Genomic DNA, 230,686 nt, shown 5'->3' with positions numbered 1-230,686 from the left:
GAGCTGCGGCGCCGACACGGCGCGGACTACCAATACACCGGGTACGTGCTGCGCCTCGACGAGGACGAAAGCCTCCGGCGATAGCGGCATAGGCTGGCCGGGTGCTCGCGCATCCGGGACTTCGCTTCGCCTCCCACACCGTCCATGTGCCGCTGGACCACCGCCGACCGGGCGAGGACACGATCGAGGTCTTCGCCCGGTCGGTGGTGGCGGCGGACCGGGCGGGCGACGACCTGCCGTGGCTGCTGTACCTGGAGGGCGGTCCAGGCGGGAAGGCACCCCGGCCGCTGCGTGCGGAGGGGTGGCTCGCGCACGCGGTGAAGAGCCACCGCGTGCTCCTGCTCGACCAGCGGGGGACGGGACGCAGCACGCCGATCACCGCCCGGACGGCGCGGGGCATGGCGGCCGAGGATCTGGCGGCGTATCTCAAGCTGTTCCGCGCGGACAGCATCGTCGCCGACGCGGAGGTCCTCCGGGAGCGCGTCGCCGGCGGCGCCACGTGGGACACGCTCGGCCAGAGCTACGGCGGCTTCGTCACCATGACGTACCTGTCCGTGGCGCCGGAGGGCCTGCGCACCTGCTACATCACCGGTGGACTACCGGGCCTGACCGCGACCGCCGACGAGGTGTACGCCCGCACGTACCCGCGCGTCGCCGCCAAGAACGCCGAGTTCTACCGCGCCTTTCCACAAGACGCCGTCGCGGTCCGCCGGATGGCGGATCACCTGTCCGGTACGGACGTGCGCCTGCCCGACGGTGACCGGCTCACGGTCGGCCGGCTGCGCCTGCTCGGCAACCTGTTCGGCATGAGCTACGGCTACGCCCAGGTGCACTGGCTCCTCGACGAGGCGTGGCACGGCACGGAGCTGTCGGACGCCTTCCGGTACGAGGTCATGAGGCTGACCGGCCACGTCGACCAACCGCTGTTCGCGCTGCAGGAATTCACCTACGGCCAGGGCGGCGCGCCGTCGGCCTGGGCGGCCGCCCGCGCGCTGAACCACCATCCGGACTTCGCACCGGACGCCGATCCGCTGCTGTTCACCGGCGAGATGATGTATCCGTGGATGTTCGAGCAGATCGCCGCGCTCAAACCGTTCGCCGCCGCCGCGGACATCCTCGCCGGCGCCAGCGACTGGCCAGCGCTGTATGACCGCACCCGACTGGCGGTCAACGAGGTTCCGGTCTGCGCAGCCGTCTACGCCGACGACATGTACGTGGACGCGGGCCTCTCGCTGCAGACCGCGGCGTCGGTCGGCAACGTGCGTACCTGGGTGACGAATGAGCACGAGCATGACGGATTGCGGACGTCCGGCGAGGGCGTGCTGAGCCACCTGATGGGCATGGCCGCCGAAGGTTGACAGATATCGATCAGGGTTCTACGGTTTTCCCCACGACGCACCGGGCGACCGCGTCGCATGTGACACCCGTTCGTGATGTCGACGACCGAGGGTTCCATGTCCATGTCGCCCGAGATCCGCGGCCCTTGCGCCGCTTCTCTCACCTTGCATTTCGGGCGCTGGCCTTGGCCCCAAGCCTGAGGATGTGCGATGAGAAGACGGAATCTGCTGGCCCTTGCCGGCCTCGTGCCGCTGGCCGCCGCATGCGGAAACGACGGCGACGGCTCCTCGGAAAACCTACAACTGCAGTTCATGTACTGGGGCTCGACCTTCGAGCAAAAGGCCGTGGAGAAGATGCTCAAGGCATTTGAGCAGAGCAACAAGGGTACGAAGGTCAAGCCGCTGTTCACCCCGGACGAGTACGACGTCAAACTCAACACGCTGGTGGCCAGCGGAGGCGTGCCGGACGTCGGCTACGTCCCGATGGCGATGTCGTACCGGCTGGCCGAGCAGGGCAAGCTGGTCAACCTCTTCTCCTATCTCGACAAGTACCCGCAGCTGGCCAGCTACCTGCCGGACGCCTACCTGTGGTACGGCAAGGACCAGCTGCACGGGGTCGCGACCGCCAACGAGATCGAGCTGTTGTGGTACAGCAAGGCCGCGATCGCCGAGGCGGGCATCTCCGCGCCGCCGGCCCAGGCGTCCGGCGCGTGGTCGTGGGACCAGCTCGTGCAGAACGCCTACCAGCTCACCGTCGACCAGAACGGCAAGCACCCCGACGAGTCCGGCTTCAACGCCAAGCAGGTCAGGCAGTTCGGCATTTCGATCAGCATCACCTACGCCGCGGCCTGGTACGGCTTTCTGCGCAGCAACGGCGCCGACTTCGCCGACCCCAGTGGCACCAAGTGCCTGCTCGATACGCCCGAGGCGATCGAAGTGTTCCAGAACCTCCAAGACCTGATCTACAAGCATCGGGTGGCTCCCGGCCCGGGGCAGCTCGCCGCCACCGGCGACGACGTGCCGGGCACCAACATCCTGTTGAAAACCAAGCGGGTGGCCATGATCGTCGACGGCCACTGGAGCCTGCTGGACATGAACGAGAGCAAAGTGGACTACGGCATCGGGGTGCTGCCCAAGTACGGCGAGCCGTTCACCACCAGCCAGGTCGCCGGCGCCTCGGCCGTCTTCGCGGGCAGCAAGCACGTGGAGGAGGCGATCGAGCTGTTCGCCTTCCACATCGACCCGCGCTACGTCGACCTCTACAAGCAGGGCCTGTGGATGCCGCAGGAGCGCAAATACTACGAGGATCAGGCGGCCATCGACTCGTGGACCAAGAACGACTCCCACCCGTCCGAGTTCCGTACGGCCGTGGTGGATTACGCGCGGGATCATGGCGTACCGGATCTGCGTGGCCGGCTGAAGAACCTGTCCGCCATCAACAGCGACGTGCTGACCCCGGCGTTGCAGGAGATCGAGACCAACAAGCGGCCGGCCGCCGTGGTGCTCAAGGAAATCGCGCCAAAGGTCACCAGCAGGATGCAGGGCTGGCAGCACACGCAGGGGCTCTGACGCGGTGGCGGCTCTGTCCGGCCAGCGGCGCTTGGAACGGCGGTGGGGCCTGCTCATGGCCGTGCCGGCGATCCTCGGCTTCGTCATCTTCACCGCCGGGCCGATGGTCGCCTCGCTCGGTCTCAGCCTGACCGACTGGCAGGTCGGCGGCACCCCCTCGTTCATCGGGACCGAGAACTACACGGCGCTGGCCGACGACGAGCTGTTCTGGAAGTCGTTGAGCGCCACCACCTACTACACGCTCGGCGCCGTCCCGCTTTCCCTGATCGTCGCGTTCGTCGTGGCCATGCTGCTCAACCAGCGGGTGCGCGGCCTACCCGTCTGGCGGACGATCTTCTACCTGCCCACCCTCGTGCCCGCGATCGCCAACGTGGTCCTCTGGATCTGGATTTTCAACCCGGACTTCGGCCTGCTCAACTCGTTGTTGCGGCAGGGCGGCCTGCCGGCCGGCATGTGGATCTACGACGAGGACATGGCCGTCCCATCGCTGATCATCATGAGCACGTGGGCCTTCGGCAACACGATGGTGATTTTCCTGGCCGGGTTGCAGGGCGTGCCGCAGCACCTGTACGAGGCGGTGTCGGTGGACGGGGGCGGGCCGTGGCACCGCTTTCGGCATGTGACCGTGCCGATGATGACTCCCACCATCTTCTACAACCTCGTCGTCGGGGTCATCGGCACCTTCCAGGTATTCAACCAGGCATACGTCATGACCGAAGGAGGTCCCAACAACGCCACCCTGTTCTACGTCTACTACCTGTTCCGCAAGGCGTTCCGGGAAAGCGAGATGGGCTACGCCAGCGCGCTGGCATGGGTGCTCTTCATGATCATAATGGTCGTGACCTTCCTGCTGTTCCGCAACGCCCGGCGCTGGGTCTACTACGAGATGGCGGGCGGGCGATGAGGACCAGGATCCTGCTCTACCTCGCACTGGCGGCCGGCGCGGTGCCTACCCTGCTGCCGTTCGTGTGGCTGGTGCGCAGCGCGTTGATGCAGGACACCCAGATGTTCATCGCACCGCCACAGTGGATTCCCGACCCGTTCCAGTGGTCCAACTTCACCGAGGCGCTGACCGCCCAACCGTTCGGCCGCTACTTCCTCAACACGGTGGTCATCGCGGTCATCAGCGTCCTCGGCACCGTACTGACCTGTTCGATCGCCGCGTTCAGCTTTTCCCGGCTGCGCTGGCGGGGCCGCAACGTGGTCTTCGCCGTGCTGCTCAGCAGCGTCATGCTGCCGTACGCGGTGACGCTGATCCCCACCTTCGTCATGTGGCAGGAGTTGGGCGCGCTGAACACGATCGCCCCGCTGACGGTGCCCAGCTGGTTCGCCGGAGCGGGCGGGGGCGTGCTCAACGTCTTCCTGCTGCGGCAGTTCTTCCTGACCATCCCGTTCGAGCTGGACGAGGCGGCCTACATCGACGGCGCCTCCCCGTGGCGGGTGTTCTGGATGGTCGTCATGCCGCTGTCCAAACCCGCCATCGTCGTCGTCACCATCTTCACGTTCATCGGCACCTGGAACGACTTCCTCGGACCGCTGCTCTACCTCAACGACGAGGAGAAGTACACGCTGTCCATCGGCCTGGCGTCGTTTCAGAGCATCTACATCACCCAGTGGGGCTACCTGATGGCCGCCTCCGCCGCCGTCATCGCCCCGATCATCGCGCTCTTCTTCTTCCTGCAGCGCTACTTCATCGAAGGGGTCACCCTCACCGGCATCAAGAACTGAGGTCCGACATGAAACGCGCCATCACCCCCGCAGCGGTACTCGCGCTGCTCGCCTCGCTCATTCTGATCGCGACACCGGCACACGCCGTCGGTGCGGCCACTGTGGTCGACCGATTCGGCCGGACCGTCAACGACTACGGCGTGAAGCTCGTCGACTGGGAAGGCTATCTGGCCAACCCGTACATCGAACTGACCGTGCGGCCGCCGGCGAGCGGCCCGTTCCCGGTGACCATCGACCTCAAGGCCGAGGGCACCTCCCGGCTGATGATGGACCTACCCAGCCAGCTCACCGCCACCGGCGCCACCAAACAACTCACCTTCGCCAACGCCTCCGAGCAGAAGACCTTCAAGCTGGCCATCCACTCCAAGCGTGCCCCGGGCGCGGACGAGCTCTACACGCTCCGGCTCAACATCCGGGCCGCGGACAACAGCACACTCGTCCAGACCATGCCCATCCGTGTCCAGCAGGACCAGAAGACCGCGCTCGAACCGACGATCCCCATCAACTTCGACTACCGGTACGACAACATCACCGGCTACTTCAACAACGCGGCCTTCCGGACCGCCGCCGAAGAGGCCGTGAAGGACTGGTTCCGGTTCTTCAGCCTGCAGCCGTTCGACACCGTCGCCTCCGGGGCCGAGCCCAACCACCTGCCCGGCAACGACTGGCAGAATACCGTCAACGTCACCAACAACGTGGCCTACAACGGCATGTACGTGTACTTCCGGGGTATCCAGACGCCGTACTCCACCGGCTATCCGGCCGCCAACGGCCGCTACAGCACCCGCAACGGGCAACAGCTACCCGGGCCGCTGCACCGCTCGACCGCGATGATCTTCGAGTACGACGAGGCGGGCAAGCAGCTGTTCACCTCGCTCGCCGACGAGGACTGGTACCGGACCGAGATCGCCGGCTCGGTGCTCGACGTTCACGGCCTGGTCATGCACGAGTACGGCCACGCCGTCGCCTACCACAGCGACTGGGCCGGCATGCGCAACTACGTGAACACCAGCGGCGCCAACGATTCGGAGGTCATCGCGTACCAGGGCCGCGCCGTTCCACTGGACAGCAGCTACCACATCCCCGGCACATCCCCGTACTGGGATCGCCTCAGCGGCCAGAGCGGCGGCTGGACCCACCTCTTCCCGACCCGCCGGTGGATGCTGACGAAGCTGGCTCTGCTGGTCGCCGAGAACGCCGGATGGCCGTTGAACCGCAACCTCACCCCGTTCCTGGCGCCCTCGATCGTGACCACCAGCCTGCCCAACGCGCCGACCGGCCAGGCGTATCAGCAGACCCTGGCCGCCAAGGGCGGCGTGCCCTTCTACGACTGGCGGGTCACCGGCGGCGCGCTGCCGGCCGGCCTGAGCCTCGACCGCTTCACCGGCACCATCAGCGGCACGCCGAGCACGGCCGGGACGTACTCGTTCACCGTGGAGCTGCGCGACTACGACAGCCTCAGCACCCCGGTGACACGTACCTTCCAGCTCACGGTCGGCGGCGGCGGCAACCCCGGCGGCGGAAACCTCGCCACGCAGGCGACCGCGTCGTGCTCGTTCACCTCGTCGTGGGAGAGCTGCGCGGCGATCAACACCGGCGGCGACCCGGCGAGCTCCAACACCGGCGCGCCCAACCAGGGCAACCGCTGGGGCACCTGGCCGCAGCAGGGGGAGCAGTGGGCCGAGCTCACCTGGTCCTCGGCGCAGACGCTCCGGCAGGCGCAGGTGTACTTCTTCGACGACAACCAGGGAATCGACCTGCCGGCGTCGTGGCGGTTGCAGTACTGGACCGGAAGCTCCTATGTGGACGTGCCAGGCGCGAGCGGGTATCCGGTCGTCGCCAACCAATACAACACGGTCAACTTCTCCGCGGTGAACACCACGCGCCTGCGCGTGCTGCTGCAAAGCGCACCGAACCTCTCCGTGGGCCTGCTGGAGGTGAAGGCGTTCAGCTGAGCGGTGAATCGGGGTGCCCTCTTCGCGGGGGCACCCCGATCCTTCGCCCCACCTCCGGCTCGTCGATCGAGCCGGGGAGGATGATTCGGTGGAGAAGATCGAGATCAGGCGGATCGGGTACCTCGATCCGGACGCGCAGGTGCTGATCAAGGCGGCCCTGGCCGACCTGCGCGAGCGCTACGAGGACGACGAGGCGGTCGGCCCGGGAGCACGGGCGGCGCCAGATGGCGCTGGAGACCGGCGGACGCCAGCCCGAGGCGATCGAGCTGTACCTGTCGGCGGGATACCGGCGGATCCCCGACTTCGGCCACTACCGGGACGAGCCGGACGTCCGCTCGTTCGGCAAGGATCTGGACTGACGCGGTAACGCTTTGGCCGGCTGCGACCAAGTACTGGTGTAGGCCAGTCAACGGCAGAGGAGGGCCAGGTGGGACCCGATGACCAAGTCGAACCAGCGGCCGAGGTGGCCCGCATCGGGGCTGATCCCGGCGCGTTCGAGACGTTCTACCGGGCATATGTGGAGGCCGTCCAGAATTTTGTCGCGCGTCGTGTCTCGGACCCGTACCTGGTCGCGGACCTGACCGCGGAGGTGTTTCTCGCGGCGATCGACGCGGCCGTCACCTACCGCCAAGCGCGGGGCACGCCGATCGCGTGGCTGTACGGCATCGCCCGACGGATCGTGGCTTCCGAGTACCGCCGCGGCGAGCGGGAGCATCGCGCCGTGGGCAGGCTGGCCGGGCGCCGCCTTGTCGATGACGACGACATCGCGCGGCTGGAGCAGCGCATCGACTCGCACCGGCAGGCGCGCCTGCTGTACCAGTCCCTGGATCTGCTGTCCGACGGCGAGCGGGCGGTGCTGGAACTCGTCGCCCTCGACGGACTGACGGTGGCGCAGGCCGCGCAGGCGCTGGGCATCGCCGGGGTTTCCGCCCGGGTACGGCTGCACCGGGCGCGCCGCCTTCTGCGCGGCCAACTCGAAGGTTCCACCGAGCGCTCTGGTGGACCCGCTGCCAACCCGACGCACTTTCTTGAGGTGAGGTCATGATCCAGAGTGTCGAAAGCCGTTTTGAAGACCGGCTCCTGGCCGAACTGAAGCAGGTCGTGGCGCAGCGGTCGCACAGTGCCGGATCGGCTCAACCCGCCGCGTCGCGTCCGCCGGTGCCACGCCGCAGGCTGGTCCTGGCCGGCGCGGTGGGCGCCATGGGCGTCGCGGCGACCGCGCTGGTCACCCTGACGCCGGGCGGCGGCGTGCCGGCGTACGCGATGAGCACCAGCGACGACGGCACGGTCGTGGTGACGGCGAACTATCTGGGTGATCCGGCCGAGGTGAACGCGGAGTTGCGCCGGGCGGGCGTGCCAGCTGTCGTGCTGCCCGCGGTGCCCGCCGCGCAGTGCCCGGCCGCGGACCGGGGCAGCAAGGTGCCCGGCCATGCCGGCGGCCAAGGCGCCACCATCCTGGTCACGAACATGGGCCTCGGCAAGCACGTCCAGGTGCGCTGGACCTTGGATAGCGTGCCGGACGGGACGCTGCTGGTCCTCTCCCCGCAGCTGGACGACGCCACCGGCGAGATGGTCATGACGATCGACCACTTCTACGAGCCCGGACCGCGGTGCATCGTCAAGGGGATCGCGGGGCTGGTACCGGTGCCCCGGGAATCCATCAACAACTACGAGCCCATCCCGCCGGGGCCGGCGCCGACGCAGCCGCCGCCGGCATTCGAGACCGCATCGCCTGGCGCCGTACCGGTCTCGCCGGGCGCACAGCGGGACGCCTTGACTCATTCCCCGGGTAGGCTCACCCGCCGTGCCGCTATCGTCGGGCAGGTCGAGGTGCTGGACGGCGGTACGTCGTCACAAGGCGTTGTAGACGGCGGCGATGAGGTCGTAGGCGCGCCGGTCGCCGGCGAGCCAGTCGCGGCGCAGGTTGGGGATGATGGCGATCGCGACCTGGTTGTCGACGTCGCCGAGGCCGACCGCGCCGCCGGCGCCCGGGTGCCCGAAAGCCGTCCGCCGGGCGGGCTCGGGCAGGATGAAATTCTGCGAGGGCAGCATGTAGCCGAGCCCGAAGGCGCTCTCCAGCAGCAGCACCTGGTCGCTGCCGCGCACCCGCTCCTGGATGGCGTCGCCGAGCAGTCCGGGTGCCAGCAGCGCACCGGCCGCCAGGTCGCGGTAGAACCGCGCCAGCGCACGAGCGGTCGTCACCAGGCCGGTCGCCGGCCACCCGCCGGCCAGTACCTCCGGTTTGTTGTAGGACCCGGTGGGATTGGCGGAGGCGCGCATCAACGGCGAGGCGGGGTCCCGATACGCCTGCGCCATCCGGGCGACGGTGGCCGCGTCGATCGGCCCGGCCTCCGCCGACCACGCCATCTCCTCGGCCGGCGGGGACGCGACGCGTGCCGTCCGCTCCGCGTCCGCCCCGGATACCCCGATCCACAGCTCGGGACCGAGGTGACGGCGCGCATACTGGCCCACCGTCGCGCCGGTGTGCCTGCGGACGAACTCGCCGGCCAGCCATCCGAACGTGAGGGCGTGGTAGCCGTGCCCGGTACCGGGTTCCCATGCCGGATACTGCGGCGCCAGCAACGCCGCCATCGCCGCGGGATCGGCGGCCTCCGCCACGGTGACCGGCCGGTCGAACGCCGGCACCCCGGCCCGGTGGGTCAGCAGGTCGGCCAGGGTGGTGGCCTCCTTGCCCGCGATCGCGTACTCCGGCCACCAGGCCGCCACCGGTGCGTCCCAGCCGGTGCCCGTCTCCTGGGCCACCCGCAGCGCCGCGGTCGCCGTGATCGCCTTCGTGCAGGAGAACGTCACGCCCGGCGTGTCGCGCTCCCACGCCCGCCCGGTCCGCGCGTCCGCCAGCCCGCCCCACAGATCGACCACCGCGCGGCCACCCACGAAGGCCGCCACCGCGGCGCCGAGGTTCCGCCCGTCGGCGAAGGTGGCTTCGAAGACCTCGCGCACTTCCCGGAACGCCGTGTCGGCCCAGCCGTCAACGCAGCCACCCATGCCTAAATTAGAACACGTTCCACTTCAAGGGCCAGGTTGGTTTCTGGGCCGCATACCTCACAGTCATAAATATGCCGCTCAGGTATGGGGTCCAAAACTAGTCTCTGGTCTATAGAGATCTCGCCGCCCGCCGGGGTCGATTGTGGACTGCGGAGGGTGCGGCCGCGGGAGCGACGGCCTGGGCCGCGACGGGCGTCGCGGTAGCTCAGAACTCGATCTTGAACCTTGTTGGCGTCGATGATCGGGGTGGCCGCGTGGACGTATCCGGCATGTCCGGCCGCGAGGTCCCGGGCTATCCGTGACCCACATCCTTCACGTTCATGCGGGTGTGAGGTCGGCCGGCTGTGGCGAGCGGTTGAGCCGGGGGAGCGACCCTGCTCTAGTCGGCGTCCGCGGACAGTTGGTCGAAGCGCAGCCCGCTGGAGCTTTCGCCGCGGCCGGTGGCGCGGCGACGGCTCATCCAGACGACGGTGCGGCCGTCGCCCGCGCGGGCGCGTTCTGCCCGCCGGTGCAGGGTCACGCCGGTCCGGCCGAGCCGTTCGGCGTGAATCTCGGTGCCGGGGGTCAGCAGCCGGCCGGTGGGCGTGGGCCCGCGCAGGCGCAGGACCGGGCGGGCGGCGCCGGACGCGGCGGTCGGGTGGGGGAGCAGCGGCAGCCAGTTCGCCGGAACGCCGGTGGCGAGCTGGTAGTGCAGCGAGGGCGCGTGCGGGGAACCGTCCGCGATCGGTGTCTGCGGGGTGGCCCGGTGCAGCGCCTCGGCGCGTTCGGCCGCGCGGCCGTCCGGTCCGGGCACGCGTCGCTCGACCGCCCAGGCGACGTTGGCCATCTCGTCGCGGGCCAGCAGCACCTCCTCCACCGGCTCGCCTTCCAGGCCGGGTGCCGCGCCGGGCACGAGGATCAGCAGCGGCACCGCGCCGCCCGGGGTACCGCCGGCGCCGACGGTCGGCTGGAACAGGCGGAACGGGGCGCGGCCGGCGGTGCGGTCCGCGTCGGCGGCGGTGGGGATCGGGATTGTCTCGCCGAAGGTGTTGCGGACGGTGAGGCCGCGCACGGACGCCACCGAGCCGGCGTCCACTTCCACCGGTACGAGGAAGAAGTCGTTGCCGTAGGCGACGGCGAACTCGGTGAGCAGCAGCCGGCCGAGGTCCTCGGGCGCGGCCGAGACGGCGTCGAGGTTGACCTCGCCCGCCTCGAACTCCCAGAAGCGGGAGGCCGGCAGTCCAGTGAGGACCAGGCCGGCCGGCAGCGTCGAGGAGGTCACCTCGTCCGGCGCGGCGTCGCGGTTGGCGCCGAGGGTCGCACCCTGGTGCAGCTCGAACGACCACCAGTCCAGCCGGCCGCCGTCGTGGTCGTTGGCGACGAGCACGCGCTCGTCGGCCGACGTGGCGCCCGCCGCGGCCACGGACAGCTCGTACTCCAGCCGGTCCGGCCGCCACGCCGGTGGCGTGCCTCCGGCGGGGACGGCGCGGGTGGCGTACCAGTCCAGCCAGCCGGTCGCGGCGGTCGCGGCGGCGGCGAGCGCGGCCTGGTCGCGGCGGTCCAGGCCGGGCAGCGCGGTGGTGACGTCGCCGGCCTTGTGGGCGGCGGCGAGCGCGGCGTGCAGCTTGTGGCCGTCGGGTACCTGGCGGCGCAGCAACTCGGCGCGGCGGCCTACCGCCGGATCGGCGTACGCGGGTGGCGGGTCGATGGCGTGGGCCGCGAGCAGGCCGGTGCGCACCTGTACGGCGAGCGGGCCGAGCAGCGCGAGCAGCCGGGCGCCGGCGACCGCGGCGGCGCGCTGGTCGCCGGGGGGTGCGGGCGGCTCGGCCTCGACCACCGCCTCCAGGGGCAGCGTGCGGTCGAGCGGGCTGCCGGCGATGCCGTCCGGTACGCCTGGCCGGTAGCGGCTCAGGTGCGCGATCTCGACGGTGAGGTCGACCCGGACCGGCGATCCGGTGTCCTCGCCGGTCAGCTCCCCGACCTGCCACTGGCGGGCGAGCATCCACAGTGGATCGGCCACGCGCCCGGCGAGGCCGGGCATCGCCGGGTCGCGCGGTACCGGTTCCAGCCGCTGCCAGCTGGTGATCGACGCCATGGCGGCTCCCTACGGGTGGGGCGGTACGGGCGGCGGGGCCAGCGGCAGGGTGGTCGCGACGGTGTCGCCGTGCGGATCGCCGCCGGTGTTGCGGGCGAGCAGGACGGCGGGGAACCAGTGGCCGGTGGGCGGGGCGCCGGCGGGCCCGACGCCGGCGTCGACGGCCCGCAGCCGGGCGAGCTCCAGGGTGTCGAGCACCACGTGTTCCAGCTCCTCGTCGTCCCAGCGGCGGGCGGGGTCGGCGGCGCACGCCAGCAGCAGCGCCTGCGGTGCGCGGGCGCCCGGGGCGTCGGCGTGGAAGACCACCCGGTGTCGTGCGTCGCGGCGGGTACGACCTCGACCCACTCGTCGACGTACAGGCCGGCGAACCGGGCGGCGGGATCGACCGGGCGGCCCGCCAGGACCAGCGCGATCGCGCCCGCCCCAGCCGCTGGCCGGGCGGGTCCGGCAGCGCCGCCCACCAGTCGCCGGGACGGGTGGGCAACTGGGCGACCGCGAGGCCGGCGCCGTCGCTCCCGGTGGCCTCGGCGAGCAGGCGCAGGTCGGCGAGGCGGGCGGCGCCGGCGCGCACGTACGCGACCTGTTCGAGCCAGTCGGCGACGGCCGGTTCCGGGGCGTCGCCGGCGCGGGCGGCGAGCCCGTCGGCGAGCGCGTCCGGGTCCGGCACGGTGAGCTCCGGCACGACGGTGAACGCGGGGCCGAACAGCGCGGCCAGCGCGCTGGCCGGGTCGGCGGCCTCCTGCGCCGCGGCCGCCCGGCCGGTCGCCGCGGCGGCGACCTGGCGGGCCTGCACGGCGAGCCCCGCCAGGTCCTCGACGCCGCTGCCGGCGGGACTGGCCGGGGCGGCGCCGTCGAGCCCGAACCCGGCAAGGCCGCGCAGCACGTCGCGGACCGCGTCCGCGTCGCCCGCGGCCGGCAGGCCGGTGGCGGCCACGCCGGGCGCCGGGTCCAGGTGGGTGGGCAGGTCGAGCAGGTTGTCCACGGTGTCGAACGTCGCCGCCGGCAGCTGGGGGTACGCGCCGGCGAGGACCGCGTGGCCGGCGCCCGGGTCGTCCAGCTGGAACGGGGAGCGCAGCGCGGCGATGGCGGTGTCGAGCGCGCCGGCGGCGGCGATGGCCGGGCCGGCCAGGTCACCGGTCTGGTGGCCGGCGTCGGGGCGGAGGCCAGCGGGGCCGGCAAGGTCGCCGGCCGCGGCGGGCCGGCCGTGGGCGAGCAGTTCCCGGGCGGCGCGGGCGACCTCGAGCACCTCGCCGATGGTGTAGCTGCCGGCCGGCCAGCCCGGGTCGCGTTCCAGGTCGAGGCGCACGGCGCCGCCGGCCGCGGCGGCCGGCGCGCTGGCCGCGGCGTGCAGCGCGAGCAGCCGCTCGAACTCCCCGCGGGCGCCGGCCGGGGCGTCCACCGCGTCGCTGCCGACCGGCTGCGCGGCGAGCTGGACCAGGTCGAGCGCGCACAGCCCGAGCGCGGCGAGCGTGAAGGTTTCCGCGGCGAGCTGGGCGCCGCCCGGTTCGTGCCAGCTCGCCCGCCAGCGGGCCTGGCCGGGGTCGGGCAACAGCATGGCGGCCCACGCGTCCAGCCGCGGCATCGCCTGGGCGCGCGGCTGGCCGCCGCCCCACCGCGCGACCGCCGCAGCGACGTTCTTGTCGGCCGGGTCGGGCAGCGTGACCAGCAGCCGGTGGGTGACGCCGATGCCGGCGGTGGGGGTGCGGATGACCGCTGGCTCGGCGGGCGGCACCTCCCCGCCGGCGAGGACGTCCAGCGCGCCGCCGGCGGCGGTCGCGTTGCCGTGGACGGCCTGGTGGACGGCCTCGGCGACGCCGAGGTCGCCGAGCGCGTCGACGGCGTCGCGCAGCTCGGCGAGCACCTCCAGCAGGCGTGCCTGGTCGGCGCTGCCCGCGGCGGGCAGCGCGACGTCGGCGCCGGCGGGTTGCCGCCCCACGGGATCGTGGACGCGGCGCGCAGCAGCGCGAGCCCGTCGACGACGACCGGGGCGGCGATCGCGTCCACGCTGGTGCCGGCGGGGACCGGGGTGCGTTTGCCGGCGGCGAGCGGCGCGAGCTGGCGCAGCGCCGGCAGGTAGCGGGCGAGCCCGAGCGCGGGCCGCTCGTGCAGGGCCCGTTCCAGCCGGTACCCGAGCAGCGCGCCGAGCTGGTGGCCGCCGTGGACGCCGGCGGCCAGTTCCACGGCCAGGCGCACCCGTCGCGAGGTGAGGTCGAGCGCGAGGCGCTGGCCGAGCGGCGCGCCGGCGTGCGTCAGGTACCCCGAGCGCAGCACCGCCGCGGTCGCGGCCTGGCCGACCGAGGGCGCGTGCAGGTACCCCTCGGACGCCGGCCGGGTGCGGGCCCGCAGGTCGGTGACGGCGCCGTACCCGCCGAGCTGGACGCCGGCCGGCCGGGCCCGCCGCATGGCGCGCAGGCGGTCGGTGGCGATCGCGGTCAGCCAGGCGTCGAGGCGGTGGCTGGCCACGTCCAGGGTCTCGCCGAGCGCCCGGGCCAGGACGTCCGCCGGGCGGGTCGCCAACCACCGCAGCGCCGCGCGCAGTTCGGCGAGCTCGACCACGCGCCGCCCGCCGGCGCCGTACGCGGCCAGCTGGTCGCCCTTCTCAGCCCGCCGCAGCAGCTCGCCCAGGACCTTCTGGACCGGCGGCTCACCCGGCCACTGCGGGTCGTTGCGGGGCAGGCGGGCGCGGTCCAGGTGGCGCCACGCGGTCGGCGTCGACGCGGGCGTGACCGGGTCGGGATCGCGCAGGTCGGCGAGGTCGACCAGCTCCGGCTCGGTCCACGGGGGCAGGTCGGCGCGGCCGCCGTCGGGCGGGCACACCGCGAGCGCGGCGTCCGCCCACGCCTGCAGGGTGGCGTGCCGCGCGAGCCGGTTGAGCAGCGGAGCGTCCGCCGGGAGCGTCCACGCGTGCAGGTCGCCGGGGCCGGCCTTGGCGGCGAACGCGAGGGCGCTGGCCGAGTCGGGCGCCGAGGTGCCGTCGCCGGCCAGCGCCCAGGGGAAGGTGACCGCCTGCGCCTCGAACGCGGCCCGGCCGAGGCGCGGCTTGCCGGCGGGGTTGCCGGCGCCGGGTGCGGCCGGGTCGAGCAGCCCCCAGGTCTCCGGCAACGGCCGGCTCGCCTGCCACAGGTCCTGGGCGTACCCGGTGAGGTCGAGGGTGCGGCCGGCGGCGAGCCACATGTTCGCGAGCAGCTGCGCACCGAGCAGGCCGCGCACGCGTACGTGTCCGGACACCGCGTCCGTGGCGAGCAGGTCGAGCAGGTCGTCGGTCGGGTCGGCGGCGCGCCCGACGCGCGGGACCGCCACGACACCGGCCCGCCAGGCGCCGCGCGCGCGTTCGGCGAGGTTGACCAGGCCGGTCGCGGTCGCGGTGCTGACCGCGGGGCTGCGGCCGGCCGCGGCGGCGGCGATCCCGGCGGCGATGACCGGTCCGGTGCCCGCGAACGGCATCCCCACCGTGTACGGGCCGTGCCAGCCGCCGGTGGGTGTCCCGCCGGCGTCCAGCGCGAGCCCGACCGCGTAGCGGGCCAGTTGCTGCCCGCCGTCCTCCACGACGGTGTGCACGACCAGGTCGGTGGCGCGCCCGTCGCCGTCGAGGTCGGCGAGCGCGACGCCGGCGCCGAGCAGCGTCTGTCCACCGTGGAGCGCGGCCGGTACGGCCTGCGGCGGGTTCCAGCGCTGTACGCCGCCGCCGTCGTCCAGGCTGTTGCCGACCCGGTAGGCCAGCTCCGGGCCGGCGGCGGTGGCGCGCACGTACGCCAGGACCAGATCGGTGCCGCCGCCGAGGTCGCCGGCGGCGGCGCCGGTCAGCCGCATGCCGGCACCGCTGCCGGGCACCTCGACCGGGGCCGACCAGCGCCCGCCGCCGCCGTCGGGGCGAGGTCGGTGACCACGCGTACGACCGTGCTCGGCGCGGGGAACGGCAGGACGGCTTGCTCCTGGGTGACCGTCACGAGCGAGGGACGGCCCTTCAGGGACGCGACCGCCACGCCGGCGGCGCCGCCGATCAGGGTCCGGCCCGGGGCCGGCGGCGGCAGCGGGTGCGGGCCGGTCCACAGGCCCGGTACGCCGTCCTCGTCCAGCCGCTGGCCGACCTGGTACACCGCGTCCCCGGCCCGGCGGGTGGTGAGCACGACCAGTTCGGCGTGCCCGTCGCCGTCGAGGTCGCCGGCGCCCGCGGCGAGCCCGTCGGTGCCCGCGTCGATGGGCAGCGGCGCGGGCCCGACCCAGCCGCCGGTCCAGGCCCCGCGCGCGTCGAGGTCCCAGCTGACCAGCAGCCACGCCTCCGCGATGCCACCGGCGAGGTTGAGCGTCACCGCGAACAGTTCGGGCTGGTCCGGCCAGGGCCGCCAGCGGTCGCTCGGCAGCACCGGCAGGACGCCGTACGGCTGATCGCCGACGCGCAGCGCCGGCAGCGGCCCGCGGCCGCGGACCGTGTCGAGCACGAACCGCCGCCACCCGCCGAGGTCCGCGTCCGCCTCGATCCCCTCGACGCCGGAAAGGAACTGGCGCAGGAAGTAGCCCCAACTCGCCGGCCAGGTGACCGCCGCCATCGCGGCGACGTCCCGCTGGTCGGCGCCGGCCGCGTGCTCCAGGCGCCCGAGGACGAACCGGTCGGAGTCGCCGGGGTGGCGCGGGTCGCGGTCCGGCAGGCCGAGCGCGGCGGCGAGCAGGTCGGCGTCGGAGCCGTCGCCGCGCGCGGCCACGGGCCGGCCGGTCCAGGCGGCGGCGCTGCGACCGCTGGACGGGTCCGTACGGGCGAGCGCGCGCGCCGCCGGAGTGTTGTTGGTGGGTGTGCCCTGCGGGACCAGATCCAGCCCCACACCGCCGAGCCGCGGCGCGAACTGGTGCGCGTCGAGCAGGTCGCGCAGGTGCCCGGCGGCCTCGGCGGCGGTGTCGGTGGCACGCACCCCGAACGCGGTGACGTCGACCCGGTCGATGGCGGTGGGGGTGTCGGGCCGGACGACGACCGCCATGCCGGCGTCGATCGCGGCCGGCAGCTCCGTCAGCCAGGACTGCGGGCTCCCGGCCTCGTCGGTGGGTGGGCCGGCGACCAGCGGCCGGGGGATCAGCTCGCCGCGCGCCTCACCCAGCCGGGCGCCGCCACGCCAGACGCGTACCACCCAGCGGTCGGGCAGCGCGGCGGCCAGCACGGCGCGTTCGTCGCCGGGCTGGCGGACCGGCGGATCGGGCAGGTCCGGCTCGGCGCCGGCGGTGGGCGGCAGGTTCGCCGGGGTGAGCACGCGCGCGACCCAGGCGGCCCGGGCCGGGCCCAGGCGGCCGGTGAGCTGGCGCCAGGCCGCCAGGGACTGCTGCTCGGCGTCCGGCGCCGCGCCGGCCTCGACCGCCCAGCGCTGCCGCCAGTAGTGCCGCCCGAGCTGGACCTCCGCGGCGGTGAGCCGTGGGTCGTGGGCGTCGAGGTGTACGTCGTCCGGGTACACCCGCACCACCAGCTCGTCACCGGCCGCCCCGTCGGTGCGCGCGCGGATGCGGGTCTCCAGCCGGACCGGAAGCAGCAGCAGCGGCACCGCCGGATCCAGGCTCGCGGGCAGCGCGTCCAGCCCGGCCTCGTACGCGTGGCGGGTGGCGCCGGCGGCCGCCCGTGCCGCGCCGAGCTGGATGGTGAGCTGGCTGATGCGCCGTTGCACCGCCAGGATCGCGCGCGCGTTGGGCGGCACCTGGGTAAGCAGGCGGGCCAGCTCGTCCCGCGCGGCGCGCAGCGCCTCCTCCACCCGCTCGACCTCGCGGGCGGCGGCGCGGGACTGGTCGCGGCGGGCGGTGTGCTCGGCGTACGTGCTCATGGCGGCGGCTCCGGCAACAGCGCGGCGGCGTGCACCGCCACGCGGTAGGGGCGCTGCTCGACGATGGCGGCGATCTGCGCGCTGGTGGCCGCCGTCGTGAAGTGCAGCCCGCGGGCGTCGGCGGCCGGGTCGACGGTGATCGGGTCGGTCGCCCCGAGCAGCGCGTGGCCGGAGCCGGACAGCGTGACGTCCGCCCAGGACAGGTCGCCCCACGTGCCGGTCGGCGCGGACGGCGCGCCGACGTCGAGCCCGAAGCGCGCCTCGGTCGGCTGCTGCTGGAACACGATGTACCAGCCCGGGTCGATGTCGCTGCCGCGGGCGTCGGCCGGGCTGATCCCGAACCCGAAGAACGTGACGTCGGGTGGGAGCGAGCCACCGAACAGCGGGTGCTCCTCCTGGGCGCCGTCCGGCAGGGTCGGGTCGCCGCCGGCGCCGGAGCGCCAGGCCGCCTTGGCGGCGTAGATGGTGGTACGCGGATACCGGCGCAGCAGCTCGCCCCGGACCAGCAGGACGAGTTGGGAGGCGGCCGGCCCGTTCCCGTCGGGCAGCCCGGCCGCGCCCAGCGGCTGGGTGAGCGGCCAGTCGGGGATCGGCCGGATGTCGTCGAGCCGGTCGCCGGCCAGCCGGGGCACGGCGCCGGCGCGGTCCCAGAAGCGGCGGAAGCAGGTGCCGCGCTGGTCGGTCGGGAAGCCGCGCCACAGCAGCTCGCGGCCGATCTCGTGGTTGAGGCCGGCCATCACCGCCTGGACGAACCACGGGTTGGTGCCGACCAGGCAGACGCTGTTGCCCGGCACCGCGTTGGCGTCCGGCAGCAGCAGGTCGGGGGCGAGCTCGGCGACCGCGCGGTACATCGGGGTGGGGAACTCGGGCGCGGCCAGGACCGGCTCGAGCGCGTCGGGCGGCGACCAGCCGGCGGGCAGGGTGAGGCGGGCGCGGATGCGAGCGGTGACCGCGCGCTCCGGGTCGAGCCCGGTGCGTACCGCCTTGGCGAGGTCGGCGACCGGCAGCGGGTCGGGCGGTGGCGGCGCGGAGCACGGCCCGAACCCCTTGGCGTGCTCGGCGAGCACCTTGCGGGTGACGGCGGCCAGGCCGCGATGCGGCTCGCGCCGGGGCCCCGGCTGCTTCGGCCACCATTCCGGTCCGGTGGTGCACACGCGCGGCAGGTCGAAACGTTCGCCGATCTGGTCGGTGCTGACCATCCCCGGCGGCCGGTCGGGAGCCCGGCCGACGAGCGGGCCGCCGGGCCCGCCGTCGCGGGCGTTCGCGCGCGCGATGAGCGCGGCGATCCCGGTCGGCCAGCGCCGGGCGAACGGCCCGCGCGGTCGCGCGATACGGCGCGCGGCCACGGTGAACAGCCCGGCCGGGACCCGCCGCGCCGCGACCCACGCGGCGACCGTGAACCCGCCGCCGGCGAGCAGCCTCGTGTGCGCCGGCCCGGCCAGCGCCAGCACGGTCGCGTCGGGCAGGGGCGCGAGGTGGCGGCGGTGCAGCCCGGCGCTCGCCTCGCGCGCGAACTGGCCCTGCCGCAGCAGCCGGTTGGCGCGTTCGATCTCGCCGGCCTGCGCCCACGCGGCCGCCATGAGCTGCTCCTGCCGGTCCTGGACGATGCGGGTGCCGAGGGCGGCGACGGCGCGCGCCGCGGGGTGCAGGTTCAGCTGGGCGAACCAGCCGGTGCCGCCGAGCGCGGACGCGGCGCGTACCCCGGCGTGCCAGCGCGCGTAGGCGGGCAGCGCGACCGGCAGGTCGGGATGGACCGGCGCGGTGCCGGGGATCTCAAGCAGGTCCCGCAGGCGGGCCGGGACCGCCGGGTCGACCGGTGGCGGCGTGTCGCCGCCGTTTCCGAGCGCACCGGGGACGCGGATCGTCCCGGCGTCGGGCATCCCGGCGGGCTGGCCGGTGACCTCGACGCGCAGGCCGGCGAGCGCGTCGGCGTCGAGCCCCTGGAAGCGCAGGCGGGCGACCAGTTCCTCGAAGTCGCCGACCGGGCCGGTCGCGAACTCCCAGGAGAAGTAGACCGGCAACTCGACGGCGGTCGTGCCCGCGTCCCAGGCGGGCAGGACCGGACCGGGGTCGACCGGCTGGCCGAGCCCCGCCTGGACGCCCTGCGCGAACGCCGGCACGAGCGCGGCGACGTACGCGGTGTCGCCGTCGAGCTTGCGGGGGCACAACAGCCGGGCGAGGGTACGGGCGGGCTCGTCGCCGGTGAGGATGGCCGCCGGCGTGCCCGTCCCGGTGACCTGCACATGCGTCCACGCCCACGACTGGGCGAGGTCGGGCAGTTCGGCGCCGGCGTCGTCGATGCCGAGCACCGGCAGCGGCTGGCGGCCGAGGTCCAGGCGGGCGGCGGCGCGGCGGACCGCGACGAGCACCAGCCAGGGGCGCAGCTGCCCGGCGGCGTTGGCCGTCGCGGGGGTGAACGCCCAGGGCAGGTCGGGCGCGTCCAGCTCGACGGCGGGAAAGTAGTTCGGCTCGAAGTCGGGGGTGCCGGGCGGTGGCTCGGTCCGGATCACCTGGCGCGCGTCGATGCCACCGACCTCGCCCGGCCCGTACAGGCGGGCGGTGACGGTCGCGGCCGGACCGGCGTTGACGGTCGCGGTCACCGCGAGCTCGGCGCGGCTGGGCAGGCCGGGCGCGTCGGCGACCGTGACCAGGGCCGCCGCGCCCTGGCGCCACCACGGCAGGTAGCGGCGGCTCATGGCGTGGCCGCCTCGTGGGAGCCGACGACCTGCAGCCCCGCCCCGGCGGCGGTGGCGAGGCGGGCAGCCTCGGCCTCGTAGCTGGAGGCGAAGCCGGCCGTGCCGGCCGCGGGCGCCATCGCGTCGTCGGTGACGATCCGGTACGCGGGCTCGGCGACCGCGATCCCCAGCGGGGCGCCGGCGAACGCCGCACCGCCGGTCGCCCGGGTCGGTGCCCGCGCCGCGGCACCGGCGTCGACGAGCGCGTCGAGGGTGGCGGCCGGCAACAGATAGGCCGGCAGGCCGCGGGTGAGACGCCCGTTGGTGGGGTTGACGACCGCGGTCTCGTACCGGTCGCTCGCGTCGACGGCCGCGGGGACCGTGGCCGTGCCGGCGGGCAGCCGTACGCCAGCCAGCCCGCTCGGCAGCTGGGGGAACTGCTCGCCGGTGAGCTTGGCGTCCTCGGACAGCGCGAAGAACTGGCCGGCGGGGAACGCGTCGCGGACGGTCTCGCCGCTCGCCGGGCGCCCCGCGACCGTGACCGCGACGGCGAGCGTGCGCGACTGCTCGGCGACCGGCGCCTCCGCGTAGCGGTCGATGCGTACGTTCAGCGGCACGACCTTCTGGGCGACGTCGAGCGCGCCCAGCGGGTGGACCAGTAGCTCGCCGGTGACGTCGCCGGGGTCGCGCACGGTGACGTTGCCGGGCCCGCCGCGGGGCAGCTGCGCCGACCAGTTGCCGGCGTCGCCGAGCGCGGCGATCAGGTCCACGACCGGGTCGGCGGCGGGGATGAACGGCGGTGGCGGCTCCTGACCGATGGTCTCGTCGAAGCCGATCCGCCGCTTGGCCCACAGGAACTCGAACTCGGCGTACCCGACCGCGTGCCACGGCTCGGGGCCGGACAGCGTGAGCGACAGCTCGGCGCCGAACAGGACCTTGCCGTTGCGGCGGATCGACGCACCGCCGGCGACGTCGACGATGAAGCTGAACTTCGGTGCGAGGTAGACCAGCGCGTCGAAGCCGATGAAGGCGAGCACCGACCACAGGCCGAGCGCGCCGAGGTCCACTTCGGCGTACACCTCCAGGCGGGCGCCCATCTGCACGCTGGTGGGGGTGAGCGCCATGTACGCCTCGACGCGCAGGCGCGGGTTGTCGCTGGTGGCGAGGCTGATCGCGACCCGCCCCAGCGCGGGGAAGCCGGGCGGGGGCGTGAAGCGCGGGTTGAAGCCGCCGGCGGAGAGGGCGAACGCGGGGGAGGCGCCGTAGTTGAGCCGGACCGCGAAGTCGCCGGTGATCGCGAACGCGGCGACCCGCGAGTCGTACAGGCTGGCGTCGACGCTCAGCTCGCTGGCGCCGAAGTCGAGGATGCCGATGACGGCGATGCGCAGCTCGACGACGGCGGCGTCCTCCGTCGGCAGCACGATGGTGGCCCGTCCGACCAGCGCGATCCGGATCGGGTTGGGCAGCTCGAGGATGATGCCGAGCTCCACCTTGATCAGGGTCGGGCTGCCCCAGCCGATCGCCACCATCAGTCCGATGAGGAACTGGCCCTCGGTGACCGGGAACATCGCCTCCAGGTCGCGGATGACCTTGGTGGCGTTGGCGACCGGGTCGGGCGGGAAGAGCACGGAGTCCAGCGCCCGGGTGCGGGCGGCGTTGCGCAGCGGCTCGACCGCCATCGAGCGGTTCACGCCGAGCAGGCCACCGACGCCGTTGAGCGTGAACCCGTAGCCGAGCTGGATCGGCGGGAACTCCACCGCGATGATGACCAGCAGGGAGAACCCTTCCCGGCCGTCGGGCATGCGGGTGGCGACCAGCCCGATCGCGGTGACCGAGAGGGTGTCGGCGATCTCCAGCTGGAGGATCCCCGCGTACCGACCGTTGGCGTGGTCGGCGAGGATGTAGCCGCCGCCGGTGACCGGACCGGCGTCCAGCACCAATCCCGCGCCGATCGGCGGGTGGAACCCGACCGCCAGGTTCGCCGGGCCGGCGTTGCCGCCGCCCTCGGGGAAGGTGACGTGGAAGTCCACGCCGATCTGCTCGACGCTGGCGTCCAGCGGACCGAGGTGCGCGCCGGCGGTCACCGCGGCGGTCAGCGTGATCCGGAACTGCTCGTCCTGCCCATCGCCGGCGGCGCCGGCCAGGGCGACGATCAGGTCGATCGTCTCCAGGTCGATGATCCCGAAGAAGCTCACGTGCACGGGGATCTGGACCTGTAGGCGCGCGGAGCCCTTGAAGTACAGGCCGCGCCGGGTCGAGTAGCCCACGCCCAGCTCGAACTCGCAGACGATCCCGCCGGGCGGGAGGATCTTGCCCAGGAAGCCGTCGCCGTCGCCCGCCGCGATCGCCAGCGCCGCGCCGCCGACCTCGGCGAGGAACCCGGCGTCGGGCGGTGCGTCGGCGGCGAGCAGCAGGTGGGCGCCCAGCCGGACGGTGCCGATCTCCAGGCGGGTGCCGTCCTCGCCGCCGAGCCGCAGCGCCGGGCCGGCCGCCCCGCCGCGCTCCAGCGTCAGCGACCCGCCGATCTCCGCACCGGCCCCGCTGACGACGACCTCGGAGAAGCTGAACGCGATCGTGCCGCCGGTGGCCTGGATCTCGCTGGTCACCGTCCACCCGCCGGCCTCGACGCTGAGCGTGAGGGCGCCGACCGGGGTGATGACCAGCCCCAGACCGCCGGCGTCGGCGGGGGACAGCGTGATGATCGCGCCGACGAGCGTCTCGCCCGGTTGCGTGTCCGGCCCGATCGGTACCAGCAGCATCGCGGTGGCGCCGGCGAGCGTCGCGCCGGCCGGGCCGAGCGTGCCGGCGTCCAGGTCGGCCGGATCCAGCACGTACACGCCACCGCCGAACGGCGCGACGAGATCGTCGAGGCGGGGGAACAGCTCGCCGGCCAGCAGCAGCGCCGCCGCCTCCTGGTCGCCGAGGTACGACCGCTTCAGCGCGTCGACGGGGTCGCTGAGCAGCGCGCCGAGCTGAGCGAAGTCGACGATCGGGGTGGCCTGCGGGAAGCGCAGCACCCGGCCGGTGTCCGCGTCGACCGTGTACGGGGCAAGTTCGGCGTCGGTGCGCGCCCGCACGACGCCGAGCAGCGCCAGCAGCGGCAGCGCGAACCGCGCGCGGCGTTCGAGGTAGCGCAGCACGATCAGGTTGAGCGCGTCGGTGACCAGCTGGACCGGGTCCAGCGGCGGATCGATCCCGGCCGGGAACGCGCCGGCGATCTCGCCGATCGCCTCGACCGCGGCGGGGATGGCGGCGGTCGCCTCCAGCACCGGCGCCAGGTCGTCCAGGCCGTCGGGCGGCAGCGGGATCTGGTCCAGGGCGTCCAGCGCCGTCTGGACCGCCTGGCCGAGCTGGGCGAGCTCCCCGATGGGGAACGCGGTGAGCCCGCCGAGGTCCAGACCCAGGTCGTAGAAGAGCCGTTCGAGGGCGAGGTCGTCGTCGATGGCGTCGGCCAGCGGCGCGAGCAGCAGCCGCAGCTCCGCGACGAGCACCTCGCCGAGGTTGCCGCTCATGGCAGCGGCCCCGGCGCCGTCGGGGTCGCCGGGTCGAGCCCGACCGTGAACGTGGTCGTCGCCTCCGGGGTCACCTCGTCGCGGAACCGCCACCAGCTCCGCTGGACCACCCGCAGGGGCACGCCGGCGCCGTCCAGCTCGATCCGCAGCTCCCCGACGTTGTTGCGCCCGACGATGTCGCGACCCTCGTCGTTGCGGAGGTTCGCGTTGTACGCGGCGTGCACGCCGGCCACCGCCGTGGTCCGAGCCGCCGCGTCGGCGGGCAGGTTCGTCAGGGTGGGCATCGGCGTGTCCTGGCCCGGAGCCGGTTTCTCACCGCGCAGGTACTCGACGCGGTAACGCCACTCCGGCTGGACCGCGACGTGGCTGCCGCTGGGCATCCGGGCGAGGTCGACCACCGCGGGCGTGCCGTTCCAGCCGGGTGGCCAGCGGCTGGCGCTGATCGGCCGTCCGCCGCCGCCGACCTCGAGGTTGCTGGTCTGCGGCGTCGCCCAGCAGACCAGATCGAGCCGCCGGCCGACGTTCTGGACGAAGAACTGGTTGTATCCGCCGGTGTGCAGGCGGATGGTGTCGGCGAACAACGCGTCGGAGGTCTGGTTCTTCAACGCGCTGGAGTTCATCTGGACGATGGCGGCGGCGATCGGCGCCGCCTGCTGTGCCTGCCCGTACGGGCGCGTCGCCCAGTACGTCATGCGCGCGGCGAACGTGTAGTGGACGTCGCCGGACAGCACCACGACCCGCCGGCGCCGGATCGCCAGGGCGCCGAGCAGCCGCTGGTAGGCGTCCTCGTTGAGGCTCCACGCCTCCACGTCGTTCGCCCAGACGTCGTCGCCGGTCGCGGCCCGCTGCTTGTCCTCGATGAACGGCAGTCCCAGCACCGGCGTCTGGGCGATCACGATGGTGACGCGCAGGTTCGGGTCGTCGGGCTGGTTGGTCACCTGCTCGGCGATCGCGGCGGTGCTGAGCAGCCCGGCCGCGCGGGTGTCCGCGCCGACCGGGTACGCGCGGGCGGTCCGGCAGTCCAGGGCGAGCACCTCGTAGCGTCCACCGGCCGGCGCGACCCGGTAGTGCCAGCGCAGCGCGCCCGCCGGCCTGGTCAGCGCGGTGGCGTTGGCCGCGAGCGCGGCGGGCGGCAGGCCGACGCGGGTGGCGATCGCGGTGTCGTGGGCGTCGCCGCTCGTCCCGCGCCAACTGGTGGCGGCCGCCAGCAGCGCCCGGCCCGGCTCACCCGCGGTGCCCGTCGCGGCGAACTGCTCGGGCGTGCTTCCCCACGCCTGGAACAGCGCGTACGCCAGCAGCCCGTTCTGCACCACGCGCCGGCCGAGCGGCTTGTCGAGCAGCCCGCCCGTGGGCCGCCGGGCCGCCTGTTCCGGCCCCACCCAACGGCGGTTCATGTACCAGTCGTCGGTGATCTCGTGGTCGTCGAAGACCATGTAGGTCGGCACGTTGGCGAGGACCCGGCGCACCACCGGCAACGTGGTCCGGAACGAGGCGATCCGCGCCCGTTCGCGCCCGAGCGCCGTCAGGTTGGTCGCCGTGCCCACGTCCGCGTCCGTCGGCAGGTCTGCCGGCCACAGCACCGGCGACCACGCGAACAGATACATCGCCGCGAACTCCCCGAAGCGCATCAGGTGGCTCTTGGGGTAGCCGGCCGTCGGGATCCCGGAGGTCAGGCCGGCGGCGAGCGTGAGCGAGGCCCGCGCACCCGGTGTGAGCAGTGCCGCGTTCGAGCCGGGCAGCGTCTCCTGCCAACCCAGCAGCGCCGAGGCCGCGTCCACCAGCAGGTAGAGCAGCACGTCGGCCACGTCGTCGGCGTAGATCTGGTCGCCGGTCAGGAAGAGCTGGTGCGGGCGGGCCCGCGCGAACGCGGGCGTGGTCGCGTCGGTGCCGGCCTCGGCGATCATGTCGTCGAGCGCGGTGAGCGCGTCGATCGACTCGCCGTGCGGCTTGCGGCAGCTCGCGTGCACCAGCCGTACCTGGTCGAGCGCGGCGGGCGCGAGCGAGAAGCTCGGCAGGTCGGCGCCGGGAAGGGCGAGCGGGTTCGTGGTCGCCGCCAGAGCGAGGACCCCCGCGGACGCGAGCGTCAGCCCGCCGCCGAGGTCCAAGTCGTAGTAGTAGGTGGTCTCGGGGACCAGCTTCGCCACCGGCGGGGAGCTCGCGGCGGTGACGGCGACGACGTGCAGGCTGCTCCCGAGCGGGACGGTCGCCCGGCTTCCCTCGAACACCGTCGTGCGAATGCCGCCGGTGCCGGCGTACACCTTCAGGGTGACGGTGCGGGCCTCGCGCAACGCGACGAAGACGGTGACCTGGTCGGCGGCGACGTGCCGAAGGATCGGGCCGGCGAGCACGAGCGGAATCGCGTTTCCGGAGAGCCTCTGCGCGAGCGGGACGAAAGCCACAGTGCCCCCAAACGCCTGGTGAGATGCCAGACCGCCGGATCACGCTAAGCCCTCGCCGCGGCCGGTACAACGCCGCCTTTTCGCTATGTGCTGGCCGTGTACATTTCGGCCTTTGGCCCTCGCCACCCGAAAGCGGAAGTCCGTTCGTCATGAAGCCGGAATGAAGTCGCCGGGCGTTACCGTCGCCTCGCGACTGCGTACGGGGGATCAATGGAATTCCGCCTCCTGGGGGCGCCCGAGGTCTGGGTGGACGGCCAGCGGCTGGAGCTGAACGCCACCAAGCCGATGGCGCTCCTCGCGGCCGGCCTGCTGCGGGCCAACCGGATCGTGTCGATGCCGTCGCTGGTGGACGCGATCTGGGGCGATGCCCCGCCGGCGACCGCCGCGGCGCTGGTCCAGTCGTACGTGTCGCACCTGCGGCGCAGCCTGCACACCGGTGGCCGGCGGGTCATCGTGACGCGCCATCCCGGGTACCTGTTCGACGTCGGGCCGGAGGCGGTGGACGTGGCCCGGTTCGAGGCGCTCGCCGCCGACGGGCGCGCGGCGGCGGCCGGTGGCCGGTACGGGCCGGCGGCCGAGACGCTGCGGTCGGCGCTGGCGATGTGGCGAGGACCGGCGCTGGACGGCCTGAACAGCGGGGTCCTGCGACAGGCGGCCCACGGCCTGGAGGAGCTGCGGCTCACCGTCGTCGAGGAGCGGGTCGCGGCGGAGCTGCGGCTGGGGCGGCTGGCCGAGCTGGCTGCCGAGCTCGCCACGCTGGTGACCGCGTACCCACTGCGGGAGACGCTGCGCGCGCAGCAGATGCTCGTGCTGTACCGGCTGGGCCGGCAGGCCGACGCGCTGGAGGCGTACCGCCGGGCCCGGCAGCTGCTGCGCGAGGAGTTGGGCGTGGAGCCCGGCACGGAGCTGCGCCGGCTGCACCAGGCGATCCTGCGGGAGGATCCGGACCTCGCAGCACCGGGCGGCGAGGTGGTCGCCGCCGAGCCGCCGGCCGCCCGCGGCGCTCCCGATCGGACACCCCGGCAGCTGCCGACCCAGCCGGGCGAGCTGGTCGCCCGCGACCGGGAAGAGGCGGCGCTGAGCACGGCGCTGCGGGCCGCGGCCACCGGCGACCGGCCGGTCTGCTGCGCCATCACCGGCAAGGCGGGCAGCGGCAAGACCGCCCTGGCGAACGCGGTCGCCCACGCGGTGAGCGACGCGTTCCCGGACGGCCAGCTGTACGCCGCGTTCGGCGGAACCGGAAGCGGAGCCGGAGCCGGGATGGCGGAGGCCCGCGAGGTTCTCGGCGCGTTCCTGCGCGCGCTCGGCGAACCGGCGGCGCAGCTACCCGAGTCCATTGAGGAGCGTGCCGCCCTCTTCCGCAGCCGCACCGCCGGACGCCGGGTGCTCGTCGTGCTGGACAACGCCGGCTCGGAGGCGCAGATCCGGCCGCTGCTACCGGCCCACGCCGGCAGCGCGGTGCTGCTCACCAGCCGCACCGCGCTGCTGGGCCTGGAGGCGCGGTGCCACCTGGCACTGGACGTGCTGCCGCCGGACGACGCCCGGCGCCTGCTGTCCCGGCTGGTCGGGGACGACCGGGTGGCGGCCGAGCCGGACGCGGCCGAGGAGATCGTCCGGCTGTGCGGCGGGCTCCCGCTGGCGATCCGCACGGTCGGTGCCCGGCTGGCCCTGCGGCGGCGGTGGCCGCTGAGTGTGCTGGCCGGCCGGCTCCGCGACGAGCACCGGCGTTTGGATGAGTTGGTGGCCGGGGATCTGGAGGTGCGGGCCAGCCTGCAACTGAGCTACGGCAGCATGGCCGACCCGGTCCGGCTGGCCTTCCGCCGGCTCGGTGTGGTCGGCCCGGCCCAGTTCTCGCCGTGGCTGCTCGCCCCGCTGCTCGACGTGGGCGCGGACAAGGCCGAGTACGTCGCCGACCTGCTCACCGACGCCCTGGTCGTCGACGCCACCGGGGTCGCCGTCGACGGCCAGCCGCGGTACGCCATCCACGAGCTGACCCGCCTGTTCGCCCGCGAACGCGCCGACGCGGAAGAGCCGGCGCGGGAGCAGCGGCGGGCGGTGGAACGCCTCGGCGCACTGCTGCTCGACATCATCGGCGAGCTGCGGGACGACACCCAGGCATGGCTCGACCAGGAAAGCTCCGTACTGGTGCAGACGGTCACCCGGGCGAGCCAGCTCGGCCTGCACCGGCTGGCCTGCGAGCTGAGCACGGCGCTGTTCTCCTCGTTCCGGCTGCGCAACAGCTTCGACGCGTGGTGGCGTACCCACGAGGCCGCGCTCGACGCCGCCCGAGCCGCCGGCGACCGGCTCAGCGAGGCCATCCTCCTACGTGGACTGGGTCACCTGCGATACGAGCAGGACCGTCTGGTCGACGCCGCCGGCTACTACGGCCACGCGCTCGCCCTGCTCCGGGCCGAAGGCGACCAGCGCGGCCAAGCCGGCTGCCTGATCGGCATGGCCGTCGCGTACCGCGAACTGGGCCGGTTCGGGCCGGCGCGGCGGCTGATCGCGGACGCCGCCGAGCTCTACACCGGCCTCGACGACGGCCTGGGCCTCGCCAAATGCGCCTACGGCACGGGCTACATCGACCGGGAGGTCGGCGACTACGCCGGCTCCCTGGCGGCGCTGGACCGCGCGCTGGCCGGGTACCGGGCGGCCGGCAACCGGCGCGGCGAGGGCCTGACCCTGCGGGGGATAGGACTCACCCATCGGGCCGCCGGCGCGCTCGCCGAGGCCGAACGACTGTCGGTCGAGGCGGTCGACGTGCTCGCCGGCATCGGGAACGAACTGCTCCTGGCGTACGGCCGGCAGAGCCTGGCGAAGGTCCACATCAGACAGGGCCGGGGCGACCTGGCCGAGCGCCCCCTGCGCGAGGCCCTCGCCGTCTGCACCGCCCTCGGCGACCGTTTCGGCGAAGCCCTGGTGCATCGGACGATCGGCGAGTTGTACCTGGCCGGCGGCGACCTCGACCGGGCCGCCGGGCACCTGCGCGCCGCGCGGCAGCGCTGGGCCGCGTCGGGCTTGGACCTGTTTCGCGCCCGCGCCGAGCGCGACCTGGCCGAGGTGCACCGGCGGCGCGGCGACCACGCCACCGCCCGGGAGCTGCGGGTACGGGCGCTGGAGACGTTCGAGCGGTGCGGCACGCGCGAACGGGCCGAACTTGCCGTACAGCCGCACTGAGCCGCTCATGTTCCGGCGGCCACGGTCGCTGGCTGCCGGTTCACGGCCCGTATCCGCAGCGAGGTCAGCGCCGCGCCGGCGAAGCAGACCGCGACGACCAGCCACGCCCACCCGTACCCCGACCGATCGGCCACCACCCCGAACAGCGCGGGACCCACCACGAAGCCGCCGAAGAAGCCGACCGACACCAGGCCCGACGCGTGCCCCGTCGGGCCGCCGCGCCGGACCACCGCCAGCATCGAGATCGCGTTCGCCGCGGTGGCCGAGCCGCCGACCCCGACCGCGCCGAGCCAGACCAATCCGGACCACACCGGCCCGGATGCCCAGAGCAGTGACGCCGCGCCGACCGCGGCGGCCGGCAGCCAGGCCAGCGCCACCGTCAGGTCCGCCAGCCGATCGGCCCACCGGCCCCACAACACCCGCGACACCAGGCCGGTGACCCCGAGCGCCGCCAGCACCATCCCACCGGTCCACTCGGCGAGGCCGAGCCGCTGCACCGCGTACAGCGACAGGTAGGTGGTCACCGCCGACAGCCCGGCGCCGAGCAGCAACGAGTAGGCCACCAGCCAGCGCAGCCACCGCGACGGCGCCGACCACCGCCGCCGCCCCGCGCCGCGGCCCGGCCCGCGGGCCGGCACCAGCCGCCACACCACCACCAGCAGGACCGCCGGCAGCGTCGCCGTCCAGCCCAGCGCGGCCCGCCACCCGCCGGCCGCCGCGACCACCGGCAGCACCAATCCGGTACCGAACGCCGCCACCTGTACGCCGGCCTGCTTCACCCCGATCGCCGCGCCCCGCCGGTCGGACGGCGTCGCCCCGGCGACCAGTACGTTGGTCGCCGGGTTCGCCAGCGCCTGCCCCAACCCGGCCACCGCGACCGCCACCGCCAGAACGACGTACGTCCCGGCCGCGGCGGCCCCCAGCAGCCCGGTGGCCACGGCGAGGCACAGCAGCACCAGTCCGATCCGCGCCCCGAGCAGGTCGACCAGATGCCCGGCCACCACGGATCCGCCGGCCGCGACCGCGAAGGCCGCGGTGACCAGGCCACCGACCGCCGCCCGGGACAGTCCCATGTCGGCGACCAGGAACGGCGCCAACGCCGCCACCCCGTACTGCACCAGCGCCGAGACCGCCATCGCGCCCATCGCCGTAGCCGCGGTCAGCCGCCACCGGTCGCCCGCTATGCCCACCCCGGAACGATATCGGCATCCGTCCCTGTCGACTGACCAGCGAGTCAGTGCGGCACGAACACCCAGGCGAGGAGTTCGCCGCTGCCCGAGGTGAAGGCGTCGTAGCCGGGCTGGGGAGAGGTGACCGGCTGGCCGGTTGTCGCGGCCCACAGGGAGTCGACGTACCCGGGGCGGGTCAGCCATTGGTGGTTGTGGGCCGTGTAGATGGTGTCGTAGCGGCCGGTCGTCTTGGCCCGCCACACGTCCAGCGCGGTGCGGAACGCGTCGCGGGAGGAGCCGAGCGTCAACCCGCGGGTGCCCTGGATGCCCAGGGCGTCGCCGGCGAACAGCACCCGGGACACCGGGTCGAGCAGGGTGATCGAGTCGGTCCGGCGTCCGGGCAACGCGTGCACTTCCAGGCTCACCCGGCGGTGGGCCTGGTCCCGGCCGATGCCGATCCGGTCGCCGTCGCGCAGGTACGTGACGGGACCGGACCGTCTTCTCGGGACGGGCACGCCGGCGGGCGCCATCAGGGGTTGGCCGTCGAACTGCCCGATGCCGTCGAGGCTGGCCGGGTCGCCGTCGGTCAGGACGACGTCGAGCCGGGAGCGGCCGGCGAGCCGCTTGGCGTACCGGATGAGCCCGGGCGCGCTGCGGCCGGACGCGATGAGCAGCGCGCGTTCCGTTCCGCTGATGAGGAAGGCGGACTCGTCGGCCGAGTCCCGGATCATGACCAGCCCGGTCTTGATGTTGTTGAGGAAGGCGTAGGGGCCGTCGAGGAACGGGTCGGTGGGGTAGCGCGACGGGATGCGGACGCCGTGGAAGCGGCTCAGGTCCCCGTTGCCGCCGGTGGGTCCGCCGGGGTAGAGGTTCGCCAGGCTGTAAACCATCCGGGCGGCGCCGCCGCTGATCCACACGGTCTCCCGGCCGACTTCGTGGTACGGGTCGGCGAGGATGCCGCCGTCCAGGGCGCCTTCCGCGGCCCCGATCATGTCGTCGAGGTAGCCCAGGTCCAGCGGCCGGCCGTTGATCGGCGGCGCGGCCCGGCCGAACTGCCGGATCTGGTAGAAGTGCGCGGGCAGCAGGGCCAGACCGTGCAGCGGCTGGAGCTCGCGGCGCAGGGTCCGCAGCATGACGGCGTATTTGCTGGTGGTCGCGGTCGCGAAGTGCGCCCAGACGTACGCCGAGCCGATCGCGTCGCCGGTGGCCAGTATCCGGCTGTGCGCGTCGAGGTAGCCCGTCGATCCCGCCGTGTGGCCGTACATCGCGACGACGTCGATCCGCCGGCCGCCGAGGTCGATCGCGCTGACCGTCTGCCCGGAACCGTTCGGGGTGGTGCCGCCGTCCTGCCGGACCGGTACCCAGTTCGCGGTGGCGGTGGGACGCCAGTCCAGGTCCGGGTAGTACACGGTCCGGTCCGTCATCTGGGAGACCTTGCCCGTGTGGTCGCCGTGCAGGTGGGTGATGGCGACGTCGAAGTCGACCGGATCTGGCCTGACGGCGCCGTCGTCCTCGTGGCCGAGCAGATGCCTGACGACCGTCTTCAGGTCGTTGACCCCCATCGTCTCCGGGGTGTTGATCGCCGTGTCCACGAGCAGCGCCCGATCATCCCCTTCGAACAGCCACATCGTGGACCCTTGCGCGTACTGGCTGCCGTCCGGGCGGGGGGCGAGCTTCTGCATGTTCTCGATGCGCCAGGTGCGGTGCCCGCGGTCGCTGACCGCGATCCGGTACGCGGTGTAGGCGCCCCACGGGTTGGCGGCGGCGAAACCGTCGCCCTTCGGCCTGCCGTACTCGTCGGTGGCGACGTCGACGAAGCCGGGAACCAGGTCGTACCAACGGATGCGCCCGCGCGGACCCGGCCGCCCGCCGTCGGCGAGCGCGGGGCTCGCGAGCCCGCCGGCGGTGGCGGTGCCGGCCGCGAGCGCGGCAGCGGCGGCCAGGATGTTCCTGCGGCTGAACGTCGCCGCGGTATGCGTTCCACAACACGATGTCTCGTCGTGAGTCACTTCTGCGTCAACTCCCATAGGAAGACGGGGTCAAGCGGTGGCTCAGGCGAGTACGCGGAACATACCTGGGCCCGGGGAACCGCGCAACGGGTTGCGGTGGCAACGCGTTCGTAATATGTTCTGGCACACAACAAAGCTGCCTCCCCGGCCTCGGCCGGCCGGGGAGGCATCAGCGCCGCGACCGTTCCACCCGGGCAGCCGCCCGGTCTACTCGCCTGAACCGGCACTCCCATCAGGCAAGGAGAGAACAGTCGTGCGCGTACGCAGAGTCTCGTTACCGCGCTTGGCAGCGTTGACCGCAGCCGCGGCCGCTTTGGTCCTCACGAACACCGCCTCCGGCGGCACGGCGCAAGCCACCGGGCGCGGCGGCGCCGACCCCGTCGTCAAAGTCCAGAGTGGACTCGTGCGCGGCGCCGCCGAGCCGGGGTACGACCAGTTCCTCGGCGTGCCCTACGCGGCACCGCCGGTACGGGAGCTGCGGTTCGCCCCGCCGGCCACACCCGCCTCCTGGCAAGGGGTCCGGGCGGCGGACCGGCAGGCGCCGGCCTGCCTACAGTTCGAGCCGACCGGCATCCGCGAGGAGCAGGCGGTCAGCGAGGACTGCCTCTACCTGGACCTCTACCGGCCGAGCAAGGCGGCCAAGGGAGCGAAGCTGCCGGTCCTGGTGTGGTTCCACGGCGGCGGAAACACGCAGGGCACCGGCGTCATCTACGGCGGTGGTACCCCGGCCGCCCAGACCAACACCATCGTCATCTCGATCAACTACCGGCTGGGCGCGCTCGGCTTCCTCGCCCACCCGGCCCTGAGCGCGGTCACGCCCGGCGGGTCCGGCAACTACGGACTGATGGACCAGTTGGCATCGCTGAAATGGGTCCGGGACAACGTCGCCGGCTTCGGCGGCGACCCCGCCAACGTGACCATCTACGGCCAGTCCGCCGGCGGCGGGGGCGTGTGCAACATGCTGACCATCCCGTCCGCCCGGGGCCTGTTCCACCGGGCCATCGTGCAAAGCTCCGCCTGCCTGAACCCGCGCACCACCCTCGCGGCCGGCGAGCAGAGCGGCCTGCGGTTCGCCGAGGCGGTCGGCTGCACCGACGCGGTCACCGTCGTGGAGTGCCTGCGCAAGGCGTGGCCGGGCCGGCTCGTCGCCAACCAGGCCAACTACCTGGGTGGACCCAAGATGGGCGGCGCGCTGTTTCCCCGGTCGTTCGCGGACGTGGTCGCCGACGGCACCTGGAACGCGGTCCCCATCATGACCGGCAGCACCCGTTCGGAGAACCGCCTGCTGTCGACCGCCCTGGCCGGGATCACGCCGCAGGGGTACGTGGACCGGGTCAACGCCACCTACGGCGCCAAGGCGGCCCGCGTCCTGGAGCTGTACCCGTTGAGCGGCTTCAAGAGCCCGTACGACGCCATCACCCAGGTGCAGACCGACGCGGGCACCGCCTGCCGCACCGAGCTGACCGTGCGCGCCGCGTCGGCCACCGTGCCGGTGTACCGGTACGAGTTCAACGACCCGACCTCACCGACGCTCTACGGGTTCGCCATCCCCGGCGAGGACATGTCCAACGGGCACAGCGCCGAACTGGCGTACCTGTTCGACTTCACCCTGGGCGAACGGCCACTGACCGCGACGCAGGAGCGGCTGTCGGACCAGATGATGCGCTATTGGGGCGCCTTCGCCCGTACCGGAAACCCCAACCACCGCGGCGCCCCGGCGTGGCCCACCTACGGCGCCGCGCAGAACGTGATGCAACTGCGCACCGGCGGCGCCAGCAAGGTGATCACCACGCTCGCGGCCGAGCACAACTGCGCCTTCTGGCTCTAGGCCGTTTCCCCGTCGATCAAGGGCATATGGCCGTGGTTCGATCTCTGATCCACGACCGTTCGCCCTTGATCGGCGGGAAAGTCCTTGATCGGGTACGCCGGCGTCGGCGGCCTACAGTGGTACGCCGAGGCAGAGGAGTTCCGATGAGGGTCGCGGTGCTGACTGACATCCACGGCAACCTCCCCGCCCTGGACGCGGTCCTCGAAGAGGTGGACGCCGCGGGCGTGGACGCCATAGTGCTCAACGGCGACCTGGCGAGCGGGCCGATGCCGGCGCAGACCCTGGACCGGCTCGCCGCGCTGGGCGACCGGGCGATCTGGGTGCGCGGCAACGCCGACCGCGAGCTCGTCGCCGCCTACGACGGCACGCCCGACGGCACCCTGCCCGAAGCCGCCCGCCCGCCGACCGCGTACGCCGCGTCCCGGCTGACCCGCGCGCACCGGGATCGGCTCGCCGGCCTGCCGCTGTCGGTCCGCCTCGATGTGACCGGACTCGGGCCGGTACGGTTCTGCCACGCCACCAGCCGCAGCGACACCGAGATCGTGCTCGTCGACTCGCCGGTCGCGCGGTACCGGGACGCCTTCGCCGACGCATCCGAACCGACCGTCGTGCTCGGCCACACCCACATGCCGTTCGACCGGCTCGTCGACCGCCGCCGCTTCGTCAACCCCGGCAGCGTCGGCATGCCGTACGGCCACACCGGCGCGCACTGGGCGCTGCTTGGCCCGCACGTCACCCTGCGCCGCGCCGACTACGACACCGGCGCCGCCGCCCGCACGCTACGCGCCAGCGCACCCGACTACCCGGGCATCGAGGAGTTCATCGCCGAGAACGTCCAGACCGTCCCCTCCGACGCCGAAGCCCTAGCGATCTTCACCGAGTGGAGCACCACAGCCGACGCGGAGATGTGATCGTGGCGAGGAACTTCCCCTACAGGGGCAGAACCTCGCCACGGACCACCGAGCAGCCACCGCGGCTGGCCCCATCACCCACGCGGCGCCGGGGAAGGGCCAGCTCGACTTGTCGACAAGGGTGATATGCCCCTTTGCCTCCCTTGAAGAGTGGCCTGCCCATCGACACACGTATAGATCTTGGTAAATTAGCGCTGCTCCAGCGACGATTTGCCCCCAAGATCTACCAAGATGGCCGCCCAAGTGCGGCAGATCGCCCGCATGAAGATACTTTCGCCATGATCGCGCCGCGACACCACGTCAAGGGAATCCTGCGGCCCACCAATGCCCAAGATCTGTCGCGGGCGGCCATCCGATCTTTCTTGGTGGGGCACGGAGAGATCTTGTGGGGAGAAATGCCCGACATAGCCGGGCACAAGATCCCGGTATGGCCCACCAAGTAAGATCCGTCAGCTCAGCGGGGCGGTGATCGTGACCGGCGGCGACAGGTCGCTGATGGTGTAGCCGGAGAACGCCAGGGGAACGGCGTAGACGGCGAAGGTGGATGTGCCGCCCGGGGTCAGGCCGACGACGAAGGTGTTTGTCGGCATCGACGCGTAGCCCTGCCAGGCGCCGTTGACAAGCTGCTTCATCGAGAACCGGAACACCGGACCGGACGGCCCGGTCCAGGTGAGCCGCGCGCTCGTCGGCGTCAGCTCCGACACGACCGGCTGGCTGGGCGGGTCCAGCGGGGTGAGGGTGGCGGTGGACGCGACCGCCGGCGGGCCGGCGAGGGCCACCTCGGCGGGGCCAACCAAGCCGCCGGCCAAGACTATTGCCGCTGTGAGAACGAGTGTCAGCCTGCCGCGAACCATGGGCCCTCCTGCCAAGACATTGATGTACGTCAAAGTATAGACCAACGAGTGCCCACTCGGTCGCGCCCGGCCCCCGCTAGCCGCGTGGCGACCAGGCGCTGACGTACCGGTCCATCTCCTTGCGCATGTACACGCAGGAGTCGGCGGCGCGGTCCTCCCAGGCGAACACGCAGGCGGTCATGATCCCGTCGAATCCGAGCCGGTCCAGCGTGCCGAAGAACGCGGGCCAGTCCACCTCGCCCTGGCCGATGTCCAGGTGTTGGTGGATCCGGGCGGCGGAGCCGGGCGGGTTGACGATGTACCGCAGGCCGGACGAGGCCCGGTGGTCGAAGGAGTCGGCCACGTGCAGGTGGGTGAGCAGCGGCCCGGCGTACTCCATGATCTCGACGAGGTTACCGCCCTGGTGGAACGTGTGCGGGGCGCAGTAGAGGAACGACACCAGCGGGCTGTTGATGCCGCGGACCATGTCGACCGCGGTGATGCCGTCCTCGACGAAGTCGTCCGGGTGCGGCTCCAGGCGCAGCCGTACGCCCTCGCGCTCGAAGACCGGCAGCAGTTCCTCCATCGACTTCCAGAACATCGCCTCGCTGCGGCCGGCCTGCTCGGGCCGGCCGTTGAACTCGGAGTTCATGACGTCGCAGCCGAGCTCGACGGTGATCTCGATGGCGCGTTTCCAGTACCGCACCGCGGCGGCGCGCTCGTCCTCGTCCGGCCCGGACCAGCGGTACAGCGGCAGCACCGACGAGACCGAGACGCCCGCCGCCCGCAGCGCCTGCTTGAACGCCGCCACGGTGTGCCGGTCGGCGCGTGGATGGGTGAAGAACGGCAGGAAGTCCTCGCGTGGAGACAGCTCGATGTGCTCGTAGCCCAGTCCGGCGACGGTCGCCGGCAGTTCGGTCAGCGGTGTGCGGCGCAGCATGTACGGATCCAGGGCGATCTTCATCGCGGGCCTCCTCCGGCTTGTGCCTGCATCTCGGCCAGTTCGGCTTCCAGCGAAGCCATCGCCTCGCCGCCGGCCATCAAGTCGGTGATCTGCTCCCGGGTGCGTTCGCCCTTGCGGAAGTCGTCCGCCTTCTCCCCGCGGATCAGCACCGCGAAGTGGTCGCCGACGGAGATCGCGTGCAGGACGTTGTGGGTGACGAAGACGACCGCGATGCCCTTCTGCCGGGCCTGCATGATGATCCGCAGGACGTGGGTGGCCTCCTTGACACCCAGCGCGGCGGTCGGCTCGTCGAGGATGAGCACGCTGGCGCCGAAGTACACCGCCCGCGCGATGGCCAGGGCCTGGCGCTCGCCGCCGGACAGGCTCCCCACCAGGCGGCGGCCGTCGGTGACCCGGGTGATGCCCAGCGACTGCATCTCCCGCACCGCGATCTCGCCCGCCAGCTTCTTGTCGAAGCGGCGCAGTGGGCCCCAGCGCCTGGTCGGTTCGGCGCCGACGAAGAACGACCGGCCGACGCTCATCAACGGGAACGTGCCGCCGAACTGGTGCACGGTGGCGATGCCGCGGGCGGAGGCGTCCCGGGGACTGCTGAACCGGACGGGTTGGCCGTCGACCTCGATGGTGCCGGTGGTCGGCGCGTGTACGCCGGAGAGGATCTTGATCAATGTGGACTTTCCGGCGCCGTTGTCGCCGAGCAGGCACAGCACCTTGCCGGCCTCGACGTCGAGTGAGATGTCGCTCAGCGCCTGGGTGCCCACATAGGACTTGGAGACGTTGGTGATTCTCAGCCGAGGTGTGCTCATGGCCGTGCCTTCCCGCGCGAGCCGGTGCCGGAGGACAGGGCGAGCCGGCGGAAGGTATTGTTCATCAGGACGGCGACCAGCAGCAGGATGCCCAGGATCAGGGCGGCCCAGTCGGCGTTCCAGCCGGTGTAGTAGATGCCCTGGTTGACGATCGCGAAGGTCAGCGTGCCGAGAATGACGCCGATCACCGAGCCGTAGCCGCCGGTGAGCAGCACTCCGCCGATGACGACGGCGATGATGGAGTTGAAGACGAAGGACTGGCCGTTGGCGACCTGCGCGCCGTTGTACAGGATCGTCTGGATGACGCCGACCAGCGCGGCGCCGAAGCCGCTTCCTATGTAGAGCGCGATCTTCACCTTGTTGGTGGGGATGCCGGTGGCCCGCGCGCTCTCCTTGTCGCCGCCCACCGCGAAGATCCAGTTTCCGTAGCGGGACTCCTGGAGCATCCACGCCACGCAGGCGGCCAGGCCGATCCACCAGAGGATCGCGACCTCGAACTGCCCGCCGATCAGCGTGCCCAGCAAGGTTTTGGACGTCGAGTCCGGCTTGAGCGCGACGCTGGTGGTGCCGGTGATGACGCGGGACAGGCCCAGCGTCAGGCCGGCCACCGCGGACAGCGTGGCCAGAGTGACCACAAAGGACGGCACGTTGGTACGCGTGACGACCAGTCCGTTGACCAGCCCGGTGACCAGCCCGACGGCGAGCGCCAGGACGATGCCGAGGATCATCGGGCCGCCCCAGTGCCCGGAGACGATGGCCAGCGTCATCGAGCTGGCCGCCAGTACCGAGCCGACGGACAGGTCCAGCTCGCCGGCGATCATCAGCAGCCCCACGGGGATGGCGATGATGCCCAGCTCCGCGGCCACGTTCAGCCAACTGGCCGCGCCGGCCGCGGAGAGGAACTTGTCGCCGCCGAAGACCGCGAAGAACGCGAAGACCGCCAGGGTGCCGATGAGCGAGCCCGCCTCCGGGCGATGGACCACTGCCATCAGCGAACTCCGGCCTTCGCGCCGGCCAATGCCGCCTCGACGTTGCTGGCGTTGATGATGGCCGGCCCGGTCAGCAGCGGGCTCTGCGGCAGCAGCAGGCCGTACGCGTTGTAGGCGAACGCCTGCGACACCGCCAGGTAGCCCTGCATGTACGGCTGCTGGTCGATGCAGAACAGCTGCTTGCCCTTCTTGACGCGGCTGAGCTGGGTGTCGTCCATGTCGAAGGTGCCCAGCTTGACCTTGCCCGTGCCGCCCGCCTGTTCGATCGCGGCGGCGGCGCTGTCGGCGTCCTGCGTGCTGATGGTGACGACCCCGTCGATGGCGCTGTCCTTCAGCAGCGCGGCCTTGATCGCCTGCGTGACGGCGGTCGGGTTGCCGAAGTTGGAGGAGGGCAGCGGGAGCTGCGTGGACTTGCCGCTCGCGGCGACACCTTCGGCGATCCCCTTGCAGCGGGCCTCGGTGTTCGCGGCGCCGGGCAGCGTGTTGACACATAGGACGTTCTTGACGCCGTTCTGCGCGAAGAACTCGCCGCCCGCCTTGCCGGCCAGCAGTTCGTCCGAGCCGGTGTACGTGAGCGCGCCGACCGCCTTCGCGGCGTCCGCGCCGCCGGAGTTGTAGAGGAAGACGGGAATCCCGCTGCTGGTGACCGACTTGAACGCCGCGTCCTGGGCGTCCGGGACCCAGTCGGCGCCGATGACCGCGGTGGCGCCCTGGCTCTTCGCGGTGAGGATGAGCTTGGCGGCGTCCGGCCCGAGGTTGTCGTAGTTCTGCGGACCGAGCCAGGTCACCTTGCCGCCGTTGGCCTCGACCACCTTGGCGGCGTCGTCCACGCCGCGCTTGACCTTCGACCAGAACGGGTCGTCGGACTTGCCGCCGATCACGAAGATCGACGCTTTTCCACCGGCCGGGGCCGCGGCCGCCGCTGCCGCTGTGGCGTCCGGGTTTTCCGTGGAGGTAGAGCCGCTGGTGCAGGCGGCAAGCAACAGGGTCGAGGAGGCGGCCAGGGTAAAGATTGTGCGTCTCATGTGGATACTCCTTTGTGGGGGATCATCGGCCGGCGGCCGCGAGCAGCGTCTTGGCGGCCGATTCGAGCCCTTCGAGCTGCCCGAGCTCTTGGTCTTCGTGCTCGATGTTCACGGCCATGTCGGGGTCCAGCCGTTCCAGCGCCCGCAGGAAGCCGCGCCACCAGTCGAGGTCGTGTCCGCGGCCCACGGCGACGAAGTCCCAGGAGGAGTTGGTGGGCCAGCGGCTGAGCGTGTACGGGCCGCCGAGGCCGACCGCTCCGGGCTCGTCGGGGCGTACCCGGCCGAACCGGTCGTCCAGCACGCCGTTGACGCGGGCGGCGGGGTTGATCCGGGTGTCCTTGGCGGCGGCGTTGTACACCAGCGCGCCCAGGTGGTCGATCGCCTCGATCGGCTCGATGCCCTGCCAGAACAGGTGCGACGGGTCGAGTTCGGCGCCGACGTGCGTGGCGTCGATCGCCTCGACGAGCCGCAGCAGCGTCGCCGGGTTGTAGACCACGTTGTGCGGGTGCATCTCGATGGCGATCTTGACGTCGAGGTCGGCGGCCCGCTCCTGGACCGTGCGCCAGAACGGGATCGCCACCTCGTTCCACTGGTAGTCCCGCACGTCGAGGTACGCGCTGTCCCACGGCAGCACGTTCCACGCGGGGTTGGTGCCGCTCGCGCTGGCCGCCGGGGTACCGGACATCGTCACGACCCGCTTGACCCCGAGCAGCGCGGCGACCTCGATGGAGCGCAGGATGTCGGCGGCGTGCTTCTCGCGAACCGCCGGGTTGGGGTGCAGCGGGTTTCCGTTGCAGTTCAACGCCGTGAGGGTCATCCCGTGCCCGGCGAACACCCCCAGGTAGTCCTCGCGTGCCTGGCCGCTGGCGAGGATGTCGGCGATCGGCAGGTGCGGCTCGGGGATGAACCCGCCGGAGTTGACCTCCGCGCTGTCCAGCCCGAACCCGGCGAGGACGGCCAGGGCCTCCGGCAGCGGCTTGTCGTGCAGGCAGGCGGTGTAGGCGCCAAGCTTCATCGGGGGACTCCTCAGTACAGGTGGGGGACTTTGACTTCGGCGCCGCCGGCGTCCGCGGACTCCGTGATCGCCTGAAGGACGCGAAGGTTGCGCAGGCCGTGCGCGAACGAGGGCACCGGCGGCAGCCGGTCGAGGCCGGCCACCTGCTCCAGGAACGCGCGCGCCTGGAACACGAACAGGTCGTTCTGCCCGTAGCCGACGCCGGGAAAGTCCATCGGGAACCCGCCGGTCACGTACGGGTGTCCCGGCCCGACCGGCACGGTGCGGTACCCGCTGGTGCCGTCGCGGACCGCGCGGTCGACGTAGCTGAACTCTCCGGCCCGGCCCAGGTCGAAGGTGGCGCCGGCGTTCTCCCCGAACAGCTCGAAGCCCAGCCCGTTGGCCAGGCCGATCGCCACGCGGGAGGCCGAGACCGTGGCCGTGGCCCCGGAGGCGAACCCGGCCGAGAAGGTCACCAGGTCCTCGTTCTCCACCGGCTCGGTGACGTCGCTGAGCTCGGTGGCGGCGTGACCCACGGCCGCGCCCAGCGGCAGCGCCCGCTCGGTGACGAACGTGGACAGCGTCGCGCCCCGTACGGACTCGATCGGGCCGCACAGGAACTCGGCCAGGTCCACGAGGTGGCTGCCGATGTCGGCGAGGGCGCCGGATCCGGGACCGCCCTTGTAGCGCCAGCTCATCGGGGCGCGCGGATCGCAGCCGTAGTCGCACCAGTAGTGGCCGTTGAAGTGCAGGACCCGGCCCATGGCGCCGCTGTCGACGCGTTCCTTGATCGCGGCGATCGCGGGGGAGCGGCGGAACGTGAAGCCGACCGCCGTGCGCAGGTGCGGCGCCGCGTCGGCCGCGGCCACCATGGCCTCGGCGTCCGCGATCGTGGGCGCGAACGGCTTCTCGCACAGCACGTGCTTGCCGGCCGCCAGCAGGCCCAGGACCACCTCCCGGTGCAGGTGGTTGGCCACGACGACGCTCACCACGTCGACGTCCGGGGCCGCGGCGATCGCCTCCCAGGACGACTCGGCTCGGGCGTACCCGAATCGGCGGGCCGTGTCCTGCGCGAACGTCTGGTTCAGGTCGGCGATGGCGACGAGGTCGATCTGGGGGAGTCCCGGGCCGTAGCAGGTCGTCGCGGAGCGGTAGCCGGCCGCGTGGGACCGGCCCGCCATGCCGGCCCCGATCACCGCCACTCCCAGGCGATCTTTAGGCATGAAGACTCCTCAATTGCGTGGATCCTTTAAACCGGTTTAAAATGTTGGGATGTAGCATGCGTCACGGTGTTGGCGGTGTCAACGGTTTGTTTCGAACGTGAAACGCGGGGTGTGGAAGTGGCAGGCGAGCAAGCGCCCGGCGGGCGCCGGCGCCCGACGATGCGGGACGTGGCCGCCGAGGCGGGCGTCTCCAAGGGCCTGGTGTCGCTGATCCTCAACGGCAACCCCGGCCCGAGCGCCGGCACCACCGCCCGCGTGCTGCAGATCGCCGACCGCCTCGGCTACCGCACCAACCGCACGGCGAGCCTGCTGGCCCGCCGACGCTCCGGCATGCTGGGCGTCACCGTGACACCCAGCAACCCGTTCCACGCGGAGCTGGTCGAGGAGATCCAGCTCGTCGCCGACCAGAGCGGCTACGACCTGGCCCTGGGCGCCATGACACCCAGCCACGACGAGACCGAGGCGATCCAGACCCTGCTCGACTTCCGGTGCGAGGCGCTGTTCCTGCTCGGCTCGGTGCTGCCGGCGCAGGCGCTGGCCGAGCTCACCGGGGGAGTGCCCGTCGTCTCCGTCGGCCGGGCGATCGGCATGCCGGGCTTCGACGTGATCCGCACCGCCGACCGGGAGGGCCTCGCCCTGCTCGTCGACCACCTCGTCGCGCTCGGCCACCGGCACATCGCGCACGTCGACGGCGGCGACGGCTTCGTCTCCGCCGAGCGGCGCGAGGCGTACACGATGGCCATGCGCCGCCACGGCCTCGCACCGACCGTCCACCATGGAGGCGAGACCGAACGCGACGGCATCCGCGCCGCGCAGGCGCTCGACCTGTCCAGCGGCGTGACGGCGATCGTCGCCTACAACGACCGCTGCGCCGTCGGCGTCCTCGACCACCTCGACCGGGCCGGGATCGGCGTACCGGCGCAGGTGTCCGTCGCCGGCTACGACGACAGCCTCCTGGCCCAGCTCTACCGGATGAACCTCACCACCGTCAGCCAGTCCCCGAGGGAGCAGGCCCGGCTCGCCGTGGCCGCCGCGATCGAACGCCTCGACGGCAAACGCACCCAGGATCAGGAGATCGTCCTCGAACCACAGCTCGTCGTGCGCGGCAGCACGGCCAGCGCGCCGCTCGCCCGCCCCGAACCGTGAGGCGTGCGTTGCGCCCACCTGCCCGGGTGCGGTGAAATCGAGGTCCGTCCCGCGAACCTTGGAGCGCCGATGTCCGACCCCCGCCGGGATGCACCGCTGGTGGCGATGGGTGAGGTCCACACGGCCCTGCTGCGCAACTCGTCGGCGTTGCCGGTGGCCACCTGCGAGCGGCTCGTCCGCCTGACGAGTGACGAGGTGGTGCGCCGATCCGAGCGGCCGATCGCGCATGTGGTCTCGATGCCGGTGTTCACCGGCGTCGACTGTCTGGCCGCGACCTCGGACCGGCAGAAGGCGCGCGTCGTGGGCACGGTGTCCAGCGAAGTGTCGATCACCGGGGGACACCTGCTGCAGGGCTCGTCGCGTACGGCGGTCGTCCGCAGCGACGCTCAACGCCGCCTTGCTTGGTCGTACTACCTGGCCAGGCCGGGCGTCGTCGAATTGATCGGCAGGGCGGGCGCCGACTCGTTGACCTGGGGATTTGTGCGGTCCGATGAGGGGGGCGACGTCCTCGACCTGGGCGCGTTGAGCACGCGATTGATGGACAGCGTGCAGGTCGCGGCCGTGCTCGACCGGCAGGTGCCGTTCCGGGTCGCGAGGACCTTGTTGCGCTGGGTCGCGGTTCCCCCGCCTCCGCAGGTGGTGGGGGAGCCGATGGTGCGGTTCACCCTCGACACGGGCGGCATCCGGATGTTGGTCGTGTCAGGCGAGGACGACCTGGCATCGGTGGCCAATTTCGCCGCCGATCTCGCGCTGCACGACTGGCTGTTGACCACGCTGGTGAGGCTGGTCGAGCACAGCCGGGTCGGCGTGGAGAGGCCGGACGCGGTGATCCATCGGCTTCGTCCCGCGGTGGAGCATCTACTGCATCTCTGGATGCCGGGGGCTCGCAGCTCCACCAGGGCAGCGGCCCTCTGGGAGGCCCTCGAGAGGCAACCCGGTCTGAGTCGACAGTGGAACACGTTGGTGAGCCGGGTACGTGATCAGTTCTCGCTGGCCGCCCTCGCCGTCCTCCCGTCGCTGGGTCAGCCGACGAAGACGTAGACGATCCGGTCGACGGTCTCGAACGGCAGGTCGAGTGTCTCACCCACCGCGCGGTGTCTGATCGGGTCGACGACCGCCGCGTTGACGGCGACCTGGCCGAGGATCGTCCGGACCGCGTACGCCTCGGCGGTGAGGCGGCTGTCCAGTACCGTCGACGTCCGGTAGGCGCTGAACGGCGCGGCGGTCGGATTGACCCGGAGCACGGGCGGCAACAGGTCCCAGTCCGCCGGAAACTCGCCATCCCACGGATGCGGCGGATGGACCGGTTGCCCCTGGTACCGCAGCAGGCCGAGCCGGAGCATCTGCACCGCGCTCGCCAGGAGGGCGTCCGACCAGACGCGCCGACCGCTGATATCGTTCCACAGCTCCACGTCGAGGAAGATCGAGTGCCCGCGGGGAGCATGCTGTGCCGGCGGCGCCCAGGCGCTGGGCAGGGAAACCGGGTCGACCAGGGCCGCCGACGGACTGCGCCGGCCGTTGCTCAGCCACCCGGTTTCCTGAACGGGCGGCCGCGTGCCGTTGCTGCCGACCGCGGGCTCCTCGACGATGTGATCGAGCAGGATCTGCACCGGGGATATGCCGTCGGCCCCGGCACAGGCCGACGATCGCACGATGTAGTCGATCGAGATGTCGCTGGCGCGTGCGGCATCGATCACCATCGGCAGGACCTCCGCGGGCGGTGGCGGTGCCAGGTGGTAGTCGTCGACGACGAAGCAGGTGCTGATCCGGGTTTTTCCGCCGGGCACCACCCGGGCGACGGTGTCGCGCGCCGTCGCCAGCCACGGTGCGATCAGCCTGAAGTGGTGACGCAACCGACCAGGTCCGGCGCTGAGGTCCTCAGCCGGTACGTGGCCGAGTTGCACGGACAGATGCGACAGCGGAAGGCTCGCCACCCGAGTCGCCGACGGGCCCTCCTCGAAGATCGACATCCCGGGCATCGTGCTCCCTTTCGGATAGTTCCTTCGGCTGCCGGATGGACACCAGGGCCAGCCCTTCGTCGCCCGCGATGGCGAGCCCGTGGTTGGTCCAGCTGACCGACTGCGCCATGGTGCCGACGGGAACGACCTGCCGGCAGGCACCGGTCAGGTCCCATATCCGGACCGTTCGGTCGACGCCGGCACTGAGGATCAGGGGCGATCCGGTCGGATCCGGTCGGACCGCCAAGGCGAGCACGCCGCCGCGGTGACCGACCAGCGGTGGCAGGTACGGGTCGCCGGAGATGGGATCGGACAGCCGGATCGCGCCGTCGTCGCCCGCGCTGGCGAGCAGCGATACGCCGTCCGGTCCGGGCACGACCGCCAGCGCCAGGACGCGCGCGGTGTGCCCGCGCGTCGGCGGCCCCACCGGGTTGCCGCCGATGGGCTCCCACAGCCGTACCGTGGCGTCGTCGCCGGCACTGGCGAGCATGATCGTGCCGTCCAGACCGGGAACAGCGGCCAACGCCCAGACCCTGCCGGTGTGTCCGCCCATCGTCGTGCCGAACGGCCGGCGGGCGGAAAGATCATGGATTCGGATGATCGCGTCGTCGCCCGCGCTCGCCAGCAACTGTTCCCCGCGGGGCCCGGAACTGCGGCCAGAGCCCGGATCCAGCCCGTCTGGCCGGGCATCGGCGAGCCGACCGGCCGGCCGGCGTAGGCGTCCCAGACCCGGATGGTCGCGTCGTCGCCCGCGCTGGCGAGCAGCGTACGTCCGTCGGCATCCCGCAGGACGGCCAACGCCGTGACCGGACGGGTGTGGCCGGTCAGCGGCTCCCCGTGCCGCCGCCCCGTGGCGCCGTCCCACACCTGGATCGTCGTATCCTCGCCCGCGCTGACCAGCAGGTCGGTGTCCTGTTCGGACAGTGTCGTCAGCGCCAGGATCTTGCCGGTGTGCCCGAGAGCGGGGCGATTCGTGGGCATCGCGGCGGTCGGGTCCCACAGCCGGATGGTCGAATCCTTGCTGGCACTGGCGAGCAGCGGCCTGCCGTGCGGTGCCGGCACCACGGCAAGCGCCGTCACCGGCAGGGTGTGGCCGGTGAGCGGCGCTCCGAACGGCCGGCCGGTGACGGGGTCGCGCAGCCGGATGGTCGCGTCGTCGCCGGCGCTGGCCAGGAGGGCTTTGCCGTCCGGTCCGGGCAGGACGGCCAGGGCGGTGACCGGCTGCGTGTGCCCGGTCAACGGTGCGCCCACCCGGCGGCCGGTTTCCGGGTCCCACAGCTGGATGGTCGTGTCGTCGCCGGCGCAGGCGATGAGGTGGCGGTTCTGCTCGTACGGCACGGCGGCCAGCGCCCAGATGCGCCCGCCCGCGGGCCGCTCGTCGTCCGGTTGTCCGGCCGGGTCGTTCAACGGTCCGCCGCCCATGTCCCGCCCGGCACGCGGATCCCAGATCCGGATCGTCGCATCCTCACCCGCCGTCGCGAGCAGGGGCCGACCAGCCACATCCGGTACGACGGTGAGCGCGACCACCCGGGTGGTGTGTCCGGTCGGCGAGGTGTGCACGACGCGCCCGGCCACCGGATCCCACAGCCAGATGGCCGTCCCGCCGTCACTGACGCTCGCGAGCAAGGCCCGATCCGCCGGTCCCGGCACCGCCGTCAGCGCCGAGATCTGCCCGGCGTCGCCGCGCAGCGGTGGGCCGATTTGCCGTCCGGTCGCCGGGTTCCAGAGCCTGATCGTGGCGTCCACGCCGCCGCTGGCGAGCAGTGCCGGACGCCCCGGCTGCGGCAGGCTCGCCAGCTTGGTGATCCGGCTCGGGTGGCCGATGAGGGACGAGTCGACCCGCTCGCCGGTGACGGCGTCCCACAGTGGAACCGTGGTGTCGTACCCGGCGCTGGCCAGGATCGGCTGACCGTCGGGGCCGGACAGGACGGTCAGTGCCCGGATCGGTCCGATGTGGCCGGTGAGGGTGATGTGCGGCACCTGGGAGGCGAAGCGGGCCCAGCGCACCGTCCACGTCGCGTCCGGGGTAGGGCGTTCGTGCGCGAACGTGGTAGTGCCCGCTTGCCGTGCCATCGCCAGTTGGCGTAGCCCGGTGCGGTCGGCCGTGGTGGCCCGCACGATGTGGTGCTGCGCGGCGACGACCCCGACGATGGTGGGCGGGAAGTCGGACGGGCTCACACCGGTGCGCAGCGCGTCGAAGGCGACCGCCCGGGGATCGAGGCGGTCGACGAGATCCGGCCGCTGGTCGAGCCGGCGCAGACCGTCGATGCCGGCCTCGGCGGCGTGACCGGACAGGTGCCGGACCAGGTACGCGTTCAGCGGGTCGGGGGCCCGGTCCGCGGCCCGCAGCAGAGCGTCCAGGATGGCGGCGTGCCGCTCCCGGGCCGGCACGTGATCGGCGTGCTGCAGATGCTCCTGGAAGCTGCGGTGGGCGAAGCGGTACACGGTCTGGCCGGACTCGCTGTCGACCATCAGGTACGGCGCCGCGTGCGCCACCAGGTTGTCGAAGTCGGTGGCGGCCGGTGGCGCCGCGGGGTCGCCGAGTGCGGACGCGACGGTGGCCCAGGTCTGGTCAAACATCGGAAGCCCGCGCCCCAGTCCGTACGCCAGGGCGTACAGCAGGGGGCGATAGGCCGGGTTGAGTTGGGTGAGCCGGTGCACCGCGGCGGCGAACAGGGTGCCGTGGTCCCCGCCGAGGAGCCGGGTGAGATCGCCGTGCTGGCCCGAGGTGACGAGCTCTGGCCGGGCCGCCAACTCGTGCACGGCGAGCCGCGCGAAGAGGAACTCCTGGCCACGAAGGGCGAGGCCGAACCCCACGGCCTGCGCCGCCGCCTCGTGGCCGCCGCCGAAGATGGCCGTGAGGCGCCGCCCGACGTACCGGCTCAGGGCGTCCGGGTCGTGTTTGACGTCGACGACGTCGTGGGTCGCCGGCCCGGCGAGCAGGGCGTCGAGCAGGTCCTCGTCCGGCGCGTCCGGTACGTCGATCCGGGCGCGGCTGGAGCGCCTGGTGCCGACGATCAGGTAAACGTTGGCAATGCCGCCGAGGCGTGCGAGCAGGTTCGCGAGCACGACCGGCTCTTGGGCCTCGTCGAGGGCGTCCAGCATCAGCGTGAGCCGACTCCGGCCGGTCTTTCCGGCCTTGCCGCCGAGCGCCGTTTCGAGCCACTCGCTGAGCTGCTCGGTGGTACCGACGGCCGGTGGCGGCCCGAGCCGGAGATCGTCCGCCAGCCGCCGGATCGTGTCCTCGACGGTGAGCCCGGTGAGCAGGATCGAGGCGGCGAAGGCGTTCGGCGGTGGCTGCTGATCGGCCGGAATGGGCTCGACAAGGTCGGCGTCCACCAGCGCCGCGATCAGGTCGGGATGGGTACGGGCCAGCACCTGGCCGAGCAACGCGGACTTTCCGGTGCCCGGGTTACCGGTCACGACCAGCAGCGCGCGGTCGGGGTCGCGCAGCCAGGTAGCGATGCGGCGCAGCTCCGCCTCACGCCCCTCGAAGAACCAGGGCAGTTCGGTGGTCTCGCTGGTTTCGCCGCCCCGGGCCTTGGGTAGGAAATGCAATTGCGTGTCCGTGGGCAGTGCGCGGATCTCGTTCTGGATGTCGACGACGATCGGCAGCGTGGCGGCCGGGGACAGCGTGCGGACCAGGGCATGCGGGCGGACCGCGCGGGCGACGATGTGGCTGTCGGTCAGCATCTGCTCCAGCTGCCCGGCGAGGTCGTGCAGCTCGATGACGGTGTTCGCGCGGAAGACGTTGTTGAGGCAGTGGTCCAGCGTCATGGTGAACGCGCCAAGCCGGGTGGCACCCTCACCGGACACTCCGATGAGCAGGATCCGCCGCGGGTTGTCCCGATCCTCCTCGAGGATCGCGTTGACGAGTTGGGCGAAGCGCGCCGAGCTACAGGCGTCGACGACGACCATCGTCCAGGACCGCGGTGAACTGTTCTGCCGCTTGACGATGTCTCCGGCGAGCATCTTGGGCAGCAGGCCCCTGGTGTCCACGACGGCGGGGCTCTCGCGGTGCGCGAGCGACGCGTCCACGGTGTTGTCCCAACCGTGCCCGATCCAGTAGAGGACCGTGTCGTGGTCCTCGTGTCCAGATGACCAGTCCTGCAGCCGGTCGAGTACGGCGGTGCCGCCGCGGCCGTCCATCGGTACCGCCCACGGGATCTGCCGGCCGCCGAACGGGGCGAGCAGGTCGCACAACCGGCGGATCTGCGGCTCGACGTCCAGCGTCTCGAACGTCGGTTCGTCGTACGTGCCGATCCCGATCGGGAAGATCAGCAGCGGCGGGCGATCGGCCGGCTCACTCATCGGCACCGTCGTCGGCCAGGCCGGGGTCGACCGCGAGCACGTGCTGGCTGACCGGGCTGTAGCCGCCGCCGGCCACCTCGACGCGGAACAGCCCCGGCTGCGGCAGCCGTACGGCCACCCGGGCACCGTCCGCGTCGACGTCGATCAGCGGGGCGCTGACGAGTTGACCGTTCGCGGCGTCGATGACGTGGCAGGTGGCGTCGCGGCGCCCGGTGACACCGGTGACCAGACCGGTGAACGCGTCCCCCGGGCACGCCAGGTCGGGCACCGCGAGGCCAAGTTCGAGCGCGGCCTGCGGCGGGCCGAGCCGGTCGAGGTCCAGCTCGGTGATGACGCCGTGCACGAACGCGCGCGTCTCACTGCTCTTCGCCAGCGGGCCATGCTGCTGCGGAAGGTAGGTGTGGACGGTCCCGTCGAGGCTGGCGGCCCCGCGGTACACGGTCCCGTCACCGGCCTCGTTGGACCAGCGCACGCCGCCCTCGGCCCGGTCGACCCACAGTCCGTCTTCAGTGGACACCGTGTCTTCGCGGAGAGCGAAGCTCTGCGGGGTGGGCTGGTGCGTACCCACCAGCGGGCGGTGGCCGGGGATCGGCGCGTCCGCCAGGCGCCGGTGCAGCTCCGCCGAGGCTCGCGCGTGGTCCGGGTCGGCGCCGAGCGCGACCGCGGTGTCGTGGTCGAGCCGCTGACCGCGCCGGCCGTCGTTGACGCACCGATACGTGGGCAGCAGATCGTGCACTCCGGGCAGGCTGGCGGCCAGTCGACGCAGGCCCTCGTCGGCCGCCGGCCGCAACGCCTGGGACCATGGCCGGTGGCTGGGAAACGGGGCGCCACGACCGGCGTTGAGCAGCACCGCGGCCTTCACCGAGCCGTAGAACGGGGTGCCGAGGGTGACGACCGCGCGGATGTCGTCGGTGGCGCCCGGAATCGTGCTCAGATATCTGGCCAGCAGTCCACCCATCGAGTGGGCGACGATGACCACCCGCGCTGGACGGCCGTCCGGGTGCACCCGCCGCGCGACGTCGTGGGCCGGGTGGGCGTGCCAGCGCCGCAGCTCGTGATGGACCCGTTCGGCCAGCAGGCCCGCGTTGTGGGCCACGGGCAGCCGCCAGTCGTAGGCGAAGTCCACGACCGGGACGCCCGGCTGCACCGCGGCGCGGACCGTGTCGAAGAGCCTCGTGTAGGGCTCCAGACCGGCCAGGACGCGCGCGAAGGCCGGAAACCGGAGCGACGAGGTCGCCTCCACCCGGCCGTAGACCCCGGCGCGTTCCTCGTCGGTGAGCCGCAACGCGGTCAAGCCGCCGCCGGTGGTCCAGGCCCGGACGTACCAGCGCAGGTCCCGGAAACCCCACAGCGTCCGTCGGGTGCGGCTGTCGACCAGTTCGCTCCCCATGATGCCGGGCACCACGATCACAAGATCGTGTGATCTGCCCGCGTGTTGTCGATCAGTGACCGCGGGCGAACCGGGAGCCATGACGCCGTACGATAGCCGCCACTACCAGCCCAGCGCGATACCGCGGACGGCGAGGATGAACTGCCCTCTTAGCGTTCCGCGCAGAGGCAGCCGACGCCGCGGTCGGTCCAGTCGCGGCCGGTCCACTCCGGATATCGCTTGATCATCAGCAACCTGACCTCCTCGACGATGGCGTCCTCGCGCATGGCCGAGTCGCGCCGTGCCCAGGTCTCGTCCTGACCCTGGCGCCGTCCTCTGGAACGGCACGGTCGGCCTGGCGCCGCTCCCGCACGCCCTGCCCGACGGCCTGACGGCGGTGCCGTTGACCGACATGCCGCCCAGCCGCCTCGTGGTCGCCTGGACGACAGACCACGCCAGCCCGCTGATCCGCTCGTTCGTCCGCATCGCCGAAAGCGCCTTCATGCTCAGTGGGCGGTGAGCACCGCCCACGACTCGGGGGCAGGGTCACGGCGACGGTGTCCGCCTCGGGGCCGGCGACGGTCGGCAGCGGCGCGAGGCCGTACCCGGACGCCTCGGCCTGGTGGCGCGGGCCGTCGGCGTCGGCGACCAGCACCCGGGCCGATTCGAACGTCAGTGCGCCGCGGCCCCGGTACAGGATGGTGACGTCGGTCGGCTCGGCGGCGCGGTTGGTCAGGTACTCGACTGGAACGCCCTCGTCGGGTTTTGGGGCCGGGGTGACTCGCGAAGACATCAAGCCTGACGGGCTTCGCGAGGCACGCCGGCCCCAAAACCGCTTTGCCTTAGAGCTGCCGCGATGTTCGTCGTGGTCCCGGCCGTTGCTCCCGCGGCCTCGCCCTCCGCGGTGGACGACCCATACCGTCGGCGGGCTTGTCTCGCGGACCCGGCAGCGCGGGTCGGGGATTTCGGCTCGCTTTGCGAGCCGCCGACCTGCGCGGTGCCCGCGGGAGCATGCGGTCCGCAGGTGACGCGGACCGGGGTAGATCTGCCTGAGAACCTCTTAGCCCTCCTTGACGTCCCCGATAGCCACGTCTCCCAGAGCGTGGAGTTCGGAGATCTGGACGAAGCCGTCCGGGGTGGCCGGCGCGGCGCTGGTGACGACGAGGCGTAGCGCCGTCGTGGACACCTTGTCGAAGGAGATCGTCGTGGGCTGCTCGGACTGCGTCGCCATGGTCACCGACTGGTTGGCGGCGGGGATCCACCCGGTGCCGTCCCAGTACTCGACGGACACGGCGGCGGGGAAGGTGCGGCCGGCGGCCAGCCGGAAGTAGGGCACCAGCGTGTCGACGGCTTGCGGGCTCGTCCAGGTCAGCGACGCCCAGTCGGCCGGCCGGGCCAGGCTGTACGCCGGCAGCAGCGCCGTCGCGGCCTTGGTGTAGCGGTTGGACCAGCCGTTGGCGTCGGGCAGGACGCCGTCGGTCATGGTCGCGGGTACGGTCTGCGGCGTGCCGCTGAAGCTGGCCGACGGCGTGGCGGCGGGTGCCAGGTTCTGGCCCAGGGTCCAGCCGTCCGACACGGTGACCGCGACCGAGGTGGTCAGGCCGTGTTCGGCGAGCTTCCCGGGCACGGTGAAGGTGCCGGGGCCGGTCGGGTCGGGGACAGGGTCCCAATTGACGGCGACGAGGTCGGTGACGCCGTCGGTGAAGGTGACCCGCGCCGTGCCGGGCAGGTACGGCCGTACGCCGACGGGCACGGCCGCGGTGAACGTCTGGACGGAGGAGACCCGGTACGGCGTGACGTGCGCGGCGACGCGGTGGCCCCGCGCGGTGCCCCGCACCAGGTACGGCCGCTCCGAGTCGAGCTGATCCCGGGTGAGCCTGGCCCAGGTCACCCGTTCCCGGGAGGTGGAGCCGTCGGCGCGTACGAGGGTGACGTGGCGGGGCAGGTCGGGCCGTGTGCCGGTGGGCGTGCGCAGGTGGGGGTCGACGGCGCCGCCCCGGTCGCGGCGCCCGACGTCGAAGACGGTGGTGGTCGCCGGGAGCAGCCCGTCGCCGGTCACGGTGATGCTGATCGGCCCCGGTCGCTCGTCGGAGCGGACGATGGCCAGGGCCTTGCCGTTGAACGCGGACCGGTGCGCGGCCTGGTAGTTCTCGGCGCTCTCCTGCCGGCCGTTGTCGACGCCCGCGAGGGTGCCGCCGGTGACGGTGAACCGGAGCAGGTCGTCGGCCTCGGGCACGACGACGCCGTGCGCGTCGACGACCTCGACGGTGACGAACGACAGGGATTCGCCGTCGGCGTCGATGGCGGCCCGGTCCGGGGTCAGCCGCAGCGTATGCGGTGCGCCGGCGGTGCGCAGCACGTCGGTGGCGACCGCGGCCCCGTCCCGGGTGGCGACGGCCCGAAGCTCGCCGGGCTCGAACGGCACCTGCCAGGTGAGGTGGAGCTTGCCGGTGCCGCCGCCGGGGCTGGTGTAGCTGCCGGACGGGAACGTCTTGTCGTCGCCGGTCGGTTCGGTCGTCTCCAGGTAGTCGCGGCCGAAGGCGGTCGTCTTGCCGTCGTACCGGTGGGCGCCGAGCGAGCGTCCATTGAGGAACAGCTCGACGGTGTCCACATTGGAGTACGCCCAGACGGTCACCGGCTGGCCGGGCTCGTGGTCGGTCCAGTTCATCGGTACGAGATGGACCATCGGCTCGGTGGTCCACTGGCTCTGGAAGGCGTAGAACAGGTCCTTGGGGAAGCCCGCGGTGTCGACCGCGCCGAAGAACGCGGACTTGACGGGGAACTGCCCGTACGGCGTCGGCTCACCGATGTAGTCGAACCCGGACCAGAGGAACTCGCCGGTGAAGAACTTGCGGTCCCGGTCCTTCTTCAGGCCGTACTCGCCCGGCATCGTCCAGGACGCCATGTTGTTGTCGTAGCTGGAGACCAGGCGCCGTCCGGGTGTGTAGTCCTCACCGGTGTTGAGCAGGTCCGGCCACTGGTAGACGCCGCGCGCCGAGGTGGACGAGGACGACTCGGACTCGAAGAAGAACGTGTCCGGGTAGAGCTGGTGCAGGGCGTCGACGGACTGGGCGGTGTTGTAGTTGAGGCCGACGCCGTCCAGCAGTTGGGCGATCTGCCCGTTGGTGGAGGTGGGGCTCGGCGGTGTGCGGTAGCTGTCGCTGCCCCACACCACCGGCCGCGTCGTGTCGATCGACTTGATGTCCGCGACGAGGCGCTGCGCGTCGGCGACGGTCTGGCCGCGGATCTCGTTGCCGATCGACCACATGACGACCGAGGGGGAGTTCTTGAACTCGTGGACCATCTCCATGATGTCCACATCGGACCACAGCAGCCCGCCCCCGCCGGGCGCCTCCAGCTCGAACCAGTCGCCGTAGTCGTTCGCCGTCTTGTTGTTGCGCCAGGTGTCGAACGCCTCGACCATGACGACGATGCCGAGGCGCTCGCACGCCTCGATGACCTCGGGCGCCGGTGGGTTGTGGGCCGTACGCAGGGCGTTGACCCCCATGCGCTTCATGATCGACAGTTGGCGGTCGATGGCGTCGGCGCTCACCGCGGCGCCGAGCGCGCCGAGGTCGTGGTGCAGGTCCACGCCTTGGAGCTTGGTGTATTCGCCGTTGACGAACATGCCCTCGGCCGGGTCGATCTCGACCCAGCGGACCCCGAACGGGGTGGACACCGCGTCGACCGGCCGGCCGCCGACCAACAGGCTCGTCTCCAGCGTGTACAGGTACGGCGAGTCGACCGACCAGAGCCGCGGGTGCCGTACCCGGATGGTGGTGGCGTCCCGGGCCCGGCCGACGACCCGGCCGGACTCGTCCCGCACCGTGTGGACGAGCTCGGCCTCGGTGGTCTCGTTCACCACGTCCGTCGCGACGTGGACGTCGACGTACCCCTGGTCGATGGTCGTGGCGGCGTCCGGGGTGGTCACGAAGGTGCCGTGCCGGCGCACGTGGACGGGGCCGGTGACCACCAGGCGGACGTTGCGGTAGATGCCGCTGCCGGAGTACCAGCGGCTGTTCGGCAGTTGGTTCTGCACCTTCACGGCGACCACGTTCGGCGTGCCGTCGGTGTGCGCGAGCCCGGTGATGTCGAACGCGAAGCCCGTGTATCCGTAGGGGTGGGTGCCGAGAAGTGTGCCGTTGAGGTACACCGCGGAGTTCATGTAGACCCCGTCGAACTCGATCGAGATCCGGTCGCCGTCCGCGACCGGCGGGACCGTGAACGTCTTGCGGTAGAAGCCGAGGCCGCCCTGGAAGTAGCCGGTCCCCGCGGTCGTCCCCGGCCCCGCCGTCGGGTCCAGTTCGATGCTCCAGTCGTGCGGTACGTCCAGCACCCGCCAGGACGAGTCGTCATACCCGGGCGAGACCGCGTCCGCGTACGCCGGCGGCACCTGGACGCCGTCCCGGTTGGCCAGCGCGAAGCGCCAGTCCCGCGTGAAGTCGACGACCTCCCGGCCGGTGCGCGGCACGTCGCCGGCCGCCACGGGTTTGCCGGCCACCACCGTTCCCGGCAAACCGGTCAGCAACACGGCGAAGACAGCGAGGAGCATCGCTCATCACTCACATTGTGAACGTGGGTTGGCAGGGGGCGCCGTTGACGGTGAACGCCGTCGGCGGGTAGCCCCGGCCCTGGCCGCCCGCCTGGAAGCCGAACGTGAGGCTGGCGTTCGGCGCGAGGACCGGCCACCAGGTCGGGTTGCGGGCCGTGACGGTCGGTCCGACCTGGTACCAGACGCCGTTGAACAGGGACGTGATCAGCTGCCCGTTGGTGAACGTCCAGCGCATCGTCCAGCCGTTCAGCGGCTCCTGGGTGATGTTTCGGACGGTGATGTTGACGGAGAACGAGTTGGGGTACTGGGCGCCGATGGCGTACGCGATCGACAGCGGGCAGGGGCCGGGCTCGGTCGGGGTGGGTTCCGGCAGCGCGTTGGTGACCCGGACGTCGTCGAAGGAGGCGCTGGTGTACCGGGCGAGCAAGCCGACCTGCTCACCGAAGGAGGTGCCGCCCGGATCGGCGGCGCTCACCGCCGCCGACGTGCCACCCGGGCCGGTGACGGACGCGGTGACCGTGGTGCTGGTCGGGAAGCTCAGCGTCAGCTCGTACCACGAGCCGGGTGTCGCCGTGAACGGCGCGCTGGCCAGCAGGGTCATCGTGCTGAACCAGCGCTGGGTGAGCTCGAGCCGGCCGCCGGTCAGCGTCGCGAGGTAGTAGTTGATGTTGGCGCGGCCGAGGAGCGAGACCGTGTTGTCCGCGCTGAGGGGGCTTGTCGGTTTTACCCGCGCCGAGACGGTGGTGCCGGTGCCCGCCCCCAACCGCCCCTGGCCTGCACGTTCACCAGGTCGGTGCGGGGATTGCGCAGCACCTTCGAGCCGTCCTCGGTGGCGGTCGTCCAGGCGCCGCCCGGCCCGACGCCGATGGTCCAGACGTTGGCGGTCGGTTGCTCGAAGTCGTCGGAGAAGAGCACGGCGGCCTGCGCGGCCGACGTGGGGGCGAGGAGGATGCCGCCTGCCAGAGCGCCAGCGGCCAGGAACGTCATGAGCCTTCGCGTGACCAGGGCCAACATGTCCGGCATCATATCGCGAGGCGTCGATGTATTGGGCGGATGTGCTGCATCGTGCGAACAGTTCTCTGGATGATGACCTTCAGTGGGACCCCGAGAGGATCGATATGTGATATCAAACGTGAGTGCAACTCCCGCAGGCCGCCCCAGCCCCCACACCCGATGTGCCGGCTGCGGATCGCGCACCGATCGCCGTCCGGGAGCTGGCGGAGAGCCTCATCGAGCGCTCGGAGGCGGCACGACAGCAGGGTGACTACCGCGCCGGGTCGGCGCTGGCCCGGGAGGCGGCCGACCTCGCGGCCGCGATCGAGGACGACGGCCTGCACGGGCTGGCCCTGCGGGTGCTCGCGGTCCACCTGGTCCGCCTGGGCGACCATGAGCAGGCGGTACGGTCCACCGTCCTGGCCGCGCGGCTGCTGCACGGCGCCGGCGACGAAAAGTCCGCGTGCAAGGCGCAGACCGTCCAGGCCCTGGCGTACACCAAGCTGGGCCTGCACGACGAGGCGCTCGCGGCGCTGTCGTCCATCCTCGACATCGCGGAGCGCCTGGACGACCGCGAGCTCCAGTTTTGGATCTACAACCGGATCGGCGGCGTGCACGGATCGCTGGGCGACTACCGCCAGGGCAAGGCGTTTCTGACCCGCGCGCTCGGCCTCGCCCGCACCGACCTCGACGACGAGTCGGTCTTCTGCATCCTCAACAACCTCAGCGACAACGCCGTCGGGCTGGTCAAGCAGCTGCGCGGCGAGGGCGAGGAGGCGGCCGCCGCGGAGGCGCTGGCCGACGGCCTGGACTACGCGCGGGACGCGCTGATCCTGGCCCGGGCGGCGGAGCATCCCTACCGCGAGTCCATGTGCCTGGGTAACCACGGCACGCTGCTGGCGCTCGCCGGGGAGTATGCGCAGGCCACGGCGATGTTGCGGCGCTCCGGCGAGCTGGGCGCGACCCACGGATACCGCTCCTTGGAGCTGGAGGCCATGCAGGGCATCGCGGCGGTCTGCCTGCTCGAGGAACGGGTCAACGAGGCGATCGCCACGCTGGACATGGTGCTCACGATGGCCTCCGAGCCCAACGAGAAGACCACCATCATGGCGGTACACGAGCAGCTGTCCGTGGCGTACGAGAAGCAGGGCGACATGGCCTCGGCGCTGCGCCACTACCGGACGTACCACGACGCCGAACGCACCGTGTACTCGGCGATGGCGGAGACCCGGGCCCGGCTGCTGACCAATCGGTTCGAGTTGGACAATGCCCGGCTGGAGGCGGAGCGCGCCCGGCTGGAGGCGGAGCTGCACCGCGTTCGCCGGGAGGAGCTGGAGCGGGAGCGGCTGACCTGGCGGACCGAGGCCGAGGAGTCGGCGCGGCGGGCCCGCGAGGACCAGCTCACCGGCCTGTGGAACAGGCGCCATCAGGACGAGGAACTGCCCCGGCTGGCCAAGGCCGCCACGACCGGCAACCGTCCACTGTGCGTAGCGGTCGCCGACGTCGACCGGTTCAAGAGCATCAACGACCAGTTCGGCCACCAGGTCGGCGACGAGGTCCTCAAGCGGCTCGCCGACATCCTGCGCGTCGGCAGCCGGCCCGGCGACCTGGTCACCCGGATGGGCGGCGAGGAGTTCTGCCTGGCCTTCGCCGACACCGACCTGGCGGTGGCGTGGGGGATCTGCGAGCGGCTACGCGCCGCCGTCGAGGCGTACGACTGGGCCGGCCTGCGCCCAGGTCTGCACGTCACGATCAGCTTCGGGGTGGCCCTGCTGGCACCCGGGGGCACCGCGCCGCAGGTGCTCGACGCCGCCGACACCCAGCTCTACCGGGCCAAGCGCCACGGCCGCAACCGGGTCGAGCCGGCCCTGCCCGTACGCCTCCGGCTCGCCTGAGCGGCGTCCCCGCTGGTCGCGCTCTGGCAGGTGAAGCCGTTTTGAAAGCGTGCTGCCCCTGGCTGCCGCGCTGGGCGAGCGAGCGGGGCGGCAGTTTCTTGATCTTCATCGGCTGGCCGATCCTGCTGGTCAGCCTCAACTGGGTGGCGTGGATCTGTGTGAGGTTCGCGCGCTACGACGGGGTGCCGATGAGTAGTCCGAGGCACATTTCGTCGGCGGTGCCGTCGCCCCAGACGACGTAGCGGGGTGGCAGCGATTGGAGTTGGGGGAGCATCTTGCGCAGGCCGGCGTCGTGGGTGCAGGTGACCCGGAGCACGTCGCCCTTCTTGATCTTTACCGGGGTGGCCAGTGGGCGGATGGCCTGGTCGTCGAAGTTGTACTGGGGTACGTCCAGCAGGGTTTGGGCGCCGGTGGTTCCGGGGTTGAGTTCGATCGTGATGGCGCGGCCGAGCAGGTGCATGTGTCCGGCCGTGGCGTAGATGGTGGCGGCGCCCTCCATCGGGTGGTCGCAGTGTTGGGTGGATCCGGGTGCCGGCTTGCCTTGGCTGCACCACTGGAGCAGGTCGGCGGCGCTGGAGCCGACGTCCTGGCCGAAGCGGCGGGTGACGTCCTTGATCGCGGCGTCCCGGTCGCAGAGTGGGCCGCTTTCCTGCGCGGTGCACGGCAGTTCGACCGGTGCGGGTGCCTGCATGGTGGCCAGTGGGGTCATGGCGGTGGTGGCGTCGGCGAGGCGTAGCCGGATGCTGGACTGGTCGGTGCTGCCGGATTTTCCGCCGGTCGCGAGCAGGTTGTAGTGCACCTGCATGACGAGTTGGCTGCCGGCCGGCATCTCGTACCCCAGGCCCTCGTCCAACAGCACCTCGTCCGCCCCCGGCGCCCAGTGGGCCACCCACGCGTCGCCGTTCACGCCGGAGTCGCCGAAGCACTGCCAGCCTTCGCCGGGCGTACCCTCGTCAAGCTCGCGCGCCTCGGCCGCGCCCGCCGGAGGGATCTGGAAGAAGATCGCGTGGTGCACGATGTCGGCGTTCTGCGGCAGGAACTGGCTGCCCGTCAGGTACGCCTGGGTGGACAGTCCCGGATCGACCAGGAAGCAACGGTACTCGTCCGTCCCTCCGTTCGGCGCGACCGGCGCGTACGGCTGCGGCATCTTGAGTGTCACGAACCGTTCACCGGCGCGCGGCGGCGTCGGCGACGGCGGCGGCGGCGCGCCCTGACCGTGGCCGTCGTGGGTCGCGCCGCCCGATTGGGCCGTCACCGGCGGATCGGCGGTGCCAGCACCGCACGCCGCGCTCATCCCGGCCACGGCCAGCACCGTTGCCACCGCCACCAGCCGCGTTGCGCCTCTCACGTTGCCTCCCCCAGCCGCCGGACCCATTCGTACCTTCGATGATTGGGTCAGCCACGGCGGATGTATATCCGGGTTCGCCCCGGATCAACCCCGAACGGCCAACTAGTCCTGTAGGCCGAGGGCGCATTATGATCAAGGCGGTCTTATCAAATATCAAATCAAAGGAGCTGTGGTGTCGAAGGGCGAAGACGGTGGGGGAGTCGGGGAGACCTTGCTGGTGGGCGTCCTGCTCGTCGTGTTCGCCGTGCTGGTCGTGGTGCTGCTGTACGTCGCCCTAGGAGACTGAACCCCTGGACCCCTAAGGAGCCTTCGATGTCATTTGACCAGGTCACGTCCGCGGAGTTGGCCGCGCCCAACGGTCACTTCTCCCAGGCGACGGTGAGCACGCCGGGCCGGCTCGTCTTCATCTCCGGCATGACCGCGCGCCGGGCCGACGGCACCATCGCCGGGGTCGGCGACATCACCGAGCAGACCCACCAGGTGTGCCGCAACCTGGCCGCCGCCGTCACCGCGGCGGGCGGCACGCTGGCCGACATCGCCCGCGTCGACGTGTACGTGCGGGACATGGCCGACTTCGCCGCCATCCACGCCGTACGCCGCCAATACTTCACCGGCCCGCCGCCGGCCTCGACCATGGTGGCCGTCGCCGGCTTCGTCCGCGAGGAGTATCTGATCGAGATCAACGCGATCGCGGTGCTGCCGGAGACGGCCGCCTGACGAGGGTGGCGACGCCTACCGTGGCGCGCGGAACCGTTCGATCATCGCCGCGTAGCTGTCGCCGCCGCGCCCGTCAGCGATGGCCCGATCGGTCAGGGCCTTGATGAGTCTCGGTAACTCGGCGTTGACGCCGACGGACTCGCTTTCGTGTACGAGGTGGTCCATCGCGGCCAGGTGGGTGTCGATCGTGGCGTCGTCGGCGGGGTACGTGCCGTCGTCGATCTGCCGCGCGTAGCCGGCCAACCAGCCGGTCACGGTCCCGATCGACGTGCTCGCGAAGGGGGCGAACGCGCCCGCGTCCACCCCCGCCGTGCCGAGCAGGGCGGCGCCGTGGAGGAAGCCGTTGAGGACGCTCCACATCACGCCCAGGATGGCCACGTCGTACAGGGACGACAGGCCGTGGTCGCCGCCGAGGTACGTCGTTCCCGCGCCGAGACCGCGCAGGGCCGGCTCGTACCGGTCGAAGGCCGACCGTGGGCCGCTGTAGAGGAGGACGGCTTCCGCGGTGCCGATGCCCGCGGGCACGGCCATGATGGCGCCGTCCAGGTAGGTGACACCCCGCCGCGCCGCCCAATCGGCCGTCTCCCGGGCCTGCGCCGAGGTGCCCGAGGTCAGGTTCACCAGGACCCGACCGTCGAGGGCATCGCCCAGCGGGTCGAGCAGATCGCGCACCGCGCGATAGTCGGACACGCAAACGACAAGGAGTGGGCTGGCCGCGACGGCGTCGCCGACCGAGTGGGCGGGCTTCGCGCCCTGGGCGACGAGGCGGTCGGCCTTCGCCGCCGTGCGGTTCCACACGGTGGTCGGGTGACCGGCGCGCAGGAACGCCCCGGCCAGCGCCTGACCCATCAGGCCCAGGCCGATGACCGTCACGGGAGTGTGGCCAGCATCGCGATTCTGCATCGTTGTTCTCCATCGAGGTGGGTCGTTGTTGCTGGCAGAATCATCAGGGTTCACACCGGTATGAAGGTCAAGAGGAGCGCGCGTGCTGATCGGGGAGCTGAGCCGGCGGACCGGAGTCAACGCGCACCAGCTGCGCTACTACGAGGCGCAGGGCCTGCTCGAGCCCGACCGCGGCACCAGCGGCTATCGCGAGTACGCCCACGACGACATCGTGACCGTGGCCCAGATCAGGAAGCTGCTGGACGCCGGGCTGTCGACCCAGGAAATCGGGTTCATCCTGCCCTGTGCCACCGGCGCGGACCCAGAGCTCGTGCCCTGCCCCGAACTGCTGGACACGCTGCGCGCACGCCTGCACGGGTTGGACCGACACATCGACACGCTCACCCGCTCCCGCCAGGCGCTGCACGACTACCTCGATGCCACCCAGCGGCGTGTGCCCCCGTCGGGAGGAGGATGGGCGGATGGGCACCGAATCCGCCGACCCGGCGCTGGCCGCCCGGGTGGCCGACAGCTTCCGTGACGCCCCGGACGAGCGCCTGCGTACCGTCCTGGCCAGCCTGGTCACCCACCTGCACGCGTTCGTCGGCGAGGTACGGCCGACGCTGGCGGAGTGGGAGGCCGCGATCGGGTTCCTGACCGCCACCGGGCAGGCGTGCACCGACACCCGGCAGGAGTTCATCCTGCTCTCCGACGTGCTGGGCGTGTCCACGCTCGTGGAGGCGGTCAACAGCCGGCCCGGCGGCACCGAGTCGACGGTGCTCGGCCCGTTCCATGTGGTGGCCTCGCCGCCGCGCGCGAACGGCGACTCGATCGACCTGGTCGGCCGGGGCGAGCCCTGCCTGGTGACTGGCGTGGTGCGCGGCGCGGACGGCGTGCCGTTGCCCGGGGCGAGCGTGGACGTGTGGCAGTGCGACCAGGACGGGTTCTACGACGTGCAGGTCCCGGACGCGCAGCCGGCGGGCAACGGGCGTGGCCTGTTCACCACCGACGCCGACGGCCGTTTCCGCTTCCGGACGGTGGTGCCGAGCCACTACCCGATCCCGACCGACGGGCCGGTCGGGCAGCTGTTGCGGGCGACCGGCCGGCACCCGTACCGGCCGGCGCACATCCATCTGATCGGCGCCGCGCAGGGCCACCTTCCGGTGACCACGCACGTGTTCGTGGCCGGCGGGCCGTACCTGGACTCGGACGCGGTGTTCGCGGTCAAGCCCAGCCTGGTCCGCGAGTTCACCCGCGTCGACGACCCGGACCGCGCCGCCGAGGCCGGGCTGCCGAGCCCATTCTGGTACGTCGAGTTCGACATCGTCCTGTGTGGAGCGTGACGGTGCTGGACTTCACCTACGAGCCGGCGCCGGTGCGGGTGGTCTTCGCGGCCGGGGCGGTCGCGGCGCTCCCGGACGAGTGTGACCGGCTGGGTTTGCGCCGCCCGGTGGTGGTGTGCACACCGGGCCAGGCCGGCACCGTCCGGGAGTTGACCGCCGGGTACGCCGACCGCGTCGCCGGCTACCTGCCCCGGGCCGTCATGCACGTCCCGGTCGCGGTCGCCGACGACGCCCGCGCCGCGGTGCGTGACCTGGACGCCGACGGGCTGGTCGCGTTCGGCGGCGGCTCGGCGGTCGGGCTGGCCAAGGCGGTCGCGCTCACCGAAGGGCTGCCGATCCTGGCCGTCCCGACCACGTACGCCGGGTCGGAGATGACACCGGTCTGGGGCCTGACCGAGGCCGGCGTGAAGCGGACCGGCCGCGACCCGCGCGTACGCCCCCGCACGGTGATCTACGACCCGGACCTGACCCGCGCCCTGCCCGCGGGTGTCGCCGGCCCCAGCGGCATGAACGCCCTCGCCCACGCCGTCGAGGCCCTGTACGCCCCGGACCGGTCCCCACCCATCGAACTGCTGGCGCGGGAGGGCATCCGGGCGCTCGGCACGGCGCTGCCCGCTCTCGTCGCCGCGCCGGACGACGAGCACCGCGCCCAGGCCCTGTACGGCGCCTGGCTGTGCGGCACGTGCCTGGGCGGCACCGCCATGTCCCTGCACCACAAGCTGTGCCACGTCCTCGGCGGCACCTTCGACCTGCCGCACGCCGGCGCGCACGCGGTGATCCTGCCGCACGCCCTGGCGTACAACGCCGCGCACGCGCCGGACGCCGACGCGGCGGTCGCGCGGGCGCTGGGGGAGCCGGGTGGCGCCGGCGCGGCCGCCCTGCACCGGCTCGCCGCCGCGGCCGGCGCACCCCGGTCGCTGGCCGCCCTCGGCATGCGCGAACAGGACCTGGACCGGGCCGCCGACCTGGCCACCCGCGACCCGTACGCCAACCCCCGTCCGGTCACCCGCGCCGGCGTCCGCACCCTGCTGCAGCACGCCTACGACGGCGAGAGGCGGCTATGACCAGGGCATTCCTGCGGCCAGATGACCTGCACGACCTGGTGACCGAGCAGTTCGGCGCCGACCGGCGGCTGACCTCGCTGGACCGGCTGACCGGCGGCAGCAAGAAGGGCGTCTACCGGCTCGGGCTGGACGACCGGACAAGCGTGATTCTCTACACGTGGGCGGCGGCCGAGAACTACTGGCCACCGTCGCCCGCCGTCCCGGACGACCCGTTCACCGACGCGTCGGGCGCGGACCTGTTCGCCACCAACCACGCGGCGCTCACCGCAGCGGGGGTGCGCGTCCCGCGGCTGATAATGCTCGACCGCGGCGGCAAGCACCTCAATGTCGACATCGCGTTGGTGGAAGACGCCGGCGCGCTCCGGCTGGAGGCGCTGATGGAGCGCGACCCCGCTGCCGCCGCCGGCCCACTGTCCGCGCTCGGTGACGCGTTGCGCCGCATGCACACCACGTTTGGCTCGCGCTACGGCAAGCTCGCGGCCATCGCCCGCGACGAGGCGTCCCAGACTCGGCGCACCGAGGACGTCATCGTGGACCGGGCGCTCGGCCACCTCGACGCGGCAGCGGCCCGCGACGCCCGACTCGCCGACGCGCGTCACCGGATCGCCGCGCATGTGGGTCACCTCCGTGGCAAGGTGTCGCCCCGGAGCACCTACGTACTGGTACACGGCGAGCTCGGACCGGACCACGTACTGGTCACGCCGGACGGTGAACCGGTTCTCATCGACTTCGAGGGCCTGGCGTACTTCGACGTCGAATGGGAGCACGCCTGGCTGCGGATGCGCTTCGACGACGCGTATCCGGCGCTGCGGCCGGTCGATCTCGACCCGGACAGGCTGGAGCTCTACCGGTACGCGCAGGTGCTGTCGCTCATCGAAGGGCCGCTGCGGATAGCTGACACCGATTTCCCGGACCGGCAATGGATGCTCGACCTCGCCGAGTGGAACATCGCCAAGGCGCTCGCCGCCGTCTGAGGCGGCTCACCGACGCGCCCGGTTGACGGAGCAGTCCGCGAACGACATCCTGCGGATGGTGTCCACCATGGACATGGCGGGCTACGAGCGGATCGACACGCCGACCAAGTAGCGCCGGGGCGGGGTCGCCCGACTGTCCGGGCGACCCCGCCGGCGTCCTGTTTCGGCGCCGGTCAGCTGGCGGTGCAGGACGGCGTGAGGCCGGTGCCGGTGCCGCTGGACTGGAAGCCGAACTCGGTGGACTGGCCGGCGGCCACCCGGCCGTTGTAGTCCACATTGGTCCACTGGATGGTGCCGGTGTTGCCGCTGCGGTTGGCGCTCCACGCGTTGCTGACCGTCGCGCCGGACGGCAGCGTGAGGGTCACCCGCCAGCCGTTGATGGCGGTCGCCCCGGCGGTGACCCGCACCGTCGCCACGAAGCCGCCGGTCCACTGGTTCACGGTGACCGTCGCCGAGCAGCCGCCCGGTGGCGTCGTGACCGGCGGGGTGGTGGGTGGCGTGGTAACCGGCGGCGTGGTCCCCGGGGAGGTGTTCGGCGTGGTCGGCGGGGTGGTGACGGTCGTGCCGCCGTCGTTGAGGGCGGTCAGTACGGCGTCGTAGGCGGCCTTCTTGTTGCCGCCGTTGTCGAACAGCAGCGGGTTCTGGCCGGTACGCCAGGAGTCGCTGTCCCGGATGCCCCACACCGTGATGCCGGTGCACCGGGACACGGCCAGGCAGGCCCGGGTGACGGTGCCGTACACGGCGGCCTGGTTGGCGCCGGCGATGTCTAGCTCGGTGATCTGTACGTCGACGCCGAGGTCGGCGAAGCGTTGCAGGTTGGCCTGGTAGTCGCCGGGCACCGAGTTGGTCAGGTGGGATTGGAGGCCGACGCAGTCGATCGGTACGCCGCGGGCCTTGAAGTCGCGGACCATGTTGTAGATGCCGGTGGACTTCGCGTTGACGCCGTCGGTGTTGTAGTCGTTGTAGCAGAGCCGGGCGCCCGGGTCGGCCGCGCGGGCGGTGCGGAACGCGACCTCGATCCAGTCGTTGCCGGTGCGTTGCAGGTTGGAGTCGCGGCGACCGCCGCCGCTGCCGTCGGCGAACGCCTCGTTCACCACGTCCCAGGTGTGGATCTGGCCGCGGAAATGGGTGGCGACCTGGGTGACGTGGTTCATCATCGCGTTGCGCAGTGCGGTGCCGGACATGCCTTGCGCCCAGCCGGGCTGCTGGGAGTGCCACAGCAGGGTGTGCCCGCGTACGGACATGCCGCGGGAGCGGGCGTGGCTGACGATCCGGTCAGCGTTGCCGTACGTGAAGGTGCCCGGGGACGGCTCGGTCGCGTCCCACTTCATCTCGTTCTCGGGCGTGATGCTGTTGAACTCGCGGTTCAGGATCGTCACGTAGGTGCTGTCGGACAGCTTGTTGGCCGCGACGGCGGCGCCGAAGTAGCGGCCCCGTTCCGCCGCCGACGCGCCCAGGGTAGTCGCGGCGCTGGCCGTGCTGGCCAGGATCATCGCCAGGCCGGCGGCGGCGACGCCCGTACCGGTCAGCGCCAGGCCGGCTCGTATGCGTGAGGTGCGCATCCCATGCTCCTTTCAGGCCACCGTGCAGGCGGTGCCGTTGAGGGTGAACGCCGTCGGCCGGGCGGTGTTGCCGGTGTGGGTGGCCTGGAAGCCGATGTTCGTCGACGCGTTCGGCGCGATGGTGCCGTTGTACGACACGTTGCGGGCGGTCACCGCTCCGCTGGTGGGGGTGTAGGTGGCGTTCCATCCGTTGGTGATGGTCTGTCCACTGGGGAGGGTGAACGCCAGGGTCCAGCCGTTGATGGCCGTGCTGCCGCCGTTGGTGATCGTGACGCTGGCGGTCAGTCCGGTGTTCCACGCGTTGACCGTGTACCCGACCCGGCAGCCACCGGCCGGCGGGGCGCTGGTCGGTGGCGTGCTGGTGGGCGGGGCGCTGGTCGGCGCCGTCGTGGGCGTGGTGGTGCTGTCCAGCCCGAAGAAGCGGATCACCTGGGCGGCGTCGACCGGCAGGTTGTGCGAGACACCCTGCATGCTGATCGCCTCGACCGGCGCCTGCCCGCCCGTGCCGCCGTACCGGGTGCGCGTGTAGCCGGACTGCGGGGTGTCGGTGAACGACGGGGTCTGGCTCAACCCGTGCACGTTGGTCCACTGCTTGACCTGCTCGCCGAAGTTCGGGTAGCGCAGGATGTCGTCGTTGGTGCCGTGCCAGATCTGCATCCGCGGGCGGGCGCCGGTGTAGCCGGGGTACGCGTTGCGGACCAGGTCGCCCCACTGCTGCGCGGTCCGGATGATGGTCCCGTTGGCGCATTCGCTGTTCCACTCCGAGCCGTTGGTGGTGGCGAAGCAGGCGAACGGCACGCCGGCGAAGGAGGCGCCGGCCTTGAACACGTCAGGGTAGTCGCCGAGCAGGACGTTGGTCATCATGGCGCCGGAGGAGGTGCCGGTGACGAAGATCTTGTTGGCGTCGACCGGGTAGCGGGCGCGCACGTAGTCGACCATCGACATGATGCCGACCGGGTCGCTGCCCCCGCCCCGGCGCAAGGCGGCCGCGGACGAGACGTCCCAGCACCCGCTGCTGCGGGTCACCGACGGGTAGATCACGATGAAGCCGTACTGGTTGGCAAGGTTGGCGTACCCCGTTTGGGAGTAGAACCCCGGTCCGGAGCCGCCGCAGTAGTGCACCGCCACCAGGAGGCCGGGGCGGGCCGCCACCTGGTCCGGCACGTACAGGTGCATGCGGGCGTTGGTGGGGTTGGTGCCGAACCCCGTCACCTCGACCAACGACGCGGCCGACGCGGGTTGCGCGAAGGTCACCGCCGCCACGACGGCGAGCGCGGCGGCCGCGACCGCGGCGGCCAGCATCTTGAGCTTGAGTTTCATGGGTGGTGGGTCCTCCAGGGAAGGATGGCGGGCTGCCCATCACCCGGCCGCGTTCCGGCTCTGAAACAGTTGCAAGTATCGATTGAAATCATTTGCTTAGCAAGGCGTCAGGCAGCGACGTTCATGGATAGCGCTTTCCGGCTGCCGTAGACTGCGGCGATGGCGGGGATGCACCCGGATGGCAACCGGCGTGGTGTGCGTCGGGGTGCACCGACGATGGCGGTGATCGCCCGACTGGCGGGCGTGTCGACGCCGACGGTGTCGAGGGTGCTCAACGGCCGTTCCGGTGTGGCGTCGGAGACGCGCCGGCAGGTGGAGGCGCTGCTTCAGGAGCACGGCTACCGGCGGCCGAACGTGGCGGTGCCGGCGGCGAGCGTCGAGGTGGTGTTCTTCGGCCTGGAGAGCCATCTGGGCATCTCGATCCTGCGCGGTGTGGAGCGCGTCGTCCGGCAGCGGGACCTGGTGGTGGGGTTCACCGACGTGTCCATGCCGGGGTCGAAATCGCGCACCTGGGCCGACCAACTGCTGGCGCGGCGGCCGGTCGGGGTGATCGCGGCGCACTCGTACTTCACTCCGCAGGATCACGCCCTGCTGTCGGCCAGCGGCATCCCGATGGTGGCGCTGGACCCGGCGGGGATCCCGCCGGAGGCGGTGCCGTCGGTCGGGGCGGCGAACTGGAGCGGCGGGGTGGCGGCCGCCCGGCACCTGCTGCTGCTGGGCCATCGACGCATCGCGGTGATCGGTGGGCCGGTCAACTCGCTGGCCGCGCGGGCCCGGCTGGAGGCGTGCCGGGCGGCGATGGACGCCGCCGGCGTACCGCTGGAGGGCCGACTGGTCCGCAACGGCGAGTTCTTCTTCGAGGAGGGCCTGGCGCTGGGGCGGGACCTGCTCGGCCTGGCGGATCGGCCGACCGCGGTCGTCTGCGGCAACGACCTGCAGGCCCTCGGCGTCTACGAGGCCGCCCGGCTGGCCCGGCTGTCCATTCCGGACGATCTGAGCGTGATCGGGTTCGACGACCTGGATTGCAGCCATTGGTGCGGGCCGCCGTTGACCACGGTCCGGCAGCCGTTCGACGAGATGGGTGCCGCCGCGGCCGCGCTGGTGCTGGCGTTCGTCGACGGCGAGGTCCCCAGCCAGACCCGCGTCGAGCTGCCGACCACGCTCATGGTGCGCGGCAGCACCGCCCCGCCCCGCGACCGCTGAGGGGCTTGCGGCCGGAAGGCTTTCCATCGATACTTGCAACTGTTTCGCGAGCCGGGCGGATGGGTGAAGGGCAAACCCCTGACCGCCACGCGCCTCGCCGACGGCGGTCTGGGCAGCCGCAGATTGTTCACGCTAACAGCGGAACGGAGACAGGAATGCCCCGGAAACGAATCACCTCGCTGCTGGCCGCCGGTGCGGCCGCCGTACTGGCGGTCACCGGCCTGACCGTGGCCACCGCGCAGGCGGCGGCCGGCTGCCGGGTCGCCTACACGATCAGCAGCCAATGGCAGGGCGGCTTCGGCGCCAACGTGGCCATCACCAACCTCGGCGACGCGGTCACCTCGTGGCGTCTGGTGTGGAGCTTCGGCGCAGGCCAGACCGTCACGCAGATGTGGAACGCGACCCCCACCCAGTCGGGTGCGCAGGTCACCGCCGTCAACATGTCGTACAACGGCAGCATCGCGACCAACGCGACGGTGTCGTTCGGGTTCAACGGCGCGTGGACGGGCAGCAACCCGGTGCCGACGGCGTTCACGCTCAACGGCACCGCGTGCACCGGCGGGGTGGTCAACCCCACCACCGGACCGCCCACGACCGCCCCGCCGACCAGCGCCCCGCCCACGTCGGCGCCGCCCACCACGCCGCCGCCCACGGGTAGCCTGCCGGCCAGTTACCGGTGGAGCTCCAGCGGCGTGCTGATCTCGCCGAAGTCGGACGCCACGCACAACATCGCCGGGATCAAGGACCCCTCGGTGGTGTACGCCAACGGCCGCTGGCACGTGTTCGCCTCGACCGCGAACTCCTCCGGCTACAACCTGGTGTACCTGAACTTCACCGACTGGGCACAGGCCGCCGCGGCCACCCACTACTACCTGGACCGCTCACCGATCGGCACCGGCTACCGGGCCGCACCCCAGGTGTTCTTCTTCGCGCCGCAGAACCTGTGGTACCTGGTCTACCAGAACGGCAACGCCGCGTACTCCACCAACACCGACATCAGCAACCCGAACGGCTGGACCGCGCCCCGGAACTTCTACTCCGGCATGCCCGCCATCATCCAGCAGAACATCGGCAGCGGTTACTGGGTCGACATGTGGGTCATCTGCGACACCGCCAACTGCTACCTGTTCTCCTCCGACGACAACGGGCACCTCTACCGGTCGCAGACCACGCTGGCGAACTTCCCCAACGGCTTCGACTCCAACACCGTCATCGCCATGCAGGACTCCAACCGCAACAACCTCTTCGAGGCCAGCAACGTCTACAAGGTCCAGGGCACCAACCTGTACCTGCTGCTCATCGAGGCCATCGGCTCCGACGGCAAGCGCTGGTTCCGCTCCTGGACGTCCACCAGCATCGCCGGTCCGTGGACCTCGCTGGCCAACACCGAAAGCAACCCGTTCGCCCGGGCCAACAACGTCACCTTCTCCGGCACCGCGTGGACCCGCGACATCAGCCACGGCGAGATGCTCCGCGCCGGCACCGACCAGACGCTGACGATCAGCCCCTGCAACATGCGCTACGTGTACCAGGGCCTCGATCCGGCCGCCGGCGGCGACTACAACAGCCTGCCCTGGCGGCTCGGCCTGCTCACCCAGACCAACTCCACCTGCTGAACGGGAGGGCAGCTCGATGACCAGCGTTACCCGTACCCGGCGCGGGCTCGTCCTGGGCCTGGCCGGCCTGCTCGCGGCGGCCGGTGCCGTCGCCGTCCTCGCCGCCGCGCCCATCACCGCCGGCGCCGCGGCCTGCCCCGCACTGCCCGGCTCGCTGCCCGAGGCGGGCGCACTGCCCGTCGTCAGCGAGCTGCCCGACCCCTTCAAGTTCTACGACGGTACGCGCCTGACGAGTTCCGCGGACTGGAACTGCCGCCGGGAGCAGCTGCGCGAACTGCTGCAGTACTACGAGTACGGGCACCTGCCGCCGGCACCGACCAGCGTCACCGGCACGCGCAACGGCAACACGCTGACCGTCACCGTGCAGGCGAACGGGCGGACCGCGTCGTTCAACGCGACACTGCGGCTGCCCAGCGGCAACGGTCCGTTCCCGGCCATCATCATGCTCAACCCGCTCGCCGCCACCGCCACCAACCGCGGGTACGCCGAGGTCAGCATCGACCCGAACAGCATCGCCTCGGACAGCACCGCCAAGACCGGCGCGTTCTGGACGGCCAACGGCACCACTGTGGACACCGGCGTGCTGATGGCCTGGGCCTGGGGCGTGCACCGCACCCTGGACGCCCTGGGCGCCGTACCGCAGATCGACGTCACCAAGGTCGGCGTGTCCGGCTACTCCCGCTACGGCAAGGCCGCCGTCGTGGCCGGCGCGTTCGACGACCGGATCGCGCTGACGGTCCCGGGCTCGGCCGGCACCGCGGGGATGGGCAACTACCGGTTCTTCTTCACCGGCGGCAGCAACGACGAGACGCTCAACGACATCCTCGGCGCGGCGTACTGGTTCACTCCGCGGTTCGCCACGTTCCGCAACCAGGCCACCCGGCTGCCGATCGACCAGAACTCGCTGGGCGCGCTGCTGGCGCCCCGGCCCCTGCTGATCACCAACGGCACCGAGGGTTCGGACATCCGGACCAATCCGCAGGGCACCGGCCTGAGCTACCGGGCCGCCCAGATGGTGTACCAGTATCTGGGCGCGCGGGACCGGATCGGGGTCGCCTACCGGTCGGGCGGCCATCAGATCGACATCAACGACTACAACGCGGTCATGGACTTCGCCGACAAGTACGTCAAGGGGCTGGCGGTCTCGCGCACGTTCGACACCGTGCCGTACCCGGCGCCGACGACGGCCCAGATCCCGTGGACCATCCCGTCCGGTGGCGGCCCCACCAGCGCACCGCCCACTTCGTCACCGCCCACCAGCGCGCCACCCACGAGCGCCCCACCCACGAGCGCACCGCCGACGACCTCCGCGCCGGTCGGCGCCTGCGGCGCCACGTACCGGACGGTCAACGCCTGGTCCGGTGGCTACCAGGGCGAGGTGACGGTCCGCGCCGGCACCGCGGCCATCAACGGCTGGACGGTCCGCTGGGCGCTGCCCGCCGGTACGACGATCAGCCAGCTGTGGAACGGCACGTACACCGTCTCGGGCGGCGCCGCGACGGTCCGCAACGCCACCTACAACGGCAGCCTCGCCGCGAACGCGAGCACCACGTTCGGGTTCCTCGGCACCGGCAGCCCGTCGACGCCGACCCTCACCTGCACCAGCCCGTGACCTGAGGAAGGAGCTATTTCATGAAACGACCAGGACGCCTCCTCGCGGTCGTCGCGGCCGCGGTCCTGCTGGCCGGCGCGGCGGTCTTCGCCTCCGGTACGGCCAGCGCCGAGTCGAACGGCGGGGTCCGCGTGATGCCGCTCGGCGACTCGATCACCGATGGGCTCAACGTGCCCGGCGGCTACCGGATCGGCCTCTGGCAGCGGCTCGTCGCGGGAAGCTACCGGGTGGACTTCGTCGGATCGCAGTTCAACGGGCCGGCCTCCCTCGGCGACCACGACCACCAGGGCCACTCGGGATGGACGATCGCCCAGATCGACGCGAACGTCGTCAACTGGCTGCGGGCCACGACACCCCGCACCGTGCTGCTGCACATCGGCACCAACGACATGTGGAGCGCCTCCGCCGGCGCGCCGAGCAGACTGTCCACATTGCTCGACCGCATCGCCAGCACCGCACCGGGGACCATCGTGTTCGTCGCGACGATCATCCCGCTGTCGGGTGCCGACTCCCAGGTGCGGACGTTCAACGCGGCGATCCCCGGGATCGTGCAGCAAAAGGTGAACGCCGGACAGCGCGTGCACCTGGTGGACATGTACAACGCGCTGACCACCGCCGACCTGGCCGACGGCGTACACCCGAACGCCGGCGGCTACGACAAGATGGCCGCCGTCTGGTACAACGCGCTGCGGTCGGTGCCGGACAGCCTCACCACCGGCACGCCACCGCCGACCACGCCGGCGACGTCCGCACCGCCGACGTCGTCGCCGCCGACCTCACCGCCGCCGTCGGGAGGCGCCTGCCTGGCCTCCTACCGGACGGTCAACGCGTGGAGCGGCGGCTTCCAGGCCGAGCTGACCGTGCGCAACAGCCGGACCACGCCGATCACCGGATGGACGGTCCGGATGACGCTGCCCGCCGGGCACGCCATCACCAACCTGTGGAACGGCGTCAACACCGGCACCAGCGGCGCGGTCAGCGTGCGAAACGCGGCGTACAACGGCACGATCGCCGGGGACGGCACCACGACGTTCGGCTACGTCGGCTCCGGGAACGGCGCTCTGGCGCCCAGCGGCGTCACCTGCACCAGCCCCTGACCCCGATCACAGCCATGGCGGCAGGGGCTCGGCGGGGGAGCCGTCGGTCGCGGTCACGCCGGTGTAGGGGCGGCCGGCCAGGTACGCGGTGACCTCCGCCGGGTCGCCGCGTACGGCCGGGACGGCATCCGCGCCACGCTTGGTGCGGATGTCGGCCCGGAGCTCGGCGAGGAACGGCTCCGGCAGGTCGGCGAACCGTACCCCGGTGCCCAGGTCGACCGCGTGCACCATGACCTCCCGGCCGCGCATCCACGGCGTCTCGCTCGCCGGGACGGTCCGCCCCTGGGCGGTGACCACCGACGCCCGCCACTGGTCCTCGGTCAGCGCGGCCATCGCGTCGGCCAGCGCCCGCGCGGACCGCTCGAACCACGCGGTGAGCCGGTCGGCGGGCAGCCGGGCGCCCGCCTCGATGGCCGCGCCGCGCTGCTCCGGCGAGCGGTACATCGGGGTCGGCTCCCCGGTGCGCGCCCAGTGCACGAGGTTGCCGATGGCCTCGGCGTTGCCGGCCAGGTGGGCGACGACGTGCTTGCGGGTCCAGCCGGGCAGCCGTGAGGGCGCGCCGTACGACGCCTCGTCGAGGCCGGCGGCGGCCGTACGGCACAGCGCGGTGCCCTCGGCGACCCAGGCCAGCGTCGTCGCCAGGTCCCTCACGCGGGTTCCTCGACGTGCGAGCGGAAGAGGTTGAGCTTGGCGAGGATGGGCGCGTCGCTGAACTGGAACAGGTCGAGCGCGCCGGAGTCGGAGTCGGACGCGGACGCCTCGGACCGGACCGACAGCGGCATCCAGGACGGGACGACGAACAGGTCGCCGCGCTGGACCGACCAGGACACGTCGCCCACGCGTACCCGGCCCGAACCGTCGAACACCTGGTAGACCGACGAGCCCGTCTCGCGGCGCGGGGCGGTCTCCGCGCCGCGCCGGACGCGGTGGAACTGCGCGCGGATGGTCGGCAGGACGTCCGCGGCGGTGGTGGGGTTGGTGTACCGCACGAGCGCGTGGCCGGGCTCGACGGTGCCGGGGTGGCCCTCGCGCTCCAGGTCGAGCTGGTCGGTCAGCGCGGCGTCGGTGTCCTCCCAGCGGTAGCGCAGCAGCGGGGTGCCCTCGATCGGCCGGAGCTGGGAGACCGGGGCCAGGCCCGGGTGACCCCAGAGGCGTTCCGCCCGGGACCGGTCGGGTGTGCTGTGCTCATGCTCGGACAGCCCGTCCCGGCCGAAGTCGAAGAACTGCGCCTCCACGTCGTACTGGAAGGGGATGTCGAGGCCGTCGATCCAGGCCATCGGCTCGTCGGCCGCGTTGTGGTGGGCGTGCCAGTTCATGCCGGCCTGCGGCAGGAAGTCACCGCGGCGCATCGGCACCGGGTCGCGCTCCACGACGGTCCACACGCCTTGGCCTTCGACGACGAACCGGAAGGCGTTCTGGGTGTGCCGGTGCTCGGGCGCGTCCTCGCCGGGCATCAGGTACTGGATGGCGGCCCACAGGGTCGCAGTGGCGTACGGCCTGCCCCCAGGCCCGGGTTGGCCAGCGCGATCGCGCGGCGTTCCCCGCCCCGCCCCACCGGAACGAGGTCGCCGGACCGGCTCGCCACGTCGAGCAGCGCCTTCCACTCCCACCGGTGCGGCTGCGCCTTGGAACGGGGGTGCTGCGGCATCAGGTCCCCGATCCGGGTCCACAGCGGCACCAGCAGGGCCTTCTCGAAACCGCGGTAGAGGTCCTCCAGCTCCGGCGTCACCGGCGGCTGATCGGGCCGGTCCTCGGCCGTCAGCCGGACAGGGGAGTCAGTCATACCAGCACCGTGCGCCGCCCCACCGCTCAGGAACAGTAGATTCTGTTCAGCGGAACAGCACCGGGAGAGTCACGTGGCCAAGCCGATGAAAAACCCGCCGGCATACGGCGTGACCAGCGCCGACCATGCGCTGCAGCTCGCGGTGATCCTGCAGGTCGAAGGCCCGCTCACGGTCTCCGCGGCGGCGGACCGGCTCGGCGTGGCCCGGTCCACCGCCCACCGGCTGCTCTCCACGCTGGTCTACCGGGACTTCGCGGTCCAGAACGAGGACCGCTCCTACCGGGTCGGCCCGGTCCTGGAGATCGCCGCCCAGACGCAGTCGAACGTCGGGGCCATCCGGGCCGCCGCGCTCGGCCCGCTGCGGGCGCTCGTCGACGCGCTCGACGAGACGGCGAACGTCAGCATCCGTACCGGCCGGACCGCGCGGTTCATCGCCTCGGTCGAGTGCTCGCAGGCGCTGCGGGTGGGCAACCGCGAGGGCATGGTCTTCCCCGCACACCTGGTGACCGGCGGCCTGGTCCTGCTGGCCGCCCTCACCGACGACGAACTGGCCGCGCTCTACGCGCCCGCCCCACGGACGGGTCCGAGGAACGCCCGGACCTGGCCCAGCTGCGCACCGAGTTGCGTGCCATCCGGCGTAGCGGAGTCGCGCTGAACCTGGAGCGTTCCGAGCGCGGCGTGGTGGCCGTCGGTCGCGGTGTGACGGACGCGAACGGCGAGACGGTCGCCGCCGTGTCCGTGTCCATGCCCAGCGTGCGCCACTCCGCGCGCCGGATGACCGAGGTCGTGGCGGCCCTGACCACCGCGGCTCAGTCGATCTCCGCCACCCTCTCCGCCCCGTAGACCGCCTCGCCGTCCGCCCACCCCGCCCGCGCCGCCCGCGCCGCGCACCTCGCCCGCGTCGTCGATCAAGGACTTCCTCGCCGATCAAGGGCAAACGGTCGTGGATCGGAGATCAAAGCGCGGCCGTTTGCCCTTGATCGACGCGAAAATCCTTGATCGACGCGCGGCGCGAGGTGCGGCGCGCGAGGGGTTAGGGGGTCAGGAGTGCGTGGATGACGTGGCCGGGCTCGGGGCCGGCTTGCGCTAGTGTCCGGCCGTCGGGGGCCCATATCGCCGAGCCGCCGGCCGCCTGGTCGAAGCCGCCGCCGGTGGACCCCGCGTAGCTCGCGGTGGCCACCCAGACGCCGTGGTCGGCGATGACGCGCTGCGCCCGCTCGACCGGCACGTGCGCTTGGCTGGCGTGGTCGAGGACGGCGGCGACGTAGACGTCCATGCCCAGGGCCGCGGTGGCGGCGTCGTGCTCCGCGAAGCGGGTGTCGCGACAGATGGCCAGGCCCAGCCGCCAGCCGTCGACCTCGAGCACCGCGGGCCCGTCGCCGGGACTGAACCGCTCCTCGGACTCGTGTACGTACACCTTCCGGTACACCACCTGGGCACCGTCGCCGCCGACGGCGAGCATCGCGATGTGCTCGCGCCCCGACCCGTCCTCGACCGGAGCGCCCACCAGCGCCGTCGCCCCGGTCTCGGCGCACGCCCGGACGATCGGCGCCAGCCGAGCGTCGTCGCCGGCGACCGCGGGTGCGTCCAGCTCGTACCCGGTCAGGGAGAGCTCGGGGAAGACCACGACCCGCGCCCGCGCCGTCCGGACCGCGTCGGCGTGCGCGACCGCGTTCGCGGCGACGTCGTACGCGATGGTCCGGGGCTGGGCGACGGCGATGACGAGCGGCTGGCGAGGCACGCCCAATACTGGCACGCGGCCTTGGCAAAGCCGCACCCAGCCGCGATCATCGGGGTACCGAACGAGCCCGGAGGTGCTGCGCTGGACGAGGACGCGGACGACCCGTACCTCTGGCTTGAGGACCTGGACCTGGCCGCCGCCGTGCGGTGGGTCGCGGACCGCAACACGCAGACCCTGACCACGCTGGCCGACGAGGGCTTCGCCCAGATGAGGGACGCGATCCGCGAGGTGCTCGACAGCAAGGACCGGATCCCCTACCCAGGCTGGCGCGGCGACGGCTTCTACTACGACTTCTGGCAGGACGCCGACCATCCGAGAGGGCTGTGGCGGCGCACCACCCTGGACCAGTACCGCCGCGATGAACCCGAGTGGGACGTCCTGCTCGACGTCGACGCGCTGAACCAGGCCGAAGGCGCGAACTGGGTGTGGAGCGGCGCGACGATCCTGCGCCCCGGCTACGACCGATGCCTGATCAGGCTCTCGCGTGGCGGCGCCGACGCCGTGGTGGTACGCGAGTTCGACCTGCGCGGCCGCGTCTTCGTCGAGGGAGGATTCGCGCTGACCGAGGCGAAGAGCGCCGTCGGCTGGATCGACGCCGATCACATCTACGTCGCGACCGACTTCGGGCCCGGCTCCTTGACCTCCTCCGGTTACCCGCGCATCGTCAAGCGGTGGCGGCGCGGCACCCCGCTGTCCGCGGCGGAACTGGTCTACGCGGGGCAGGCCGGCGACGTTTCGGTCGGCGCCCACCACGACCCGACACCCGGCTACGAGCGCGATTTCGTCGGTCGATACCTGGATTTCTACCGCAGCGAACAGTATCTGCGTGGCCCGGGCGGCGACCTGGTCAGGATCGACGTGCCGGACGACGCCGACTGCGATGTGCACCACGACTGGTTGCTGATCCGCCTCCGGTCGTCGTGGACGGTCGGCGACGCGACGCATCCGGCCGGCGCCCTGCTGGCGGCTCCGTTCGGTGCGTACCTTGACGGCAGGCGCGACCTCACCGTCCTGTTCCGGCCCGACGACAGCACGTCGCTCAGCTCCTATACGTGGACGCGCAACCACCTGATTCTCGTGGTGCTCTCCGACGTCAAGACGCGCGTGCGCGTACTTACCCCGGACGGGTTGGGCTGGCGCCAACGGCCGTTGCCCGGCGCCACCGACGTCGACCACACCTCGATCGTCGACACCGACCCCGACAACGGCGACGCGTACCTGGTCTCCACCACCGGGTTCCTCCAGCCGGCGGCCCTCCGCCTCGGGGTCGTCGGCGGCGAGGTCGAGGTACTCAAGCGGGAGCCGGCATTCTTCGACGCGGACGGCATGGCGGTGCGGCAGTTCTTCGCCACCTCCACCGACGGCACCCGCGTGCCGTACTTCGTCGTCGGCGCGGCCGCCGCCGGGCCTACGCTGCTCACCGGGTACGGCGGCTTCGAGATCTCCCAGACGCCGCACTACAGCGGGGTCATCGGGCGCGGCTGGCTCGCCCGCGGCGGCACCTACGCCGTGGCGAACATCCGTGGCGGCGGCGAATACGGTCCCGCCTGGCACCGGGCCGGGCAGCGGGAGCACCGGATCACGGCGTACGAGGACTTCGCGGCGGTCGCCGCCGACCTGGTGGCACGGGGGATCACGACCCCGGCCCAGCTCGGCATCGAGGGCGGCAGCAATGGCGGGCTGCTGATGGGCGTCATGCTGACCCGCTACCCCGCACTGTTCGGGGCGGTCGTCGCCAGGGTGCCGCTGTTCGACATGCGCCGATACACCCGGCTTCTCGCCGGCGCGTCGTGGATCGCGGAGTACGGGGATCCCGACGACGAGGCCGATTGGGCGTACCTGCGCGAGTATTCGCCGTACCACAACGTCCGACCGGATCAGCCGTACCCGCCAGCCTTGTTCATCACCTCGACCCGCGACGACCGTGTCCATCCTGGACACGCCCGCAAGATGGCGGCTCTGCTGCGCCGCCACGGCTACGACGTGTCCTATTACGAGAACGTGGAGGGCGGGCACGGCGCGGCCGCGGACAACGAGCAGACCGCCACCATCTGGGCGCTGGCCTTCGCGTTCCTCTGGCGCACGCTCTCACCGTCCATAGTGGCCGGGCGCGAGCCGGTACGCGTGCAGGACGGTGAGCTGGGCGGTGCTGCCGTCGGCGAAGGCGGCCTGGCCACGCAGTGAGACGTACCCGCTGGCGGGGTGGCGCAGCGTGCCCCGCCAGGAGTCGGCGCCGTCCCGCCGGAGCCGGACCGGCCGCCAGGAGGCGCCGTCGTCGTACGAGACCTCGACGGTGATCCGCCGCACGGCGGGTGCCGCCGAGCCCGGCTGCCGCTGTAGCCGTACCGGGAGCGGGAAGGCGACAACGCCGGGGGCGGCATTGTCGAGGTTCAGTTCGGGCCGGAAGTCGAACGCCGCCAGCGGCAGGTACGTCGGCGCGTCCGCGCCCACCTCGCTGGACCGGAACGTCCACGAGCCGCTGACGGCGGTGCCGTTCTCGAACCCGGCCGCGCCGCCCCGGGTCGTCTCGTACTCCAGCCGGTACTCCGACTCGGCCGGCGGCACCGCGCCGCGGGCGTCGTAGAAGTACCGGGGGATCTCGACCAGCTTCTGGCCGTCCCGGTAGAAGGCCATCCGGCCGGTGTCCAGCAGCGAGTACCCGGTGTTGCCGGCCTGGTCGCCGAACGGCGGCAGGTTGAAGGCGATGGTGTTGCCTTGACGCCACAGGAACGTGCGGTTGGGGAACCGGGGCCCGGTCACCCCCTCCTGCCACTCGGCCACGTATCTCCTGCCAGGCCGGTAGGTGACCGAGCGCCCCCACTCCTGCTGCTCGGCCTGGCCGAGGGCGTTGAGCTGCCACATGTTGTTCTGCCACACCACGTCGTCCGCCGTGTAGTAGACGGTGCGGACGCCGGGGACCGTGAAGCGGAGCGGGCCGGACAGCGCGCTGCCGCCCTCCGGCGGGAAGCCGAAGTTCTGCATCAGGCCGGTCCGAACGCCGGACGCCACCGCGTGGTACCGCTGGGTCACCGCCGCGAGGTCCTTGCGCTTCACCGTACGGCTGAAGTCGGTCAGGAACCGTCCACGTTGGAACCACACGAGGTCGTACTCGTAGGGCGAGTCGAAGAACGTGCCGTCCGCACCCGGGTCGGCGAAGAACGCCCGCACCTCCGCGGTCAGCGCACCCGCACCGGCCGGCACGGTGCCGCCCAGGTCGGCGGTGAAGAGCTTGCCGAGCGAGCTGTTGGTGATGCGGGTGGTCAGGCCGTACCCGGACGGCAGGGCGCGGAAGAAGCCCGCGCTGGACCACCGGGTCCGCGCCGACGCGTCCGGCACCGTCACCGAGACGGGGGTGCCGCGCCGGGCGTCCAGGGTGAGCACGCCGTCGTCGCCGCCGACCGTGAGGACCGGCAGCGTCAGGAGCGTGGAGCTGCCGTCGGACGGGGTGATGACGGTGGCCTGCACGTGGTACCGGCCGGCGCGCAGGTTGGCCGTCAGCGTGCCGGAGGCGTGGTACGGCGACTGGAAGACCTGGAAGTCGACGCCCACCAGGTTCAGCGCGTAGTTGGTCGCCGGTGCGCCGTCGCGGTCGATCAGGTGGACGGTCAGCCGGCGGGACTCGTGGCCCTTGCCGACGGTGAACGGCACCCGCACCGCGACGCCGGAGCCGCCGGCGGCGACCAGCGCGCCGTTGAACAGACCGGTGGCGCTCGGCACCCGGGTGTCCGCCGCGAGCGTGACCTGCGCGGTGCCGCCGGCGGCCACGGTGACCTGGCTGGGCGTCGCGGTGAACATGCCGGCCGGGGCGGGGGTGCCGTCCGGCGCGGTGGCGGACGCCGCCACGTCCAGCGTCACGGCCGCCGGGCCGGCGTTGCGGTACGTGACGGTCTTCGTCACGGGTACGTCGTCGTCCGCGGGCCACGGCTGGGCGCCGAGCGCCAGGCTGGTGGGGCTGGGCAGCACCGCCTGGCCGATGGCGCGGGCCACGTCGATCCGCCCGGCGCCCTGCCCGTAGGTGCCGATCGCCGGGTTCGGCTTCGCCGACGCCATCAGCGCCGCCTTCAGCTCGCCCGCCGTCCACTCTGGATGCTGCTGGGCGAGCAGCGCGGCCGCGCCGGTCACGTGCGGCGTGGCCATCGACGTGCCGTTGAGCTGTGTGTACCCGGGCTCGTACGTCGGGTACGCGCTGTTCTTGGCGAGTGCGGCGACGATGCCGACCCCGGGGGCGCTGACGTCCGGCTTGACCGCGCCGTCGAGGCGCGGCCCCCGGTTGGAGAAGCTCGCCAGGTTGTCCTGCTTGTCGACCGCGCCGACGGCGAGCGCCGCGTCGGCGGTGGCCGGCGACCCGACGTACGTGTCCCGCCCGTCGTTGCCGGCCGCCGCGACGACCAGCACGCCTGTCTGAGCGGTCAGTCGGTTGACCGCCGCCTCCAGCGGGTCGTCGCCGGCGGTGTCCGGGCCGCCCAGGCTCAGGTTGATCACCTTGGCGCGCGGCGCCGCCCATTCGAGGCCGGCCAGGATCGCCGACTCCGGGCAGGAGCGGTCCGGGCAGACCTTGCCGACGAGCAGCGACGCGCCGGGTGCCACACCGCGGTACCGCCCGCCGGACTTCGCCCCGCTACCGACCACTGTGGACGCTACGTGCGTGCCGTGCCCGAGCGTGTCGTCGGTGTCGGCCGCGTCGGTGAAGTTGCGCGCCTCCACGATCTTTCCCGCGAAGTCCGGGTGGGTGGCGTCGATGCCGGTGTCGAGTACGGCCACCGTGACGCCGGCGCCGTCGTACCCGGCCTGCCACGCCGCCGGAGCGCCGATCTGCGGGACGCTGGCGTCCAGGCTCAGCTCGCGCTTGCCGTCCAGCCAGATCTTCGCCACCCCGCTGACCGGGCGCCGCTGGGTGCCGGGCCCGGTGGTCAGACCGGACCAGAACGCGGTGGCCCGGGCCTTGCCGACCCGCACGGCCGCGCCGCGCACGCTGCCGAGGGTACGCGTCACGCGTGGCTGCCCGGCCGCGCGCACCTTCGCGGCGCCGGTCGCCGCGTCGGCGTACCCGATGATGAGCGGTAGCTCGGCGGCGGCCGTGTCGCCGTAGCCGGCCTGGACCAGGCCGGTGATGTCGAACAGGCGGCGGTCGGCCTCGCCGGCGGAGACCATGCGCAGCGCGTCGTTCGGCACGACGAACTGGCGTCCGTCCTCTGTGTACTGGCTGAAACCGACGCTCTCGCGCCCGGCGGCCGGCTCGATCGCGACGTTCGCGCCGGAGAGGTGGACGCGATCGCCGGTGATCAGCGTGACCCACTGGCCGGGCCCCGCGGCGGGAGTGGCCGCCGTCCACGCGGCGGTGGCCGGCGTCGCGGCCGCCGCCGGGCCCGCGACCGCGGCGCTCGCGGCCAACAGGACGGACATGAGGGCGTACGCTGTGCCGCGGCGCGTTCGAGACATAGAGCGACTCTTGCCTCGTCGCGATCTTCCGGGTACTCCCAATCACCCATAACATCACGCTATGGATCTTGACGTGCGGCATCTGCGGGTGGTGGGCGCGATCGCCGAGCACGGCAGCATCAGCAAGGCCGCCGCTGCCCTCGGCTACACGCAGCCCGCGCTGACCGCCCAGCTCCAGCGGATCGAACGGTCGGTGGGCGGCGCCCTCTTCGTCCGCGACGGCAGCGGCGCCCGGCCCACGGCGCTCGGCACCCTGGTGACGTCGCATTCGCTGGCCATCCTTGCCTCGCACGAGGAGCTGATGCGCGACGTACGCCGGCGCGGGCCCGATGACGCGGACCTGACCGCCGTGCGGCTCGGCTCGGTGCCCGGCCCGCTGACCGCGACGCTGATGACGGCCGTCCGCGAGCTGCTGCCCGAGGCGGAGGTCTCGTTGCACGTCAACGAGTCCGAAGAGGAATTGCTGGAACTGCTGGCCGAGGGGCGGCTGGAGTTCGGACTGGGCACCGACTACCCCGGGTACGACCTGCCGCTGCGCGCCGACCTGAGCCACGCGGTGCTGGCCGTCGAGCCGGTCTTCGTGCTGCTGGCGCAGTCGCATCCGCTCGCCGGCCAGGAGGAGGTGCCGCTGGAGGAGCTGGCCGGCGAGCAGTGGTTCACCGGCGAGGGCAAGGATCAGCGGATGCGCCGCCAGTTCCGCGACGCCTGCCGGCGCGCCGGTTTCATCCCGCGCCGGGTGCAGCGGATGAACAGCGCCGTCATCTTCCCCCTTATCGGCCAGGGGCACGCGGTGTCGCTCGCGCACGCGCTCACCCCCGAACGGGCGAACGTGGTGGCCCGGCCGCTGTCGGGTGACCCCATGTGGGTGCGCCAGCGGCTCGTCTGGCCATCGTGGAGCCCGCTCGCCGGACACGCCTCGCAGTTGCGGGACGCGCTCACCGCGGCGTACCAGAGCCTGGCGTGCAAGTCCCCTGTGTACAGTGCCTGGCTCAGCCGCCGGGGAGGGTGAACACGGCGAACGGCGGCCTCAGCCCGGGGGCGTGGGTTGGAGGCTCGCGGCGGCCTCCTCGGCCGCGGCACGGGTTGGCGCGGCGTGCCCGTGGCGCGCCTGCGCGGTGATCACGAGCAGCCGGTCCTCGCCGAAGCGAACCGTCCAGTGGCCCTGCCACCACGGCTCGCCGTCGTGTTCGTAGGCCAGCTCCAGCACCGTGGCGCCGCCGTTCGCGGCACGGCGGTCCAGGACCTTCTGCCCGGGTCCGACGAGGGCGCCGGGGTCGGCGAGCCGCTGGCTCGGGACCGGGCCCTGCGGGTAGATCGTCGCCTCGCCCGGCCCGCGCAGGTAGAACGGCGTGTGGTCGTCGGGATCCTGCGACGACTCGACGGTGAAGCCGGCCGGCCAGCGCACACCGAATATCGACGTCTCGACCAGCCAATAGTCGTGCTCCGGTCCGGCCTCGACGCCGACCGCGTCGCCTCCCGCGACCGACTGGCCGGGCCGGATCATGGCCTGGCGGGGACCGTCCGCGGTCCACCGAGTCACCCGCACCGCGTCAGAACCATCCTGAGGGCGCTCTAACGCGTACGGCCAGTGCGGCATCAGCACCACGCCGTAACCGGCCAGCCGTGCGAAGACATGTCCCACGTTGCCGCAGCGTAGTGCACTGCCGCCGATCAGGGGACGAGGAGCGTGCCGGCGCCCTTCACCCGCCGTACGATCGGCGCCGTCTCCGCCCGCGATACGCCGTCGAGCGAGCCGATGCCGTCGGCGAGGTACTCGTACAGCTCGTCCAGGTCGCGGCAGATCACCGAGCCCGCGATGTTGGCCGGCCCGGTGATGGCCGCGGCGTAGCCGATCTGCGGATGGGCGGCCAGCGCGCGGCTCACGGCGGTCAGCGCGGCCGGCGCGACGGTGAGCCACAGCGCGGCCTCGGCGGTGTGGCCGAACAGCGCCGGCTCGACGTCCACGTCGAAGTAGATCACGTTGCCCCGGCGCAGCTGCTCGATGCGGCGCCGGACGGTCGTCTCCGACCAGCCGGTGGCGGCGGCGAGGGCGGGGTTGCTGGCGCGGCCGTCCTTGGCCAGCGCGGTGAGCAGCTGGTTGTCGGCGGTGCTGAGGGTGACCGGCTCGCCGGGTGGCGTGGCCGCCTCCGGCTCCGGGCTCAGGGCGGCGACCTGGTCGGGGTCGAGCGCGGCGGTGCGGCCGGGCCAGCCGCTGGTGCCGGCCACCGCCCGCAGTACGCAGTGCGCGGTGACGGCCGTGACGCGCGGCGTGCGGGGCAGCTTCTGCAGCAACAGCTCGCTCTCGTCGGCGTGCGCCCGGGTCCGGGTGATGCAGTTGATCTCGGTGCCGCCGGACAGCAGGGTGACCCAGGAGGTGTCCGCGCGGCGGGCCAGCGCGGCGGCCACGGGCACGGCGGCGTCCGGGGTGCACCGCATGCGCACCAGCCAGTCCACGTGGCCGAGCGCGGCCGCGTGCGGCAGGCCGACCACGCGCAGCGCGCCGGCCGAGCGCAGCCGCCGGTAGCGCCGGGCGATCGTGCGGTCGGACGTGCCGAGCACGGCGGCGATCTGGCTGAACGGCGCCCGACCGTCCACCTGCAACGCGTGGGCGAGCTGCCGGTCGAGCGCGTCGAGTGTGAGTGGATCCACCACGAAACCGTAGCAGCGTGTCGGAATGCGCCACGTCCGCCGCGGTTGGCGCCGCCTGGCCAGGGTACGGGGCACGCTGCGAACCATGCGCAAATGGTTGCCGTTGCTCGCGGTCTCGCTGAGCACGTTCATGCTGCTGGTCGACCTGACCATCGTCACCATCGCCGCGCCGGACCTGGCGCAGGAGCTGCACTCGTCGTTCACCGCGCTGCAGTGGACCGTCGACCTCTACGTACTCGTGCTGGCCGCCCTCCTCATGGCCGCCGGATCCCTGTCGGACCGGCTCGGCCACCGGCGCGTGTTCGTCGCCGGCCTGGTCGTCTTCGCGCTCGCCTCGCTGGCCTGCGGGCTGGCGCCGAACACCGGCGTGCTCATCGCCGCCCGCGGGGTGCAGGGCGTCGGCGCCGCCGCGATGTACGCCACCAACGCGGCACTGCTCGCCGTCACGTACGCCGGGCGGGACCGCTCGGTGGCGTTCGGCGTGTGGGGTGCCGCGAACGGCGCGGCGGCCGCCGCCGGGCCGATCCTCGGCGGGCTGCTGACCCAGCACGTGGGCTGGCGATCGATCTTCCTGGTCAACCTGCCGGTCGCGGTGGCTGCCGTGGTGCTGGCCCGGGTGGCCATCCCCGGCGGGCGCGGCTCGGCCGCCAGGCGGATCGACATGCCCGGCGTGGCGAGCTTCACGGTCGCCGCGACGCTGGCCGTGTACGGCCTCATCCGCGCCGGGGACGCGGGCTGGACCGACCCGGTGACGATCGCGGTGCTGGCCGGCGGCGCGGCGGCGACCGCCGTCTTCCTGCTGCTGGAACGGCACCGCGCCGAACCGATGCTCGACCTGACGCTGTTCCGCCGGCCGGCGTTCGCCGTGCTCATGTTCGGCGCCGCGGCGCTGACCGCGGCGGCCTTCGCCAACCTGGTGTTCGTCTCGCTGTGGGCGCAGTCGGTGCTCGGCCTCGGTGCGATGAGCGCCGGGCTGGTGCTGGCACCGCTGGCGGTGGTCGCGTTCGTGGTCGCCGGTGCCGGCGGCCGGCTGCTGCACGCCGTCCCGCCGCGCCACACCATCGGGTGGGGACTCCTGCTCATCGCCGCCGGGACCGCGCTGTGCACGCTCGTCGGCCCGGACTCGGGCTGGCACGCGCTCGTACCCGGGCTGTGCGTCACCGGCGTCGGGGTCGGCCTGAGCACGCCGGTGCTGGCCTCCGCCGCGCTGGCCGTCGCGCCACCGGAACGCGCCGGCATGACCAACGGCGCGTCGAACACGTTCCGCCAACTCGGCTACGCCCTGGCCCTGCCAGTCTTCGCGACCGTGGTCACCGGCCAGGCCCGGGACGTGCTCTCCGGCAGCGGCGGCATCGCCGACCCGGCGGAGACGGCCAAGCGGCTCACCGGCGGCGGGTACGGCGGCCTGCTGGGGCAGGCGCCCGCCGAGGTGCTGCGCACCGCCTACGCGGCGGGCCTCGACCGGATCTTCCTGTTCAGCGCCGTCCTGGCCGCGGTCGCCGGGGTCGCGGTCCTGGTGCTGCTGCGCCCGCGGGCCGCCGCCCCGGAAGTGCGGGAGCCGGAGGTTGTAGGTTTCCTTCAGTCTCGTTAGGCTGACGGAACATTACCTACGTGCCTGGGGAGGCTGACGTGCGTGCGGTCCGGCAGATCATCACGGCGGGGGCAGTGATCGCGGGAATGCTGATGGGCGGCGGCGCGGCGGCCGCGTCGCCGTCGGCCACCTCCTGTGCGCTGACCGTCGGCAACGTCGGCTACAGCGCCGGCATGTTCTACGCCGGGGGCCGGCTCAGCGGCGACTGCTACGGCCAGGTGACCGTCGACCTGCAACTGTCGTCGACGGCCGCCGGCCCGTTCAGCACGGTGGAGACGGCGGTGACGTACCCGCTGAACCCCGACGCGCAAGGCGGGACGGCCTGGTTCCTGGAGGCGTACAACACCTACGGCTGCGGGTTCTACTACCGGGCGGTGGGCACGTACGCCGACCTGACCGCCACGTCGCCCCTGGCCCAGCGCCCCTGCTGACCCGGCTACGCCGCCATCTTTGAAAGGCGGTACCGGACGCCGGTGAGCTGTTCGGAGAGCTGCCACAGCCGGTGGGCGGTGGCGGTGTCGTGGATGGCGGGTTCGTGGTCGCGTCGGGCGGGCTCCCCGCGCAGTTGGAACGGTCCGCTCGGCGCGATGTAGCTGCCCCCGGGTACGTCGGGAACGGTAGCGGCGTACAGCGACGTCTTGGCGCCCTCGGCGGTGGGGCGGAAGGCGTACCGGACGAGCAGTCGGGTCAGGGTGTTGTAGAGCGTGCCGCGGGTGCTGTTGGCTCCGCCGGTGAGGACGTTGGTGCGGGTGAGGCCCGGGGCGACGGCGATGCTGCGCAGTGGGTGGCCGGCCGCGTCGACGCGGCGTTGCAGCTCGACGGCGAAGTAGAGGTTGGCGCGCTTGGACTGGACGTAGGCGAACAGGGCGCGGTAGCGGCGTTCGGCGTTCAGGTTGTTCAGATCGAAGCGCGCGAACCGCTGTCCTTCGCTGCTGACGGTGACCACGCGCGGGCCGGGTGCGGCGAGCAACGCGGGCATCAACAGGCCGGTGAGGGCGAAGGTCCCCAGGTGGTTGATGCCGAACTGGGACTCGAAGCCGTCGGCGGTGCGGGCGAACGGCACCATCGCCACACCGGCGTTGTTGACGAGCAGGTCCAGCCGGTCGTGGTCCCACGCGGCCCCGAACGCGCGGATGGACGCCAGGTCGGCGAGGTCGAGTGCGCGCAGTTCGGCTCGGGCGCCGGGTGCTTCGGTGCGGAGCCGGTCCAGCGCTTGCCGGCCGCGTTCGCGGTCGCGGCAGGCCAGGATGACGTGCGCGCCGCGGCGGGCGAGCTCCCGGGCGGTGACGTAGCCGATGCCGCTGTTGGCGCCGGTCACCACAACGATGCGGCCGGATTGGTCGGTCACGGTGATCCCTCCTGTTATCGCAACTCGGAGTTGCGATAGGCTTCAGCGTGTCAGAGGAGATCAGGTCAACGCAACTTGGAGTTGCAATAATGTCGGGTCCGGTCGGGCGCGGGGCGAAGGTGCGAGCGGCCGTCCATGCCGCGACGCTGGCCGAACTGGTGGACAAGGGGTACGCGGAGCTGACCGTGGACGCGGTGGCCCAGCGAGCGGGCGTGCACAAGACGACGGTCTACCGGCGGTGGAACGACCGCCAGAGCCTCGTCGTCGACGCGCTCGCCGAGCACTTCGCCGCCGACATCCCCACGCCGGACACCGGCGCGCTCGAAACCGACCTGCGGGCCCTCGCCCGCGCGCTCGTCGACAGCATGGCCGGTCCGGTCGGCACCGCCGTGCAGGCCGCGATGCACTCCGACGCCGGGCGCCTGCCGGAGATCGCCGAGGCCCGGCAACGGATCTTCGCCGACCGGTTCCGGCGCGCCGAGCCGGTCGTCAGCCGCGCCATCGAACGCGGTGAGCTCCCCGTCGGAACAGACCCGGCCGAGGTGTTCAAAGCCCTCGCGGCGCCGATCTACTACCGGCTGCTGGTCATCGCGGAACCGGTCGACCAGACAACCGCCGACCTGGCCGCCCGGATCGCCCTCGCCGCCGCCCGTGCCGGCGCGCTGATCTCACCGATCGCGACCCGCAACCAGACAGCAGGGAGACGGCAATGAGCGACACCGAGCCGCAGACCGCGGGCGGAAAGGTGCTCTGGCACTTCACGATGTCCCTGGACGGATTCGTGGCCGGGCCGCACCACGAGATGGACTGGATGAGCGGGGTGTCGGCCCGTCCGGGCCTGGCCGCGGAGTACGTGGAGACCACGGGCGCCGTGCTGGGCGGTCGGAGCGGTTGGGACGCCTTCCCGGACCCCAGCGCCGTGTACGGCGGCGACTGGGAAGGACCCATCTTCGTGCTCACCCACCACCCCGAAGACGCGACGCCCACCGAGCGGGTCACGTTCCTGAACTGCGACCCGGCCGAGGCCGTGCGGATCGCGCTGGCGGCGGCCGGTGGCAAGAACCTCGAGGTGTTCTCGCCGACCATCGGCGCCCAACTCCTCGAACGGGGACTGATCGACGAGATCGACCTGCACATCGCGCCGGTCCTGCTCGGCGAGGGCATCCGCCTGTACGACAGCCCCGGCAGCACGCCGATCCGCCTGCACCGGGTCGGCGCCGACCCCACGTCGGTCGTCAACGTCCGCTACCGACCCACCAACGTCGTAGGCACTTGAGGCTGCGGATCTCGGACCACGCCGCTAGATCGGCGCCAGCCTGCGGTGATCATGAGGTTGGCGTTGGAGAGAGCGCTTGCCCGGACGCTAACTTCATGATCACCGCGGTGATCGGGCTGCCGTCCGAGTGGTCCGGGGGGGGGGAACGGGCCCGCCGTCTCAGCCATTCTCGTGTAGATCTGCTGCCCGTACGTGCGCCGTGATCGTGGCGAGTGGTTGCCCCTGGGCGGGCAATTGGTCGACACAGTCGCCGCGTCTCTGCGCGATGGCGGCGGCGCGGCGCCCAGTAGAGGCCCCTCTTGGGGCGAGGCCCGCGCGGCCCACCCGCGCGCCGGGGCGCGTGCGCCCGGCCCACCCGGCGTCGATCAAGGATTTCCGCGTCGATCAAGGGCAGACGGCCGTGGTTTAGAGATCAAAGCACGGCCATTCGCCCTTGATCGACGGCAAAGGGGCCCGGGACGGGCGTGATCACCCGGTGGGGGTGATCACGGCGGGGCGGGGCGGGCCGTACGGTCCGCGCGTGTCTGTACGCGAAGCGGTCCCCGTACGCGAGGTGGTTGTGGCCCGCGAGCCCGTGCTGTCCTGGGCGCGCGGGTTCCGGCTGCGCCAGGCGCTCAAGGGGAGCCTGTGGTTCGTCCCGTTGCTGGGTGGCGTGCTCGGGGTGCTGCTCGCCCAGGTCGACGCGTGGCGGCGGCCGGGGGTGCCGGCGAGTTGGCAGTTCTCGGCCGACACGGCCAGCGGCGTCTTGACGGTCATCATCTCCGCGATGGTCGGGCTGTTCGGGTTCGTGGTGACCATCGGGGTGCTCGTCGTGCAGATGGCCACCGGCACGCTGTCGCCCCGGTTCATGCGGCTGTGGTACCGGGATCGGCTGCAGAAGCTGGTGCTCGCATTCTTCGTCGGCACGATCGCGTTCGCGTTCTCGCTGCTGCGCCGCGTCAGCGAGGACGCGGTGCCGAGCATCGGCGTGTACGTCGCCGGCGTGGCCTTCGGCCTCAGCCTGCTGTTGCTGCTGCTGTACCTCAACCGGTTCGCGCACAGCCTGCGTCCGGTCGGGGTTGGCACGCTGGTCGCCCGCCAGGGGCGCGAGGAGTTGCGCAAGGCCACCGAGACGCGGCTTCGGGTCACCCGCTCGGCCAACCCGGTGCGGGGCCGGTCGCCGGTCGCGCTGGTCGGCGTCCCGCGCAGCGGCGCCATCCAGGCGATCAACGTGCGGCGGCTGCTCGCCGAGGCGGTACGGGCGGACTGCGTGCTGGCGCTGCACTGCTCGATCGGTGACTTCGTCCGCCCGGGGGAGGCGGTCGTCGGCGTCTACTCCGACGGCGGGACGCCCAACACCGCCGCGATCGCCGGCGCGGTCGCCCTCGGCGACGAACGCTCCATCGAGGACGATCCGGCCTTCGCCATGCGGATCCTGGTCGACATCGCCATCCGGGCGCTGTCGCCGGCGGTCAACGACCCGACCACGGCGGTGCAGATGATCAACCACATCGAGGTGTTGTTGTACGAGCTCGCCCCGTACCTGGACGGGACGGACCACGTCGTGGTCGCGGACGAGCGCGGCACGGTCCGCGTGGTCGCGCCCACCCGGACCTTCGCGGACTACCTCGGGCTCGCGATGACCGAGATCCGGGAGTACGGCGGGGGAGCGGTGCAGGTGTGCCGGCGCCTCACCTCGGTGCTGCACTCGCTGCTGCCGGTCGTACCCCCGGGATGCCGGCCGGTGGTGGAGGCGGAGCTGGCCGCGCTGGGGCGGACCATCGCGGCGCGCTTTCCCGACGCGGAGACCCGGGCGTTCGCCGGGCGGGACGACCGGCAGGGCATCGGCGGCCCGCACGCCGCCTAAGGGCAGGTCAGCCGTCGTCCTCGCCGAGGGCGCCGCGCTGGTCCAGCGCGTACAGCAGGAGCAGGGCGGGGCCGATGACCAGCAGCGCCACGACGAACCAGGCCAGCAGCCAGCGCTGGGTCACCTCGGCGCCGGCGCCGTCCTCGATGGTGAGCTGGAACGGCAGCAGGTACGGGTACTGGGCGACGCCCCAGGTCCAGACCAGGGCGGCGACCCCGGCGGCGGCGGTGATCCGGGTGCCGCGGGCCGCCCCGCGCCCGGCGAGCAGGAACGTGGCGGCCAGGCCGAACACGCCGACCACCACCAGCGGCCAGGACCGGTCCATGACGCGGTCGAACATCTCCCGCTCGTCCGCCCGCAGCGCCACGAGCGCGGCGACGCCGAGCACCAGGCCGGCCGCGCCGGCCGCGCCGGCGCGTACCCGGAAGTAATGCCGCAGCGCGACCAGGTCGCGCCGATGGGCCTCCAGCACCAGATAGCTGGCGGACAGGAACGCGCCCATCGCGAGGGCGAGCAGGCCGACGGCGATGGACGTGGGGTTCAACCAGCTCGTCAGCTGGTCGCCGACCCCTTCGCTGGGGACGCGGGCGGTCATGACGCCGCCCAGCGCGGCGCCCAGGCAGAACGGCGTGAGCAGCGACCCGATGCCGAACAGCCAGCCGGACAGGTGCCGGGCGCCGGCCCGGGCGGCGTCCTTGCGCAGCGCGAAGTTGGCGCCGCGCAGCACGATGCCGAGCGCGGCCAGCGACAGCGGTATGAAAAGGGTGCTCATCAGGGAGCCGAACGCCAGCCCGAAGCCGGTCCAGCAGGTCACCAGGAGGAAGACGAGCCAGACGTGGTTGGCCTCCCAGATCGGGGTCAGCGCCGTGTCGATGAGCGCCCGCGGCCGGCTGCCCCGCGCCCGGCCGCCGGCGAGCAGGTCCCAGAGCCCGGCGCCGTAGTCGGCCAGGCCGGTGCACGCGTAGATGGTCACCGCGATCACCAGGATCACGGCGGTGCCGTCGGCGGCGGTCATCTCGGCCCCGGCTCGGCGGGCTCGGGGGCCGCCGGTCGGGGCCCGTACGGCACGGCGGCGTCCGCGACGTCCTGCCGGCGCCAGCGGCGGCTCATGGCGCGCAGGACGGCGACGGTGCCGGCGGCCAGCACCGCGTAGAGCACCAGGACGACGGTGAAGCTGACCCACACGCCGTCGGCCTGGGTGACCGCGTCGGAGGTGCGCTCGACCTCGTACACGATCCAGGGCTGCCGGCCCACCTCGGTGACGATCCAGCCCGCCTCGATGGCCACGTACGTCAACGCCCCGGCCGCCGAGGCCGTCCACAGGAACAGCTTCGACCTCGGCACGTCCCGGCGCCGCCAGTACGCGATGGCGAACCAGGCGACCAGGAGCACCAGCAGGCTGGCGATGCCCACCATGATGTCGAAGCACCAGTGCACGATGTCCACGTTGGACGGTCGGTCCTGCGGTGCCACCGTGTCGAGCCCGGTCACGTTGGTGTCCCGGCTGCCGCCGGTGAGGATCGAGTTGAGGCCGGGTATCCGGATGCCGCCGGAGACCGTGTTGGTCTGCTCGTCGTACCGGCCGAACAGGATCTCGGGCTGGTCCGGCCCGGACTCGGTGACCACCTCCATGGCCGCGAACTTGGTCGGCTGGTTGTTGGCCAGCCAGCGGGCGATGGAGTCGCCGACGGCGAACTGCGCCGGGGTGGCGATCGCGGCGACCGTGAACGGGATGAGGATGCCGAGCCGGTGGTAGCGGTCCCGGCGGCCGCGCAGCCAGCCCACGACGTAGATCGAGGCGACGGTGAAGCCGGCCGCCATGTACGCGGCGAGGACGAAGTGGGCCATCTCCAGCGGGAGTGCTTTGTTGAAGATCGCGTCGATCGGGTCGATGTCGACCAGTTGGCCGTTGCTGTCGACGGTGAACCCCTCCGGCGTGTTCATCCACGCGTTGGCGGAAATGATGGAGAAGGCGCCGACGAGCGCCACGAAGGGGATCGGCACGCCCAGCCAGAAGTGCGTCCAGCCGCGCAGGCGCTGCCAGCCGTAGATGTAGACGGCCACCAGGATGGCCTCCAGGAAGAACGCGACCCCCTCGATGGCGAACGGCAGGCCGAACACGTCGCCGTACTTGCGGGTCAACCCCGGCCAGAGCAACCCCATCTCGAACGACAGGACGGTGCCGGACACCGCGCCGACGGCGAACGTCAGGCCGGCCGCGTGCGACCAGCGGCGCGCGAGCGTCAGCGCCACGCTGTCGCCGTGCCGCAGGCCCTTGTAGTTCGCGATCAGCATGATCGCGGGCAGGGCGACGCCCATCGGCACCAGGATGATGTGGAACATCAGCGTGAACGCCATCTGCGAACGCGCCGGCAGCAGCTGCGCCGGCTCCGCCGCCCAGATCAAGTCCCCCATAGTCATGCCAGCGTCGCGCCGGGACGTGGGACGGCGAATCACCCGCGCCGGGCGATGTCTGGGCGCCCGCCGGGCGACGACCGTGGGCCCATGGCTACCGACGCGGACGTCTTCGTGATCTTCGGCATCACCGGGGACCTGGCGAAGCAGATGACGTTTCAGGCGCTGTACCGGCTGGAGCGGCGCGGGCTGCTCAAGGTCCCGGTAGTGGGGGTGGCCGTCGACCACTGGAGCGTCGACGACCTGCGTAAACACGCCGGAGAGGCGATCGAGGCGGCCGGCGAGTCGGTCGAGCCGGAGGTCTTCGAACGGTTGGAGGCGCGGCTGTCGTACGTGCCGGGCGACTTCGATGACAAGACGACGTACCGGCGGGTCGCCGACGTCGTCGGCGACGCCCGCGCGCCGGTTTTCTACCTGGAGATCCCGCCGGTCCTGTTCAGCCGGGTCATCAAGGGTCTGTCCAAGGCCGGCCTGGTACGCGACGGCCGGGTGGTCGTGGAGAAGCCGTTCGGGCACGACCTGGCCTCGGCCCGCGCGCTGGCCGCCGAGCTGCACCAGTACGTCGCCGAGCCGCAGCTTTTCCGGATCGACCACTTCCTCGGCAAGATGGGCGTGGAGGAACTGCTCTACCTGCGGTTCGCCAACACGATGCTGGAGCCGGTGTGGAACCGGAACTACGTCGAGTCGGTGCAGATCACGATGGCGGAGAGCTTCGGCGTCGAGGACCGCGGGCACTTCTACGACCCGGTCGGCGCGCTGCGCGACGTGGTGGTCAACCACCTCATGCAGCTCGTCGCGGGCGGCGCGATGGAGCCGCCGGCCGGCCGCGACCCGGACATGATCAAGAACAACCAGGTGTCGGTGTGGAAATCGGTCCTGGACGCCAACCCGGCCCAGTACGTGCGCGGCCAGTACACCGGCTACCGGGACATCCCCGGCGTGCGGCCCGTTTCGACCACCGAGACGTACGCGGCGCTGCGCCTGGACATCGACAACTGGCGCTGGTCGGGCGTGCCGTTCTTCATCCGTACCGGCAAGCGCCTGCCCGTGACGCAGACCGAGCTGCGGCTGGTGTTCCGCCGGCCGCCCCGGCTCGGGCTGCGGCTGGCGCACGACCGCGCGCCGGAAGCGGACGAGCTGGTCGTCCGGCTCGATCCCACGACCGGGGTGCGGATCCTCCTGGAGGGCCGCCGCGCCGACGCGCCGGGACCGCAGCGGATCGGCCTGGACGCGGAGCTGGCCCGGCAGGGCGGGGAGGGCGCCACGCCGTACGAGGTGCTGCTGGGCGCCGCGCTGATCGGCAACAGCACCCGGTTCATGCGCCAGGACGGCGTGGAGGAGTGCTGGCGGGTGATGCAGCCGCTGCTGGACGCGCCACCGCCCGTGCACGCGTACCCGCCCGGGTCGTGGGGCCCGGACGCGGCGGAGTCCGTCGTTGCCGGCATCGGGCGCTGGCACGAGCCTTGGACCGCGTCGTGACCGCCGTCGAGGAACGGATGCCCAAGGTGCAGAGCGCCGCCGCGCCGACGCCGTTCCCGCCGATCGAGGAGTACGCGTTCCTGTCCAACTGCCACACCGGAGCCCTGGTCGGCCCGGACGGCTCCGTCGACTGGCTGTGCGTGCCGTCGTTCGACTCGCCCAGCATCTTCGGCAGCCTGCTGGACCGGGAGGCGGGCAACTTCCGGTTCGGGCCGTACGGCTTCAACCATCCGGTGTCACGGCGGTACGTGCCCGGGACGAACATCCTGGAGACGACCTGGCGTACCGGTGGGGGCTGGGTGGTCGTCCGGGACGCGTTGACCCTGGTCGCCCGGGGCGGCGCGCCGGACACGGTCACGCCGCACACCCGGCCGCCGACCGACGACGACGCCGACCACGTGCTGGTCCGGGTCGTGGAGTGCACCGAGGGTCGGGTCGAGGTGGAGATGGTCTGCGAGCCGATCTTCGACTACGGCCGGGCGCCGGCGCAGTGGCGGCTGCTCGACGCCGACCAGCACACGGCCGAGGCCACCGGGGCCGGTGCGACGGTCCGCCTCGTCACGGACCTGCCGCTCGGCATCGAGGGCGACCGGGTCCGCGGCCGGCACGCGCTGCGGGCCGGGGAGCGGGCGTTCTGCGCGCTGTCCTGGGGTGACCCGCGGGACGTGCCGCAGACCGTCCAGGAGGCCGAGGCCCGGCTGGCGGACACCACCCGCTACTGGCACCACTGGCTGTCCGGCGCGCGGATACCCGACCACCGGTGGCGGGAGCCGCTGCAGCGCTCCGCCTTGACGATCAAGGGACTGACCTACATGCCGACCGGCGCGACCGTCGCCGCCCTGACGACGTCCCTGCCGGAGACCCCCGGCGGCGAACGCAACTGGGACTACCGGTACACGTGGATGCGCGACAGCACGTTCACCCTGCAGGCCCTGCACTACATGAACCTGGACTGGGAGGCCGACGAGTTCATGCAGTTCGTCGCCGACGTGGAGGCCAACGAGGACGGCGCCCTGCAGATCATGTACGGCATCGACGGCCGCCGCGACCTCACCGAGTCCACCCGGGACGAGCTGTCCGGGTACGCCGGCGCCCAGCCGGTACGCATCGGCAACGGGGCCTACAACCAGCGGCAGAACGACGTGTACGGCGCCGTGCTCGACTCGATCCTGCTGCACAGCCGCAACAGCGAGCGGCTGCCGCGGCGGCTCTGGCCGATCGTGCAGTCGCAGGCCGAGTGCGCGACCAAGATCTGGCAGCAGCCGGATCAGGGCATCTGGGAGGCCCGCGGCGAGCCGCAGCACTACGTGTCCTCCAAGCTCATGTCGTGGATCGCGCTGGACCGCGCGGCCACCCTCGCCGAGATCCGGGGGGACCCGCGCCTGGCGGCCAAGTGGCGGGGCACGGCCGAGGAGATCCACGCCGACATCCTCGCCAACGGCGTGAGCCCGCGCGGCGTGCTGCGCCAGCACTACGCCACCGACGCGCTCGACGCGTCCACCCTGCTCGCGGCGCTGTTCCACTTCCTGCCGCCGGACGACAGCCGGATCCGCAAGACGGTCGACGCGATCGCCGACGAGCTGACCGAGAACGGTTTCGTGCTGCGCTACCGCACGGACGAGACCGACGACGGCATGTCCGGCAAGGAGGGCACCTTCCTGATCTGCTCCTTCTGGCAGGTGTCCGCCCTGACCATGGTCGGCGAGATGCAGCGTGCCCGGGACCTGATGGAGCGGCTGCTGCGCGTCGCCTCACCGCTGGGCCTGTACGCCGAGGAGTTCGACGCCGATACCGGACGGTTCCTGGGCAACTTCCCGCAGGCGTTCTCGCACCTGGCGCTGATCGAGGCCGCCAGCCGGATCATCCTGCACGAGATGCTCGGGGCGTTGGTATGACCACGCGAGTCGTCGTGGTCGGTGGTGGGTTCGCCGGCGTGGCCTGCGCCAACCGGCTCGCCGGCGAGCCGCTGGTGCGTACCACGCTGCTGGACCGCAACGGCTACCACCAGTTCCAGCCGCTGCTCTACCAGGTGGCGACCGCCGAACTCGCCGCCGAGGACGTCAAGTTCGACCTGGCGAAGATGTTCCACCGGCACGACAGCGTCCGGACCCGCACCGCCGACGTGGTCTCCGTCGACCCGGAGGCGCCCTCGGTCACGCTGGCCGACGGCACCACAGTGGACGGTGACGTGCTGGTGCTGGCCGGCGGCGCGCAGCCGAACTTCTTCCACACCAGCGGCGCGGCGCGGTACGCCCTCCCGCTGTACAGCGTCGACGACGCCGAACGGGTCCGCGCCCGGGTGCTCGAGCTGCTGCGCGCCGCCGCCGCGAAGCCGGAACTGGCCGAGGACGGCGCGCTGACGTTCGTGGTCGTCGGCGCCGGGCCCACCGGGGTGGAGACCGCCGGCGCGCTCGCCGAACTGGTCCGGGATGTGATGGAGCACGTGCGCGCGAAGGTGATGCTGGTCGACCTCGGCCACATCGTCCTGCCCGCTTTCTCCGAAAAGGCACACGAGTACGCGGTGACCCAGCTCAAGCGCCGCGGCGTGGAACTGCGCCTCGGCACGGCGGTGAGCGAGGTCGCGGCCGACCACATCGCGCTCGCCGACGGCACGACGATCAGGACGCACCTGGTCGTGTGGGGCGGCGGCGAGATGGCCGCGCCGCTGGCCGCCCGCTCGGGCCTGCCGCAGGGCGCGGGCGGGCGCATCGACGTGCGGCCCGACCTGACCGTGACGGGCCACCCCGCCGTGTACGCGGTCGGCGACGTCGCGAACATCCCGTACGGGGACGAGCCGGCCCTGCCGCAGTTGGGCAGCGTCGCGGCGCAGGCCGGCGACTGGGCGGCCCGCAACATCATCGCCGATCTCGAAGGCGACGGCCGGGAGTCGTTCCACTACCGCGACAAGGGGATCATGGCGATGATCGGCCGCAAGGCCGCGGTCGCCGAGGTCGGCGAGCACCGCCACGAGATGCGCGGCCGCTTCGCGTTCGCGGCCTGGCTGGGCGTGCACGCCAGCCTCCTGGCGAACGCGGGGGCCGAGATGAAGGCGTTCACCACCTGGGCGGAGGAATTCTACCTGCGCCCGCACCACCGCTCGGCGGAACTGCTCGACCCGACCAACGACCAGGTCCCGCCCGTCGGCCTGGCAACTACCCGCGACGGGTAGTCCCCGAGCGGGGCGGACGGGGCCATCCTCCAGCCATGAGGTCATACGAGATGCTGTCTACCGACACCGGACTGGATCGACGACTGATCATGGTCGCCGCCGTGCTCGTCGGCGTGGGCGGTGCCCTGGGATTCGCCGGGCTGGCCATCGGAAGCGGCGCCGTGCTGGCCGCCGGCCGGCGCTGGATGCGGCGCAACGAGGTACACCCGCGCGACATGGCCATGCAGACGTGGCGGCAGACCAGAGAAGCCTCGCGCGCCGGCGCCCAGGCGTGGCGCGCGGCCTCGCCGGCCAACGCGCAGGGACCGGCGTGAGCGAGACCTACGACGTCATCATCATCGGTACGGGGGCCGGCGGCGGCACCCTGGCCCGGCAGTTGGCGCCGACCGGAAAGCGGATCCTGCTGCTGGAACGCGGCGGGTGGCTGCCACGCGAACCGCAGAACTGGCTCGCCGCCGACGTCTTCGTGGACAACCGCTACATCTCGCCGGACACCTGGTACGACCAGCACGGCAAGGCGTTCCAGCCGCAGGTGCACTACTACATCGGCGGCGCCACCAAGCTGTACGGGGCGGCGCTGTACCGGCTGCGCCGGGAGGACTTCGGCGAGCTGCGGCACCACGACGGCGTCTCACCCGCGTGGCCGATCGCGTACGAGGACCTGGAGCCCTACTACACCAAGGCCGAGCGGCTCTACCAGGTGCACGGCGTGCACGGCGAGGACCCGACCGAGCCGCCGGCCAGCGGGGCGTACCCGTTCCCGCCGGTCTCCCACGAACCGCGCATCCAGCAGCTGTCCGACGACCTGGCCCGCGCCGGCTACCACCCGTTCCACGCGCCGTGCGGCATCCGGTTGAACGAGGCCAACATGCCGGAGAGCCGGTGCGTGCGCTGCGCGAACTGCGACGGCTTTCCCTGCCCGCTACACGCCAAGTCGGACGCGGAGGTCTTCGGCGTACGCCCGGCGCTGCAACACCCCAACGTCGACCTGCTGACCGACGCCGAGGCGGTCCGGTTGCGGACCAACGAATCCGGCACCGCTGTCACCCAGGTCGTGGTCGAGCATGACGGCCACGAGGAGCGGTACGCGGCCGACATCGTGGTGGTCGCCTGCGGCGCGGCCAACTCCGCCAAGCTGCTGCTGCGCTCCGCGAACGACAAGCACCCGAACGGCCTGGCCAACGGCTCGGACCAGGTCGGGCGCAACTACATGTTCCACGACAGCCAGGCCGTGCTGGCGCTGTCCCGCGAGCCGAACCCGACGGTGTTCCAGAAGACCCTCGGCGTCAACGACTTCTACTTCGGCGGCCCCGACTTCCCGTACCCGATGGGCAACATCCAGATGGTCGGCAAGTCGCAGGCGGACATGTACCGCGGCGAGAAACCCCTGGAGACCAAGCTCGCGCCACAGTGGACGCTGCACGACGTGGCCCGGCACGCCATCGACTTCTGGCTGTCCACGGAGGACCTTCCGAACCCGGACAACCGGGTCACGCTCGACGGCGGCGAAGCCATCCGGCTCAGCTACCAGCCCAGCAACCCGACCGCCGCCAAGCGGCTCTACCACCAGCTCAAGAGCATGCTCGGACACCTCGGCATGCACCCGGACCACCTGATCCACCGGTTCGCGTACCTCAAGAGCGACATCCCCGTCGCCGGCGTGGCCCACCAGGCCGGCACCTGCCGGTTCGGCACGGATCCGGCCACGTCCGTGCTCGACGTCGACTGCCGCGCCCACGAACTGGACAACCTGTACGTGGTGGACACCAGCTTCTTCCCCAGCATCGGCGCGGTGAACCCGGCGCTGACCGCGATGGCCAACGCCATCCGGGTCGCGGACCATCTGCGGGAAAGGTTGGACGCGCGGGTCCCGACGGGCGCGGCGCGGGGCTGAGGCCGGCCAGCGGTGACGGCTGACGAGGTCCTCCTCGGTGTCGCGCTGACCCTGGTCCTCGCGGTGGGCTCCCAGGTGCTCGCGAGCCGGCTGCGCATCCCGTCGCTGGTCATCCTGCTGCCCGTGGGCTTCCTGGCCGGTGCGCTGACCGACGACGTCGATCCCCAGCGGCTGCTCGGCACGGCGTTCCAGCCGGTGGTGGGGCTGGCCGTCGCGGTGATCCTCTACGACGCCGGGCTCGCCCTGAACCTGCGTGCGATCAGCGCCCACCGCCGCGTCGTGATCCGCCTGATCGCGCTCGGGACGCCGATCACCTGGGCCTTCGCGGGGTTCGGCAGCGCCATGATCCTCGGGCTGCCCCAACAGGCGGCCCTGATGCTCGGGGCGATCCTCGTCGTGTCCGGGCCCACGGTCGTCGGTCCGCTCCTGGCCGTCGTCCGGCCGGCCGAGCGGCTGCACCGGATCCTGCGCTGGGAAGGCACCCTGATCGACCCGGTGGGCGCGATCCTGGGCGCCGTCGTCTTCGGCGCCATCGTCGCGCCCACCCGGTACGGGCCCGGCCCACAGGTCCTGCACTTCCTGGCCAGCTTCGCCGTCGGGCTGGTCGGCGGCGCGCTCGGCACCGCCCTGCTCTGGCTGCTGCTGAACAAGCTGCGGCTCGGCGAGGTGCTCGGCACCAGCGCGCAACTCGCGGCCGTGGTCGCCGCGGCGGCGACCTGCGACGTCGTACGCGACGACACCGGGCTCATCGCGGCGATCGTCATGGGCCTGGCGGCCGCCAACCTCCCCAGCTTCGACATGCCGGCGCGCCGGCCGTTCTTCGAGACCTTCGTCCAGCTCATCCTCGGCGTCCTGTTCGTCTCCATCTCGGCGACCGTGGCCCCGCAAACTGTGCGCCACCACGTGCTGCCCACGCTCGGGCTCGTCGCCCTGCTGGTGCTGGTCGCCCGGCCGGTCGCGGCGTACGTCGCCACCCTCCGCTCGGACCTGAGCTGGGCCGAGCGCGGATTCATCGCGTGGATGTACCCGCGCGGCATCGTCGCCGCCGCCACCGCGACCACGTTCTCGGCGGCCCTCGTCGCCGAAGGCGTCGCCGGCGCGTCACGGATCATGCCGGCGACCTTCCTGGTCATCGTCGCCACGGTGACCCTGTACGGTCTCACCGCCGGACCCGTCGCCCGCCGGCTGGGCGTCACCCGGTCCGTCCGCACCAGGCCACTGCTGGTCGGCAGCGACCCGTGGGTCATCGACCTCGGGCGGGCGCTGCGGACCGCGGGCCTCGACGTGCTGATGTGGGCGGCGACCGACGAGCAGCGCGACCGCGTCGCCCGCGCCGGCCTGGAACTCGTGCCCGACGAGTCGATAGCCACGGCCGCCACCCGCGGCGCACAACTGGAACACGTCACGGCGGTGCTCCTGCTCACCGCCGAGGACGACTTCAACGCGCTGGCGTCGGCGATCATCGACGACACCGTCGACGGCCCCGTCTACCGCCTCCAACCGGCGGCCCACCGCGGCGTCGTCGCCCCGTACCTCGGCTGCGCCATCCTCTTCGCCGCCGGCACCACCAGGCCCGCCGTGGAACGCCGGATAGGCAACGGCGCCACCATCCTGGCCCGCCGCGACGGCGCCGTGCCCGCCGGGCACGAGCTCCTTTTCCGGGTACGCGCCGGCGGTCAGCTCGCCCCGGTCACCGAGGACGGGGAGCCCGCGCCCCAGGACGGCGACACGACGGTGCTGCTCGGCCCAGACCTGTCCAGCGTCCGCGATCCCGGGATCGCCACGACCAACGAGCGCCGCGCCACCATGGAGCCAAGCTGAGCGGGCTATTGTCCGGTCGTGCGGTTTGTGGTGTACGGGGCGGGCGCGGTCGGGGGTACGCTGGCCGGCCTGCTGGCCGACGCGGGGTACGAGGTGCGGCTCGTCGCGCGGGGTGCGCATCTGGCGGTGATCCGCCGTGACGGGTTGCGGGTGCTGTCGCCGGCCGGCTCGCGGACGTACCGGCTGCCCGCGACGGACGCGCCCGGCGACCTGGACTGGCGGCCGGGCGACGTGGTGCTGCTGGGTGTGAAGGGCGCGCAGACGAGCGCGGCTGTCCGCGCCTTGGCGGCGTGCGCGGACTCCGGGACGCCGGTGGTGTGCGTGCAGAACGGCGTGGCGAACGAGCGGACCGCGTTGCGCCGCTTCGCGGACGTGTACGGCGTGTGCGTCATGTTTCCGGCGACGCACGTGACGCCGGGGGTCGTCGTGGCGCACTGCGCGCCGGTGCCGGGGATCCTCGACATCGGACGGTACCCGCACGGCGTCGACGGTACGGCCGAGGCCATCGCGGAGGCGTTCCGGGCGGCGACGTTCCACAGTGTACTAAGGCCGGACGTCATGCGGTGGAAGTACCGCAAGCTGCTGACCAATCTGTCCAACGCGGTCGAGGCGGTGTGCGGCCGGCTCCCCGCCGGTGCGGAGGTGGTGGCGCGGCTGCGGGCCGAAGGGGAGGCGGTGCTGCGGGCGGCGGGCATCGCGTTCGCTTCTGAGTCCGAAGACGCCGAACGCCGCGGCGACATCCTGCGGCGGCAGCCGGTCGAGGGCCAGTCGCGCGACGGCAGCTCGTCATGGCAGAGCCTGGCGCGCGGGACGGGGTCCGTCGAGACGGACTATCTGAACGGCGAGATCGTGTTGCTGGGGCGCCTGCACGGCGTACCGACACCGGTGAACGCGCACGCGCAGCGCGTCGCCAACGCCCACGCCCGCGCGGGTGCGCGGCCGGGCACGAGGAGCCTGGCCGAGTTCATGGCCGGGGTATAGGGCGTGTCTGGCGGATCTTTGTGGGGCTGCGGCGGGCCCAGACGACGACCAGCGGCACCGGTCGGAAGGCCGCATACAACACCGGTATGCGACCTTCCGCCCGGCACCACCGGACGCCGCCTGGACCTCGCCTCGCACCCACAAGATCCACCAGACACGCCCTAGCGACACACCGAGGGCGTCCCTCCACGAAGGACGCCCTCAGTGCCGTACCCGATGAGGTTTTAGCTTGTGGGGAAGTTGTCCGCGGTCATGATGCGGCTGCGCATGAACTGGCCGGACGGCTTGAGCACGCCGTTGCCGCTGTAGTTGCTGCCGGAGCACGTGCCGGGCAGCAGCGCGGCGCTGCTCTCGGTGTGGTCGGAGAACGTCCAGTTCGCGTAGCTGATCTTCAGCGAGTCCAGCAGGTTGAGCCAGGTGGTGCTGCTGGCCTGGTCGAACGGCCCGCTGCCGGTGTAGTCCACGGTGCCGAACTCGGTGACGAACAGCGGGATCCGGCTCGCCGCCCGGCTGACCGCGTCCCGGTACGGGCCCTGGTGCGAGGCGGCGTAGAAGTGGAACGCGTACATGATGTTCTGGGCGTTGACCGGGTTGTTGATGACCTCGGTCTCGTTGCCGCCCTCGGAGATGCCCAGCGAGGACCAGCCGCGGGTGCCGACGATGACGGGCGCGTCCGGGTCGTTGCCGCGGATCACCGGGATGACCTGCTCGGCGTAGCTCTTGATGGACGCCCAGCTCACCCCGTTGGGCTCGTTGGCGATCTCGTAGATCACGTTGTTCTTGCTGGCGTGCCGGGCGGACACGGCGGCGAAGAACGTCCTGGCCCGCTGGAGGTTGTAGTTGGGGTCACCCGGGTCAGGATGTGGAAGTCGATCAGCGCGTACATGCCGCGGGCGGTGGCCATCTCGACCAGGTTGTTCACCTGGTTGGTGAACGCGGTCGGGTTGGTCTCGTACCCCTGCTCCTGCACGTACATGGAGATGCGGAACACGTCCGCCTTCCAGTCGTTGGCCAGCGCGTCGAGCGAGGCGTTGTTGTAGCAGCCGCCGAACCACTGGATGCCGTGCGTGCTCATGCCGCGCAGCTGGATCGGGCGGTTGAACTGGTTGCACAGGTTGACGCCGCAGACCCGGAGCTGGCCGTTGATCGCCACCGGTGTGGTGCCGGTCGGCGGGGCGGGGTGGTCGGCCCGGTCGTGGGCGTGCCCGTGGTCGGGCTGGTCGTCGGGGCGCCGGTGGTCGGGCCGACCGCGCCGGTGCAGGTCGTCCCGTTGAGGGCGAAGCTGGCCGGTACGGGGTTGGCGCCCGACCAGGAGCCGGTGAAGCCGATGGAGGTGGCGCCGTTGGTGGCGAGGTTGCCGTTCCAGCTGTAGCTGGCGGCGGTGACCCGCGTGCCGGATTGGCTCCAGGTGGCGTTCCAGCCCTGGGTGATCCGCTGGCCGGTGTTCGCGAAGTCGAAGCCGAGCGACCAGCTGGTGATCGGGTCGCCCAGGTTGGTGATCTTCACGTCGCCTTGGAAGCCACCTTGCCACTGGCTCACGACGGTGTAGTCCACCCGGCAGCCGGTTGCCGCCGCGAAGGCGTGTGGCAACACCGCGGCCGTGAGGGCGGCCGCTACCGCGCCGGCCGTGAGGAGTGCGGCGGAGCGCCTCATACAATCCCCTAGATATCGAAGGAAGTCACTGGGAGCGCTCCCATCTTCACCCGCCCCACCCCCACCTGTCAAGGCGATCGATTTCCCCACCTCCGCCCGCACCCCCGCCGCCCCTTTGCGCTGCCCGCCCCGCCCTTTGCGCGTCGATCAAGGGCGAATGGCCGTGCTTTGATCTCCAAACCACGACCATTCGCCCTTGATCGACGTGGAATTCCTTGATCGACGAGGGCTGCGGGAAGGGCGGCGCCACTGTGGAGAGGGGTCCTCGATCGCGGACCGCGTGGGCTAGCGCCGTGCGGGCGCCGTCCGCGCGGGCTCGGCCCGCATCGGCACGACCCGGCCGTTCGCCACGTCCCTGGGCCGGCACGCACCCGCCGTGCCGTGCTGCGTCGCGCCGATCAAGGATTTCTCCGTCGATCAAGGGCAAATGGTCGCGGTTTGGAGATCGAAGTACGGCCATTTGCCCTTGATCGACGGAGAGAGGGGGTGCGGCGGGGGCGGGGCGCGGGTGGGGAGGCGGGGGTCAGGTGGGGAGGTGCCAGAGGCGGAGGGTGGAGCCGGCGCAGGCTAGGTGGGTGGCTTCCCAGGCGCAGGCGGCGGGGTCGACGGACGAGCGGCCGAGTGGTTGGCGGGTCCGGTTGGACGGCTGGAACAGGGCGAACGCGCGTTCGCGTTCGCCGCGCTCGCCGATGGCGCCGGCGATCAGCAGGACGCGTTCGCCGTCGAGGGGATAGCCGCGCACGTCGGGGTACGTGGCGAGCACGGTGCCTCGCTGGTCGAGCAGGACGGTTTCGGTGCCCGACCACACCACGACCGTGCCGTCCGGGCCGCCGAACGCCCGGTCCCGCGCGCCGGTGAGCCGCCAGGCCACGCGGCCGGTGCGGGCGTCGTACGCGCGGGCGCCGGTGGCGTCGGCGACGCAGATCCGCTGCCGGCCGCACGGCGCGGCGGCCACCGTGCTGGGCTTGCCGGTGGGGGCGGTCCAGACCGGCTTGGTGAGATCGTCGGTCGAGTAGGCGACGACCCGCGGGCTCGGTGCGGTCAGCGTCCACAGGAGAGTGTCGCCGAGCAGCCAGATCCGCTGTGCCCCGCGGGTCAGCCGGGGCTGCTGGCCGAGCACCGCACCGTCGCTCGGGCGCAGGACGCGTACCGTGCCGTCGGGCTCCAACTGGACGAGCGCGCTGATCGGCGCGAGGGTGCCCGGTTCGGTGGTCCGCCCGTACAGGCCGGTCTTGGCGGGGTGGCGGCGGGTCCACAGTGCCGCCCCGGTCGTCTCGTCCAGCGCCGCGATCGTGGCCTTGGCCGCGTCGAGCAGGATCATCGCGTTGCCGAACGCGCGCACCGTGCCGGCCGGCTTTGTCCAGAGTGGATGGCCGTCGTCGGCGCGCAGGGCGGTGCTCGCCACGCCGTCGTCGACGAGCAGGACGCGGGACGAACCGCTCAGCCGGACGGAGGCGGGCATCGCATCGCCGTCCCGCCGCAGCTGCCGGCTCCAGCGCCGTTCGCCGGAGTCCCGGTCGACCGCGGTGACGTTGAGGATGCCGGGGGTGCCGGTCGCGAAGTACGCCCGCCCGCCGGCGAGCAGCGCGGCGTGGCCGGCGAGGGCGGTGCCCGGCAGCGCGAGGACCGGCCAGAAGGTCGGCTTGGGCGCCACGCTCAGCGCGATGGCGAGCGCGACGACGGCGGCGCACGCGACAGCGGCCCGGCGTACGCGGCGCCGGCGGCGGCCGGCGGGAGGCAGATCCGTCGCGGTCCGGCGCCCGACCGCCAGCCGGAACAGCAGGCCCGACCCGATGACCAGGCCGACCAGCAGCGCCGTGTGGACCGCCGTCACGCCGACGGCGATCGGGGCCAGCACCGTGGCGGCCAGGTGGAGCACGTACGCCACCATGACCGCGCCGCCCACGAGGAGCGCGGCCAGTCGCAGCGCGCGGGCGTTGACGGTCGGCTGCCGGTACTGCCGGACCACGGCCAGGCAGGACACGAGCAGCACCGGAACGGCGGCGACCGCCAGCCAGGTGGACGTCGCCGGCAACGCCGGCTGTACCCAGGCGCGCAGCGGGTCGACGATGGCGGCCAGCGGTGCCGGGGCGTGGCCGAGGTGCTCGGCTGCGCGAGCCACTCCGTTGACGAACGAGGGGCTGGGCGTGGTCCAGGTCCGGACGGACGGGATCTGGCCGACGAGTTCGACCATGGCCAGGACGGAGAGGGTCAGCCAGGGCAGCGTCACCGCCCCGGCGGCGTCGCCCTCCCGGGCGAGCACCGCGCGCGCCCATGCCCCGGCGAGCCAGGCGAGCGGGTTTCCGCCGGCCGAGCCGGGCGGCGTCGACGTACGCGCGGACGAGCCGAAGTCGGCGGGGACGGCGGGATTCATCGCGTCGGTTGCCACAGGAACTCGACTCCGCTGACGACGACGGATTCGCCCGGCGAGCAACGCTTGGTCTCGGTGTGGTCGGGTGAGCCGTTGTGGGTGTAGCTGATCTCGATCCGGGCCTGCCGGGACAGCAGGCCCTCGCGTACGCCGCGCACCCGGCCGCTGCCGCCGATGCCGGCCGTCGCCTTGCTGATCGTGCCCTGGCGCCCGCTGAGCGGCATCGTGGTCCGCTCCCGGGTCGCCGGTGCGGTCGCGACCAGCGCGCCGAGCATGGCGGGGCGGAGCCGGCCGCGTACCAGCGTCCGGCCGAGGAGCACCAGCAGCACGGCACCGGCCAGGAAGCTCAGCCACCAGAGCGGCCGGCCGTGCTGGGCGGTGCCCCGGATGTCGCCCGCCCCGCCGGACAGGCGCGGCTCGAACGTCATGCCGTCCGCCGCCAGCGCGTCGGCCCAGGGGGTGCTCGCCCGACCGGAGAGGCTGAACGTGCCCTCGACCGACGTGGTGTCCCACGGCTTCCAGGTCGGCGCGCCGGGGTCCCACTCCACGGCGAGGGTGACCGAGGCGGACTGGTTCGGCTCGAGCGTGACGGTCGTGTCCGGCGGCCGTACGGTGACGTCCGGACGGTCCGACGACACCACCAGGTCGCGTACCTCGATGGGGATGTGCGCGGTGGTCGACCGGAGGACCACCGTCAGCTCCTGCCGCCCGGCGCGCAGCCGGCCGGCCTCTGGCGGCCATGTCACGACGACGCCCCGGGTCAGGTCGTCGCCGAGCCGCTGCCGCGCCTTCACCGCTTGGACCTTCCGCTTGGGCTGCTCCAGCAGTTGGGTGGCGCGGTCGATGGCGGTGGGGTTCAGCACGACCGTCCCGGGTACGACCTTGCTCAGCAGCTTCGCGCCGGTGGCGCCCGCGAGCGGAATCGCGTACCCGCTCAGCGAGTCCTTGGTGAGGCGCTGCGCCGTGCGGCGCAGCTGATCCCAGGCGTAGCCCTTGTCGAACGGATAGGGGCTGCCGCGCTTCGGGTCGTGGATGCCGTCGGTGAGCAGGACGACGGTGGCGATGGTGGGTGCGCCGTCCCGGCCGAGCAACCGGATCGCCTGCTCCAGCGCGAGCCCGATGTCGGTGTTGGTGCCGCGTGCCTCCTTGGGCAGGCGGTCGACGATTCGCTGCGGGGACCGCCCGGCCGGCCCCGTCCACACCGCGGTCGCGCGGGCGTCGAACGTCACCAGGGAGACCTGGTCCTCGGGTGCCAGGGCGGCCAGGAAGCTGAGCAGCCCGGTCTTCACCCCGGCGTACCGCGCGCCCTGCATCGACGACGAGGTGTCGACCAGGACGATGTAGTCGGCCGCGACGCTGTCGATGCCCAGGGCCCGATGAATGTCGTCAGTGGACGGACCCGCCGCTGCGGGACCGGGCGCGGCGAGGAGCAGGGCGCCGAGCGCCAGACCGGCCAGTACGGCGCGAGGGGCGTACGAATTCATGCGTGAGCCAATCCATCGGCGGGCCTGCACGACAATGGCAGGTAATCCTATTCGCGTTCGTGGGATGGTGGAGGCAGACTAAAGCGTCCTTTGGCTTGTCGTTTCCCCCGATCGGGTGAGTGCATTCCACATCGGAACGCTTGTCGGAGAAGGGCCTGGACAGACGTAGCGACGGTATTCGCCGAACGGGCATAGACGTGATTGTTTGCGGACACCTAACGTCGAAATCGGCCAAGGCGCGCTGTCACGTCCGAGTCCAGCCGAAGGGGTGAGTGATGCGTCCCCTCTTCGCCCTCGCCGGACTGGTCGTTCTGGCTCTGACGTATCTGTTCGTCGCGGCGGCGGTGCTCGTGTTCCTGGCCCCGCCGGCGGTGCTCGTCGGCATCGCGGCCGGCGCCGGCGCCGGCGCGCTCATCGGCCTGCACCGGAGCCTCGCGGTGCTGGCCGGCCGGGTGCCCGCCGGCTACGTCCGTACGCCCGACGACGTGGTCGCCGGGCGGATCGCGGGTGGGGTCCGCAAGGAGTCGATCCGGCGCGACCACGCCTGGCCGCAGTATTTCGCGGTGCAGATCCGGTGGGATGTCACCGCGGTGACGCGGGCGGTCGCGGCGACCGTGAGTCATGTCTGGGCGCGGACGCTGCGGCCGCTCGCCGCCGGCGAGACACGGCGGATCCTGCTGTTCGGTTGGCCGCTCTTCCCGCCGGTGCTGGCCGCTCTGGTGGGAGTGTCGGTGGGCGCGGCCGCGGCGGTGACGCTGACCGCCGTCCTGGCGGGCGCCGCCGCGGCGCTTGTGTGGGGGATGGGCTTGCCCGCGGTGGGCCTGCTGCGCGCCGTCGACGGGCTCTGGCAGTCGGTCTTCCGCGCGTCGGGCAGCTGCCAGCACTGCTTTCATGTGACGTCGCTGCCGGCGTACCGGTGTCCGGGGCCGCATTCCGCCGAGGACCGCGAGGCCGGGTTGGACCTGCACCGCGACATCCGCCCCGGGCGGCTCGGCGTGCTCTGGCGCCGGTGCGGCTGCGGGCACCGCCTCCCCACGACGGTCCTCCGCGCGGCGCACAGCGTGCAGGCGTGCTGCCCGGCCTGCGGTGAGCCGCTGCCGTCCGGGGCGGCGGCGATGACGGACGTGCGGGTGCCGGTGTTCGGCGCGGCCTCGGCCGGCAAGACCCACCTCATCATGGCGGGCCTGGTCGCCCTCTCGCGCGCGGGCACCCGCCGCGGCACCGTGGGGTTTCTGGACGAGCACAGCCGGACCGCGTACGAGCAGTACCGCGCGCTGGTCGACAGTGGACAGTCGGCGGCCAAGACGAGCGCCGCGGTGCCGGTGGCCGTCACGGTCCGGCTGCGCGGTGGCGGGCGCGCCGCGCTGGTGCACTTCTTCGACGCGGCCGGGGAGACGCTGGCCGACTCCGGGCAGAACGGCCAACTGGCGTACCTGGACCAGGCCCGCACGCTGACGTTCGTGCTGGATCCCTTCTCCATCCCGGACGTGCGCGACCAGGCCGCCGCCGGGTACCCGGACCTGCTGAGCGAGGCCAACCCGGCCACCTACGACGTGGCGGACGCCTACCACGTGACCGTCAACCGGCTGCGGCTCTACGGGGTGGACACGCACCGGCAGCGACTCGCGTTCGTGGTGTCCAAAGCGGACCTGCTGGCGCGGCTGCCGATCGCGTCGGGCCTCGACCCCGACTCCGGGTCCGTGCGGTCGTGGCTGGTCACGGTCGGCCTGGACAACCTCGTCACGATCGCGACCCGCGACTTCGGCGAGGTCCGGTTCTTTCTCGTGTCGGCGCGGGATCCCGAGCGCGGTGCGGCGATCGAGCCGTTCCGCTGGCTGCTGGCGGCCGACCGCGTGTCGGTCTGAGGGAAAGGGCGCGACTGACATGTCCGACTGGATCCGCCGGCCGTTCGCCGGGATCGGCCTGACCCAGTGCCCGCCCGGCCGGCACCTGCGCAAGCTCCAGGAACGGTACGGCGGAAGCGTGCTGCTGTGCATCGACGTCAGCGGGTCCATGGCGTGCGCCGACGGCGGTGCGCGGACCCGGCTGCAGCACGCGGTCGCCGGCGCGGAGCGCTTCGTCGCCGAGGCGCTGGCCGCGCACTACGCGATCGGTCTGGTCCTGTGGCATCACCAGGTGGCCGGATTCGTGCCGCTGACCCGGGATCCGGCGCCGGTGCTCACCGCGCTCCGGTCCGCGGTGGCGGCCGGCGGCAACGATGTCACCCACACGCTCCGCCTGGGCATGCGGGAGCTGCGGGACCGCACCGGGACCGGGTGATGGCCATCTTCGGCGACGGCGACATCGGGCCGGTCGCGCCGTCGCTCGAACTGGCGCGCGAGGCCCAGGCCGCCGGCATCCGCATCATCGTGCGGGGCCTGGGGGAGCACGCCGCCGCGGCGCTGCGCGCCATCGCGTCCGACCCCGCCGAGGCCATGGTGGTGGCCGGTATCGACGGCGTGGCCACCGGCATCTCGTCGATGGTCGCCAGCATGACCGCGCTCACCCGGCGCGGCGCCTCATGACGGCACCCGACCCGGCCGCGGCGGAGGAACTGGGCCGGCTCGGCTGCGCCCTGGTCGCCGCCGCCGACGAGGACGGCGATCGGGCCTGCATCGACGCCGGCCTGGCCCAGCTGGAGCGCGCGGCCGCGGCCGCGCCCGAGCACCCGGACCGGACGCGGTGGTGGTGGGCGCTCGGCTCCGGCTACGAGCGGCGCGCCGACGAGGACGGCTCGGTCGACGACTGCGTGCGAGCCATCGACTGGTACGACCGGCTGCACACCGAGCTGCCCCCGGGCGACCCCGACCGCGGCGTGGTCGCGATCGCGCTCGCCAGCACGCACTGGAGCCGGTTCTGGCTGCTGCGGTACGGCGAGGCGGGCGGGCCGCACCCGTCCCTGCTGGTGCGCGACGTGGCCGTGGACGTGCGGCGGCTGGCGGCCGGCGAAGCGGACCCGCGGGTCGCCGCGTACACCGGGATGATCCTCGGCCTCGTCGCCCTGGAACGCCACGAGATCACCGAGGACCGGGCCGACCTGGACCAGGGTGTGATGGCGCTGGCGGCGGCACTGCCGGGGCTGCCCGACGACGCGCCGTGGATCGCGATGGGCGCGTTCCGGCTGGCCGCCGCGTACCGGGAGAGCGCCCTCCTGGACGACGACCCGAAGCTCCTCGATCTGTCCATAGTGGCCGGTAGGCGGGCCGTCGAGCTGAGCGACGCCGGGCGGCCAACGTGGGTGTCGGCGCACGAGAACCAGGCCCTGTGCCACGGCAGGCGGTGGGAGCTGGCCGGCGACCGCGACGACCTCGACCGGGCGATCGCTGCCTGGACGGTGGTGCTCACCCACGAGGACGACGGCTGGGCGGCGGAGGCGTGCGCCCGGCTGCTGCGCGAGCGGGGCGACCCGCGCGACCTGGCCGAGGCCGTACGCCTGCTCGAACGCTCACTGCGCGACTGCCCGGACGAGGCCACCGCCGCCGCCCGCTGGCTGGAGCTGGGCCGTACCCACCACACCAGGTGGACGGCGGGCGAGGCGCCCGGCAGCCTGGAAGCCGCCGACCGGTGCGTGAGCCGGGCGCTGCGGGGCGGGCTGTGCGACGAGGACGTCGTCTCGGCGCACATCGCCCGGCTGGCCATCGTGCAGAACATGGTGATACGCGACGAGCTGCTGCCGCACGACACGGTGGTGCAGAGCGCGATCCGGTACCGGCAGCTGCTGGCGGAGGCCCGAGCCGCCCTCGACCGCGCGGTCGGCGCCGACCCCGACACGCGCGGGATCCTGGGCGGGATGGCCGGCTTCGGCGAGATGTGGATCATCGGCCACAATCTCGGGTGGTTCGACCCGGCGCGGGTCCGCGGCCTGCTCACGCTCGCCGAGCAGGTACGCCGGCCACCCGAGCTGTGGCCGGCCTTTCTCGACGTCGCGAACGGCCTGTACGAGCACACCATCGAGGTGGAAAGCGGCCAACCGGCCGGCGGGCGGGGCGTCGAGCGGCTGGCCCAGGCCCTCAAGTCCAAGCATCTGACCGAGTTCCGGGGCGACCTCTCGTGGATATTGTCGATGGCGGTGCACGCCCGCGGCAATAGCCGCGGGGACCTGCGCGACCTCGACGCGATGAATCGGCGTGCCCGCCAGGACCAGCCGGCGGAAGGTGACGAGATCGGGCCGGAAACCGAGGCGGACGTGCTGGCTCTGCTCCTCGAAGCGTTCCAGCGCGGCAGCACGGGCGATACGGCCGGCTTCGGCGCGCTGGTCCAGGAGGCCGAGTGGCGGCTGGCCGAGCTGCCCCAGCCGCCGCAGGCGTACGGCCCGGTCGTCGCCATGCTGCGGCTCGGGCGGCGCCTGCTGGCGGCCATGAACGGCGAACCCGTGCCCGCCGTCGAGCTGTCCCTCGACGAGCCCTTGCCGGACGGGTACGCCGGTGGCCTGCGGATCGTGGACCTGGTGAGCGTTCCCATGTCGCGGCTCGTGCGGGCGGCCGCGCGCGGCGACCTGGCCGAGCTCCGGGCGACGGCGGCCCAGTTGGAGGCGCTCGCCAGCTGGGTGCCGACCAGGCACCCGTTGCGCCTGCTCGTGGTGCTCCCGACGGCCCTGGCGCACATGGAGCTCGCCCAGCGCCACCGGGGCGAACGCGCCGCGGCGGAACAGGCGCACCGCTACTACGCCGAGGCGTGCGCGATCATGCGCGGGCCGGAGCATCCATTGTGGCCGGACGCGGCGCTCCGCCTGGCGGCGGCGTCCCGGCTCGCCGGCGCCGACCCCGGGCCCGCCCGGGAGAGCGCCATGTCGGCCCTCGCCAGCCACGCGCAGCGGGTGATGCTGCAAGCCGGCACCGAGCACGCCATCGAGGCGGCGCGGGCGGCCGCCAAGGACGCCCTGATCGTGGCCGGGTGGGCGCTTGCCGGCGGGGCGCACGAGGACCTGGTGGCCGCGCTGGACGCCGGTCGCGGCCTGGTGCTGCACGCGGCGACCGCCTCACGCGACGTGGCCGACCAGCTGGCCGACCGGGGCCACGCGGCACTGGCCGCGGAGTGGCGTGCCACCGGCGGGCGGGGCCGCGACCAGCTGGGCGGCCAGCTTCTCACCGGCGGCGCCGGCGAGCTGCCGGACGACCTGCGGGCCCGGGTACTGCGCGCGCTGGGCGCCGGCGGCGTGGGCGAGCCGGTCCGCGTCGACCAGGTCGCCCGGTCCCTGGCCGCCGTCGGTGCCGACGCGCTCGCCTATCTGGTACCCGCGACGCCCGGCCTGCCCGGCGCCGCGGTGGTCGTGGCGGCCTCCGGGGTGGTGCGGGTGGTGCGGCTGCCGTGGCTGGTGACCGGGCCGGGCACCCCGGTCGAGCGGTTCGCGCGGGCGAGAGCGGGCTCGGGCGTGGCCGGGGCGGCCCTCGACGAGCTGTGTGCCTGGGCGTGGCAGGCCGCCACCGGCACGCTGGTCCACCTGGCGAGCCAGTGGCGCCAGGACCGGCCGGCCCACCTCGTACTGGTGCCGATGGGGGTGCTCGCGCTGGTCCCGTGGCACGCCGCGCACCGCGGTCGGGGTCGGGCGCGCCGGTACGCGGTACAGGACATGGTGTTCTCGTACATTCCGTCGGCGCGGATGCTGTCCGCCGCCGCCCGGCACGAGGTACGGCCGATCCGGTCCGCGCTGGTGGTCGGCGATCCGGGTGGCGACCTGGCCTTCGCCGGCATGGAGGCGCGCGCCGTGCACCAAGCCTTCTACCGGTACGGCCGCTACCTGGGCCGGCTCGCGGACGAACCCGGCGCGGACGGCACCCCGGCGCAGGTGTTCGACTGGATCGTGAGCGCCACCGGTCCGTCCATGTTGCACCTTGCCTGCCACGGGTACGTCGACCCGCGCCGCCCGGCCGAGGCACACCTGGCGCTGGCGGGCGGCGCGCGGCTGACCGCGGGTGAGCTGATCGAGGCGTCCCGGGTGGCCGAGTTGGTCATCGACCAGGTATTCCTCGCCGCCTGCACGACGAACCTGGCCGGCGAGGACTACGACGAGGCGTTCAGCCTCGCGTCGGCGTTCCTGGCCGCCGGCGCGCACACCGTGTTCGGCTCGCTCTGGCCGGTGCCGGACGCGGGCACGTCGCTGCTGATGTTCATGCTGCACCACCACCTGAACGCCGAATCCCGCCCGCCGGCCGAGGCGCTGCACGCGGCGCAGCTGTGGATGCTCGACCCGGGCCGCCGGCCGCCGCCGGGAATGCCGGCCGACCTGGCGGCCTACTGCCGCCAGGAGTCGCTGGCCCACCCGGTGTCCTGGGCGGGCTTCACGCACGTGGGGCGATAGCGGGCACGTACAGCCAGGCGTGCTCGACGAACGACTTGTCGGGCAGGTCGACCGTCATCGGGGTGAAGTCGTCGGCGGGCAGGCCGGCGTACGAGTGCGCGATGACGTCCTGGAAGAGCACATCGGGCACGCCCAGCACGAAGTCGGACGCGGGGTTGTCGCGCAGAGCGGCCCGCAGCGGCGGGGAGTCCAGGATCCGGTGCACCGCGATCGGCGCCGACCCCACCCAGCCGCTGGCACCGGGCTTCATCAGTCCACGGTGGAGCGCGACCCGCAGCCGGATCCGGGCCAGCGAGTTGAGGTCTCGATTGACGTCCCGCAGGGCGCCGGCCAACCCCTGCACCAGCCGGGGGATGACGACCGACTCGTCCAGGCCGGCCGGCAGGATCGCGAACTCCGCGTCGCCCTGCGGCTGCCGGTGCACGCCGTCCTCGTCGAGCCCGGCGTGCCGGCGGGCCCGGGCGAGCACGTCGACCAGGCGCCGCTGGGTGGCCTCGGCGATGTCGTTCGGCCGGCGACTGTAGCCCTCGACGTCCGCGGACAGGCACAGGCGTACCAGCGCGGGCTCGGCGGGCGGCCGGGGCCCGCCGGGGGCCAGCGGGATGACGAACGGCACCGCCTCGCGCATGCCGGCCGGCGGAGTGGGGCTGGACGCGGACAGCTCGACCTGGACGCCGAGCGTGCCGTCGAGCGCGCTCAGGTCCGGCGGGACCTCGACGAGCGCGTGCATGGCGTAGTGGCGGGGGACCAGCGTGTCGCCGCGCGGATCGTCGTACGTCCAGCGGAACGCGTTGCTCTGCACGCCGGAGACCCAGGCGCGGGCCTGGCCGCCGCGCGGGGCGAGGCGGGCCAGCCAGCCGGGTCTGGCCCGGACCGCCCGGACCACGCGGGAGGCGGTGAGCGAGAACGGCGTGGGCGCGCCGCCGCCGTACAGCAGCCCGAGCGCGTCGCCGTCGGCGTGCACCTGGACGGCCAGTGCCCGCTCGTCGCCGAAGGCCACCTCGAACCGGGCCCGCGAGTATCGGATTCCCGACGGAAGCGCGTCGAGGTCGAACGCGAACACCGCGCCGTGATAGCGGCAACCGGTCGACTCCGCCCGGGTACGCAGGAATGGCGGAAGCTCGGCGGGCTGGATCGGATAGACGAGTGGCCGCCCACAATGGACGCCGGTTTCCCGGAGAAAGCCGTGACGGTGGGCGCCACGCTCGTCCGGAGTACCCAGGTCGGCGTACGCGAGAATGTCGGAAGATCGCAGCGGCGCAAGGTAAATCGCCGCATCCGTTGTCGTCACGCGGTGCCTCCTACGGAATTGGGCCCGTGCAGTCTGGCACGCTCCCAAACCCGGAATCAATGCGCGTAACGGCCGGATGGAATGGCGGATCATCGTACCGCCCACGAGTTTCACCGAATGATATATCCGGCTGAACCCGTAATCCTGGTACATCTGAGCGTGCTACCGCCGTCACGCTGGGCTCATGGGCGGGGCAGGATGGGGTGGGAGCGTGACCGTGAGACCGGATCGGACGATGGACTCCTCGCCGGCGGAGTTCGCCTGGCGGGTGCACACGGCACTGGAGTCGTGGACGGCCAAGGTGGACATGAAGGCATCCATCATGCTGGCGTTCCAGGGCGGTGTGCTCATCTTCGTGTCGACGTCGCCGCCGGCGCTCGTCGGCGCCCGGCCGGGCGCCGTGGCCGGGGCGATGGTGCTGCTGCTGACCGCGATGGGCTTCGCCGCGACGGCCATCCTGCCCGCCCTGGGCGCGGTACGCCGGCACCGGCGCGAATGCGGCCAGCACTGGATCTACTTCGGACATCTGCGGCTGTGGCAGCCGGTGGCGCTGGAGTCGCGGCTGGCCGTGCTGACGGAACGGGACGAGGTGCGGGCGCTGTCCACCCAGCTGATCAGGATGAGCCGGCTGAATTGGCGCAAGCACCGGCTGCTGCAGGGCTCGGTGTTGCTGACACTGCTCGCCATGCTTGTCATGCTGGTGGCCGTGACGGCGGGCTGGGGGCGATGAGGCGATGAAGCCGGTGAAGCCGATGAACCGCCAGTTCGGACCCGGGTGGACGCCGGGCAGCTTCCTGGCGTCGCTGCCCCCGGACAAGTGCGCCGAACTGCTTGCCAGCGGCGTCCGGCGGCAGTTCGGGGCCGGCCGCCCGCTGCTGCGCGAGGGCGAGCTCAGCACGCACGTGGAGGTGCTGATCCGCGGGTTCGTGAAGGTCACCAACGTGCTCGACGGTGTCGAGGTGCTGATGGCCATCCGGATGCCGGGCGACATCCTCGGCGAGATGGCGGCGCTGACCGGCCGGCCCCGGATGGCGACCGTCACCACCTGCGGCCGGGTCACCTCCTGCGTGCTGTCCAAGGGCGAGTTCCGGCGGTTCCTGCGGGAGAACCCCGCGGCGGCGCTGAACATGGCGGCGGCCCTGGGGAGCGGCTGCGCTGGTCCAACCAGCGCCGGTCGGACTTTGCCGCGTACCCGGCCGAGGTGCGCCTCGCCCGGCTGCTGGTCGAGATCGCCACGACCTGTGGCCGGCAGACCGACGACGGACTGAGCCTCGGCGTACCGCTGAGCCAACCCGAGCTGGCCACGATGATCGGCGTCGCCGAGGCCACCGTGCAGAAGGCGTTCCGCGAGCTGCGCGAGTGCGGCGTGATCCGGACGGGCTACCGGCAGATCACCGTGGTGGACGTGCCGGCGTTGCGCGTCCTCGGCGACGGCGCCGAGGACGTACGAAGTCTGACCGCCTGATCCCCTACTACTGGGCCATCTTCGGCGGCCGGCGCGCGCACGATCGGCGTACCGGCGAGGAAAAGGAGCCTACGGTGATCGTCGTCAGCATGCTCGGTACGCACACCGGCGCGGGCGGATGGGCCGCGCTGTCCGACACCCAGCGCGCGGTCGCCCGGCTGGTCAGCCAGGCGCTCACCAACCAGCAGATCGCGCGGCGCCTGCAACTGTCGCCGCACACGGTGAACTACCACCTGCGGCAGATCTTCCGGAAGCTCGGCATCGTCTCACGCGTCGAGCTGGCCCGGATCGTCCCGGGCGACGAGCAGATCCAGTAGCCGGCCGGTCGTCATGGTGACCGCACACGTGCGCGCCGCGTACTCCAGCGCCATCCGGTGGTCCGGCGCGGTGAAGTCGGCCACCGCGTCGGCGATCAGAAACGGCTCCACGTCGCGGGTGAACGCGTCGCACGCCGTCATGAGACAGCCGATGTGCGCGAACACGCCACACACGATCAGCTGGTCGCGCCGGTGCGTCCGGAGGACCTCCGCGAGGCCGGTGTCGTGGAACGCGCTGTACCGGCACTTCTCGACCAGCACGTCGCCCGGTCCCGGCCGGAGCGCGGAAACGATCTCGCGGTCGGGCCCGTCCGAACGCATCCCCGGACCCCAGAAGTCGCGCAGCAGGCCGCGCCGCCGCCGGCTCATCCGGCCCGGCTGCGCCGTGTAGACCACGGGCATCCCCAGCGCGGTCGCGGCGTGCCGGATGCGCCGCAGGTTGGCCAGCAGGTCCCGCATCGGCGCCTCGCCGGCCGGAAACAGGTCGACGAAGTACCGCTGCATGTCGTGGATCAGCAGCAGCGCCCGCCCCGCGTCCGGCCGCCAGGACGGCACGCTGGCGCCGAGGTCGGCCTCGGTCGGCATCGGGTACGGCCGGATGGCCGGAATGCTCATCGGGTTCTCCTTTCAGCCGCGCAGCGCGGCGCCGCCGTCGACGTACAGCTCCTGCATGGTGATGTGCCTGGCCCGGTCGGAGGCGAGGAAGGCGACCGCGTCGGCGACGTCCTCCGGCTGCGCCAACCGGCCCAGCGGGATGCCCACCTTGTACGCCGCCGGGGAGCCCCGGACCACGGCCGCGGCGTCGACGCCGCCAGTCCACATCGACCGTTGCATCGCGGTGTCGGTGGACCCGGGCGCCACCACGTTGCAGCGGATGCCGTGCTGGGCCAGTTCCAGCCCGAGGCAGCGGGTGAAGTGGGCGCTAGCCGCCTTGGACGCCGCGTACGCCGCCATGCCCGTCCGGGGCACGCCGGCCGCGTTGGAGCCGACCGTGACGATGGCGCCGGACCGGCGGGGCACCATCCGCCGGGCGACCGCCCGGCAGCAGTGCACGACGCCGGCCAGGTTGACGTCGAAGACCGCCCGCCAGTCCGCGTCGGTGGAGTCCACGATGGACCCGGTGCGCAGCACCCCGGCTACGTTGACCAGGACGCCGATCGGGCCCAGTTCGTCCTCGACCCGGCCGACGAGGTGCTCGACGGCCGCGCTGTCGCGCACGTCCGCCCGGTACGCCTTGGCGTCGTGCCCGCGCGCGCTCAGGTCGGCGGCGATCCGGGCCGCCCCGGCCGCGTCCACGTCCACCACGGCCGTCCGGGCGCCGCCTCCGGCCAGCGTGCGCGCCACCGCGGCGCCGATCCCGCCGGCCGCGCCGGTGACCAGGGCGACGTTCGCGGCGCTCATCGCGCCGCTCCCTGGCGGTGCCGGGCGGGCGCGAGGACGGCGGCTTCCGCGTCGTAGCCGTACAGCCAGGCGCGTGCCCGCAGCCCCTCCCGTCCCCGCATGGTGCGGTCCCGCCACCGCTGCGCCGCGCCGTCCGGCAGGTGCAGGGCGGCCGCGTTGTCCGCGACGAGGCCGGCGACCCGCGCGAGCCGGGGCAGCCGCACCCGCTCGTACCGCAGCAGCGCCGCGGCCACGCCACCCGATCCGGGAGTACGTAGACAGGCGGCGAGGGCGGCCGCGTCCTCGACGGCCTGGTTGGCGCCCTGCGCACCGAACGGCAGCAGCGGGTGCGCGGCGTCACCGACCATGGCGATGCGCCGGGTACGCCGGCGGGGCAGCGGATCGCGCTCGGTCAGCGGCCGGGTGGTCAACGGGCCCGCCGCCAGCAGCTCCCGCACCTCCTCGTGCCAGCCCTCGTACGCGGTGGCGAGGTCGGCGTCGCCCGCGGGCGTCACCGCGACGACGTTGAGCCGTTTCTCGGCGACCGGATAGCAGACGACATGGCGGCCGGGCCCGAGCCAGACGCGGACCCGCGACGCGGTGCCCGGCACCGGTCCACGATGGACGGCGAGGCCGGTCGGCCGGGACCGGCCCGGGGCGAGCACGGCGCGGACGGTGGAGTGGATGCCGTCCGCGCCGATCACCAGGTCCGCCGCGCCGTCCGAGCCGTCGGCGAAGCGCAGCTCGACCCGGCCCGGCCGCTCCAGCACGCCGACGCATCGGCGGCCGAAGTGGACGGTCGACCCCCGCGCGACCAGGTCGAGCAGCCCGCGGTGCAGGTCCGCCCGGTGCGTCGTGTAGTACGGCGCGCCGTAGCTGGACTCGCACGCGGCGCCCAGCCGGGTGCGCCCGATGACCTCGTTGCTCGCCCACCGGCGCAGCTCGATCGCGGCCGGGCGGACCGCCGTGGCCGCCAGGTGCGCGGCCAGACCGGCCCGGTGCAGCAGCCGGGTGGCGTTGGGGGACAGCTGGATGCCGGCGCCCGCCTCGTCCGGCGGGTCGGCCTGCTCGAAGACGTCGCAGCGCACGCCCACCCGGGCGAGGAAGGCGGCCGCGGACAGGCCGGCGATGCCCGCGCCGACGACGGCGACCCGAACGTTCGTCATCTCCGGCCCTCTCAGCGGTAGTAGAGCAGCGCGCTGTCCCAGTTCTCGTCCGCGCCGAACAGGCCACGCGGCTTGAGAACGTCCGGCTGGGCGGTGAGCACCTGGTGCGGCACCAGCCGCCCGGGCGGCAGCCCGCACACCTGGGCGTCGACGTCGAGCGCCGACAGGATCGACCCGCACAGCTGCGCGCACGCGGCCGCCCGGTGCTGGTCCGGCACCTCGATCTCGACCCGCAGGCGGTCCGGGCCGGCCTGGGCCCGCCAGAACGTCACCTCGTACCGGGCGGGCAGGGCGAAGACGAGTTCCTCCACGGCGGCCTGGGTGACGGTGCCGTGGCCGACCGGGTAGCCGACGGCCGACCGGCCCAGCACCCGCACGGTCGGCAGCTGCCAGCCGCAGTCGCACGCGTCGTACGAGACGTCCACGTCGTCCTCGAGGTTGTAGCGCAGCAGCGGCATGGCCTCGCGGAACAGCGGCGTCACGACGAGCTGGCCGCGGCCGTCCGGCGAGGTCAGCCCGGTGTCCGGGTGGTAGACCTCGAACAGCGCCCGGTCCGCCCACAGGTGCAGGCGGCCGTGCGGGCACTCGCCGGCCAGGCTGCCGGTCTCCGTGGACCCGTACTCCTCGACGACCGGCACCCCCAGAGCTCGGCGATGCGCGCCTTGCGGGCGGTGCCCAGCGGCTCACCCCCGACGAAGAGGGCGCGCAGCGCGGGGAAGTCCCGGTCGGCCCGGTACCCGGCGGCCTTCGCCGCGGCGGCCCACAGCAGCGTCTCGGTGGGCAGCGACCAGGTGAGCGTCACGCCGAGGTCGTGCAGGACCCGCACCACCCGCGCGTACGGCATGGCCAGCGACCGGTTGTCGCCCGGTACGACGGTGGCGCCGTGCCGGCGGGCCGCCGCGTGCGCCAGATGGCCCGTGATCATCAGGGCGTACGGCGTGCGGACCAGGAACACGTCGTCGGCGGTGATGCCGACCCACTTGCGGGCGTACCGCTCGGCGAGGTCGTGCCAGTCGTCCGCGGTGTAGTAGGACGCGGTCGGGACCCCGCTGGTGCCGCTGGACTCGTGGTACGTCGCCAGCCGGGCCCGGGGCACGGCGAGCAGCCCGAACGGGTAGCTGTCCCGCAGGTCCCGCTTGGTGGTCAGCGGCACGTCGAGCAGCCCGGCCCGGTCCTCGGGCACGCCGGCGCGCAGGCGGGCGCGGTAGAACGGGGATCGGGCCGCCGCCACCAGCGCGTACGGCAGCCGGCGGTCCTGCAGGCCGGCCAGTTCGGCGTAGTCGCGCCACTGCCCGATGGCGGGCCGGGCGGTCAGGGTGTCGGTCACAGTACACGTCCCTCGGCTTGATGAGTCTCTCCGAGCAGGCGGTGGGCGTTCTCCCAGGCCACCTTCCGAAACGAACACGGGTCCAGGTCGAGCGCGGCGAGCTTGGCGAGCTCCACGCTCGGGTGCTGCAAGGGGTACTCGGTGCCGAAGAGCACCCGGTCGGCACCGAGCAGGTCCACGGCCGCGCGGGCCACGACGCTGTAGCAGCCGGAGGTCTCGGCGGCGATGTTCGGCTGGGGCGCGATCAGGTTGACGGCGTGGATGTCGATGCCGGTGAAGCCGCAGTGCCCCAGCACGAACGGGACGGCGGGAAACTCGCGGGCGAGGTCGACCAGGTCGGCCGTGCGGGCGCCGGACTGTCCAATGCCGACGGTGTAGACCGGGTGCGCCGCCGCGGCGGCCACCTCGACCAGCGCGACCGTGCGCGGGTCGCGAAAGCCCACCCCGTACACCGCCGGCGACAGCTCGAGGCCGCGGAAGCGGGCCGCGTCCCGGCGGTACGCGCGCACTCCCGCGTACGGGTTGGCGAAGTAGAACGGCACCAGCCGGCCGCCGCTGCCCGCCCCGGCCGCGCGTACCGTCTCGTTGTCGGCCGTGGCCCGGCTGTGGCCGCCGTCGACGAGCTGCGCGGACAGCCGGTCCAGGTCGACCACGCCGCCGGCGGCGATGGCGGCGCGGGCGATCCCGGCGGCGTCCAGGGCGCGCAGCAGCCTCGGCAGCGCCTCCGGCTCCGGCGTGAGGCGGGCGTGGAAGTCGAAGACGGTCATTGCTCGTAGCACAGCTCGTCGATGGGATAGCCGACGTGGCGCTCCCGGGTCGGCAGGTGCCCGAGCACGATGTCGCCCGGTGCGAGCGTGGTGGAGTTGAGCGCCGTGCCGCCCTTGCCGACCACCCGTACGTGCCAGTCGTCCTGCACGATCGCGTTGACCGTGCGGCCGTCCGCGGCGACCGCGTCGATGGCCAGCAGCGGCCGGGTCTCGATCTTGACGCGGCCGACGGTGACCAGCCGGGTACGCCCGTGCGCGTCGACCGCGAGCACCTCGGCGCCGGCGCGCAGCTCGCTGAGGTAGCGGGTGTGCCCCGCACCGGCGAGCGTGTACGACATGATGGCGCCGGCGTTGACCCGGAACGGCCGGGTCGGCATGTACGGCAGGGGATGCGTCTCGCTCGCGCACACCAGCATCCCCTTGGCGTGCGAGCCGACCAGGATCCCCTCGTCGGGGCGCAGGTAGGTGCAGGTGTCCACGCAGGCCCGCTCGCCCATGCCGACGTGCCGTACGCCGGTGACGGACAGCTCCACCAGCCCCAGGTCGGGAAGCGGCGGCTCGGCGGCGGCCTTGAGCCGGCTGGCGTCGCCGACCGCGCGGGGCGCCAGCATCACCCCGTCCGACCCGTGCTGCAGGACGCCGAAGACCACCGCCGCGTCGGCGGGATCGTCGACCACCGTGACGACGCTGCCCGGCGCGTCGGCGGCGGCGGCGAGCACGATCTCCAGCGGGATCTTCGTCGGGTCGCGGAACGAGAGCACCGTCCACGCGCCGGTGCTGGCGCAGTGGCAGGCCAGGTCCAGGCTCGCCGCGTCGGTCACCTCGACGTACCGTCCATGGTGGACATCGGGGTGGCGCCGGGCCAGTTCCTCGTACTCACCGGCCCGTTCGGCGCCGACCACGACGATGTCCGCTGTGCCGATGTCGTCCGGCAGCCGGCCGTCCTTGGCCAGCAACACCTTGGTGACGGTGGGCGGCAGCGGCGCCAGATCGGCGGCGTCTCCCGCGACGATCGCGTCGATCCGCCCGTGGATCGCCTCCGCGCGGACCGCGTCCGTGAGCGCTCCCGTGGCGCGGATGTCCAACCAGCACAGTTTCATCTCTGTCCTCCTTGGATAATGGTTTCTGGCTCGTTCATCTCTGTCCTCATTGGATAATGGCTTCTGGCTCGCTCTGGCCGTGCACGAGGTCGGCGACCTTCCGTGCCGTCGCCGCCGGATCGTCGGCCAGCGCGATGTTCCGTCCTATCGCGACACCCGCGGCCCCGCCGCGCAGCGCCGCACCGATCTGGTCGAGGAGGTCGCCGGCGGCGTGCTGCGGCCCGCCGGCCACCAGGACCGGCACTCCGGCCGCGCGGGTGACGTCCCGCATCGCCGCCGCCGAACCGGGGTACACGGTCTTGACGATGTCCGCGCCGAGGTCGGCGGCGATGGCGACGGCATGCGCGATGAGCGCCGGGTCGCGCGGGTCGCGGGTGGCCGGTCCGCGCGGGTACATCATGGCCAGCAGCGGCACGCTCCAGCGGTCGCAGGCTTCGGCCACGCCGGCCAGGTCGGCGATCTGGCGCGCCTCGTCGCGCGAGCCGACGTTGACGTGCACGCTGACCGCGTCCGCGCCGAGCCGTACCGCCTCCGCCACGGTGGCGACGAGGTACTTCGCGTCCGGGTCGGCGGCCCGGCAGGTGCTCGCGCTCAGGTGGACGATCAGCGACATGCCCTGGAAGTGCTCGGCCCGGACGCGCCGCAGGCACCCCTTGTGCAGGACGACCGCGTCGACGCCGCACTCGGCGAGCTGGCCGACCAGGTGGTCGAGGCGGGCACCGGGAACGATCGGCCCGGTGGTCACGGCGTGGTCGAGCGGCACCACGAAGAGCCGGCCGCTGTGCCGCCAGAGGCGGCGGTGCCGCAAGGTACGTGCGAAGGACCCGTGCCCGGACATCCCGGCCTCCCGTCGGTCTACATCGGACGGTGGATCGCCGTCAACTCGACGCTAGGTCAGCCGGGGCAGGCGGGCCACTACTCGTGCTGGTAGTGGCCCCGGCGGGCGACGGATGCCAGCGTGGGTGCATGACCATGGCGGACCTGGCTACCGTGCTCGCCCCCGACCCGCCGGCGTTCGCGCTGGTGCACCGGTCGGCCACCCCCGAACGGGTGGAGATCCTCCTCGGCGCGGCCCGCGCCGTCGACCGGCTGGCCGACCTGCCGCTGCCGCCGGTACGGCCGGGCCGGGACGGCCACGACCTGCTGGCCGTCGTGCCGTACCGCCAGCTGACCGAGCGCGGGTTCGGGTGCCACGACGACGGCACACCGCTGCTGGTCCTGCAGCCGTGCGCGCGGGGAACCGCGACCGTGGCGCAGGCGCTGGCCGTGCTGCCCTCGACCGGCGCCGTCCTGGGCGCCCAGGGTTTCGACGCCGGCGACGACGAGTACCGCGCCGTCGTGCGCCGGGTGCTCGCCGACGAGATCGGCGCGGGGGAGGGGTCCAACTTCGTGATCCGCCGCTCGTTCGTGGCGACGGTCGCCAACCACTCGCCCCGTACCGCGCTAGGCATCTTCCGCCGCCTGCTGGCCCTGGAACGCGGCGCGTACTGGACCTTCGTGGTCCACTGTGGAGGGCGGACGCTCGTCGGCGCGACGCCCGAACGGCACGTCAGCCTCGACGGCGGCGTGGCCGCGATGACCCCGATCAGCGGCACGTACCGGTATCCGGCGGGCGGGCCCAGCACCGCCGGCCTGCTGCGCTTCCTCGCCGACCGCAAGGAGACCGACGAGCTCTACATGGTGGTCGACGAGGAGCTGAAGATGCTGGGCCGGATCTGCCACGACGAGCTTTCGCTCACCGGCCCCCGGCTGACCGAGATGGCGCACCTGGCGCATACCGAGTACAGCCTGGCCGGACGGACCGGCATGGACGTGCGCGAGGTGCTGCGGCAGACCATGTTCGCGCCCACCGTGACCGGCAGCCCGCTGGAGAACGCCTGCCGGGTGATCGAGCGGCACGAGCCCCGCGGCCGCGGCTACTACGGCGGGGTGCTGGCGCTGATCGGGCAGCGCGGCGGGCGCCGCACGCTCGATTCGGCGATCCTCATCCGGACCGCCGACATCCGCGCGGACGGCCGGCTGGAGATCGGCGTCGGGGCGACCCTGGTCCGCCACTCGGACCCGGACGGCGAGGTCGCCGAGACGCGGGCGAAGGCGGCCGGTCTGCTCGCCGCGATCGGCGGCGCGGCCGGGCCGGTACGCCCGCTTCGGCGCAATCGGGCGCTGTTCGGCACGGACCCGCGGGTGGCGGCCGCGCTCACCGCCCGCAACGAGCGGCTCGCCCCGTTCTGGCTGGGCCAGGTGCGCCGCCCCAGCGCGGCGGTGCCGGCCGGCCGGCGGGTCCTGGTGGTCGACGCCGGCGACGCGTTCACCGCGATGATCGCGTACCAGCTGCGCGCCCTGCGGCTCGCCGTGACGGTGCGGCCGGTGGGCGACGGCTGCCTGCCGGCCGGGTACGACGCGGTGCTCGCCGGGCCGGGGCCGGGGGATCCGCGGCTGGCCACCGAGCCGAGGATCGCGGCGCTGCGCCGGCTGATCGCGGCGCTGATCGCGGCGCGTACCCCGCTGGTGGCCGTCTGCCTCGGTCACCAGGTCCTGGCTTCGGTGCTCGGCCTGCCGCTGCGGCGGCGGCCGGCGCCGGCGCAGGGCGAGCAACGGGAGATCGACTTGTTCGGGCGGGCGGAGCGCGTCGGCTTCTACAACACGTTCGCCGCGTACGCCGGCACCGATCGGCATGACTCTCCGCTGCTGCCCGAACCCCTCGACGTCAGCCGCGACCCGGGCACCGGTGAGGTCCACGCGCTACGCGGCCCGGGCGTCCGCTCGGTGCAGTTCCACCCGGAGTCCGTGCTGACGGTGCACGGTTCTTCGATCCTTCAGGAGCTGATAGTCGGTGCTTCCGGAGGCTGACGGCCTTCGGGTCCTATGTGGTAGGCATGGTCGCATATGGAGAGCCGACAGGTGACTGCGCTGGTGGGCCGGGACATCGAGCTGGCCCGACTCCGCGATGTGCTCCGCGCGACCGCCGGCGGCACCGGCGGCTGCCTGGTGATCACCGGGCCGCCCGGCATCGGAAAGACCCGCCTGCTGGCTGAGATGATCCGGCACGGCTCGGCGGCCGGGCTGGCGGTGGCGTCCGGGCAGGCGATCGAGCTGGACCGGGTGGCGCCGCTGAAGACGGTCGTCTCGGCGCTGCGGGAGGCCCGACCGCGCCCGGTGGACCTGTCCGGGCTGCGCGAGCATCAGGGCGACCGGCTCTGGTACGTCGAGCGGATCGGCGAGGCCCTGGAGGAGTACGCGGCGGCCGGCCCGCTGCTGGTGGTCGTCGACGACGCGCACTGGACGGACGAGTTCAGCGCGCTCGCCCTGCGCGTGCTGGTGCCGAGGCTGTCCTCCTCGCCGGTGCGCTGGGTGCTGGCCCGGCGCCCGGCCGCGACGCCGTCGCCGGCCCACGAGGCGATCGACTGGCTGGTCCGCGAGGGCGCCGAGCAACTGTCCCTCGCCCCGCTGGACGAGGCCGCGGTCGGCGCGCTCTGCTCGAACGTGCTCGGTGCCGAGGCCGACGCCACGGTGCTGGCCCTCGCCGCCGAGGGCACGGCAACCCGTTCCTGCTGGAGCAGTACTTCACCGCGTTGCAGGCCGCCGGGCAGATCCTGGTCGCCGAGGGCGTCGCCTCGGTGGTGGGCGCCGACCTGCCGGCCGACTTCCGGGCGGCCGCCATCGAGCGTCTGTACGGCCTGTCGCCGCAGGCCATCCGGCTGCTGCAGGCCGGATCCGTCTTCGGGCGCCCGTTCACGGTGCACGCCGCGGCCCAGCTGTGGGGGCTGCGGGCGGTCGAGCTGCTGACGGCCGTGGACGAGGCGGTGGCCACCGGCGTGTTGCGGGCGCGGGGAGCGACCCTGACCTTCGCGCACGACCTGCTGCGGCAGGCGATCTATGACGACCTGAGCGGGCCGGTGCGCGCCGCCATGCACGGCGAGGCCGCCGACGTGGTCCGCCAGGCGGGTGGCACGCCGCCGGAGATCGCCGAGCATCTGCTGCTGGACGGGCAGACCGGTGACGACGGCGCGGTCCAGGTGTTGCGGGCCGCCGCCGAGGAGGTCGCGGACCGCGCCCCCAGCACGGCCGCCGACCTCATCCTGCGGGCCCGCGACCGGCTGGGCGATCCCGACGGCCGGCTGCGGCTGAGCGTGGCCGCGGTCGGGCTGCTGGCATCCGCCGGGCGCCTGCCCGAGGCGCGCGAGCTGGGCGAGGCGGCGCTGCGCCATGGCCTGGACGCCGAGACCGAGGCCACCGTCCTGCTGGGCCTGGCGGAGGCGCTCAAGCACGCCGGGCAGAACCAGGTGTGCGTCGACTACGTCCGGCGGGCGCTGGCCGGGTCGCCGGTGCCGCCCGCGGTCCGGGCCAGGCTGCACGCCGTCGAGGCGCACGCGCTGCTGTACGTGCACGACCTGCCGGGGCCGAGCAGGCCGGCGCCGAGGCCGACCGGCTCGGCACCGCGCACGACGAGCCCGCCGCGTCGGCGTTCGGCAGCGCGGCGCGCAGCGTCGTCGCCCAGGCCCAGGGCCGGCTCGCCGACGCGGTGGCGCACGCCCGCCACGCCGTGCAGGTCGCGGACCGCGCCGGTGGCGCCGCGTTGCACCGGCACCCGCGCATCTGGTTGGGCGGCGCGCTCACCGCGGTGGACCGCTTCGCCGAGGCCGAGGAGGTCATCGCCGTCGGCCGGCACGAGGCGGACGAGCTGGGTACGGCGTGGTCGCAGCCGTTGTGGGCGTACTACAACGCCTCGCTGGCCACCGCGCGCGGCCGGTTGGACGACGCGGTGGCCGAGGCCGAGGCCGGCATCCGGATCGCGCAGCAGCTCAGCGCCTGGCAGCTGTGCCTGCCCCTGCTCGGCATGCTGACCAGGGTGGCCGTCGCCCGCGCCCAGATGCCGGTGGCCCGCGAGCACCTGCGCGCCATGCAGCGCCTGCTCGACGAGGGCATCACCTCCGCGCCCGAGGACGTGGGCTGGTCCTTCGCGGTGTTCCAGGCGGCGGACGGCCAGCCCGAGGCGGCGCTGGCCACCCTGGAGGAGATCCACCATGCCCTGCCGGGTCGCCTGCTGCTGTTCGCCAACGATCCCGGCGCGGCTGCCGACCTGGTGCGCGTCGCGCTGCGGGCGAAGGAGCCGGCGGTGGCCGGGGCGGCCGTCGACGCCGCACGCGCGCTGGCCGAGCTCAACCCGGCGGTGCCCTCGCTGCCCGCCGCGGCGGCCCACGCCGAAGGGCTGCTCAAACGCGACGCGGTCGCCCTGCGCGACGCCGTCGACCGCTACCGGGCCACCCCTCGCACGCTGGCCCGGATCAGCGCGATGGAGGACCTCGCGGTGGTCGAGCACGACGCGGGGCACCGCTCCGGCGCGGTCGAGCTGCTGGAGGACGCGGTCGCCGAGGCCACCACCTGCGGCGCGCGCCGGGCGGTGGAACGGATGGAGCGCAGGCTGCGCCGGTTCGGCGTACGCAGCCGGGTGAAGTCCTCGCCGGGCGGCGCGCCCGCGACCCCCCTCGGCGGCCTGACCGCCACCGAGCTGGCCATCACCCGCATGGTGGCGCAGGGCATGAGCAACCGCGAGATCGCCGAGAAGCGGGGCTGCTCGCCGCACACTGTGGACAGTCACCTGCGCAACATCTTCCAGAAGGTCGGCGTCAACAGCCGGGTCGCGTTGACCAACGCGCTACACGGAAAGTAGGCGTCGCCGCCCGGACACATGGCGTGAACACGCCATGTGGATTTGCCCCTCCCAGCGCATGCTGTCGGAGGTCCGGGAGGGGAGGACGGGTTGCCCGCGAAGACATTCAGCACGCCGGTGCTCGTGGTCGGTGCCGGGGCCGTGGGCGCGCTCCTCGCCCTGGAGCTGGCCCGCCATCAGGTGCCCAGCGTGGTGATCGAAAGGTCGGTCGCGCCGGCCGCGTACCCGAAGATGGACTGCTACCTCAGCGGGCGCAGCATGGAGCTGCTGCGGCGGCTGGGCCTCGCCGGCGCAATCCGGGAGGGCGGCGTCGACCCGGAGCACTCGACCGACCTGCTGTGGGCGCAGGACCTCGGGCAGCCCCCCGTGCTGGTCTGGCACCACCCGTCGGTCAACCAGATGCGGCAGCGGTACGCCGCGGTGAACGACGGCTCCGCGCCGGCCGAGCCGTACCAGCGGGTTCCCGGATCGCTGCTCGAAGCCCTCACCCGGGACGCGGCCCGCCGCCATCCGCTCATCGACGTGCGGGAGGGGTGGACCTTCGCCGACCTGGCGTCCGAGGCGGGCGGCGTGGCCGCGACCGTGGTGGATCCGGGCACCGGCACGCGGCACGTCATCGAGGCCCGCTACCTGGCGGCGTGCGACGGTGCCGGCAGCACGGTGCGCCGGTGTCTGGAGATCCCGTTCGACGAGTGGAGCACCCCCACCGAGCACCTGTCGGTGCACTTCAAGAGCGCCGATCCGGTGTTGCGCCGGCACGGGCGGGCCTTCATCACGATCGTCGCGCGGGGCCTGACGCTCGTCTCCCACGACGAGCGGGACACCTGGATCGGCATCGTCCGGGCGCCCGTCGACGAGCCGTTGACCACCGACCCGATGGGTCTGGTGCAGGAACGGCTGGGCGTCGACCTGGCGGTGGACGAGGTGCTCGGCGCGACCCGGTGGGTGGGCTCGCTGGCGATCGCGCGGACGTACGGCAAGGGCTCGGCGTACCTGGTCGGGGACGCGGCCCACCGGTTCTACCCGGTGGGCGGGCACGCGGTGAACACCGGCATCGCCGACGCCGTCGACCTGGGCTGGAAGCTGGCCGCGCTGGTGTCCGGCTGGGGCGGGGCGCGGCTGCTGGACAGCTACGAGGCCGAGCGGCGCCCGGTCGCGCTGTTCAACCGCGAGCTGTGCGCCGGCCTGGTCGAGGTGTGGCGGCGGTTCGAGCGGCTGGCCGCGGCCGGCGTCTCCCGCGAGCACCTGGCCGGCATCCTGGAGCAGGACGTCCACCAGATCGACAACCTCGGTGTCCATTTCGGACAGCGCTATGCGGACTCGCCGGTCATCTGGCACGAGCGGGGCGACGCGCCGAGCTGGCACTGGGAGCGCATCACCCCGACCACGTGGCCCGGCACCCGGGCTCCGGCGGTGCGACTGCGGGGTGGCGGGGAGCTCTTCGACCGGCTCGGTGCCGCGTTCACCCTGGTCGACCTGTCCGGCCGGGGCATGGGCGCGCCGCTGGTGCGGGAGGCGAACGGGCGCGGGATCCCGATGACCAACCTGGTCGTCGACGACCTCGCGGTCCGCGCCTGTTGGGAACGCGACCTGGTGCTGGTCCGGCCCGACCAGCACGTGGCGTGGCGCGACGACAGCCCGCCGGCCGACTGGGGCACGGTTCTCGATCGGGTGACCGGACAAGAGCCCACGCGAACACGCCATGTGCCCGCCCTCCTGGCCGGCCAGACTCGCGCCTAGATCCCGGAACGGGAGCGCACAACGGCGGGAGGGGTGGGCGGGGTGTCGGTGGGTCTGCGTGGCTCCGGCCTGGACGGGACGGTCACGGCGCGATGGCGTCGCCGGCTGGCCGGCACGAATCCAGAGGAGAAGCGGCACTGGCGTACCAAAACCGCGTACTACGCGGCGGTGAGCCGCCTCCTCGCCGCGGGTACGCCGCAACTCGGCTGGTCGGAGGTCGCCCTGGCGGTCGAGCCGCGCGGCAGCCGCAGCACGTTCTACGAGGTGACCGGGGCGCACGCCAAGCACCCGTTGATCAATGACCTCATCGTCGACGACAACCTCGACGCGCTGCAGCTGGCCCTCTACTACCGGCGGTCCTGCGCGATCGACCAGCTCATCGACGAGACCAAGGTGTGGACCTACTGGCCACACCGGGAGTGCCTGTCGCTGCGCTGCCGGATCGAAGACCTGGACGCGTCGGCCTCGGTCGACCTGCTGCTGTCGACCGTCGCGGAGTGGGCGCGGCGCAACGCGGGCGTGGCGTCCGCCCTGGACTACGCGCCGCCGCTCTGCGCGGTGGAGGACCTGCTGGTGATCCGGCCGGGCCAGTTCTCCGCCGTCCACGCGGTGGGCACCTTGACCCGCACGGTGCGGGAGGCACTGTGCGGATGACCAAACGGCGGTACGCCATGGCCGATCGGGCTTCCCGTTCCAGGGTCGTCCACTGTTCCGGAATCGGAAGTCAAATGGGCAATCGGCGTCAGTTGATCAGATAAGAGCGTGCCGCGGCTATGGACCGCTCCCAGAGCGGAGCCTACGGTGCGAACCACATTCGCTTGCAATGCCGTCTGTCGTGGGGAGCGTGAGGGCGTGCTGGAGGAGGTTGACTCCACTGTGGTGGATCCGGTGGTTGAGCGCCTGGACGCCCTGACCGGGTCCGTGGAGGACATGCGGCGGGACATGGCGGCCAGCCGCGACCGGGCAGCCGCCCAGGAACGGGTGATCGAGCGCCTGCACGAGGAGAACGAGCGGCTGCGCTCCGGCGAGCGGATGCTGTTGCTCCGGCCCGTCCTCACGGATCTGCTGAGGCTGCGAAACGACCTGCTGCGGCAGGCCGGCACCCTGCCCGAGGAGATGTCCATCGCGCAGACGGCCGAACTGCTGGAGTCGTTCGCGTACTCCGTCGAGATGGCGCTGAGCCGCTGCGGCGTCGAGGTGGTGCGACCGGAGGTCGGCACGGCGTTCGACCCGGCCGGGCAGCGGGCCACCCGGGTGGTGGCGGCGCCGTCGCCGCAGCTCGACGGGACGGTCGCCGGCGTGCTCGGCGACGGATACCTGGACACCGTCACGAACCGCGCGCTCGCCGCGGCGACCGTCCTGGTCCAGCGGTGGACGGAACCCACCATCGTCGAGGCCCCCGCCGGGCCGTCCAACTAGGAGGAAGAATGTCGGAGGAGTCCGTCACGTACTTCGGGATCGACCTGGGCACCACCTATTCGGTGATCTCCTATGTGGATACCCACGGCCTGCCGACGGTCGTGCGCGACGAGATGGCGGCCGCGGGCACCACGCCGTCCGCGGTCTTTTTCGAGAGCACCGACAGCATCGTGGTGGGGGCCAGCGCGAAGAACGTCGCGAAGCTCTTCCCCGACCGCGTGGTGCAGCGGGTGAAGCGCGAGATGGGCGGCACCCGGCAGTGGGAGTTCGACGGCAAGACGTACACCGCCGAGTCGATCTCCGCGCTGATCCTCAAGCAGCTCGCCCAGCACGCGGAGCAGGAGACCGGCCAGGCGGTGCGGCAGGTGGTCATCACCGTGCCGGCGTACTTCGGCATGCTGGAGCGCGACGCCACCCGCAACGCCGGCCGGATCGCGGGGCTGGACGTCATCGGGATCGTGCCGGAGCCGGTCGCCGCCGCCCTGCAGTACGAGGTGAAGAGCGCCGACGGCGACAAGACCGTGCTCGTGTACGACCTCGGCGGCGGCACCTTCGACACGACCGTCATCCGGATCGCGGCGGACACCATCGACGTGCTGTGCACCGACGGCAACCAGGAGCTGGGCGGCACCGACTGGGACGACCGACTGGTCAAGCACCTCGTCGACGAGTTCGTGGCCAAGGCGTCGCCGACCCAGGACCCGGTGGACGACGAGCACTTCATGCAGGAGCTCCAGCTGACGGCCGAGGACCTCAAGCGGCAGCTGTCGCAAGTGGAGTCCCGGTCGGTCCCGCTGCGGTTCGCCGGCGGCTCCGCGATGATCGAGGTGACCCGCGCGACGTTCGAGCAGATCACCCAGGACCTGCTCGACGACACGCTGCACTACGTGGACCGCACGCTGGAGAAGCTGGCCGGGAAGCTCGGCGTCGCCGACCCGGCCCGGCACATCGACGAGGTGCTGCTGGTCGGCGGCTCCGCGAAGATGCCGGCGGTCAAGGCCCGGCTGGCGGAGAAGTACGGCTGGGAGCCGAAGATCCACGACCCCGACCTCTCGGTGGCCAAGGGCGCGGCCCGGTTCGCGCTCAGCCGGGCGCTGTGGGACTGGGACTCGGGCGACAGCGGCGCCACCCCGCCGACGGCCGCGGAGCAGCAGGCCCGCGTCTACGAGCTGGCGAAGCGGACCAACGTGAGACCGGAGGCGCTGGCCGACCTCGCCGCGAAGCAGATCACTAACGTGCTGCCCAAGGCGTTCGGCATCAAGCTCGTCGACACCGACAAGCCGGGCTGGCAGGCCGACCCGGACGCGGCCAGCTACATCGAGCACCTGGTGCACGCCGACGAGTCGTTGCCCAGCGGCCCGCATGTGCTCAACGCCGGCACCGTGGTGCCGAACCAGCGCGAGGTCGAGGTGAAGATCTACGAGCAGGCCGGCGCGACGGAGAGCCGCGAGCTGTCCGCCAACAAGCTGGTCGACCACGACAAGGGCATCATCTCCGGCCTGCCGCCGCTGCCCGCGGGCGCCCCGATCGACGTCGCCATGACGATCAACAGCGAAGGGCTGCTGACGGTCACCGCGACGGAGCCGGTCACCGAGAAGAAGCTGACCATCAACGTCCGGGTCAGCGTGCTGAGCGAGCAGGAGGTGCTGGACGCGCAGCAGCTGGTGTCCGGCCTCGCCGTGCGGGCCTAGGCATGGCGTTCGACCCGGCCCGGTACGAGGAGGAGGTCGTCAAGCCGCTGCGCGGCCACCGCGGCCGGCTGCCCACCGGTGACCTCGCCCGCCGGTACGCCGTCGAGTCGGGGATGAGCCGGGAGCAGCTCAAGGAGCACCTGCGCCGGGTCCGGACGTACTGGAACCAGCGGTCCGGCGCCCGCGACAGCCGGGGGCAGGTCTGCAAGCTGCTGCTCGCCGCCGACGAGGAGCTTCGGCGTACGGCGGGGGAGAAGCTGCACGACCCGGACTGGTGGCGGGCCCAGCAGCAGCAGTGGCAACAGCGCACCCGCACGGTGGTCGACCAGCTCGCCGCCGACCTCGCCAAGGCGTACCAGGCGCTCGGCCAGATCACCCGGGCGCAGTTGGGGGCGGTCGCGGCGCACTTCGCCGGGCTGGACCAGGCACACATCGACGAGGCGGTCCGGCAGGCCGGGCTGCGGGTGGTGGAGGCCGTCGAGCTGCCCCGCACCAGCGGGCTGAACCGCACCGCGTACAAGGATCTGACCGACCGGCTCTCCGAGCTCGACCTGCCCACCATCGTCCCGCTCCTGCACCCCGGGCTGGACAAGCCGTTCACCCTGGTGCAGGCGTTCACCGTGCCGGGCGGCCCGCGGCTGACCCTGGACCGGGCGACGGTGGTCGCCGCGATCGAGGCGGCCGAGACGACGGCCGACTCGCCGGCGCTGCGCGCCCGCAAGGCGGCCCTGAAGGTGCTGCGCACGGGCCTTTCCGGCGGCGCGGACCTGCGGCAGGTGGCCCTGTTCCAGGTGGTCGAACAGGTCGCGGACGGGCGGGCCCAGGGGGTCGCCGACCTGCTGCTGAGCCGGCGCGCGGTCGAGCTGGGGCTGGACCGGCAGGACGCCGAGCTGCTGGTGGCGAGCCTGCCCTCGGGCGGCGGCGGCCCGCGGGACGCGGGCACGCAGATCCGCGACCTGCTGCAGGAGGGCCGGCTGCGGGAGGCGCAGCGGGCGCTGGCCGCGCTGCCGGTCACCGATCCGCAGCACGACGAGGTGAAGGCGCTGGTCGAGGCGGCGCACGCCACGGTGGAGGGACTGATACAGCAGGCCGCGCAGGCCGTGCGCGACCACCGCGAGGAGGACGCCGAGCGCCGGCTGCGCGAGGCCACCCGGATCGCGGGCGACGACGAGGACCTGGCCGCCCGGCTCGCCCGCCTGCCGCTGCCGCCGCCGCGGGAGCCGTCCGCGGTCGAGGACGCCGACGGCAGCGTACGGCTGGCGTGGAAGGCGCCCGACTCCGGCGCGGCCGAGGTGCACTACCAGGTCGTGCGCACCGAAGGGCGGGTGGCCACGGCCGCGGACGACGGCACCCCGGTCGCCGCCACCAAGGACACCGGCGCCGTCGACCGCCGCCCGCCGGTCGCCCGCCAGCTCTGGTACGCCGTCTTCGCCCGCGCCGGCGACGGGAGCTGGTCCCGGCCGGCGACCACCTCGGTCCTGGTCACGCCCGGGCTCAGCGCCGTCAAGGTGCGTGCCCACACCGACCACGTCGTCGGCTCGTGGACCCGGCATCCCGGCGTCGTCGCGGTGCGGGTACGGCGTACCGCCGACCGGCCGCCGCGGCGCCCGGAGGAGGGCGTCGCCGTCCGCGCCGACGCGGAGTCGTTCACCGACCGCGACGTCGAGCAGGGGCGGGAGTACTACTACAGCCTCGTCGCGCTCTACCACGGCGAGCGCCAGGTGGAGGTCGCGGCGCCGATGGTGGTGGCGTCCGCGTCGCCGCGCGCGCCGGCGCGCCCGGTGGAGGCGCTCACCGTGACGCCGGTCAGCGTCGACGGCGACAGCGTCCGGATCCGGATCGCCTGGCCGACCGTCGACGGTGGACAGACCCGGATCCGGTACGGCGAGCGCGCTCCGGCCTGGGCGGCGGGCAGCACCGTACCGGTGGCCGACATGGAGGCGTACGGCCGCGAGGTGGCCGGCCCGCGGCGCGCGGACGGCGCCGAGACCGTGCTGGAGGCCGAGGTCGCCGCCGGGCATCACGCGTACGTCCCGTTCACGATCGGCGGCACCGGCGCGGTGGTCGGGCGCGTGGTGATGATGGGCGTGACCGAGCCGGTCCGGCAGCTCACCGTGCGGCGCATCGGCGCCGAGGCGGTGGTGTCGTGGGTGTGGCCGGCCGAGGTGAGCCTGGTGGAGGTGGCCTGGAAGACGCCCGAACGCAGCACTGACCTGCGCCGGATCACCAAGGCCCAGTACGTCAGCGCCGGCGGTTGCCGGCTGCCCGTACAGGCCGGCGGCGGCATCGCCCGGGTGACCGCGGTCGTCGTCGGGGCATCCGGGGAGGCGTCCTCGCCGCCCGTGGTGGTGAGCGTCGACGGGCGCTCGGCGGCGCTGTCGTACGAGATCCAGCGCCAGCCCGGCGTCCTGGCCAAGCTGTCCCGGCAGCGGACGCTGTCGGTCCGGGTGGACGCGGACTGCGCCGACGTGGAGCTGGTCGTCGTGGCCGCTCCGGGCCTGGTGATGCCGCTGCGGCCGGACCAGGGCACGGAGGTCAACAGGTACGCCGGGCTCGCGCTCGTCCGCGATCTGTCGCTGACGCTGCCCATCGCGATCCCCCCGGACCTGCGGCGCCCGTACTGGCTGCGCTGCTTCGTCGTGCATCCGCCGCATGTGAGCGTCGTCGACCCGCCGATCGACAACCTGAAGGTGACGTGATGAACCCCCTCGCCCGACGGGTCTCCTGCCCGTACTGCTATCACCGGATCGACGGCCGCCGCCTGTGGTACCAGTGCACCGGCCGCGGCTCGCCGGGCAAGGCGGGCTGCACGCCGGTGCCGGATCCGGAGCGCGAGCGGGAGACGGGCGTCTTCGAGCCGTCCCGGCCGGCGTTCGCGCCGCCCGGCCGCGGCCCGTTCTCCCCGGCCAAGGCCAGCTGCGCGACGTGCGGGTCGGAGACCGGGATCCGGGTCTGCCCGTGCTGCCACACCCCGCTGTCGACCAACTTCGGCGGCTCGGCCAGCCCGCTCATCGCGATGGTGGGTGCCAAGGGCACCGGCAAGACGGTGTACCTGCATGTGCTGGCCCACGAGTTGCTCAACGGGACGCGCCGGCGGTTCGACGCCGACGTCCGCGCCTCCAGCGGATCCGCCAAGATCGACGTTTCGTCGGTCATGAACGACCGGGCGCTCTTCGCGCAGACCGCCCAGGCGATCGGCGGCCGGCGCGACCCCTTCGTGTTCGAGTGGCGCCGGCCCCGGCGGGTGACCGGGTACGAGACCACCTACCTGTCGTTCTACGACACCGCCGGCGAGGATCTGACCAACATCGGCACCACGCACGACCTGGCATATCTGGGCGCGGCTGACGCGCTGATCCTGCTGCTCGACCCGTTCATGATCCCGCACGCCCGCGACCAGATCAGCCTCCCGGACACGGCCGTGGGCACGAAAGAGTCCACTGTGGACGTCGTCAACCGGGTCACCGAGACCCTGCGAGCCGCCCACGGCATCCGATCGAGCCGGAACATCAAGCTCCCGATCGCCGTCGCGTTCGCCAAGATCGACGCCTTCTTCGACCTGCTCGGGCCGGACCACCCGCTGGTACGCCAGCCGGCCCACCCCTCGGCGCAGTACGACGACGTCGCCGGGCAGGCCACCCACGAGCACGTCCGGGCGCTGCTGCACAGCTGGGAGGCCGACGACATCGACGCCCACCTGCGCTACAACTACGCGAACTTCCGCTATTTCGCGGTCTCGTCGCTGGGTGCGGCGCCCGACTACGACGCCCGAGCCGTCCACGTCAACGGCGTGCAGCCCTTCCGGGTGGACGAGCCGCTGGTCTGGCTGCTCAGCCAGTTCGGTGTGGTGCGCCGCGGAGGAGCCTGATGAGCGACCCGACCGAGCCCGGCTTCGCCACGTTCATCTACACCGATTGCCGTCCGGGCCAGGGCCTGAACAGGTCGGCCGGCCTCCAGTTCCAGGCCCGCTCCCGGGACGCCGACCAGGCGGCCATGCCCGTCGTCCAGCGCAGCCTGCTGTACGAGGCGCCGGACAAATGGATGCGCGAGCGGCGGCCTGTCGAGGCGTACCCGCCCTCGTTCGCGCACGTCTGGGACGGCTGGCTCGCCACCGCCGCCGGCCGCTACCTGGGCAAGGAGGCGAACGGCAGCCGCGAGGGCAACCAGCTCACGCACAGCATCGTCACCCGCGAGCCGGCCGCGTACGGCCTGATCCGCCCGGCCCAGCTCTTCCGGGCCCCGTTCTGGACCGGCGAACCGGCTGCCAGCACCGACTGCCCGCCCGTCCCGGCCGGCTGGGAGCCCGGCCCGTTCGACGCCGAGCAGGCGCAGAAGTTCGTCCTGGACACCCCGGACGGCCCGGCGTTGCTGCTCGCCCTGCTGTCCGCCCTGGAACGCCTGGACACGCCGCAGAAGCGGCGGATCCTCTTCGTGGCCACCGAGCCGGAGCCGGTGCTGCGCTGGATCGCCGCCGCCACCCTCCTGCTGCCGCAGCGCCGGGCCCTGGCAGTCGGCTTCAAGGTGTTCACGCCCGATCCGGCGCGGGCCGTCCAGCCGGTCGTCGCGGTGCACCCGGACTGGGACGCCACCACCGCCCGGGTCGGCAACGACCTCGGGTACGCGGTGTTCGACCTCGTCAACGGGGGCTGCAGCGAGGTGGAGCCGACCCCCAGCGCGCGGCGCTGGGTGGAGCTGTTCTGCACGCTGGACCCGTTCGACGTGGTCGACGTGATCGAGGTCGCGGCGGAGTCCACACTGGACGACCAGGACGCCGCCATGCTCGGCCGCACCGCGATCCTGCGCGAGCGCCCGACCGAGCAGTCCGCCCGGACCCTGCTGGGATGGCTGCGCGACACCCCGCGCGACCTGCTGGCCGCGCACCGGGGCACGATCGTCGACCTGCTCGCGGAGGGCGTCGACCAGTGGCCCTTGGATGTGCTGCTGCTGTTCGACGAGGTGTCCCGCTCCGGGCAGGTGCCCGAGGACCGGATGGCACCCGTGCGGCTGGCCCTGATCCGGGCCGAACTGCACCGCGCCCACCGGCACGCCGAGGTGACCGACGTCGCCCTGCCCGCGCTGCCGGACCACCTGTGGCACCCGGCGTATCGGGACGCGGCGCAGGCCAGCGTCATCGAGGCGCTGAGCACCGCGCGGCCGGCGGCGTTCGACGCGATCCTGCGGGTCGCCGCCCGGTTCGACCTGCCGGTACGCGTCGGCGACATCGCCGAGCCCGCCCACCGGTTCGTCCTGCACTGGGCGGACCACCCGGACCTGGGGTACGACGTGACCGCCTGGCCGTGCGGGCAGGAGCTGGACGACCTGCTCGCCGACGAGCTGAGCGGCCGCATCGCCGCCAAGCCGACGCTGAGCCCGGTGATCGGCGACGACTGGTGGCGCGGCCGGGTCAAGCACCTGCCGGGCCCGCACACCCACCTGGACCGGGCCGTCGCCGCCGCGTCGATGGTGCACATGAGCGAAGCCAAGCGCCGCCAGCTCGCCGACTATCTGATCCGGGACGCGCTGGGCCGGCCGAACCCGGAGCAGGCGGTGGGCGACGTGGTGTCGCTGCTGTGGTCCCGGGCCACGCCGACGTACGGCGAGCTGCGCGACCTGCGTTCGGTGCTCCCCGAGCGGGCGCCCGTCGACCCCCGGGTCTTCGTGGTGCTGCGGCACGACCTGGAAAGCGGTGAGCTGACGGACGACGCGCTCGCCCTCGCGCGGGCGTTCGTGGAGCTGGGCGTGTGGCTACCGAGCCGGGGCGTGACGGAGATGCTGTCCGCCGACCGGACGCTGCAGCGCCTGCGGGACGAGGCGGTCAAGCGCACGCTCACCGAGCAGCCCCCGTCGAACTTCACCGACAAGCTCAAGCAGCTGCCGGCGCGGCTGATCGCGCTGCGCGCCGACGAACTGGTGGGGGCGATGCTGCGCACCGAGTCGCCGCGCACCGTCCTGGCGGCGCTGGAGGCGGTTTCGATCGAGATCGGCGAGGCGTACCTCCGGCGGCTGCGGCACGAGCTGCGCGAGGCCGGCTCACTGTCCCACCTGACGACGGCGTTCTTCCTGGGCGTGAACTCGCAGATCGGCGAGTCCTACCGCAAGTCGCTCCTGCTGGTTGTCGAGCGCTGGGTCAACGACGCGTCGAACAAGCTGCTCAAGCGGGCCGAGGAGCGGATCGACGCGGTGAGCAAGGACTACGGCAGGGTGTGGCGGGACTTCGTATCCGACTTCCGGCGCGGCCCGGCGGGGCGGATGATGCGCCGCCTCGGCGGCTGACCCCGATCGTCCAGACCTCCCCGACCGTCCAGAAAGGACATCGATGGCTTTCCACAAGGCGCCGCCGGGCCACGCGGCCGCCCGCTCCGGGCTGGCGGTGGCACTCGTCGTGGCGTTCGTCGCCCTGGTGTCCCTGGCGTTCACCTCAGGGCTGGCGGCGGGCGCCGCCGGCGGCGGGCGGGAGCTGGCGGCGCTGGTGCGGTCGTGGTGGCCGATCGAGGGGAGCGGCGGGTCATGAGGACGCTCGGCATCGACCTCGGCACCACGTACTCGGTGGTGGCCACGCTCGACGAGCACGGACGCCCGATCGTGCTGCGCAACCCGCTCGGCGAGGAGACCACCGCGTCGGTCGTCTGCTTCGAGTCGGCCACCTCGATCCTGGTCGGCTCCGCCGCCCGCAACGCCGCTCCGGCGTACCCGGATCGCACGGTCGCTCTCATCAAGCGGCAGATGGGCACCGACCGGCTGCTGTCCTTCGACGGCGTCGAGTACACCCCGGAGGCGGTGTCGGCGCTGATCCTGCGCGCCCTCGTGGACGGCGTACTGCCGGGGCGGCAACCGGACCAGCCCGTGCGGGCGGTGGTCACCGTGCCGGCGTACTTCGGCATCCGCGAGCGGGAGGCCACCCAGCAGGCGTGCCTGCTCGCCGGCATCGACACGCTGGAGCTGGTCAGCGAGCCGGTCGCCGCCGCCGTCCACTATGGCTTCTCGGAGACGGTCGGGCTCGGTACCGCCGTGGTGTTCGACCTGGGCGGCGGCACGTTCGACGCCACCGTGCTCACGCTCGGCGGGCGCATCCAGGTGGTGGCGACGGACGGCGACACCGAGCTCGGCGGCGCGGACTGGGACCGGCGGCTGGTCTCGCACATGCTCGACCAGTTCACCGCGCAGGTCCGCCCGGACACCGACCCCGGCGACGACGAGGTGTTCATGAGCGAGCTGGAGCTCGCCGCGGAGCGCGCCAAGCGGGCCCTGTCCACCACGGCCGTGCAGCGCGTCCCGCTGTGGTATGCCGGCCGCGGCGCCACCATCACGATCAGCCGGGCGGACTTCGAGGCCGCCACCCGCGACCTCGTGGACAGCGCGTCGCAGTGCCTGCGCCGGCTGCTGGCCGCCGCCGGGCGCGCCGGCGTGTCCGAAGTGGACCATTGCCTGCTCGTCGGCGGGTCGAGCCGGATGCCGATGATCGCGGCCACGCTGGCGGACGAGTTCGGCTGGCAGCCGCGCCTGTTCGACCCGGACCTGGCCGTGGCCAAGGGCGCCGCGCTGCGCGCACACCAGATCCTGCGGATGCCGGTGTCGGAGAAGACGTGGGCGCCGCGCCCGCGGCGGGCCGCGGAAGCGCCGGGCGGCGCCGACATCTCCGCCCGCGGGCCGGTGCCGACGCTGGGCGGCCCGGCCGCCGAGCCGGACCCGCCGGCGGGCGCCACCGGCCTCGCCGCCCACCCGGTGGCCGCCGTCGTGGCCCGCGGCCTCGGCCCGCTCGTGCACGACAGCCACGACAAGTCCGGGCAGCGCCGGTACGTCTGGCACGTCGTGCACCAGAACGACCCACTGCCCGTCGTGGACCGGCAGATCACGCTCGCGACCATCCTCGACGGGCAGGCCAGCATCCGGATCGAGGTGTACGAGCAGGCCGGCGCGGTCGAGTCGGCGGAGGTCGACGACAACCGGCTCGTGCTCGACGGCGAGCTGTCGGGCCTGCCACCCGGGCTGCCGGCCGGCTCACCGATCCAGTTGACCCTGCGGATCGGCCTGGACGGACGGCTGAGCCTGGTCGCGACCGAGCCCAAGAGCGGCGCGGCCCTGACGATCGAGGCGTGCATCGACGGGGTGCTCGACGGCAGCGGCCGGGAGCGCGCCGCGCGCAGCCTGGCCGGCCTCGCGGTACGCCAGTGACCCCACGCCGGAAGGAGGTGCACCGTGCCCGACTGGATCAGGCGTGACTTCGGCGGCGTCGGGCTCACCCAGTCGCCGCCCGGTCGCCACCTCGCCGCCCTGCAGGCGCGGTACCGCGGCAGCGTCCTGCTCTGCATCGACGTGAGCAGCTCGATGGGGTGCCACGAGGACGGCCGTACCCGGGTGGCGCACGCCGTCGCGGGGGCCGAGCGCTTCGTCAACGACGCCGTCGGCGCCAACTACGACGTGGGTCTGGTGCTGTGGAACAGCGGGATCGTGCGGCACGTGCCGCTCTCGCGCGACCCGCGGCCGGTGCTCGACGGGCTACGCCAGGCCCGCGCCGCGGGCGGCACGAACGTCAACCCCGCGCTGCGCCTCGGCATCCAGCAGCTCGGGTCGCTGACCGGCGACCGGGTCATGGCGATCTTCGGAGACGGCGACATCGGTCCGGTCGCGCCCGCGCTGGCGTCGTCACGGGAGGCGGCGGCGCTCGGCATCCGGATCATCGTGCGTGGACTCGGCGAGTACGCGGCCGGGCAGATGGCGCAGATCGCCACCGAGGACGCCGGCGACGAGCCCGGCGCCGGCGTGGTGCACACCGCGGCCGACATCGAGCACGGGATCGCGGGCATGGCCGGCGCCCTCGGTCTCACCGCCCTGTCCCGGCGCGGGCGGTCATGAGGCGGGGCAGGGCGGGCCCACCGGGCGGGAGAAGTCCCGCAACAGATGGTCACAGGTCTGGCGGTGGGCGTCGGCCGGGTCGACGGGCCACGGGGTGACGGTGTGGTCGCTGCCGCCGGCGTACAGGACCCGGCCGTCCGCGCTGAACGCCAGAGCCGTCACCTTGCCGCCGTAGCCGTCCAGCACGGCGTACAGGGTGCGCCGCGGTCCTGACCAGAGCCGGATCTCCCGGTCCGAGCTGCCGGTCGCCAGCAGCCGTTCGTCCGGGCTGAACGCGATCGACTCGACCGGGCCGCTGTGCCCGCGCAGGATGACGTCCGGGCGTGGCGTGCCGACCGTCCAGAGCGCGACCGTGCCGTCGGCCCGGCCGATGGCGATCAGGCTCGCGTCCTTGGTGGTTGCCACGGTGAGCAGCGGCTGGTCGCGCAGCACGGCGCGGACGGTCCGGCGGGCCACGTCCCAGACGGTGACCGTGCCGTCCAGGCTCGCCGAGACCAGGACGGCGCCGCCTGCGGCGAAGGCGACGCGCTCCACCTGGGTCGGATGGGACAGCTCGGCGATCTGGGTGCCGCGCTCGGCGTCGAACAGGCGCACCGCGCCGCCCATCGAGCCGCCCACCACGCCGCCCGAGCCGGTCGCCAGGAGCTTGCCGTCCGGCGCGAAGGCGATGCTGAGCAGCCGGTCGCCGGCTCCGCCGAGGGTACGCACCGGCCGGCCGGTCGCCACGTCCCAGATCCGGGCCCCGTCCGGGTGCGCGGAGGCGAGCTGGCGACCGTCGGGCCGGTAGGCCAGACCGGTCACGGCCGCGCCGGGCGAGAGCACGGACAGCGCCGTGTGCGAACGCGGGTCCCACAGGATGACCCGGCCGTCGTTGCCGGCCGAGGCCACCGTGCCCGCGCCGGGGGCCACGGCGACGTCGTGAACCGGCTCGGAGTGGCCGGTCAGCGGCATCGCGGCGGTGTCCCACAGCAACACGGCCCGGTCCTGGCCGGCGCCGGCCAGCAGGCGGCCGTCCGGGCTGACCGCGATGGCGTACACCTCGCTGGTGGAGCCGTCACGCCGGCTCATCATCCGCCCCTTCCGCACGTCCCAGAGCCGGGGCCAGCGGTCGTTCGCGGACGACACCAGGGTCCCGGCGGGCGTGAAGGCGAGCGAACGCACCGTCGCGGTGTGCCCGCGCAGCACCCGCAGCTGCTTGCCGCTGGCCACCGCGAAGGTGGTGATGTCGCGGCTCACGCCGCCGACCGCGAGCGTGCCGCCGTCCGGGCTGAACGCCACGGCGTGCAGCGGCTGCGAGCCGGGCCGCAGGCTCCGGACCCGGGTCCGGGTGGCGACGTCCCACAGCACCGCGGCGCCGTCGTCACCGGCCGAGGCCAGCAGCCGGCCGTCCGGGCTGAACGCCACGTCGCTGCGCAGGCCGCCGCTCCCGCCCAGCTCCCCGACGGGGTCGCCGCCGGTCGCGCGCCACAGCAGGATCCGCCGCTCGGCGCCGACCGCCGCCACGATGGCGCCGTCGGGGCTGACGGCCACGCTGTCCACGATGCCGTGCAGGCCGCGCAGCCGGGTCACCAGGTGCCCGCGTTCCACGTCCCAGACCAGGACGGCGCCGCCGCGGCCGCCGGTGACGAGGTGTCCGGACGGGGTGAAGGCGAGCGACCGCACCGACTCGCCGTACCCGGTCAGCTGCGCCCGCCGGGTCCGCCGCGCAAGATCCCAGACGGTCACCGGTCCGGTGTTCTCGGCCGCGGCCAGCAGCGTGCCGTCCGCGCTGAACGCCACCGCGGTGAGCACGCTGGCGTGCGCCAGTCGGGCCGTGTAGGCGGGGCTGCCGGCCAGGCTGAGCAGCGCGCCGCGGGCCTCGACGGTCGGCGCCTCGTCGTACGCCCGCAGGCTGAGCCGGGCCGCCTCCGAGGCGTCGGTCTCGGCCAGGGACAGCGCCTGCATGGCCAGCTGGCGGGAGGTCGCCTCCTGCCGCTGCCGTACCGCGGAGCGCCACTGCCAGACGGCGACCAGGCTGGTGACGAGGGCGAGCGCCAGCAGCCCGGCCAGCCCCGACGAGAGCCTCCGCAGCTGCTGGGCACGGCGGGTGGCGGCCGCGCGCTCGTCCGCCTCGGCGGCGACGCTGGCGGCCAGGAAGGCCGTCTCGACCGGATTGAGCTCGCCCGCCCGCCCCGCGCCCGCCACCCACTCCCGGGCGATCGCCAGCCGGGCCCCGCGGTGCAGCGCGCCGGGGTCGCGGTCCAGCGCGTGCCAGCTCGCCGCCGCGCCGGTCAGGTCCCGGTGCACCCGCAGGGCCTCCCGGTCCTCGGTCAGCCAGTCCCGCAACCGCGGCCAGGCCCCGATCAGCGCCTCGTGCGCGATCTCCACCGCCGTACCGTCGATGACCAGGAGCCGGGCGTGCGCGAGGCGTTCGAGCACCGTGTCCGCCCCGGCGAAGGTCAGCTCGGACCGGTCGACCCGGCGCCGGGTGTCCGCGGTGCCGTCGCCCAGCGCCGTCAACCTGGTCAGGATCTGCCGCGCGGCGCGCCGTTGCGGCTCGGTCAGCGACTCGTACACCGCCTCGGCCGTGCGGGCGATCGCGCCGGTGAGGCCACCGGCCGCCTCGTACGCGGCGAGCGTGAGCGTCTCGCCCTGGCGGTGCCGCCAGGTCTGCAGCAGCGCGTGGGAGACCATCGGCAGCGCGCCGGACTGGCCGGCCGCGTCACCGATCACCTTGGTCACGAGCGCGCGCTCGACGCTCAGCCCGACGAGCGCGGCCGGGCCGGTCACCGCGCGGCGCAGCTCCTCCTCGTCCATCGGGCCGACCAGCGCGGTGGCGTCTTGCAGTGCCTGTGCCAGCCGGGAGTGTCCGGCGCAGTGGCCGTAGAAGTCCGCGCGCAGCCCCACCGCGACGCGTACATCGGGCTCGGCGGCGATGTCCAGCAACGCGTCGACGAACCGGGTCCGCTCCGATTCGTCACCGCAGAGCGTGAACAGCTCCTCGAACTGGTCGACCACGATCAGCCGCAGCGGCGGTGCCGGCCTGTTCAGCGCGGCGGCGTAGGTGGTGAACGGGTGTGACCCGGGGGTGAGGACGAGGCTGTCCGCCGCGCCCAGGGCGGTCTCCGGGTTGTCCACGAGCGCCGGGAGCAGGCCGGCTCGCAGCAGCGAGGACTTCCCGGAGCCGGACGGGCCCACCACGGCCAGGAAGCCGCCGCCCTTCAACCGCTCGGCCAGCTCGCCGACCAGCCGCTCGCGGCCGAAGAACAAGGCGGAGTCGGCCTGCTGGTAGCTGCTCAGGCCCACGTACGGCGGGATGTCGGCGGACCGGTCGGCGCGGACCTGGGCCAGCTCCAGCGACGTCGCCCGCCAGCGCTCCTCCCATGGCGCCGGGTCGGCGCCGCAGGCTTGGACATAGCCTCTGAGCACCGGCAGGGCCGGCAGCCGCCGCCCGCCGGCCGCGTCGGCCAGCGCGGTCACCGAGTACCCGCAGCGCTTGGCCAACTCCCGGTACGTGGGTTTGCCGGCGCTCTCCCGCAACTGCCGCAGCTCGGCGGCCAGCCGTTGCACCGGTCCTGATGACGCGTCGACGGCCCGTTCTGGTCGCGGCATTGGCCCCCTTGGTAGTGACTGGATTCTATCCAGGGGTGTCACATGGCCGGGGCCGTGCCGGCGACGCACCGCTCTGGCCTGGGCGCCGCCGGCCCCCCGTTCAGCCGCAGAGCCCAGCCCACCAGACCGTCCGGTTGTTCGGAACCGGTGTGCGCGGCGAACAACCGGATTCCCGGCGCCGTACGGCGGATTTGTTTGTCCTGGCAGGCCGATCGGTGACGCTCCAGTTCGGACAGTTTGGGGGTCGTTGCGGCATTCAGCCGAACCGGCGGCGTCGTTGCCGGCGCATCGGCGCGTCCATAGCGTTCGGCGCGCCATGTGTCGTCTGCCGGGGAGGCCACTGTGCGTGGTTGGCGAGGTTTGTTCTTTACCGGATGGGTGCGCACCGCGCGCGGGATAGCGGCGCCGGTGGCGCTGGTCCTCGCGGCGACCGTGCTGGTGGTGCCGGGCCGGGCGAAAGCGGCTCCGGCGGCACCGTCCACAGCCGATGGTCCCGTCGTGTCGGCCCGCGCGGACGAGCAGGCCGCGCTGAGCGCGGCCCGGATGACCGGCAAGAAGGTGCAGATCGCGGACCGGACGAGCGAGACCGCGACGTTCTGGGCGTTGCCCTCCGGCGCGATCGAGGCGGAGGTGTACGCGGCACCGGTGCGGGTCCGGGACGCCGGCGGCTGGCGGCCGGTCGACCTGACCCTGGTACGTCAGGCCGACGGGTCGGTGGCCGCGACCGCCCATCCCGCAGGGCTGCGCCTGTCCGGCAAGGCCGGCGCCGGCCGCCACGACCTCGTCCAGGTCGGTACGGGGGACCGGGCGGCCACGATGAGCTGGTCCGGTCCGTTGCCCGAACCCGTTCTGGACGGCGCCAAGGCGACCTACCCGCGGGTGCGCCCCGGCGTCGACCTGGTGGTCGAGGCGACCCGCACCGGGTTCGCGCAGTTCCTGGTCGTGCACGACAGCGCCGCGGTCGCCCAGGTCCGGTCGGTCCCGCTGTCCCTGTCGAGCAAGGGGCTACGGTTCGAGCCGGACGGCCGCGGCGGCTTCGCCCTCAAGGACCGCCGCAGCGGCGCCCGGGTGGGTGCCTCGCCCGCACCCCTGATGTGGGACGCGCAGCGGCGGGTGGGCTCCGGCGAGCCGGTCCGGGTGGCCGCGGTCAAGGCGCGCGCCACCGCCCGGTCCGGGCGCACCGACCTGCTCCTCACGCCGGACGTGGCGTGGCTGACCAACCCGGCCACCCGGTACCCGGTCACCATCGACCCGTCCGTCGTGCTGTCCGCGGGCTTCGACACGTTCGTGCAGTCCGATGTCACGGACGACAGGTCGGGGCAGGGCATCCTGAAGTTCGGCACGCAGGACGGCGGGACGGTCGTGTCCCGGTCGTTCCTGACGTTCCCGGGCCTGGACTGGCTGTGGGGCAAGCAGGTGCAGTCGGCGACGCTGCGGCTGTGGAACGAGCTGTCCACCTCGTGCACCGCGGCGGAGTGGCAGGCGTGGCGGGTCGGCCCGGTCACGAACGCGGTGCGCTGGAGCGCCCAGCCGGCGTGGCTGGCACAGGTCGGCGCCTCCACCGAGACCAAGGGGTTCAGCGCCGCGTGCGCCGACGGATGGGTGGGCGTGCCGGTCACCGGCGCCCTGCAGCACCTGGCGGCGGGCGGCACGGACGGCACGGCGTACCTCGGCCTGCGGGCGACCTCGGAGACCGACAGCAACGGCTGGAAGCGGTTCGACTCGACCGAGGCGGGCAACCCGCCGCACATCCAGCTCACGTACCACACCGCCCCGTCGGTCAACGCCGTGGCGACCAACCCGTGGGCCCCGTGCGTGACCGGCTCCGCCCGCCCGTACCTCAGCTCGGCGACGCCGCGGCTGCGCGCCCAGGTCTCCGACCCCGACGCGTCGCCCGTGCAGGCGAAGTTCGAGTGGTGGGCGGTCGGCGGTTCGGCCGCGATCGGCTCGGCGACCACCGCGGCGGGCCCGTCCGGCTCGTGGCGCGTCGTGGACGTCCCCTCCGCCGTCCTGGCCAACAACGGCAGCTACCAGTGGCGGGCGCAGGGCTACGACGGCGCGGCCTGGGGCGCCTGGTCCGGCTGGTGCGAGTTCACCGTGGACACCACCGTGCCCGCCAGCATGCCCACCGTGACGTCCACCGACTACCCGGAGGCACCGCCGGCACCGGCCGGTGGCGCGCACACCGCCGGCACGTTCACCCTCGGCGCCGCGGGCGTCACCGACGTCGCCGCCTACCTGTACGGCCTGGACGTGAACCCGCCGACCAAGCGGATCGCCCCGGCGGCACTCGGCGGCAGCGTCGACGTGAGCGTCACCCCGAAAACCGACGGCCCGCACGTGCTCTACGTCCGCTCCCGGGACCGGGCCGGCAACCTCTCACCGGTACGCGCGTACGCGTTCCTGGTCGGCCCCGGCGGCATCGTCACGCCGGTCGAGGGCGACGTCACCGCCGCCAAGGTCAACCTCACCGTCCAGGGCCACCCGACCTCCACCGGCGTGCGGTACCAATGGCGCCGCGCGGAGACCGACACCTGGGTCAACATCCCCTTGGCGAACGTGACGTACACCGTCGGCGGCGGCGCGGTGGCCAGCTGGCCGGTCGCGTCGACCGGCGCGGGCGCCTACCCGGCGATCACCTGGGACGTCGCGGCCACACTGGCCGCCGCGGACGCCGCGTCGGTGGCCCGCGACGGACCGCTGTACCTGCGCGCGGTGTTCGCCGGCCTGACCGCCACCAACGCCGTCGAGATCACCTTCGACCAGAATCTCGCGACGGCGGACACCACGCCCCTCGGCCCCGGCGCGGCGAACCTGATCACCGGCAACTACACCGTCAACCAGAGCGACGTGCAGGTGGGCGGGCTGTCGGTGGGCCGCACGTTCAACACCCGCCAGGCGGGGCGGTCCGACGCGATGTTCGGCCCGGGTTGGGCCTCCGGCATCACTGTCGGCGAGGCGGCCGCGCCCTACACCCAGCTGAACGCCTACGGGAGCCTCGTGCAGGTGGGGTTGCCGGACGACACGACGATCGGGTTCACCCAGCAGGCCACGACGGGCACCGGTGCGACGTTCCATGTGCAGAACGGCACCTCGGGGCTGTCCCTGGTCTACACGACGAGCGGTGACTCGTACACGCTGACCGACCGCGACGGGAACGTCGTGACGTTCACCCGGCAGGCGACGGACCCGGCGGGGCAGTACATGCCGACGTCCGCGACGCCGCCGGGCTCGGGCAGCGCGACCACGTACTCGTGGGAGCAGGCCACGGTCGGCGGGCAGACCGTCACCCGGCCGACCCGCGTCCTGGCGCCCGTACCCGCCGGTGTCACCTGCGGGACCACGCTGGTCAAGGGGTGCCGCGCCCTGACGTTCACGTATGCGACGACCACGACGGCGACCGGCGTGGCCGAGGCCGCGTGGGGTGACTACGCCGGCCGGGTCAAGGAGGTCTCGTTCGTCGCGTGGGACCCCGACCTGGCCACCCCGGCGATGCGCACCGTCGTGCTGGCGCGCTACGCCTACGACAACGCGGGCAAGCTGCGGGCCTCCTGGGACCCGCGGCTGGACTGGCTCGACGGGGCCACGACGCGCCACCTGTGGCAACGGTACGCCTACGACGCCGACGGCATCCTGACGACCATCACCCCGGCCGGCCAGGAGCCGTGGCAGCTGACGTACACGACCCTGCCCACCGACGCGGGCAAGGGCCGGTTGCACAAGGTCACCCGGTCCGCGCTCAGCGCCGGCACCGCGGTCAACACCGTCGTCTATCAGGTGCCGATCTCGGGTAGCGGCTCGGCCTACGACCTGTCCGCGGGCCAGACGGCGCGCTGGGGACAGACCGCCCCACCGGTGGACGCCACCGCGGTCTACCCGGCCACCCAGGTGCCCAGCGGCAATCCGGCGACCGGCACGCTGCCGTCCTCGTACGAGCGGGCCAGCCTCACCTACCTGAACGCCAACGGCCGCACCGTCAACTCGGTCGCGCCCGGCGGCCATGTCAGCTCCACGTGGTACGACGAGTACGGCGACGTCGTGCGCGAGCTGTCCCCGGCCAACCGGGCCCGCGCGCTCGACAGCTCCGCCTCGGACAGCGCATCGGCCGAGGCGACCCTCGCCGAGGCCCTGTCCGAGGTGCTGGCCTACTCCGCCGACGGTGTCCGGCTCCTCGACACGTTCGGCCCGGAGCACGACGTCGCGCTCCCCGACGGCTCGGCCGTGCGTGGCCGTACCCACACCGCGTACACATACGACGAAGGGCTGCCGGCTGGCCAGACGCCGCCGAATCTGGTCACCACGACGACCACCACGGTCCAGTACGGCGACGGCCTCAACACCGATGCCCGGACCACGAAGACGGAGTACTCCTGGGCGCTGCGTCAGCCCACGGTGGAGATCGTGGATCCGAGCGGTCTCAACCTCCGTACCAGGACGTCGTACGACGGCGCGGGCGTGATTACCGCCCACACCACCCCGGCCGGCGGCGCCGTCGACACCACTCCCGCGACTCGCGTGGTCGTCTACTACACGACGGCCGCCAACGCCACCTACCCGGAGTGCGGCAACCACGCCGAATGGGCCGGCTCCCTGTGCCGCGCCCACCCGGGCGGGCAGCCGGGCAGTGGGCCGGAACTGCTCGCGACGGTCACCACCTACGACATGTACGGCCAGCCACGCGTGCAGACCGAGAAGACCAGCGCCGGCGTGCAGCGGACCACGACGGTCGTCTACGACTCGGCCGGCCGGCAGTACGAGACCGTGGTGACCACCGCGAGCGGGCTCGGCGAACCGCTGGAACGGCGACGCAACGTCTACGACGCCAGCACCGGGTTACTGACCAGAACGCAGACCGTGAACGCCGGCAACGTCGTCACCGCCCAGGTGATCCGCGCCTACGACACGCTCGGACGTGTCGTGTCCTACACCGACGCCGACGGCAACGTCTCCACGACGACGTATGACGTGATGTCGAGGACGGCGACCACGAACGACGGCAAGGCGACCCAGACGTACACGTATGACGGGGGATCGGAGCGGCGTGGCCTGCCGACGCAGATCGTCGACAGCCAGGCTGGCACCTTCACCGCGCAGTACGACGCCGATGGCAGGACGGCGAGCCAGTCCTGGCCGAACGGTGTCTCCGCCACTGTGGACAGCGACGAGACGGGCGCCACTGTCAGCATCGGTTACGTCTACGCCGGCTGCGGCAGCGCCGACTGCACGCTCTACTACGAGAGCGCGGCCAACAGCGTGCACGGCCAGGCGCGGGTCCGCACGTCCACCCTGTCCGCGCAGAAGTTGGGATACGACCAGGCGGGTCGCCTGACCTCCATCGGGGACGCCGTCGGGAGTGCCGCGTGTGTCACCCGCGCGTACACCTACAGCACAGCCTCCAACCGCACCGGACTGACCACCTACGGCCCGGACGCGGGCGGCGGTTGCCAAACGACCACATCCTCATCCACCACGACCTGGACATACGACACCGCCGACCGCCTCATCACCGCGGGCACCTCCTACGACGCCCTCGGGCGCACCACGACCATCGCCGCCAGCGACACCACCTCCGGTGCCGCGGCCACCACCGTCGCGTACTACGCCGATGACACGGTTCGCCAGCTGACGCAAGGCTCAGCGCAGACGTCGTACACGGCGGACGTCATCAACAAACGCATCCGGAACGCCGCCGCCGGCGGTACGACGGCGGTGAAGACGTTCCACTACTCCGGTGATACCGACAACCCGGTCTGGACGGACGAGGACGGTTGGTACAGCCGGATCGTGCCCGGCTTCTCGTCGGTGAGCGGCGTCTACAGCAGCGCGGCGAGCCAGGTTGCGTGGAAGATCACAAACCTGCACGGCGACCTGGTAGCGACAATTCTCGACCCGGCTGCCGGTATCGCCGCGGTTCACGAGCCGGACGAGCACGGCCTGTCCCGCTCCGGCGCGACACTGGATCAACGGTACGGATACCTGGGCGCGGCCCTGCGCCCGGCCGACAACCCCGGCGGGCTAATCACCATGGGCGCCCGGCTGTACAACCCCGACAGCGGCCGCTTCCTATCCACTGACCCGGTATATGCAGGAAACGCCAACCCTTACGACTACTGTGTGGGCGATTCCGTCAACTGCGCGGACCCGGATGGCCAGCGACGGAAGAAATGCTACATCTGGGGATGCAAGCTGCTCTTCAACAAGTCTGAAACGCGGTTCATAGACTATTGGTTGCATGACTGGGTGCTGGAGAGCTGGGTGGTTCACGGTTCGATAGCGGCGGCAGTCCTATTCGCGGCAAAGCGGCTTGTGCCGGCGGCGTTGGTGGCTCTGCTCGGACCGTACCTGGCAATCGTGGCGGCCGTTCTGGGTGCCTGGCTCTGGTGGGTGGGAAGTCAGGCGAGTCGGGCACGCGACCTTGGCAGATGTCTCCAGATCAGTTACGTGTGGGGAACGGGTATAGCGGGTGGCGTACCGGGGACATATCGTGATGGCTGTAAGTGAATCTCGACAACGGGCCGCCGTGCTCGCCGTCGCTTCGTTGGCAATAACTTCGTTCGGGTGTGTCGTTCTGATTGACCAACTGACAGACGGTGTCCCGGGCATTGCGGTCGGTGGATTGTTCTATATGGCGGTGTCGGCGTTCGGTGCATTCGGGTTTGGTCGCGCCGCCATCCGGGCAGGAAAGGGTTTAAAATGAGAATCCGAATGGGCATCGCCTGCCTGCTGTCGGCCGCCGCGGCGGTAGTCGTACCCGGCGCCGCGGAGGGCACCACCGTCCTCAAGGAACCGGTGATGGGCCTGCTCGACCGGGCGAAGCCGGCCACCGGGGCGTACGCGGCGGTCGTCGACCGCTTCGTCATCCGGGTCGACTGGAGCGAAGTCCAGCCGGACCAGCAGCCCGGCACCGACCACGGCGGCGCCCTCGTCACCACGACGATCGACCAGGACCTGGCGGCGGCGACAGCGGCCGGCATGAAGGTGCGGTTGCGGGTGGTCGGCGGGATCAACGCGCCGGAGTGGGCCAAGACGCTGGGCGGCGCCACCCCCATCCCGTGGTACGCCCCACCGGGCACGCAGGTCGGCACGATCGGCCGCTTCTGGACGTCGCAGTACGGCACCGCGTACCAGAACCTGCAGGACCGGCTCGCCGCGCTGTACGACGACGATCCGCGGGTGCTGGACGTGGCGATCGCCCGCTGTACGACCGAGTTCGCCGAGCCGTACATCCGGCAGACCGGGCAGCTGGACCTGAACCAGCCCGGTCTGGAGGCCGCCGGCTACACCAGCGCGGCCGACGACCTGTGCCACTACGAGGAGATCGACGCGCACGACGTGTGGGAGCAGACGCGCTCCTACCTGGCGTTCAACCCGTACCAGCGGATCAACAGCACGGCATGGACGTCCTCTGTGGACCTGCCGTTCACCAAGCAGATGATCGACTACTGCCGTACGGCGCTGGGCCAGCGGTGCGTGCTCGGCAACAACTCGCTGGTGCCCGACCGGCCCAACAGCTACTACCAGATGTACGCGTACATCGCCGCCAAGGGTGGGCCGATCGCGTACCAGACCGCGACCCCGGACAAGGTCTGCGGTGACCCCACGACGTGCGCCACGGCCATCTGGAACGAGACGCTGGACATGGCGCTGACCTACGGGGCCAACGCGGTCGAACTGCCCGGCACGATCCAGGGCTACACCAGCTGGCCCATCGCCGAGGTGCCGCCGGACCACGGCCTGGAGTACTACGACGACGCGCTGGAGGCGGTGGTGATCCCATAGCCGGTCGGGGCGGTACCGTCGCCTCGTGGCGCAGCTGACAGCAGATGACCTGGCAACGATCCGGCGGCTCGCCGCGACGGTCGACACCACCGCCCTGTGCGACGTGGCGAAGGACGTCAAGGTGATGTCGCCGGCGTTGCGGTGCCGGTCGGCCAACCCGATGGTGTGCGGGCCGGCGTTGACGGTGCGCTGCCGGGACGACTTCCTCGGCGTGATCCAGGCCGTCGAGCAGGCGTCGCCCGGCCAGGTCGTGGTGGTCGACGGCGGCGGCCGGGAGACCGCGCTGGCCGGCGAGCTGTTCGCCCGCGCCGCGCTCGCGAAGGCGTTGGCCGGCATCATCGTGGACGGCGGGTACCGGGACCTGCGGTTCGTCGCCGCGTGCGAGCTGCCGGTCTACAGCCGGCACGTCACCCCGATGGCCGGTACGACCGTACGCCCGGCCCGGGTCGGTGAAACGGTCAGCTGCGGCGGCGTCCGGGTCAGTGCCGGTGACATCGTGATCGCCGATCACAACGGCATCGTGGTGCTCGACCCGGCCACCGCGATCGCGTCGCTCGGCGCCGCCGCGGAGCTGATGGCGGCCGAGGCCCGGGTCGCCGAGCGGCTGGCCGCGGGCGCCGGCCTCGGCGACTGCCTCAACGTCGCCGAGCACGCGGAGCGGCTGGCCCGCGGCGAGCCGTCGACACTGCGGTTCACCGTCTGACTCAGGAGACGTGGAGCCGACCCGGCATCATGGTGCGATGCGGCGGTGGCGGGTGCGGTGGTGGAGCTGGCTTGCCGGCCGGCCCGGTCGGCGCGGCGAACGTGCGTGGGGGCGCCTGCACCCCGACGAGCTGTGCCAGCTGGCCCGCACCCCGGACCACCCGCTGGCCGCCCGGGCCCAGGCGGCGGTCGCCGAACTCTGGGTGCGTACCCGCGATCCGGCGTTGCGGGCGGTGGTCGTCCATACCGGCGCGGTAGCCGCGGCGGACCCGGACTTCCGGCTGCCCCACCTCGTGACGCTGGCGCTGCATCGCCGGCTGGACGAGGCACCCGCCCAGGGCGTGGCCAACGGGCTGCCCGCCCTGCTCGACGACCCGGACCCGGACGTGGTCGCGGCGGCCGAGCAGTTCGCGCTCACCGCGTCCGGCCCGGCGCTGTCCACCCTGTGGCGGGCGCGCGCACCCGCCCCGCGCGTACGCGAACTCGTGCTGGCCAACCCGGAGCCGCTGCCCGACGACGCGCTGGGCGCGGCCTGGTCCGCCTGGCTGTCCACACCGGACCGCAGGCTGTGGGACAAAATGGACGGTCGCCCCGCCGCCACCGGCGCCGTAGGGCGGCTGAGCCGGGTCGTGCTGGGGCTGGCGACACCGGCACAGACGTACGCGGCGGTGCTCAGCGGCGCCAGCTCGGACCTGGTGGCCTCGCACGCCCTGCGGTGGTGCCGGGACCGCGGCTACGCACCCGACGACCCGGCCGCACGGGCGGCGCTGTTCGTCCTCACCGGACAGATGGACCGGTACCGTGTGCTCGACCCGGACGGTGCCCTGCTGGCACGCGCGTACCACCGCGCACCCCAACGGCTGCGGCGGCGGCTGCGAGCGGCGATGACCGAGGTCGACGGCGTCAACCCGGTACGCGTCCTGACCGGCAGCGACCTGGTGCGGCGCACCATGACCGCCGCCGAGCGCGAGTACCTGATCCGGCACCTGGCCGGCCGGCGCGCCTGGGACCCGCTCTGGCAACTCGCGCTCGCCCTCCCGCTGGTCCACGCGGTCCACGCGGCCCGGGTGTTCAACGGCTGGCGCCCGCCGCACGAGCCCGACCGCACCCTCTTCGAGCGCCTGACCGCCGTACGCCCGACCGACCTGACCGCGCAAGGGCTGGACCGGCAGGCCGTTCCGGCGCGGCTCCGCCCTCTGTTCGAGCGACCGCCCCACCTGCTCCGCGCCGCCGACCTGGGGCGAGTCGAGGAGGCCCTGGCCCGCAGCGCCCCCGAATCCGCCACGCCAGCCACCGCCCTCCTACTCGCCCGCCTAACCCACCGCTTCGCCCCCTAACCCCACCGAGGCCCCACCTCCGCCCCGCGCTCTGGTGCCCGCCGCCCGCGCTCCGCGCCCGCCGCCCTCGCGCGGTGCCCGCCGTCCTCGCTCCGCGTCCGTGCGGCGCCGCGCGGGCGCGGAGCGGCGCCGATCAAGGCTTTCCCCGCCGATCAAGGGCATACGGCCGTGGTTTGATCTCCGATCCACGGCCGTATGCCCTTGATCGACGCAGAAATCCTTGATCGACGGCGTCGCGTCGGCGCGGACTCACAGATCCGGCGGCGGGGGCGGGACGGATGGGCGTCGACGACCGCGCGCCCGTGCTCGTGTGGCGCGGCGGCGGCGCCGCCGATCAAGGACTTTCCCGTCGATCAAGGGCAAATGGTCGCGGATCTGAGATCCAATCACGGCCGTATGCCCTTGATCGACGTGGAAAGCCTTGATCGACGGCGTTGCGTCGGACGCCCTTGATCGACGCAGGAAGCCTTTGTCGACGGCGTTGCGTAGGCGCGGACGCCCTTGATCGGCGTAGGAAGCCTTGATCGACGGCGGCGGCGGGGGAGAGGGATTGGATCGGGGCAGCGGGTGGGCGTCGGCGATGATGGGGGATGTCCGACGATCTTGATTTGGCGGTCGGTGCCGCGGTGGACGGCGCCCGGTTGGCGATGGGGTACTTCGCGCGGATCACGGAGGTGCACCGCGAGGAGAAGCCGGACGGCAGCCTTGTGACCGAGGCCGACCGCGCGGTGGAGGCGGTCATCCGGCGGGTGCTGGGGGCGGCCCGGCCCGGCGACGCGATCCTCGGCGAGGAGGAAGGCCAGCACGGCGACGGGGGCCGGCGCTGGATCATCGACCCGATCGACGGAACCGTGGGCTTCGCCGAGGGCGGCGACCGCTGGCTGGTCCTCGTCGCGCTGGAGGTCGACGGCGAGGTGGTGGTCGGCGTGGCGGCCGCCCCGGCGCAGCGGCGGATCTGGTGGGCCGAAGCGGGAGCGGGCGCGTTCGTCGCCGACCTCACCGATGCCGGCCCCGATCGCGAACGGCGCATCTCCGTCACCGGCCAGCCACCGGCCGGCGTACCGGCCAGCCGCTTCGCCGTGGTACCGGGACCGGCCGCGCTGCCGCAGGACCGCTGGCTCGTCGCCCGGCTGTCGGCGGTGACCGCCCCGCGGCCCTGGGCGGCGCACCCCGCCCTGCTGGTCGCCGGCGGCGAGCTGGACCTCGCGGTGCAGACCCGGGCCAGGTATGGGACTTCGCGGCCACGTCGCTGATCGTCACCGAGGCCGGCGGCCGGTTCAGCGGGTTCGCCGGCCAACGCCATCCACACACCGGGCCGGCGCTGTACTCCGGCGGTCACGCCCTGCACCACGCCGCGCTCGAATACCTATCCTGACGCGTCATGATGCGCGTATCGGTGGTTGGCAACTCCGGCTCCGGCAAGACGACGCTGGGCCGTGCGCTCGCGGCCCGGCTCGGCGTTCCCCATGTCGAACTCGACGGCATCTATCACCAGGCCGATTGGCAGCCGCTTCCCACGGAGGAGTTTCGCGCGCTCGTCGACGCGGCCACCGCGGCCGGTGGCTGGGTCGTGGACGGCAACTACTCGGCGGTCCGGGACCTGGTGTGGGCACGGGCCGACACGGTGGTCGTGCTCGATCCGCCTCGGCGTACGGTGATGCGCCAGGTCATCCTGCGTACGCTGCGCCGGGTCGCGCTCCGGGTCGAGCTGTGGAACGGCAACCGTGAGCAGTGGCGCAACCTTTTCGCCCGGGACCCGCAGGAGTCGGTCGTCGTGTGGGCCTGGCGCCGGCACTCGGTCTACCGGGAGCGGTATCTGGCCATGGCGGCGGACCCGATGTGGCGGCACCTGACGTTCGTGCGCATCCGGTCCCGCGCGGACGCCCGCCGGTTGCTCGACGCCGGAAACGCCGCGGCGGGTCTATAGCGCCTGGCCGCCCCGCTCGGCGATGTCGTAGTGCTCCCGGGACTTGCTCACGTAGTCGCGGTGCACCTGCGCCCACTCGATGAGGGCGTGCACCGGCGGCTGGAGGGTCTCGCCGACCGCAGTGAGCGTGTAGTCCACGCGGGGTGGCGAGGTCGGCGTGACGCTCCGGCTCACCAGCCCGTCCCGCTCCAGGCTCCGCAGCGTCAGCGTGAGCATCCGCGGCGAGATGCCGTCGATCGCCCGGTGCAGCTCCGAGTACCGCCGCGGCCCGGCGGCGAGCAGGTGCAGCACCAGCATGCTCCATTTGTCGCCGACCCGGTCGAGGATCTCGCGCAGCTCGCAGGTCGGCTCGCGCACATCGGTGTGCGTTACGCGGGTCAAAGTGCCGTCTTCCGCCATACCCGGATTCTGGATCAAACTTTCCATGCGCACAAGAAGTAACCAACGTACAGAAAGTGTGATACCACCATGCGTGCAGTGGCATTCTCCGACCATGGCGCGGCGCCCGCCGTCACCGACCTGCCGGTGCCCGAGCCGGGCCCCGGCGAGGTTCTCGTCCGGGTACGCGCCGCGTCCGTCAACGGCTTCGACCTCGGCGTGCTCGGCGGCTACCTCAAAGGCGTGTACGAGCACGACTTCCCGGTCGTGCTCGGCAAGGACTTCGCCGGCGTGGTCGCCGCCGTCGGCGCCGGCGTGTCCACAGTAGACGTCGGCGCCGAGGTGTACGGCGTGGTGATGCGCCCGACCCTCGGGCAGGGCGGCTTCGCCGAGTACCTGGTCGTGGGGGAGGGGTACGGCCTGACCCGGATCCCGCCGGGCCTCGACAGCGTCCGGGCCGCCGCGCTGGGCCTGGCCGGCACCGCCGCGCGCGACGCCGTCGACGCGCTGGAGGTCGGCCCCGGCGACACCGTCCTCGTTTCGGGCGCGACCGGCGGCGTCGGCGCGTACGCGGTGCAACTGGCGGTGGCGCGCGGCGCGGACGTCATCGCCACCGGCCGGCCGGGGCCGGAGGCCGCGTTCGTGGCCGCGCTCGGCGCGGCCTGGGCCGTGGACCACACCGACCTCGTGACCCAGGTACGCGCGATCGCGCCGGACGGCGTGCCGGCCGCCCTGCACCTGGCCGGCGACGGCGCGGCGGTGGCCGGCCTGGTCGTCCAGGGTGGACGGTTCGCCAGCACATTGAACTTCACCCCGGAAAGCGCGGACATCAAAGCCATCGCGGTGATGGCCGACCCCTCGGCCATCACTTTGGACGGTCTCGCCGCCGATGTCGTCGCCGGACGGCTGCGGGTGCCGGTCGCCACGACGTACCCGCTCGCCGAGGCGCCACGGGCGATCGCCGATTTCACCGGCGGGACGCTCGGCAAGCTCGTCGTCAGGGTGAGCCCTTAGGGATTCGCCGCGATGTATGCGGCCGGCCCGGTGGTGCAGACTGCCCGATATGGAGCTTCGCCGGCCCGCACGGATGTCCCGGCCGGTGGCCGTGCTGGCGGTGCTCGCGCTGTGCGTTCCGCTGGCCTGGCCTGGCCGGCCGGCCCGGCGGGCGCGGCCGGTCGGGCCGGGACGATCCGGTGGCAGGACTGCCCGGAGCAGCTGGTCGGTGGCGTGCCGGCCGAGGAACGGCACAGGTACGACTGCGCCAGCTACGCCGTACCCGTCGACCATGGGCGGCCCGCGGCGGGCTCGGTGTCGCTGGCGTTGCTGCGCCGTGCGGCCGACGATCCGGCCCACCGGATCGGGTCGCTGTTCGTCAACCCGGGCGGGCCCGGTGGCCGGGGCACGCTGCTGCCCATCGAGCTGGACGGCGTGCTCCCGGCCGAGGTCTTGCGGCGTTTCGACGTGGTCGGCTTCGACCCGCGGGGCGTCGGCCTCAGCGCGGCGATCCGGTGCTTCGCCACCGACGAGGAGGCCGAGGCCGTGTACGGCGGGGTGGTCCCGGTGCCGGTCACCCGCCCGCAGATCGAGTCGACGCTGCGGGCCAACCGGGAGCTCACCGACGCCTGCGCGGCGCGGGGCGGGCCGCTGCTGGCCCACGTGTCCACGGCGAACGTCGCCCGCGACCTCGACAGGCTGCGCGCGGCCGTGGGCGACCGGCGGCTGACCTACCTCGGCTTCTCGTACGGCACGCTCGTCGGCGCCACCTACGCCAACCTGTACCCGCACCGGGTCCGCGCGATCGTCGGTGACGGCAACGTCGATCCGGCGCTGCGCACCACGAACGGGCTGGAGTACCTGCGTCGGCGTGCCGTCGGCATGGAGTCCGTCATCGACGCGTTCCTGCGGCGCTGCGCCGAGGTCGGGGCGCGGTGCGCGTTCAGCGGCGGCGACCCGGAGGCGAAGCTGGCGGACATCCGTCGGCGGCTGCGGCAGGGGCCGGTGACCGTCCCCGGGCTCGGCGAGGTGGACCTGAGCGCGTTCACCACCGCGGTGGCCTTCACCCTGTACGCGCCGCAGCGGTACGCCGAGTTGGCGGCGCAGCTGCAAGCCGTCTACGAAGCCATCCACCCGACCGGAGGCGGACCGCTCGCCGCGTCGCCCCGTCTCGCCGCGGCCGGCACCCCGTACACGGGCAACGAGTCGGAGTACGCGGTCACCTGCGCCGACGAGCCGTACCCGGCGAACCAGAACGTCTTCCCCGCGGTCGCGCCCCGCTGGGAACGCCAGGCGCCGACCGTCGGCCGCGCCCACGCCTTCGGCGGTGTCTTCTGCGCCACCTGGCCCGCCCGCCATCCCGACCGGTACGACGGGCCGTGGAACCGGGTCCCCGCCCAGCCGCTGCTGCTGTTCGGCAACTACCACGACCCGGCCACCAACTACGCGTTCAACCAGCGGATGGCGGCACAGCTCGGAGGCGCCCGGCTGGTCAGCGTCGACGCCTTCGGCCACACCAGCCTCGGACGCCCGAACCGCCCGCGAAGCGGCTGCGCACAGGCCATCGCGGCGCGTTACCTCGTCGACCTCGTGCTGCCACCGCCCGGAGTCGTCTGCCCCACCGACACCCCACCGTTCAGCGCCTGAACGGGCTCCCCAGGGTCAGGGCGAGCGCCGGCGGGCGGGTCTGCGCAGCGCGTCCCACAGCCGCTCGAAGTGCTGGACCCGGCGGCGTACCCGTTCCGGATCGATTTCCAGCTGGGTGTTGACGAGGACGGGCCGCTCGCCGTGCGAGGTACGGGCGGCCGGGCTCGGCAGATAGCAGACCGCGCGGTCGAAGATGACCAGCTCGAACGAGTCGCCGTACTCGCGGCCGACGCCGGTGGACAGATCCCAGACCCGGGTCTTGATGCCGGCAGCCTCCTGCGCGTTGCGGAAGGCGACGAAGTCCGCCAGTTCGGTGACGTCGCCGCGCTCCACCACGAGGATGCGCCGGATCTCCATCGCCCGGCCGTCCTCGTGCTGGAGCGCGGCGATCTGGGCGTCGAAGTACCGTTGTGCGCGGTCCGACCGGCGGGGGCCACCGTCGATGAGGAGCTGCCCGCGCTCGACGGTGACGATCGTGATGGCGTCGATGGTCTGCCGGCACGTGCTGGTCAGGGTGAGTAACCAGGTCCGGTCCTCTCCTTCGCAGCTGCTGATGGTGCCGTCGCTCAGCTCGTTGACGAGCACCGCCAGGCGCCTGAACTCGGCGATGGCGAGTTGCTGTACCAGCGGCGGCCGATCACCGATGCGCACCAGATCGGCGACCAGCTCACGGACCGAGTCGTGACTGACCAGGGAGGCACCGATCGACTCGTGCAGCCGGGTCGCGTCGCCGACGTCGGAGAACCGCCGGCTCACCAGCGCCGTCGTGGCCGCCGCGGTGTTCTCCTGCGCCGCCTTGACCGCTCGTAGCCCGTGGTCGACCGTCAGCAGTTGTTGGGCGAGGAACGAGACGCTGGCGATGAAGAACCCGAAGCCCACCGACCAGAGTGGATCGCCCTTGCCGATGACGCTCGCGCACAGCAGGGCCACCCCACCCGTGCCCAGCGAGACGGCCATCTTGCGCAGCGGCGGCGGGATCCGGTCGTTCCATCGGCGTGGAACCGGCTGCGTCATGGCGACCCCGGGTCTCCGGCAGCGACCGCGCCGATGCCCAGACATCCTGGAACCGCTGTTGGCGGTCGGCGACCCGGTCCGGGCGCAGGACGAGCCTGGTGCTGACGATGACCGGCTTGGAATCGTCGGCGATCCGCGCGGCCGGCGTCACCTCATAGCTGACGACGCCGTCGAAGAGGATGAAGTCGAGCAGGGAGGTGCGGATGGTCCGGGTCAGCGCGGACGGGTCCAGGACCCGCACGTCGATCCCGAGCGACATCTGTAGCTGGACAACCTCTCGCATGCCGGCGTCGTCGATGATCTCCGGCCGGTCCAGCACGAAGACCCGCCGGATCCGCACCCCCCGCTGGACCGCGTCGCGCTGGACCTCCAGGTACCGCTGTCCCAGATCGCTGAGCCACAGTCCGCCGTCGACATTGGACTCGCCTTGGGCGTCGACGGTCGTCAGGCTGGTCGCGTCGATCGTCGCCGAGGCGTTGCGGGTCAAGCCCAACAGCCAGTCGCGGTCCTCGCCGTCGTAGGCCACGTCACCGCCGTCGCCGAGCGACTTCAACAGCGTCGTCATGCGCTGGATCTCGCCGTCCGCGAAGGCCGCGACCAGCGGGGGAGCATGGGGAACGATCCGGCTGGCGCTCTGCACCAACTGCACGACGTGGTCCGAGCCCACGGCCGACGACTCCACGCCCATGAACAGCTCGGTGGCCTCGTTGATCTTGCGGAGCTCGCGCCGCACCAGGTCCTGGGTTTCCCGGACATCCTTCTGTACCGCGGATTCCGTCGCTTCGAGCCGCCGCTCAAAGTCCACCATGTAGCTCACCAGCAGGCTCACCCCGCCTATCAGCACCGACAGGCTGATGTCCGCGCCGGGGCCGAGGCTGGTGACGACGTACGTGAGCAGCCCGGAGCCGAGGGCGACGAGCACCTTGCGGAGCACGCCGGAGGAAGGACGGCGGTCACTCATCTCGACTGCCTCCAACCGCACTTCCGGTCGCAGAGGGACGCCACAGCATAACTAGCCCGGTCCAGTCACCCCTGAGCTTCTCCCGCCTCAGGACAGGGCCCGCTACCTCGACAGCTTCGAGCCACTGTCCGGCGAGTGCGAGGAGGTCGTGGAGGTCAGCGACCGCTGGCGGGTCAGTGGCCGATGTCGTGGGCGCCGGGCTCGACGAGGGCGCTTTCGTAGGCGAAGACGACGATCTGGGCACGGTCGCGGAGGCCGAGCTTGGTCAGGATGCTGGAGACGTGTGACTTGACGGTGGCCGGGCCGATGTAGAGCTGCTGGGCGATCTCGGTGTTGGTGGCGCCGCGGGCGACGGCGGTCACGATGTCGCGTTCGCGGTCGGTGAGGCGGTGCAGGCGGTCGGCCACGGCGGTGTTGACGGTGGGGCGTTCGGCGAAGCGGCTGATGAGGCGGCGGGTGATCGAGGGGGCGATGAGCGCGCCGCCGTCGGCGATGGTGCGTACCGCGGTGGCCAGCTGCTGGGGTGGGATGTCCTTGAGGACGAAGCCACTGGCACCGGCGCGCAGCGCCTGGTAGACGTACTCGTCGGGGTCGAAGGTGGTGAGGATCAGGATCCGGACGGGCCAGTCGGCGTCCCGCAGGATGCGTTCGGTCGCTTGGAGGCCGTCGAGCTCGGGCATGCGGATGTCCATGAGGATGACGTCCGGATGGTGCCGGTGCGCGGCCTCGATCGCTTCGATTCCGGTGCCGGCCTCGGCCACGACCTCGATGTCGGGGTGGGTCCGCAGGATCATGGTGAAGCCGCCGCGGACCAGCGCCTGGTCGTCGGCGACGACGACGGTGATGCCGCGGGGTGCGTTCATGCGGGCTCTCCGGCCAGTGGGAGGCGGGCGAGGACCCGGAAGCCGCCCGCGGGACGCGGGCCGGTTTCGAGGCTGCCGCCGAGCAGGGTCGCGCGCTCGCGCATGCCGACGATCCCGTGCCCGCCCGTCTGCGGGCGGGTGAGTCCCGGTGGGGCGTGGTCGAGGATTTCGAGGGTGATGTCCGTTCCTTCCTCGGATAGGTGTACTTCGGCCATTGTGCGCGGTCCGCCGTGTTTGAGAACGTTGGTGAGCGCCTCCTGGATGATCCGGTACGCCGACAACTGCACCCGGGTGGGTAGCGGGGTCCGCAGGTCGTTGGTGAGCCGGACGTCCAATCCCGCCGTGCGGACCTGCGCGATGAGCCGGGGCAGGTCGGCGAGCCCGGGTTGGGGGCCGAGGCCGTCGCGTTCGGTCTCGGGGCGCAGCACGCCCAGCAGGTGCCGCAGTTCCTCCAGCGCCTGACGCCCGGCCTGCTCGACCGCGGCCATCGCCTGGCGGGCGCCTTCCGGGTCCGCGTCCGCGACGGCCTGCGCCGCACCGGCCTGTACCGTCATCATGCTCACCTGGTGGGCGACCACGTCGTGGAGTTCGCGGGCGATGTGGGTGCGCTCCTCGGCGATGATCCGGCGGGTCTCGGCCGCCTGCTGGCGCAGCCGCTGCGCGGCGCGCTCCTCGCGTAGCCGCAGGCGCCGCCCGACGTACCAGGCCACGAACATGACCACGGCGCCGAAGCCGGTGTTCGCCCACGGGGTGGACGCGAGCAGGCCGTCGAGGCTGAGCACGGCGATCGCGGTTGCCAGGCCGACCTGGCCCCGCCGGCTGCTCGCCGCGTAGCGGCCCACGCTGTACAGCGCGAAGATCGCGATCAGGCCCAGGTCGCCGTGCCCGGCCGGCAGCAGGAGCGCCCAGCCGGCGACCGCCACGGCGAGGACCGCGAGCGGCCGGCGGCGGCGCTGGGAGAACACGGCCCCGGCGACGGTGAAGACGACGAGGGCGGCGGGCGGGACGTCGGTGATCGGCCGGAGCACCATCGAGTCGCCGGGGCCCTCGGTCAGGAACACCGTCGTCAGCAGCAGCAACGCCGCGAGCACCGCGTCAGCGGCCCGCGGCCAGCGCGCGAACGGGCCGCGGAAGCCGCGCGAGGACAGGGCCGTCCGGTTCATACCAGGTCACGGTAGGCCAGGGCACGCGGCGCCGTCATCCGCCCGCACGGTGGGGCCCGCCTCCGCCGCTGGGCGGAGGCGCCGCGTACGCCATCCCGCCCGGCGGGGGAGGGCCGGTCCGTCCGGCGCCGGGAGACGGCGCCCGGTGGCGGCGCCCACGATGACGGCCATGAACTCCTTCACCCGGCGCATCGGCGCGGCCAGCGCCCGCAGGCCCTGGATCACGATCGCCGCCTGGACGGTCACGGCCATGATCATCATTGCGCTGGCCGGCACGGCCGGCGGCTCGTTCGCCGACGACTTCATCGCCCCCGGCAGCCAGAGCGAGCGGGCGATGGAGCTGCTCGAGGAGCGGTTCCCCGAGGCGGCCGGCGGCAACGCCCTGGCGGTCTTCGCCGCGCCGGACGGCCAGCGGCTGGCGGACCAGCGGTCCGCCGTCGAGGCCGCCGTCGCGCGGATCACCGCCGTCGAGCACGTCACCGCGGTGGCGGATCCGTTCGCCGCCGGCACCGTCTCATCCGACGGCCGCATCGGGTACGCCGAGATCGCCTTCGACGCGCCCGCGACGCGGCTCGGCCCGGGACCCTTCGAAGCGATCGGCGGGGCGCTGGAGCCGGCCCGCCGAGCGGGTGTGACGGCGGAGCTGGGCGGCGACGCGGCGTTCATCAACGCCGAGACCCCGACCTCGGGGCGGAGGCGGCCGGGGTGCTGGCCGCGCTCATCGTGCTGCTGGTGGCGTTCGGGACGGTCGTGGCCGCCCTGGTGCCGATCGTGCTCGCGCTGCTCGTGGTCGCCGCCGGCCTCGCCGGCGTCACGCTGCTGGCCAACGCGATGGACGTGTCCACCGCCGCGCCGACGATCGCCGCCATGGTCGGACTGGGCGTCGGCATCGACTACGCCCTGTTCATCACGGCCCGCTACCGCGAGAGCCGCGCGGCCGGCCGGGACAACACCACCGCGCTGGCCGAGGCGATGGGTTCGGCCGGCTCCGCCGTCCTGTTCGCCGGCGGGACCGTCGTCGTGGCGATGGCGGCGCTGGCGCTGACCGGCATGGGCTTTCTGGTCTCGATCGGGCTCAGCACCGCGCTGGTCGTGCTCGGCGCCACCGCCGCCGCCATGACGCTCCTTCCCGCCCTGCTCGCGCTGCTCGGCGACCGCATCGACCGCGGCCGGCTCCGGCGGCGCCGGCGGCGCGCGCCCGGCACCGCCTGGTGGCGCCTGGCCCACCACATCTCCCGGCGGCCATGGCCCTACCTCCTCGCGGCGGCGGCGCTCCTGCTGACGCTGGCGGTCCCGGCGCTGGGGATGCGGACCGGCTTTCCCGACGCCGGCGACGACTCGGCGAGCACCACCCACCGGCGCGCCTACGACCTGCTGGCCGACGGCTTCGGCCCGGGAGTCAACGGCCCGCTGCTGCTGGTCGTGGACCTGCGCGGCCCCGGCGCGGGCACCGGCGACATCGCCGCGCTGGCCGAGCGCGTCGCCGCCGACCCCGGCATCGCCTCGATCGGCGAGCCACAGGCGTCCCCGGCCGCGGACGCGGTCGTGCTGCGCCTGGTCACCACCACCGCACCCGGCGACGCCGCGACGTCCCAGACCCTCGACCGCATCCGCGGCCTGGTGCCCGCCAACGTCTCTGTCGCGGGCCTGACCGCCATGACCGACGACCTGAGCCGGCAGCTCGCGCGTACCCTGCCGATCTTCGTCGCCGCGATCCTGGCCGCCTCGTTCCTGCTGCTCATGCTGGTGTTCCGATCGATCCTCGTGCCGCTCAAGGCCGTCCTGATGAACCTGCTGTCGATCGGCGCCGCCTACGGCGTGGTGGTCGCCGTGTTCCAGTGGGGGTGGCTCAAGGGCCTGTTCGGCCTGGAGGGGCCGCTCGTCATTCCCTCACCGCTGCCCGCCATCTTCTTCGCCGTCCTCTTCGGACTGTCCATGGACTACGAGGTGTTCCTGCTCTCGCGCATCCGCGACGCGTACCGCACCAGCGGCGACACCGTCGACTCGGTCGCCCGCGGCATCGCCGCCACCGGGCGGGTGATCACCTCGGCCGCGCTCATCATGACCGCCGTGTTCCTCGCCTTCGTCGCCAACCCGTCGCCGTTCGCCCGGATGATCGGCCTCGGCCTGGCCACCGCGGTCCTGCTCGACGCCACCGTCGTCCGCCTGGTCCTGGTGCCGGCCGTCATGAGCCTGCTCGGCCCCGCGAACTGGTGGCTGCCCGCCTGGCTGCGCCGCCGCCCGTGAGCCATGCCGGTACCGTCTGGTTCGACTGGTTCGACACGAGCCCGTCGCCTACGGAGGGGAGCCAGGTTGACACACGCCGAGGAGCACGTAGAAGGCTTCCCGGCCGGGCCGGTGACCATCTCCTACATCGCCGAGTCGGCCGGGGTGTCGATCCCGACGGTATCCAAGGTCATCAACGGCCGTTCCGGCGTGGCCGCGGACACCCGCGCCCGCGTCGAGGCCCTGATAAGCCAGTACGGGTACCGCAAGTCGAATCCGGTCCACCGCAGCACCACGATGGAGCTCGTCTTCGACGAGTTGGAGCACATGTGGGGGGTCGAGATCATCCGCGGGGTGGAGCGGGTGGCCCGGGCGCACCGGCTGGGTGTCGTGCTGACCGAGTTCGGCCCGGAGCGCAACATGATCCGCTACTGGATCGACGACACCCTGGCGCGGCGTCCGGCTTGTGTGGTGACGGTGGCGCAGTTGTCGGAGGAGCAGCGTAACCAGCTGCGCGCCCGGGGGATTCCGTGCGTGGTGTTCGATCCCACGATGGAGTTGCCGGACGACGTTCCGTTTGTCGGGGCGACGAATTGGAGCGGTGGCCGGTCGGCCACCCGTCACCTGATCGGGCTGGGACACCGCCGCATCGCGATGATCAGTGGTCCCGACGACGTGTTGTGCTGCCGGGCCCGGCTGGACGGCTACCGCGCCGCCATGGACTCCGCCGGCCTGCCGGTGGACGCCGACCTGATCGTGCGCACCGACCTGACCCAGGAGGACGGCCGCGCCGCCGCGCTCGCCCTGCTGGATCGCCCCGAGCCGCCCACGGCGATCTTCACCGGCAACGACCTGCAGGCGCTCGGCGTCTACCAGGCGGCGCGGCTGCTCGGGCGGCGGATCCCCGCGGACCTGAGCGTGGTCGGCTTCGACGACCTGCCGATCGCCGCCCTGGTCGATCCTCCACTCACGACCGTCCACCAACCGCTCACCGAGATGGCCGTGGCCGCCACCGAGCTGGCGCTGGCCTTGGGGCGTGGGGAGGAGCGGCCTCAGGTCGGGCTGGAACTGGCCACTTCGCTCACCGTCCGCGGGAGCACGGCTGGGCCGTCGTAGCGGTGGCTTAGGGCGTTTTGGGGGCCGGGGTGACCTGCGAAGCCCGTCAGGCTTGATGTCTTCGCAGGTCACCCCGGCCCCCAAAACTGACCTGGTCGACCAAACAGCGACAGTCACGCTTTTAAAACCTGGGAGTCCCCGCCGACCTTTACTACCTGGGGTGGTAAAGGTCGGCGGGGACTCCAGAGTTGGTGAGTATTTCGACTGGAACGCCCTCGTCAGGTTTGGGGGCCGGGGTGACTCGCGAAGACATCAAGCCTGACGGGCTTCGCGAGGCACCCCGGCCCCCAAACCGAATTTCGGTTGCGGCTTGCGCGGCGATCGGAGACGCTGCGACCCATGAACTGACCCCTGGCCAATGCCCGTCAAGACCGTGGCGCCCCAGCGCCGCGGTTCACGTGCTGTCCAGGGAGTTTCCTTGTCATCCATCCTGGTCGCGTCCGTGCGCGTCCGTGTCGAGCTGCTCGTCAGACTTCCGTGGGTCGGTCCGGGACTGCTGGCCGCGCTGGTCGGGCTGACCGTGCTCGCCAGCGTGGTGCCCGCGGCCACCGCGGCGACGGTGGGGTGGCTGATCGACCGCCTCACCGACGCGGATCCGGACCACCTTCTGTCCGCCGCCGCGCCGGCGCTGTCGGCGTACACGGTGGTGTTGTTGATCGGTCATGCCGCGACCGCCGTGCGGGCGCCACTGTCCTATCTGGCCGAAGCGCGCATCGACGGGCGGCATCGCGCGGAGCTGTCCCGGCTCGCCGCGGGCAGCCCCACGATCGACGCGCTGGAACGCCCCGAGGTGCAGGCCCTGATCCGCACGGCCCGGGCCGATCCGGAGAGCTTCATGGACGGTACGCCCGGCGCCGGCGTGCTCGCCCAGCTCAACCTGATCGGCCGGTCGCTGGCCCTGGCCACGTCCGCGCTGGTGCTGGCCGCGTACGCGTGGTGGACCGTGCCGCTGCTCGTGGTGCCGGCCGTGGTCCTGCATCAGCTGCGCTGGCACGAGGGCCGGCAGCGGCGGCGGGTGTGGCGGAACGTGCCCATGCCGAGCATGCGGGCGGACCTGTGGTCCGACGCGCTGGTGTCGCCGGCCGAGGGCAAGGAGATCCGCGTCTTCGGCCTCGGGGAGTGGGCCATCGACCGCATCGATCGGCACCTGCGGCCCGCCTACGATCCGCTCTGGCCCATGGATCGGCGGATCCTCGCGGCGACCTGGCAGCAGTTGGTGGCGGTGCTCGTTCCGCTGGGGATCGTGTACGTCGTGGTGGCCGTCGACGCGGCCCGCGGCGGCGCACCGGTGGCCGTGGCCACGGCCGCGCTGGTGGCCGGCACCGGCGTCTTCGAGGCGTTCGACGACGCGCCCCAGGCCACGCTCAACGCGATCACCTGCGTTCGGGCGTTCACCCGGGTGCGCGCGGAACTCGCCGGCGGCGGAGCGGTCCCACCGCCGGCGCCGGAGCCGGCCGGAACGCGGCCGGAGCCGCCGCTGATCCGCTTCGAGGGGGTGGGATTCCGGTATCCCGGCACCGAGTCGGTGGTACTCGACGGGCTGGACCTGCAGGTGCGGCCGGGAGAGCTGCTCGCGATCGTCGGCGTCAACGGTGCCGGCAAGTCAACGCTGATCAAGTTGCTGGCCGGGCTATACGAACCGACCGCCGGGCGGATCACCGCCGACGGTCGCGACCTGGCCGACATCGGCCCGGCCGCCTGGCGGGCCCGGCTGTCGGTGGTGTTCCAGGACTTCGTGCGCTACCACCTGTCCGCCGCCGACAACGTGGCGCTCGGCAACGCGCTCGCCGTACCGGACATGGCGGCCGTCGTGGGCGCGGCCCGCGACGCCGGCTTCGACGCCGTGGTGTCGCGGCTGCCGGGTGGGTGGGACACGCCGCTGGCGCGTGCCCGCGACGGCGGGGTCGACCTGTCCGGCGGCCAGTGGCAGCAGGTCGTCCTCGCCCGAGCGCTGTACGCGCTGCGCACCGGCGCCCAGGTGCTGGTGCTGGACGAACCGACCGCGCACCTGGACGTGCGGACCGAACGCGACGTGTTCGACCGGCTCGCCGCCCACCGCGGTGCCGCCTCGGTGATCCTGATCTCGCACCGGTTGTCCACGGTGCGCCGGGCGGACCGCATCGTGCTGGTCAGCGGCGGCCGGATCACCGAGGACGGCACGCACGAGGAACTGATCGCCGCCGGCGGCACCTACGCGAGCATGTTCGCGATCCAGGCGCAGCGCTTCCAGCGCGGCTTCGACGACCGGCTCGAAGAGGGTGAGCTGACGTGATCCGCTACGCCAAGCTGCTGGCCGAGCTGCTGCGACTGTCCTGGCGGCTGCATCCGCTGCCCACCGCCGGACTGCTGGCGCTGCGGCTGGCCACCGTGCCCACCACCCCGGCCATGGCGCTCGCGCTGCGCGCGGCGGTCGACGGGATCGTCCACCGCGATCCGGGTACGGCCGCTGCCGGCGCCGCGGTCGCGGTCATCGCGTACGCCGTCGGGATGTACCTGCGCAGCCTCGCCGACACGCTGGAGGTCATGATCGGTGACCGGATCGGCACCCTGCACATCCGCCGGCACATCGAGGAGCACCTCGCCCGGCTCGACGGCCTGGAGCATCTGGAACGCACCGACCTGCTGGACCGGATCACCGTGCTGCGCGGCGCCGGCTGGCGGCTCAACCACGCCCCGTGGCAGGCGGTCGCGGCCGGCTGCGACGCGCTGCGGCTGGGCCTGCTCCTCCTGCTGCTGGCGGCGGTCACCCCCTGGTTGTTGCTGCTGCTCGGTTTCGCCGCCGCGCCGCTGTGGTTCGACCAGCGCGGCCAGCGGTCCATCGTGGACGCCGAGACCCGGACGGCGGAGGCGTTCCGGTTGCAGCGCCACCTGTTCAACCTCGCCACCGCGGCGGCGGGCGGTAAGGAACTGCGGGTCAGCGGGGCAGGACCGGAGATCGCCCGGCGGCAGCGGCAGGCATGGGAGGCGGCCGTCGACGGCCGGTTCCGCGCCCGGCTGCGGGCCGCCGCGTGGTCGGTGGCCGGGTGGACGCTGTACACCGCGGGCTTCGCCACCGGCCTGGTGCTGCTGATCGACCGCACCGCGCACGGCCAAGCGACCGCCGGCGACCTCGTCCTCGCGGTGACCGTCGCCGTGACGCTGCGCAACGCCGTCCAGGAAACCCTCTTCGCGGTCAGCCACACGACGAGCGGGCGCACCGTGGTCGAACCGCTGCTGTGGCTGCGCGACTACGTGGCGACCTCGCGCAGTACCGGACGCCGGACACCGCCGGCCACGCTGCGCGCCGGCATCACCCTCGACCGCGTCGCCTTCACCTACCCGGGCACCGGACGGCCCGCACTCGACGACTTCAGCTGCCACCTGCCCGCCGGCGCGGTCGTCGCCGTCGTCGGGGAGTACGGCTCGGGAAAGACCACCCTGGTCAAGCTGTTGACCAAGCTGTACCCGCCGGACCGGGGCCGGATCGAGGTCGACGGCGTCGACCTCGCCGACCTGGCCACCACCGAATGGCGGGCCCGCATCAGCGCCGCCTTCCAGGACTTCGGCCGCTTCCACATCCCATTCGGCGAGACCGTCGGCATCGGCGACCTGACGCACCTGCACGACACCGGCCGCATCACCGACGCCGTCCACGCCGCCGACGCGCGGCCACTGGTCGACCGGTTACCCGACGGGTTGGACACCCAACTGGGGCGCCAGTTCGACGGCGTCGACCTGTCCGAGGGCCAATGGCAGCGCACCGCACTCGCCCGCGCGTCGATGCGTACCGACCCGCTGCTCTTCGTGCTCGACGAGCCCACCGCGTCGCTGGACGCACCCAGCGAACACCACATCTTCCGGCGCTATCTGGTCCGCGCCCGCGAACTGGCCGCCCGCACCGGCGCGATCACCGTCATCGTCTCGCACCGCTTCTCCACCGTGACCGGCGCCGACCACATCCTCGTACTCCATCAAGGCCGGCTCGTCGAGCGGGGCACCCACGACGAACTCCTCGCCGCGGGCGGGCGCTACGCGAACCTGTACAACATCCAGGCCACCGCGTACCGCCGACCCGCGAGCGACGTACCCATGATGTGATCTGGTCGTGAACCTCGATGGGCTGCGGGTCGCCGTCACCGGCGCCGGGCGTGACACCGGAAGACTGCTGGCGGCGGCGTTCGCGGAACGCGGCGCGCACGTGTCCGTCGCCGCCCGCGACCCGGCGGCGGCCGAACAGACCGCGGACCTGATCCGCCAGCGAGGCCGCGGCGCCGCTGAGGCGTTCGCGTGCGATCTGGCCAACCCCGATTCGGTACGCGCGTTCGCCGCGACCCTGGCCGACCGCACCGACCGGCTCGATGTCCTGGTCAACAACGGTGCCGGCTATCTGCACGGCGAAGACCTCGGCGACGTCGAGGACGACGCCATCGTCGCCGCGATAGCCGGCGCCGTGACCGGCACCGTGCTGCTGACCAAGCACGTGCTGCCGCTGCTGCGCGCCTCGCCGCGACCCGACGTCGTCAACATGATCTCCGCCTGCGGGGAGGTCGGGCATCACCGCTCCGGCGCCCACGCGGCGTTCTACGCCGCCAAACACGGCCAGGCCGGGTTCGCCGAGATCCTCTCCCATCGGGTACGGGCCGACGGGATCCGGGTGATCTCCCTCTTCCCGCCCGACTTCGTCCAGGACGGACCACGCGAGTCGCACGCCGAGCTCACCGCCAAGTCCATCGTGGACTGTGTGCTCTTCGCCGTCGGTCAGCCGCGAGACTGTTTCATCCGCGAGTTCCGCTTCGAGCAGGTCCAGGCTCCCGAGGGTTGACATTGTCGCATGCTATGACTCATCGTATTGAGACAAAGCTTGCGACATTCGGAGGTGGTGGCATGCGCCAGGCAGATCACACGGAGGCTAGGCAGTGGCTGGCCAAGCACGGCTTGGCAGGCGCCGAGCCGACCCTACTGCTCGCCGCACGGCTGGCGGTGCGGCGGCGTGCCAAGCTTGTCGACAGCCTCCTGTTGGCCGCGTTTCTGATCGGCGCGGCGCTCACGCACGCGTTCGGAGGGATCGCCGAGGGCACCTCCTCCCGGCTGCCGCTGCTGGTGCTGGCGGCGTTGGTGGTTGGGTTGCTGGTGGCACAGTGGCTGGTCGGCTGGTGGGTGCGGCGCGTCGACCGGCGGGCCGGCGCGCAACTGTCCCGGCGGGTGGCTCACCCGGTCGAGCTCGGCTGGCCGGCGGTGCTGGGCCGGCCGTATGCCGTCTTCACGGTCGCCACCTTCACCGCCGCGTTGCTGCTCGCGGTGAGCGTGCTGCCGGTTTCGGACTCCGGCTTGCGGCGCGGGGCGATCGTCGTGCTGATCGGCCTCGCCGGCGCGGGCGCCGGCGTCATCATGCAGCTGCGCCAGGTGCTGGCGAGCCCGGCCGTGGCGGAGGACGAGGTGTCACTCACGACCGATGTCATCATGCGGGTCGAGGACGCCCGCGCCCTCGTCACACCCAGCTTGGTGTGGACGCTGCCGGCCATCTTCCTGTACGGGGAATCGCTCGGCTGGTGGAACGCGGTCTCGCTGGCGCTCGTGGTGGCGGGCGCCATCGCCTTGAGCCTGATCCAGATCCGGACCGCGGGTGTCGGGACGACGGCGCGGCGAGCCATGGCCACCCGATGATCGTCATCGACGCGGCCTCACCGACGCCGCCGTACGAGCAGCTGCGCGCCCAACTCGCGAGGCAGATCCAGGACCGCTCGCTCGCCGTCGGCACGAGACTGCCGACGATCCGCCGGCTCGCGGCCGACCTCGGACTCGCCGTGAACACCGTCGGTCGCGCGTACCGGGAGCTGGAGGAGGCCGGGCTGATCGAGACCCGCGGGCGGGCCGGCTCGTTCGTCTCCGCCGCCGGCGATCAGGCCCTCGAACAGGCCCGCCGGGCCGCCCGCGACTACGCGGCGGTCATCGCCAGCATCGGCATCGATCCCGCCGAGGCGATCCGGATCGTCGAGGCCGCACTGGGCCACGCTTCGACACCATGAACCACCGGTTGCTCACTCGCGATGGTGGTAGGTGTTGCGGCGTGGTCGGCGCTCCAGATCCACGTACGCGGGTGGGATGAACTCTGGCATCCCGTCCGCCGCGATCCGGACCGTCCAATGTCCACGGTGGATCAGCCTGTGGTGGTAGCCGCACAGCATGACGCTGTTGTCCAAGGTGGTGGGTCCGCCGTCGGCCCACGACCGGATGTGGTGCCCGTGGCACCAGCGCGGTGGCCGGTCGCAGCCGGGGAACGCGCAGCCCTTGTCCCGTAACTCCAGCGCCCGCCGCAACGGTCCGCTGATCAACCGTCGGGTGCGGCCCAGGTCCAGGATCTGCCCATCGCCACCCAGGATGGCGGGGATGATTTTGGCGTCGCACGCCAGCCGGCGCACCTGCTCCGGACTGAGCCGCTCACCCGTGTCCAAGGTGCCGACACCGAGGGCCAGTCGGAGCATGTCGAACGACACGGTGACGACCACGTGCGGCCGTTCGCCACCGTTTTCGGGTAGGTCTTCGGTGCGCATGGCGAGGTCGCAGATCTCGACGAGGGCGTCGGCGCGGCGTTGGGCCGGGGTGCGGACGTCTACGTCGTGGCGGGGTGCGCACAACGGGTCGAGGGCTGCGTTGACGGTGGCGGCGCCGTCCTCGTCCAGCCAGCCGGTCAACCGCACCCGACCATCCCCGTGCCGGGTCAGGTGGAACGCCCGGGTCTGGCGCGCCCTGGCCTCCATCCGCTCCAGCGCCTCCGCGTCGGTGGCCTCGGCGAGTTCGGGGGCGACGTAGGCGAGGATGCCTTCGCCGTAGCGGCGGAGCGTGTTCGGCTCGAATTCGGCGGCCCGACTGATCATGGCCTTTTCCGCTTTGCCGACCACGTCGGCGGGAAGCTGCTGTATTGCGGCGGCGATGATCTGGGCTTGCTCGGTGTTGACCAGGCCGTCGGCGACCGCTTTGGCCAGGACGGGGCGTGTGTCGAGGCTTGGGCCAGTTCGAGTATCCGCTTGGCGGCGTGTGGGCTGATTCGTAGGTGCTCTCGGAGCCAGGCTTTCGTGCTGGAGGCGTGCTGGGCGATGGCGAGGCCGCGGCTGTCGATCTCCCGGACCAGCCGGGACTGCAATGCTGCGACGGCTTGGGTGATGGCGTGGACGGCGTCCAAGGATTCGATGAGTTCGTCGTCGCGTAGCGACCAGGTGGGTGTGTGGACGCCAGCGTCGGCCGTGGCCTTGAGCTGCGTCAACACATCTTGCATCACCCATCCATTGTCGTACAGGCGTGCGAAGATCGTTGTCCCGTCCGGCGGTATGAGGGCAGTGTTCCGAATGTCCATTCAGGCGTCGAGCGGGAACACACCACCTCCGTTCATCCATATCGGACAGTCGGCGAGCGTGTCAGCGGAGAGGGTGAGGCCGCGGGAGCAACGGCCTGGACCTCGACGGGGGTCGCGGCAGCTCAAATCTCTTGAATTCCTCACCCCTCACCCCTCACCGCGAGACGTCTCAGGACGCCTCGGCGACGTAGGCGGTCCAAGTTGGACAGTCGCGACGAACGCGAAGCCGAACACTTTCGCCTAGCTGTCCAAGGGGGCGTCTACCCGGACGTGGGCGGGCGGTGCGCGTTGAGTAGGCGCAGGACCAGGGCGAGGGGTGGCCAGTTGGCGCGTCCCCGGCGTACGACGGCGTAGGCGCGGAGAGTCACGTGCGGGTTGGCGACCGGCAGCAGGCGTACGCCGGGCTTGGTCGGTTGGTCGGCGGGCAGGAGCCCGACCCCGAAGCCGGCCACGATCAGGTCCTGGACCAGGTCGAGGCTGTCGACCTGGTGGGTGACGCGTGGTTGGTAGCCGGCCATCGAGGCGATGGTGCGTACGACGCGTTCGTCGGCGGTGCTGCGGGAGTTGACGATCCAGTCGTGGTCGCGGAACCGCTCGAACAGTGCGGGGGAGTCCCCGGCGGTCGCGGTGGTGGGGTGCGGGACGCCGAGGCTCCAGGCGGTCGACCACAGCGGTGTGGCTTCGATGGTGCTGTCCACGGGTGCCGGTGCCAGGTTGTATTCGTACGTGAGGGCGAGGTCGATGTCGTCGGCGGCGAGCAGGGTGAGCGCCTCGGCCGGCTCGTACTCGTGGATGTGTATCCGCACGTTCGGGTGCCGGGCGGCGAGGTCCGCGGTGACCGGCAGCAGCGACCGGCGTACGGCGGTGGCGAAGCCGGCGACGCGCAGCGTGCCGGCCGGTTCGGCGCTCGGGTCCAGGTCCAGCCGGGCCGCCTCGACCGCGGCCAGGATCGTCACCGCGTGCTCGGCCAGCCGCCGCCCGGCCGGGGTGAGCCGTACCCGGCGGCCGTCCGGCTCGATCAGCGTGGCCCCGGCCTCGCGGGCCAGCGTGGCGATCTGCTGGGACACCGTCGAGGTGGTGATGGCGAGCTCGTCGGCGACCTCGCGCATGGAGCCGAGCCGCGACAGGTGCAGCAGGATCTGGAGGCGGCGGATGTCCACGCGGTCAATTGTTCAGGATTCCCGAATGGTATGTCCATGATATTCACGTGGACGTGAATGGTCCCGGTCGGCTGCAATGGGGCCATGACGATGAACGCCACTCGGAGCGGGACGGCCATGACGGTCGCGTCGATGACGTGTGTCCAACTGGGGCTGGCCGTGTCGGTCACGCTGTTCGACCAGGTCGGTGCCGAGGGCGCGGCGTGGCTGCGGCTGGCGTGGGCCGGCGTGCTCCTGCTGGTCCTGGTCCGGCCGCGGCCGTCCGCGTTCACCCGTTCCGGCCTGCTGGCCTGCGCCGCCCTGGGCGTCGTGACGGCCGCCCTGACCATGCTGTTCATGGCCGCGGTGGCCCGGTTGCCGCTGGGTACCGCGAGCGCGTTGGAGTTCCTCGGCCCGTTGGGTGTGGCGGTGGCCCGCGGCCGTGGTGGACGCAAGCTGTGGCCGCTGCTGGCCGCGGTCGGTGTCCTGCTGCTCACCGAGCCGTGGCACGGTGCCGTCGACCCGGTGGGCGTCGCGTACGCGCTGGCCGCCGCGGCGTGCTGGGCGGCCTACATCGTGCTGACCCAACACGTCGGCGACGAGGTCTCCGGGATCAACGGGTTGGCCGTGTCCATGCCGGTCGCGGGTCTGGTCGCCACGGCGGTCGCCGGGCCGTCCGTCTTCGGCCGCCTCACCCCGGAGGTCCTCCTCATCGGTCTCGCCCTGGCCGTGCTGCTGCCGGTGCTCCCGTTCACCCTTGAACTGCTGGCGCTGCGCCGGCTCACCGCCGCGGCGTTCGGCACGCTGATGAGCCTGGAACCGGCGATCGCCCTCGTCGTCGGCCTGCTGGCCCTGCACCAGGTACCCGGCTGGGGCCCGGTCGCCGGCATCGCGTTCGTGGTCGCCGCCGGCATCGGCGCACAACGTGGCGGTGCCCGCATACCCCAACGGCCGGCGCCGAGCGCGGTGCCGGGCGGGCTGGCGGCGGAAGAACCGGCCGCCAGCGCCGCCGGGGCTGGTACCCCGGTACCAGTGGCGTCGTGAAGTGTGTCCGCCGGTACCACGGATGGCGGGCCGGATCTTCATAGCGTGGTTTGCATGATTGAAGTGCGGAAACTGACGAAGCGGTACGGGCCGAAGGTGGCGGTTGACGGGCTCGACTTCACCGCCGCGCCGGGGCAGGTGACCGGGTTCCTGGGCCCGAACGGGGCGGGTAAGTCGACCACGATGCGGATGATCGTCGGGTTGGACCGGCCGACCTCGGGTACGGCCACCGTGAACGGCCGCCGGTACGCGCAGCACGCGGCGCCGTTGCAGGAGATCGGTGTGCTGTTGGAGGCCCGCGCGGTCCACCCGGGCCGCACCGCGTACAGCCACCTGCTCGGTTTGGCCCGCACGCATGGCATCCCCCGCGGCCGGGTGGAAGAGGTGATCGACCTGGCCGGGCTGGGCGCGGTGGCCGGCAAACGGGTCGGCGGGTTCTCCCTCGGCATGGGCCAGCGCCTGGGCATCGCGACCGCCCTGCTCGGCGACCCCGCCGTGGTCATGCTCGACGAACCCGTCAACGGCCTGGACCCCGAAGGCGTGCTGTGGGTCCGTAACCTGCTCGCCGGCCTGGCCGCCGAGGGCCGCACGGTGATGCTGTCCTCCCATTTGATGACCGAGACCTCGCTGATCGCCGACCATCTGGTCATCGTCGGCCGCGGCCGGCTGCTGGCCGACACCTCCGTCCACGACCTGATCGCGCAGAACGACGCCGGTGTCCGGGTCGCCAGCGACAACGCCGCCCGGCTGCGGTCGCTGCTGGCCGGACCGGACGTGAAGATCAGCTCGACCACCACGGAAGAGCTGATGGTGACCGGCCTGACCGCCCGCCAGATCGGCGAGATCGCGAACAAGCACGACGTACCCCTGTACGAACTGTCCCCCCTGTCGGTGTCGCTGGAAGAAGCGTTCATGGAACTGACCCACGACGCCGTCGAGTACGCCTCCACCGCCCCTTCGTCCGCAAAGGCCACCTGACATGAGCACCCTGACCCTCACCGCACCGTCGACCACCCGGCCCCGCTACCGGCTGAGCACCAAGGGCGTGCTGCACGCCGAGTGGACCAAGTTCTGGTCCCTGCGCTCCAGCTGGATCACCCTCGCGGTGTCACTGTTCCTGCTGGTCGCGTTCGGCGTGATCGCCGCCATCACCTACGACCCCGCCATCACCACCGCCGAGGGGCCACCGGGTCAACAGGCCGCCTCCGACGCGGTCGGGGTCATCCTCACCGGCGCCACCTTCGCCTCCCTGGCCATCGGCGTCCTCGGCGTACTCATGTCCGCCGGCGAATACACCACCGGCTCCATCCGCTCCACCCTCGCCGCGATCCCCTCCCGACTCCCAGTCCTCTGGTCCAAAGCCACCGTGTTCGGCGCCATCGCCCTGGTGGCCACCACCATCGGCGCGTTCGCCGCATTCGCGCTGGGCAACCCCCAGCTCAACGGCCAGGACATCGCGCTGAGCCTCACCGACGACGGGGTCGTACGCAGCCTGCTCGGTGCCGGCCTCTACCTCGGCCTGGTCGGCATCCTCGGCGTGGCCCTCGGCGCGCTGCTGCGCTCCAGCGCCGGCGCCATCACCGTCCTGGCCGGCGTCCTACTCATCGTCCCCGGCCTGACCTCACTGCTGCCCGACTCCTGGTCCGACACGATCAGCCCCTACCTACCCAGCAACGCCGGCAGCGCGGTGATGTCCCTGACCCAATCCAGCGACTCCCTCGGCCCCTGGACCGGACTGGCCGTCTTCGCCGGCTGGGTCGCCATCGCCCTCGCCGCCGCCGCGTACCGGCTGGTAAGAAGCGACGCGTGACCGGCTGAACAGCGAGAATCAAACCGATGACCACTGAGACCGCCCAGGATCGGCTCCTCTCGGTCCGCCGCCGCATCGCGGCGGCGGACCAGCGGCGTCCCTGGCTGCTGGACGGCGCCGTCGTGGCCGTCGTCACCGTCCTCGGCCTGTCGGATCTGGGCACCGGCCAGCAGGACGGGCCCTTCGGTGAGGTGATCGCCGCCACCGACCTGCCCCGCGCCGTGGTGCTCCTGCTGATCGCCGGGCTCGTGCTGCCGCTGTGGTGGCGCCGCCGTGCCCCGACGCCGGCGTTCGTCGCCGTCGCGACCGTGATGCTCGTCGTGTGGGTGCTCGGCGTGTGGCTCGACGCCGGTGCGAGCCTGCTCATCGCCCTGTACAGCATCGCGCGGTACGGGCCGCTCCGGGCGGTGGCGTGGGCCTTCGGGGCCACCGTCCTGGGCGTGTGCGCGGCGGCCTTCGTCTTCCTGCCGGTCGCACATCCGGTGCCGGGCGTGTTCCTGTTGCTGGGCACCACGACCGCCGCCGTCGCCCTGGGCCTGGCGGTGCGGACCCACGGCGCGTACCTGGCGGCGCTGGAGGACCGGGCCGCGCGCCTGGAGATCGAACGGGACCAGCGCGTCCGGCTCACCGCCGCCGCGGAGCGCTCCCGCGTGGCGCGGGAGATGCACGACATCATCGGCCACAATCTCGCTGTCATGATCGGACTGGCCGACGGCGGTGCTGTCCTCGCCGAGAGCCGCCAGGAGCTGGCCGCCGAGCCGCTGCGCGCCATCGGCGACACCGGGCGGCAGGCCCTCGCCGAGCTGCGCCGGCTCCTCGGCGTACTGCGCGACGAGCCGCGCGACGCCGAGCTGAACCCGCAGCCGGCCCTCGCCGACCTCGACGCGCTCCTGCAACGGGTCCGCGCGGCCGGGTTGACCGTGACCTACCGGACCGCCGGAGACCTCAACGCGCTCGGCCGCGGGGTGCAGCTCACGGTCTACCGCGTCGTGCAGGAGGCGCTCACCAACACCCTCAAACACGCGGGTACGGCCGCCGCCGAGGTCACCGTGACCGTCGACCGCGACGACGTACGCGTGCGCGTCGCCGACACCGGCCCACCGCCCGGCGCCCGGCGGCCGCGGGATCCGGTGGAGCCGGACGAGACGCGGCACGGGCTGGTCGGCATCCGCGAGCGCGCCGGCCTGTACGACGGCGACGTCACCATCGGCCCCCGCCCGGGTGGCGGCTGGATCGTCGACGTACTGCTGCACACCCGCGCGGCGCGCGCGGCCGCCGAGCCGAGACTGGGACAGGCATGACCACGGTGCTGATCGCCGACGACCAGCCGCTGCAACGGCTCGGATTCCGCATGCTGCTGCAGGGCACCCCCGGCATGGTCGCGGTGGGCGAGGCCGAGAACGGCGCGGAGGCGGTCCGGATGACCGCCGAGTTGCGGCCCGACGTCGTGCTCATGGACGTGCGCATGCCCGGCATGGACGGGATCGAGGCGACCAGACGGATCACCGCCGCCGGCGGCCGCACCCGGATCCTCATCCTGACCACGTTCGACCTCGACGAGTACGTGTACGCGGGGCTGCGCGCCGGCGCGAGCGGGTTCCTGCTCAAGGACGCCCGGCCGGAGGAACTGCTCGCCGGCATCCAGGCGGTCGCCACCGGCGACGCCATCGTGGCGCCCAGCCTGACCCGCCGGCTGATGGACGCGTACATCGGTCACGGGCCCGCCGGCGCGGCGCCCGCACCGGCCGACGATCCGCGCCTGCGGGCGCTGAGCGACCGGGAACAGGAGATCCTGCTCGCCATCGGCCAGGGCCTGACCAACACCGAGATCGCCGAACGCTTCGTGCTGACCGAGTCCACGGTGAAAAAGCACGTCGGCCGGGTCCTCGCCAAGGTGGGCGCGCGGGACCGCATCCAGGCGGTCATCCTCGCGTACGACATCGGCCTGGTCCAGCCACGTACCTAAGAGCGATGCGCGGCGGGCCCCTGCCTCGGCAAGGGCCCGCTCTGTACGCGACCGGACCCAGGGATCGGGTACCGCGTGGATCCGGACGGTCTCGACTGCCATCGTGCCCGAATATCGCCCGGGTCGTCGCACTATGCGTGCGTTCGGGTCAGCCTCGGCGGTACTTCTCCCACCAGGTGAAGGCCGCCTGGTAGGCGGCCGGGGTGTCGTCCGCGGCGTGGGTGGCCAGACCGTTCTTGCCGAAGTAGTAGTCGTGGATCTGGTTGCGGGCGGCCGATGCCAGGTCCGGGTCGGAGACGGCGGCGGCGTGAATGTGGTACGGCCAGGATCCCTGCGACGGATTGCGCAGCCAGGCGGCGAAGCCGACCGTACGCAGGGCGCGGACGGTCTCCCAGCGCTGCGTGGTGGTCAGGCTCGTCACCGAGATGTCGACGACCCCGCCGCCGTCGTGCGTGCCGGCGGAACTGGGGTTCGTGGAGGTGTAGGAACCCTGGGAGAGCACGATGCTCCAGGACAGCATGGCGTCCGCCGCCGTGAGCATGCTGCGGGTGCGGGTGTTGACCCGCTGGCCGCCGTACGTGTCGGTCTGCGAACCGGTGGACACGGTCCTGGTGAGGGTGAACCTGCCGTCGCCGAGCGCGGTCAGCGAGGTGGGCCCGGGTATGCCGTTCGCGTCGATGCCCGTGTAGCCGAGGGACCGCTGCCAGGCGGCGTACGCGGAGACCGTCGAGGTCCCGTAGTGCCCGTCGACGGCGCCGGCGGAGAGCAGGCCCTTGGCGTTCAGCGCTCGCTCCACCTCCAGGACGTGGCTGGCCGCGCCGGGGGTCAGTCCGGTGTCGGCCTTCGGCGGGTCGACCTGGGCGGCGAGCAGCACCATCTCCATGTCGACGACCGGGAGGGCGAGCGCCGACGCGTTCGGGGAGAACGCCGTGGTCGTGCCGACGGCCGCTGCCGCCACCGCCGCACCGCGGGTGAGTACCCATCGCCTCGGCACCCTCATGGCCAGCTCCGTTCTGTATTCGCCAACACGGATGGATAGAACTTACATTCTGGTCGCGTCCCATGGCAAAAACTTTCACCGACGTACTCCTGGGCGTTTTTCTGTTATGCCAATTGACACAACAGCAACCCCGCCCTACGGTATGAGCGTGGACGAGGGCAGCGGCCGCGGACGGCCCCGGAAAAATCCCGGGCAGCTGGCCCGGTGGACGCCGCCGGACGGCTGGTCCCGGTTGGTCGCCTGGATCTCTCCGGAGGAGAAGAAGGCGCTCAAGCGGGTCGCGGTCGAGGCCGAGGTCTCGGTCGCCGACCTGGTCCGGGCGCTCGCCGGCGGGCTGGCCGGCGGAGCGATCACCCACGAGGAGTTGACCGGGCACGTCAGGAAGGGGATGCGGGTCATGGAGAAGATCCCGACGCTGTTCGAGCGCGACGACCAGTTCAAGGTCGTCGACCGCCCGCGCGCCGAGTGCGCGTGGGTCTTCGACGGCGCGGGCGCCGCGACCGAGAAGCTGGACGGCACCAACGTGCGGCTCACCGTCCGCTCCGGCCAGCTCGTCCGCGTGGAGAAGCGCCGCAACCCCAGCAAGGTCCAGAAGCAGCAGGGCATCGTCGACGGGTGGTACGTCGACGCCGACGACCACTCGGCGGAGGACAAGTGGATCCTGGTCGCCGCGCGCAACACCGAGGTGTCCGGCTGGCCGGACGGCGAGCACGCCTGCGAGGCACTCGGCCCGCGCATCCAGGGCAACGCGCTGGCGCTGGAGGAGCACCGCTGCGTCCCGTTCAACCTCCAGGTGCCCGAGTACGGCGACGTGCCCCGCAGCTACGGGCAGCTGTGGGACTACCTCACCAAGCTGGAGAGCAGGTTCGCCCCCGGTCACCTGGCCGAGGGGATCGTCTTCCACCACCCGGACGGCCGCCGCGCCAAGATCAAGCGTAAGGACTTCCCGCGCGCTGCGGCGTGATCGTGAAGGATCTGGGTCGCTGGAGCGACACGGATCCTTCACGTTGCGGCCGTTGCCCTTCTGCCGGCTACGCGTCGCGGCGGTGGAGCAGCAGGGCGCCGGTGACCAGGGCGGCGGCGGCCCAGGCCGCGAGCACGCCCAACCCCTTCCACGGGCCGATCGGCAGGTCGTCCAGGCCGGTGGTGGCCCGGACGGCGAGTCCGGCGGTCGCTGGACCGAGCTTCTCGAGCCGGCGTTGCCAGTCCTGGTCGGCGAAGGCCAGCGCGACGAGCGGGTAGACGTACAGCAGGGCGAGGACGAGCCCGACGGCGGCGGCCGCGTTGCGGGCGGCGGTGGCGATGCCGAGGCTCAGCAGGGCGATCAGCGCGAGGTAGAGGACCGACCCGACGGCCGCGCGCAGCACCGCCCCGCCGCCCGCCGGTGGCTCGGCGCCGTCCGGCAGGGCCAGCCCACCGAAGAGCAGCGATGCGGGTACGGCGACGGCGGCGGCGGCCGTCACGACGCTCACCAGGATGATGGCCTTGGCGGTCAGCATGGCGACGCGGTGCGGCATCGCGGTGAGGCTGACCCGGACCATGCCGGTGCCGTACTCGCCGCCGATCGCCTGCACGGCGAGGATGGCGACCACCGCCTGGCCCAGTTGGACGCCGGTGAGGCTGAGCCTTGTCGGGTCCAGTTCGCACCCCGTCGCCGGGCATGGCGTCGCCGCGGCCGCCAGGGCACCGATGGCGACGGTGGTCGCGACGACGGCGAGCAGCAGCCCCACGGTGCCCGGGGCGGTACGCAGCTTGGTCCACTCCGCGTGCAGGGCCACCCGCAGGTGCGGTGCGGCGCTCACGCGTCCCTCCGGCGCAGCAGGTAGGCGGCCACGGCCAGGGCCAGCGCGGCCCACCCGGCGAGCACCGCGAGGCCGGCCCACGGCGCCAGCGGAAAGTACCCGTTGACCGGGGTGTAGAGGTTGGCGACCTGGTCGTACTGCGGGCTGCTCTGCTGGACGGCGAACGCGGCGGCCGGGGTGACCCGCAGCAGCCACTGCGCGGGGCCGGTCGGCAGCACGGTCATGGCGAGCAGGTACGGCAGGACGATGACGGCGACCGCGGCGGTGATCGCGGTGACGCCGCGGCGCAGCACCGTGCCGAGGGCGAGTGCGAGGACGGCCGCGACGGCGAGCAGCGCCGCGGTGCCGGCCACCACGCGCAGTTCGGTGCCGGTGGACGCCGGGTGGACGTACACGCCGTTGCCGCGCAGGACCCGCTGGCCGACGGTGACCACGACGGCCGCCGCGACCAGCCCGGTCAGGTAGGTGACCCCGCCGAGGACGAGGGCCTTGGCGGCGAGCACGCGGCCGCGCCCGACGCCGGCGGCGAGGGTGGTGCGGATCAGGCCGCGCCGGTACTCGGCCGTGACGAACATGGTCCCGACGACCACGACGACGATCAGCCCGGCGAACGTGCCGACGAGCGTCTGGCTGATGCTGAACCCGAGGCCGGCCGCGCCGGGCACCGCCGGAGCGATGTCGCCGGATCCGGTCACGGTGAACCCGCCGCCGGTCGGCTGGAACCCGCCGCGCAGGTCCCCGGGCCCGCCGTCCCGCTCGCCGATGCCTTCGCCGGTCCAGTCCTGTCCGGCCCAGGCTCCCTGCCGGTCGAGGTGGTCGAAGGCGGCGGTGGCCCGGCTGGGCCCGCCCATGGCGCCCGATCCGGTGAGCGAATCACGGAACTCCTCGGTGTACTGCGGGGAGGTGACGAACAGGCCCGCCTGCACGGTCGAGGGGAGCCCCGGCAGGCGCGCGGTGCCGACGGTGGTCCAGGTCGCGCCGTCGGTCGACTCCTCGCCGGTGATGGCGTCGCCGGCCCGGGTGAGCCGCAGCCAGCGCGGGGACTCGGCGGTGACGGCGCCCGCCCGGCCGGCGCGGTCGTGCGTGTAGTCGTACTGCATCCGTACGCCGCGCGCGGCCGTGGCCATGACGGCGGCGTAGCTCGATCCCTGCCGGGTGCCGTCCTTGACGATGAGGCCGGCCTTGGCCCACGGCGGCAGCCCCGGCCTGTCCGGCAGGAGCACGCCGGTCAGCGACGCCACCCGTACCGTGATGCTGCCGTCGCCGGTCAGCGGCCGGTGGACGAAGAAGAAGCTGTCCGTCACCTCCTCCCCGCCGGGCCCGACCGGGAGCACGCACTCCGACCCGCACGATCCCTTTCCGCCGGCCAGCACGCCCAGGCCGACGACCGCGGCCGCGGCCACCGCCATCGCGACCACCCAGCCGCGTACGGTCCGGAACTTGGTCCACTCGGCGCGCAGCAGCCACCCGAAGCCGGTCATCGCGACACCTCCGGCGCGGTCGCGCGGTACTCGACGGCGTCCCGCGTCAGTCCCAGGTACGCCTCTTCCAGGGTGGCCCGGTGCGCCGAGACCTCGGAGAACGGCACGCCGGCCCGGCCCAGCACCGCGATGACGGCCTCGGCGCTCAGGCCGGACACGGTCAGCGTGTCCGGTCCGGTGGGTGTCACGATGCCGCCGGCGCCGGCCAGCACCGTCGCCGCCGAGGCAGCGGCGGTACGCACCGCGACCCGGCCGCCGGCGGTGGCGGCGAGCAGCTGCGCCACGGCGGCGTCGGCGATGACCCGGCCCCGGCCGACGACAACCACGTGGTCGGCGGTGTCCTGCAGCTCGCTCATCAGGTGGCTGGAGACCAGCACCGCGCGGCCCTGCGCGGCCAGCGACCGCAGGAACCGGCGCATCCAGATGATGCCCTCCGGGTCCATGCCGTTGAACGGCTCGTCGAGCAGCAGCGCCTTCGGGTCGCCGAGGAGGGCGGCGGCGATGCCCAGCCGCTGCCGCATGCCGAGGGAGAAGTTTCCGGCCCGCCGCCGGGCCACCGCCGCCAGACCGGCCTGCTCGATGACCTCGTCGACCCGGCGGGCGGTCAGGCCCTGCGAGTGGGCCAGCCACAGCAGGTGGTTGCGGGCGGTCCGGCTGGGCATCAGCGCGCCGGCGTCCAGCAGGGACCCCACCTGGCACAGCGGGCGGCGCAGGCTCCGGTACGGCCGCCCGCCGATCAGCGCGGTGCCCTCGTCGGCCCGGTCCAGGCCCAGGATCACCCGCATCGTGGTGGACTTGCCGGCGCCGTTGGGGCCGACGAACCCGGTGACCTGACCGGGCCGGACGGCGAAGGTCATCCCGTCCAGGGCGGTGTTCGGCCCGTACCGCTTGCGCAGGCCGCTGACGGCAATAGTCGTGTCGTTCATGCGTCGGTTTGTACGCGGTGCCCGGTGTCAATACGGTGCCAGCGGACGACACCGCGTTGACACCGTCCCGCCACCGGGCACCTGGCATCGTGGGGATCATGCGCGTGCTGGTCGTGGAAGACTTCGAGATCCTGGCCCGGACCATCGGCACCGGGCTGCGCCGCGAGGGGATGGCGGTCGACGTGGTCCTCGACGGCGCGGACGCGCTCGACCACCTGGCCGTCACCCGGTACGACGTGGTGGTGCTGGACCGGGACCTGCCGGGCGTGCACGGCGACGAGGTGTGCCGCCGGATCGTGGCCGAGCACGCCGAGAGCCGCGTGCTGATGCTGACCGCGGCGAGCACCGTCCGGCAGCGGGTCGACGGCCTGGGCCTGGGCGCCGACGACTACCTGCCCAAGCCGTTCGACTTCGACGAGTTGGTGGCCCGCATCCGGGCGCTGGGGCGCCGCGTCGGTGCCGCGGTGCCGCCGATCCTGGAGTCCGGCGACCTGAGCGTCGACCCCAGCCGGCGGGTGGCCACGCGCGGCGGGCGGCGCCTGGACCTGAGCCCGAAGGAGTTCGCCGTCCTGGAGTGCCTGCTGGCCGCGCAGGGCCGGCTGGTCTCCGCCGAGGAACTGCTCGAACGGGTCTGGGACGAGGCGGCCGACCCGTTCACGACGGCGGTGAAGACGACGATCCGCCGGCTGCGGGCCAAGCTCGGCGACCCGCCGGTCATCCACACGGTCCGGGAAGCCGGCTACCGGATCGGCGAACCGTGATGGCCCGCCGTTCGCTGCGGACCCGGCTCACCCTGCTGTACGTCGTGCCGTTCTTCCTGTCCGGCGCCATCCTCGTGACCATCCCGGTCCTGCAGACCAGCAGCACCGAGCCGGCCGGCGGCCAGGCGCCGCTGCCCCGTCCAGCCGCCCCGACCGACACCGAGCGCCTCACCCCGATCCTGGTCGGGGCCGCGATCGGCCTCGTCGTCATGGTGCTGGTCTCCGTCGTCCTCGGCTGGCTGATCGCCGGCCGGTTCCTGCGCCCGCTGCGGAGCATCATCGCGACCGCCCGGGACATCTCCGCCAGCAACCTGCACCGCCGCCTCGGCCGCACCGGCCGCGGCGACGAGTTCACCGAGCTGGCACAGACCCTCGACGACCTGTTCGAGCGCCTGGAGGCGGCGTTCGCGTCGCAGCGGCGCTTCGTCGCGAACGCCTCCCACGAGCTGCGCACCCCGCTGACCGCGGAACGGACGCTCTTGCAGGTCGCGCTCGCCGATCCGGACGCGAACACCGAGACGCTGCGCGCGATGTGCCGGGACCTGCTGGCGCTGGGGGAGGCGCAGGAGCGCCTCATCGACTCGCTGCTGACCCTGGCCAGCAGCGAGCAGGGCATCGAGCGGCGCGAGCCGCTCGACCTCGCCACCATCACCGGGAACGTCGTGTCGACGCGCCGGGAGCGGGCCCGGCACCGCGGCATCCGCGTCGACGCGTTCCTCGCGAAGGCCCCGGCGGCCGGCGACCCGCAGCTGGTCGAGAGCCTGGTGGCGAACCTCGTGGACAACGCGCTGCGGCACAACGCGCAGGGCGGCCGGGTCGAGCTGGTGACGGCGGCGACCGCGGGCCGGGCCACGCTGACGGTGCGCAACACCGGGCCGGTGGTCCCGCCCGGCGAGGTCGACCGGCTGTTCCAGCCGTTCCAGCGGTTGGGCGGTCAGCGCATCGGGCACGCCGACGGGCACGGGCTGGGCCTGGCCATCGTCCGGGCCATCGCCGGCGCGCACGGCGCCACGCTGGGCGCGCGCGCCCGCCCGGAGGGCGGCCTGGACATCGACGTCACCTTCCCCGAACCGGCGGCCCGCTGGCCCGCCCGGCACCAAGGGTAGGAAGTCGAGAGTGAGCGCCGGGTGCGACGACACGGGGGGATCGCAGCACCCGGCGTGCAGGTGAGCGTACGCGATGTGCCGCGCCGGCGCATTGTCGTGTTGGTTACTCAGCTCACGCAACCGAACGGCGGTCTGGTTCGCACATATAGATGTGCGGAAGAACATCAGTGACTCGGCGTACGGACGGGTAGGGCGGCGGCGGGCACCTCGGGGGCGGCGGGGTCCGGTGGTGGCGCTGGCATCGGTGAGCTTGGCCGGCGTGCTCGCGCTCGCCGGCGTGCTGGTCGCCTCGCCCGACGCGCCGGCCGCGGACGGACCGGTCTGGGACGCGGGCGCGCCGACCACACCGGCCCCGAGCGGCTCGGCGACACCCACGCCGGCGCCGTCCGCATCGCCGACCCCGGTGCTGCGCCTTCCCGGCCCGGTGCCGTCCACCGGGTCGGGCACCTTCGAGTACGCCACCGGGCGCGGCCCGGTCCTCGGCCGGGCCGGCCAGCTGCGCCGGTACCGGGTGGCCGTCGAGGACGGCGCCGACGAGGACGTCGCCCGGTTCGCCACGGCGGTGGACTCCGCGCTGGGTGCGCCGGGCAGCTGGATCGCCAATGGGCAGCGGCGCTTCCAGCGGGTGCCGGACGGCGGCGGGCACGACTTCACGGTCTACCTGGTCACCGCCGCCACCGCGCGGGAGATGTGCGCCGCGGTCTGGGTCGACAACCGGGTGGACGGCAAGTCGTACACCTCGTGCCGTGGCCTCGGGAAGGTGATCATCAACCTGGACCGCTGGCGGCTGTCGGTGCCCCACTACGTCGCGGCCAAGGTGCCGCTCGACGTGTACCGGTCCTATGTGGTCAATCACGAGGTCGGGCACGAGCTGGGGTTCGCGCATGAACGGTGCCCGGGACGCGGCAAGTTGGCACCGGTGATGATGCAGCAGACGCTGTTTCTCAACGGGTGCGTGGCCAACCCCTGGCCGTACGTGGACGGCGAGCGGTACGCCGGGCCGCCGCTGTAGCGGGGCGAGCAGTTAACCCGCTGTCCGTCTGGCGCGTGGCTGGGATTGGGGCGGCCGTCGTGGAGGCTGAATAGACCGTCCGGTGTGAAGCAAATCCGGATCGCCCTCGCCGTCCTCGTCGCGGCCACCACGGCGCCCCTGCTCCTGCCGGCACCCGCGGCAGCCGCCCCGCTGGGCACCGTCAAGCTGTCGCAGAGCAGCGGCACCGTCGACGCCACCCCGATCTTCGGCACCGCGACGGCGTCCAAGCCCTGCCCGTCCGGGTACGGCAGCGACGCGCTGGTCCGGATCGGCCCACCCGGCGGTCCGTACTCCAATGTGGCCAAACCGCTGATGAGCGGCGGCTACGACAGGAAGGCCGTGACCGTGCGGCCGAACCGCTCGTTCGCCACGGCGCTCGCCGGGGCGCCCACCGACGGCGAGTGGTGGGTCGTCGTGGAGTGCTTCAGCCAGGACCTGGGGCAGCACGCCGACCGCTTCGTCACGCCGGTCACGGTGACCGGCCGGACCTGGAAGGTCGGGCAGCCGGCCAGCGGCGCGGCCGACCTCGACTCGCCTCCGCCGCCGCGGCCGGCGGTCCCCACCGCCGGAGCGACGGCGTCCCCGACGGGGGCACCGGCCACCACGCCCGCGCCGACCGTCGCCGGTACGCCGGGCCCGACGCCGCTGCTGGCCAGCAACGACCGGACCGGATCCGGTTCCCCGCTGGCGAGCGTGGCCTGGGTCGCCGGCGTCGTCGCGGTGCTGGCGGTCGTCGGCGGGATCATGCTGCTGACCCGCCGGCGCCGGTCCGGCTAGACGATGTACCCGAACGGTGGATGCTTCATTACTCGCTGTTCACCTTCCGCATGTCCGGCGTGAGCATGAGCCTGCGCGCTCAGTCATCGTCCGTCACGAGGCTGATCTCCGTCCGCGCATTTGGGGAGCGCGGCACTGGGGAAGGGACCAGAGGTGCAGCATTCACGGTTCGTGTTTCTTGCCGCGCCGATGCCCGAGTCGAAGGACGGGGACGAGGCCGATGGCATCCTCTGGATGCTCGTCTCGCCGAACAACCGCCCACTTGGTCGCGGCACCAGCTACCACGAGACGTACGGCTCCTGCCGGCAGGCCGTCCTGGACCTGAAGGCGAACTATGAGCGGGCCAAGCCGGTCGAGTCGACGGTCGAGATGACCGGTCAGTGGACCTGGCGGATGGACCTGGACGGCGAGCCGGTGGCCGTCTCCAGCCGGTCGTACCTGCGGTCCCGGGAGTGCACGTACAACCTGGAGCGCTTCCTGGAGGCGGTGCCGGAAGCCCAGGTCGTCGCCGGCACCCGGAGTGTCCGGCGTGGACGGCGGCGGGCCAGCGTCACCGAGGCGCCGCCGAGGCGAGAGCTGCGGAACGCGGGCTGATGGCGGAAGCAGTGGACGCGCCGCGCCGGATCCGGCTGCGGCGCGCGCCCTCGGACGTGGTCTTCCGGGGCGTCGCCCGGGCCGGCGGCACCGTGGTGCTGGCGGTGATGCTGCTGGTCGGGATCTTCCTGAGCGTGCGCGCGGTGCCGGCCGTACGCGCGGTCGGCTTCGACTTCCTCACCACGCAGAACTGGGTGCCGGCCCAACTCGACTTCGGCGTCGCCGGGGTGCTCGTCGGCACGGTGCTCATCGCGCTCGTCGCGATCAGCATCGCGGTGCCGCTGGCCACCGGCGCGGCCCTCTACATCTCCGAGTACGCGCCGGGCCGGATCCAGCCGGTGCTGGTCAACATGGTCGACCTGATGGCCGCGGTGCCCAGCGTGGTGTACGGCATCTGGGGCTTCTTCCTGCTGCAACCGCACATCCTGGTACGGGGTGACCAGGGCGACGGACTGCCCCGCTGGCTCACCACGTACCTCGGCTGGATTCCACTGTTCGAAGTGGACGGATACGACCCGCGGGACCCGGCGGCGAGCCCGACCGCGCTCACCTCGTCCAGCTTCGTGGCCGGCATCATCGTCTCGATGATGGTCACGCCCATCATCGCGTCGGTGATGCGGGAGGTCTTCTCCCAGGCGCCGCTCGGCGAGCGGGAGGGCGCGTACGCCCTGGGCGCCACCAAGTGGGGGATGATCCGCGCGGTCGTGCTGCCGTTCGGGCGCGGCGGGATGATCGGCGGCACCATGCTCGGGCTCGGCCGCGCGCTCGGCGAGACGATCGGGGTCTTCCTGGTCATTTCCATGGTCTTCGTGATCCAGCCGCACATCCTGCAGACCGGCGGCGGGTCGATCGCCGCCCTGATCGCGCTGCGATACTCCGACGACAGCGGCGTCGCGCTGGCCGCGCTGATGGCCGCCGGCCTGGTGCTCTTCGCCATGACGCTGATCGTCAACTTCGCGGCCGGAATCATCATCAGCCGCAGCCGGTCCGGCGCCACGAGCGAGGCGTGATGACTTCCACGACGACGCTGCCCAGGACGCCGCCGGACACCGGGGAACCGGAGGCGCGGCGCGGCACCTCGAACACCCGCCGCACCGACGTCTTCGCGGTCCTGGGCGCGGCCGCGTCCGCCGTCGCGCTCGCGTCGGTCGTCTTCACCCAGCTGGCCCCGTTCGACGCCCTGCTCGGCTTCCTCGTGGTGTCCTATGTGGCGTTCCTCGGCATCTACACGCTGCTGGTCTCGCTCGACGAGTCCGGACCGGCGGTGCGCGACCGGCTCGCCGCGGCGCTGATCCACAGCCTCGCGTTCGTGATGCTGATCGGCCTGGTCGTGGTCGTGGGGTACACGTTCTTCCGCGGCCGCTCGGCGCTGGCGCACCTCAACTTCTACTACCAGGACATGGGCCTGGCGGGCCCGCTGCAGCCGCTGAGCGTCGGCGGGGTCAAGCACGCGATCGTCGGCACCCTGGAGCAGATCGGCATCGCGCTGACCATCACCATCCCGCTGGGCATCATCGGCGCGGTGTTCCTCAGCGAGGTGCCGGGCCCGTTCAGCCGGTTCGTCCGCATCATCGTCGAGGCGATGACCGCGCTGCCGTCCATCGTGGCCGGACTGTTCATCTTCGCGATGGTGATTCTCGGCCTCGGCATGCAGAAGTCGGGCCTGGCGGCCGGGCTGGCGCTGAGCGTGATGATGCTGCCCATCATCATCCGGGCCGCCGACGTGGTGATCCGGCTGGTGCCCGGCACGCTGCGCGAGGCGGCGCTGGCGCTGGGCGCGTCCCAGTGGCGGACGATCTGGCACGTGGTGCTGCCCACCGCCCGGTCCGGCATCACCACCGCGGTGATCCTTGGCACCGCGCGCGGCATCGGCGAGACCTCGCCCGTGCTGCTGACCGCCGGGTTCGCGCAGACGCTGAACGCCGACCCGACCTCGGGCGCGCAGACCTCGCTGCCGCTCTACACGTTCCAGATGGTGCGGACCGGTGAGCCGGGGCTGATCGCCCGCGCCTTCGGCGCGGCGGCCGTGCTGATGGTCCTGGTGCTGTTCCTGTTCGCGCTGGCCCGGTTGGTGGGCGGCCGGGCGCCGGGGCAGCTCGGCCGGGGCCAGCGGCGGCGCCGGGCCCGCGCGTCCCGGCGGGACGCGGTGCGCTTCGCCGCGCGGGAAAGGGCGCGCGGCCCGGTTCCGGCGGATACCGACAAGGTGAGGTCATGAAAAGAAGGCTGGTGTGCGCGGTCGCCGCGGTCGCGGTGCTCGTCGGGGCGGCGCCCCCGGCCGCGGCCGCCCCGAAGTTGGTGCAGATCAACGGCGCCGGGTCGACGTGGAGCGCCAACGCCATCGACAACTGGCGGCGCAACGTGCAGCAGCGCGGCATCTTCGTCAACTACGCGTCGACCGGTTCCAGCGACGGCCGGGCCCAGTTCCGCAGCGGCACCGTCGACTTTGGAGTGTCGGAGATCCCTTACGGGCTCAAGGACGCGTTCGGGGGAGTGGACACCCGGCCGAACCGTGGCTTCGCGTACATGCCGATCGTCGCCGGTGGCACGTCCTTCATGTACAACCTGAAGATCGGTGGGCGGCGGGTCACCAACCTGCGGCTGTCCGGCGAGGTCGTCGCGAAGATCTTCACCGGTGAGATCAAGCGCTGGAACGACGGTGAGATCAAGGCCGACAACCCGGGCATCAACCTGCCGGCCCGCGCCATCCGGCCGGTGGTACGCCAGGACGGCTCCGGCACCAGCGCCCAGTTCACGCTGTGGATGAGCAAGCAGTACCCGTCGATCTGGAACGCGTACTGCAAGAAGTTCGGCAAGCCGGCCCCGTGCGGGCTCACGTCGAACTACCCGTTCCGGGCCAGCGACGGCTTCATCGGGCAGAGCGGCTCGACCGGCGTGTCCGGGTACGTGGCGCAGGACAACGCCGAGGGCGCGATCACCTACGTCGAGTACTCGTACGCCATCAACGCCCGCTTCCCGGTGGTGAAGCTGCTAAACCAGGCCGGCTACTACACCGAGCCGACGGCGTCCAATGTGGCCGTCGCGCTGACCAAGGCCCGGATCAACGAGAACAAGAGCAGCGCCGACTACCTGACCCAGATCCTCGACGACGTCTACCGGTCCAGCGACAAGCGCACGTACCCGCTCTCGTCGTACTCGTACATGCTGATCCCGCACAAGGTCGAGCTGGGCGTCGACGAGAACAAGGGGTACACGCTCAGCTCGTTCGCGTACTACTTCCTGTGCGAGGGGCAGCAGCAGGCCGACGTGCTCGGCTACTCGCCGCTGCCGATCAACCTGGTGAAGGCCGGGATGGAGCAGGTGAAGAAGATTCCCGGCGCCCCGACCAAGGACATCAACATCGCCGGCTGCAACAACCCGACGTTCTCCCCGGACGGCACGAACACCCTGGCCCGCAACGCGGCCCAACCGTCCGAATGCGACAAGAAGGGGTCGCGGCAGAACCCGGCCGGCACCGGCGGGGCGCGGCAGGACACCCCGGTCGTCGCGGCCGCCCGGTGCGCCGGCAGCGGCGGCACCAGCACCACCGGCGGGGCGACCACCGGCCCCTCGGCGAGCGCCAACCCCACCGCCTCGGCCGGGGCGATCGACCCGGACACCGGCCTGCCGGCCGGCGACGGCGGCGGCGTTGCCGACGGCGAGCAGGTGGCGGCCGTGCCGGTGTCCCTGGACGGCGAGGGCGGGTGGAAGCTGCGGCACACGATGATGCTGCTCGCCGCCCTGCTCTTCGTCGGACTGGTGCTCGGGCCGCCGTTCCTGGCGCACGCGCTGCGCGGCCGCCGGGACGGCGACCAGCGGGGGCGGTCCTGATGCGGTCGAGGGTCGCGGCGTTCCTGGTGGCGCTGCTCGCCGCGGGCGGGCTCTTCGTGGTACGCCCGGCGGCGGAGCCGGCGCGCGGCGACGCCAGCAACGCGGGCACGACGGTCAGCGTCACCGAGGGCGAGTTCGCGGGCCTTGAGGTGACGGTCTCGCAGACCACCGGCCTCGGCAACCAGGCGGTAGAGATCACCTGGACGGGTGCCACGCCGACCCCGCGGGACCGCCTGCTCGGCACCGACTACCTGCAGATCATGCAGTGCTGGGGTGACCCGAACGACCCCGCCGACCCCGACGGGCTGAAGCTGCGCGAGACCTGCCAGTTCGGCACCCGCCTGCTGGCCCCGGTCACGGGTGCGAACGGCGCGGTCAGCGTCGACGCCGCCAGCCGGGGCAGGAAGTTCCAGGGCGAGGGGTACCCGGTGACCGATCCGGCCGACGCGGCGCTCGGTGAGGCGACGATCGTCCCCTTCCGGCCGGCCGGCGGCACGGCCACGGCGGACGGGAGTCCGCAGCACCCGTTCCCGACGTACCGGGAGCCGGCGCCGCCGCACCGCGAGCTGGAGATGACCGACGTGCAGGTGCTGGCGACGCACTTCACGCCGGCGTCGACCAACGAGGTGCCGTTCGCGCTCAGCACCGGCGCCGGCGCCGGCCGGGTCGTGTTCGAGATGCAGAACGCCTCGCTCGCCCCGCACCTGAGCTGCGGCGCCCCGTACACCGACGAGAACAACCAGACCCAGCCGGCGCCGAAGTGCTCGCTGGTCATCGTGCCGCGCGGGCACACGAACCCGTACGACGGCACGGCGGCGACCACGGTGCACGGCAGCCCGTTCCGCCCGGCGCTGTGGAAGAACCGGATCGTCGTGCCGCTGCTGTTCGACCCGGTCGCCGGCGCGTGCTCGCTTACCAAGGCGGAGCGCCGCACCACCGGTACCGAGCTGATGGCCGAGGCGATCACCTCCTGGCAACCGGCGCTGTGCGCCGGCGACGGGCCGGTCTACGGGTACGCCGCCGTCAGCGACTTCGAGGTCGGGCGGCAGGTCGTCTCCTCTTCCAGCGGTGCACCGGGCCTCGGCTTCACGGCCGATCCGGTGGTCACCCTGGCGTCCGAACCGGCGGTGGTGCACGCCCCGGTCGCGCTGAGCGGGCCGGTCATCGCGCTCAACATCGACGCCAACCTCAAGGATCCGAACGAGGTGGTGCTCCCGCCCGAGATCAACGCGCAGCGCGGGCTGGCGCTCAGCGACCTCAAGCTCACCCCGCGGCTGGTCGCCAAGTTGCTGACCTTCTCGTACAAGTACGACGTCGCCATCGGCGCGGGCGACCCGTACCCGCCGCTGGCGAGCAACCCGCACTCGCTCCGGTTCGACCGCGAGTTCCTCGACCTCAACCCGATGTTCGAGAGCTGGTCGTCCATCGAGAGCCACACCCTCAACGGGCTCATGGTCACGGTCGGCAGCTCGGTCGCGGCGCGCGAGGTGTGGCGCTGGATCGCCGCGGACCCGGCGGCCAAGGCGTGGCTGTCGGGCACCCCCGACGAGAGCGGCATGGTGGTCAACCCGGTCTACAAGGGACTGTCTCTGACCACACTGGACACCTACCCGAAGCTGGACCCCAGCTGCGCCCGGGGCGACGTGCCCGAGTACGACCAGGTCCTCAACTGCACGTTCAGCTACCGGCCGTACCTGGGCGGCCTCGGCGAGACGGCGCTGCAGACCCTGCGCGCCGATCCCAAGGCCAGCAGCAACCAGATGACGACCAACACCGAGGGCAACTCGAGCTTCGACCCGAACCTGCCGAGGTTCGACACGATCGCGCGGCAGAGTCCGGGGTACCGGTTCGCACTGTCCATCACGGACTCCGCCTCGGCGGCCCGGTACGGGCTGTACACCGCCAAGCTCTGCAAGGCCGGCCGGGGCACGGACGGGAAGTTCACCGCGACCGACTGCCGGGCCCCCACCGCCGACGCGATGACGGCCGCGCTCGCCGCCGCGGTGCCGAGCCAGGTCACCGGCGTCAGCACCATCGACCCGGCCAAGGCTTGGACGACCGCCGGGGCGTACCCGCTGACCACCATCACGTACGCGGTCGCGGACACCAGCGAGCCGGCGGACGCCCGCCGCGACTACGCCGCGCTGCTGCGTTACTCCGCGGGCACGGGCCAGCAGCCGGGACCCGCCGACGGCCAGCTTCCCGAGGGGTACGCCCCGCTGACGGCGGCCCTGCGCGAGCAGACGATGAGCGCGGCGGACAAGCTCCAGAACTGGGTCGCGCCGACCACGCCACCGCAGACGGACAGCGTTTCGCAGAGCCCCACCACACCACCCGCGAGCGTGCCGGCGAGCGGACTCGCGCCGTCGCCGGGGCTCAGCGCGCCCACCACGCGACCCACCGTCGCCCCGGTGGCCCAGTCGACGCTCGGCAGTCCACTGGGGATGATCCGCTTCCTGCTCGTGGTGGCGCTCGTCATGGGCCTGCTCGGCGGGGTGGCCGGGCCGATCATGCAGCGGCTGGCGACCCGTACGCGTAGGGCAAACCGACAATGACCGTTCATCCGGCCTACGTGTTGGCGAGGCAAAGCACGCGCGCAACGCCGCGACGATGACTGCGGCTCGTCCTTGCATGGAGAAAGGGAGCACATATGAAGGTCAAGACCATCGGCAACGCGGTGGTGGTCGGCTTTACCGCCGTCCTCGCCGTGGCGATGGCGGCCACCCCGGCTGTCGCTGACCCGCCGTCGCCCACGGACTACCGGATCCTGACCGGCGTCGGCTCGGACACCACCCAGGACGCCGTGAACGGGCTGGGCGCCGCGGTCGAAGGCGCCGGGGTGATCGCCTCGTGGGACGCGCGCGGCACCAGCACCATCAAGACCAAGGCGACCGGCTGCACGTTCACCCGGCCGAACGGTTCGGGGGCCGGCCGGCAGGCGCTGCGGGCCTCGGAGGGTGAGAACCTGGGCGGCACGCACGGCGGTGCGGGCTTCTACCTCGGCGCCAACGTGGTCGGCTGCGCGGACTTCGCGCGGTCGTCCAGCTACGGCGGCGGCACGACGCCGTCGAGCACCGGGACGCTCACCTACATCCCGTTCGGCGTGGACGCGATGACGCTGGCGAAGAACGTCAACGGCGACCTGCCGAACAACGTCTCCTTCGCGCAGGTGCAGCGGGTCTACAAGTGCTTCACCAACAACATCGCCGGCAACCCGGTGACGCCGCGAATGATCCAGGCCGACTCGGGCACCTGGCAGTTCTGGCTGCAGCGGATGCAGATGACCGAGGCCGAGATCGCCCTTGGCGACTACGCCTGCCTCGCCACGGGCAGCCCGGTGACCCCGGTGCACCCGCGCGTGCAGGAGCACGACGGCACGATCCTGAACGGCAACCTCACCCAGGTGGTGCCGTTCTCGGCCGCCCAGTTCATCGCGCAGAGCCGGGCCGCCACGATCGCCGGGGCGACCGGCGTGACCGTGACCGACCGGCGCGGTGACGCGTACCTGACCGGCCTCAGCTCGGCCGAGCAGCCCTTCAACCGCACCACCCTGGTGGTCAACACCAACTACACCCTGCGCCGGGACGTCTACAACGTCGTGCCGACCGCGGACCTGAGCAACGCCGAGATCGACGACACCTTCACCGGCGCCGACTCGGACGTCTGCACCGCCACCGTCACCGACGGCGGCACCACCTACAACGTGATCGAGCTGTTCGGCTTCGGCCGGCGCACCACCCAGGTGTCACCGCTCGACGCCGCCTGCGGCTACACCGACCTGCGGTTCAACACCTGACCGAGGGCTCAGGCGTTACCCCGGTCCGGGCGGCCTCACCAAGGCCGCCCGGACCCCCGTGTGAACGGAAGGACGCGTGACATGAGGGCACACCGAACGCTCCGACGCTGGCTCGCCCTGGCGGCGGCCGCCGTGCTGTCCAGCGGCGTGCTGACGGCCGGACTGCTCGTCGGCTCGGCCGGGCCCGCGGCCGCCGCGCTCGGCACGGTCACGCTCGCGAAGACCAGCGGCAAGGTCACCGAGAGCCCGATGGTCATCAGCGCCGTGACGTCCGCGGCCTGCCCGGCCGGCTTCGGGGAGAACTCGAACCTGAAGATCGGCCGGCCGGATGTGCCGTACCGGAACCTGTCGCCGGCGGTCGGTGGCGGCGACCTCGACCAGAAGCCGGTGCAGTTCGAGCCGAACCGCTCCTTCGCCGCGGCGGTGGGCAGCACCCCGGCCGACGGCGCCTGGTTCATCACCGCGGACTGCTGGCCGTTGATCGGCGACCCGCATCCCGAGGTGTTCCAGACGCCGATCTTCGTGTGCGGCGAGGACTGGTTCCAGGGCACCTCGTGCAGCACCGCGGCGGAGACCGAGACCACGCTGGCGGTCTCGCCCAGCGGCAGCGTCCCGGCGGGCGAGCCGGTGACGCTGACGGCCACCGTCACGCCGGCCGCCGCCGGGGGAACGGTGACGTTCTACCGCGAGGACGAGACGACCACGTCGGCGACGGCGATCGGCGCCGCGCCGGTGAGCGGCGGCACCGCCACCCTCCAGGCGACGTTCACGCTGGAGGGCGGCCGGACCAGCCTCACCATCGAGCTGACCGCGACCTTCATGCCCGGCGACGAGAGCGCGTACCGTCCCTCGACGACCGCCGAGCCCACCGAACTCGTCGTGTCCGTCCCGGGGAGCGCGAAGAAGACCAAGACCACGCTGGGCGTCGCGCCGGCGAGCCCCGCGCCTTCGGGCTCGGCGGTCGCGCTGACCGCCTCCGTGGCGGTCGAGGGCGACGAGGCCGCCGAGCCCGCGGGGAGCGTGACGTTCCAGCGGCGGCCCGCCGGCAGCTCGACCTTCACGGACATCACCACGGTCCCACTCACCGGGCGCCAGGCCGCCCACACGCTGCCCGCCGGCACCCTTCCGGACGGGGCGTACGACCTGCAGGCCACCTTCGTGCCGGCGGAGCCCGACGACTACCAGACGTCCAGCGGCGCGCAGCCCAACTACGTGGTCGGGGAGGCGCCCGAGCCGGCGACGACCCAGACCGCGCTCGCCGCCGCCCCGACCGGGTCGGCCGAGGAAGGGGCCGACGTGACGCTGACCGCGACGGTGAGGCCGGCCGGAGCCGCCGGAAACGTCGAGTTCCGCGACGGCACGGTGCTGCTGGACACGGCCGCACTGGTGGACGGCAAGGCCACGTACGCGACGAGTGCGCTGGCCGCCGGCGACCACTCGTTCACCGCGACCTTCGTGCCCACCACGCCCGCCGACTTCGCGGCGTCCACCTCGCCCGTGTTGACGTACGAGATCACCACAGCCGGCGACGGAGATGGTGATGGCGACGGGGACGGTGATGGCGACGGCGACGGCGGCGGCGGGTCGCTGGCCAGCACCGGCACGCCGCTGATCGCCATCGGCGCCTCCGGCCTCGCCCTGGTCGGCCTCGGCGCGGGCGCGCTGTTCGTCACCCGGCGCCGCCGGCCCGAGCCCGAGCCCGTCGACTGGCCGGACGGTCAGCCATGACCGTCACCGTCGAGCGGCCGCCGGGCGCCAGCCCGCCCGATGCGCCGGTGTTGCCGCCACGGCCGGCACCGGCGCCGCAGCCGCAGGTCCGGCTCGCCCTCCAGGTGCCGGGCATCGCGCTGAGCATCCTCGCCGCGCTCACGCTCGGCTTCGTCGTCCACCTGACCCTGGTGTCCCAGCTGCAGTACGCGCGCAACCAGCAGACCGCGTTCTCCGACTTTCGCGCGGAGCTGGCCCGCGGCACCGCCCCGGTCGGGCAGACGCGGGTGGAGTACGCCGACGGCGCCGAGAACGGGCGGGAACGCCTCGTCGATCCCGGCTCGGCGGTCGCCGTGCTCAGGATCCCGGCCGTCGGGCTGCGCACCGTCGTCTTCGAGGGCACGAGCGGCGACGTGCTGCGCAACGGGCCCGGGCACCGCCGCGACACCGTCCTACCGGGACAGTCCGGCACCAGCGTCGTGATGGGCCGCCGCGCCGCGTACGGCGGACCGTTCCTGGACCTCGACCTGCTGTTGCCCGGCGACGCGGTCATCGTGACCACCGGGCAGGGCGAGCACACGTACCGGGTCACCGGGTTGCGCCGCCCGGGCGACCCGGCGCCACCGGCGCTCGCGGCCGGCCAGGGGCGGCTCACGCTGGTCACCGCGGACGGCGACCCGTTCATCCCGCAGGACCTGCTGCGGGTGGACGCCGACCTGGTCACGCCCGCACAGCCGGCCCCGGCGCGCAAGTTCGGCGCCGCCTCGCTGCCCGGCGCCGAGGCCGCGATGGCGATTGACCCGGGGGCGTGGACGCCGCTGATGCTCTGGGGGCAGGCGCTGCTGCTGGCCACCCTGGCCGTCACGTACCTCCGGAACCGGTGGGGCGGCTGGCAGGCGTGGATCGTCGGCGCACCGGTGCTGGGCGCGCTCGGGCTCGCCATCGCCGACCAGGCCGCCCGGCTGCTGCCCAACCTGTTGTAACGGTCCAGCTGTAGTAACGGTCCAGAAAGGACAGTGTGGTGACCGAGCTGCAAGCCCCGACGCTGACCGCGACGGCCCCCGTGGCGGCGACCAACCGGGAAGGGTTGGCCACGCTGGAGGCCCGGTCGATCTCGGCCTGGTTCGGCGACCACAAGGTCCTCGACCGGGTGTCGCTGACCATGCCGGCCGGGGAGGTGACCGCGCTGATCGGGCCGTCCGGCTGCGGGAAGTCGACGTTCCTGCGCATCCTCAACCGGATGCACGAGCTGGTGCCCAACGCGTCGCTGGCCGGGGAGGTGCTGCTCGACGGCCGCGACCTGTACTCCGCCGACCGGCGCATCACCGACGCCCGCCGGCAGGTCGGCATGGTCTTCCAGAAGCCGAACCCGTTCCCGGCCATGTCCATCTACGACAACGTGGTGGCCGGTCTCAAGCTCACCGGCACCCGGACCTCCAAGCGCGGGCGCGACGACCTGGTGGAGGAGACGCTCACCAAGGCCGGGCTCTGGAAGGAGGTCCGGGACCGGCTCCGGCAGCCGGGCGGCGCGCTGTCCGGCGGCCAGCAGCAGCGGCTGTGCATCGCGCGATCGCTGGCCGTACGCCCGCGGGTGCTGCTCATGGACGAGCCGTGCTCGGCGCTCGACCCCACGTCGACGCGGCGCATCGAAGAGACCATCGGGGAGCTGGCCGACGAAGTCACCATCGTCATCGTCACACACAACATGCAGCAGGCGGCCCGCGTGTCGCACCAATGCGCGTTCTTCCTCGCCTCGCACGGCACACCCGGCGTGATCGTCGAACATGGACCGACGTCGGCGATGTTCGACCACCCGCAGGACCCTCGTACGTCCGACTACGTCCACGGCCGTTTCGGCTGAATCCTCATCGAGCTGAGGTGCGGACACCGAGAATTCGCCTTCCGCACGTCCGGCGGAGAGATTGGCCTGCCTGCCGGGTCAAAGCCTGCGTGGAACCTGATGACCGGCCGGGTCACCAGGACCTGGCCTGAGCAACATCCTCAATGAGAGGAAGTGATTCATGAGCAAGCGTATGTTCGCTCGCGCGGGCGCGCTGCTTGGTGCGGCCGTCATGTCGGCGGGCGTGCTCGTCGCCGTCGCGTCACCCGCGCAGGCGGCGTCGCTTGGCACCATCACGCTGTCGCAGACCAGCGGCACCGTGGCCGGTTCGCCGATGTTCGCCAACGCGACGACCTCCGCTGCCTGCCCCACCGGGTACGGGGAGAACGCGGCGCTTCGGGTCGGCCGGCCGGGCGGGCCTTACTCCAACCTCGCCCCGGCCTTGGGCGGCGGCGGGTACGACACCGCTCCCATCTCGGTGGGCGCGAACCGCTCGTTCACCACCGCGCTGGGCGGCACCGCGCCGGCTGCCGGCACGTGGTGGGTCATCGTGGAGTGCTTCAGCCTGACCCTGGGCCGGCACGCCGACGAGTTCCAGATCCCCATCGAGGTCACCGGCGGCAACTGGGCCGTTGACTCCGGCCCTGAGGCGACGACCACCACGCTCGCCGTCTCGCCGTCCGGCACGATTCCGTCCGGCGCGACGGTGACCCTCACCGCGACGGTGTCCCCGGGCACCGCCACGGGCACCGTCGAGTTCCGGCGTGGCTCGACCGTGGTCGGTTCGGCCCCGGTCGGCAGCGGTACGGCCACGTTGACCGCCACGCTGCCGGCGGGTACGCACTCGCTGACCGCGGTGTTCACGCCCGCCACCGGAGCGGACTTCCTCGGGTCGACCTCGAGCCCGGTGTCCGTCACGGTGGAGGGTCCGCCGCCCGGCGGTACCGAGCAGGAGATCGTCGCCGACATCACCCCGGGTGCGTTCAGCCTGACGGTGGCCGGCAACACGACGAGCCTGACCGGCGGCGTCGTCGGCGGCGCGGCGACGGGCAACCTGCAGACGGCCACCGTCACGGACCAGCGCGGCAGCAACGCCGGCTGGACCCTGACCGGCCAGCTGGAGGACTTCAACACGGTCCCGGCCACGACCACCATCCCGAACTCGGCCCTCACGTGGACCCCGTCCGCGGCGAAGACCAGCGGTTCGGGCACGGTCACGGCGGGTGCCGCGGGGAACCTGGGTGCGCCCCGCACCCTGGCCTCCGCGGCTTCGGGCGGCAGCGCGGGCGTCTTCACCGCCGGCGCGGGCCTGAGCCTGGCCATCCCGGACACCGCCAACCCGGGTTCGTACGCCGCCACCCTGACCCTGACGCTGGCCTGACCCTTCGTCGTTCTGAACGCCGAGCTGGTCGCGCCCGCCACGGGTGACCCAGGCGGAGGTGTCGCAGGCGCAAGCCTGCGGCACCTCCGCCGCATGCCTGTTCCGAGGAGCCTCATCATGAGAATTGGCCGACCCGGGTTTTTCCTAGCCGTCCTGGCTCTGGCGGTCGCGGCGCTGCCCGCCCTGCCGGCGTCAGCGGCCGCGCCCGGCGACGAGTTCAAGTGGAGCGTCGTCCCGTCCAGCCGCAGCGGACCCAGCGGGCGCAGCCGCTTCGAGTACACGCTCAAGCCGCGCGAGGAGATCGCCGACTGGGTGGCGGTGAGCAACCTGGGCAAGAAGCCGCTGAAGGTGGACATCTACGCCACCGACGCGTTGAACGCCCCGGACGGCGGCTTCGCGCTCATGCTGGCCAACCAGCAGCCGAAGGGCGTCGGCTCGTGGGTCGCGTTGCAGGTCAAGCAGTACACCGTGCCGGTCGGCAAGCGGGTGGACATCCCGTTCCGGCTGAAGGTACCCGCGAACGCCGAGCCGGGCGACCACATCGGCGGCATCATCGCCTCCGCCACCGAGGCCACCACGAACGCGGAGGGCCAGCAGGTCAACGTGGAGCGTCGGGTGGCCGCGCGGGTCTACCTGCGGGTGGACGGACCGCTCCAGCCGGTCGCCCAGATCACCGCCGTGGACGTCCAGTACGACAACCCGCTGCAGCCGTTCGGCGGCCGCGACATGACCGTCACGTACCGGGTCGCGAACCTCGGCAACGTGCGCTTCTCGGGTACCTCGCGGGTGGTCGTCAAGGGGCCGCTGGGCGTACGCGTGGCCAACAGCGAACTGATCGACATCCCCGAGCTGCTGCCGGACTCGGAGGTCCGGCTGACCCGGAAGGTGTCCGGTGTCTTCCCGGCCGGGCGGCTGAGCGCCGAGGTCATCGTCAACCCGACGGCGCAGTCGGGGGCGCTGGAGTCACTGAGCGAGTCCCGCTCCTGTGGGCGCTGCCCTGGCTCGTCATCGCCGTGCTGCTGGCGGCGCTCGCCGTACCCCTGCTGGTGTGGTGGCGGCGCCGGCGGGCCCGCCGGCTGGCCGCGCAGCCCGGCTTCGACGACCTGCCCGCGGCGGTGCCGGCGGCCCGCGGCGTCGCGCTGGTCGTGGTGGCGCTGGCCGCGTTGGGTGGGCCGGCGGCGCTGGAGCCGAGCCCGGCGCAGATCGACATCCAGGTCTCGATAGCGCCGTCGTCCACGCCGGTCACCCCGACACCGACGCCCGCGCCGAGCCCGACCGACGGCGGGGAGGAGGTGGCGACCTGCCGCGGACGGGCCTCGCGTTCGGCGCGATCATCGTGGCCGGAGTGGCGCTCCTCGGCGGGGCGCGGGCCTGCGGGTACTCGGCCGTCGCTAGGGCGGTGTCGCACTAGGTACGTGGGTACTGGCGCCGGTCCTGGTGGACCTCGCGGCGGATCATCCGGGTGGCGCACAGGTTCTCGGCCATGGTGACCGCCACGTACGGTCCGTGGTGCTCGATGTCGGTCTCGCCGGCGAGGATCGCCCGCTGCGCCGAGCGGAGCAACTGGACCAGTTCGGCGAGGTACACCTCGTCCAGGAAGCACGGTGGGTCCGCGGCCGCGATCAGCGCCGCCTCGATCTCCCACATGCACCGGTCGGCCGCGCCGGCCAGCAGCAGGCTGCGCGCGGCCAGGCAACGGGAGTACAGGCGGATCCAGGTGAGCAGGTGGTTCCGGTCGTCCAGGACCAGCGGGAGTACGCGGGTGCCGGTGTCCACGTCGACGCCCTCCGGATGCAGCCCGCGCGCCACCACCTCCTCGCAGACCTCCAGCGGATCGCTGCCCCGCAACACCACCCGGCCGCCCTCGTCCACCGCGCTCACCGCCGCCCGAGCAGCCGCAGCAGGTTGCCGCCGAAGAGGTCGGCGAAGCGCGCGACGTCGATCCCGGCGATGTTGGCCATGACGGCCAGTTCGTGCAGCGAGTTGGCGCTGCTGGCGTACGGCAGGTCCGATCCGTAGAGCACCCGCGACGGGTCGATGGTGTCCAGCACCGCGTACAGGTCGTAGGCCCGCACCACCGAGGTCTCGAAGTACAGATTCGGGTACGGGGCCAGCACCGAGATCGCCCGGGCATGTCGATGAACGTGGAGTGGCCGAGGATCAGCCGCAGGTCGGGCAGCGCCTCGGCGATCCGCGCCAGGTCGCTGGAGACCGCCCGCATGCCGTACCCGGTGTGGATGAGCACCGGCAGCCGATCCGCCGCCGCCTGCGCCAGCAACTCCTTGACGGCCGGTGAGTCCAGGGTGAAGTCCTGCGCCCGCGGGTGCAGCTTGATCCCGCGGTGTCCGCGGTCCCGGCACCGGGTGTACTCCGGCTCCCACGGCCCGCCCGGGTTCAGCCGCATGAACGGGATGAGCCGCTCGGGCGCCTTCTCGTGCGCGGCCCAGATCCGGTCGTTCGGCACCCGGAAGTCGTCGCCCTGCTCGGGGTCGTCGAACGGGAAGACCACCGCGCCGTCGACGTGGTACTCGTCGAGGTCGCGCAGCAGGTCGTCCAGGTCCAGCGCGCGGCCGTCCCGGTCCCGGCCCAGGTGCGTGTGCGTGTCCCACACCGGCGAGTCCTCCAGCATCCCGGAGGTGAGCCGCCGCAGGTAGGCGTACGAGTGCAACGGCACGCCGCGCTCCGGCACCACCAAGATCTCGAAGTAGCGCTCGTAGGGGATCCGGTCCGGGGCTGACACCACCTCATTATCGACCATGGCACGAGAGATAGATCCCATTTGGGGCTATCTACAGCCGTGACTGGACGGCCAGGTGCACCCCACCATGGGGTCAGCCGGCTGGTCACGCCGCGCGCCTCGATGTGCAGCCGGGCGATGTTCAGCCCCTCACCGCCCAGCACCGCCAGCAGGGCGGAGTCGCCGATGGCGTACACGGAGAAGTAGCCCTTGAGGCTGCGGACGGTGGACTCCCGAAACGGCCCGTGACGCAGCGCGAGGCCGGTCTGCCGGCCCAGCCCGAACGTCGCCGCCGCCAGCGCCGCCAGGTCGTGCGGCTCCGGCCCGGTGCCGAGGTCGTGCAGGATCAGCAGTCCGTCCACGCCCGCGATCACCGACCCCAGGACGCCGCTGACCGTGTGCCGCAGCGACTCCATCTCCGCGTACGCCGCCTTGACCTGCTCCTCGGCGTTGATGTCATTCATCGAAAACCTCCGTACTAACACTGGTCAGGCGAGCCGGTGCAGGCCGTCGCGGACCCGGCGCAGCGTGCGCCGGTCGGCCTCGAACGGCTCGCCGACCAGCGAGGTGAACCACATCGGTGACGCGTGCGGCGCCGCCACCGCCGCCGGTCCGGGCGCCGCCGGGGTACGCCGCGGCAGCGCGCCGGCGGCCGGCTTGGCGGTGGCGGAGGCGCGTTCCCGGGCCGGACCGCGGGCGGCCGGGTCGAGCAGGTGCCGGAACTCCCGCCGGGCCATCGCGAGGTTGGCGGTACGGCGGTCGAGCATCAGGTGCGCGACGCAGCCGCCGGCGTCCTGGCTCCGCACGGTCCGCAGCACGTGGAACCACGTCGGCCCGGTGACCACCAGGTCGTCCATAGTGGAGCCGGAATCCGTGAGACGGACCAACTCGGCGGCCGTCTCGGCCAGGCCGGCCGCCAGCGCCGTCACGCTGTCGCCGTCGGGAAGGTCCCGGACGGTGGCCATCTGAAGCCGGGTCCGGGTCTCGATGGCGGTCACGATGACGGCGCGCGCACCGGTTATCCGCAGCGCGTCCTTCCAGACGACATCGTCGATCCACATGAGACCTCGGCCCGGCGGCCGTCAGCCGGCAAGGCTGGCGTCCAGGCGGCGCATCACCATCCTGGCCTGGGCGAAGAGCATGCCGATGTTCACCGACCGGCGGGTGACGACCACCGACACCATGTCCTCCGCCATCGAACTGCGGATGAAAAGGTGCACGAGGTTCTCGCTGTTGACCAGGATCTCCCGGAAGTAGTGGCCCGCGTTGTCGATGCCCGGCGCTTGTTGAACATCTCTTCGATCATGACCACGTTGCGGCCCTGGAACATGTCGAACGTCGCGGCGGCCAGCAGGTCGAGCACCTCACCCGGGTGGCTGTCGACGGTGTCGACGGCCAGGAGCATGCCGGTGGACATGTCCACCATCCCGGCGGCCACACAGTCCGGCACGTTCTGCCGGAGTTCCTTCACCGTGTTGGTGATGATCTGACTGATGCTCGGCTCGCTCATCGTCCGGCTCAGATCTCGATCGACGACTCGATCATCCTTAACTGATGCCGAGCCATGCCCAGGTTCGCCCGGGACTTGCTCAGCGCCAGGTAGAGGAACAGCCCCTTGCCGCCACGCGTGCCGAGCGGGCGGATCAGGTGGTACTGCGTGTCCAGCGTGATCAGGATGTCCTCGATGCCGTCCGCGATGTTGAGCATCTCCAGCGTGCGCATCTTGGCCCGCACCACGTCGGTGTTGCCCGCCGCCGCCACGGTCAGGTCCAGTTCCGCCGATCCACCGGCCACCCGAGGGTCATGCCGCTGGAGTAGTCGACGAGCGCGACACCGATCGCGCCCTCGATGTTCATCGCATCCTTCAGCGCGGTGTCAATCGCAGCCATGCTCGTGCCTCCTGTGTCAACGATTGAGGCGCCACCCACCGCGCTGTCGCGCGGTGGTCGGCCGGGCGCCTGGTTCCCTGGTGGAGACTTGCACGATGCTCGGTCGGACGCAGCGGATGCGGTGATTCGTGACTGAGCGGTTGGTCAGGCCCGGCCCGAGCACCACGCGAGGTCCCCGGCACGCCCGATACCGCGGCGCCGTTCGGAGGAGTAGAGAACGCCCACCCCACAGTGGATAGTGCTCACGCGGCGTGTTGCTGTGGTGGCATGAAGCGACGGAAGGTCGGGACGGCGACCGCGGCGACGGCCACGTGCATCAGCATGAGCGCCACCACGCCGGTCGTCGTGATGCCGGGCTGCATCTCGGTGTCCACCAGCAGTGCGACGTCCGGGATCAGGGACACGGCCACCACGATGGGCACGAGTGTGCGCAACATGGCTGCGGCGTTGCGGCTCCGGCCGACGTTCAGCCGCCAGCCGACCGCGCCGGCGATGACGCCCAGGATCGTGAGCGGCACGTAGGCCGCCGGGGTGAGCGGCTGGAACTCCGCCGGGGCGTCGAGCGGGCCGCGGCTGACCAGCGCGATGACGCTGTTGGCGACCAGCGCTCCGAGCGCCGCGAGGCCGGCCGCGGTGACGGTGGACTTCCAGGACGCCTTGCCGACGCTGAGGGTGGTGGTCACGGCGGTTCCTCCGGGGTTCGTTTGAAGCTTCAACTGCGTCGCCAGTCTCCAGCCCTTGACCTTGAAACTTCAACAACCAAGCGGTGTGCCCCCGTCACACGCGCCGCCGCGTACCGCCGTCCGCGGCCTTCGCACGCCGATCAAGGACTTCGCGCATCGATCAAGGCTTTCCGCGTCGATCAAGGGCATATGGTCGTGAATCGGAGATCGAACCACGACCGTTCGCCCTTGATCGACGGGCAAAGCCTTGATCGACGGGCAAAGCCTTGATCGACGGGCAAAGCCTTGATCGGCGCGGCGCCCGGCGCCGGGGCCGCGGGCCGGGTCAGGGGCGGGGTCAGAGGGCGGGGTTCTGGATCTCGTGGATGAGGGCGGCGAAGTCGGCCGCCGGCATGACGCGGATGCCCAGTTGGGCGGCCTTGTCGGCCTTGGAGCCGGCGCCGTCGCCGACGACGACGAGGTCCGTCTTCTTGGAGACCGAGCCGGACGACCGGCCGCCGAGGCGTTCGACGGCCTCGTTGCCCTCGTCGCGGGTGAGGCCGGGCACGGAGCCGGTGACGACCACGGTCATCGGCGTGCCGTCCGGGCGCTGCAGGGGCAGCAGCGCGGCACCCTCGGGCGGTACGTCGTGGACGGTGGCGTCGGGCTCGGTCATGGCGAGGCCGCGGTCGGCGAGCTTGCGGATGACGGGGGTCAGCTCGACCAGTTCGGCGGCGATGGTGACCGCGCGCTCCGGGCCGACGCCCTCGACCCGTTGCAGGTCCTCCACGGTGGCGGCGAGCAGCGCGTCCATGGTGCCGAAGTGCCGGGCCAGCCGCCGGGACATGGACCGGCCGGTCATCCGTACGCCGAGGCCGGTGAGCACGCGGGACAGCGGCTGGGCCTTGGACGCCTGGATGTTGGCGACGAGCTTGGTGGCGGACACCTCGCCGAGCCGCTCCAGGGCGGCCAGGGCGGGCACGTCGAGGTCGTACAGGTCGGCGGGGTCGGTGACCAGACCGGCCTTGACCACTGCGTCGATGATCTTGTCGCCGAGCCCTTCGATGTCCACCGACGTGCGGGCGGCGTAGTAGGCCAGCGACTCGTGCGCGCCGCAGGCCCGGCCGCGGGTGCAGCGCCAGCGCTTCTGGGCACGGTCGATGTCGCCGCCGCAGCGCGGGCAGTGGGTGGGCGGCTCGAACGGCACCGAGTCGGCCGGGCGCAGGTCGAGCTGGGCGCCGGTCACCTCGGGGATGACGTCGCCGGCCCGGCGGACGAAGACGGTGTCGCCGGCCCGTACGTTGCGGCGGACCAGGTCGTCGAAGTTGTGCAGCGTCGCGGACGTGACGATGACGCCGCTGATCTGTACCGGATCGAGAACGGCCACGGGCGTGATGACGCCGGTGCGGCCGACCTGGACCTCGATGCGCAGCAGCGTCGTGGTGCGGGTGTCCGCCGGGTACTTGTAGGCGATGCCCCAGCGCGGCGCGCGGCTGGACGACCCGGCGGCGGCCCGGTCGGCGGGCTGGTCGGCCTTGATGACCGCGCCGTCGACGCCGAAGCCGAGCGTGCCCCGCGCGGCCGTGAGCGCCTGCACCGCGGTGACCACCTCGTCGATCGTCGCGCACACCGGCATGCCGGCCGGCGACCCGGCGGTCGTGGCGACGCCCAGCTCCTCGATGAGCGCCATGGCGGCGGAGTGCGGCATCGGCTCGCCGTCGCCGCCGTCGAGCCCGTGCACCGCGTACGCCAGGAAGGACAGCGGGGCGTCGTACGCCCGGTCCTGCGCGCGCAGGGTGCCCGCCGCGGCGCTGCGCGGGTGCGCGAACGCCGGCTCGCCGTGCCCGGTGCGCAGCGCGTTGGCCGTGGCGAAGTCCGCGTCGGTCATGAAGACCTCACCGCGGACCTCGAGCGTCACCGGCTCGCGCAGCCGGGCCGGGAGCCCAGCAGCCCGGCGGGCCTGGCCGGTGACGTCCTCGCCGGCCCGGCCATCGCCGCGGGTGGCGACGAGCGTCAGCTCGCCGCCGGCGTACCGCGCGGCGATCGCGAGGCCGTCGATCTTCGGCTCGACCGTGTAGCCGCCGGCCGGGTGGCCGATCACCTTGTCGAGCCGGGCGGCCCACTTGCGCAGCGCCTCCTCGCCGAAGACGTTATCGAGGCTGAGCATCGGCTCGCTGTGCACGATGTCGCCGCCGACGCCCCCGCCGGCACCCACCGTCTCGGTCGGTGACCGCGCGTCCTTCCACTCCGGGTGGGCGGCCTCGGTCGCCGCCACCCGCGCCATCACCCCGTCGTAGGTGGCGTCGTCCATGTCCAGGTCGGGCCCGCTGTAGTACGCCGCCGCGGCCGCCCGGAGCTGGTCGACCGCCTCCTGGTACGCCTGCGCCGACGCCAGCGGCACGGCCCGCGCCGCGTCCACGACCGGATCGACGGAGTCCACCGACGCCATCGCCACCCACCCCCGCTCGGTTGCCGAATAGTCGCAGCCTAACGGCGCCACTCCGGCGCGAGCACCGACCAGACCTCGATGTCGTGCCGCTCGCCCCGGTGCGCGTAGCTCTCCCGCAGCACGCCGTCCTTGCTCATCCCGAGCCGCCGTGCCACCGCGATGCTGGCCTCGTTCGCCGCGGCGACCAGCCATTCCACGCGGTGGATGCCGCGCTCGTCGATGGCCCAGTCGATGATCACGCGGGCGGCCCGGGTGACCAGCCCCTTGCCCGCCGCCGACGGTTCCAGCCAGCAGCCGGCCTCCGCGGTCCCGCGCTCGACGTCCATCGTCTTGAACAGCACCCCGCCGACCAGTGTGCCGTCCGTCCAGATGCCGTAGATCCGCCCGGCGTCGGCCGCGGCCTTGTCCGCGTACGACTGGAGGAACGCGCGGCTCGACTGCGGGCTCGTGACGACGTCCGGGAGTCCGACGTACCGCCCGATGAACTCGCGCCCGCGGTCGATGTGGGCCAGGAACTCCTCGGCCCGCCACGGCTCCAGCGGGCGCAGCTGCGCGCCGTCGTCGCCCAGGGAAATCGTGTACATCGGTCAAGCTTGCCGCATCCGGTGGACTCGATGTCCGGCTATTCTGGGCTGCCTGGCAGGGGGAGGCGGGCATGTCGCTGCGCGACCGACTCGGGCATCCGGACGACGAGGTACGGCTGGCCGCGGCCCGCCGCGCCGCGATCTCCGGCGACCTGGGGCTGGTGGACCCGCTGCTGGAGATGGCGCTGCACGACACCGCCGAGGTCCGTACGGAAGGCGGGATCGCCGAGGTGTACGAGCACGTCGGCGACGCCGCGGCGCAGGCGCTGGGCCGGATCCTGGGCCGGCGGCAGGAGGACGACCCGCGGATCCGGGCGGCGGCGCTCGACCTGGACCTGGACGACGACCGGGTCGCCACCCTGCTGCACTTCCTCGGGCCGAAGTACGAGCCGCTGCGGCGGGAGTTGGAGACGCACGCCGAGGACCGGGTACGGCTGCGTGCCGTCCGAGCGGTGCTGTCGATCGACCGGACGGGGGAGTTCAGCGCGCGGTTCGTCACCGACCCCGCGGCGGCGGTGCGGGTGGAGGCGCTGGAGGTGCCGGCGACGGTGCTGGACCTGGACGTCTGCCTGCGGCTCCTGCGCGAGGACCCCGCGCCCTCGGTGCGCACCGTGGCCGCCCGGTCGCTGCGGTTCACGCCGGTCGGCAGCGAGCCGTTCATCGCGGCGGCGCGGGTGGAGCGTGACCCGCGGGCGCGGGCCATGCTGCTGTCCTGCCTGGTACGCCGTCGCCGGGACCGGCCCAACGCGCTGGCCGTGGCCGGGTTCTTCGCCGACGCCGCGCCGTACACGCGAAGCCAGGCGTGCGAAGCGCTGCGCGGCGTGGACGACGCGGCGGTCGGCGCGGCGATCGCGGTGCGCGTCCTGACCGAGCCCGACGAGCGCAAGCTGATCGGGCTGCTGGGCTACCGGCACCTGCTGACCCACGCGCCCGAGCTGCGGGCCGTGCTGGAGCGGATGCGCCGCCACACCCGCCAAGATGGGCAGCGGTGGGCGCTGGATGGCGCGCTCGCCGTCGAGCCGCCGCCGGACACCGGTGCCCGGCCGGATCCGGTCGACGGACTGGACGGCCCGCAGCGGGCGCGGCTGGGTCGGGAGGTCCTGCGCCAGGCCGCCGCCGCGATCGAGCCGCGGATCGCCGCCGCGCCGGACCAGGGGGAGACCCGGGCGCTCGGATGCCTGCGGGCGTGGCTGGCGCGGCCCGGCGAGGCGACGCGCGGCGCGCTACGGGCCGAGCTGGACGCCGCGGCCGGGTCGGTCGGCGACCCCGACGCGCCGCGGATCGAGGAGGTCTGGGACTGCCTGGGCGCCGCCCTTTCCGGCGACGTCCGCGACGCCATGCGCGCCGCCGCGGGTACGGCCGCGCAGGCGGCCCGCCGCGATCCACTGTGGAGCCGTGTCGACCCGGTACGCGGGCCGGTCGTCGCCGCGCGGCGGGCGCGGGAGCTGACCCGTCTGGTGCACCTGTACACCGCCCGGCTGATCCGCGCCGGGGTGGACCCGGTGCCGTCGGATCCGGTGCGCCGGCTGCTGCTGGACGGCGAGGACCTGGGGGAGGACCCCGCTGACGCCTACCGTCCACTCCGGACAGCCGGGTGTAGGCGCAGGACACCGATTGCGCTTTGCATACCGACCAGGATGGCGCCGTCGTCGGCGAGGGCGACGGCGTAGACCGGGTGCTCCATCGGGATCCGGTGCAGCCGCGTACCGGCGTCCAGGTCCCAGACCCGTACCGTGCCGTCGAAGCCGCCGGAGACCGCGATCGCGCGCCCGTCCGGGTGCCGTCCACACGCGACGGTCCGGGCGTCCCGGTAGTGCCCGTGCAGCGGATCGCCCACCGGCGCGCCGTCCGGCAACCGGTACCGGTGCAGGCGGCCCGTGTCGTCGAGCGCGACGACCAGGTCGTCGAGGATCGCCAGGGCGGACAGGGCATGCGGCCCGCTGACCGGGATGGCGGCGGTCGGTTGGGCGGTCGTCACGTCGTACACGCGCAGCACGTGCCCGGTCGTGACGGCGAGGACCGGGCGGCGACCGCACGCGACGGCCCGGCCGCCCTGGCTCAGCCGGACGGCGCCGAGCGCCGCCCCGGTCAGCGGGCACCACCAGCGCAGCCAGCCCAGGTCTCCGACGGTGACGGCGACCGCGCGGCCGTCCGGCAGCACCGTGGCGGCGACGGCGCGCACCGGCTCGGGGCCCGGCTCCGGCGCCGGCACTCCGGGCGGGCGGTAGCTGCCGGTGCCGGGCAGCGGATCGGCCACCGGCATGACGACCGTGCGCAGCAGGGCACCGGTGTCCACGTCGAACACGCACATCCGCCCGTCGAGGCCGGCCGTCACCGCGAGAAGCGGCCCGCCGGGCGCCCGTACGCAGGCGACCCCGACGGCGTAGTGCGCGTCGTGCAGCGCGTCCGGCGGCGGCGCGCCCTCGACCAGGTCCCAGGCGCCGACCCGCCGGTTGTCGTGGGTGACCACGGCGATCCGCCGCCCGTCGGACCGGGTGGCGCAGGCGGCGGCCGTCGGCGACGCGACCGGTACCGGGGGCGGGTCCGGGCGCCCGGCCGGCTCCCAGGCCCGCAGGACGCCGTCGAGGCCGCCGGTGAGCAGGCAGGTCTCGGCGTGAGCGAGCACCGACACCGCCGGATACCGGGCGTCGACCCGCGGCGGGTGCGGCAGCGGCGGCGGTTGGCACTCGCGCAGCCGGGGCGGGTCGCCGGCGATCGCCCACGCGCGTACGCCGCCGGCGGTCGTGGTGGAGTCCATCATGGTCCAGTCGTCGACGTAGACGGTCTGCTCGACGCCGACCAGCAGCGGATCCCCGTCGCGCGGCGTGACGGCCCGCAGGGACCGCGGCCGCAGGACCACGGCGACCCGGTCCCGCTCGACCGGGGCGCCGTCCACGGCCTCCCACAGCCGCAGCCCGGTCTCGTCGGTGGCGGCCAGGACGTGCCGGCCGGTGACGGTGGTGGCGCCCACCTCCACGGCGCCGTGCCCGTGCGCGAGGGGGTCGCCGCTGTCGAGGTCCCACACCCCGTACTCGCCGGACGCGGCGACGGCGCCGACGATCCCGCGGACCGTCCACAGTGCCACGACCGGCCCGCGCAGCGCGGCGAGCGTGCGGTGGTGCGTCTCCTCGACCGGCAACAGCCACCGCGCCGTCCACGGTAGGCCACCGTCGTAGGCGAACCGGTCGGCGAGCTGGTCCGCCCCGGCGCGGCGGGCCGCCAGCTGGAGCTGGGACAGCTCCTCCCCGGCTCGCAGGTACGCGCCGGCGCGCTCGCGGGCTGCGGCGGACGGGTCCATACCGCCGAGTGTGTCAGCTCGCGACGCCGACGACCTGCTTGACGGTCTCGGGTTGGTCCACCATGCGGAGCATATGGTGGGCCACGTCGGCGCGGGGCACGGAGAACCCGCCGCGGATGTTGCGGTTCAGCGCCACCCGGTACGTGCCGGTCAGCGGCTTGTCGATGAGCTTCGGCGGGCGGGACACCGTCCACTCCAGACCGCTGTCGCGCAGGATCTGCTCGGTCAGGGCGAGGTCGGCGTAGTGCTTGCCGAACAGCGCGCGGGCGAACCGGCTGCCCAGGTGGCGCATGAAGAAGCCGTCGCCCGGATCGTGCCGGGGCGGCTTCGGCTGGCCGGGCACGGGCACCGGTCCGACCGGTGCGGCGCTGACGATGATGATCCGCCGGACGTGCTCGGCCTGCATGGCCGCGACGATCGCGCGGGTGCCGCCCGAGGTGATGCCGACGTCCGTGCGCGGGTCGCGCGGGCCGAGCCCGGACAGCACGGCGTCGGCGCCGCGGACGGCCGAGGCCAGCGCCCGCGGGTCCGGCGCGGCGAGGTCGACGGCGACGGTGCGGATGCCGGGCGGAAGGTCGCGGGGGCGGCGCGCGACGGCGGTCACCTCGTGCCCGCCGGCCACCGCCTGCTCGACCAGGTGCCGTCCGATGCCGCCGGTGGCGGCCACGATCGTGAGTCTCATCGGTCCTGCCCCTCTCTGGGACTCTCGATGCCGTATTATTTGAGAACCATATTAGTTGAGTTCGGGATCGAGACAATATGAGTCACGTAACATCAGGGGATCAGCGTGCCCGGCGGCGCCTCACCACGCAGATCAAGGAGTCGATGCGCGACCTGCACAACCAGCTGTCGATGCTGAACCGCCAGGTCGGGACCCACCTCGACCTCAAGGACATCGACATGGACTGTCTCGACCTCGTCAGCCGGCAGGGGCCGCTGAGCCCGACCGCCCTGGCCCGCCTGGCCGGCCTGCACCCGGCCACCATGACCGGCATCCTGGACCGGCTGGAGCGCGCCGGCTGGATCGTGCGCGAGCGTGACGCCGCGGACCGGCGCGCTGTCATCGTCCGCGCGCTGCCGGACCGCGGCAAGGAGATGTTCGGCCTCTTCGCCGGGATGAACACGGCGATGGACGCCATCTGCGCCGAGTACGACGACGGGCAACTGCGGCTAGTGGCCGACTTCCTGGCCAAGGCCACCGGCGCCGGCCGTACCGCCACGCACGACCTGTCCGCCAGCGCTTGACCGGCGGCTCAGCCCGCGAGGCGGGGTCAGCGTGAGCGCGGCAGCGGGCGGCCGGCCACCTCGCGGGCGTCGGCCTCGGCCAGTCCGAACATCCGCAGCAGGCTGACGGCGAGCTCGTCCGCGGCGTGGTCGATGGCGGACGCCTGCTGCTGGAACAGGCTCAGGTGCAGCACGCCCAGCAGGGCGCCGCCGGCGCACGCGATGGCCACGGTCGGGTCGGCGAACGCGAGCCGGCCGGCGTCCCGGGCGTGCAGCAGATCGCGCAGCGCCCGCGGCGCCAGCCCGTGCGACGCGGTGAGGTAGCGCGGCCCGACCCGGTCGATGATCTTCGCCATCTCGGGCTGCGTCTTCGGGAACCGCGCGGTGATGCGCACCGACGCGGCGAAGACCTCGGCCGGATCGCGGATGTCCGCGGTGACCTCGTCCAGCATCGCGCCGTGCTCCTCGATGACCTCGTCCACGGCCGCCTCGAAGAGCTCCTGCTTCGACGTGAAGTGGTTGTAGAAGGACCCGAAGCCCACGTCGGCCGCGTCGGTGATCTCCTGGATGCTGACTTCGCCCGGATCGCGGGAGGTCAGCAGCGCCCGGGCGGCCGACACCAGCGCGGCGCGGGTGCGTGCCTTGCGCCGGTCCAGACGATTTCCGGATGCCGCCTGCGTCATGCCGAAATCGTAGAGGTGATCCCGGCGGCCTCCAGGAGGTGGCGCCAGCCGCGCAGGTCGGCCCGGTCGGCGCTGGCGGCGACCACCCGGTCCGGCCGCACCAGCAGAGCCTCGGCGCGGGCCCGGTCGAACAGGGGCCGCAGCGCTGGATCGTCGCAGTGGACGAACCGGGTGCCGAGCGCCTCGAAGAAGTCACGCGTCCGCGGGTCGAAGGCGCTACCCGTGTCGGGGCGGCGGGTGACGACCGCGAACCCGTCGCCGAGGGCCTGGTCCAGCGGCACGTCGCCGTCCGCCGTACGCACGCGCGGCTGCGGGCAGAGCCGGCCCGCGGCGCGGTCGCGACGGGCGGTCAACGGCCCGGCGGGAAAGGCGGGCCAGGCCGTGTCGAGGACCCGCTGCTCGACGCCGGGCAGCCGGCTCACGGTACGCAGGGCGGCCCGCCGCAGCCCGGCGGTGCGCGCGCTGCAGCCGGTCATGAGCCAGCCGACGAGGATCGCCATGCGGACGACCCGGCGGGCGTACGGGCGCCGCTCGGCCTCGTAGGTGTCCAGCAGCCGGTCGCCGGCCCGGCCGGAAAGGACCAGCGCGAGCTTCCAGGTGAGGTTGGCGGCGTCGCGGATGCCGGCGCACATGCCCTGGCCGATGAACGGCGGCGTGAGGTGCGCGGCGTCGCCGAGCAGGAACACCCGCCGGTCGCGCCAGCGCCGCGCCACGCTGCCCCGGAAGGTGTACGCGGTGCGGCGCTGGAACGTGAGCTTGTCCGGGTCGACGGTGCCGAGCCAGGGCCGGATCAGCGCGACGACGCGCGCCTGGTCCAGGTCGTCCGGCTCGCCGTCGCGCAGCCGGAACTCCCACCGGTACCGGCCCGGGGTGACCATCATGAACGTGGCCGCCCGGTCGGGGTCGCAGACCTGCTGCACCCCGTCGTACCCGTCGAGGGGCCGCGGGCTGTGCGCGTCGACGACCAGCCACCGCTGCGCGAACCCCAGGTCCTCCATGGCGGCGCCGATGCCGTCACGGACGAGGCTGTTGGCGCCGTCGCACCCGAGCACCGCGTCCGCCCAGACCTCGAGCTCGGCGCCGGTGCTCAGGTCGCGGTAGCGCACCTGTACCGGTGCCGGGCCGCCGGGCACCTGCTCGACGGCGAACACCTCCACCCCGGTACGCAGCCGGGCGTGGGGCAGCTCGGCGAGCCGGGCCCGCAGGACGCGTTCGAGGTCCGGCTGGTCGAACATGTTCGCCTGCGGGTAGCCGTGCGGGCCCGCGTGCGGGTCGCGGGTGAACTCGGCCAGCGGCCGCAGGTTCGCGTCGACCAGGCGCATGCCCGCGGCCGGGCGGGAGATGGCCCGTACCTGCTCGCCGACGCCGAGGCCGGCGAGGATCCGGAAGACCTCGTCGTCGAAGTGCACCGCCCGCGGCAGCGGGTACACCTCGGGCCAGCGGTCCAGCACGAGACACTCGACGCCGCGCCGCGCCAGCATGATCGCGGCCGTGGTGCCGGTCGGCCCGGCACCGATCACCGCGGCCTGAACGTGTGGTGTCATCGCACCGTATTGTGCTGCGCGCCGAGGTCCAGCGCGCCGTCATCGGTCCGGATCGCGGCGACCACCCGGTCGCCCGGCTTGAGGTACGCGTCGCTGCGCGCCTGCCCCTTCACGAACAGCTCCCACCGCTTGGCCTCGGGCAGCAACCCGGCGACGCGCTGCACCAGCGCGCCCGGCGGCTGCAGGGCGACACCGCCCGGGGTACCGGTCAGCAGCAGGTCGCCGGCGTCGAGGCGTTCCAGCCCGGACAGCTCGGACAGCGTCGCGGCCGGGCCGAAGACCATGTCGCCGGCCAGCCCGTCCTGCCGCGGGGCGCCGTTGACGGACAGCGTCAGCCGCAGCTCGCGCCAGCGCGCGACCTCCCGCTCATCGGGTACGCACAGGTACGGCCCCACGGGGCAGAACGACGGGTAGCTCTTGCCCTTGTACCACTGGCCCTGCGGTAGCTGCACGTCCCGGGCGCTGACGTCGTTGGCGAGCACGAACCCGCCGACGTACTCGGAAAGGTTGTCGTCGGTGACGGTGACCGGGCCGGTGATGGACTTGCCGAGCACGATGCCCAGCTCGACCTCGTAGTCCAGCAGCCGCACGTGCGCGGGCCGGACGATGTCGTCGTCCGGCCCGGCCAGCGAGGCCGTCGACTTGGTGAAGAGCATGTTGAACGCCCGGTCCGGGTCCATCCCGGACTCGACCATGTGGGACCGGTAGTTGGCGCCCTGGCAGACGATCCGGGCGCCGGGCGTGGGGTGCAGCAACCGCAGCCCGTCCCGCCGGACCGGTGCGGTGTCGAGGGTCCGCGCCAGCTTCGCGCCGTCGCCGAGCACGTCGGCGGTGGTGACGTACTCGGGCGGCAGCGGCAGGACGTCGTCGCCGCGCAGTACGCCCCACGCGGCGCCGTCGGCGGTCGCGTACCGGACCAGGTTCACGCTCATCGGGTAGCCACCTTCAGCAGTCCGACCAGGCGCCGGACGTCGAACTCGTTGTCGCCGTCGCGCAGCGCCGTGACCAGGTCGCGGAGCACGTGCGCGGACGGTTTGGCGCCGAGGAAGTCCCGGGTGACCGAGGGCCCCCACTGCGCCAGCCCGCTGGCCGACATCTGGGCCCAGCCCACCTCGACGGTGTTGTCGAACATGTCCCCGTCGGCGAAGTGCTCGACCATCACGCTGTCCGGGTCGCGCCAGTAGTCGAAGATCTGGCTGCCCTGGATGTGCCGGCCGATGCCCCAGGCGCGCTTGTACCCGCGGCCGGCCAGGAACTCCCCGCCCGCCGCGACCGCGTCCAGGTCGGCCACCTGGTACGCCGAGTGCACGTACCGGCGGCCCGGCCCCAGGTGCATCGCGAGGGTGTGGTGGTCGGCCGGTGTCGTGCCGCGGTCGCAGCGGACGAACGCCATGGTCGGGCCGCGGTCGCGCTGTCCGGGGAAGTACAGGAAGTCGCTGACGATCATCCCGAGGTTTTCCAGGTACCAGTCCAGCGTCCGGCCGAACCGGGGCGTCTCCAGCACGACGTGGCCGAGCCGCTCGATGCGCGCCGGCGCGCGCGGTGGCCGCTGGGTCGCGTTGACCCGCCGCAGCCGCCCGACGTTGAGCGGCAGCGGCGCCTGCCGGGGCAGCTCTGGCAGCTCCTCGGTCCCCGCCACCACCTGGACCGGGACGCCTGACGGGTCGGTCAGCCGCACCACGGCCCCGTGGCCGGGCAGCTCCCGCACGCTCGTACCGCGGGCACGCGCGAGTCGCTCCAGATCCGCGCGATCAGACGCGCGAAACGCCGGCCCGACGAACCGCGACCTTCGGCCCTGGCGGACGATCACGCATTGCGATCCGGGCAGGGTCCCGCGCAGGTGCAGCTCGGCGCCGTCGCGGAACGCGGTGGCGAACCCGAAGTCGTGCGCGAACCGCTCCGCCGCGTCCAGGTCCGGCTTCTCGAACTCCAGCCAGGCCAGGTCCTCGACCTTGATCACCGGGTCGATGGCACGCGCCGGCCGGTCGCCGCGCACCGCCCCGCGCTCGCTGTGCAGGTCCTCGTGTGCCGTCGCCATGTTGTGATCACCTCCGCATAACTGATGAAATCATCAACTCTGGGTCCGGTGTTGTCAACGGCTCGGCGCTCGCGTGCTCCGGCTCGGCCGCGGCGGCCCGGCGGCGTCCGGGCAGGATCACCGCGACCAGGGGAACTTGCACAGCCGCCGCGACCGCCGTCCTCGTCGCCGCCGGCGTCGCTCCCGATCCGGCGCGCCGGTGCGTACGGGCGATCGCCGGCGAGCAGAGCCCTACCGGCGAGCAGAGCACTACATGACGCGGACGCCGAGCATGATCGCGTAGGGCTGGGCCGCCGCCTGCGCCGCCGGCTCGATCCGCGCCGGGTCTCCGCCCGCCGCGTACGACCGCAGGTCATCGCGCAGCGCCAGCAGGTCCCCGGCCAACTGGTTGCCGGCCCGGGTGCGGCCGAACCTGCCAGCCAGGAGACCGATCGCCGGCCGGCGCAGGAGCCCCTCGGCGTGCGCCCGGGACTCGATCACCGGGCCGAGCCGGGCCAGGATCGGGCCGTACCGGGGGAACGGCGCCGGCTCGGCGGTCGGGCACAGCTCGTCGACCAGGAGCGCTTCCTCCGGCCGCAGCTCCTCGTCCGGGGGCACCTCGGCACGCGCCACCATGGGGGCGTCCGCCACGCCGGCGAACCGCAGGTGCCCGCGCTGGATCAGCGCGAACGCCTGCCCGGCGCCGATGAGCTCACGCTTGGCGTCCAGGTCGCCGTCCAGCCGGGGAAACACGAGCAGGCCCGCCACCAGGAGGCTGCTTCGCTGCCGCAGCTCGGCGAACCGCTCCGTCGTGAGCTCACCCATGCGGCGCGAGCCTAGAGGGGGCCAGCGCCGATGTCCATCGTGGACGGGCCGACCCGGCTACGCGGCCGGACCGCCGGCGACGTAGACGATCTGGCCGGACACGAACGAGGCCGCGTCGCTGGCCAGAAACGACGCCACGTGCGCGATGTCCTCGGGGGTGCCGACCCGGCGCACCGGGATCTGGGCGGCGGCGGCCTGCTGGAAGTCCGCGACGGACATCCCGACGCGGGCCGCGGTGGCGGCCGTCATGTCGGTGGCGATGAAGCCGGGCGCGATCGCGTTGGCGGTCACGCCGTACCGGCCCAGCTCGATGGCCAGCGTCTTGGTGAAGCCCTGCAGACCGGCCTTGGCGGCGGCGTAGTTGGCCTGCCCGCGGTTGCCGAGCGCGGACGTGCTGGACAGGTTGACGATCCGGCCCCAGCCCTGGTCCACCATGTGCCGCTGGACCGCCCGGGTCATCAGGAACGCGCCGCGCACGTGCACCCACATGACCGCGTCCCAGTCGTCGTCGGTCATCTTGAAGAGCAGGTTGTCCCGGGTGATGCCGGCGTTGTTCACCAGCACGCCGGGCGGTCCGAGCTCGGCGGCCACCTGGTCCACCGCGGCGCGTACCCGATCGGGGTCGCCGACGTCGGCGCCGACCGCCACGGCACGGCCGCCCGCGGCGTCGATCGCGGCGACGGTCTGCTTGCCGTCGCCCTCGGTGCGGTCGAGGACGGCGACGGCGAAGCCGTCGGCGGCGAGGCGGCGGGCCACCGCGGCGCCGATGCCGCGGGCGGCGCCGGTGACGATCGCGGTACGGGACGGGGTTGGTGTCACGGGAGCTCCTTCAACGCGTGGGGATCAGGACCGCGCGGCCGGTGAGCCGGCCGGCGCGCAGCCGGTCGATGGCGTCCGCGGCGGCGGTGAGGGGGAAGCGCTCGACCTCGACGGTGATGGCACCGGAGCGGGCCAGCGCGACCACGTCGGCGAGCTCCGCCCGGGTGCCCCAGAAGGGCAGCGACACCCGGCCGCCCGGGGGCAGCGGGCCGGGTTTGCGGACGGTCAGCTGCCCGCCGCCGCTGCCCACGATCACGAGGTCGCCGTCGGCGCGCAGGCTCCGCGCGGCCAGCGCCAGCGTCGCCTCGGTGCCGGCGAAGTCGAGTACGACGTCCGCCCCGCGCAGGTGGCGGTCGGCGTCGGCGGAGGCGGGCACGCTGGCGTGGGCGCCGTACTTGTCGGCGAGCGCGAGCGCCTCGGGGCGGACGTCGACCGCGATCACCCGGCTGGGGGTCAGCGCGCGCAGCAGCTGGATGGCCACGTGCCCGAGGCCGCCGACGCCGATGACGGCCACCGTCGCGTCCACGCGCAGCGCGGGCAGGCATCGCTGGATGGCGTGGTACGGCGTGAGCCCGGCGTCCGCCAGCGGCGCGGCCTGGGCGGGGTCGAGGTCGCCGATCGGCACCAGGTACCGGGCCGACGGCACCAGCAGGTGGTCGGCCATCCCGCCGTCCCGGCCGAGTCCCACGCCGGCCCAGGTCAGCTCGGCGCGGCGGTCGCAGTAGTTGTCCCGGCCGGCCGCGCAGCGCGCGCACCCGCCGCAGCCCCACGGGCCGTACACCACCACCGGGTCGCCCGGCGCGACGCCGGTGGCGTCCGGGCCCACCCGCGCCACCTGTCCGGCCACCTCGTGGCCGAGCGTGTACGGCGTCGCGAACGGTGCCGCGTCGATGACGTGCAGATCGGAGTGGCACAGCCCGGCGGCCGTCACCCTGACGAGCACCTCGGTGCCGCGCGGGACGGGCCGGTCGACCTCGACGAGCGCGGGCGGGCGCCCCGGTTCGAGCAGGCGCAGCGCCCGGTCGCGTGTTGACACCGGCATGCCGCCACGGTAGCAAACTGATATCAGTTCAGGAGGTGAGGTGGCTCATGTTCACCAACAAGACGGCCCTGGTCACCGGCGGCGGCTCGGGGATCGGCGCCGCCGTGGCGCGGGGCCTGGCGGGCCGGGGCGCCGCGGCGGTGGTGGTGGCCGACGTGAACGCCGCCGCCGCGCGGGCCGTGGCGTCCGCGCTGCCGGCCGCCCGCGCCGCGACCGTGGACGTCGCCGACGCCGCCGGAGTGGAGGAGGCGATCGCGCAGGTCGTCCGGGACCACGGGCGGCTGGACGTCGTGGTGCACGCCGCGGGCGTGGACGACCCGGCGGCCAAGCAGGCGATCGCGGACGCGCTGACCGCGGGGGAGCCGCCCGACATCACGGCCCGGCTGGACGACGCCTCGTGGCGCCGGGTGCGGTCCGTCAACCTCGACGGCACGTTCCACGTCCTGCGCGCCGCCCTGCGGGCGATGCTGCCGGCCCGCTCCGGCGCGATCGTCGTCGTCGGCTCGTCGGCGTCGTTCGACGCGCCGATCGGGTACGCCCACTACGCCGCCGCCAAGGCCGGGGTGCACGCGCTGAGCCAGTCGGTCGCGAAGGAGGCCATCGCCTTCGGGATCCGCGTCAACGTCGTGGCGCCCGGGCCGACGGACACCGGCATGGCCGCGCGGACGCCGGAGGCGCTGCGGCATTCGATGTCGGGCGGCCGTGTCCGCCCGTACGCGACGCCGGAGGAGATCGCCGACGTCGCGCTCTTCCTCGCCGGCGACGGGGCGGCCAACCTCGTCGGGGCGGTGCTGCTGGCCAACGGCGGTCGCTTCACGGCCTGACCTTGCCGGCGATCCGCTGGTGGGTTACCGTTACTGAACTGAGTTCAATTAAAGGCGGGAGGGTGGGATGCGCGACGTCGACCCGGCGCTCCTCGGCGAGACCGAGGAGCGCGCGCAGCTGCGCGCCGTCCTGCGCGACCTCTTCGCCGAGACGCCGGCGGCGGAGGAGGACGGGGCGCTCTGGTCGCGGCTGGCCAAGGAGATCGGCGTGCAGGGCCTGGCGATCCCGGAGGAGTACGGCGGGTCCGGCTTCTCGTTCGCCGAGCTCGCCGTCGCGCTGGAGGAGGCCGGGCGGGCCCTCGCCTGCGGGCCCCTACTGTCCACAGTGGTGCTGGCCGGCCACGCCCTGCTGCTGAGCGCCGACCGCGCGGCCTGCCGCCGGTACCTGCCGGGCATCGCCGCGGGCACGCTCACCGCGACCGTGGCCGGCTTCGGCGACGCCGGCACCGAGGTGACCGCCACGCCGGAGTTCGGCGGCTGGGTGGGCGACGGCCGCGCCGACCTCGTCCTCGACGGGACCGGCGCCGACCTCATCCTCCTCGTCGCCCGCACCGAGGCCGGCGCCCGCCTGTTCGCCTGCGAGGCCGGCGCGCACGGCCTGGCCGCCCAGGCCCGGCCGGTGCTGGACCCCACCCGCCCGCAGGCGCTGGTCACGCTGCGACAGACGCCACTGATCCCGATCGGCGAGCCGGGCACCGCCGCCGCCGTGGTGGACCGGGTCCTCGACGTCGGCCGGGCCGGGCTGGCCGCCGAGCAGGTCGGTGGCAGCGCCCACGCGCTGGAGGCCACCGTGGCGTACGTGGCGCAGCGCCAGCAGTTCGGCCGGCCGGTCGGCTCGTTCCAGGCGGTCAAACACCGGCTGGCCGACCTGCTGGTCGAGGTCGAGGCGGCGCGCTCGGCGGCGGCGTACGCGGCGGCCTGCGTCACCGGCGCGCCGGACGAGCTGCCGGTCGCGGCCAGCGCGGCCCAGGTGGTCTGTTCCGAGACGTACCGGCTCGCCACGGCCGAGTACGTCCAGCTGCACGGGGGCATCGGCTTCACCTGGGAGCACCCGGCCCACCGGTACGTGCGGCGGGCCCGCTCGACCGAGGTGCTCTTCGGCACGGCCGACGCGCACCGGGCGCGGCTGGCCGCGCTGCTGGACCTCATCCACTGAAATCCGCTACCCACTGAAATCCGCTCAAGGAGGCACCGTGATCGAAACCGACGAGATCCAGCTGGAACGCGATGGGCATGTGGCCCGCGTGTGGCTCAACCGCCCGTGGAAGAAGAACGCCGTCACCCTGACCCTCCTCAAACGGCTGGACGAGATCATCACCGAGGTCGACGCCGACCCCGAGCTGCGCGTCCTGGTGCTGCGGGGGCGCGGCGGCACGTTCTGCTCCGGCTTCGACCTGGACGAGCTGCAGGCCGACTACATCGGCCGCAGCACCGCCATGGACGTCGCGGTCATCTCGGCCAAGGTCTGCGACCGGATGTACTCGATGAACACCCCCTCGGTGGCCGTGCTGGAGGGATACGTCACCGCCGGCGGCTTCGAGCTGATGATCTCGTGCGACTTCGCCATCGCGGCCGACGACGCCAAGATCGGCGACTTCCACATCCGCCGCGCCCTCTTCGGCGGCGCCGGCCCGATCTACCGCGTCCCCGCATGATCGGCATCCGCAAGACCAAGGAGCTGATGCTCACCGGCAAGCTGCTGTCCGGTGTGGAGGCCGCCGACTTCGACCTGATCAACAAGTCGGCGCCGGCCGAGGAGCTGGACGCGACGGTGGAGGAGTTCATCAGCCACCTGACCGACAAGAGCCCGTTCCAGATGCGCATCACCAAGATGGCGATCGACCGCAGCCTCGACGCGGACGTGCACTCGCTGATGGTCCTGGAGCACCTCGCGGTCGGCGTGACCCTCAACTCCGAGGACGCCGCGGAGGGCGTGGCGGCGTTCCTGGAAAAGCGCGAACCCAAGTGGAAGGGCCGCTGAGGCGATGGCGGCACTGGTCGGCTCCCGTTGCACCGAGTGCGCGGTGACGGTGTACCCGGCCGACGACGCGTGCCCGCGGTGCGGGCGGGGGCGGCGCCGTACGCACTGTCCACTGTGGGTCACCTGTGGACCTGGACGGTGCAGCGCTTCGCCCCCAAGTCCCCGCCGTACGTCCCGCCGGCGGAGGGCTTCCGCCCTTCGCGGTGGGCTACGTGGAGCTGCCCGAGGGGGTACGCGTCGCGGCCGTGCTCGACGGCGACCTCGACGCGATCAGGATCGGCGCGCCGTACCGGATCGAGGCCACCGGCGGCGTGCCCCGGGCCACCGCGATCGGGGAGGCGTGATGGGTGAGGTGTTCATCGCCGGCGCCGGGATCTCGTGGTTCGGCCGCACCGAGCACACCAGCGGCCGGGAGCACGCCGTCCACGCCGTACGGGCGGCGCTGGCCGACGCCGGGATCGGCTGGTCCCAGGTCGGGGCGGCGTTCGGCGGCAGCGACGCGGCCGGCCTCGCCGACACGCTGGTGGCAGAGCTCGGCCTGACCGGCGTGCCGTTCGTCAACGTCAAGAACGGCTGCGCGACCGGCGGCAGCGCGCTGGTCAGCGCGGTCAACGCCATCCGCGCCGGCATGGCCGACATCGCGCTCGCGGTCGGGTTCGACAAGCACCCGCGCGGCGCGTTCGACCCGCTGCCGGCCGACTGGGGGCTGGACGAGGCGTACGGCCGCGACGGGCTGATGGTCACCACCCAGTTCTTCGGCATGAAGATCCAGCGCTACATGCACGAGTACGGCATCAGCGCCCGCACGCTCGCGCTGGTGGCCGAGAAGGCGTACCGCAACGGCAGCCGCAACCCCAACGCCTGGCGGCGCGACCCGATCAGCGCCGAGGAGATCCTCGCCTCCGGGATGGTCAGCGACCCGCTGACCCGGTACATGTTCTGCTCCCCGGGCGAGGGCGCGGCGGCGGTGGTGCTTTCCAGGGCGGCGATAGGCGTACCCGTGCGACTGGACGCCGCGGTGGTGCGGACCCGGCGCTTCGGGTCCTTCGAGGTCTTCAGCCCGTGGGTCGCCGCCGGCGAGCCGACCAGCGTGAGCCGCGACGCGGCGGCCGCCGCGTTCGAGACCGCCGGGGCCGCACCGTCCGATGTGGACGTCTGCCAGCTGCAGGACACCGAGAGCGGGGCCGAGGTGATGCACCTGGCCGAATGTGGCTTCTGCGCGGACGGCGAGCAGGAGAAGCTGATCGCCGACGGCGCCACGGACATCGGCGGCGCGCTGCCGGTCAACACCGACGGCGGCTGCATCGCCAACGGCGAGCCGATCGGCGCGTCCGGCCTGCGCCAGGTGTACGAGGTGGTCCAGCAGCTGCGCGGCCGGGCCGGCGCGCGCCAGGTCCCCGGCACGCCGCGCATCGGGTTCACCCATGTCTACGGGGCTCCGGGGGTGAGCGCGTGCACGGTGCTGAGCAGGTGAGCGAGTTCCGCGCCGAGGCGCGACGCTGGCTGGCGAGCGTCGCTTCGCCACAGGCGGCGGACGGTGCGTGGGGCACCGGCGACGACTCGGTCGCCGTGTTCGAGAACTGGACCGCGGAGCAGGAGCGCGCGCACACCGACCGGATCCGGGCCTGGGAGCGGACCCGGTACGCGGCCGGCTGGGGCGCGCTGAGCTGGCCGGCGCGCTTCGGCGGCCGGGACCTGCCGGCGTACTACGAGCAGCTCTACCGGGCCGAGGAGGCGGCGTACGACGTGCCCCGCCGCACCGAGGTCTTTCCGGTCACCCAGCAGCTCGTCGCCCCGGCCATCCGGATCTGGGGCACGCCCGAGCAGCAGGACCGGTGGATCGCGCCCATGCTGCGCACCGACGAGCTGGCCTGCCAGCTGTTCTCGGAGACCGAGGCCGGCTCGGACCTGGCCGCGGTGCGCACCCGCGCGACCCGCGAGGGCGACCGGTGGATCCTTTCTGGACACAAGGTGTGGACCTCCGGCGCGCGGGTGGCGGACTGGGGCGTCGCGGTCTGCCGCACCGACCCGGACGCGCCCAAACACGCTGGCATCACCGTGTTCCTGGTACGGATGGACGCGCCCGGGGTGACCGTACGGCCGATCCGGCAGATGACCGGCGGCGCCGCCTTCAACGAGGTCTACCTCGACGAGGTGGTCGTGCCGGACACCGACCGGCTCGGACCGGTGGGGCAGGGCTGGCGGGTCACGCTCAGCGTGCTGGCCGCTGAGCGGCTGGACAGCGGCTCGCTCGGGCTGGCCAACGCCGACCGCGCGGTCGCGCTCGCCCGGCATCTGGACCGGCCCCTGGTCGGCGGCGAGGCGGAGCAGGTCGCCGACCTGTTCGTCCGGGCCATGGTGCAGCGCCTGATCGGGCTGCGGGTCACCGCCGCGCTGGTCGCCGGCCGCGAGCCGGGCGCCGAGGCGTCGGTGGGCAAGCTGTACGCCACCGAGACCATGCGGCGCACCGGCGACCTGGCGCTGCGCCTGCTCGGCCCGCGCCTGGTCGCCGACACCGGACAATGGGGCACGTACGCCTGGACCGAGCACCTGCTGGGCGCGCCCGGCTACCGGATCGCCGGCGGCTCCGACGAGATCCAGCGCACGATCCTGGCCGAGCGGGTGCTGGGCCTGCCGAAAGAGCCCCGATGAGCGACCTGGCCGACCGCGTCCGTGCCGCCTTTCCCGGGCAACCGGTGGGACCGCTGCGCACGCTGCCCGGCGGGCACTCCGGGCTGACGTACACGGTCCCGGTGGGGGAGCGCCGGTACGTGGTCAAGGCGGTGCCGCCCGCGGAACGGCCGGTTGGGCGCAACGACATGCTGCGCCAGGCTGGGGTGCTGCGGGCCCTGGCCGGTACGCCGGTGCCCGTACCCGAGGTCGTGGTGGTCGACGAGGCGGAGCCGGCCTGGTTCGCGATGGAGTACGTCGACGGCGACGCCGTGGAGCCGGTCCTCGACTCGCACGACCTGCCCGGCTCCCTCCTAGCGGCACGCATGCTCGACGCCGCCCGCGTGCTGCACCGCCTCCACACCCTCAAGATCGAGTGCATGCAAGGGCACCTTGCTATGCAAAAAGCGATAACAGGGGGCCCTTCCTTGCACTCGGAGCTTGCGCGGTGGGCGCGCACCATGCGCGCGGTCCCCGACGAGCGGCGGCCCGGCTCGGAGGCGTTGCTGCGCCGGCTCGCGAAGGGCGTGCCAACGGACCTGCCGCCCGTGCTCGTGCACGGCGACTTCCGGCTCGGCAACACGCTGTGCCAAGACGAGCGGGTGGCCGCCGTCGTCGACTGGGAGATCTGGACGGTCGGCGACCCGCGCACCGACCTGGGCTGGTTCCTGCTCTTCGCCGACCACCGCAACTTTCCCGCCCTCGGCCGGCCGGTCGAGGGCCTGCCGGGGGAGAAGGAGCTGCTGGACACCTACCTGGACGGCGCCGCGCCGCCGCCGGCGCTCACCTGGTTCCAGGCGCTGTGCCGGATGAAGATGGCCGCCATCATGGGCCACAACCTGCGCCGCCACCGCGAGGGCCGGATCCACGACCCGGACCAGGAACGGCTGCCGCCCACCATCGCCGCGATGATCCGTACCGCCGCCGAGCTACTGGACTGAGGACCACAGTGGACTTCGACTTCTCGCCGCGCGCCCGGGAGCTGCAGGACCGGATGCGCTCCTTCATGGACCAGCACGTCTACCCCGGCGAGCCGGTGTACGACCAGCAGCTCGCCGCGGCCGACGACCCGCACGCGCTCCCGCCGGTCATGCGCGAGCTGAAGGAGAAGGCCCGCGCCGAAGGGCTGTGGAACCTGTTCATGTCCCACGGCGACTGGGGCGCCGGACTGTCCAACCTGGAGTACGCCCCGCTGGCCGAGATCGCCGGCCGGTCCATCATCGGGCCGGAGGTCTTCAACTGCTCCGCCCCGGACACCGGCAACATGGAGCTGCTCGCCCTCTACGGCACGCCCGAGCAGCGGGACCGGTGGCTGCGCCCGTTGCTGGAGGCGCGGATCCGGTCCTGCTTCGCGATGACCGAGCCGGACGTGGCCAGCTCCGACCCGCGCAACCTGCGCACCCGGATCACCCGGGACGGCGACGCGTACGTCGTCAACGGCCGCAAGTGGTACACCTCCGGGATCCTCGACCCGGACTGCGCGCTGATCATCCTCATGGGAGTGTCCGATCCGGACGCTCCGGCGTACCGCCAGCAGAGCATGCTGCTCGTGCCGCGCGACACCCCGGGCATCACGGTGCTGCGCGACCTGCCCATGTTCGGCTACACCGACCGGCTCGGGCACGGCGACGTGCAGTTCACCGACGTACGCGTGCCCGCCGCCAACCTGCTGGGCGCGCAGGGGGAGGGCTTCGCGCTCGCCCAGGGGCGGCTCGGGCCGGGCCGGATGCACTACGCGATGCGGGCGGTGGGCTTCGCCGAGCGCGCGCTGGAGCTGATGTGCCGCCGGGTGCTGGCCCGCGAGGCGTTCGGCGGCCCGCTCGCCGACCAGGGCGTGGTACGCGAGTGGATCGCCCACAGCCGGATCGAGGTCGAGCAGCTGCGGTTGCTGGTGCTCAAGTCGGCGTGGCTGATGGACACCGTGGGCAACGCGGCGGCGCGTACGGAGGTGGCCGCCATCAAGGTGGCCGCCCTGCAGGTGGCGCACCGCGTGGTGGACCGCGCGGTGCAGGCGCACGGTGCGGCCGGGGTCAGCGACGACACCGTGCTGGCCCGCCT

187 protein-coding genes and 4 pseudogenes (2 of these 191 only partly in view) are annotated in these 230,686 nt (G+C 72.8%); 111 read left to right on the top strand and 80 right to left on the bottom strand.

The genetic code is table 11. The features are described from left to right. From Prum_RS50690 to Prum_RS01460, 8 genes are all read left to right on the top strand, one after another. Positions 1 to 84, top strand: partial view of a hypothetical protein gene (locus Prum_RS50690; RefSeq protein WP_246277575.1) — the 3' portion only. 240 nt of this gene lie to the left of the window's left edge; 84 of the gene's 324 nt are visible here — the last part of the coding sequence; the start codon falls outside the window, past its left edge; its stop codon occupies positions 82 to 84. A gap of 17 nt (positions 85 to 101) precedes the next feature. Then, positions 102 to 1,358 (top strand): alpha/beta fold hydrolase, encoded by a 1,257-nt coding sequence (locus Prum_RS01485; RefSeq protein ID WP_173073289.1) that lies wholly within the window; start codon positions 102 to 104, stop codon positions 1,356 to 1,358. A 189-nt stretch (positions 1,359 to 1,547) separates the two neighbouring features. Next, a complete protein-coding gene (locus Prum_RS01480) occupies positions 1,548 to 2,906 on the top strand; it encodes an ABC transporter substrate-binding protein (RefSeq protein ID WP_173073287.1) in 1,359 nt (452 codons plus the stop codon). Positions 2,907 to 2,910: 4 nt separating this feature from the next. Next, on the top strand, positions 2,911 to 3,810 hold the full coding sequence (locus Prum_RS01475) for a carbohydrate ABC transporter permease (RefSeq protein WP_218576942.1): 900 nt from the start codon (positions 2,911 to 2,913) through the stop codon (positions 3,808 to 3,810). Then, positions 3,807 to 4,634, top strand: coding sequence for a carbohydrate ABC transporter permease (locus Prum_RS01470; RefSeq protein WP_173073285.1), 828 nt, complete (start codon positions 3,807 to 3,809; stop codon positions 4,632 to 4,634). Before Prum_RS01475 ends, Prum_RS01470 begins: the two co-directional genes overlap by 4 nt. 8 nt (positions 4,635 to 4,642) lie before the next feature. Beyond that, a complete protein-coding gene (locus Prum_RS50685; RefSeq protein WP_246277574.1) occupies positions 4,643 to 6,589 on the top strand; it encodes an Ig domain-containing protein in 1,947 nt (648 codons plus the stop codon). 224 nt (positions 6,590 to 6,813) lie between these two features. After that, on the top strand, positions 6,814 to 6,948 hold the full coding sequence (locus Prum_RS50680; RefSeq protein ID WP_371871174.1) for a hypothetical protein: 135 nt from the start codon (positions 6,814 to 6,816) through the stop codon (positions 6,946 to 6,948). 68 nt (positions 6,949 to 7,016) lie between these two features. Beyond that, the gene (locus Prum_RS01460) at positions 7,017 to 7,634 is read left to right on the top strand and encodes an RNA polymerase sigma factor (protein ID WP_173073283.1); all 618 of its coding nucleotides are present in this window, start codon (positions 7,017 to 7,019) and stop codon (positions 7,632 to 7,634) included. Between the two features lie 88 nt (positions 7,635 to 7,722). Here the strand turns inward: Prum_RS01460 and Prum_RS01455 are convergent, their stop codons facing one another. From Prum_RS01455 to Prum_RS01420, 8 genes are all read right to left on the bottom strand, one after another. Continuing rightward, the gene (locus Prum_RS01455; protein WP_173073281.1) at positions 7,723 to 7,875 is read right to left on the bottom strand and encodes a hypothetical protein; all 153 of its coding nucleotides are present in this window, start codon (positions 7,873 to 7,875) and stop codon (positions 7,723 to 7,725) included. 565 nt (positions 7,876 to 8,440) lie between these two features. Continuing rightward, positions 8,441 to 9,595 (bottom strand): serine hydrolase domain-containing protein, encoded by a 1,155-nt coding sequence (locus Prum_RS01450; protein WP_173073279.1) that lies wholly within the window; start codon positions 9,593 to 9,595, stop codon positions 8,441 to 8,443. Positions 9,596 to 9,974: 379 nt separating this feature from the next. After that, a complete protein-coding gene (locus Prum_RS01445) occupies positions 9,975 to 11,669 on the bottom strand; it encodes a hypothetical protein (RefSeq protein ID WP_173073277.1) in 1,695 nt (564 codons plus the stop codon). Between the two features lie 9 nt (positions 11,670 to 11,678). Further along, positions 11,679 to 15,479 carry a hypothetical protein gene (locus Prum_RS01440; RefSeq protein ID WP_173073275.1) on the bottom strand — a complete coding sequence of 1,267 codons (3,801 nt, stop codon included), beginning with the start codon at positions 15,477 to 15,479 and terminating at the stop codon, positions 11,679 to 11,681. After that, a complete protein-coding gene (locus Prum_RS01435) occupies positions 15,470 to 17,464 on the bottom strand; it encodes a VCBS repeat-containing protein (RefSeq protein ID WP_173073273.1) in 1,995 nt (664 codons plus the stop codon). The genes Prum_RS01440 and Prum_RS01435 overlap by 10 nt, the downstream gene beginning before the upstream one ends. Further along, complete coding sequence (locus tag Prum_RS01430) at positions 17,461 to 20,160, bottom strand: hypothetical protein (protein WP_173073271.1); 2,700 nt, start codon at positions 20,158 to 20,160, stop codon at positions 17,461 to 17,463. The genes Prum_RS01435 and Prum_RS01430 overlap by 4 nt, the downstream gene beginning before the upstream one ends. Then, the gene (locus Prum_RS01425) at positions 20,157 to 23,651 is read right to left on the bottom strand and encodes a DUF6603 domain-containing protein (RefSeq protein WP_173073269.1); all 3,495 of its coding nucleotides are present in this window, start codon (positions 23,649 to 23,651) and stop codon (positions 20,157 to 20,159) included. The genes Prum_RS01430 and Prum_RS01425 overlap by 4 nt, the downstream gene beginning before the upstream one ends. Next, positions 23,648 to 26,050 (bottom strand): metallophosphoesterase family protein, encoded by a 2,403-nt coding sequence (locus Prum_RS01420; RefSeq protein WP_173073267.1) that lies wholly within the window; start codon positions 26,048 to 26,050, stop codon positions 23,648 to 23,650. Before Prum_RS01420 ends, Prum_RS01425 begins: the two co-directional genes overlap by 4 nt. Before the next feature lie 210 nt (positions 26,051 to 26,260). Here Prum_RS01420 and Prum_RS01415 point away from each other — a divergent pair, with 210 nt between their 5' ends. Then, entirely contained in the window at positions 26,261 to 29,227 is a 2,967-nt protein-coding gene (locus Prum_RS01415) for an AfsR/SARP family transcriptional regulator (protein ID WP_173073265.1), read from the top strand. A 5-nt stretch (positions 29,228 to 29,232) separates the two neighbouring features. Here Prum_RS01415 and Prum_RS01410 read toward each other — a convergent pair whose 3' ends face one another. Further along, positions 29,233 to 30,417 (bottom strand): MFS transporter, encoded by a 1,185-nt coding sequence (locus Prum_RS01410; RefSeq protein WP_173073263.1) that lies wholly within the window; start codon positions 30,415 to 30,417, stop codon positions 29,233 to 29,235. Positions 30,418 to 30,461: 44 nt separating this feature from the next. Next, positions 30,462 to 32,405, bottom strand: coding sequence for an MBL fold metallo-hydrolase (locus tag Prum_RS01405; protein ID WP_173073261.1), 1,944 nt, complete (start codon positions 32,403 to 32,405; stop codon positions 30,462 to 30,464). Positions 32,406 to 32,688: 283 nt separating this feature from the next. Here Prum_RS01405 and Prum_RS01400 point away from each other — a divergent pair, with 283 nt between their 5' ends. Continuing rightward, complete coding sequence (locus Prum_RS01400; protein WP_173073259.1) at positions 32,689 to 34,233, top strand: carboxylesterase/lipase family protein; 1,545 nt, start codon at positions 32,689 to 32,691, stop codon at positions 34,231 to 34,233. 143 nt (positions 34,234 to 34,376) lie between these two features. Beyond that, the gene (locus Prum_RS01395; protein ID WP_173073257.1) at positions 34,377 to 35,144 is read left to right on the top strand and encodes a metallophosphoesterase family protein; all 768 of its coding nucleotides are present in this window, start codon (positions 34,377 to 34,379) and stop codon (positions 35,142 to 35,144) included. A gap of 449 nt (positions 35,145 to 35,593) precedes the next feature. Here the strand turns inward: Prum_RS01395 and Prum_RS01390 are convergent, their stop codons facing one another. The 7 genes from Prum_RS01390 to Prum_RS01360 all read right to left on the bottom strand — a co-directional run bounded on the left by Prum_RS01390 (position 35,594) and on the right by Prum_RS01360 (position 41,975). After that, entirely contained in the window at positions 35,594 to 35,941 is a 348-nt protein-coding gene (locus Prum_RS01390; RefSeq protein WP_173073255.1) for a fibronectin type III domain-containing protein, read from the bottom strand. Between the two features lie 133 nt (positions 35,942 to 36,074). Continuing rightward, positions 36,075 to 36,941, bottom strand: a complete 867-nt coding sequence (locus Prum_RS01385; RefSeq protein ID WP_173073253.1) for a sugar phosphate isomerase/epimerase family protein — start codon at positions 36,939 to 36,941, stop codon at positions 36,075 to 36,077. Then, entirely contained in the window at positions 36,938 to 37,744 is an 807-nt protein-coding gene (locus Prum_RS01380) for an ATP-binding cassette domain-containing protein (protein WP_173073251.1), read from the bottom strand. The genes Prum_RS01385 and Prum_RS01380 overlap by 4 nt, the downstream gene beginning before the upstream one ends. Beyond that, positions 37,741 to 38,733, bottom strand: a complete 993-nt coding sequence (locus tag Prum_RS01375) for an ABC transporter permease (RefSeq protein WP_173073250.1) — start codon at positions 38,731 to 38,733, stop codon at positions 37,741 to 37,743. The genes Prum_RS01380 and Prum_RS01375 overlap by 4 nt, the downstream gene beginning before the upstream one ends. Beyond that, positions 38,733 to 39,758, bottom strand: coding sequence for a sugar ABC transporter substrate-binding protein (locus Prum_RS01370; protein WP_173073248.1), 1,026 nt, complete (start codon positions 39,756 to 39,758; stop codon positions 38,733 to 38,735). Before Prum_RS01370 ends, Prum_RS01375 begins: the two co-directional genes overlap by 1 nt. A gap of 22 nt (positions 39,759 to 39,780) precedes the next feature. Beyond that, positions 39,781 to 40,773 (bottom strand): sugar phosphate isomerase/epimerase family protein, encoded by a 993-nt coding sequence (locus Prum_RS01365; protein ID WP_173073246.1) that lies wholly within the window; start codon positions 40,771 to 40,773, stop codon positions 39,781 to 39,783. Between the two features lie 11 nt (positions 40,774 to 40,784). Further along, positions 40,785 to 41,975, bottom strand: coding sequence for a Gfo/Idh/MocA family protein (locus tag Prum_RS01360; protein ID WP_173073244.1), 1,191 nt, complete (start codon positions 41,973 to 41,975; stop codon positions 40,785 to 40,787). 117 nt (positions 41,976 to 42,092) lie between these two features. On the opposite strand from Prum_RS01360, the gene Prum_RS01355 reads away from it, so the two are divergent. Continuing rightward, complete coding sequence (locus tag Prum_RS01355; protein ID WP_246277573.1) at positions 42,093 to 43,121, top strand: LacI family DNA-binding transcriptional regulator; 1,029 nt, start codon at positions 42,093 to 42,095, stop codon at positions 43,119 to 43,121. A 69-nt stretch (positions 43,122 to 43,190) separates the two neighbouring features. Continuing rightward, positions 43,191 to 44,162 (top strand): SCO2521 family protein, encoded by a 972-nt coding sequence (locus Prum_RS01350; RefSeq protein WP_308785323.1) that lies wholly within the window; start codon positions 43,191 to 43,193, stop codon positions 44,160 to 44,162. On the opposite strand, the gene Prum_RS01345 is transcribed toward Prum_RS01350, so the two are convergent. The 4 genes and pseudogenes from Prum_RS01345 to Prum_RS01330 all read right to left on the bottom strand — a co-directional run bounded on the left by Prum_RS01345 (position 44,144) and on the right by Prum_RS01330 (position 50,795). Further along, the gene (locus Prum_RS01345; RefSeq protein ID WP_246277572.1) at positions 44,144 to 45,091 is read right to left on the bottom strand and encodes an SCO2522 family protein; all 948 of its coding nucleotides are present in this window, start codon (positions 45,089 to 45,091) and stop codon (positions 44,144 to 44,146) included. The genes Prum_RS01350 and Prum_RS01345 overlap by 19 nt on opposite strands. After that, the gene (locus Prum_RS54840; protein WP_371871173.1) at positions 45,000 to 45,632 is read right to left on the bottom strand and encodes a WD40 repeat domain-containing protein; all 633 of its coding nucleotides are present in this window, start codon (positions 45,630 to 45,632) and stop codon (positions 45,000 to 45,002) included. Before Prum_RS54840 ends, Prum_RS01345 begins: the two co-directional genes overlap by 92 nt. 179 nt (positions 45,633 to 45,811) lie before the next feature. Next, a pseudogene (locus Prum_RS01335) lies at positions 45,812 to 48,772 on the bottom strand (AAA family ATPase); the annotation flags it as partial. 610 nt (positions 48,773 to 49,382) lie between these two features. Next, a complete protein-coding gene (locus tag Prum_RS01330) occupies positions 49,383 to 50,795 on the bottom strand; it encodes a lipase family alpha/beta hydrolase (protein WP_173073234.1) in 1,413 nt (470 codons plus the stop codon). Between the two features lie 265 nt (positions 50,796 to 51,060). On the opposite strand from Prum_RS01330, the gene Prum_RS01320 reads away from it, so the two are divergent. Continuing rightward, positions 51,061 to 51,279: a type 2 periplasmic-binding domain-containing protein gene (locus tag Prum_RS01320; protein ID WP_218576941.1), complete on the top strand. Its 219-nt coding sequence runs from the start codon at positions 51,061 to 51,063 to the stop codon at positions 51,277 to 51,279. A 540-nt stretch (positions 51,280 to 51,819) separates the two neighbouring features. Here the strand turns inward: Prum_RS01320 and Prum_RS01315 are convergent. Genes Prum_RS01315 through Prum_RS01305 form a run of 3 tightly spaced genes read right to left on the bottom strand, consistent with a single transcriptional unit; the run spans position 51,820 to position 56,325 of the window. Continuing rightward, positions 51,820 to 55,311: a glycoside hydrolase family 2 TIM barrel-domain containing protein gene (locus Prum_RS01315; RefSeq protein WP_173073232.1), complete on the bottom strand. Its 3,492-nt coding sequence runs from the start codon at positions 55,309 to 55,311 to the stop codon at positions 51,820 to 51,822. A 10-nt stretch (positions 55,312 to 55,321) separates the two neighbouring features. Next, a complete protein-coding gene (locus Prum_RS01310) occupies positions 55,322 to 56,074 on the bottom strand; it encodes a cellulose binding domain-containing protein (RefSeq protein WP_173073230.1) in 753 nt (250 codons plus the stop codon). After that, the gene (locus Prum_RS01305) at positions 56,035 to 56,325 is read right to left on the bottom strand and encodes a hypothetical protein (RefSeq protein WP_173073228.1); all 291 of its coding nucleotides are present in this window, start codon (positions 56,323 to 56,325) and stop codon (positions 56,035 to 56,037) included. Before Prum_RS01305 ends, Prum_RS01310 begins: the two co-directional genes overlap by 40 nt. 122 nt (positions 56,326 to 56,447) lie before the next feature. Between Prum_RS01305 and Prum_RS01300 the strand changes: the two genes are divergently transcribed. Continuing rightward, a complete protein-coding gene (locus Prum_RS01300) occupies positions 56,448 to 58,199 on the top strand; it encodes a tetratricopeptide repeat-containing diguanylate cyclase (RefSeq protein ID WP_173073227.1) in 1,752 nt (583 codons plus the stop codon). A gap of 172 nt (positions 58,200 to 58,371) precedes the next feature. Here Prum_RS01300 and Prum_RS01295 read toward each other — a convergent pair whose 3' ends face one another. Continuing rightward, positions 58,372 to 59,547: a monooxygenase gene (locus Prum_RS01295; RefSeq protein ID WP_246277571.1), complete on the bottom strand. Its 1,176-nt coding sequence runs from the start codon at positions 59,545 to 59,547 to the stop codon at positions 58,372 to 58,374. 312 nt (positions 59,548 to 59,859) lie between these two features. Between Prum_RS01295 and Prum_RS01290 the strand changes: the two genes are divergently transcribed. Then, positions 59,860 to 60,264 carry a RidA family protein gene (locus Prum_RS01290; RefSeq protein ID WP_173073223.1) on the top strand — a complete coding sequence of 135 codons (405 nt, stop codon included), beginning with the start codon at positions 59,860 to 59,862 and terminating at the stop codon, positions 60,262 to 60,264. 15 nt (positions 60,265 to 60,279) lie between these two features. Here the strand turns inward: Prum_RS01290 and Prum_RS01285 are convergent, their stop codons facing one another. Next, positions 60,280 to 61,167, bottom strand: coding sequence for an NAD(P)-dependent oxidoreductase (locus Prum_RS01285; RefSeq protein ID WP_173073221.1), 888 nt, complete (start codon positions 61,165 to 61,167; stop codon positions 60,280 to 60,282). 82 nt (positions 61,168 to 61,249) lie between these two features. Here Prum_RS01285 and Prum_RS01280 point away from each other — a divergent pair, with 82 nt between their 5' ends. Genes Prum_RS01280 through Prum_RS01265 form a run of 4 tightly spaced genes read left to right on the top strand, consistent with a single transcriptional unit; the run spans position 61,250 to position 64,527 of the window. Beyond that, positions 61,250 to 61,687, top strand: coding sequence for a MerR family transcriptional regulator (locus Prum_RS01280; protein WP_173073218.1), 438 nt, complete (start codon positions 61,250 to 61,252; stop codon positions 61,685 to 61,687). Beyond that, on the top strand, positions 61,629 to 62,489 hold the full coding sequence (locus Prum_RS01275) for a dioxygenase family protein (protein ID WP_173073216.1): 861 nt from the start codon (positions 61,629 to 61,631) through the stop codon (positions 62,487 to 62,489). Before Prum_RS01280 ends, Prum_RS01275 begins: the two co-directional genes overlap by 59 nt. Next, positions 62,486 to 63,553 (top strand): maleylacetate reductase, encoded by a 1,068-nt coding sequence (locus tag Prum_RS01270; protein WP_246277570.1) that lies wholly within the window; start codon positions 62,486 to 62,488, stop codon positions 63,551 to 63,553. Before Prum_RS01275 ends, Prum_RS01270 begins: the two co-directional genes overlap by 4 nt. After that, positions 63,550 to 64,527, top strand: a complete 978-nt coding sequence (locus tag Prum_RS01265; RefSeq protein ID WP_173073214.1) for a phosphotransferase family protein — start codon at positions 63,550 to 63,552, stop codon at positions 64,525 to 64,527. The genes Prum_RS01270 and Prum_RS01265 overlap by 4 nt, the downstream gene beginning before the upstream one ends. A 173-nt stretch (positions 64,528 to 64,700) precedes the next feature. On the opposite strand, the gene Prum_RS01260 is transcribed toward Prum_RS01265, so the two are convergent. Further along, the gene (locus Prum_RS01260; RefSeq protein WP_173073212.1) at positions 64,701 to 66,089 is read right to left on the bottom strand and encodes a glycoside hydrolase family 10 protein; all 1,389 of its coding nucleotides are present in this window, start codon (positions 66,087 to 66,089) and stop codon (positions 64,701 to 64,703) included. A gap of 12 nt (positions 66,090 to 66,101) precedes the next feature. Continuing rightward, the gene (locus Prum_RS01255) at positions 66,102 to 67,409 is read right to left on the bottom strand and encodes an extracellular catalytic domain type 1 short-chain-length polyhydroxyalkanoate depolymerase (protein WP_173073210.1); all 1,308 of its coding nucleotides are present in this window, start codon (positions 67,407 to 67,409) and stop codon (positions 66,102 to 66,104) included. Between the two features lie 216 nt (positions 67,410 to 67,625). Between Prum_RS01255 and Prum_RS01250 the strand changes: the two genes are divergently transcribed. The 4 genes from Prum_RS01250 to Prum_RS01235 all read left to right on the top strand — a co-directional run bounded on the left by Prum_RS01250 (position 67,626) and on the right by Prum_RS01235 (position 72,937). Next, a complete protein-coding gene (locus Prum_RS01250) occupies positions 67,626 to 68,612 on the top strand; it encodes a LacI family DNA-binding transcriptional regulator (protein ID WP_246277569.1) in 987 nt (328 codons plus the stop codon). A 155-nt stretch (positions 68,613 to 68,767) separates the two neighbouring features. Then, positions 68,768 to 70,228 carry a glycoside hydrolase family 62 protein gene (locus Prum_RS01245; protein WP_173073208.1) on the top strand — a complete coding sequence of 487 codons (1,461 nt, stop codon included), beginning with the start codon at positions 68,768 to 68,770 and terminating at the stop codon, positions 70,226 to 70,228. Between the two features lie 16 nt (positions 70,229 to 70,244). After that, positions 70,245 to 71,840, top strand: coding sequence for a glucuronyl esterase domain-containing protein (locus Prum_RS01240; protein WP_246277568.1), 1,596 nt, complete (start codon positions 70,245 to 70,247; stop codon positions 71,838 to 71,840). A gap of 20 nt (positions 71,841 to 71,860) precedes the next feature. After that, positions 71,861 to 72,937, top strand: coding sequence for a cellulose binding domain-containing protein (locus Prum_RS01235; protein WP_173073206.1), 1,077 nt, complete (start codon positions 71,861 to 71,863; stop codon positions 72,935 to 72,937). Positions 72,938 to 72,943: 6 nt separating this feature from the next. Here Prum_RS01235 and Prum_RS01230 read toward each other — a convergent pair whose 3' ends face one another. From Prum_RS01230 to Prum_RS49045, 3 genes are read right to left on the bottom strand one after another with little or no spacing between them, the layout of a single operon-like run. Then, on the bottom strand, positions 72,944 to 73,588 hold the full coding sequence (locus Prum_RS01230) for a maleylpyruvate isomerase family mycothiol-dependent enzyme (RefSeq protein WP_173073204.1): 645 nt from the start codon (positions 73,586 to 73,588) through the stop codon (positions 72,944 to 72,946). Beyond that, the gene (locus Prum_RS01225; protein ID WP_218576939.1) at positions 73,585 to 74,391 is read right to left on the bottom strand and encodes a cupin domain-containing protein; all 807 of its coding nucleotides are present in this window, start codon (positions 74,389 to 74,391) and stop codon (positions 73,585 to 73,587) included. The genes Prum_RS01230 and Prum_RS01225 overlap by 4 nt, the downstream gene beginning before the upstream one ends. Beyond that, complete coding sequence (locus tag Prum_RS49045) at positions 74,391 to 74,720, bottom strand: hypothetical protein (protein WP_218576938.1); 330 nt, start codon at positions 74,718 to 74,720, stop codon at positions 74,391 to 74,393. Before Prum_RS49045 ends, Prum_RS01225 begins: the two co-directional genes overlap by 1 nt. Before the next feature lie 73 nt (positions 74,721 to 74,793). On the opposite strand from Prum_RS49045, the gene Prum_RS01220 reads away from it, so the two are divergent. Continuing rightward, positions 74,794 to 75,375 carry an IclR family transcriptional regulator gene (locus Prum_RS01220; RefSeq protein ID WP_218576937.1) on the top strand — a complete coding sequence of 194 codons (582 nt, stop codon included), beginning with the start codon at positions 74,794 to 74,796 and terminating at the stop codon, positions 75,373 to 75,375. Then, complete coding sequence (locus Prum_RS49040; protein WP_218576936.1) at positions 75,342 to 75,563, top strand: IclR family transcriptional regulator domain-containing protein; 222 nt, start codon at positions 75,342 to 75,344, stop codon at positions 75,561 to 75,563. The genes Prum_RS01220 and Prum_RS49040 overlap by 34 nt, the downstream gene beginning before the upstream one ends. Before the next feature lie 190 nt (positions 75,564 to 75,753). Here Prum_RS49040 and Prum_RS01215 read toward each other — a convergent pair whose 3' ends face one another. After that, positions 75,754 to 76,461: a carbon-nitrogen hydrolase family protein gene (locus tag Prum_RS01215; protein ID WP_173073202.1), complete on the bottom strand. Its 708-nt coding sequence runs from the start codon at positions 76,459 to 76,461 to the stop codon at positions 75,754 to 75,756. A 21-nt stretch (positions 76,462 to 76,482) separates the two neighbouring features. Here Prum_RS01215 and Prum_RS01210 point away from each other — a divergent pair, with 21 nt between their 5' ends. Continuing rightward, positions 76,483 to 78,645 (top strand): prolyl oligopeptidase family serine peptidase, encoded by a 2,163-nt coding sequence (locus Prum_RS01210; protein ID WP_246277567.1) that lies wholly within the window; start codon positions 76,483 to 76,485, stop codon positions 78,643 to 78,645. Here Prum_RS01210 and Prum_RS01205 read toward each other — a convergent pair. After that, positions 78,550 to 81,864, bottom strand: coding sequence for a S8 family peptidase (locus Prum_RS01205; RefSeq protein WP_173073200.1), 3,315 nt, complete (start codon positions 81,862 to 81,864; stop codon positions 78,550 to 78,552). The two genes, Prum_RS01210 and Prum_RS01205, sit on opposite strands and share 96 nt — an antisense overlap. A 97-nt stretch (positions 81,865 to 81,961) precedes the next feature. Here Prum_RS01205 and Prum_RS01200 point away from each other — a divergent pair, with 97 nt between their 5' ends. Next, positions 81,962 to 82,909: a LysR family transcriptional regulator gene (locus Prum_RS01200; protein WP_173073198.1), complete on the top strand. Its 948-nt coding sequence runs from the start codon at positions 81,962 to 81,964 to the stop codon at positions 82,907 to 82,909. Positions 82,910 to 82,927: 18 nt separating this feature from the next. On the opposite strand, the gene Prum_RS01195 is transcribed toward Prum_RS01200, so the two are convergent. Both Prum_RS01195 and Prum_RS01190 read right to left on the bottom strand, forming a co-directional pair. After that, positions 82,928 to 83,542 carry a hypothetical protein gene (locus tag Prum_RS01195; protein WP_173073196.1) on the bottom strand — a complete coding sequence of 205 codons (615 nt, stop codon included), beginning with the start codon at positions 83,540 to 83,542 and terminating at the stop codon, positions 82,928 to 82,930. Between the two features lie 29 nt (positions 83,543 to 83,571). Further along, on the bottom strand, positions 83,572 to 84,549 hold the full coding sequence (locus tag Prum_RS01190; RefSeq protein WP_246277566.1) for an Lrp/AsnC family transcriptional regulator: 978 nt from the start codon (positions 84,547 to 84,549) through the stop codon (positions 83,572 to 83,574). An 85-nt stretch (positions 84,550 to 84,634) separates the two neighbouring features. Here Prum_RS01190 and Prum_RS01185 point away from each other — a divergent pair, with 85 nt between their 5' ends. After that, on the top strand, positions 84,635 to 86,140 hold the full coding sequence (locus Prum_RS01185) for an MFS transporter (RefSeq protein WP_173073193.1): 1,506 nt from the start codon (positions 84,635 to 84,637) through the stop codon (positions 86,138 to 86,140). 38 nt (positions 86,141 to 86,178) lie between these two features. Further along, positions 86,179 to 86,571 (top strand): hypothetical protein, encoded by a 393-nt coding sequence (locus Prum_RS01180; RefSeq protein WP_173073191.1) that lies wholly within the window; start codon positions 86,179 to 86,181, stop codon positions 86,569 to 86,571. 5 nt (positions 86,572 to 86,576) lie between these two features. Here Prum_RS01180 and Prum_RS01175 read toward each other — a convergent pair whose 3' ends face one another. Then, positions 86,577 to 87,488 carry an oxidoreductase gene (locus Prum_RS01175; protein WP_246277565.1) on the bottom strand — a complete coding sequence of 304 codons (912 nt, stop codon included), beginning with the start codon at positions 87,486 to 87,488 and terminating at the stop codon, positions 86,577 to 86,579. A gap of 89 nt (positions 87,489 to 87,577) precedes the next feature. Between Prum_RS01175 and Prum_RS01170 the strand changes: the two genes are divergently transcribed. From Prum_RS01170 to Prum_RS01160, 3 genes are all read left to right on the top strand, one after another. Continuing rightward, positions 87,578 to 88,201, top strand: a complete 624-nt coding sequence (locus Prum_RS01170) for a TetR/AcrR family transcriptional regulator (RefSeq protein ID WP_218576935.1) — start codon at positions 87,578 to 87,580, stop codon at positions 88,199 to 88,201. After that, positions 88,198 to 88,764 (top strand): dihydrofolate reductase family protein, encoded by a 567-nt coding sequence (locus tag Prum_RS01165; RefSeq protein WP_173073189.1) that lies wholly within the window; start codon positions 88,198 to 88,200, stop codon positions 88,762 to 88,764. The genes Prum_RS01170 and Prum_RS01165 overlap by 4 nt, the downstream gene beginning before the upstream one ends. Positions 88,765 to 89,284: 520 nt before the next feature. After that, a complete protein-coding gene (locus Prum_RS01160; RefSeq protein WP_218576934.1) occupies positions 89,285 to 90,610 on the top strand; it encodes a DUF2254 domain-containing protein in 1,326 nt (441 codons plus the stop codon). Positions 90,611 to 90,617: 7 nt separating this feature from the next. Here Prum_RS01160 and Prum_RS01155 read toward each other — a convergent pair whose 3' ends face one another. Together Prum_RS01155 and Prum_RS01150 are read right to left on the bottom strand one after the other, a co-directional pair. After that, positions 90,618 to 91,625: a cytochrome d ubiquinol oxidase subunit II gene (locus Prum_RS01155; RefSeq protein WP_173073187.1), complete on the bottom strand. Its 1,008-nt coding sequence runs from the start codon at positions 91,623 to 91,625 to the stop codon at positions 90,618 to 90,620. Further along, positions 91,622 to 93,025: a cytochrome ubiquinol oxidase subunit I gene (locus Prum_RS01150; RefSeq protein WP_173073185.1), complete on the bottom strand. Its 1,404-nt coding sequence runs from the start codon at positions 93,023 to 93,025 to the stop codon at positions 91,622 to 91,624. The genes Prum_RS01155 and Prum_RS01150 overlap by 4 nt, the downstream gene beginning before the upstream one ends. A 90-nt stretch (positions 93,026 to 93,115) precedes the next feature. On the opposite strand from Prum_RS01150, the gene zwf reads away from it, so the two are divergent. The 7 genes from zwf to Prum_RS01115 are packed head-to-tail and all read left to right on the top strand — an operon-like array spanning position 93,116 to position 102,369. Continuing rightward, positions 93,116 to 94,504 (top strand): glucose-6-phosphate dehydrogenase, encoded by a 1,389-nt coding sequence (zwf, locus tag Prum_RS01145; protein WP_173073183.1) that lies wholly within the window; start codon positions 93,116 to 93,118, stop codon positions 94,502 to 94,504. Further along, positions 94,501 to 96,399: a glycoside hydrolase family 15 protein gene (locus Prum_RS01140; RefSeq protein ID WP_246277564.1), complete on the top strand. Its 1,899-nt coding sequence runs from the start codon at positions 94,501 to 94,503 to the stop codon at positions 96,397 to 96,399. The genes zwf and Prum_RS01140 overlap by 4 nt, the downstream gene beginning before the upstream one ends. Beyond that, positions 96,396 to 97,673 carry an NAD(P)/FAD-dependent oxidoreductase gene (locus Prum_RS01135; protein WP_173073181.1) on the top strand — a complete coding sequence of 426 codons (1,278 nt, stop codon included), beginning with the start codon at positions 96,396 to 96,398 and terminating at the stop codon, positions 97,671 to 97,673. The genes Prum_RS01140 and Prum_RS01135 overlap by 4 nt, the downstream gene beginning before the upstream one ends. Positions 97,674 to 97,708: 35 nt before the next feature. Next, on the top strand, positions 97,709 to 97,987 hold the full coding sequence (locus tag Prum_RS01130) for a hypothetical protein (protein ID WP_173073179.1): 279 nt from the start codon (positions 97,709 to 97,711) through the stop codon (positions 97,985 to 97,987). Further along, complete coding sequence (locus Prum_RS01125) at positions 97,984 to 99,567, top strand: GMC oxidoreductase (RefSeq protein ID WP_173073177.1); 1,584 nt, start codon at positions 97,984 to 97,986, stop codon at positions 99,565 to 99,567. Before Prum_RS01130 ends, Prum_RS01125 begins: the two co-directional genes overlap by 4 nt. A 12-nt stretch (positions 99,568 to 99,579) precedes the next feature. Next, positions 99,580 to 101,388, top strand: coding sequence for a cation:proton antiporter (locus Prum_RS01120; protein WP_173073175.1), 1,809 nt, complete (start codon positions 99,580 to 99,582; stop codon positions 101,386 to 101,388). A gap of 18 nt (positions 101,389 to 101,406) precedes the next feature. Continuing rightward, a complete protein-coding gene (locus Prum_RS01115) occupies positions 101,407 to 102,369 on the top strand; it encodes a ketopantoate reductase family protein (RefSeq protein WP_173073173.1) in 963 nt (320 codons plus the stop codon). 224 nt (positions 102,370 to 102,593) lie between these two features. Here the strand turns inward: Prum_RS01115 and Prum_RS01110 are convergent. The 3 genes and pseudogenes from Prum_RS01110 to Prum_RS01100 all read right to left on the bottom strand — a co-directional run bounded on the left by Prum_RS01110 (position 102,594) and on the right by Prum_RS01100 (position 107,877). Then, a pseudogene (locus Prum_RS01110) lies at positions 102,594 to 104,022 on the bottom strand (cellulase family glycosylhydrolase). Between the two features lie 523 nt (positions 104,023 to 104,545). Beyond that, positions 104,546 to 106,411, bottom strand: coding sequence for an outer membrane protein assembly factor BamB family protein (locus tag Prum_RS01105; protein ID WP_173073171.1), 1,866 nt, complete (start codon positions 106,409 to 106,411; stop codon positions 104,546 to 104,548). Beyond that, the gene (locus Prum_RS01100; RefSeq protein WP_173073168.1) at positions 106,393 to 107,877 is read right to left on the bottom strand and encodes a vWA domain-containing protein; all 1,485 of its coding nucleotides are present in this window, start codon (positions 107,875 to 107,877) and stop codon (positions 106,393 to 106,395) included. Before Prum_RS01100 ends, Prum_RS01105 begins: the two co-directional genes overlap by 19 nt. A gap of 275 nt (positions 107,878 to 108,152) precedes the next feature. On the opposite strand from Prum_RS01100, the gene Prum_RS01095 reads away from it, so the two are divergent. From Prum_RS01095 to Prum_RS01080, 4 genes are read left to right on the top strand one after another with little or no spacing between them, the layout of a single operon-like run. After that, complete coding sequence (locus Prum_RS01095) at positions 108,153 to 109,742, top strand: TRAFAC clade GTPase domain-containing protein (protein ID WP_173073166.1); 1,590 nt, start codon at positions 108,153 to 108,155, stop codon at positions 109,740 to 109,742. 19 nt (positions 109,743 to 109,761) lie between these two features. Further along, the gene (locus Prum_RS01090) at positions 109,762 to 110,157 is read left to right on the top strand and encodes a vWA domain-containing protein (RefSeq protein WP_173073164.1); all 396 of its coding nucleotides are present in this window, start codon (positions 109,762 to 109,764) and stop codon (positions 110,155 to 110,157) included. After that, positions 110,157 to 110,402, top strand: coding sequence for a hypothetical protein (locus Prum_RS01085; protein ID WP_173073162.1), 246 nt, complete (start codon positions 110,157 to 110,159; stop codon positions 110,400 to 110,402). Before Prum_RS01090 ends, Prum_RS01085 begins: the two co-directional genes overlap by 1 nt. Continuing rightward, positions 110,399 to 114,175: a CHAT domain-containing protein gene (locus Prum_RS01080; RefSeq protein WP_173073160.1), complete on the top strand. Its 3,777-nt coding sequence runs from the start codon at positions 110,399 to 110,401 to the stop codon at positions 114,173 to 114,175. Before Prum_RS01085 ends, Prum_RS01080 begins: the two co-directional genes overlap by 4 nt. Here the strand turns inward: Prum_RS01080 and Prum_RS01075 are convergent. After that, the gene (locus Prum_RS01075; RefSeq protein ID WP_173073158.1) at positions 114,156 to 115,466 is read right to left on the bottom strand and encodes a hypothetical protein; all 1,311 of its coding nucleotides are present in this window, start codon (positions 115,464 to 115,466) and stop codon (positions 114,156 to 114,158) included. The genes Prum_RS01080 and Prum_RS01075 overlap by 20 nt on opposite strands. 211 nt (positions 115,467 to 115,677) lie before the next feature. On the opposite strand from Prum_RS01075, the gene Prum_RS50675 reads away from it, so the two are divergent. The 4 genes from Prum_RS50675 to Prum_RS01060 all read left to right on the top strand — a co-directional run bounded on the left by Prum_RS50675 (position 115,678) and on the right by Prum_RS01060 (position 117,248). Then, positions 115,678 to 116,196, top strand: coding sequence for a Pycsar system effector family protein (locus tag Prum_RS50675; RefSeq protein WP_246277563.1), 519 nt, complete (start codon positions 115,678 to 115,680; stop codon positions 116,194 to 116,196). A gap of 22 nt (positions 116,197 to 116,218) precedes the next feature. Next, positions 116,219 to 116,734: a Crp/Fnr family transcriptional regulator gene (locus tag Prum_RS01065; protein ID WP_246277562.1), complete on the top strand. Its 516-nt coding sequence runs from the start codon at positions 116,219 to 116,221 to the stop codon at positions 116,732 to 116,734. Continuing rightward, a complete protein-coding gene (locus Prum_RS50670) occupies positions 116,668 to 116,931 on the top strand; it encodes a helix-turn-helix domain-containing protein (RefSeq protein WP_246277561.1) in 264 nt (87 codons plus the stop codon). Before Prum_RS01065 ends, Prum_RS50670 begins: the two co-directional genes overlap by 67 nt. Positions 116,932 to 117,005: 74 nt before the next feature. Next, positions 117,006 to 117,248: a helix-turn-helix domain-containing protein gene (locus Prum_RS01060; protein ID WP_218576933.1), complete on the top strand. Its 243-nt coding sequence runs from the start codon at positions 117,006 to 117,008 to the stop codon at positions 117,246 to 117,248. On the opposite strand, the gene Prum_RS01055 is transcribed toward Prum_RS01060, so the two are convergent. The 7 genes from Prum_RS01055 to Prum_RS01025 form a co-directional block, all read right to left on the bottom strand. Beyond that, positions 117,198 to 117,863: an isochorismatase family protein gene (locus Prum_RS01055; protein ID WP_173073157.1), complete on the bottom strand. Its 666-nt coding sequence runs from the start codon at positions 117,861 to 117,863 to the stop codon at positions 117,198 to 117,200. The two genes, Prum_RS01060 and Prum_RS01055, sit on opposite strands and share 51 nt — an antisense overlap. A gap of 12 nt (positions 117,864 to 117,875) precedes the next feature. Beyond that, positions 117,876 to 118,649 (bottom strand): 2,3-dihydro-2,3-dihydroxybenzoate dehydrogenase, encoded by a 774-nt coding sequence (locus Prum_RS01050; protein ID WP_173073155.1) that lies wholly within the window; start codon positions 118,647 to 118,649, stop codon positions 117,876 to 117,878. Further along, complete coding sequence (locus Prum_RS01045; protein WP_173073153.1) at positions 118,646 to 119,794, bottom strand: FAD-dependent monooxygenase; 1,149 nt, start codon at positions 119,792 to 119,794, stop codon at positions 118,646 to 118,648. The genes Prum_RS01050 and Prum_RS01045 overlap by 4 nt, the downstream gene beginning before the upstream one ends. Positions 119,795 to 120,305: 511 nt before the next feature. Further along, on the bottom strand, positions 120,306 to 121,121 hold the full coding sequence (locus Prum_RS50665; protein WP_246277560.1) for a phenylacetate--CoA ligase family protein: 816 nt from the start codon (positions 121,119 to 121,121) through the stop codon (positions 120,306 to 120,308). Further along, entirely contained in the window at positions 121,118 to 121,888 is a 771-nt protein-coding gene (locus Prum_RS01035) for an amidohydrolase family protein (RefSeq protein WP_173073151.1), read from the bottom strand. Before Prum_RS01035 ends, Prum_RS50665 begins: the two co-directional genes overlap by 4 nt. Continuing rightward, entirely contained in the window at positions 121,885 to 122,988 is a 1,104-nt protein-coding gene (locus Prum_RS01030; RefSeq protein WP_173073149.1) for a 3-dehydroquinate synthase II family protein, read from the bottom strand. Before Prum_RS01030 ends, Prum_RS01035 begins: the two co-directional genes overlap by 4 nt. Before the next feature lie 46 nt (positions 122,989 to 123,034). Continuing rightward, entirely contained in the window at positions 123,035 to 123,826 is a 792-nt protein-coding gene (locus tag Prum_RS01025) for a 2-amino-3,7-dideoxy-D-threo-hept-6-ulosonate synthase (RefSeq protein ID WP_173073147.1), read from the bottom strand. A 128-nt stretch (positions 123,827 to 123,954) separates the two neighbouring features. Here Prum_RS01025 and Prum_RS01020 point away from each other — a divergent pair, with 128 nt between their 5' ends. The 13 genes from Prum_RS01020 (at position 123,955) to Prum_RS00960 (ending at position 142,362) form a co-directional block, all read left to right on the top strand. Then, positions 123,955 to 125,838, top strand: a complete 1,884-nt coding sequence (locus Prum_RS01020; protein WP_173073145.1) for an anthranilate synthase family protein — start codon at positions 123,955 to 123,957, stop codon at positions 125,836 to 125,838. 51 nt (positions 125,839 to 125,889) lie between these two features. Continuing rightward, entirely contained in the window at positions 125,890 to 126,774 is an 885-nt protein-coding gene (locus tag Prum_RS01015) for an ATP-binding protein (protein ID WP_173073143.1), read from the top strand. Positions 126,775 to 127,750: 976 nt separating this feature from the next. Further along, positions 127,751 to 128,659 (top strand): helix-turn-helix transcriptional regulator, encoded by a 909-nt coding sequence (locus Prum_RS01010; RefSeq protein WP_173073141.1) that lies wholly within the window; start codon positions 127,751 to 127,753, stop codon positions 128,657 to 128,659. A 90-nt stretch (positions 128,660 to 128,749) separates the two neighbouring features. Beyond that, the gene (locus Prum_RS01005; protein ID WP_246277559.1) at positions 128,750 to 130,399 is read left to right on the top strand and encodes an FAD-dependent monooxygenase; all 1,650 of its coding nucleotides are present in this window, start codon (positions 128,750 to 128,752) and stop codon (positions 130,397 to 130,399) included. A gap of 42 nt (positions 130,400 to 130,441) precedes the next feature. Beyond that, complete coding sequence (locus tag Prum_RS01000) at positions 130,442 to 131,053, top strand: hypothetical protein (RefSeq protein ID WP_173073139.1); 612 nt, start codon at positions 130,442 to 130,444, stop codon at positions 131,051 to 131,053. A gap of 198 nt (positions 131,054 to 131,251) precedes the next feature. Continuing rightward, a complete protein-coding gene (grpE, locus tag Prum_RS00995) occupies positions 131,252 to 131,818 on the top strand; it encodes a nucleotide exchange factor GrpE (protein WP_173073137.1) in 567 nt (188 codons plus the stop codon). Positions 131,819 to 131,826: 8 nt separating this feature from the next. After that, a complete protein-coding gene (locus tag Prum_RS00990; RefSeq protein WP_173073135.1) occupies positions 131,827 to 133,509 on the top strand; it encodes an Hsp70 family protein in 1,683 nt (560 codons plus the stop codon). A gap of 2 nt (positions 133,510 to 133,511) precedes the next feature. Then, positions 133,512 to 136,208, top strand: a complete 2,697-nt coding sequence (locus Prum_RS00985) for a SaeA-related protein (RefSeq protein ID WP_173073133.1) — start codon at positions 133,512 to 133,514, stop codon at positions 136,206 to 136,208. After that, positions 136,208 to 137,377 carry a zinc ribbon domain-containing protein gene (locus Prum_RS00980; protein ID WP_173073131.1) on the top strand — a complete coding sequence of 390 codons (1,170 nt, stop codon included), beginning with the start codon at positions 136,208 to 136,210 and terminating at the stop codon, positions 137,375 to 137,377. The genes Prum_RS00985 and Prum_RS00980 overlap by 1 nt, the downstream gene beginning before the upstream one ends. After that, positions 137,377 to 139,782 (top strand): GTPase-associated protein 1-related protein, encoded by a 2,406-nt coding sequence (locus Prum_RS00975; RefSeq protein WP_173073129.1) that lies wholly within the window; start codon positions 137,377 to 137,379, stop codon positions 139,780 to 139,782. Before Prum_RS00980 ends, Prum_RS00975 begins: the two co-directional genes overlap by 1 nt. A gap of 43 nt (positions 139,783 to 139,825) precedes the next feature. Beyond that, positions 139,826 to 140,020, top strand: a complete 195-nt coding sequence (locus Prum_RS00970; protein WP_173073127.1) for a hypothetical protein — start codon at positions 139,826 to 139,828, stop codon at positions 140,018 to 140,020. Next, positions 140,017 to 141,681 carry an Hsp70 family protein gene (locus Prum_RS00965; protein ID WP_173073126.1) on the top strand — a complete coding sequence of 555 codons (1,665 nt, stop codon included), beginning with the start codon at positions 140,017 to 140,019 and terminating at the stop codon, positions 141,679 to 141,681. The genes Prum_RS00970 and Prum_RS00965 overlap by 4 nt, the downstream gene beginning before the upstream one ends. Before the next feature lie 24 nt (positions 141,682 to 141,705). Beyond that, the gene (locus Prum_RS00960) at positions 141,706 to 142,362 is read left to right on the top strand and encodes a vWA domain-containing protein (protein ID WP_173073124.1); all 657 of its coding nucleotides are present in this window, start codon (positions 141,706 to 141,708) and stop codon (positions 142,360 to 142,362) included. Here Prum_RS00960 and Prum_RS00955 read toward each other — a convergent pair. After that, positions 142,357 to 145,953 carry an nSTAND1 domain-containing NTPase gene (locus Prum_RS00955; protein ID WP_173073122.1) on the bottom strand — a complete coding sequence of 1,199 codons (3,597 nt, stop codon included), beginning with the start codon at positions 145,951 to 145,953 and terminating at the stop codon, positions 142,357 to 142,359. The two genes, Prum_RS00960 and Prum_RS00955, sit on opposite strands and share 6 nt — an antisense overlap. 378 nt (positions 145,954 to 146,331) lie before the next feature. On the opposite strand from Prum_RS00955, the gene Prum_RS00950 reads away from it, so the two are divergent. The 6 genes from Prum_RS00950 (at position 146,332) to Prum_RS00925 (ending at position 157,698) form a co-directional block, all read left to right on the top strand. Then, complete coding sequence (locus Prum_RS00950) at positions 146,332 to 152,454, top strand: DNRLRE domain-containing protein (protein WP_173073120.1); 6,123 nt, start codon at positions 146,332 to 146,334, stop codon at positions 152,452 to 152,454. 192 nt (positions 152,455 to 152,646) lie between these two features. Continuing rightward, a complete protein-coding gene (locus tag Prum_RS00945; protein WP_173073118.1) occupies positions 152,647 to 153,732 on the top strand; it encodes a hypothetical protein in 1,086 nt (361 codons plus the stop codon). A 25-nt stretch (positions 153,733 to 153,757) separates the two neighbouring features. After that, positions 153,758 to 154,435, top strand: coding sequence for an RraA family protein (locus Prum_RS00940; RefSeq protein ID WP_246277558.1), 678 nt, complete (start codon positions 153,758 to 153,760; stop codon positions 154,433 to 154,435). A 37-nt stretch (positions 154,436 to 154,472) separates the two neighbouring features. Continuing rightward, the gene (locus Prum_RS00935; RefSeq protein ID WP_173073116.1) at positions 154,473 to 155,771 is read left to right on the top strand and encodes a hypothetical protein; all 1,299 of its coding nucleotides are present in this window, start codon (positions 154,473 to 154,475) and stop codon (positions 155,769 to 155,771) included. A 590-nt stretch (positions 155,772 to 156,361) separates the two neighbouring features. Beyond that, positions 156,362 to 157,024, top strand: coding sequence for an inositol monophosphatase family protein (locus Prum_RS50660; protein ID WP_246277557.1), 663 nt, complete (start codon positions 156,362 to 156,364; stop codon positions 157,022 to 157,024). Positions 157,025 to 157,152: 128 nt separating this feature from the next. Next, entirely contained in the window at positions 157,153 to 157,698 is a 546-nt protein-coding gene (locus tag Prum_RS00925; RefSeq protein WP_173073112.1) for an AAA family ATPase, read from the top strand. Here Prum_RS00925 and Prum_RS00920 read toward each other — a convergent pair. Then, the gene (locus tag Prum_RS00920; protein ID WP_246277556.1) at positions 157,693 to 158,079 is read right to left on the bottom strand and encodes a winged helix-turn-helix transcriptional regulator; all 387 of its coding nucleotides are present in this window, start codon (positions 158,077 to 158,079) and stop codon (positions 157,693 to 157,695) included. The two genes, Prum_RS00925 and Prum_RS00920, sit on opposite strands and share 6 nt — an antisense overlap. An 87-nt stretch (positions 158,080 to 158,166) precedes the next feature. Between Prum_RS00920 and Prum_RS00915 the strand changes: the two genes are divergently transcribed. After that, positions 158,167 to 159,090 (top strand): alcohol dehydrogenase catalytic domain-containing protein, encoded by a 924-nt coding sequence (locus tag Prum_RS00915; protein WP_173073108.1) that lies wholly within the window; start codon positions 158,167 to 158,169, stop codon positions 159,088 to 159,090. Between the two features lie 111 nt (positions 159,091 to 159,201). Then, on the top strand, positions 159,202 to 160,716 hold the full coding sequence (locus Prum_RS00910) for an alpha/beta fold hydrolase (RefSeq protein WP_173073106.1): 1,515 nt from the start codon (positions 159,202 to 159,204) through the stop codon (positions 160,714 to 160,716). A gap of 15 nt (positions 160,717 to 160,731) precedes the next feature. Here the strand turns inward: Prum_RS00910 and Prum_RS00905 are convergent, their stop codons facing one another. The 4 genes from Prum_RS00905 to Prum_RS00890 all read right to left on the bottom strand — a co-directional run bounded on the left by Prum_RS00905 (position 160,732) and on the right by Prum_RS00890 (position 164,717). Beyond that, complete coding sequence (locus Prum_RS00905) at positions 160,732 to 161,472, bottom strand: hypothetical protein (protein ID WP_173073104.1); 741 nt, start codon at positions 161,470 to 161,472, stop codon at positions 160,732 to 160,734. Next, complete coding sequence (locus Prum_RS00900) at positions 161,384 to 162,652, bottom strand: DUF6879 family protein (RefSeq protein ID WP_173073102.1); 1,269 nt, start codon at positions 162,650 to 162,652, stop codon at positions 161,384 to 161,386. The genes Prum_RS00905 and Prum_RS00900 overlap by 89 nt, the downstream gene beginning before the upstream one ends. A gap of 212 nt (positions 162,653 to 162,864) precedes the next feature. Next, on the bottom strand, positions 162,865 to 163,554 hold the full coding sequence (locus Prum_RS00895) for a response regulator (protein WP_173073100.1): 690 nt from the start codon (positions 163,552 to 163,554) through the stop codon (positions 162,865 to 162,867). Further along, entirely contained in the window at positions 163,551 to 164,717 is a 1,167-nt protein-coding gene (locus Prum_RS00890; protein ID WP_173073098.1) for a sensor histidine kinase, read from the bottom strand. Before Prum_RS00890 ends, Prum_RS00895 begins: the two co-directional genes overlap by 4 nt. Positions 164,718 to 164,877: 160 nt before the next feature. On the opposite strand from Prum_RS00890, the pseudogene Prum_RS54835 reads away from it, so the two are divergent. The 8 genes and pseudogenes from Prum_RS54835 to Prum_RS00855 all read left to right on the top strand — a co-directional run. Continuing rightward, positions 164,878 to 165,327 (top strand): annotated as a pseudogene (locus Prum_RS54835) (MMPL family transporter); the annotation flags it as partial. Then, positions 165,234 to 166,964, top strand: a complete 1,731-nt coding sequence (locus Prum_RS54830; protein WP_371871347.1) for an MMPL family transporter — start codon at positions 165,234 to 165,236, stop codon at positions 166,962 to 166,964. The pseudogene Prum_RS54835 and the gene Prum_RS54830, both read left to right, overlap by 94 nt. Before the next feature lie 66 nt (positions 166,965 to 167,030). Beyond that, the gene (locus tag Prum_RS00880) at positions 167,031 to 168,059 is read left to right on the top strand and encodes a LacI family DNA-binding transcriptional regulator (RefSeq protein WP_246277554.1); all 1,029 of its coding nucleotides are present in this window, start codon (positions 167,031 to 167,033) and stop codon (positions 168,057 to 168,059) included. A 418-nt stretch (positions 168,060 to 168,477) separates the two neighbouring features. Continuing rightward, the gene (locus Prum_RS00875; protein WP_246277553.1) at positions 168,478 to 170,331 is read left to right on the top strand and encodes an ABC transporter ATP-binding protein; all 1,854 of its coding nucleotides are present in this window, start codon (positions 168,478 to 168,480) and stop codon (positions 170,329 to 170,331) included. Next, on the top strand, positions 170,328 to 172,136 hold the full coding sequence (locus Prum_RS00870; protein ID WP_173073085.1) for an ABC transporter ATP-binding protein: 1,809 nt from the start codon (positions 170,328 to 170,330) through the stop codon (positions 172,134 to 172,136). The genes Prum_RS00875 and Prum_RS00870 overlap by 4 nt, the downstream gene beginning before the upstream one ends. A 7-nt stretch (positions 172,137 to 172,143) precedes the next feature. Next, on the top strand, positions 172,144 to 172,860 hold the full coding sequence (locus Prum_RS00865) for an SDR family NAD(P)-dependent oxidoreductase (protein WP_173073083.1): 717 nt from the start codon (positions 172,144 to 172,146) through the stop codon (positions 172,858 to 172,860). Positions 172,861 to 172,922: 62 nt separating this feature from the next. Beyond that, positions 172,923 to 173,702: a hypothetical protein gene (locus Prum_RS00860; RefSeq protein WP_173073081.1), complete on the top strand. Its 780-nt coding sequence runs from the start codon at positions 172,923 to 172,925 to the stop codon at positions 173,700 to 173,702. After that, a complete protein-coding gene (locus tag Prum_RS00855) occupies positions 173,699 to 174,064 on the top strand; it encodes a GntR family transcriptional regulator (protein WP_173073079.1) in 366 nt (121 codons plus the stop codon). The genes Prum_RS00860 and Prum_RS00855 overlap by 4 nt, the downstream gene beginning before the upstream one ends. Before the next feature lie 12 nt (positions 174,065 to 174,076). Here the strand turns inward: Prum_RS00855 and Prum_RS54825 are convergent, their stop codons facing one another. The 3 genes from Prum_RS54825 to Prum_RS00845 all read right to left on the bottom strand — a co-directional run bounded on the left by Prum_RS54825 (position 174,077) and on the right by Prum_RS00845 (position 176,549). Beyond that, the gene (locus tag Prum_RS54825) at positions 174,077 to 174,970 is read right to left on the bottom strand and encodes an HNH endonuclease signature motif containing protein (RefSeq protein WP_371871346.1); all 894 of its coding nucleotides are present in this window, start codon (positions 174,968 to 174,970) and stop codon (positions 174,077 to 174,079) included. Continuing rightward, positions 174,910 to 175,311: a hypothetical protein gene (locus Prum_RS54820; RefSeq protein ID WP_371871420.1), complete on the bottom strand. Its 402-nt coding sequence runs from the start codon at positions 175,309 to 175,311 to the stop codon at positions 174,910 to 174,912. The genes Prum_RS54825 and Prum_RS54820 overlap by 61 nt, the downstream gene beginning before the upstream one ends. A 338-nt stretch (positions 175,312 to 175,649) precedes the next feature. Further along, positions 175,650 to 176,549 (bottom strand): LysR family transcriptional regulator, encoded by a 900-nt coding sequence (locus tag Prum_RS00845; RefSeq protein ID WP_173073077.1) that lies wholly within the window; start codon positions 176,547 to 176,549, stop codon positions 175,650 to 175,652. A 90-nt stretch (positions 176,550 to 176,639) separates the two neighbouring features. On the opposite strand from Prum_RS00845, the gene Prum_RS00840 reads away from it, so the two are divergent. The 5 genes from Prum_RS00840 to Prum_RS00820 are packed head-to-tail and all read left to right on the top strand — an operon-like array spanning position 176,640 to position 181,348. After that, complete coding sequence (locus Prum_RS00840) at positions 176,640 to 177,572, top strand: EamA family transporter (protein ID WP_218576931.1); 933 nt, start codon at positions 176,640 to 176,642, stop codon at positions 177,570 to 177,572. A 54-nt stretch (positions 177,573 to 177,626) separates the two neighbouring features. Next, positions 177,627 to 178,550 (top strand): ABC transporter ATP-binding protein, encoded by a 924-nt coding sequence (locus tag Prum_RS00835; RefSeq protein ID WP_173073073.1) that lies wholly within the window; start codon positions 177,627 to 177,629, stop codon positions 178,548 to 178,550. A gap of 1 nt (position 178,551) precedes the next feature. Beyond that, positions 178,552 to 179,382: an ABC transporter permease subunit gene (locus Prum_RS00830; RefSeq protein WP_173073063.1), complete on the top strand. Its 831-nt coding sequence runs from the start codon at positions 178,552 to 178,554 to the stop codon at positions 179,380 to 179,382. A 26-nt stretch (positions 179,383 to 179,408) separates the two neighbouring features. Further along, entirely contained in the window at positions 179,409 to 180,683 is a 1,275-nt protein-coding gene (locus tag Prum_RS00825) for a sensor histidine kinase (RefSeq protein ID WP_173073061.1), read from the top strand. Further along, positions 180,680 to 181,348 (top strand): response regulator, encoded by a 669-nt coding sequence (locus Prum_RS00820; RefSeq protein ID WP_173073059.1) that lies wholly within the window; start codon positions 180,680 to 180,682, stop codon positions 181,346 to 181,348. The genes Prum_RS00825 and Prum_RS00820 overlap by 4 nt, the downstream gene beginning before the upstream one ends. Positions 181,349 to 181,496: 148 nt before the next feature. On the opposite strand, the gene Prum_RS00815 is transcribed toward Prum_RS00820, so the two are convergent. Beyond that, a complete protein-coding gene (locus tag Prum_RS00815; protein WP_173073057.1) occupies positions 181,497 to 182,348 on the bottom strand; it encodes a peptidoglycan-binding protein in 852 nt (283 codons plus the stop codon). A 148-nt stretch (positions 182,349 to 182,496) separates the two neighbouring features. Between Prum_RS00815 and Prum_RS00810 the strand changes: the two genes are divergently transcribed. Beyond that, positions 182,497 to 183,312 (top strand): RNA ligase family protein, encoded by an 816-nt coding sequence (locus Prum_RS00810; protein WP_218576930.1) that lies wholly within the window; start codon positions 182,497 to 182,499, stop codon positions 183,310 to 183,312. A 67-nt stretch (positions 183,313 to 183,379) separates the two neighbouring features. Here the strand turns inward: Prum_RS00810 and Prum_RS00805 are convergent, their stop codons facing one another. Genes Prum_RS00805 through Prum_RS00795 form a run of 3 tightly spaced genes read right to left on the bottom strand, consistent with a single transcriptional unit; the run spans position 183,380 to position 186,557 of the window. Then, a complete protein-coding gene (locus Prum_RS00805) occupies positions 183,380 to 184,150 on the bottom strand; it encodes an ABC transporter permease subunit (protein ID WP_246277552.1) in 771 nt (256 codons plus the stop codon). Continuing rightward, on the bottom strand, positions 184,147 to 185,631 hold the full coding sequence (locus tag Prum_RS00800) for an ABC transporter permease subunit (protein WP_173073055.1): 1,485 nt from the start codon (positions 185,629 to 185,631) through the stop codon (positions 184,147 to 184,149). Before Prum_RS00800 ends, Prum_RS00805 begins: the two co-directional genes overlap by 4 nt. Beyond that, positions 185,628 to 186,557, bottom strand: coding sequence for an ATP-binding cassette domain-containing protein (locus Prum_RS00795; RefSeq protein WP_173073054.1), 930 nt, complete (start codon positions 186,555 to 186,557; stop codon positions 185,628 to 185,630). Before Prum_RS00795 ends, Prum_RS00800 begins: the two co-directional genes overlap by 4 nt. A 98-nt stretch (positions 186,558 to 186,655) precedes the next feature. Here Prum_RS00795 and Prum_RS00790 point away from each other — a divergent pair, with 98 nt between their 5' ends. The 15 genes from Prum_RS00790 to Prum_RS00720 all read left to right on the top strand — a co-directional run bounded on the left by Prum_RS00790 (position 186,656) and on the right by Prum_RS00720 (position 204,604). Beyond that, a complete protein-coding gene (locus tag Prum_RS00790; RefSeq protein ID WP_173073047.1) occupies positions 186,656 to 187,318 on the top strand; it encodes a response regulator transcription factor in 663 nt (220 codons plus the stop codon). After that, positions 187,318 to 188,424 carry a sensor histidine kinase gene (locus tag Prum_RS00785; RefSeq protein WP_173073045.1) on the top strand — a complete coding sequence of 369 codons (1,107 nt, stop codon included), beginning with the start codon at positions 187,318 to 187,320 and terminating at the stop codon, positions 188,422 to 188,424. The genes Prum_RS00790 and Prum_RS00785 overlap by 1 nt, the downstream gene beginning before the upstream one ends. 229 nt (positions 188,425 to 188,653) lie before the next feature. Then, a complete protein-coding gene (locus Prum_RS00780) occupies positions 188,654 to 189,436 on the top strand; it encodes a DUF3152 domain-containing protein (protein WP_246277551.1) in 783 nt (260 codons plus the stop codon). An 84-nt stretch (positions 189,437 to 189,520) separates the two neighbouring features. Further along, positions 189,521 to 190,234: a hypothetical protein gene (locus tag Prum_RS00775; protein ID WP_173073041.1), complete on the top strand. Its 714-nt coding sequence runs from the start codon at positions 189,521 to 189,523 to the stop codon at positions 190,232 to 190,234. Positions 190,235 to 190,387: 153 nt separating this feature from the next. Continuing rightward, on the top strand, positions 190,388 to 190,828 hold the full coding sequence (locus tag Prum_RS00770) for a hypothetical protein (protein WP_173073039.1): 441 nt from the start codon (positions 190,388 to 190,390) through the stop codon (positions 190,826 to 190,828). Then, entirely contained in the window at positions 190,828 to 191,838 is a 1,011-nt protein-coding gene (gene pstC, locus Prum_RS00765; protein ID WP_173073037.1) for a phosphate ABC transporter permease subunit PstC, read from the top strand. Before Prum_RS00770 ends, pstC begins: the two co-directional genes overlap by 1 nt. Further along, complete coding sequence (pstA, locus tag Prum_RS00760) at positions 191,838 to 193,043, top strand: phosphate ABC transporter permease PstA (protein WP_173073035.1); 1,206 nt, start codon at positions 191,838 to 191,840, stop codon at positions 193,041 to 193,043. Before pstC ends, pstA begins: the two co-directional genes overlap by 1 nt. Next, complete coding sequence (gene pstS, locus Prum_RS00755) at positions 193,040 to 194,656, top strand: phosphate ABC transporter substrate-binding protein PstS (protein WP_173073033.1); 1,617 nt, start codon at positions 193,040 to 193,042, stop codon at positions 194,654 to 194,656. The genes pstA and pstS overlap by 4 nt, the downstream gene beginning before the upstream one ends. Next, positions 194,656 to 197,211, top strand: coding sequence for a hypothetical protein (locus Prum_RS00750; protein ID WP_173073031.1), 2,556 nt, complete (start codon positions 194,656 to 194,658; stop codon positions 197,209 to 197,211). Before pstS ends, Prum_RS00750 begins: the two co-directional genes overlap by 1 nt. 95 nt (positions 197,212 to 197,306) lie before the next feature. Then, entirely contained in the window at positions 197,307 to 198,452 is a 1,146-nt protein-coding gene (locus tag Prum_RS00745; protein WP_173073029.1) for a hypothetical protein, read from the top strand. An 81-nt stretch (positions 198,453 to 198,533) separates the two neighbouring features. Beyond that, positions 198,534 to 200,180, top strand: a complete 1,647-nt coding sequence (locus tag Prum_RS00740) for an Ig-like domain-containing protein (protein ID WP_173073027.1) — start codon at positions 198,534 to 198,536, stop codon at positions 200,178 to 200,180. Continuing rightward, positions 200,177 to 201,142 (top strand): sortase domain-containing protein, encoded by a 966-nt coding sequence (locus Prum_RS00735; RefSeq protein WP_173073025.1) that lies wholly within the window; start codon positions 200,177 to 200,179, stop codon positions 201,140 to 201,142. The genes Prum_RS00740 and Prum_RS00735 overlap by 4 nt, the downstream gene beginning before the upstream one ends. A gap of 80 nt (positions 201,143 to 201,222) precedes the next feature. Next, the gene (locus Prum_RS00730; protein ID WP_425571430.1) at positions 201,223 to 202,020 is read left to right on the top strand and encodes a phosphate ABC transporter ATP-binding protein; all 798 of its coding nucleotides are present in this window, start codon (positions 201,223 to 201,225) and stop codon (positions 202,018 to 202,020) included. Between the two features lie 160 nt (positions 202,021 to 202,180). After that, positions 202,181 to 203,380 carry an Ig-like domain-containing protein gene (locus tag Prum_RS00725; protein ID WP_173073023.1) on the top strand — a complete coding sequence of 400 codons (1,200 nt, stop codon included), beginning with the start codon at positions 202,181 to 202,183 and terminating at the stop codon, positions 203,378 to 203,380. A 117-nt stretch (positions 203,381 to 203,497) separates the two neighbouring features. Then, a complete protein-coding gene (locus Prum_RS00720; RefSeq protein ID WP_173073021.1) occupies positions 203,498 to 204,604 on the top strand; it encodes a WxL protein peptidoglycan domain-containing protein in 1,107 nt (368 codons plus the stop codon). A gap of 183 nt (positions 204,605 to 204,787) precedes the next feature. On the opposite strand, the gene Prum_RS00715 is transcribed toward Prum_RS00720, so the two are convergent. Together Prum_RS00715 and Prum_RS00710 are read right to left on the bottom strand one after the other, a co-directional pair. Next, entirely contained in the window at positions 204,788 to 205,252 is a 465-nt protein-coding gene (locus tag Prum_RS00715) for a hypothetical protein (protein WP_173073019.1), read from the bottom strand. A gap of 5 nt (positions 205,253 to 205,257) precedes the next feature. Then, positions 205,258 to 205,497: an amidohydrolase family protein gene (locus Prum_RS00710; protein WP_173073017.1), complete on the bottom strand. Its 240-nt coding sequence runs from the start codon at positions 205,495 to 205,497 to the stop codon at positions 205,258 to 205,260. Between the two features lie 32 nt (positions 205,498 to 205,529). Between Prum_RS00710 and Prum_RS00705 the strand changes: the two genes are divergently transcribed. Next, positions 205,530 to 205,676, top strand: a complete 147-nt coding sequence (locus Prum_RS00705) for a hypothetical protein (protein ID WP_173073015.1) — start codon at positions 205,530 to 205,532, stop codon at positions 205,674 to 205,676. 98 nt (positions 205,677 to 205,774) lie between these two features. Here the strand turns inward: Prum_RS00705 and Prum_RS48755 are convergent, their stop codons facing one another. The 3 genes from Prum_RS48755 to Prum_RS49030 are packed head-to-tail and all read right to left on the bottom strand — an operon-like array spanning position 205,775 to position 207,337. Next, positions 205,775 to 206,581, bottom strand: coding sequence for a roadblock/LC7 domain-containing protein (locus Prum_RS48755; RefSeq protein WP_178132630.1), 807 nt, complete (start codon positions 206,579 to 206,581; stop codon positions 205,775 to 205,777). 24 nt (positions 206,582 to 206,605) lie between these two features. Next, the gene (locus tag Prum_RS00695) at positions 206,606 to 207,178 is read right to left on the bottom strand and encodes a hypothetical protein (protein WP_173073014.1); all 573 of its coding nucleotides are present in this window, start codon (positions 207,176 to 207,178) and stop codon (positions 206,606 to 206,608) included. Between the two features lie 21 nt (positions 207,179 to 207,199). Next, positions 207,200 to 207,337, bottom strand: coding sequence for a hypothetical protein (locus Prum_RS49030; protein WP_218576929.1), 138 nt, complete (start codon positions 207,335 to 207,337; stop codon positions 207,200 to 207,202). An 84-nt stretch (positions 207,338 to 207,421) separates the two neighbouring features. Here Prum_RS49030 and Prum_RS49025 point away from each other — a divergent pair, with 84 nt between their 5' ends. Continuing rightward, entirely contained in the window at positions 207,422 to 207,607 is a 186-nt protein-coding gene (locus Prum_RS49025) for a hypothetical protein (protein WP_218576928.1), read from the top strand. A 28-nt stretch (positions 207,608 to 207,635) separates the two neighbouring features. Here Prum_RS49025 and Prum_RS00685 read toward each other — a convergent pair. From Prum_RS00685 to Prum_RS00670, 4 genes and pseudogenes are all read right to left on the bottom strand, one after another. Then, a pseudogene (locus tag Prum_RS00685) lies at positions 207,636 to 208,006 on the bottom strand (hypothetical protein). Positions 208,007 to 208,248: 242 nt separating this feature from the next. Next, the gene (locus tag Prum_RS00680) at positions 208,249 to 208,689 is read right to left on the bottom strand and encodes a DUF6069 family protein (RefSeq protein WP_173073012.1); all 441 of its coding nucleotides are present in this window, start codon (positions 208,687 to 208,689) and stop codon (positions 208,249 to 208,251) included. Positions 208,690 to 209,026: 337 nt separating this feature from the next. Beyond that, a complete protein-coding gene (ligA, locus tag Prum_RS00675; RefSeq protein ID WP_173073010.1) occupies positions 209,027 to 211,117 on the bottom strand; it encodes an NAD-dependent DNA ligase LigA in 2,091 nt (696 codons plus the stop codon). Positions 211,118 to 211,155: 38 nt separating this feature from the next. Beyond that, entirely contained in the window at positions 211,156 to 211,701 is a 546-nt protein-coding gene (locus tag Prum_RS00670; RefSeq protein ID WP_173073008.1) for a GNAT family N-acetyltransferase, read from the bottom strand. Between the two features lie 71 nt (positions 211,702 to 211,772). Between Prum_RS00670 and Prum_RS00665 the strand changes: the two genes are divergently transcribed. Further along, positions 211,773 to 213,371 carry a hypothetical protein gene (locus Prum_RS00665; RefSeq protein ID WP_173073006.1) on the top strand — a complete coding sequence of 533 codons (1,599 nt, stop codon included), beginning with the start codon at positions 211,773 to 211,775 and terminating at the stop codon, positions 213,369 to 213,371. Here Prum_RS00665 and Prum_RS00660 read toward each other — a convergent pair. Beyond that, positions 213,272 to 214,999, bottom strand: a complete 1,728-nt coding sequence (locus Prum_RS00660) for a WD40 repeat domain-containing protein (protein WP_173073004.1) — start codon at positions 214,997 to 214,999, stop codon at positions 213,272 to 213,274. The genes Prum_RS00665 and Prum_RS00660 overlap by 100 nt on opposite strands. 13 nt (positions 215,000 to 215,012) lie before the next feature. Continuing rightward, a complete protein-coding gene (locus tag Prum_RS00655; protein ID WP_173073001.1) occupies positions 215,013 to 215,681 on the bottom strand; it encodes an NAD(P)-dependent oxidoreductase in 669 nt (222 codons plus the stop codon). Positions 215,682 to 215,758: 77 nt separating this feature from the next. On the opposite strand from Prum_RS00655, the gene Prum_RS00650 reads away from it, so the two are divergent. Beyond that, on the top strand, positions 215,759 to 216,244 hold the full coding sequence (locus Prum_RS00650; RefSeq protein ID WP_173072999.1) for a MarR family winged helix-turn-helix transcriptional regulator: 486 nt from the start codon (positions 215,759 to 215,761) through the stop codon (positions 216,242 to 216,244). Positions 216,245 to 216,270: 26 nt separating this feature from the next. Here Prum_RS00650 and Prum_RS00645 read toward each other — a convergent pair whose 3' ends face one another. The 7 genes from Prum_RS00645 to Prum_RS00615 all read right to left on the bottom strand — a co-directional run bounded on the left by Prum_RS00645 (position 216,271) and on the right by Prum_RS00615 (position 223,153). Then, entirely contained in the window at positions 216,271 to 216,906 is a 636-nt protein-coding gene (locus Prum_RS00645) for a TetR/AcrR family transcriptional regulator (protein WP_173072997.1), read from the bottom strand. Beyond that, the gene (mhpA, locus tag Prum_RS00640; protein WP_173072995.1) at positions 216,903 to 218,450 is read right to left on the bottom strand and encodes a bifunctional 3-(3-hydroxy-phenyl)propionate/3-hydroxycinnamic acid hydroxylase MhpA; all 1,548 of its coding nucleotides are present in this window, start codon (positions 218,448 to 218,450) and stop codon (positions 216,903 to 216,905) included. The genes Prum_RS00645 and mhpA overlap by 4 nt, the downstream gene beginning before the upstream one ends. Beyond that, positions 218,447 to 219,382: a fumarylacetoacetate hydrolase family protein gene (locus tag Prum_RS00635; protein WP_173072993.1), complete on the bottom strand. Its 936-nt coding sequence runs from the start codon at positions 219,380 to 219,382 to the stop codon at positions 218,447 to 218,449. Before Prum_RS00635 ends, mhpA begins: the two co-directional genes overlap by 4 nt. After that, entirely contained in the window at positions 219,379 to 220,488 is a 1,110-nt protein-coding gene (locus Prum_RS00630; protein ID WP_173072991.1) for a VOC family protein, read from the bottom strand. Before Prum_RS00630 ends, Prum_RS00635 begins: the two co-directional genes overlap by 4 nt. Before the next feature lie 249 nt (positions 220,489 to 220,737). Continuing rightward, positions 220,738 to 221,292, bottom strand: a complete 555-nt coding sequence (locus Prum_RS00625) for a hypothetical protein (protein WP_173072989.1) — start codon at positions 221,290 to 221,292, stop codon at positions 220,738 to 220,740. 57 nt (positions 221,293 to 221,349) lie between these two features. Next, positions 221,350 to 222,111, bottom strand: coding sequence for a 3-oxoacyl-ACP reductase FabG (gene fabG, locus Prum_RS00620; RefSeq protein ID WP_173072987.1), 762 nt, complete (start codon positions 222,109 to 222,111; stop codon positions 221,350 to 221,352). 10 nt (positions 222,112 to 222,121) lie between these two features. After that, on the bottom strand, positions 222,122 to 223,153 hold the full coding sequence (locus Prum_RS00615; protein WP_173072985.1) for an NAD(P)-dependent alcohol dehydrogenase: 1,032 nt from the start codon (positions 223,151 to 223,153) through the stop codon (positions 222,122 to 222,124). 47 nt (positions 223,154 to 223,200) lie between these two features. On the opposite strand from Prum_RS00615, the gene Prum_RS00610 reads away from it, so the two are divergent. From Prum_RS00610 to Prum_RS00575, 9 genes are all read left to right on the top strand, one after another. After that, positions 223,201 to 223,977, top strand: a complete 777-nt coding sequence (locus Prum_RS00610; protein WP_173072983.1) for an SDR family NAD(P)-dependent oxidoreductase — start codon at positions 223,201 to 223,203, stop codon at positions 223,975 to 223,977. A 67-nt stretch (positions 223,978 to 224,044) separates the two neighbouring features. Further along, positions 224,045 to 225,133 (top strand): acyl-CoA dehydrogenase family protein, encoded by a 1,089-nt coding sequence (locus Prum_RS00605; RefSeq protein WP_173072981.1) that lies wholly within the window; start codon positions 224,045 to 224,047, stop codon positions 225,131 to 225,133. Between the two features lie 37 nt (positions 225,134 to 225,170). Then, positions 225,171 to 225,632: an enoyl-CoA hydratase/isomerase family protein gene (locus tag Prum_RS53515; protein WP_218576927.1), complete on the top strand. Its 462-nt coding sequence runs from the start codon at positions 225,171 to 225,173 to the stop codon at positions 225,630 to 225,632. Beyond that, a complete protein-coding gene (locus Prum_RS53510) occupies positions 225,629 to 225,958 on the top strand; it encodes an enoyl-CoA hydratase/isomerase family protein (protein WP_218576926.1) in 330 nt (109 codons plus the stop codon). Before Prum_RS53515 ends, Prum_RS53510 begins: the two co-directional genes overlap by 4 nt. A 125-nt stretch (positions 225,959 to 226,083) precedes the next feature. After that, complete coding sequence (locus Prum_RS53505; protein ID WP_281368826.1) at positions 226,084 to 226,302, top strand: OB-fold domain-containing protein; 219 nt, start codon at positions 226,084 to 226,086, stop codon at positions 226,300 to 226,302. Beyond that, entirely contained in the window at positions 226,302 to 227,432 is a 1,131-nt protein-coding gene (locus tag Prum_RS00590; RefSeq protein WP_173072979.1) for a thiolase family protein, read from the top strand. Before Prum_RS53505 ends, Prum_RS00590 begins: the two co-directional genes overlap by 1 nt. Further along, positions 227,429 to 228,610: an acyl-CoA dehydrogenase family protein gene (locus tag Prum_RS00585; protein ID WP_173072977.1), complete on the top strand. Its 1,182-nt coding sequence runs from the start codon at positions 227,429 to 227,431 to the stop codon at positions 228,608 to 228,610. The genes Prum_RS00590 and Prum_RS00585 overlap by 4 nt, the downstream gene beginning before the upstream one ends. Continuing rightward, a complete protein-coding gene (locus Prum_RS00580; RefSeq protein WP_173072975.1) occupies positions 228,607 to 229,569 on the top strand; it encodes a phosphotransferase family protein in 963 nt (320 codons plus the stop codon). Before Prum_RS00585 ends, Prum_RS00580 begins: the two co-directional genes overlap by 4 nt. An 8-nt stretch (positions 229,570 to 229,577) precedes the next feature. Beyond that, a protein-coding gene (locus Prum_RS00575; RefSeq protein WP_173072974.1) for an acyl-CoA dehydrogenase family protein crosses the window boundary here: on the top strand, positions 229,578 to 230,686 show its 5' portion. 106 nt of this gene lie beyond the right edge of the window; only the first 1,109 of its 1,215 coding nucleotides appear in the window; its start codon is at positions 229,578 to 229,580; the stop codon falls past the right edge of the window.

Origin of the sequence: Phytohabitans rumicis, from assembly GCF_011764445.1 — a bacterium.
GTDB classification, from domain to species: domain Bacteria; phylum Actinomycetota; class Actinomycetes; order Mycobacteriales; family Micromonosporaceae; genus Phytohabitans; species Phytohabitans rumicis.
Note: the sequence above shows the minus strand (reverse complement) of the source record. Positions and strands in the feature narration are given on the sequence as shown.

What these genes read in the sequence shown, in the direction of transcription:
- Prum_RS01480 (WP_173073287.1), top strand. Translation starts at nt 1,548, where the DNA reads ATGAGAAGACGGAATCTGCTGGCCCTTGCCGGCCTCGTGCCGCTGGCC.
- Prum_RS01470 (WP_173073285.1), top strand. Translation starts at nt 3,807, where the DNA reads ATGAGGACCAGGATCCTGCTCTACCTCGCACTGGCGGCCGGCGCGGTG.
- Prum_RS50685 (WP_246277574.1), top strand. Translation starts at nt 4,643, where the DNA reads ATGAAACGCGCCATCACCCCCGCAGCGGTACTCGCGCTGCTCGCCTCG.
- Prum_RS50680 (WP_371871174.1), top strand. Translation starts at nt 6,814, where the DNA reads ATGGCGCTGGAGACCGGCGGACGCCAGCCCGAGGCGATCGAGCTGTAC.
- Prum_RS01450 (WP_173073279.1), bottom strand. Translation starts at nt 9,595, where the DNA reads ATGGGTGGCTGCGTTGACGGCTGGGCCGACACGGCGTTCCGGGAAGTG.
- Prum_RS01445 (WP_173073277.1), bottom strand. Translation starts at nt 11,669, where the DNA reads ATGGCGTCGATCACCAGCTGGCAGCGGCTGGAACCGGTACCGCGCGAC.
- Prum_RS01440 (WP_173073275.1), bottom strand. Translation starts at nt 15,479, where the DNA reads ATGCGGCTGACCGGCGCCGCCGCCGGCGACCTCGGCGGCGGCACCGAT.
- Prum_RS01435 (WP_173073273.1), bottom strand. Translation starts at nt 17,464, where the DNA reads ATGAGCACGTACGCCGAGCACACCGCCCGCCGCGACCAGTCCCGCGCC.
- Prum_RS01430 (WP_173073271.1), bottom strand. Translation starts at nt 20,160, where the DNA reads ATGAGCCGCCGCTACCTGCCGTGGTGGCGCCAGGGCGCGGCGGCCCTG.
- Prum_RS01425 (WP_173073269.1), bottom strand. Translation starts at nt 23,651, where the DNA reads ATGAGCGGCAACCTCGGCGAGGTGCTCGTCGCGGAGCTGCGGCTGCTG.
- Prum_RS01415 (WP_173073265.1), top strand. Translation starts at nt 26,261, where the DNA reads ATGGAATTCCGCCTCCTGGGGGCGCCCGAGGTCTGGGTGGACGGCCAG.
- Prum_RS01395 (WP_173073257.1), top strand. Translation starts at nt 34,377, where the DNA reads ATGAGGGTCGCGGTGCTGACTGACATCCACGGCAACCTCCCCGCCCTG.
- Prum_RS01385 (WP_173073253.1), bottom strand. Translation starts at nt 36,941, where the DNA reads ATGAAGATCGCCCTGGATCCGTACATGCTGCGCCGCACACCGCTGACC.
- Prum_RS01380 (WP_173073251.1), bottom strand. Translation starts at nt 37,744, where the DNA reads ATGAGCACACCTCGGCTGAGAATCACCAACGTCTCCAAGTCCTATGTG.
- Prum_RS01375 (WP_173073250.1), bottom strand. Translation starts at nt 38,733, where the DNA reads ATGGCAGTGGTCCATCGCCCGGAGGCGGGCTCGCTCATCGGCACCCTG.
- Prum_RS01370 (WP_173073248.1), bottom strand. Translation starts at nt 39,758, where the DNA reads ATGAGACGCACAATCTTTACCCTGGCCGCCTCCTCGACCCTGTTGCTT.
- Prum_RS01365 (WP_173073246.1), bottom strand. Translation starts at nt 40,773, where the DNA reads ATGAAGCTTGGCGCCTACACCGCCTGCCTGCACGACAAGCCGCTGCCG.
- Prum_RS01360 (WP_173073244.1), bottom strand. Translation starts at nt 41,975, where the DNA reads ATGCCTAAAGATCGCCTGGGAGTGGCGGTGATCGGGGCCGGCATGGCG.
- Prum_RS01350 (WP_308785323.1), top strand. Translation starts at nt 43,191, where the DNA reads ATGTCCGACCCCCGCCGGGATGCACCGCTGGTGGCGATGGGTGAGGTC.
- Prum_RS01345 (WP_246277572.1), bottom strand. Translation starts at nt 45,091, where the DNA reads ATGTCGATCTTCGAGGAGGGCCCGTCGGCGACTCGGGTGGCGAGCCTT.
- Prum_RS54840 (WP_371871173.1), bottom strand. Translation starts at nt 45,632, where the DNA reads ATGGGCGGACACACCGGCAGGGTCTGGGCGTTGGCCGCTGTTCCCGGT.
- Prum_RS01315 (WP_173073232.1), bottom strand. Translation starts at nt 55,311, where the DNA reads ATGCTCCTCGCTGTCTTCGCCGTGTTGCTGACCGGTTTGCCGGGAACG.
- Prum_RS01305 (WP_173073228.1), bottom strand. Translation starts at nt 56,325, where the DNA reads ATGTTGGCCCTGGTCACGCGAAGGCTCATGACGTTCCTGGCCGCTGGC.
- Prum_RS01290 (WP_173073223.1), top strand. Translation starts at nt 59,860, where the DNA reads ATGTCATTTGACCAGGTCACGTCCGCGGAGTTGGCCGCGCCCAACGGT.
- Prum_RS01285 (WP_173073221.1), bottom strand. Translation starts at nt 61,167, where the DNA reads ATGCAGAATCGCGATGCTGGCCACACTCCCGTGACGGTCATCGGCCTG.
- Prum_RS01275 (WP_173073216.1), top strand. Translation starts at nt 61,629, where the DNA reads ATGGGCACCGAATCCGCCGACCCGGCGCTGGCCGCCCGGGTGGCCGAC.
- Prum_RS01265 (WP_173073214.1), top strand. Translation starts at nt 63,550, where the DNA reads ATGACCAGGGCATTCCTGCGGCCAGATGACCTGCACGACCTGGTGACC.
- Prum_RS01260 (WP_173073212.1), bottom strand. Translation starts at nt 66,089, where the DNA reads ATGCGCACCTCACGCATACGAGCCGGCCTGGCGCTGACCGGTACGGGC.
- Prum_RS01255 (WP_173073210.1), bottom strand. Translation starts at nt 67,409, where the DNA reads ATGAAACTCAAGCTCAAGATGCTGGCCGCCGCGGTCGCGGCCGCCGCG.
- Prum_RS01250 (WP_246277569.1), top strand. Translation starts at nt 67,626, where the DNA reads ATGGCGGTGATCGCCCGACTGGCGGGCGTGTCGACGCCGACGGTGTCG.
- Prum_RS01245 (WP_173073208.1), top strand. Translation starts at nt 68,768, where the DNA reads ATGCCCCGGAAACGAATCACCTCGCTGCTGGCCGCCGGTGCGGCCGCC.
- Prum_RS01240 (WP_246277568.1), top strand. Translation starts at nt 70,245, where the DNA reads ATGACCAGCGTTACCCGTACCCGGCGCGGGCTCGTCCTGGGCCTGGCC.
- Prum_RS01235 (WP_173073206.1), top strand. Translation starts at nt 71,861, where the DNA reads ATGAAACGACCAGGACGCCTCCTCGCGGTCGTCGCGGCCGCGGTCCTG.
- Prum_RS01225 (WP_218576939.1), bottom strand. Translation starts at nt 74,391, where the DNA reads ATGCCCGGCGAGGACGCGCCCGAGCACCGGCACACCCAGAACGCCTTC.
- Prum_RS49045 (WP_218576938.1), bottom strand. Translation starts at nt 74,720, where the DNA reads ATGACTGACTCCCCTGTCCGGCTGACGGCCGAGGACCGGCCCGATCAG.
- Prum_RS01205 (WP_173073200.1), bottom strand. Translation starts at nt 81,864, where the DNA reads ATGTCCGTCCTGTTGGCCGCGAGCGCCGCGGTCGCGGGCCCGGCGGCG.
- Prum_RS01200 (WP_173073198.1), top strand. Translation starts at nt 81,962, where the DNA reads ATGGATCTTGACGTGCGGCATCTGCGGGTGGTGGGCGCGATCGCCGAG.
- Prum_RS01185 (WP_173073193.1), top strand. Translation starts at nt 84,635, where the DNA reads ATGCGCAAATGGTTGCCGTTGCTCGCGGTCTCGCTGAGCACGTTCATG.
- Prum_RS01170 (WP_218576935.1), top strand. Translation starts at nt 87,578, where the DNA reads ATGTCGGGTCCGGTCGGGCGCGGGGCGAAGGTGCGAGCGGCCGTCCAT.
- Prum_RS01165 (WP_173073189.1), top strand. Translation starts at nt 88,198, where the DNA reads ATGAGCGACACCGAGCCGCAGACCGCGGGCGGAAAGGTGCTCTGGCAC.
- Prum_RS01155 (WP_173073187.1), bottom strand. Translation starts at nt 91,625, where the DNA reads ATGACCGCCGCCGACGGCACCGCCGTGATCCTGGTGATCGCGGTGACC.
- Prum_RS01150 (WP_173073185.1), bottom strand. Translation starts at nt 93,025, where the DNA reads ATGGGGGACTTGATCTGGGCGGCGGAGCCGGCGCAGCTGCTGCCGGCG.
- zwf (WP_173073183.1), top strand. Translation starts at nt 93,116, where the DNA reads ATGGCTACCGACGCGGACGTCTTCGTGATCTTCGGCATCACCGGGGAC.
- Prum_RS01135 (WP_173073181.1), top strand. Translation starts at nt 96,396, where the DNA reads ATGACCACGCGAGTCGTCGTGGTCGGTGGTGGGTTCGCCGGCGTGGCC.
- Prum_RS01130 (WP_173073179.1), top strand. Translation starts at nt 97,709, where the DNA reads ATGAGGTCATACGAGATGCTGTCTACCGACACCGGACTGGATCGACGA.
- Prum_RS01100 (WP_173073168.1), bottom strand. Translation starts at nt 107,877, where the DNA reads ATGAATTCGTACGCCCCTCGCGCCGTACTGGCCGGTCTGGCGCTCGGC.
- Prum_RS01095 (WP_173073166.1), top strand. Translation starts at nt 108,153, where the DNA reads ATGCGTCCCCTCTTCGCCCTCGCCGGACTGGTCGTTCTGGCTCTGACG.
- Prum_RS01090 (WP_173073164.1), top strand. Translation starts at nt 109,762, where the DNA reads ATGTCCGACTGGATCCGCCGGCCGTTCGCCGGGATCGGCCTGACCCAG.
- Prum_RS01085 (WP_173073162.1), top strand. Translation starts at nt 110,157, where the DNA reads ATGGCCATCTTCGGCGACGGCGACATCGGGCCGGTCGCGCCGTCGCTC.
- Prum_RS01080 (WP_173073160.1), top strand. Translation starts at nt 110,399, where the DNA reads ATGACGGCACCCGACCCGGCCGCGGCGGAGGAACTGGGCCGGCTCGGC.
- Prum_RS01065 (WP_246277562.1), top strand. Translation starts at nt 116,219, where the DNA reads ATGAACCGCCAGTTCGGACCCGGGTGGACGCCGGGCAGCTTCCTGGCG.
- Prum_RS01055 (WP_173073157.1), bottom strand. Translation starts at nt 117,863, where the DNA reads ATGAGCATTCCGGCCATCCGGCCGTACCCGATGCCGACCGAGGCCGAC.
- Prum_RS01050 (WP_173073155.1), bottom strand. Translation starts at nt 118,649, where the DNA reads ATGAGCGCCGCGAACGTCGCCCTGGTCACCGGCGCGGCCGGCGGGATC.
- Prum_RS01045 (WP_173073153.1), bottom strand. Translation starts at nt 119,794, where the DNA reads ATGACGAACGTTCGGGTCGCCGTCGTCGGCGCGGGCATCGCCGGCCTG.
- Prum_RS01035 (WP_173073151.1), bottom strand. Translation starts at nt 121,888, where the DNA reads ATGACCGTCTTCGACTTCCACGCCCGCCTCACGCCGGAGCCGGAGGCG.
- Prum_RS01030 (WP_173073149.1), bottom strand. Translation starts at nt 122,988, where the DNA reads ATGAAACTGTGCTGGTTGGACATCCGCGCCACGGGAGCGCTCACGGAC.
- Prum_RS01025 (WP_173073147.1), bottom strand. Translation starts at nt 123,826, where the DNA reads ATGTCCGGGCACGGGTCCTTCGCACGTACCTTGCGGCACCGCCGCCTC.
- Prum_RS01020 (WP_173073145.1), top strand. Translation starts at nt 123,955, where the DNA reads ATGACCATGGCGGACCTGGCTACCGTGCTCGCCCCCGACCCGCCGGCG.
- Prum_RS00990 (WP_173073135.1), top strand. Translation starts at nt 131,827, where the DNA reads ATGTCGGAGGAGTCCGTCACGTACTTCGGGATCGACCTGGGCACCACC.
- Prum_RS00985 (WP_173073133.1), top strand. Translation starts at nt 133,512, where the DNA reads ATGGCGTTCGACCCGGCCCGGTACGAGGAGGAGGTCGTCAAGCCGCTG.
- Prum_RS00980 (WP_173073131.1), top strand. Translation starts at nt 136,208, where the DNA reads ATGAACCCCCTCGCCCGACGGGTCTCCTGCCCGTACTGCTATCACCGG.
- Prum_RS00975 (WP_173073129.1), top strand. Translation starts at nt 137,377, where the DNA reads ATGAGCGACCCGACCGAGCCCGGCTTCGCCACGTTCATCTACACCGAT.
- Prum_RS00970 (WP_173073127.1), top strand. Translation starts at nt 139,826, where the DNA reads ATGGCTTTCCACAAGGCGCCGCCGGGCCACGCGGCCGCCCGCTCCGGG.
- Prum_RS00965 (WP_173073126.1), top strand. Translation starts at nt 140,017, where the DNA reads ATGAGGACGCTCGGCATCGACCTCGGCACCACGTACTCGGTGGTGGCC.
- Prum_RS00955 (WP_173073122.1), bottom strand. Translation starts at nt 145,953, where the DNA reads ATGCCGCGACCAGAACGGGCCGTCGACGCGTCATCAGGACCGGTGCAA.
- Prum_RS00945 (WP_173073118.1), top strand. Translation starts at nt 152,647, where the DNA reads ATGAGAATCCGAATGGGCATCGCCTGCCTGCTGTCGGCCGCCGCGGCG.
- Prum_RS00935 (WP_173073116.1), top strand. Translation starts at nt 154,473, where the DNA reads ATGCGGCGGTGGCGGGTGCGGTGGTGGAGCTGGCTTGCCGGCCGGCCC.
- Prum_RS50660 (WP_246277557.1), top strand. Translation starts at nt 156,362, where the DNA reads ATGTCCGACGATCTTGATTTGGCGGTCGGTGCCGCGGTGGACGGCGCC.
- Prum_RS00925 (WP_173073112.1), top strand. Translation starts at nt 157,153, where the DNA reads ATGATGCGCGTATCGGTGGTTGGCAACTCCGGCTCCGGCAAGACGACG.
- Prum_RS00915 (WP_173073108.1), top strand. Translation starts at nt 158,167, where the DNA reads ATGCGTGCAGTGGCATTCTCCGACCATGGCGCGGCGCCCGCCGTCACC.
- Prum_RS00895 (WP_173073100.1), bottom strand. Translation starts at nt 163,554, where the DNA reads ATGAACGCACCCCGCGGCATCACCGTCGTCGTCGCCGACGACCAGGCG.
- Prum_RS00890 (WP_173073098.1), bottom strand. Translation starts at nt 164,717, where the DNA reads ATGAACCGGACGGCCCTGTCCTCGCGCGGCTTCCGCGGCCCGTTCGCG.
- Prum_RS00860 (WP_173073081.1), top strand. Translation starts at nt 172,923, where the DNA reads ATGCGCCAGGCAGATCACACGGAGGCTAGGCAGTGGCTGGCCAAGCAC.
- Prum_RS00855 (WP_173073079.1), top strand. Translation starts at nt 173,699, where the DNA reads ATGATCGTCATCGACGCGGCCTCACCGACGCCGCCGTACGAGCAGCTG.
- Prum_RS54820 (WP_371871420.1), bottom strand. Translation starts at nt 175,311, where the DNA reads ATGCAAGATGTGTTGACGCAGCTCAAGGCCACGGCCGACGCTGGCGTC.
- Prum_RS00840 (WP_218576931.1), top strand. Translation starts at nt 176,640, where the DNA reads ATGAACGCCACTCGGAGCGGGACGGCCATGACGGTCGCGTCGATGACG.
- Prum_RS00835 (WP_173073073.1), top strand. Translation starts at nt 177,627, where the DNA reads ATGATTGAAGTGCGGAAACTGACGAAGCGGTACGGGCCGAAGGTGGCG.
- Prum_RS00830 (WP_173073063.1), top strand. Translation starts at nt 178,552, where the DNA reads ATGAGCACCCTGACCCTCACCGCACCGTCGACCACCCGGCCCCGCTAC.
- Prum_RS00825 (WP_173073061.1), top strand. Translation starts at nt 179,409, where the DNA reads ATGACCACTGAGACCGCCCAGGATCGGCTCCTCTCGGTCCGCCGCCGC.
- Prum_RS00820 (WP_173073059.1), top strand. Translation starts at nt 180,680, where the DNA reads ATGACCACGGTGCTGATCGCCGACGACCAGCCGCTGCAACGGCTCGGA.
- Prum_RS00815 (WP_173073057.1), bottom strand. Translation starts at nt 182,348, where the DNA reads ATGAGGGTGCCGAGGCGATGGGTACTCACCCGCGGTGCGGCGGTGGCG.
- Prum_RS00800 (WP_173073055.1), bottom strand. Translation starts at nt 185,631, where the DNA reads ATGACCGGCTTCGGGTGGCTGCTGCGCGCCGAGTGGACCAAGTTCCGG.
- Prum_RS00795 (WP_173073054.1), bottom strand. Translation starts at nt 186,557, where the DNA reads ATGAACGACACGACTATTGCCGTCAGCGGCCTGCGCAAGCGGTACGGG.
- Prum_RS00790 (WP_173073047.1), top strand. Translation starts at nt 186,656, where the DNA reads ATGCGCGTGCTGGTCGTGGAAGACTTCGAGATCCTGGCCCGGACCATC.
- Prum_RS00785 (WP_173073045.1), top strand. Translation starts at nt 187,318, where the DNA reads ATGGCCCGCCGTTCGCTGCGGACCCGGCTCACCCTGCTGTACGTCGTG.
- pstC (WP_173073037.1), top strand. Translation starts at nt 190,828, where the DNA reads ATGGCGGAAGCAGTGGACGCGCCGCGCCGGATCCGGCTGCGGCGCGCG.
- pstA (WP_173073035.1), top strand. Translation starts at nt 191,838, where the DNA reads ATGACTTCCACGACGACGCTGCCCAGGACGCCGCCGGACACCGGGGAA.
- pstS (WP_173073033.1), top strand. Translation starts at nt 193,040, where the DNA reads ATGAAAAGAAGGCTGGTGTGCGCGGTCGCCGCGGTCGCGGTGCTCGTC.
- Prum_RS00750 (WP_173073031.1), top strand. Translation starts at nt 194,656, where the DNA reads ATGCGGTCGAGGGTCGCGGCGTTCCTGGTGGCGCTGCTCGCCGCGGGC.
- Prum_RS00745 (WP_173073029.1), top strand. Translation starts at nt 197,307, where the DNA reads ATGAAGGTCAAGACCATCGGCAACGCGGTGGTGGTCGGCTTTACCGCC.
- Prum_RS00740 (WP_173073027.1), top strand. Translation starts at nt 198,534, where the DNA reads ATGAGGGCACACCGAACGCTCCGACGCTGGCTCGCCCTGGCGGCGGCC.
- Prum_RS00735 (WP_173073025.1), top strand. Translation starts at nt 200,177, where the DNA reads ATGACCGTCACCGTCGAGCGGCCGCCGGGCGCCAGCCCGCCCGATGCG.
- Prum_RS00725 (WP_173073023.1), top strand. Translation starts at nt 202,181, where the DNA reads ATGAGCAAGCGTATGTTCGCTCGCGCGGGCGCGCTGCTTGGTGCGGCC.
- Prum_RS00720 (WP_173073021.1), top strand. Translation starts at nt 203,498, where the DNA reads ATGAGAATTGGCCGACCCGGGTTTTTCCTAGCCGTCCTGGCTCTGGCG.
- Prum_RS48755 (WP_178132630.1), bottom strand. Translation starts at nt 206,581, where the DNA reads ATGAATGACATCAACGCCGAGGAGCAGGTCAAGGCGGCGTACGCGGAG.
- Prum_RS00695 (WP_173073014.1), bottom strand. Translation starts at nt 207,178, where the DNA reads ATGTGGATCGACGATGTCGTCTGGAAGGACGCGCTGCGGATAACCGGT.
- Prum_RS49025 (WP_218576928.1), top strand. Translation starts at nt 207,422, where the DNA reads ATGACCACGTTGCGGCCCTGGAACATGTCGAACGTCGCGGCGGCCAGC.
- ligA (WP_173073010.1), bottom strand. Translation starts at nt 211,117, where the DNA reads ATGGCGTCGGTGGACTCCGTCGATCCGGTCGTGGACGCGGCGCGGGCC.
- Prum_RS00670 (WP_173073008.1), bottom strand. Translation starts at nt 211,701, where the DNA reads ATGTACACGATTTCCCTGGGCGACGACGGCGCGCAGCTGCGCCCGCTG.
- Prum_RS00665 (WP_173073006.1), top strand. Translation starts at nt 211,773, where the DNA reads ATGTCGCTGCGCGACCGACTCGGGCATCCGGACGACGAGGTACGGCTG.
- Prum_RS00660 (WP_173073004.1), bottom strand. Translation starts at nt 214,999, where the DNA reads ATGGACCCGTCCGCCGCAGCCCGCGAGCGCGCCGGCGCGTACCTGCGA.
- Prum_RS00655 (WP_173073001.1), bottom strand. Translation starts at nt 215,681, where the DNA reads ATGAGACTCACGATCGTGGCCGCCACCGGCGGCATCGGACGGCACCTG.
- Prum_RS00650 (WP_173072999.1), top strand. Translation starts at nt 215,759, where the DNA reads ATGAGTCACGTAACATCAGGGGATCAGCGTGCCCGGCGGCGCCTCACC.
- Prum_RS00645 (WP_173072997.1), bottom strand. Translation starts at nt 216,906, where the DNA reads ATGACGCAGGCGGCATCCGGAAATCGTCTGGACCGGCGCAAGGCACGC.
- mhpA (WP_173072995.1), bottom strand. Translation starts at nt 218,450, where the DNA reads ATGACACCACACGTTCAGGCCGCGGTGATCGGTGCCGGGCCGACCGGC.
- Prum_RS00635 (WP_173072993.1), bottom strand. Translation starts at nt 219,382, where the DNA reads ATGAGCGTGAACCTGGTCCGGTACGCGACCGCCGACGGCGCCGCGTGG.
- Prum_RS00630 (WP_173072991.1), bottom strand. Translation starts at nt 220,488, where the DNA reads ATGGCGACGGCACACGAGGACCTGCACAGCGAGCGCGGGGCGGTGCGC.
- Prum_RS00625 (WP_173072989.1), bottom strand. Translation starts at nt 221,292, where the DNA reads ATGGGTGAGCTCACGACGGAGCGGTTCGCCGAGCTGCGGCAGCGAAGC.
- Prum_RS00615 (WP_173072985.1), bottom strand. Translation starts at nt 223,153, where the DNA reads ATGCCGGTGTCAACACGCGACCGGGCGCTGCGCCTGCTCGAACCGGGG.
- Prum_RS00610 (WP_173072983.1), top strand. Translation starts at nt 223,201, where the DNA reads ATGTTCACCAACAAGACGGCCCTGGTCACCGGCGGCGGCTCGGGGATC.
- Prum_RS00605 (WP_173072981.1), top strand. Translation starts at nt 224,045, where the DNA reads ATGCGCGACGTCGACCCGGCGCTCCTCGGCGAGACCGAGGAGCGCGCG.
- Prum_RS53510 (WP_218576926.1), top strand. Translation starts at nt 225,629, where the DNA reads ATGATCGGCATCCGCAAGACCAAGGAGCTGATGCTCACCGGCAAGCTG.
- Prum_RS00590 (WP_173072979.1), top strand. Translation starts at nt 226,302, where the DNA reads ATGGGTGAGGTGTTCATCGCCGGCGCCGGGATCTCGTGGTTCGGCCGC.
- Prum_RS00580 (WP_173072975.1), top strand. Translation starts at nt 228,607, where the DNA reads ATGAGCGACCTGGCCGACCGCGTCCGTGCCGCCTTTCCCGGGCAACCG.